The organism is Micromonospora sp. Mcm103 (assembly GCF_024519755.1).
GTDB classification, from domain to species: Bacteria; Actinomycetota; Actinomycetes; order Mycobacteriales; family Micromonosporaceae; genus Micromonospora; species Micromonospora aurantiaca.
In genome coordinates this window covers 1-209,891 of sequence record NZ_JALJRJ010000011.1, presented here as the reverse complement: position 1 = coordinate 209,891, position 209,891 = coordinate 1, and the positions used below count along the sequence as shown (strand labels likewise).

197 protein-coding genes, 1 tRNA gene and 2 pseudogenes are annotated in these 209,891 nt (G+C 72.5%); 90 read left to right on the top strand and 110 right to left on the bottom strand.

Annotation, left to right across the window (positions count from 1 at the left end; translation table 11 throughout):
* Positions 1-165: 165 nt before the first annotated feature.
* The gene (locus tag OC439_RS16380; protein ID WP_262014146.1) at positions 166-567 is read left to right on the top strand and encodes a hypothetical protein; all 402 of its coding nucleotides are present in this window, start codon (positions 166-168) and stop codon (positions 565-567) included.
* Positions 568-583: 16 nt separating this feature from the next.
* Here the strand turns inward: OC439_RS16380 and OC439_RS16375 are convergent, their stop codons facing one another.
* The 4 genes from OC439_RS16375 to OC439_RS16360 all read right to left on the bottom strand — a co-directional run bounded on the left by OC439_RS16375 (position 584) and on the right by OC439_RS16360 (position 3,553).
* Positions 584-1,054, bottom strand: a complete 471-nt coding sequence (locus OC439_RS16375; protein ID WP_262014145.1) for a ribose-5-phosphate isomerase — start codon at positions 1,052-1,054, stop codon at positions 584-586.
* 71 nt (positions 1,055-1,125) lie between these two features.
* Positions 1,126-2,325, bottom strand: a complete 1,200-nt coding sequence (locus OC439_RS16370; RefSeq protein ID WP_262014144.1) for a DUF1015 family protein — start codon at positions 2,323-2,325, stop codon at positions 1,126-1,128.
* 78 nt (positions 2,326-2,403) lie between these two features.
* On the bottom strand, positions 2,404-2,748 hold the full coding sequence (locus tag OC439_RS16365) for a hypothetical protein (protein WP_194803407.1): 345 nt from the start codon (positions 2,746-2,748) through the stop codon (positions 2,404-2,406).
* 181 nt (positions 2,749-2,929) lie between these two features.
* Entirely contained in the window at positions 2,930-3,553 is a 624-nt protein-coding gene (locus OC439_RS16360) for a disulfide bond formation protein DsbA (RefSeq protein ID WP_135241648.1), read from the bottom strand.
* A 227-nt stretch (positions 3,554-3,780) separates the two neighbouring features.
* Between OC439_RS16360 and pepN the strand changes: the two genes are divergently transcribed.
* Positions 3,781-6,327 carry an aminopeptidase N gene (pepN, locus tag OC439_RS16355; RefSeq protein ID WP_262014143.1) on the top strand — a complete coding sequence of 849 codons (2,547 nt, stop codon included), beginning with the start codon at positions 3,781-3,783 and terminating at the stop codon, positions 6,325-6,327.
* Positions 6,328-6,466: 139 nt separating this feature from the next.
* Here pepN and OC439_RS16350 read toward each other — a convergent pair whose 3' ends face one another.
* The 14 genes from OC439_RS16350 to OC439_RS16285 form a co-directional block, all read right to left on the bottom strand.
* The gene (locus OC439_RS16350; RefSeq protein ID WP_262014142.1) at positions 6,467-6,880 is read right to left on the bottom strand and encodes a DUF5130 domain-containing protein; all 414 of its coding nucleotides are present in this window, start codon (positions 6,878-6,880) and stop codon (positions 6,467-6,469) included.
* Positions 6,867-7,151 (bottom strand): hypothetical protein, encoded by a 285-nt coding sequence (locus tag OC439_RS16345; RefSeq protein WP_026268244.1) that lies wholly within the window; start codon positions 7,149-7,151, stop codon positions 6,867-6,869. Before OC439_RS16345 ends, OC439_RS16350 begins: the two co-directional genes overlap by 14 nt.
* A 70-nt stretch (positions 7,152-7,221) precedes the next feature.
* The gene (locus tag OC439_RS16340; RefSeq protein ID WP_262014141.1) at positions 7,222-8,694 is read right to left on the bottom strand and encodes an amidase; all 1,473 of its coding nucleotides are present in this window, start codon (positions 8,692-8,694) and stop codon (positions 7,222-7,224) included.
* Positions 8,695-8,811: 117 nt separating this feature from the next.
* Positions 8,812-9,810, bottom strand: a complete 999-nt coding sequence (locus OC439_RS16335) for an amidohydrolase family protein (RefSeq protein WP_262014140.1) — start codon at positions 9,808-9,810, stop codon at positions 8,812-8,814.
* Between the two features lie 3 nt (positions 9,811-9,813).
* Positions 9,814-10,338 (bottom strand): 3-hydroxyanthranilate 3,4-dioxygenase, encoded by a 525-nt coding sequence (locus OC439_RS16330; protein WP_194803403.1) that lies wholly within the window; start codon positions 10,336-10,338, stop codon positions 9,814-9,816.
* A complete protein-coding gene (locus OC439_RS16325) occupies positions 10,331-10,756 on the bottom strand; it encodes a RidA family protein (protein ID WP_262014139.1) in 426 nt (141 codons plus the stop codon). Before OC439_RS16325 ends, OC439_RS16330 begins: the two co-directional genes overlap by 8 nt.
* The gene (locus tag OC439_RS16320; protein ID WP_091423125.1) at positions 10,753-11,526 is read right to left on the bottom strand and encodes a 2-keto-4-pentenoate hydratase; all 774 of its coding nucleotides are present in this window, start codon (positions 11,524-11,526) and stop codon (positions 10,753-10,755) included. The genes OC439_RS16325 and OC439_RS16320 overlap by 4 nt, the downstream gene beginning before the upstream one ends.
* Positions 11,523-12,581: a 4-hydroxy-2-oxovalerate aldolase gene (gene dmpG, locus OC439_RS16315; RefSeq protein ID WP_262014138.1), complete on the bottom strand. Its 1,059-nt coding sequence runs from the start codon at positions 12,579-12,581 to the stop codon at positions 11,523-11,525. Before dmpG ends, OC439_RS16320 begins: the two co-directional genes overlap by 4 nt.
* The gene (locus OC439_RS16310) at positions 12,578-13,513 is read right to left on the bottom strand and encodes an acetaldehyde dehydrogenase (acetylating) (protein ID WP_262014137.1); all 936 of its coding nucleotides are present in this window, start codon (positions 13,511-13,513) and stop codon (positions 12,578-12,580) included. The genes dmpG and OC439_RS16310 overlap by 4 nt, the downstream gene beginning before the upstream one ends.
* The gene (locus OC439_RS16305) at positions 13,510-14,307 is read right to left on the bottom strand and encodes a 2-keto-4-pentenoate hydratase (protein ID WP_262014136.1); all 798 of its coding nucleotides are present in this window, start codon (positions 14,305-14,307) and stop codon (positions 13,510-13,512) included. Before OC439_RS16305 ends, OC439_RS16310 begins: the two co-directional genes overlap by 4 nt.
* 53 nt (positions 14,308-14,360) lie before the next feature.
* Positions 14,361-15,842 carry a 2-hydroxymuconic semialdehyde dehydrogenase gene (locus tag OC439_RS16300; RefSeq protein ID WP_262014158.1) on the bottom strand — a complete coding sequence of 494 codons (1,482 nt, stop codon included), beginning with the start codon at positions 15,840-15,842 and terminating at the stop codon, positions 14,361-14,363.
* Between the two features lie 20 nt (positions 15,843-15,862).
* A complete protein-coding gene (locus OC439_RS16295) occupies positions 15,863-17,194 on the bottom strand; it encodes an FAD-dependent oxidoreductase (RefSeq protein WP_262014157.1) in 1,332 nt (443 codons plus the stop codon).
* Between the two features lie 2 nt (positions 17,195-17,196).
* Complete coding sequence (gene kynU / locus OC439_RS16290) at positions 17,197-18,477, bottom strand: kynureninase (RefSeq protein WP_262014135.1); 1,281 nt, start codon at positions 18,475-18,477, stop codon at positions 17,197-17,199.
* Between the two features lie 14 nt (positions 18,478-18,491).
* Positions 18,492-19,376, bottom strand: a complete 885-nt coding sequence (locus OC439_RS16285; protein ID WP_013288067.1) for a tryptophan 2,3-dioxygenase — start codon at positions 19,374-19,376, stop codon at positions 18,492-18,494.
* A 142-nt stretch (positions 19,377-19,518) separates the two neighbouring features.
* Here OC439_RS16285 and OC439_RS16280 point away from each other — a divergent pair, with 142 nt between their 5' ends.
* The 3 genes from OC439_RS16280 (at position 19,519) to OC439_RS16270 (ending at position 21,431) form a co-directional block, all read left to right on the top strand.
* Positions 19,519-19,959 (top strand): Lrp/AsnC family transcriptional regulator, encoded by a 441-nt coding sequence (locus tag OC439_RS16280; protein ID WP_091423095.1) that lies wholly within the window; start codon positions 19,519-19,521, stop codon positions 19,957-19,959.
* Between the two features lie 78 nt (positions 19,960-20,037).
* Positions 20,038-20,547: a hypothetical protein gene (locus OC439_RS16275; protein ID WP_135241659.1), complete on the top strand. Its 510-nt coding sequence runs from the start codon at positions 20,038-20,040 to the stop codon at positions 20,545-20,547.
* A gap of 14 nt (positions 20,548-20,561) precedes the next feature.
* Entirely contained in the window at positions 20,562-21,431 is an 870-nt protein-coding gene (locus OC439_RS16270) for a class F sortase (protein WP_262014134.1), read from the top strand.
* Positions 21,432-21,440: 9 nt separating this feature from the next.
* Here OC439_RS16270 and OC439_RS16265 read toward each other — a convergent pair whose 3' ends face one another.
* Positions 21,441-21,980 carry an HNH endonuclease gene (locus OC439_RS16265; RefSeq protein ID WP_013288071.1) on the bottom strand — a complete coding sequence of 180 codons (540 nt, stop codon included), beginning with the start codon at positions 21,978-21,980 and terminating at the stop codon, positions 21,441-21,443.
* A gap of 255 nt (positions 21,981-22,235) precedes the next feature.
* Between OC439_RS16265 and OC439_RS16260 the strand changes: the two genes are divergently transcribed.
* The 3 genes from OC439_RS16260 to OC439_RS16250 all read left to right on the top strand — a co-directional run bounded on the left by OC439_RS16260 (position 22,236) and on the right by OC439_RS16250 (position 25,336).
* Positions 22,236-23,264: a mechanosensitive ion channel family protein gene (locus OC439_RS16260; RefSeq protein ID WP_402807933.1), complete on the top strand. Its 1,029-nt coding sequence runs from the start codon at positions 22,236-22,238 to the stop codon at positions 23,262-23,264.
* Positions 23,265-23,497: 233 nt separating this feature from the next.
* Positions 23,498-24,871, top strand: a complete 1,374-nt coding sequence (locus OC439_RS16255) for an MFS transporter (protein WP_262014132.1) — start codon at positions 23,498-23,500, stop codon at positions 24,869-24,871.
* Between the two features lie 78 nt (positions 24,872-24,949).
* On the top strand, positions 24,950-25,336 hold the full coding sequence (locus OC439_RS16250) for a globin (RefSeq protein WP_262014156.1): 387 nt from the start codon (positions 24,950-24,952) through the stop codon (positions 25,334-25,336).
* A gap of 12 nt (positions 25,337-25,348) precedes the next feature.
* On the opposite strand, the gene OC439_RS16245 is transcribed toward OC439_RS16250, so the two are convergent.
* The 4 genes from OC439_RS16245 to ettA all read right to left on the bottom strand — a co-directional run bounded on the left by OC439_RS16245 (position 25,349) and on the right by ettA (position 28,836).
* Complete coding sequence (locus tag OC439_RS16245) at positions 25,349-25,933, bottom strand: YbjN domain-containing protein (protein ID WP_120573571.1); 585 nt, start codon at positions 25,931-25,933, stop codon at positions 25,349-25,351.
* 131 nt (positions 25,934-26,064) lie between these two features.
* Positions 26,065-26,727: a hypothetical protein gene (locus tag OC439_RS16240; protein WP_262014131.1), complete on the bottom strand. Its 663-nt coding sequence runs from the start codon at positions 26,725-26,727 to the stop codon at positions 26,065-26,067.
* Positions 26,724-27,167 (bottom strand): acyl-CoA thioesterase, encoded by a 444-nt coding sequence (locus OC439_RS16235; RefSeq protein ID WP_135241665.1) that lies wholly within the window; start codon positions 27,165-27,167, stop codon positions 26,724-26,726. Before OC439_RS16235 ends, OC439_RS16240 begins: the two co-directional genes overlap by 4 nt.
* Positions 27,160-28,836, bottom strand: coding sequence for an energy-dependent translational throttle protein EttA (gene ettA, locus OC439_RS16230; protein WP_262014130.1), 1,677 nt, complete (start codon positions 28,834-28,836; stop codon positions 27,160-27,162). The genes OC439_RS16235 and ettA overlap by 8 nt, the downstream gene beginning before the upstream one ends.
* A gap of 214 nt (positions 28,837-29,050) precedes the next feature.
* Between ettA and OC439_RS16225 the strand changes: the two genes are divergently transcribed.
* The 4 genes from OC439_RS16225 to otsB all read left to right on the top strand — a co-directional run bounded on the left by OC439_RS16225 (position 29,051) and on the right by otsB (position 33,863).
* Complete coding sequence (locus tag OC439_RS16225; protein ID WP_262014129.1) at positions 29,051-29,335, top strand: hypothetical protein; 285 nt, start codon at positions 29,051-29,053, stop codon at positions 29,333-29,335.
* Positions 29,332-29,724: a hypothetical protein gene (locus OC439_RS16220; protein WP_262014128.1), complete on the top strand. Its 393-nt coding sequence runs from the start codon at positions 29,332-29,334 to the stop codon at positions 29,722-29,724. The genes OC439_RS16225 and OC439_RS16220 overlap by 4 nt, the downstream gene beginning before the upstream one ends.
* A 141-nt stretch (positions 29,725-29,865) precedes the next feature.
* The gene (locus tag OC439_RS16215; RefSeq protein WP_013288079.1) at positions 29,866-31,266 is read left to right on the top strand and encodes a trehalose-6-phosphate synthase; all 1,401 of its coding nucleotides are present in this window, start codon (positions 29,866-29,868) and stop codon (positions 31,264-31,266) included.
* A complete protein-coding gene (gene otsB, locus OC439_RS16210; protein WP_262014127.1) occupies positions 31,263-33,863 on the top strand; it encodes a trehalose-phosphatase in 2,601 nt (866 codons plus the stop codon). Before OC439_RS16215 ends, otsB begins: the two co-directional genes overlap by 4 nt.
* A gap of 154 nt (positions 33,864-34,017) precedes the next feature.
* On the opposite strand, the gene cobA is transcribed toward otsB, so the two are convergent.
* From cobA to cobC, 3 genes are read right to left on the bottom strand one after another with little or no spacing between them, the layout of a single operon-like run.
* Positions 34,018-35,292: a uroporphyrinogen-III C-methyltransferase gene (gene cobA / locus OC439_RS16205; protein WP_262014126.1), complete on the bottom strand. Its 1,275-nt coding sequence runs from the start codon at positions 35,290-35,292 to the stop codon at positions 34,018-34,020.
* Entirely contained in the window at positions 35,289-36,359 is a 1,071-nt protein-coding gene (cobT, locus tag OC439_RS16200; protein WP_262014155.1) for a nicotinate-nucleotide--dimethylbenzimidazole phosphoribosyltransferase, read from the bottom strand. The genes cobA and cobT overlap by 4 nt, the downstream gene beginning before the upstream one ends.
* Positions 36,359-37,441, bottom strand: a complete 1,083-nt coding sequence (gene cobC, locus OC439_RS16195) for an Rv2231c family pyridoxal phosphate-dependent protein CobC (protein ID WP_135241671.1) — start codon at positions 37,439-37,441, stop codon at positions 36,359-36,361. Before cobC ends, cobT begins: the two co-directional genes overlap by 1 nt.
* A 121-nt stretch (positions 37,442-37,562) precedes the next feature.
* Between cobC and OC439_RS16190 the strand changes: the two genes are divergently transcribed.
* The gene (locus OC439_RS16190) at positions 37,563-39,695 is read left to right on the top strand and encodes a transglycosylase domain-containing protein (protein ID WP_262014125.1); all 2,133 of its coding nucleotides are present in this window, start codon (positions 37,563-37,565) and stop codon (positions 39,693-39,695) included.
* A 125-nt stretch (positions 39,696-39,820) separates the two neighbouring features.
* Here OC439_RS16190 and OC439_RS16185 read toward each other — a convergent pair whose 3' ends face one another.
* Both OC439_RS16185 and OC439_RS16180 read right to left on the bottom strand, forming a co-directional pair.
* The gene (locus OC439_RS16185; protein WP_135241673.1) at positions 39,821-40,390 is read right to left on the bottom strand and encodes a GNAT family N-acetyltransferase; all 570 of its coding nucleotides are present in this window, start codon (positions 40,388-40,390) and stop codon (positions 39,821-39,823) included.
* Positions 40,387-41,757, bottom strand: coding sequence for a cobyrinate a,c-diamide synthase (locus tag OC439_RS16180; RefSeq protein WP_262014124.1), 1,371 nt, complete (start codon positions 41,755-41,757; stop codon positions 40,387-40,389). Before OC439_RS16180 ends, OC439_RS16185 begins: the two co-directional genes overlap by 4 nt.
* Positions 41,758-41,891: 134 nt before the next feature.
* On the opposite strand from OC439_RS16180, the gene OC439_RS16175 reads away from it, so the two are divergent.
* Positions 41,892-42,710 carry an SURF1 family protein gene (locus OC439_RS16175; RefSeq protein ID WP_262014123.1) on the top strand — a complete coding sequence of 273 codons (819 nt, stop codon included), beginning with the start codon at positions 41,892-41,894 and terminating at the stop codon, positions 42,708-42,710.
* Positions 42,711-42,954: 244 nt separating this feature from the next.
* Entirely contained in the window at positions 42,955-43,689 is a 735-nt protein-coding gene (locus tag OC439_RS16170) for a hypothetical protein (protein WP_262014122.1), read from the top strand.
* Between the two features lie 4 nt (positions 43,690-43,693).
* Here the strand turns inward: OC439_RS16170 and OC439_RS16165 are convergent, their stop codons facing one another.
* The 4 genes from OC439_RS16165 to OC439_RS16150 all read right to left on the bottom strand — a co-directional run bounded on the left by OC439_RS16165 (position 43,694) and on the right by OC439_RS16150 (position 47,691).
* Positions 43,694-45,277: an ATP-dependent DNA ligase gene (locus OC439_RS16165; RefSeq protein ID WP_262014121.1), complete on the bottom strand. Its 1,584-nt coding sequence runs from the start codon at positions 45,275-45,277 to the stop codon at positions 43,694-43,696.
* 89 nt (positions 45,278-45,366) lie between these two features.
* Positions 45,367-45,573 (bottom strand): hypothetical protein, encoded by a 207-nt coding sequence (locus tag OC439_RS16160; RefSeq protein ID WP_030273275.1) that lies wholly within the window; start codon positions 45,571-45,573, stop codon positions 45,367-45,369.
* Between the two features lie 78 nt (positions 45,574-45,651).
* Positions 45,652-47,016, bottom strand: a complete 1,365-nt coding sequence (locus tag OC439_RS16155; RefSeq protein WP_262014120.1) for a dipeptidase — start codon at positions 47,014-47,016, stop codon at positions 45,652-45,654.
* 21 nt (positions 47,017-47,037) lie between these two features.
* A complete protein-coding gene (locus tag OC439_RS16150) occupies positions 47,038-47,691 on the bottom strand; it encodes a hypothetical protein (RefSeq protein WP_262014119.1) in 654 nt (217 codons plus the stop codon).
* 111 nt (positions 47,692-47,802) lie between these two features.
* Between OC439_RS16150 and OC439_RS16145 the strand changes: the two genes are divergently transcribed.
* Positions 47,803-48,204, top strand: a complete 402-nt coding sequence (locus tag OC439_RS16145; protein WP_194800739.1) for a rhodanese-like domain-containing protein — start codon at positions 47,803-47,805, stop codon at positions 48,202-48,204.
* Here the strand turns inward: OC439_RS16145 and OC439_RS16140 are convergent.
* From OC439_RS16140 to ssb, 3 genes are all read right to left on the bottom strand, one after another.
* Positions 48,198-49,742: a cobyric acid synthase gene (locus tag OC439_RS16140; protein ID WP_262014118.1), complete on the bottom strand. Its 1,545-nt coding sequence runs from the start codon at positions 49,740-49,742 to the stop codon at positions 48,198-48,200. The genes OC439_RS16145 and OC439_RS16140 overlap by 7 nt on opposite strands.
* A complete protein-coding gene (locus tag OC439_RS16135) occupies positions 49,739-50,755 on the bottom strand; it encodes a cobalamin biosynthesis protein (protein ID WP_410054931.1) in 1,017 nt (338 codons plus the stop codon). Before OC439_RS16135 ends, OC439_RS16140 begins: the two co-directional genes overlap by 4 nt.
* An 87-nt stretch (positions 50,756-50,842) precedes the next feature.
* Entirely contained in the window at positions 50,843-51,664 is an 822-nt protein-coding gene (gene ssb, locus OC439_RS16130) for a single-stranded DNA-binding protein (RefSeq protein WP_262014117.1), read from the bottom strand.
* Positions 51,665-51,950: 286 nt separating this feature from the next.
* Here ssb and OC439_RS16125 point away from each other — a divergent pair, with 286 nt between their 5' ends.
* Together OC439_RS16125 and OC439_RS16120 are read left to right on the top strand one after the other, a co-directional pair.
* Positions 51,951-52,361, top strand: a complete 411-nt coding sequence (locus OC439_RS16125; protein ID WP_262014116.1) for an HPF/RaiA family ribosome-associated protein — start codon at positions 51,951-51,953, stop codon at positions 52,359-52,361.
* A 77-nt stretch (positions 52,362-52,438) separates the two neighbouring features.
* The gene (locus OC439_RS16120; protein ID WP_262014115.1) at positions 52,439-53,455 is read left to right on the top strand and encodes an alpha/beta hydrolase; all 1,017 of its coding nucleotides are present in this window, start codon (positions 52,439-52,441) and stop codon (positions 53,453-53,455) included.
* Between the two features lie 32 nt (positions 53,456-53,487).
* Here the strand turns inward: OC439_RS16120 and OC439_RS16115 are convergent, their stop codons facing one another.
* Positions 53,488-54,222, bottom strand: coding sequence for a hypothetical protein (locus tag OC439_RS16115; RefSeq protein WP_262014114.1), 735 nt, complete (start codon positions 54,220-54,222; stop codon positions 53,488-53,490).
* Positions 54,223-54,392: 170 nt separating this feature from the next.
* Between OC439_RS16115 and OC439_RS16110 the strand changes: the two genes are divergently transcribed.
* The 6 genes and pseudogenes from OC439_RS16110 (at position 54,393) to OC439_RS16085 (ending at position 61,043) form a co-directional block, all read left to right on the top strand.
* Positions 54,393-54,465, top strand: a tRNA-Arg gene (locus tag OC439_RS16110).
* A 68-nt stretch (positions 54,466-54,533) separates the two neighbouring features.
* Complete coding sequence (locus OC439_RS16105) at positions 54,534-56,048, top strand: tyrosine-type recombinase/integrase (protein ID WP_262014113.1); 1,515 nt, start codon at positions 54,534-54,536, stop codon at positions 56,046-56,048.
* Between the two features lie 99 nt (positions 56,049-56,147).
* Complete coding sequence (locus OC439_RS16100; protein ID WP_262014112.1) at positions 56,148-57,890, top strand: ATP-dependent nuclease; 1,743 nt, start codon at positions 56,148-56,150, stop codon at positions 57,888-57,890.
* Between the two features lie 179 nt (positions 57,891-58,069).
* Positions 58,070-58,986 (top strand): annotated as a pseudogene (locus OC439_RS16095) (DUF3987 domain-containing protein); the annotation flags it as partial.
* A 384-nt stretch (positions 58,987-59,370) separates the two neighbouring features.
* Entirely contained in the window at positions 59,371-59,874 is a 504-nt protein-coding gene (locus tag OC439_RS16090; protein WP_262014111.1) for a DUF4365 domain-containing protein, read from the top strand.
* 53 nt (positions 59,875-59,927) lie between these two features.
* On the top strand, positions 59,928-61,043 hold the full coding sequence (locus tag OC439_RS16085; protein ID WP_262014110.1) for a hypothetical protein: 1,116 nt from the start codon (positions 59,928-59,930) through the stop codon (positions 61,041-61,043).
* Between the two features lie 104 nt (positions 61,044-61,147).
* On the opposite strand, the gene OC439_RS16080 is transcribed toward OC439_RS16085, so the two are convergent.
* Both OC439_RS16080 and OC439_RS16075 read right to left on the bottom strand, forming a co-directional pair.
* Entirely contained in the window at positions 61,148-62,668 is a 1,521-nt protein-coding gene (locus OC439_RS16080) for a hypothetical protein (protein WP_262014109.1), read from the bottom strand.
* A 321-nt stretch (positions 62,669-62,989) separates the two neighbouring features.
* On the bottom strand, positions 62,990-63,325 hold the full coding sequence (locus OC439_RS16075) for a hypothetical protein (protein WP_262014108.1): 336 nt from the start codon (positions 63,323-63,325) through the stop codon (positions 62,990-62,992).
* A gap of 193 nt (positions 63,326-63,518) precedes the next feature.
* Between OC439_RS16075 and OC439_RS16070 the strand changes: the two genes are divergently transcribed.
* Both OC439_RS16070 and OC439_RS16065 read left to right on the top strand, forming a co-directional pair.
* A complete protein-coding gene (locus tag OC439_RS16070; protein ID WP_262014107.1) occupies positions 63,519-64,970 on the top strand; it encodes a class I SAM-dependent methyltransferase in 1,452 nt (483 codons plus the stop codon).
* Positions 64,971-65,306: 336 nt separating this feature from the next.
* Positions 65,307-65,930 (top strand): hypothetical protein, encoded by a 624-nt coding sequence (locus OC439_RS16065; protein ID WP_262014106.1) that lies wholly within the window; start codon positions 65,307-65,309, stop codon positions 65,928-65,930.
* A 166-nt stretch (positions 65,931-66,096) separates the two neighbouring features.
* Here OC439_RS16065 and OC439_RS16060 read toward each other — a convergent pair whose 3' ends face one another.
* A complete protein-coding gene (locus tag OC439_RS16060) occupies positions 66,097-66,738 on the bottom strand; it encodes a hypothetical protein (RefSeq protein WP_262014105.1) in 642 nt (213 codons plus the stop codon).
* A gap of 87 nt (positions 66,739-66,825) precedes the next feature.
* Between OC439_RS16060 and OC439_RS16055 the strand changes: the two genes are divergently transcribed.
* On the top strand, positions 66,826-67,293 hold the full coding sequence (locus OC439_RS16055) for an NUDIX domain-containing protein (RefSeq protein WP_262014104.1): 468 nt from the start codon (positions 66,826-66,828) through the stop codon (positions 67,291-67,293).
* Between the two features lie 131 nt (positions 67,294-67,424).
* On the opposite strand, the gene OC439_RS16050 is transcribed toward OC439_RS16055, so the two are convergent.
* On the bottom strand, positions 67,425-68,153 hold the full coding sequence (locus tag OC439_RS16050; RefSeq protein WP_262014103.1) for an SDR family oxidoreductase: 729 nt from the start codon (positions 68,151-68,153) through the stop codon (positions 67,425-67,427).
* Positions 68,154-68,228: 75 nt separating this feature from the next.
* Between OC439_RS16050 and OC439_RS16045 the strand changes: the two genes are divergently transcribed.
* Entirely contained in the window at positions 68,229-68,588 is a 360-nt protein-coding gene (locus OC439_RS16045; RefSeq protein ID WP_128138284.1) for a MerR family transcriptional regulator, read from the top strand.
* A gap of 27 nt (positions 68,589-68,615) precedes the next feature.
* Here OC439_RS16045 and OC439_RS16040 read toward each other — a convergent pair whose 3' ends face one another.
* Complete coding sequence (locus tag OC439_RS16040; RefSeq protein WP_262014102.1) at positions 68,616-69,467, bottom strand: aminopeptidase; 852 nt, start codon at positions 69,465-69,467, stop codon at positions 68,616-68,618.
* 53 nt (positions 69,468-69,520) lie between these two features.
* On the opposite strand from OC439_RS16040, the gene OC439_RS16035 reads away from it, so the two are divergent.
* The gene (locus OC439_RS16035; RefSeq protein WP_262014101.1) at positions 69,521-69,829 is read left to right on the top strand and encodes a hypothetical protein; all 309 of its coding nucleotides are present in this window, start codon (positions 69,521-69,523) and stop codon (positions 69,827-69,829) included.
* On the opposite strand, the gene OC439_RS16030 is transcribed toward OC439_RS16035, so the two are convergent.
* Complete coding sequence (locus tag OC439_RS16030) at positions 69,826-70,236, bottom strand: TIGR03618 family F420-dependent PPOX class oxidoreductase (RefSeq protein WP_262014100.1); 411 nt, start codon at positions 70,234-70,236, stop codon at positions 69,826-69,828. The two genes, OC439_RS16035 and OC439_RS16030, sit on opposite strands and share 4 nt — an antisense overlap.
* A gap of 41 nt (positions 70,237-70,277) precedes the next feature.
* Complete coding sequence (locus OC439_RS16025; protein WP_194800693.1) at positions 70,278-70,718, bottom strand: hypothetical protein; 441 nt, start codon at positions 70,716-70,718, stop codon at positions 70,278-70,280.
* 73 nt (positions 70,719-70,791) lie between these two features.
* On the opposite strand from OC439_RS16025, the gene OC439_RS16020 reads away from it, so the two are divergent.
* From OC439_RS16020 to OC439_RS16000, 5 genes are all read left to right on the top strand, one after another.
* Complete coding sequence (locus tag OC439_RS16020; RefSeq protein ID WP_262014099.1) at positions 70,792-71,592, top strand: class I SAM-dependent methyltransferase; 801 nt, start codon at positions 70,792-70,794, stop codon at positions 71,590-71,592.
* Positions 71,593-71,740: 148 nt separating this feature from the next.
* Positions 71,741-72,916 (top strand): ATP-binding protein, encoded by a 1,176-nt coding sequence (locus tag OC439_RS16015; RefSeq protein ID WP_262014098.1) that lies wholly within the window; start codon positions 71,741-71,743, stop codon positions 72,914-72,916.
* The gene (locus OC439_RS16010) at positions 72,906-74,102 is read left to right on the top strand and encodes a hypothetical protein (protein WP_262014097.1); all 1,197 of its coding nucleotides are present in this window, start codon (positions 72,906-72,908) and stop codon (positions 74,100-74,102) included. Before OC439_RS16015 ends, OC439_RS16010 begins: the two co-directional genes overlap by 11 nt.
* The gene (locus OC439_RS16005) at positions 74,072-74,788 is read left to right on the top strand and encodes a response regulator transcription factor (protein ID WP_013288128.1); all 717 of its coding nucleotides are present in this window, start codon (positions 74,072-74,074) and stop codon (positions 74,786-74,788) included. The genes OC439_RS16010 and OC439_RS16005 overlap by 31 nt, the downstream gene beginning before the upstream one ends.
* Before the next feature lie 74 nt (positions 74,789-74,862).
* Positions 74,863-75,606, top strand: a complete 744-nt coding sequence (locus OC439_RS16000) for a hypothetical protein (RefSeq protein WP_262014096.1) — start codon at positions 74,863-74,865, stop codon at positions 75,604-75,606.
* A gap of 97 nt (positions 75,607-75,703) precedes the next feature.
* On the opposite strand, the gene OC439_RS15995 is transcribed toward OC439_RS16000, so the two are convergent.
* On the bottom strand, positions 75,704-76,456 hold the full coding sequence (locus tag OC439_RS15995; protein ID WP_262014095.1) for a lysophospholipid acyltransferase family protein: 753 nt from the start codon (positions 76,454-76,456) through the stop codon (positions 75,704-75,706).
* A 99-nt stretch (positions 76,457-76,555) separates the two neighbouring features.
* On the opposite strand from OC439_RS15995, the gene OC439_RS15990 reads away from it, so the two are divergent.
* Both OC439_RS15990 and OC439_RS15985 read left to right on the top strand, forming a co-directional pair.
* A complete protein-coding gene (locus tag OC439_RS15990; RefSeq protein ID WP_262014094.1) occupies positions 76,556-77,215 on the top strand; it encodes an alpha/beta hydrolase in 660 nt (219 codons plus the stop codon).
* Between the two features lie 9 nt (positions 77,216-77,224).
* On the top strand, positions 77,225-77,614 hold the full coding sequence (locus OC439_RS15985; RefSeq protein ID WP_194800686.1) for a VOC family protein: 390 nt from the start codon (positions 77,225-77,227) through the stop codon (positions 77,612-77,614).
* 6 nt (positions 77,615-77,620) lie between these two features.
* Here the strand turns inward: OC439_RS15985 and OC439_RS15980 are convergent, their stop codons facing one another.
* From OC439_RS15980 to OC439_RS15950, 7 genes are all read right to left on the bottom strand, one after another.
* Entirely contained in the window at positions 77,621-79,684 is a 2,064-nt protein-coding gene (locus OC439_RS15980) for a glycogen debranching N-terminal domain-containing protein (RefSeq protein WP_262014093.1), read from the bottom strand.
* Positions 79,684-80,055 carry an SCP2 sterol-binding domain-containing protein gene (locus OC439_RS15975; protein ID WP_194800684.1) on the bottom strand — a complete coding sequence of 124 codons (372 nt, stop codon included), beginning with the start codon at positions 80,053-80,055 and terminating at the stop codon, positions 79,684-79,686. Before OC439_RS15975 ends, OC439_RS15980 begins: the two co-directional genes overlap by 1 nt.
* Positions 80,056-80,214: 159 nt before the next feature.
* Positions 80,215-80,631, bottom strand: a complete 417-nt coding sequence (locus tag OC439_RS15970; protein ID WP_262014092.1) for a CBS domain-containing protein — start codon at positions 80,629-80,631, stop codon at positions 80,215-80,217.
* Between the two features lie 65 nt (positions 80,632-80,696).
* A complete protein-coding gene (locus OC439_RS15965; protein WP_262014091.1) occupies positions 80,697-81,365 on the bottom strand; it encodes a TMEM175 family protein in 669 nt (222 codons plus the stop codon).
* 99 nt (positions 81,366-81,464) lie between these two features.
* On the bottom strand, positions 81,465-82,487 hold the full coding sequence (locus tag OC439_RS15960; RefSeq protein WP_262014090.1) for an aspartate-semialdehyde dehydrogenase: 1,023 nt from the start codon (positions 82,485-82,487) through the stop codon (positions 81,465-81,467).
* 97 nt (positions 82,488-82,584) lie between these two features.
* The gene (locus OC439_RS15955) at positions 82,585-83,928 is read right to left on the bottom strand and encodes a M16 family metallopeptidase (RefSeq protein WP_262014089.1); all 1,344 of its coding nucleotides are present in this window, start codon (positions 83,926-83,928) and stop codon (positions 82,585-82,587) included.
* Positions 83,928-85,217 (bottom strand): M16 family metallopeptidase, encoded by a 1,290-nt coding sequence (locus tag OC439_RS15950; RefSeq protein WP_262014088.1) that lies wholly within the window; start codon positions 85,215-85,217, stop codon positions 83,928-83,930. Before OC439_RS15950 ends, OC439_RS15955 begins: the two co-directional genes overlap by 1 nt.
* Positions 85,218-85,302: 85 nt before the next feature.
* On the opposite strand from OC439_RS15950, the gene OC439_RS15945 reads away from it, so the two are divergent.
* Positions 85,303-86,016 (top strand): phosphodiesterase, encoded by a 714-nt coding sequence (locus OC439_RS15945; protein WP_262014087.1) that lies wholly within the window; start codon positions 85,303-85,305, stop codon positions 86,014-86,016.
* On the opposite strand, the gene OC439_RS15940 is transcribed toward OC439_RS15945, so the two are convergent.
* Complete coding sequence (locus OC439_RS15940; protein WP_013288141.1) at positions 85,991-86,212, bottom strand: hypothetical protein; 222 nt, start codon at positions 86,210-86,212, stop codon at positions 85,991-85,993. The two genes, OC439_RS15945 and OC439_RS15940, sit on opposite strands and share 26 nt — an antisense overlap.
* 254 nt (positions 86,213-86,466) lie before the next feature.
* Between OC439_RS15940 and OC439_RS15935 the strand changes: the two genes are divergently transcribed.
* Genes OC439_RS15935 through OC439_RS15925 form a run of 3 tightly spaced genes read left to right on the top strand, consistent with a single transcriptional unit; the run spans position 86,467 to position 88,072 of the window.
* Complete coding sequence (locus OC439_RS15935) at positions 86,467-87,564, top strand: 3-deoxy-7-phosphoheptulonate synthase (protein ID WP_262014153.1); 1,098 nt, start codon at positions 86,467-86,469, stop codon at positions 87,562-87,564.
* Positions 87,565-87,604: 40 nt separating this feature from the next.
* Positions 87,605-87,838, top strand: a complete 234-nt coding sequence (locus OC439_RS15930; RefSeq protein WP_018786980.1) for a hypothetical protein — start codon at positions 87,605-87,607, stop codon at positions 87,836-87,838.
* A gap of 24 nt (positions 87,839-87,862) precedes the next feature.
* Positions 87,863-88,072, top strand: coding sequence for a hypothetical protein (locus OC439_RS15925; RefSeq protein WP_030502248.1), 210 nt, complete (start codon positions 87,863-87,865; stop codon positions 88,070-88,072).
* Between the two features lie 57 nt (positions 88,073-88,129).
* Here the strand turns inward: OC439_RS15925 and OC439_RS15920 are convergent, their stop codons facing one another.
* Genes OC439_RS15920 through OC439_RS15910 form a run of 3 tightly spaced genes read right to left on the bottom strand, consistent with a single transcriptional unit; the run spans position 88,130 to position 89,314 of the window.
* Complete coding sequence (locus OC439_RS15920) at positions 88,130-88,669, bottom strand: DUF1360 domain-containing protein (protein WP_013288145.1); 540 nt, start codon at positions 88,667-88,669, stop codon at positions 88,130-88,132.
* Positions 88,670-88,703: 34 nt separating this feature from the next.
* Entirely contained in the window at positions 88,704-89,021 is a 318-nt protein-coding gene (locus tag OC439_RS15915) for a hypothetical protein (RefSeq protein WP_135241714.1), read from the bottom strand.
* Entirely contained in the window at positions 89,021-89,314 is a 294-nt protein-coding gene (locus OC439_RS15910) for a DUF6158 family protein (RefSeq protein WP_030502251.1), read from the bottom strand. Before OC439_RS15910 ends, OC439_RS15915 begins: the two co-directional genes overlap by 1 nt.
* A gap of 124 nt (positions 89,315-89,438) precedes the next feature.
* Here OC439_RS15910 and OC439_RS15905 point away from each other — a divergent pair, with 124 nt between their 5' ends.
* Positions 89,439-89,870, top strand: a complete 432-nt coding sequence (locus tag OC439_RS15905; RefSeq protein WP_262014086.1) for a hypothetical protein — start codon at positions 89,439-89,441, stop codon at positions 89,868-89,870.
* Between the two features lie 25 nt (positions 89,871-89,895).
* Positions 89,896-90,225, top strand: coding sequence for a DUF3817 domain-containing protein (locus OC439_RS15900; protein ID WP_262014085.1), 330 nt, complete (start codon positions 89,896-89,898; stop codon positions 90,223-90,225).
* 7 nt (positions 90,226-90,232) lie between these two features.
* On the opposite strand, the gene OC439_RS15895 is transcribed toward OC439_RS15900, so the two are convergent.
* Positions 90,233-90,751: a DUF6232 family protein gene (locus OC439_RS15895; protein WP_194800675.1), complete on the bottom strand. Its 519-nt coding sequence runs from the start codon at positions 90,749-90,751 to the stop codon at positions 90,233-90,235.
* Positions 90,752-91,165: 414 nt separating this feature from the next.
* Between OC439_RS15895 and OC439_RS15890 the strand changes: the two genes are divergently transcribed.
* Positions 91,166-92,131 carry a C40 family peptidase gene (locus OC439_RS15890; RefSeq protein ID WP_262014084.1) on the top strand — a complete coding sequence of 322 codons (966 nt, stop codon included), beginning with the start codon at positions 91,166-91,168 and terminating at the stop codon, positions 92,129-92,131.
* Positions 92,132-92,203: 72 nt separating this feature from the next.
* Here OC439_RS15890 and OC439_RS15885 read toward each other — a convergent pair whose 3' ends face one another.
* The 3 genes from OC439_RS15885 to OC439_RS15875 all read right to left on the bottom strand — a co-directional run bounded on the left by OC439_RS15885 (position 92,204) and on the right by OC439_RS15875 (position 95,570).
* Positions 92,204-93,193: an RNA polymerase sigma factor RpoD/SigA gene (locus OC439_RS15885; RefSeq protein ID WP_262014152.1), complete on the bottom strand. Its 990-nt coding sequence runs from the start codon at positions 93,191-93,193 to the stop codon at positions 92,204-92,206.
* A 518-nt stretch (positions 93,194-93,711) separates the two neighbouring features.
* Positions 93,712-94,659 (bottom strand): N-acetylmuramic acid 6-phosphate etherase, encoded by a 948-nt coding sequence (murQ, locus tag OC439_RS15880; RefSeq protein WP_135241720.1) that lies wholly within the window; start codon positions 94,657-94,659, stop codon positions 93,712-93,714.
* Positions 94,656-95,570, bottom strand: a complete 915-nt coding sequence (locus OC439_RS15875; RefSeq protein ID WP_262014083.1) for a MurR/RpiR family transcriptional regulator — start codon at positions 95,568-95,570, stop codon at positions 94,656-94,658. Before OC439_RS15875 ends, murQ begins: the two co-directional genes overlap by 4 nt.
* Before the next feature lie 268 nt (positions 95,571-95,838).
* On the opposite strand from OC439_RS15875, the gene OC439_RS15870 reads away from it, so the two are divergent.
* Positions 95,839-96,516, top strand: coding sequence for an SDR family NAD(P)-dependent oxidoreductase (locus OC439_RS15870; RefSeq protein ID WP_262014082.1), 678 nt, complete (start codon positions 95,839-95,841; stop codon positions 96,514-96,516).
* Here OC439_RS15870 and OC439_RS15865 read toward each other — a convergent pair.
* Positions 96,501-97,232: a dTMP kinase gene (locus OC439_RS15865; RefSeq protein ID WP_262014081.1), complete on the bottom strand. Its 732-nt coding sequence runs from the start codon at positions 97,230-97,232 to the stop codon at positions 96,501-96,503. The genes OC439_RS15870 and OC439_RS15865 overlap by 16 nt on opposite strands.
* A gap of 149 nt (positions 97,233-97,381) precedes the next feature.
* On the opposite strand from OC439_RS15865, the gene OC439_RS15860 reads away from it, so the two are divergent.
* From OC439_RS15860 to OC439_RS15840, 5 genes and pseudogenes are all read left to right on the top strand, one after another.
* Positions 97,382-97,963, top strand: coding sequence for a nucleotidyltransferase (locus tag OC439_RS15860; protein ID WP_043328811.1), 582 nt, complete (start codon positions 97,382-97,384; stop codon positions 97,961-97,963).
* A gap of 56 nt (positions 97,964-98,019) precedes the next feature.
* Positions 98,020-98,229 (top strand): hypothetical protein, encoded by a 210-nt coding sequence (locus OC439_RS15855; RefSeq protein WP_225319459.1) that lies wholly within the window; start codon positions 98,020-98,022, stop codon positions 98,227-98,229.
* A gap of 10 nt (positions 98,230-98,239) precedes the next feature.
* Positions 98,240-99,020: pseudogene (locus OC439_RS15850) on the top strand (metallophosphoesterase).
* Positions 99,011-99,157 carry a GPGG-motif small membrane protein gene (locus tag OC439_RS15845; RefSeq protein ID WP_262014080.1) on the top strand — a complete coding sequence of 49 codons (147 nt, stop codon included), beginning with the start codon at positions 99,011-99,013 and terminating at the stop codon, positions 99,155-99,157. Before OC439_RS15850 ends, OC439_RS15845 begins: the two are co-directional and overlap by 10 nt.
* A 145-nt stretch (positions 99,158-99,302) precedes the next feature.
* On the top strand, positions 99,303-99,800 hold the full coding sequence (locus OC439_RS15840; RefSeq protein ID WP_262014079.1) for a TspO/MBR family protein: 498 nt from the start codon (positions 99,303-99,305) through the stop codon (positions 99,798-99,800).
* A gap of 43 nt (positions 99,801-99,843) precedes the next feature.
* Here the strand turns inward: OC439_RS15840 and OC439_RS15835 are convergent, their stop codons facing one another.
* On the bottom strand, positions 99,844-100,620 hold the full coding sequence (locus tag OC439_RS15835) for a peptidoglycan DD-metalloendopeptidase family protein (protein ID WP_262014078.1): 777 nt from the start codon (positions 100,618-100,620) through the stop codon (positions 99,844-99,846).
* Between the two features lie 237 nt (positions 100,621-100,857).
* On the opposite strand from OC439_RS15835, the gene OC439_RS15830 reads away from it, so the two are divergent.
* The 5 genes from OC439_RS15830 to OC439_RS15810 all read left to right on the top strand — a co-directional run bounded on the left by OC439_RS15830 (position 100,858) and on the right by OC439_RS15810 (position 107,095).
* Positions 100,858-102,198, top strand: coding sequence for an ABC transporter substrate-binding protein (locus OC439_RS15830; RefSeq protein ID WP_262014077.1), 1,341 nt, complete (start codon positions 100,858-100,860; stop codon positions 102,196-102,198).
* A 72-nt stretch (positions 102,199-102,270) separates the two neighbouring features.
* Positions 102,271-103,317: a carbohydrate ABC transporter permease gene (locus OC439_RS15825; RefSeq protein WP_194800664.1), complete on the top strand. Its 1,047-nt coding sequence runs from the start codon at positions 102,271-102,273 to the stop codon at positions 103,315-103,317.
* Position 103,318: 1 nt separating this feature from the next.
* Positions 103,319-104,278 (top strand): carbohydrate ABC transporter permease, encoded by a 960-nt coding sequence (locus OC439_RS15820; protein ID WP_262014076.1) that lies wholly within the window; start codon positions 103,319-103,321, stop codon positions 104,276-104,278.
* A gap of 61 nt (positions 104,279-104,339) precedes the next feature.
* Positions 104,340-105,410, top strand: a complete 1,071-nt coding sequence (locus OC439_RS15815; RefSeq protein ID WP_262014075.1) for a LacI family DNA-binding transcriptional regulator — start codon at positions 104,340-104,342, stop codon at positions 105,408-105,410.
* Between the two features lie 41 nt (positions 105,411-105,451).
* A complete protein-coding gene (locus tag OC439_RS15810) occupies positions 105,452-107,095 on the top strand; it encodes a glycoside hydrolase family 13 protein (RefSeq protein ID WP_262014151.1) in 1,644 nt (547 codons plus the stop codon).
* 58 nt (positions 107,096-107,153) lie between these two features.
* On the opposite strand, the gene OC439_RS15805 is transcribed toward OC439_RS15810, so the two are convergent.
* Genes OC439_RS15805 through xylA form a run of 3 tightly spaced genes read right to left on the bottom strand, consistent with a single transcriptional unit; the run spans position 107,154 to position 111,261 of the window.
* Positions 107,154-108,587, bottom strand: a complete 1,434-nt coding sequence (locus OC439_RS15805; protein ID WP_262014074.1) for an MFS transporter — start codon at positions 108,585-108,587, stop codon at positions 107,154-107,156.
* A 56-nt stretch (positions 108,588-108,643) separates the two neighbouring features.
* Positions 108,644-110,062 (bottom strand): xylulokinase, encoded by a 1,419-nt coding sequence (xylB, locus tag OC439_RS15800; protein WP_262014073.1) that lies wholly within the window; start codon positions 110,060-110,062, stop codon positions 108,644-108,646.
* An 11-nt stretch (positions 110,063-110,073) separates the two neighbouring features.
* Complete coding sequence (gene xylA / locus OC439_RS15795) at positions 110,074-111,261, bottom strand: xylose isomerase (protein WP_194800659.1); 1,188 nt, start codon at positions 111,259-111,261, stop codon at positions 110,074-110,076.
* A gap of 53 nt (positions 111,262-111,314) precedes the next feature.
* On the opposite strand from xylA, the gene OC439_RS15790 reads away from it, so the two are divergent.
* The 3 genes from OC439_RS15790 to OC439_RS15780 all read left to right on the top strand — a co-directional run bounded on the left by OC439_RS15790 (position 111,315) and on the right by OC439_RS15780 (position 115,408).
* On the top strand, positions 111,315-112,574 hold the full coding sequence (locus OC439_RS15790; RefSeq protein WP_262014072.1) for an ROK family protein: 1,260 nt from the start codon (positions 111,315-111,317) through the stop codon (positions 112,572-112,574).
* Positions 112,575-112,856: 282 nt separating this feature from the next.
* Entirely contained in the window at positions 112,857-114,374 is a 1,518-nt protein-coding gene (locus OC439_RS15785; RefSeq protein ID WP_262014071.1) for a PP2C family protein-serine/threonine phosphatase, read from the top strand.
* The gene (locus tag OC439_RS15780) at positions 114,371-115,408 is read left to right on the top strand and encodes a B12-binding domain-containing protein (RefSeq protein ID WP_262014070.1); all 1,038 of its coding nucleotides are present in this window, start codon (positions 114,371-114,373) and stop codon (positions 115,406-115,408) included. Before OC439_RS15785 ends, OC439_RS15780 begins: the two co-directional genes overlap by 4 nt.
* 1 nt (position 115,409) lies before the next feature.
* Here OC439_RS15780 and OC439_RS15775 read toward each other — a convergent pair whose 3' ends face one another.
* Positions 115,410-115,925 carry a MarR family winged helix-turn-helix transcriptional regulator gene (locus OC439_RS15775; RefSeq protein ID WP_262014069.1) on the bottom strand — a complete coding sequence of 172 codons (516 nt, stop codon included), beginning with the start codon at positions 115,923-115,925 and terminating at the stop codon, positions 115,410-115,412.
* 95 nt (positions 115,926-116,020) lie between these two features.
* Between OC439_RS15775 and OC439_RS15770 the strand changes: the two genes are divergently transcribed.
* Positions 116,021-117,151 carry a PP2C family protein-serine/threonine phosphatase gene (locus OC439_RS15770; RefSeq protein ID WP_262014068.1) on the top strand — a complete coding sequence of 377 codons (1,131 nt, stop codon included), beginning with the start codon at positions 116,021-116,023 and terminating at the stop codon, positions 117,149-117,151.
* A gap of 9 nt (positions 117,152-117,160) precedes the next feature.
* On the opposite strand, the gene OC439_RS15765 is transcribed toward OC439_RS15770, so the two are convergent.
* The 7 genes from OC439_RS15765 to OC439_RS15735 form a co-directional block, all read right to left on the bottom strand.
* Positions 117,161-118,642, bottom strand: a complete 1,482-nt coding sequence (locus tag OC439_RS15765) for a sugar transferase (protein WP_262014067.1) — start codon at positions 118,640-118,642, stop codon at positions 117,161-117,163.
* A gap of 212 nt (positions 118,643-118,854) precedes the next feature.
* Entirely contained in the window at positions 118,855-120,609 is a 1,755-nt protein-coding gene (locus tag OC439_RS15760) for a VWA domain-containing protein (protein WP_262014066.1), read from the bottom strand.
* Positions 120,610-120,786: 177 nt separating this feature from the next.
* Positions 120,787-121,821: a lactonase family protein gene (locus tag OC439_RS15755; protein ID WP_262014065.1), complete on the bottom strand. Its 1,035-nt coding sequence runs from the start codon at positions 121,819-121,821 to the stop codon at positions 120,787-120,789.
* Positions 121,822-121,922: 101 nt separating this feature from the next.
* Positions 121,923-122,525, bottom strand: coding sequence for a GTP-binding protein (locus OC439_RS15750; protein WP_262014064.1), 603 nt, complete (start codon positions 122,523-122,525; stop codon positions 121,923-121,925).
* Complete coding sequence (locus OC439_RS15745; protein WP_091422853.1) at positions 122,506-122,895, bottom strand: DUF742 domain-containing protein; 390 nt, start codon at positions 122,893-122,895, stop codon at positions 122,506-122,508. Before OC439_RS15745 ends, OC439_RS15750 begins: the two co-directional genes overlap by 20 nt.
* Positions 122,885-123,307, bottom strand: a complete 423-nt coding sequence (locus OC439_RS15740; RefSeq protein WP_013288181.1) for a roadblock/LC7 domain-containing protein — start codon at positions 123,305-123,307, stop codon at positions 122,885-122,887. The genes OC439_RS15745 and OC439_RS15740 overlap by 11 nt, the downstream gene beginning before the upstream one ends.
* On the bottom strand, positions 123,307-125,655 hold the full coding sequence (locus tag OC439_RS15735; RefSeq protein ID WP_262014063.1) for a nitrate- and nitrite sensing domain-containing protein: 2,349 nt from the start codon (positions 125,653-125,655) through the stop codon (positions 123,307-123,309). Before OC439_RS15735 ends, OC439_RS15740 begins: the two co-directional genes overlap by 1 nt.
* A 305-nt stretch (positions 125,656-125,960) precedes the next feature.
* Between OC439_RS15735 and OC439_RS15730 the strand changes: the two genes are divergently transcribed.
* The 5 genes from OC439_RS15730 to OC439_RS15710 all read left to right on the top strand — a co-directional run bounded on the left by OC439_RS15730 (position 125,961) and on the right by OC439_RS15710 (position 130,260).
* Entirely contained in the window at positions 125,961-126,566 is a 606-nt protein-coding gene (locus OC439_RS15730; protein WP_013475405.1) for a hypothetical protein, read from the top strand.
* Between the two features lie 13 nt (positions 126,567-126,579).
* Positions 126,580-127,674, top strand: a complete 1,095-nt coding sequence (locus tag OC439_RS15725; protein WP_262014062.1) for a hypothetical protein — start codon at positions 126,580-126,582, stop codon at positions 127,672-127,674.
* A gap of 126 nt (positions 127,675-127,800) precedes the next feature.
* Positions 127,801-129,459 (top strand): sodium:solute symporter family protein, encoded by a 1,659-nt coding sequence (locus OC439_RS15720; RefSeq protein WP_262014061.1) that lies wholly within the window; start codon positions 127,801-127,803, stop codon positions 129,457-129,459.
* Positions 129,460-129,476: 17 nt separating this feature from the next.
* A complete protein-coding gene (locus tag OC439_RS15715; RefSeq protein ID WP_262014060.1) occupies positions 129,477-129,800 on the top strand; it encodes a hypothetical protein in 324 nt (107 codons plus the stop codon).
* 76 nt (positions 129,801-129,876) lie between these two features.
* Positions 129,877-130,260, top strand: a complete 384-nt coding sequence (locus tag OC439_RS15710) for a hypothetical protein (RefSeq protein ID WP_262014059.1) — start codon at positions 129,877-129,879, stop codon at positions 130,258-130,260.
* Positions 130,261-130,368: 108 nt separating this feature from the next.
* Here OC439_RS15710 and OC439_RS15705 read toward each other — a convergent pair whose 3' ends face one another.
* On the bottom strand, positions 130,369-132,177 hold the full coding sequence (locus tag OC439_RS15705; RefSeq protein WP_262014058.1) for a glycoside hydrolase family 6 protein: 1,809 nt from the start codon (positions 132,175-132,177) through the stop codon (positions 130,369-130,371).
* Positions 132,178-132,753: 576 nt separating this feature from the next.
* Here OC439_RS15705 and OC439_RS15700 point away from each other — a divergent pair.
* Both OC439_RS15700 and OC439_RS15695 read left to right on the top strand, forming a co-directional pair.
* Positions 132,754-134,046 (top strand): hypothetical protein, encoded by a 1,293-nt coding sequence (locus OC439_RS15700; protein WP_262014057.1) that lies wholly within the window; start codon positions 132,754-132,756, stop codon positions 134,044-134,046.
* A 79-nt stretch (positions 134,047-134,125) separates the two neighbouring features.
* Complete coding sequence (locus OC439_RS15695; RefSeq protein ID WP_262014150.1) at positions 134,126-134,920, top strand: class F sortase; 795 nt, start codon at positions 134,126-134,128, stop codon at positions 134,918-134,920.
* A gap of 63 nt (positions 134,921-134,983) precedes the next feature.
* On the opposite strand, the gene OC439_RS15690 is transcribed toward OC439_RS15695, so the two are convergent.
* On the bottom strand, positions 134,984-140,047 hold the full coding sequence (locus OC439_RS15690; RefSeq protein ID WP_262014056.1) for an NAD-glutamate dehydrogenase: 5,064 nt from the start codon (positions 140,045-140,047) through the stop codon (positions 134,984-134,986).
* A 288-nt stretch (positions 140,048-140,335) separates the two neighbouring features.
* Between OC439_RS15690 and OC439_RS15685 the strand changes: the two genes are divergently transcribed.
* Positions 140,336-142,303: a penicillin-binding transpeptidase domain-containing protein gene (locus OC439_RS15685; RefSeq protein WP_262014055.1), complete on the top strand. Its 1,968-nt coding sequence runs from the start codon at positions 140,336-140,338 to the stop codon at positions 142,301-142,303.
* Positions 142,304-142,313: 10 nt separating this feature from the next.
* On the opposite strand, the gene OC439_RS15680 is transcribed toward OC439_RS15685, so the two are convergent.
* The 3 genes from OC439_RS15680 to OC439_RS15670 all read right to left on the bottom strand — a co-directional run bounded on the left by OC439_RS15680 (position 142,314) and on the right by OC439_RS15670 (position 146,351).
* A complete protein-coding gene (locus OC439_RS15680; protein ID WP_262014054.1) occupies positions 142,314-143,480 on the bottom strand; it encodes an arginase family protein in 1,167 nt (388 codons plus the stop codon).
* A 58-nt stretch (positions 143,481-143,538) separates the two neighbouring features.
* Positions 143,539-144,456 carry a tetratricopeptide repeat protein gene (locus OC439_RS15675; RefSeq protein ID WP_047890550.1) on the bottom strand — a complete coding sequence of 306 codons (918 nt, stop codon included), beginning with the start codon at positions 144,454-144,456 and terminating at the stop codon, positions 143,539-143,541.
* Between the two features lie 206 nt (positions 144,457-144,662).
* Positions 144,663-146,351 (bottom strand): methylmalonyl-CoA mutase, encoded by a 1,689-nt coding sequence (locus tag OC439_RS15670; protein WP_262014053.1) that lies wholly within the window; start codon positions 146,349-146,351, stop codon positions 144,663-144,665.
* Positions 146,352-146,670: 319 nt separating this feature from the next.
* Here OC439_RS15670 and OC439_RS15665 point away from each other — a divergent pair, with 319 nt between their 5' ends.
* Entirely contained in the window at positions 146,671-147,051 is a 381-nt protein-coding gene (locus tag OC439_RS15665; protein ID WP_262014052.1) for a hypothetical protein, read from the top strand.
* 3 nt (positions 147,052-147,054) lie between these two features.
* On the opposite strand, the gene OC439_RS15660 is transcribed toward OC439_RS15665, so the two are convergent.
* Positions 147,055-148,698, bottom strand: a complete 1,644-nt coding sequence (locus tag OC439_RS15660) for a PucR family transcriptional regulator (RefSeq protein ID WP_262014051.1) — start codon at positions 148,696-148,698, stop codon at positions 147,055-147,057.
* 106 nt (positions 148,699-148,804) lie between these two features.
* Here OC439_RS15660 and OC439_RS15655 point away from each other — a divergent pair, with 106 nt between their 5' ends.
* The 5 genes from OC439_RS15655 (at position 148,805) to OC439_RS15635 (ending at position 155,234) form a co-directional block, all read left to right on the top strand.
* On the top strand, positions 148,805-150,337 hold the full coding sequence (locus OC439_RS15655; RefSeq protein ID WP_410054930.1) for a CoA-acylating methylmalonate-semialdehyde dehydrogenase: 1,533 nt from the start codon (positions 148,805-148,807) through the stop codon (positions 150,335-150,337).
* A gap of 20 nt (positions 150,338-150,357) precedes the next feature.
* A complete protein-coding gene (locus OC439_RS15650) occupies positions 150,358-151,689 on the top strand; it encodes an aspartate aminotransferase family protein (RefSeq protein ID WP_262014050.1) in 1,332 nt (443 codons plus the stop codon).
* A 116-nt stretch (positions 151,690-151,805) separates the two neighbouring features.
* The gene (locus OC439_RS15645) at positions 151,806-152,936 is read left to right on the top strand and encodes a thiamine pyrophosphate-dependent dehydrogenase E1 component subunit alpha (protein WP_262014049.1); all 1,131 of its coding nucleotides are present in this window, start codon (positions 151,806-151,808) and stop codon (positions 152,934-152,936) included.
* A 28-nt stretch (positions 152,937-152,964) separates the two neighbouring features.
* Complete coding sequence (locus tag OC439_RS15640; RefSeq protein ID WP_262014048.1) at positions 152,965-153,933, top strand: alpha-ketoacid dehydrogenase subunit beta; 969 nt, start codon at positions 152,965-152,967, stop codon at positions 153,931-153,933.
* A gap of 14 nt (positions 153,934-153,947) precedes the next feature.
* Positions 153,948-155,234, top strand: coding sequence for a dihydrolipoamide acetyltransferase family protein (locus OC439_RS15635; RefSeq protein ID WP_262014047.1), 1,287 nt, complete (start codon positions 153,948-153,950; stop codon positions 155,232-155,234).
* A gap of 76 nt (positions 155,235-155,310) precedes the next feature.
* Here OC439_RS15635 and OC439_RS15630 read toward each other — a convergent pair whose 3' ends face one another.
* The 10 genes from OC439_RS15630 to OC439_RS15585 are packed head-to-tail and all read right to left on the bottom strand — an operon-like array spanning position 155,311 to position 166,253.
* Positions 155,311-155,892, bottom strand: coding sequence for a hypothetical protein (locus OC439_RS15630; RefSeq protein WP_262014046.1), 582 nt, complete (start codon positions 155,890-155,892; stop codon positions 155,311-155,313).
* Positions 155,817-157,610 carry an arylsulfatase gene (locus tag OC439_RS15625; protein ID WP_262014045.1) on the bottom strand — a complete coding sequence of 598 codons (1,794 nt, stop codon included), beginning with the start codon at positions 157,608-157,610 and terminating at the stop codon, positions 155,817-155,819. Before OC439_RS15625 ends, OC439_RS15630 begins: the two co-directional genes overlap by 76 nt.
* Positions 157,611-157,618: 8 nt before the next feature.
* The gene (locus tag OC439_RS15620) at positions 157,619-158,374 is read right to left on the bottom strand and encodes an SDR family NAD(P)-dependent oxidoreductase (protein ID WP_262014044.1); all 756 of its coding nucleotides are present in this window, start codon (positions 158,372-158,374) and stop codon (positions 157,619-157,621) included.
* Positions 158,371-159,195: an ATP-binding cassette domain-containing protein gene (locus tag OC439_RS15615; RefSeq protein ID WP_262014043.1), complete on the bottom strand. Its 825-nt coding sequence runs from the start codon at positions 159,193-159,195 to the stop codon at positions 158,371-158,373. The genes OC439_RS15620 and OC439_RS15615 overlap by 4 nt, the downstream gene beginning before the upstream one ends.
* Positions 159,192-160,178 carry an ABC transporter ATP-binding protein gene (locus OC439_RS15610; protein ID WP_262014042.1) on the bottom strand — a complete coding sequence of 329 codons (987 nt, stop codon included), beginning with the start codon at positions 160,176-160,178 and terminating at the stop codon, positions 159,192-159,194. The genes OC439_RS15615 and OC439_RS15610 overlap by 4 nt, the downstream gene beginning before the upstream one ends.
* 5 nt (positions 160,179-160,183) lie before the next feature.
* A complete protein-coding gene (locus tag OC439_RS15605) occupies positions 160,184-161,068 on the bottom strand; it encodes an ABC transporter permease (RefSeq protein ID WP_013288207.1) in 885 nt (294 codons plus the stop codon).
* Positions 161,065-162,009: an ABC transporter permease gene (locus tag OC439_RS15600; protein WP_194800627.1), complete on the bottom strand. Its 945-nt coding sequence runs from the start codon at positions 162,007-162,009 to the stop codon at positions 161,065-161,067. Before OC439_RS15600 ends, OC439_RS15605 begins: the two co-directional genes overlap by 4 nt.
* A 22-nt stretch (positions 162,010-162,031) precedes the next feature.
* Positions 162,032-163,474 (bottom strand): aldehyde dehydrogenase family protein, encoded by a 1,443-nt coding sequence (locus OC439_RS15595; RefSeq protein WP_262014041.1) that lies wholly within the window; start codon positions 163,472-163,474, stop codon positions 162,032-162,034.
* Complete coding sequence (locus OC439_RS15590) at positions 163,471-164,715, bottom strand: M20 family metallopeptidase (protein WP_262014040.1); 1,245 nt, start codon at positions 164,713-164,715, stop codon at positions 163,471-163,473. The genes OC439_RS15595 and OC439_RS15590 overlap by 4 nt, the downstream gene beginning before the upstream one ends.
* Before the next feature lie 11 nt (positions 164,716-164,726).
* Complete coding sequence (locus OC439_RS15585; RefSeq protein ID WP_262014039.1) at positions 164,727-166,253, bottom strand: PLP-dependent aminotransferase family protein; 1,527 nt, start codon at positions 166,251-166,253, stop codon at positions 164,727-164,729.
* 185 nt (positions 166,254-166,438) lie between these two features.
* Between OC439_RS15585 and OC439_RS15580 the strand changes: the two genes are divergently transcribed.
* The 3 genes from OC439_RS15580 to OC439_RS15570 all read left to right on the top strand — a co-directional run bounded on the left by OC439_RS15580 (position 166,439) and on the right by OC439_RS15570 (position 170,133).
* Positions 166,439-167,527, top strand: a complete 1,089-nt coding sequence (locus tag OC439_RS15580; protein ID WP_262014038.1) for a 3-isopropylmalate dehydrogenase — start codon at positions 166,439-166,441, stop codon at positions 167,525-167,527.
* A gap of 7 nt (positions 167,528-167,534) precedes the next feature.
* Entirely contained in the window at positions 167,535-168,491 is a 957-nt protein-coding gene (locus OC439_RS15575; RefSeq protein WP_262014037.1) for a formylglycine-generating enzyme family protein, read from the top strand.
* A gap of 124 nt (positions 168,492-168,615) precedes the next feature.
* Positions 168,616-170,133 carry an ABC transporter substrate-binding protein gene (locus OC439_RS15570; protein ID WP_262014036.1) on the top strand — a complete coding sequence of 506 codons (1,518 nt, stop codon included), beginning with the start codon at positions 168,616-168,618 and terminating at the stop codon, positions 170,131-170,133.
* Between the two features lie 676 nt (positions 170,134-170,809).
* On the opposite strand, the gene OC439_RS15565 is transcribed toward OC439_RS15570, so the two are convergent.
* The 4 genes from OC439_RS15565 to OC439_RS15550 all read right to left on the bottom strand — a co-directional run bounded on the left by OC439_RS15565 (position 170,810) and on the right by OC439_RS15550 (position 173,923).
* Positions 170,810-172,282, bottom strand: coding sequence for a P1 family peptidase (locus OC439_RS15565; protein ID WP_262014035.1), 1,473 nt, complete (start codon positions 172,280-172,282; stop codon positions 170,810-170,812).
* Positions 172,283-172,473: 191 nt separating this feature from the next.
* Complete coding sequence (locus tag OC439_RS15560; protein WP_262014034.1) at positions 172,474-173,190, bottom strand: FadR/GntR family transcriptional regulator; 717 nt, start codon at positions 173,188-173,190, stop codon at positions 172,474-172,476.
* A 152-nt stretch (positions 173,191-173,342) separates the two neighbouring features.
* Complete coding sequence (locus OC439_RS15555; RefSeq protein WP_030503872.1) at positions 173,343-173,600, bottom strand: hypothetical protein; 258 nt, start codon at positions 173,598-173,600, stop codon at positions 173,343-173,345.
* Positions 173,597-173,923, bottom strand: a complete 327-nt coding sequence (locus OC439_RS15550; RefSeq protein ID WP_262014033.1) for a DivIVA domain-containing protein — start codon at positions 173,921-173,923, stop codon at positions 173,597-173,599. Before OC439_RS15550 ends, OC439_RS15555 begins: the two co-directional genes overlap by 4 nt.
* A 244-nt stretch (positions 173,924-174,167) precedes the next feature.
* On the opposite strand from OC439_RS15550, the gene OC439_RS15545 reads away from it, so the two are divergent.
* A complete protein-coding gene (locus tag OC439_RS15545; RefSeq protein WP_262014032.1) occupies positions 174,168-174,584 on the top strand; it encodes a winged helix-turn-helix domain-containing protein in 417 nt (138 codons plus the stop codon).
* Between the two features lie 15 nt (positions 174,585-174,599).
* Here the strand turns inward: OC439_RS15545 and OC439_RS15540 are convergent, their stop codons facing one another.
* Together OC439_RS15540 and OC439_RS15535 are read right to left on the bottom strand one after the other, a co-directional pair.
* Positions 174,600-175,004 carry an Asp23/Gls24 family envelope stress response protein gene (locus OC439_RS15540; protein ID WP_262014031.1) on the bottom strand — a complete coding sequence of 135 codons (405 nt, stop codon included), beginning with the start codon at positions 175,002-175,004 and terminating at the stop codon, positions 174,600-174,602.
* Between the two features lie 92 nt (positions 175,005-175,096).
* Positions 175,097-177,235 (bottom strand): ABC transporter permease, encoded by a 2,139-nt coding sequence (locus tag OC439_RS15535; RefSeq protein WP_262014030.1) that lies wholly within the window; start codon positions 177,233-177,235, stop codon positions 175,097-175,099.
* A gap of 143 nt (positions 177,236-177,378) precedes the next feature.
* Here OC439_RS15535 and OC439_RS15530 point away from each other — a divergent pair, with 143 nt between their 5' ends.
* Complete coding sequence (locus OC439_RS15530; protein WP_262014029.1) at positions 177,379-178,023, top strand: TetR/AcrR family transcriptional regulator; 645 nt, start codon at positions 177,379-177,381, stop codon at positions 178,021-178,023.
* A 38-nt stretch (positions 178,024-178,061) separates the two neighbouring features.
* Here OC439_RS15530 and meaB read toward each other — a convergent pair whose 3' ends face one another.
* Together meaB and OC439_RS15520 are read right to left on the bottom strand one after the other, a co-directional pair.
* Complete coding sequence (meaB, locus tag OC439_RS15525) at positions 178,062-179,063, bottom strand: methylmalonyl Co-A mutase-associated GTPase MeaB (protein WP_387188182.1); 1,002 nt, start codon at positions 179,061-179,063, stop codon at positions 178,062-178,064.
* Positions 179,064-179,075: 12 nt separating this feature from the next.
* Positions 179,076-180,269, bottom strand: a complete 1,194-nt coding sequence (locus OC439_RS15520; RefSeq protein WP_120573447.1) for an acetyl-CoA C-acetyltransferase — start codon at positions 180,267-180,269, stop codon at positions 179,076-179,078.
* A gap of 62 nt (positions 180,270-180,331) precedes the next feature.
* On the opposite strand from OC439_RS15520, the gene mce reads away from it, so the two are divergent.
* From mce to OC439_RS15495, 5 genes are all read left to right on the top strand, one after another.
* Positions 180,332-180,796, top strand: coding sequence for a methylmalonyl-CoA epimerase (gene mce, locus OC439_RS15515; RefSeq protein ID WP_262014028.1), 465 nt, complete (start codon positions 180,332-180,334; stop codon positions 180,794-180,796).
* Between the two features lie 332 nt (positions 180,797-181,128).
* Complete coding sequence (gene ccrA, locus OC439_RS15510; RefSeq protein ID WP_262014027.1) at positions 181,129-182,484, top strand: crotonyl-CoA carboxylase/reductase; 1,356 nt, start codon at positions 181,129-181,131, stop codon at positions 182,482-182,484.
* Between the two features lie 263 nt (positions 182,485-182,747).
* Complete coding sequence (locus OC439_RS15505; protein ID WP_194800613.1) at positions 182,748-183,998, top strand: DivIVA domain-containing protein; 1,251 nt, start codon at positions 182,748-182,750, stop codon at positions 183,996-183,998.
* A gap of 172 nt (positions 183,999-184,170) precedes the next feature.
* The gene (locus OC439_RS15500; RefSeq protein ID WP_262014026.1) at positions 184,171-186,270 is read left to right on the top strand and encodes a hypothetical protein; all 2,100 of its coding nucleotides are present in this window, start codon (positions 184,171-184,173) and stop codon (positions 186,268-186,270) included.
* 432 nt (positions 186,271-186,702) lie between these two features.
* Positions 186,703-187,800: an AI-2E family transporter gene (locus OC439_RS15495; RefSeq protein ID WP_262014147.1), complete on the top strand. Its 1,098-nt coding sequence runs from the start codon at positions 186,703-186,705 to the stop codon at positions 187,798-187,800.
* A gap of 4 nt (positions 187,801-187,804) precedes the next feature.
* Here the strand turns inward: OC439_RS15495 and OC439_RS15490 are convergent, their stop codons facing one another.
* From OC439_RS15490 to OC439_RS15460, 7 genes are all read right to left on the bottom strand, one after another.
* A complete protein-coding gene (locus tag OC439_RS15490) occupies positions 187,805-188,614 on the bottom strand; it encodes an alpha/beta hydrolase (RefSeq protein ID WP_262014025.1) in 810 nt (269 codons plus the stop codon).
* Between the two features lie 67 nt (positions 188,615-188,681).
* Complete coding sequence (locus OC439_RS15485) at positions 188,682-189,008, bottom strand: hypothetical protein (protein WP_262014024.1); 327 nt, start codon at positions 189,006-189,008, stop codon at positions 188,682-188,684.
* A gap of 110 nt (positions 189,009-189,118) precedes the next feature.
* Positions 189,119-190,198, bottom strand: coding sequence for a hypothetical protein (locus OC439_RS15480; protein ID WP_262014023.1), 1,080 nt, complete (start codon positions 190,196-190,198; stop codon positions 189,119-189,121).
* Complete coding sequence (locus tag OC439_RS15475; protein ID WP_262014022.1) at positions 190,195-190,689, bottom strand: SigE family RNA polymerase sigma factor; 495 nt, start codon at positions 190,687-190,689, stop codon at positions 190,195-190,197. The genes OC439_RS15480 and OC439_RS15475 overlap by 4 nt, the downstream gene beginning before the upstream one ends.
* Before the next feature lie 41 nt (positions 190,690-190,730).
* A complete protein-coding gene (locus tag OC439_RS15470; RefSeq protein WP_262014021.1) occupies positions 190,731-192,521 on the bottom strand; it encodes a 3-hydroxyacyl-CoA dehydrogenase family protein in 1,791 nt (596 codons plus the stop codon).
* 123 nt (positions 192,522-192,644) lie between these two features.
* Positions 192,645-193,709, bottom strand: coding sequence for an alpha/beta hydrolase (locus OC439_RS15465; RefSeq protein WP_262014020.1), 1,065 nt, complete (start codon positions 193,707-193,709; stop codon positions 192,645-192,647).
* Between the two features lie 605 nt (positions 193,710-194,314).
* Positions 194,315-194,761 (bottom strand): FHA domain-containing protein, encoded by a 447-nt coding sequence (locus OC439_RS15460; protein ID WP_262014019.1) that lies wholly within the window; start codon positions 194,759-194,761, stop codon positions 194,315-194,317.
* Between the two features lie 218 nt (positions 194,762-194,979).
* Between OC439_RS15460 and OC439_RS15455 the strand changes: the two genes are divergently transcribed.
* Entirely contained in the window at positions 194,980-196,482 is a 1,503-nt protein-coding gene (locus tag OC439_RS15455; RefSeq protein WP_262014018.1) for an aldehyde dehydrogenase family protein, read from the top strand.
* Between the two features lie 9 nt (positions 196,483-196,491).
* Here the strand turns inward: OC439_RS15455 and nucS are convergent, their stop codons facing one another.
* The gene (gene nucS / locus OC439_RS15450) at positions 196,492-197,151 is read right to left on the bottom strand and encodes an endonuclease NucS (RefSeq protein WP_030503891.1); all 660 of its coding nucleotides are present in this window, start codon (positions 197,149-197,151) and stop codon (positions 196,492-196,494) included.
* Between the two features lie 71 nt (positions 197,152-197,222).
* On the opposite strand from nucS, the gene OC439_RS15445 reads away from it, so the two are divergent.
* Complete coding sequence (locus tag OC439_RS15445; protein WP_262014017.1) at positions 197,223-197,840, top strand: DUF4126 domain-containing protein; 618 nt, start codon at positions 197,223-197,225, stop codon at positions 197,838-197,840.
* Positions 197,841-197,899: 59 nt separating this feature from the next.
* Positions 197,900-198,196, top strand: coding sequence for a DUF1540 domain-containing protein (locus OC439_RS15440; RefSeq protein ID WP_043328704.1), 297 nt, complete (start codon positions 197,900-197,902; stop codon positions 198,194-198,196).
* A 17-nt stretch (positions 198,197-198,213) separates the two neighbouring features.
* On the opposite strand, the gene OC439_RS15435 is transcribed toward OC439_RS15440, so the two are convergent.
* The 4 genes from OC439_RS15435 to OC439_RS15420 all read right to left on the bottom strand — a co-directional run bounded on the left by OC439_RS15435 (position 198,214) and on the right by OC439_RS15420 (position 203,670).
* Entirely contained in the window at positions 198,214-200,217 is a 2,004-nt protein-coding gene (locus OC439_RS15435; RefSeq protein ID WP_262014016.1) for a protein meaA, read from the bottom strand.
* A 101-nt stretch (positions 200,218-200,318) separates the two neighbouring features.
* Positions 200,319-202,472, bottom strand: a complete 2,154-nt coding sequence (locus tag OC439_RS15430; protein WP_262014015.1) for an FtsX-like permease family protein — start codon at positions 202,470-202,472, stop codon at positions 200,319-200,321.
* Complete coding sequence (locus tag OC439_RS15425) at positions 202,469-203,149, bottom strand: ABC transporter ATP-binding protein (RefSeq protein ID WP_262014014.1); 681 nt, start codon at positions 203,147-203,149, stop codon at positions 202,469-202,471. The genes OC439_RS15430 and OC439_RS15425 overlap by 4 nt, the downstream gene beginning before the upstream one ends.
* Positions 203,146-203,670, bottom strand: coding sequence for a PadR family transcriptional regulator (locus OC439_RS15420; RefSeq protein WP_091422661.1), 525 nt, complete (start codon positions 203,668-203,670; stop codon positions 203,146-203,148). The genes OC439_RS15425 and OC439_RS15420 overlap by 4 nt, the downstream gene beginning before the upstream one ends.
* Before the next feature lie 86 nt (positions 203,671-203,756).
* Here OC439_RS15420 and OC439_RS15415 point away from each other — a divergent pair, with 86 nt between their 5' ends.
* From OC439_RS15415 to OC439_RS15405, 3 genes are all read left to right on the top strand, one after another.
* A complete protein-coding gene (locus tag OC439_RS15415; RefSeq protein ID WP_262014013.1) occupies positions 203,757-204,605 on the top strand; it encodes an ABC transporter ATP-binding protein in 849 nt (282 codons plus the stop codon).
* A complete protein-coding gene (locus OC439_RS15410) occupies positions 204,602-205,447 on the top strand; it encodes an ABC transporter permease (protein ID WP_210893836.1) in 846 nt (281 codons plus the stop codon). Before OC439_RS15415 ends, OC439_RS15410 begins: the two co-directional genes overlap by 4 nt.
* A gap of 86 nt (positions 205,448-205,533) precedes the next feature.
* The gene (locus OC439_RS15405) at positions 205,534-206,343 is read left to right on the top strand and encodes an alpha/beta hydrolase (protein WP_262014012.1); all 810 of its coding nucleotides are present in this window, start codon (positions 205,534-205,536) and stop codon (positions 206,341-206,343) included.
* A 57-nt stretch (positions 206,344-206,400) separates the two neighbouring features.
* Here OC439_RS15405 and OC439_RS15400 read toward each other — a convergent pair whose 3' ends face one another.
* Positions 206,401-207,249 (bottom strand): 3-hydroxyacyl-CoA dehydrogenase family protein, encoded by an 849-nt coding sequence (locus OC439_RS15400; RefSeq protein ID WP_262014011.1) that lies wholly within the window; start codon positions 207,247-207,249, stop codon positions 206,401-206,403.
* Positions 207,250-207,318: 69 nt separating this feature from the next.
* Entirely contained in the window at positions 207,319-208,740 is a 1,422-nt protein-coding gene (gene murA / locus OC439_RS15395) for a UDP-N-acetylglucosamine 1-carboxyvinyltransferase (protein WP_262014010.1), read from the bottom strand.
* On the opposite strand from murA, the gene OC439_RS15390 reads away from it, so the two are divergent.
* Positions 208,739-209,311 carry a cob(I)yrinic acid a,c-diamide adenosyltransferase gene (locus OC439_RS15390; protein ID WP_013475364.1) on the top strand — a complete coding sequence of 191 codons (573 nt, stop codon included), beginning with the start codon at positions 208,739-208,741 and terminating at the stop codon, positions 209,309-209,311. The genes murA and OC439_RS15390 overlap by 2 nt on opposite strands.
* Positions 209,287-209,703, top strand: a complete 417-nt coding sequence (locus tag OC439_RS15385) for a VOC family protein (protein ID WP_262014009.1) — start codon at positions 209,287-209,289, stop codon at positions 209,701-209,703. The genes OC439_RS15390 and OC439_RS15385 overlap by 25 nt, the downstream gene beginning before the upstream one ends.
* The last annotated feature ends 188 nt before the right edge of the window (positions 209,704-209,891 follow it).

Genomic DNA, 209,891 nt, shown 5'->3' with positions numbered 1-209,891 from the left:
ACCTCACATACCTCGCTGACCGGGCACTCCGGGCGCCACAACTCCAAGATCGACGGAGGCCGGCGGGATCGGGTGTGCCGGGAGCGGGTATGGGACGGCTGGGTCGGCGGGCCGCGCGGGGTGCTAGCGGCGCGCGGGTGGGCTCGGGGACGGTACGGTCGGGGGATGGGTGAGGCGGAGCGACGGCGACGACGGCTGCGGCATCACGGCGAGGCCGCCCCGCCGACGGAGACCGCCGGAACCGGTGCCGACGGCACGGGCACCGGCGGCACCACCGCCAGCACCGCCCCCGTACACGACGACGTGGTGCCCCGGTCCCCGCGCGGCGGCCGGCCGGGCGAGCCGGAGACCCGCGGACGCCGCGCCGCCCCGCCCGCCGAGGAGGGCGAGCGCGGGCTACGCGGGCTGGTCGGCTCCGGCTCGTCGCAGGTGAGCGTGACGGCCGCACTGCGGGCACGCGACGCCGCCCGCCCCACCGCGGACGACCTCGCCGAGGCCGAACAGCGGGTGGTGCTCATCCGCCGCAACTGGGTGCCGCGCGAGGACCTGCCCCGCAACGGGCGGTGAGCCCGGAGGTGTCCGCTCAGGCGGGCAGCTCGGGCAGCTGGCGGCTCTGCTCGTAGGCGGCCACCTGCTCGATGCGCCGGCTGTGCCGGGGGTTGCCGGAGAACGGCGTGGTCAGGAACGCCTCGACGAGCGCTGTCGCCTCGTCCAGCGTGTGCTGCCGGGCGCCGATCGCGACGACGTTCGCGTCGTTGTGCTCACGGGCCAGCTGGGCGGTGTCCACGTTCCAGGCGAGCGCCGCCCGGACGCCCGCGACCTTGTTCGAGGCGATCTGCTCGCCGTTGCCGGAACCGCCGATCACCACGCCGAGGCTGCCCGGGTCACCGACCACCCGGTCACCGGTGTGCAGGCAGAACGCCGGGTAGTCGTCGTCCGGGTCGAAGACGTGCGGTCCCACGTCCACCACCTCGTAGCCCTGCTTGGCCAGGTGGTTGGCGAGGTGCACCTTCAACTCGAAACCGGCGTGGTCGGATCCCAGGTAGACGCGCATACCGCGCAGTCTGACAGGCCCGCCCCCGGGCAGGCGAACCGGCGGCGCCCCGGAGGCGGTACGTCACACGGTCAGTGCGGCAGCTCGGCCACGACCAGGCCGGCCCGCGCCTTCGGGGTGAACCAGGTGCTCTTGCGCGGCATCTTCTCCCGGGCAAGGTTCACCGCGACGAAGTCGTCGACGGTCACCGGCGCGACGAGCACCGCCAGCTCGGCCCGGCCGGCGTCGACCTCGCCGACGAGCCAGCTCGCCGGGTAGTCGCCGCCCACGTACGTGATCCGCTTGTCGCCCGGGTCGAGGCCCAGCGCGTCGCGCAGCAGCAGGCGCTCGACGAGCGCGTGGTCGAGGTTCTCCAGCCGGCCGGCGCCGACGTGCGGCAGCGTCACCGCGTACCCCCGGCCGCCGAGATGGAGATGCACGACGCCGCCGGTGGCCGGCACGCCGACCGGCCCGTCCACCGGGGTGATCTCCGCGCCCGCCGCGCGCAGCCGGTCGAGCAGCTCGTCCGGCGTGGTGGTCAGCTCGCTGACCAGCCGGTTGTAGGGCTGGATGGCGACCGACGCGGGCGTGGTGACCACCGCGAGGAAACGCGGGAAACCGCCGGTCTGCGCGGCCAGGCTGCGGTGGTTGCCGTCCGCGACCACCAGATCCCCGCCGCCGGCGAGGGCGGTCAGCTCGTCCTGCGCCGGGCCCGGGCCGAGCAGCCAGATCGCGTGCGTCCGGCCGGACTGGTCGACGTCCGTCGCGGCGGGCGCGCCGGCCGCGTCGGTCGCCGCCGCGAGCGCGGCGTGCAGCTCGTCGCCCCTACCGGTCTGGAGCAGGAGTACGGGCGAGAGCAGGTGACCGAGCGCCTCGGCCAGGGCGACGCGCTCGCGCACCTTGGCGATGAACACGTCCTCGTTGCGGATCACCAGGCCCGGCTCGTCGGCGCGGGTGGAGATCTGGTCGGTGTCGACCATGGCCCACAGCCCGTACGCGCTCTCCTCGCCCGGCGCGCTGATCCGGTAGAGCACCACCACCTGCTCGGCCGGCGTGTAGCTGCCGTCCGCCTTCGCCTCGGCCAGGCGCGCCACCGCGTCCGGCAGCGCGTCGAGGAAGGACTTCCCGAGGCTGCCGGGCGCCCGGTGGGGCATCTCGATGCCCAGGGCGCTGTGCGGATTCGCCTCGACGATGGAGGTGATCTCCGCGTCGTCGGCGAACTCGTCGTAGTTCTGCGCGCCGGTGCCGCCAGTGGTGATCCAGGCCCGGGCGATCGGATGCACGACCGTCATGTCCGCTGACGCTACCCGGGCCCCGATCGCCCCCGCCGCCGGACTCACCCGCTTACCACCAGGTGAAAGGAAGGCGGCTCAGGCGGTGGGGTTGCGGTGCCGGCCCGGGGCGGGGCGGCGCACCGGCGGGGCCGGGCGGGAGCCGGCGTTGAGGCGTACCGTCGTCGCACCCGCGGCGGCCGGGTGGGCGGCGGGGCCGGACCGCGACGGCGCGCGGGCGGGCCGGACGGTCTCGGCCGGCGGTGTCATCCGCGAGGTGGCCACCACCCGGGCCACGCCGACCACGATCGGCGGGGCCAGCAGGTCGGCCACCTCGGCCGGGCCGGCCGGCCAGTCGCTCTCGGTCACCGACCAGTACGTCGCACCGGAGTCCTCGGTCGCCTGCTGCGGCGCGTCGTCGGACATGTGGCGGTGCTTGGCCATGGGAACGCCTCCAGGAGCTGCCGTGTTGCGGCCCCGCGGGCCGTCGGCTGGGACACCCGGTGAAACGAGCCCCGCACCGGCCCGGTGACGGGCGGTGCGGGGCTCGGGGTGCGTTGGGCGCGGTGTTAAGAAGGGCCCCCTCCTCTACCGGAGGCGTTAAGAAGGGGCCCTTCCTTTCACCTCAGTCGAAGATCGGGCCCTGTTCGCGGGTGCGCTTCAGCTCGTAGAACCCGGGGGTGGCGGAGACCAGCAGTACGCCGTCCCAGAGCCGGCCGGCCGCCTCGCCCTTCGGTGCCGGCGTGATCACCGGGCCGAAGAAGGCGACCTGCTTGCCGTCCGGGCCGGGCGCGTGGATCACCGGGGTGCCCACGTCGGTACCGACCGGCCGCATGCCCGCCTCGTGGCTGGCCCGCAGCGCCTCGTCGTACTGGGTGGATTCGGCCGCGTCGGCGAGCGCCGGGTCCAGCCCGACGTCGGTGAGCGCGCCCGCGAGCATGTCGCGGCCCAGTTCCTCCTTCTTGAGGTGGATCCGGTTGCCCATCGCGGTGTAGAGCTTCGCCAGCGCCTCGGCGCCGTGCGCCTGCTCGACGGCGATGCACACCCGCACCGGGCCCCAGCCCTTGACCATCAGGTCCTGGTACTCCGCCGGCAGTTCCCGGCCCTCGTTGAGTACGGACAGGCTCATCACGTGGAACCGGATGTCCACGTCCCGGACCTGCTCGACCTCCAGCAGCCAACGGGAGGTGATCCACGCCCACGGGCACAGCGGGTCGAACCACATGTCCGCGGTGACACGTTCGGTCACGGTGTCTTCCCTTCACGACATCGTCGCGCCGGGGCTCCGGCGCGGTCACCTCCGATCCTCACCCCGTACCGCATCGACAGGTACCGGAATGAGAGCGTGACCTCGACCACCGAGAGCGGTCCGTGCATGGAAGACTCGGTTCTCGACGGGCCGTCACGAGCGGCCGGGCAGTACCGGCGCCGCGGGGCGCGGCGAGACGAGTGGGATGGAGACGAACAGTGCCGGGAGTGCGCAACCTGACCCAGGTCGAGGCTACCGAGCGGGCCCGCCTGCTCGAGGTGACCGGGTACGACATCAGCCTTGACCTGTCGACCGCGGTGCAGCCCACCGGTCGCACGTTCCGCTCGGTGACCGAGGTCCGGTTCCGCTGCGCCGAACCGGGGGCGACGACGTTCATCGAGACAGCCGCGGAATCGGTGCGGTCGGCCACGCTCAACGGCGAGCCGGTGGACCTGTCCGGCTGGTCCGCCGAGAAGGGACTCACGCTCAGCGGCCTGGCCGCCGAGAACGTGCTGGTGGTCGACGCCGACTTCGGCTACTCCAACAGCGGGCAGGGCCTGCACCGCACGGTCGACCCGGTGGACGGCGAGACCTACCTCTACAGCCAGTTCGAGACCGCCGACGCGCAGAAGGTCTACGCCTGCTTCGACCAGCCCGACCTGAAGAGCGTCTACACCTGGCACGCCACCGTCCCGGACCACTGGCGGGTCGTGTCGAACATGCCGGTGGCCCGCGAGGAGGCGGCCGGTGAGGGCCTGAAGACGGTGCACTTCACCGTCTCGGAGCGGATGAGCACCTACATCACCGCGCTGTGCGCGGGGCCGTACCACGAGGTGCGCCGCAGCCACGACGGCATCGACATGGGCTACTTCTGCCGGGCCAGCATGGCACCGCACATGGACGCCGACGACCTGCACCTGATCACCACGCAGGGCTTCGACTTCTTCCAGGAGAAGTTCGGCGTCCGCTACCCGCTGCCCAAGTACGACCAGCTCTGGGTGCCGGACTTCAACGCCGGCGCGATGGAGAACTTCGGCTGCGTCACGCACGCCGAGTCGCACTACATCTTCCGGTCGCAGGTCACCGACTTCGAGTACGAGCAGCGCGCCAACACGATCCTGCACGAGCTGGCGCACATGTGGTTCGGTGACCTGGTCACCATGCGCTGGTGGAACGACCTGTGGCTGAACGAGTCGTTCGCCGAGTGGGCCAGCCACTGGTGCAACACGCACGCCACCCGCTTCACCGACGCGTGGACCACGTTCCTGTCGATCCGCAAGAACTGGGGTTACCGGCAGGACCAGCTCTCCTCCACCCACCCGGTCTACTGCGAGATGCCGGACCTGGAGGCCGTCGAGGTCAACTTCGACGGCATCACGTACGCCAAGGGCGCGAGCGTGCTCAAGCAGCTCGTCGCGTACGTGGGTGAGGAGCCGTTCCTGGCCGGTCTGCGCGCCTACTTCGGCAAGTACGCCTGGGGCAACGCCACGTTCGACGACCTGCTGTCCGAGCTGGAGGCGGCCTCCGGCCGGGAGCTGCGCAAGTTCGCCGCCCAGTGGCTGGAGACCGCGCAGGTCAACACGTTGCGCCCGGAGGTGACCATCGGCGCCGACGGCACGTACGAGCGGGTGGTGGTCCGTCAGGAGGCGCCGTCGGGCTACCCGACGCTGCGTACCCACCGAATCGGCGTGGGCCTGTACGACCTGACCGACGGCCGGCTGGTGCGCCGGGAGCTGATCGAGACGGACGTGACCGGCGAGCTGACCGAGCTGTCCGAGCTGCACGGCAAGCGGGCCGCCGACGTGCTGCTGCTCAACGACGAGGACCTGACGTACGCCAAGCTGCGGCTGGATGAGCGGTCGATGGCCACTGTGGTGCAGCACATCGCCGGCTTCGACTCGTCGCTGGCGCGGGCGCTGTGCTGGACCGCCGCGTGGGACATGACCCGGGACGCCGAGCTGTCGGCCCGCGACTACGTGGCGCTGGTGCTGGCCGGGCTGACCGCCGAGACCGACATCAACCTGGTGACTGCGACGCTGCGGCAGGCGACCACGGCGCTCACCTTCTACGCCGACCCGGCGTGGGCGCCGACCGGCTGGGCCGACCTGTCCCGTACCGCACGGACCGCGCTCGCGGCGGCCGAGCCGGGCAGCGGCTTCCAGCTCGCCTGGGCCCGGGCGTACGCCTCGTCGGCCCGCTCCGGCGAGGACCTGGCGACGCTGCGCGGCTGGCTGGACGGCAACGGGGTGCCGGAGGGCCTGACCGTGGACACCGAGCTGCGCTGGACGGTGCTCCAGTCGCTCGTCGCCAACGGTGCGGCGGGTGCGGCCGACGTGGACGCGGAGCTGGCCACCGACCGTACCGCCAGCGGCGAGCGGGAGGCCGCGTACGCGCACGCGCTGGTGCCGACCGCCGAGAACAAGGCGGCGGTGTGGGCGCTGCTCACCGGCCCGGACGCACTGCCGAACTGGCGTAACCGGGCGCTGCTGCAGGGCCTCACCCACCCGGCGCAGGTCGAGCTGACCGCGCCCTACCGGGAGCGGTACTTCGCCACCGTGGACCAGGTGTGGGCGCAGCGTGACAGCGAGCCGGCGCAGGAGTTCGTGCAGCTCGCGTACCCGTCGTACCTGGTCGAGGAGGACACCGTCGCGGCCACCGACGCGTGGCTGGCCCAGGACGGGCGGCCGGCGTCGCTGCGGCGGCTGGTGGCGGAGGGCCGCGACGGCGTGGTCCGCGCGCTGAAGGCCCGAGAGCGGGACGCGCGCAGCGCCTGAGTGAGGCATGCCGGCCGGGGCCGGCGCGGGTGGCAGCCCGCGCCGGCCCCGGCCGCTGTCGTGGGGCCCGCCCCGCTGACACGAGAAAGCCCGGCCCCGCGTACGCGGGGCCGGGCTTCGTCGTGTGTGCGGGCGGGGATCAGCCCTTGCCGGCGTGGCTGGCGAGCTGGTCGAGGCCCTGGATGATGCCGCCGGCCAGGTCGCCGCCGCCGAAGGAGGCCACCATGGAGAGCGCGGCCAGCTTGGCGTACGTGTCCGGGATGCGCTTGCGCGCGTACTTGCCGGTGACGATCTCCAGCTGCCGCTGGTTGGGCGACACCGCGATCAGCACCGAGCGGTCCGGTTCGGCGAGCTGGCGGTGCAGCCGCTCGGCGTGCTCCCGGATCGGCTCGTCGAGGCCGCCGACGTAGACCGAGAAGACCAGGCCGGTGCCCTGGTCGGCGAGGCGCAGCGCCTCGTCGATGCGGAGCAGCTGACGGGTCGAGAACGGTCCGTCCAGCACGTCGGGCGGGGTGCCCGTCCCCGTCGTGGGCCGCGCTTCACCAACGGTCACTTGCGCCTCCGGTTCCACCGGCCGGCGCCTCCCGGCCGGCCTGCTCCTGCTTGCGGCTGGTCAACGCCGGCGCCTGCGCCCCGGCGGCCAGCGCCGTGCCGGCCGAGTCGGCCAGCTGCTCCGGACGGCCCAGGAACCAGACCGGAGTGAAGTCGAAGGGCCGGCCCGGCCGGTAGCGCTTGGCGCCGCCACCGTTGCCGCGGCTGCCGACGGCCGCCAGGGCGGCGATCAGCAGCACCGCGGCGGCCGGGATGCCGACGAAGACCACCAACGTCTCGGTAACAGACAATCCCAACGCCCCCAGGCGGAAAGAGAGACCAGGAATGGTGCGGGTCGGCCGGTCAGGACCGGTCGCGCCCCACGTCACTTGTGATGTTCACGTTAGCGGAGTCGGCGGCCCGCCAGATTGCGGGGTGCTGATCCCATCCGTCACTCCGGTGCTCCAGTTGCGCGGCAGTGGCGAGCAGTGTCGCGTCGTCGCCGTACCGGCCGGTGAGGAGCACCCCGACCGGAAGCCCGTCGGCGGTCTGTCCGAGAGGTAACGAAACGGACGGATCGCCCGTGACGTTGAAGACCGCGCAGTACGGCGAGAAGCGCCGCTGCCGGTCGAAGTCCGCTGCCGGTTCGAGGGCGGCGAACGCGCCCACCGGCGCCTGCGGGGCCGCGAGCGTCGGGCAGAGCAGCAGGTCACACCCGGCGGTACGGCGTACGCCACGGCGTACCTGCGCCTGGAGTTCGCCGAGCGCGGCCATCAGCCGGGCCGCGCCGAGCGCCTCGCCGCGCTCGCGCAGGTACCGGGTCAGCGGCAGCAGGTCGCCCTCCCGCCCGGCCGGGACGGGGGTGACCGCCAGCGCGTACCAGACGGTCTCGAACAGCGGCCACGCCTCGGGGCCGAGCGGCGCGGGGACGTCGACCACCTCGTGGCCGGCGTCGGTGAGCAGCGCGGCGGCCCGGTCGACGGCGGCCACGCAGTCCGGGTGGACCGGTTCGTCGGCGAGCATCGGCGTGGTGAAGCGGCCGACGCGCAGCCGGCCGGGGCCGGCGACGCGGGCGGCGCGGGTGACGCCGAGGTAGCCGCCGGCGGGCGCGGCCGGCGGCAGGTACGGCTCGCCGGGTACCGGGCGGGCGAGCACGTCGAGCAGCGCGGCCACGTCGGCGACGGTGCGGCCGATCGGCCCGTTCACCGGCAGGCCGAAGCCGCCGAAGCCGAGCGGCCCGCCGGAGACCACGCCCCGGCTGGGCTTGTAGCCGACCAGCCCGCAGAGCGCGGCCGGGATGCGCAGCGAGCCGCCACCGTCGGAGCCCTGCGCCACCGGCACCAGCCCGGCGGCGACCGCGGCGGCCGCGCCGCCGCTGGACCCGCCCGCGGTGTACGCGAGGTCCCACGGGTTGCGGGCCGGCGGCGCCACCAGTCCCTCCGAGTAGAGCGAGCAGCCCAGTTCGGAGGTGGTGGTCTTGCCGAGGCTGACCAGGCCGGCGTCGGCCAGGAGGCGGACCACGTCGGCGTCGACCGGCGGGACGAAGTCGGCGAAGGCGGCGGAGCCGAAGGTGGTGCGGACCCCGGCGGTGAGCGTGAGGTCCTTGATCGCGGTCGGCACGCCGTGCAGCGGGCAGCGTTCCTCGGCCGCGACCGCGTCGGCGGCGCGGGCGGCGGCCCGGGCCTGTTCGGCGGTGACGGTGACGAACGCGCCGACGGTGTCGCCGAGTGCCTCGACCCGGCGCAGGTGGTGCTCGACCAGTTCCAGGCTGGACAGCTCGCCCCGGCGGATCGCGGCGGCCTGTTCCAGCGCGGTCAGGTCGTGCGGCTCGGCCATGCCGTCCATCCTGCCGGTCCGGCGGCCGGGAGGCCCGGCGACACGTCCGGCCGGTCCTGAGCAGCGCCGGGTGCGTCCGTCGACTCTAGGGCGACGACGGACGCACCCGCGCCGGCTTCAGCGGCGGCCGAGGAACCGCAGCGCGTTGCCGCCGAGCAGCGCGTCCCGCTGCGCGTCGGTGAGGAAGTCCGCCCGGTGCACCACGTCGCCGACCGGCCGCTCCCCCAGCGGGTACGGGTAGTCGCTGCCGAGCAGCACCCGCTCGGCGCCCATGGTGTCCACGAGCAGCCGCAGCGCCGCCGGTTCGAAGACCACCGAGTCGACGTGGAACCTGTCGACGTACGAGCTGGGCGGTGCGCTCGACGCGCCGCGTACCAGGTCGCCCCGGCGGTGCCAGGCGTTGTCGGCGCGGCCCAGCCAGAACGGGAAGCTGCCGCCGCCGTGCGCGAAGCAGATCCGCAGCGTGTCCGGCACCCGGTCGAACACGCCGCCGAGGATCAACGCGAGCACCGACAGGTGCGTCTCGGCCGGCATTCCGGTCAGCCAGCGGGCCATCCACCGGTCCAGCCGGGGGCCGCCGGGCATGTCCCACGGGTGCACGAACACCGGCGCACCGACCTCGGCGCAGTGGGTCAGGAACTGCACGATGCCCTCGTCGTCCAGGTCCCGGTCACCGACGTGGTTGCCGATCTCCACCCCGGCGTGCCCGGCCGACAGGCAGCGGTCCAGCTCGGCGCAGGCCGCGTCCGGGTCCTGCAAGGGCACCTGGCAGAACGGCACCAGCCGGCCGCCACCGCCGGCGGTGACCTCCAGCGTGAGGTCGTTGAAGATCCGGGCCACCTTGACCGCCTGGTCGGCCGGGCGGTCGTAGCTGAAGAACACCGGGGTCGGCGAGACGACCTGCACGTCCACGCCGTCGGCGTCCATGTCGGCCAGCCGGGCCGGCGCGTCCCAGCACTGCGCGCCGACCGGGCGGAACTCCGTCTCCCCCACCATGATCATGGCGGCGCGCTCGGAGTCCACCCGCAGCCAGGGCCAGCCGGACCCGCCGCACGCCGCGGCGAGGTCCGGCCACCCCTTCGGTACGACGTGCGTGTGCACGTCCACGACCGGCACGCGTCAGCCCTTGCCCGGGTGCAGCGCGCCGCAGTTGTCGCAGGTGCGGGCCTTCTCGTCGGCGTAGAACGCGGCGAAGACCGGGGGCAGGTCGGCGGCGATGTCGCGAACCTGCAACTCGACCTCGTGCACCTTGTGGTCGCACTCGCCGCAGTACCACTGGAACTTCTCCAGCGTGCCCTCCTCGCGGACCCGCTCGATCACCATGCCGATCGAGCCGGCCTCCGGGCGCTGCGGCGAGTGCGGGGTGTTGCGCGGCAGCATCCACATCTGCCCCTCGCGCACGTGCACCGTACGCGGGCCCTCGGGCAGCATCAGGTTGATGTGCATGTTGCCCTTGACCTGGTAGAAGAACTCCTCGTACGGGTCGACGTGGAAGTCCGTGCGCTGGTTCGGGCCGCCCACCACCATGACGATGAAGTCGTCGCTGCCGGGCAGCATCTCCTTGTTGCCCACCGGGGGCTTGAGCAGGTGCTGGTTCTCGCCGATCCAGCCGGAGAAGCTGAACGGCTCGGCGATCTCACTCATGGGAACCTCCCGACGGAAGTACGGCGACGGCCTGCATCTCGATCAGCAGATGCGGGTGCGGAAGCTGGTGCACGGCGACTGTGGTCCGGGTCGGCCCGGTGGCGTCGAAGAACTCCGCCCAAACCTCGTTGTAGCCGCCGAAGTCGTTCATGTTGACCAGGTAGCTGGTGACCTGCACCAGATCGCTCAGGTCGGCGCCGACCGAGCGGAGCAGGTCGCGGATGTTCTCGATCACGGCCCGGGTCTGCTCGCGGATGTCCAGGTCGGTGGTGCCGAACTCGTCCACCGACACCCCGGCGAACGTGTTGTCCGGCCGGCGCGACGACGTACCGGAGACGTAGACGAACCCGCCGGCCACCTTGACGTGCGGGAACGCACCCCGCGGCACGGCCTTGCCGGCCACCACGCGGGCCGTCATGGGAGGGCCTTCAGGGAGGCGGAACCCAGCTTCTCCACTGTGGCGCGGACGTGCGCCCCGGGGCGCAGCGGCACCGCGGCGGTGGCCGCGCCGGCCAGGAACACCCAGCCCTTGCGCAGCCGTACGCCGTGCCGGCCGGCCAGCCGCAGGCCCTCGTCCAGCGCGCGGCGCGGGTCGCCGAGGATGGCGGCGGTCGAGCCGACCTGCGCCACCCGCCCGTCGATCTCCAGCAGCACGCCGAGGTTGTCCAGCCCGTCCGGCACCGGCGACCACGGCCCGACCACGAACGCGGCGGCCGAGGTGTTGTCGGCGATCACGTCCGGCAGCGAGAAGGTGAAGTTCGCGTACCGGGAGTCGATCAGCTCGATCGCCGGGGCGACCGCGCGTACCGCACGGGTGAACGAGCCGACCGGTTCGCCCGGGTCGGGCAGCCGGTCCAGCAGGAACGCCACCTCCGGCTCGACCCGGGGGTGGATGAAGTCGCCCACGTCGACGCCGCCGCCGTCCGGTACCCGCATCACGTCGGTCAGCCGGCCCCAGATCACCTCGTCCACGCCGACCTGCGCCATCTTGGCCTTGCTGGTGAGCCCCATCTTGAGGCCGACCAGCCGCTCACCCCGGTCGAGGCGGCGCTGCACCAGCGCGGTCTGCACCGCGTACGCGGCGTCGACGTCGAGGCCGGTCTCGGCGGCCAGCTGCGGGATCGCGGTGGCGTCGTCGGCCGCCGCGCCCAGCTTCTCCGCGATGCCGGCGATGTCCGGCCCGATCATGAGTTGCTCTCCTTGCTCGCCAGGTCCAGTGCCACGTCCACGATCATGTCCTCCTGGCCGCCGACCATCCGGCGACGGCCCAGCTCGACCAGGATCGAGCGGACGTCCACGCCGTACTTGGCCGAGGCCCGCTCGGCGTGCCGCAGGAAGCTGGAGTAGACGCCCGCGTACCCGAGGGAGAGCGTCTCCCGGTCCACCTGGACCGGCCGGTCCTGCAACGGGCGGACCAGGTCGTCGGCGGCGTCCATCAGCGCGAACACGTCGCAGCCGTGCTTCCAGCCGTGCAGCTCGGCGACCGCGACGAAGACCTCCAGCGGCGCGTTGCCCGCGCCGGCGCCCATGCCGGCGAGCGACGCGTCCACCCGGACGGTCCGCCCGGACGGCGAGCCGAGCGGGCCGTCGCCGAGGATCCGGCCGTGCTCGACCGCGAGCACGCTGTTCGCCACACCCAGCGACAGGTTGTGGTGCGCGTGGATGCCGATCTGCGTCTCCGGTTCCAGCACCTGCCGGTACGCGTCGACGCGCTGCGCCACGTCCGACATCAGCAGCCGCCCGCCGGAGTCGGTGACGTAGACGCAGTGCGCGCCGTACGACTCCATCAGCTTGGCCTGCGCGGCCAGCCCGGCCGGGTCGTTGAGGTGCGACATCATCAGGAACCCGGAGACGTCCATGTCGTTCTCCCGGGCCCACGCGATGTGCTGGGCGGAGATGTCCGCCTCGGTGCAGTGCGTGGCGATCCGGACGCTTGTCACGCCGAGCGCCTTCGCCGCCTTCAGGTCGGCGATGGTGCCGATGCCCGGCAGCAGCAGCGTGGTGAGCCGCGCGGTGGTCAGCACCTCGGCGGCGGCGGCGATCCAGTCCGCGTCGGCGGCGGCGCCGTGCCCGTAGTTGACGCTGGAACCGGCCAGGCCGTCGCCGTGCGCCACCTCGACCGCCGCCACACCTGCGGCGTCGAGCGCGGCGGCGATGGTACGCACCTGGTCGACCGTGTAGCGGTGGGCGATGGCGTGCATGCCGTCGCGCAGCGTCACGTCCTGGATGTAGAGGTCGGTCATCGGGGTGCCCCCTCCGGGGAACGCAGCGCCACCAGCCGCTCCGCGGTACGCAGCGCGGCCGACGTCATGATGTCCAGGTTCCCGGCGTACGCGGGCAGGTAGTGCCCGGCGCCGGAGACCTCCAGGAACACCGACACCTGGAGGCCGGTGAAGTGCCGGCCGAGCACCGGCGCGTACGTGTCCACGGCGTCGAACTGCACGTCCTGCTTGAGCCGGTAGCCGGGCACGTACTCCTGCACGGTCTTCACCATGTCGGCCACCGAGGCGGCGATCTTCACCCGGTCGGCGTCGGCGTCCGGGCACAGGCAGTAGACCGTGTCGCGCATGAGCAGCGGCGGGTCGGCCGGGTTCAGCACGATGATGGCCTTGCCGCGCTCGGCGCCGCCGACCACCTCGATGGCGCGGGCGGTGGTCTCGGTGAACTCGTCGATGTTGGCCCGGGTGCCGGGCCCGGCCGACTTCGAGGCGATCGAGGCGACGATCTCGCCGTACGCGACGGGGGTGACCCGGCCGACCGCGTGCACGATCGGCACCGTGGCCTGCCCGCCGCAGGTCACCATGTTGACGTTCGGCTCGCCCAGGTGCTCGTCGAGGTTCACCGGCGGCACCACGTACGGGCCGATCGCCGCGGGCGTCAGGTCGACGACGGTGCGGCCGTGTGCCCGCAGCACCTCGTCGTGACGCTTGTGCGCGCCGGCCGAGGTGGCGTCGAAGACGAGCTGGACGTCCGCGAACTCGGGCAGCGCCACGAGGCCGTCGACGCCCTCGGCGGTGGGGGTCACGCCGAGCCGGCGGGCCCGGGCCAGACCGTCCGAGGCCGGGTCGATGCCGGCCATCGCCACCATGCGCAGGCTCTCACTCAGCCGCAGCACCTTGATCATCAGGTCGGTGCCGATGTTGCCCGACCCGAGCACCGCCACTCCGACAGTCATGACGTTCCCTCCCGCGAGAAACAGGTACGCACCGAGCCGAGCCCGGAGATGCGCGCCTCGTACGCGGCGCCGGGCGTGACCGGCACCATCGGCCCGAGCGCGCCGGAGAGCACCACGTCACCGGCCTTGAGCGGGTCGCCCGCCCGGGCCATGGTCGCGGCCAGCCACTGCAACGCGTGCAGCGGATTGCCGAGGCAGGCCGCGCCCGCGCCGACCGAGACCGGCTCACCGGCGTGCTCCAGCACCATGCCGCACAGCCGCAGGTCGACGTCCGCGAGCCGCCGGGGCGCGGTGCCGAGCACGAACAGCCCGCTGGAGGCGTTGTCCGCCACCGTGTCCACGATGGAGATGTCCCAGTCCGCGATCCGCGAGTCGACGATCTCGATGGCCGGCAGCACGTGGTCCACCGCCCGGATCAGGTCGACTGTGGTGACCCGCTCGTCCGGCAGGTCCGCGCCGAGCACGAAGGCGATCTCCGCCTCCACCCGCGGCTGGAGCAGCCGGTCGATCGGCACCTCGACGCCGTCACCGACGGCCATGTCGTCGAAGAGCACCCCGAAGTCGGGCTGGAAGACGCCGAAGCTCTCCTGCACGGTCCGCGACGTCAGGCCGATCTTCGCGCCGACGCGGCGGTGTCCCTTGCCCAGCCGTTGCCGGGTGTAGACCTGCTGCACCTGGTACGCGGCCTCGATGTCGCCCTCGGGCAGCAACCGGCCGCGCAGCGGCGGGCAGGGCTTCCCGTCCTGCCGGGCCACGGCGAGTTCCCGGTTGGCGGCCTCGATGTCCACGGTCATGGCGGCTCCTCGCTTACGTCGCTGGGGATTCCGGCCATTCTGCCCACGCGCGCTCATGTGAGGTCCACGCAGACGTTTGTCAGTTCCGAATAGAAGTCGAGCGAGTGCACGCCGCCCTCGCGGCCCACGCCGGACGCCTTCACTCCGCCGAACGGGGTGCGCAGGTCGCGCAGGAACCAGGTGTTGACCCAGACGATGCCCGCGTCGAGCCGGGCGCCGGCCCGGTGCGCCCGGCCCACGTCCCGCGTCCACACCGTCGCCGCGAGGCCGTAGGCGGTGCCGTTCGCGAGCGCGAACGCCTCGTCCTCGTCGTCGAACGGCGCGACGTGCACCACCGGGCCGAAGATCTCCTCCTGGTTGGTGCGGGCGTCCGCGCCCAGGCCGGTGAGCACCGTCGGCTGCACGTACGCCCCGCCGTCGCGGGCGTCGCCGAAGCGCGGCGTGCCGCCACCGGCACGCACCTCGGCGCCCTCGGTACGGGCCAGCGCGTAGTGGCCGAGCACCTTGTCCCGGTGGCCGTGCGAGATGAGCGGCATGTTCGCCGTCGCCTCGTCGTCCGGCCAGCCGTACGCCAGCTCGTCGGCGCGCTTGGCCAGCCGCGCGGTGAACTCCTCGAACACCGGCCGCTGCACGTAGATGCGCTCGGTGCACAGGCACACCTGGCCGCCGTTGGTGAAGCTGGACCGCACCGAACCGGCGACCGCCGCGTCCAGGTCGGCGTCGGCGAACACCAGGCCGGCGTTCTTGCCGCCCAGTTCGAAGCTGACCGCCTTCACCCCGTCGGCGGCGGCGCGCATGATCGCGCTACCGGTCGCCGACTCGCCGGTGAACGTGATCGCGTCCACGCCCGGGTGCCGGGTCAGGTGCTCGCCGGCCGAGCCGGGGCCGAAGCCGTGCACCAGGTTGAACACGCCGTCGGGCACGCCCGCCGCGGCCATCACCTCGGCCAGCAGCGTGGCCGACGCGGGGGTCTCCTCGCTGGGCTTGACCACCACGGCGTTGCCGCAGGCCAGGGCCGGGGCGACCTTCCAGGTGAGCAGCAGCAGCGGCAGGTTCCACGGCACGATCACCGCGACCACGCCGACCGGCTTGCGGACCGCGTAGTTCAGCGCCCGGCCCCCGGCCGGGGTGACTGTGGTGAACGACTCGGTGGGCGCGGTCGCCACGATCTCGGCGAACGCCCGGAAGTTCGCCGCGCCGCGCGGGATGTCGAGCGTCCGGGCCTGCGAGATGGCCTTGCCGGTGTCCGCGACCTCGGCGGCGACCAGGTCGTCGAAGCGCCGCTCCAGCTCGTCGGCGACCCGGCGCAGCACCTCGGCGCGTTCCCGCTCCCCCATCCGGCCCCACGGGCCGCGCAGCGCCGCCCGGGCCGCCGCTACCGCGTCGTCCACAGTCGACTGCGACGCCTCGACCACCTCGAACACCGGCTCGCCGGTGACCGGGCTGCGCTTGGTGAACCGGGAACCGGCATCGACGAACTCGCCGCCGACGAAGTTGCGCAGCAGGCCGGGGCCGTCCGGCGCGTGCCCGGCCATCAGCCGGGGGTCCCAGAGCGTCATCGGCGTCGCTCCACGGCCGCGCCGACGGCGGTGGCCAGCAACGCCAGCACCCCGGAGGCGACCGCGCCGACGACGGCGTACTGCCGCCGCACCCGGCGGCGCACCTGGGCGTACGGGGTGGTGGAGAAGGAGACCAGCTCGTACTGGGAGACGTAGCGGCCGGGCAGCGCGCGTTCCAGCGCGTGCTCGACCTGCTTGCGGGTACGGAACACCGGCGAGGCGACCTTGTCCCGCATCTCCACGAAGTTCGCCAGCGCCATCCGGGCGATCGCCTCGGCGTTGTCCTGGCGGCGGTGCTGGAACAGCGGCAGCGCGGCGGCCCACTCGTCGTCGCACTCGTCGAGGCAGCGGTCCAGCTCGACCACGTCCTCGAACGCGCAGTTCGCGCCCTGGCCGTAGAACGGCACGATGGCGTGCGCGGCGTCGCCGATCAGGCCGACCTTGCCGGCTACCTGCCACGGCGTGCAGCGCACAGTGCCGAGCACACCCACCGGGTTGTGCTGGTAGTCGTCGACCAGGTTCGGCGCGAGCGGGACCAGGTCCGGGTAGTGGGTGGCGAAGAACCGCTCGATCGCCGCCGGGCTGCTGAGCGACGCGAAGCTGCGGGTGCCGTGGGTGGGCCAGAACAGCGTGCAGGTGAAGGAGCGGTCCGGGTTCGGCAGCGCGATCATCATCGAGGTGCCGCGCGGCCAGATGTGCAGCGCGCCCGGGTCGAGCGCGAACTCCCCGCCCAGCGGCGGGATGGTCAGCTCCTTGTAGCCGTAGTCGAGGAAGTCCAGGCTCTCGGTCAGGCCGCCGTACGCGAGCAGTTGCCCGCGCACCGCGGAGCCGGCGCCGTCGGCGCCGAGGATGACCGAGGCGGTGGCGGTGACCTTGCCCTGCGGCGTCTCGAACGTCATCTCGCCGCCGAGCGGGTCGAGCCCGACCAGCCGGTGGTCGAACGCGACGCGCACGTTCGGCAGCGCGGCGGCGGCGTCGAGCAGCGCGTTGTTCAGCGCGCCCCGGCTGATCGAGTTGATCGCCCGGTCCCCGGAGCCGCTGTAGGACTGGAACTCCGGCTCGCCCTCGACCGGGTGGATCATGCGGCCGCGCATCGGCAGCGCGTCCGCCATCACCTCGTCCTCCAGGCCGATGCGGCGCAGCGCGTCCAGGCCGCGCTCGGACAGCGCCAGGTTGATCGACCGGCCCCGCTCGACGGTGCCGGTACGCGGGTCGGGCCGCCGCTCGTAGAGGGCCACCGGGTAGCCGCGCCGGGCCAGGTAGCAGGCCAGCAGACAGCCGGCCAGCCCGGCGCCGACCACCGCGATCTCGTCGCGCTCACTCGTCACGCTCACGAGCCCTCCTTCTCAACAGTTGCCGCCAGCGCCTCGGCGACCCGCCAGCAGTCGTGGTACGAGGAGTAGAGCGGTACCGGCGCGAACCGGACGATGTCCGGCTCCCGGGCGTCGGCGACCACGCCGTGCTCGTGCCGCAGCCGCTTGGTCAGCTCGTTGGCGCTACCGACCCCGATCCGCACCGAGAGCTGGCAGCCGCGGCGGGCGGGGTCGCGCGGAGTGACCACGGTGAGCGGACGGCCGGGCGTCACCTCGTCGAGCAGTTGCTCCAGCCAGGCGGTGAGCCGCAGGCTGCGCTCGCGCAGCGCCGGCATGCCGACGGAGTCGAACAGCTCCAGCGAGGTACGCACCGGGCCCATCGCGAAGATCGGCGGGTTGGAGATCTGCCACGCCTCCACGGTGGCCGGCGGCCGGGACACCGGGGTCATCTCGAACCGGGTGGCCGCCTCGGTGCTCCACCAGCCCTCGAACCGCGGGATCGACGGGTCGCCGAGGTGCCGCTCGTGGACGAAGACACCGCCCAGCGCGCCGGGGCCGGAGTTGAGGTACTTGTACGAACACCAGGCGGCGAAGTCCACGTCCCAGTCGTGCAGCGCGAGCGGCACGTTGCCGGCGGCGTGCGCCAGGTCCCAGCCGACGACGGCGCCCGCGGCGCGGCCGGCGGCGGTGATGGCCGGGATGTCCATCAGCTCGCCGGTCAGGTAGTTCACGCCGCCGAGCATCAGCAGCGCCACCGTGTGGCCCTCGCGGGCCAGGAAGTCCAGCACGTCCTCGGTGCCGAGCGTGTCCGAGCCGGGACGCGGCTTGAGGCGTACCACAGTGGTGTCCGGGTCCAGGCCGTGGAAGCGGGCCTGGCTGCGCACGGCGTAGCTGTCCGAGGGGAACGCGCTGTCCTCGATGACGATGCGGGTGCGCTCGCCGGCCGGCCGGTAGAAGCTGACCATCAGCAGGTGCAGGTTCACCGTGAGGGAGTTCATCACCACGGTCTCCGCGGGCAGCGCGCCGACCAGGCGGGCGGCCGGCGCGGTCAGCAGCTCGTGGTACGGCAGCCAGGGCCGCTCCGACTCCAGGTGCCCCTCGACGCCCAGGCGCTGCCAGGCGTCCAGGTCGGCGAGGAGTTCGTCCCGGGTGGCCCGCGGCTGGAGGCCGAGCGAGTTGCCCGCCAGGTACGCCGTGTCGGGGTAGCGCCCGCCGTCGGCGGGTGGGATGTGGAACAGGTGCCGGTGGCCGGGGTCTGCGGCGTCGCGGCGGAGGGCTTCGTTCTCGGGGGTGTGCATGCTGTTCTCTCTCGTCACATCGCGGTGCGGGCCGACCACAGCTCCGGGAAGACCACCCGGGCCATGCTGCGCTGCAACCATGCCAGGCCGGCGGAACCGCCGCTGCCGACCTTGGCGCCCATCGTGCGCTGGACGGCCTTGACGTGGTTCCAGCGCCAGTCGCCGAACTCCTCGGCGATCTCGGTCAGCGCGTCGCCGAGCAGGCGGAGGTGGTTGTCCGGCCCGTTGTCGCCGTAGATCCGGACCCAGGCCGCCTCGATCGCCGGGTGTCCCTCGTGCTCGGCGTTCACGTCCCGCGACAGCAGCTCGGCCGGCACGTCGAAGCCCTTGCGGGCGAGCAGCGCCACCACCTCGTCCCAGAGGCTCGGCGTGGCCAGCGCGGCGGTCAGCTCGTCGTACACCTCGGTCTGCCGGCGGAACGGACGGATCAGCGCCCGGTCGCGCAGGCCGAGCAGGAACTCCAGCTGCCGGTACATGGCGGACTGGAAGCCGGAGCCCTCGCCGAGCCGGTCGCGGAAGCGGTTGAAGTCGGCCGGGCTCATCCAGCGCAGGCCGTGCCACGCGGCGTTGAGGCCCTCCAGGTGCAGGGCGGCGCGGCGCAGCGGGGGCAGGGCCTCCCAGATCCGGTCCTCGCGCAGCTCGCGCTTGGCGTGCCGCAGCTCGTGGCAGGTCAGACCGAAGTACAGCTCCATGATCTGGCTGACCATCAGGAAGGACATCTCGCCCGGGTCGTCGCTGAGCGGCTCCTGGAGCCGGTGCAGCGTGCTGGCCCGCACGTACGCGTCGTACGGCACGCGGTCGGCGAACTCCAGCGTCGGCTCGCCGCCGTTGCGCGCCGCCCGAGCCGCCCGTTCCTGGGGGGTTACCGGGCGCACCGCCGTCGTCTGTTCCACAGTCATTCTCCGTCCGTGCGCGGGGTAGACGTCATGATCCCGCTGGTGGGCGGCCGAATGGAATGCCTGTTCAACGGCGGTATGGTGGTCTCACTTCGCGAACCGAAACCATCTCGCGTCGCTGTCTTTACGGAAGGAAGGTCCGCGCGTGGACGACATGGACTGGGCGCTGCTGCGCGAGCTCCAGGCCGACGCCCGGCTGTCGTACAGCGAGTTGTCCCGCCGGGTCCACCTGTCGCCGCCCGCTGTGGCCGAGCGGGTCCGGCGGCTGGAGGAATCCGGTGTGATCACCGGCTACCACGCCCACGTCGACCTCACCCGGGCCGGGCGGACGGTGCTCGCCCTGATCCGGATGTCCTGCTACGGCGCGCGCTGCATCCTCAACGACCCCGACGTCGCGGGCTGGCCGGAGATCATGGAGATCCACCGGATCACCGGTGACGCGTGCAGCATGCTCAAGGTCGCCGCCACCAACATGGGTGAGTTCGAGGAGGTCATCGACCGCCTCGCGCCGTACGGGCAGCCGTCCAGCACGATGGTGCTCTCCACCCCGCTGGCCTGGCACCCCGTGGTCAAGGCGCCCCGTTAGCTTCCCCCGCCCTCCGGGAAAGCAGGCGCCGCTGCCCGTCAGTGGTCCGGCGCACCGTCGCGCCGGGAGGGGGGAACCATGCGAGGGCTCCTGTCACATCGTGCGTTGTCGTCCCTGCTGGGCCTGTTCGGCCTGGTGGCGGCGTTCGTCCTGACCACCGCGCCGCCGGCCCGGGCCGGGGAGAGCGTGTTCATCGAGGTGACGCCGAACAGCGTCCAGGCCGGTTCCCGGGTCAACCTGCGGGCCGGCTGCGACAACAGCAACAACCGTCAGGCGCAGGTCACCTCGGACGCCTTCGGGCGGGTGACGCTGCGGCCGGACAACGGCTTCCTCACCGGCTCGGTCACCGTGCCCGGCAACAAGGCGCCCGGCGACTACCCGGTGAACCTGGACTGCTCCAACGGCAACACCGCCTCGACCATGCTCACCGTGCTCAACATGGCGCAGCCGAGCAAGGGACCGGCGACCGGCGGCGGTGGCACCGCGGGTAGCCGGGGCACCGGTTCGCTGCTGCTCGTCGGCGGTCTGGTCGCGGTGGCAGTGGTGGCCGGTGTGAGTGCCCGCCGTAAGACCGGCGGCCGTGCCTGACGAGAGGTGCCGCAATGGCCCGCTCATCGCGCCGCCGGGACCGTACCGGCCCGGCGGCGGACCGCAGACGCCGCGACGCCGCCCGTCCCGGCCGCCGGTCGCGACAGCGCGCCGGCCGGCTCCGGGCCGCGCTGCGGCTGACGTCCCGCGCCGCGCGCCGGTTCGCCCACGTCGCCGGGCACGCGTTCTCGGCCAGCGTCGCCACCGCCGACCCGCAGTCCCGGCCGGTCCCGGCCCGCGCCGCCGGGACCACCACCCGCCGGTACGCCCCGAGCCGCAGCCCCGGGATCCCGGTGCTCGTGGTGGCGAGCGTGATGGCCCTGATCGTCGCCATGCTCGGCGTGGAACGGGTGACCGGCGTCAGCGTGCTGCCGGACCGGATCGTGGCCGGCCTGCGCCCGCCACCGAAGAAGTTCCCGGTCCTGCCGGCCAGCCCGCCGACGGACCTGAGCATCGGCAAGCTGAACCTGCGCGCGCCGGTGCACCGGGTCGGCATCGCGCCCGACGGCAGCATCGCGGTGCCGGACGTGGAGCGCGCAGGCGAGGTCGGCTGGTACGACAAGGGCCCCACGCCCGGCCAGTACGGCCCGGCGGTGCTCGTCGGGCACGTCGACACCACCACCGGTCCGGCCGTCTTCCACGGGCTGAAGGACCTCGACGACGGCGACCGGATCGAGGTGACCCGCGAGGACCGCTCGGTGGCGGTGTTCGAGGTGACGTCGATCGAGCGGTACGGCAAGGAGAAGCTGCCGGTGGAGGACGTCTACGGCGACTTCAGCCGGCCCAACCTGCGGCTGATCACCTGCGGCGGGCGCTGGGTGGGCGGCGAGACCGGGTACGCGGACAACCTGGTCGTCTACGCCGCGCTGGTCAAGGCGCGTTGAGCGGGCGGGTCAGGCCGCCTCGGGCTCGGGCTCGCGCAGGTCGAGCCAGTCCGCCCAGCGCGGGTCGGGGGCGCGGTGCCCGAGCACCCGCCAGGCGGCTCCTTTGGGCGCGGCCGGCAGGTGGTGCAGCCGCCAGCCCAGCTCGGCGGGCGTCTTGTCGCCTTTGGTGTGGTTGCACCGCGCGCACGCGGCGACCACGTTCTCCCAGGCGTGCCGGCCGCCCCGGCTGCGCGGGAAGACGTGGTCGATGGTCTCGGCCGGCCCTCGGCAGTACGCGCACCGCCACCCGTCGCGGGCGAACACCGCCCGCCGGGACAACCCGACGTGGGTGCGGTACGGCACCCGGACGTAGCGGGTCAGGCGCACCACAGAGGGCACCGGTAACGCGTTGCGCGCGCTGTGCAGGATGCCCTCGCCGTCGGCGACGCAAACCGCCTTGGCGCTGAGGACGAGGATCGCGGCACGACGCACCGACACGACGCACAGGGGCTCGTAGGTGGCGTTGAGAACGAGTGCACCGGAGCCCGCCGTGGGTCGTATGTCAGGCATCGCGCTCACCCTCCCGGTCCAGTCGTTCCCGCCTCGTCTGCGCCGGAACCGCCCCGCGGACAGCGCGGAACGGCTCCGACGCCGGCCGGATCACCGACGTCCGTTGCGCCAATAGTCCCTGATCGCGCCCCGGATTGCACGTACTAATCCGGGCTACCCCCTCCGGTAGCGACACTTCGCCGAGGTGGCGGTGTCCGCCGCCCGTCACCGGTGCGGTACGAAAGCAGGGTGAACGTCTCCGACCTGATCTCCGCCCTGCTGTCGGCCTTCTCCGACCGGAAGCCGGACTGCCAGGGCAGCAGTTCCTGCGAGTTCCTGTACCGGCTCACCGGCTCCGCCTGGTTCGCCGAGAGCAGCTACTGGGTCCTGCTGAAGCCGCTACGGGTCGCGTTGATCCTGTTGATCGCGGTGGCCGCCCGGTGGGCGCTGCACCGGACCATCAACCGGCTGGTGCGGACCACCACCCAGGGCGCGGTGCCGACCATGCTCCGCCCGCTGCGGGAACGCATCCCCAGCGCCACGCTCGACCCGGACCAGTTCGTGCCGGAGCGGCGGCGGCAGCGGGCCGAGGCGATCGGGTCGGTGCTGCGCAGCATGGTCACCGCGTTCGTCTTCGGCATCGCGCTGCTGATGGTGCTCAAGGAGTTCAGCTTCGACCTGGCCCCGCTGCTGGCCAGCGCGGGCATCGCCGGCGTGGCGCTCGGCTTCGGCGCGCAGAGCCTGGTCAAGGACCTGATCGCCGGCCTGTTCATGCTGATCGAGGACCAGTACGGCGTCGGCGACACGGTCGACCTGGGCGAGGCCACAGGCGTGGTCGAGGCGGTCGGGCTGCGGGTCACCACGGTCCGGGACGGCCGGGGCGTGCTCTGGTACATCCGCAACGGCGAGATCGTCCGCGTCGGGAACAAGAGCCAGGGCTGGGCGCTCGTCGTGGTCGACCTGCCGATCGGGTTCGCCGGCACCGAGGAGGCCACCGCCGTGCTGCGTACCGCGGCGGCCTCGGTGGCGCTGGACCCGGAGCTGGCGCCGAGCATCGTGGAGCAGCCGGAGGTCCTGGGCGTCGAGCAGATGACTGTCGACGGCGCGGTGATCCGTACCGTCGTCAAGACCACCGCTGACGGGCAGTTCGCGGTCGGGCGTGAGCTGCGCCGCCGCCTCGCGGAGGCGTTGGAGAACTCGGGGATCGTCGCGCAGATCGCGGCTGCCCGGCTGTTCCCCGGCCTCCCGGTCCAGCCGCCGGCGCCGCCCGCCGCCGAGGGTACTGGTACCGGCGGACCCACCTGAGCCGCCGGACGAGCCGGACGATTTCCGGGGTTCCGCACCGCGCGGCCCCTCGGGTATCGTCCGTTCGTTCAGTCGGAGATGCGACGATCAATCCGTTCGCCCTAGCCAGTTGTCAGACGATCGGGCAGAATCCGGTGCACACGCTCCACCGGGGGGCGTGCTCGTGTCCTCGCTGATCGATCGATCTGACGACGGTTCCCGGTCGGGCCATCACAAGTGGTCGACCAGGAACGATGGAGGCGACGGTGTCCGACGCGCGACCCGCCCGGGAGGCCCCGGCCACATTCCGGGACGTCTTCGGTCAGTCGGAGTTCCGCGCCATCTTCGCCGCCAACACCCTCTCCTGGGTGGGTGACTATCTGGCCCGCGCCGCGGTCACCGTGCTCGTGCTGCGCGAGACCGATTCGGTCGCGCTCTCCGCCGCCGCGTTCGCCGCCAGCTATCTTCCCTGGCTGGTCGGCGGCCCGCTGCTCTCCGCGCTCGCCGAGCGGCACCACTACCGCCGGGTCATGGTCGTCTGCGACCTGCTGCGGATGGCGCTGATGGCGCTGGTCGCGATGCCCTGGATGCCGACCTGGTCGATCTTCGCGCTGATCTTCCTGGCCACGCTCGCGAACCCGCCGAGCCAGGCGGCGCGGTCCGCGTTGATGCCGCACATCCTGACCGGGGACCGGCTGGTCGTGGGCCTGGCCGCGTTCACCAGCGCCGGCCAGGCCGCCCAGGTCGTCGGCTACCTGATCGGCGCCACGGTGGCGGCGCTCAACCCGAACACCGCGCTGCTCGTCAACGCCGTGACCTTCGCCGTGTCGGCCGCGATCGTCCGCTTCGGCGTACGCGAGCGGCCACCGGCGATGACCGAGGTGCACCGCAGCCACCTGCTGCGGGAGACCGTCCAGGGCTTCCGGATCGTCTTCGAGCGGCCGGTGCTGCGCGCCATCGCGGTGCTGGTGTTCAGCGCGATGCTCTTCTCGATCGTCCCCGAAGGGCTGGCCGCGGGCTGGGCCGCCGACCGGACCGACGGCCGGATGGACGCCGGCACCGCCCAAGGTCTGATCATGGCCGCCGTCCCGGTCGGATACATCCTCGGCGGGCTGACCATCAGCCGGCTCGTCGGCCCGGACCGGCGGCTGACGCTGATGCGACCGTTGATGATCATCGCGCCGGCGACGCTCGTACCCGCGCTGTTCAACCCGCCGCCGGCGGTGGTGGCGCTGCTGGCCGCCGGCTGCGGCTTCGCCGTCGCCGGGCTCGTCCCGGTCGCCAACGGCCTGTTCGTGCAAGCGCTCCCGGAGGGCTTCCGGGCCCGGGCGTTCGGCGTCATGGCCAGCGGCACACAGATCATCCAGGGCGCCGCGGTGCTGGCCACGGGCGCGCTCGCCGAGCGCTTCTCGGTCCCGTCGGTGGTCGGCGTGTGGAGCGCCGCGGGGGTGCTGATCATGTCGGTGGCGGCGCTCGCCTGGCCCCGGCCGCAGGTGATCCACGAGGCCGTCGCGGCGGCCCGCGCGGAGTCGGCGGCCGGTGGCGGACCGGCGCACTCCCACGCGCCCGGCCCCGCGTCCGGTGACCGGAACCGGGAGCACGGCCGACGCCGGCACGCGGTGACGTGATCCGCGCCGCCCCACGGGCGGGCGCAGGCGCCGGGCCGCACCTGGCAGGATGGAAGCGTGACTTCCCCAGGCGAGTCGATGACCCTCTTCGAGGCGATCGGCGGTGAACCGGCCTTCCGCAAGCTGGTGGACGAGTTCTACGCCGGTGTCGCCGACGACCCGCTGCTGCGGCCGATGTACCCGGAGAAGGACCTGGGCCCGGCGGCGGACCGGCTGACCCTGTTCCTCGTCCAGTACTGGGGTGGCCCGCACACCTACTCGGAGCAGCGGGGCCACCCGCGGCTGCGGATGCGGCACGCCCCGTACCGGATCGGCGCGGCCGAGCGGGACGCCTGGCTGTTGCACATGCGCCGGGCGGTGGACACGCTCGACCTGCCGCCGCAGCTCGCCGCCGCCCTCTGGGACTACCTGGAGCGGGCCGCCTACTTCATGGTGAACGTGATGGAGGATCCGGCCGCCGGCTGAGCCCGGCCCGGCTCAGAGCAGGGCGCCCTCGTCGTGCAGCCAGTCGACGAACGTGACGGCGACCGCGGCGCCGCAGTCGAGCATCTCGACGAGCAGCGCGTCGTGGGCGCCGGCGCCGAGCGGGACCTGCAACTCGGCGTAGATCGGGAGCTGACCGCGCTCGGTCGGGTCACCGATGTACGCCTTGCAGAAGCGCCGGGTGTGGTTCCACTCGTTCACCACGCGGTAGGCCCGGTCGGCCCAGTCCGGCGGGACCGTCGCGTGCGGGCGGGCCCGCATCACCAGGATCTCGTCCTCCGGACCCTCCAGCGCGACCAGCACGGCGTGCCGCTCCCACATGGCCAGCAGGTTGCCGTCGCCGTCGGCCAGATAGCGGACGTCGAGCAGGTCGAGCGCGTCGCAGACCCGGCTCAGCGTGACCGGCGCGACGGTGGCCGGCATGTCCGCGAGGACCGGCCGCTCGGGTGGCGCCACGTCGTCCCCCGGCTGGCGAGGGGTCGGTGGGCCGACCCGGATGGTGTCATCCACTGTGGTCCCGCTTCGAGTCTCCGGCTCCCCGCCAGCGGCGGGACCAGGGCGCCATGACCACCACGGCATCGCTCGCGCACCTCACTCCCCAGCGGATCCGGACGCCTACGGTGCGTTGGATCCGAGGATGGACGGTACCCGGACAGGCGGCCTGAGGCATCCCCCCAACGACCGCCCCAAACCGGAAGGACGACACGGGGTCATCCGTTCGGATGACCTGGCGTCGGCCTGAGTGCAAGATCGGCGACGGTCCGCGACCAGGCTGCCCCGAACGGTCCGACGAGTCCGACCCATCGACCAGCCGTCCGCACCTGAACGTCGTCCGCGCCGGTGCCGAGGAAACCCATCCGGACCAGCGCCTGCACCAGTCGCTGCGACACCTCCACCGGCGTCCGCGGCGCCTCGTCCGGGGTCACCACCACGGCGACGTGGTCCAGCAGCGCGTCCCGCAGCACCCGCTGCCCGACCGCGCGGCCCGCCACGCCGTGCGTGGCCGCCTCGCGCAGCGTCCCGGCCGCCGCCTCCGCGATCCGGCGCAGCTCGGCGCCGGGCAGCGCCTCCACCGCCCGGCTCGCCGCCGGCGGGAGCTGCCACCGCCAGCCGTCGTCCCGGCGTACCGGAAGCGCCTCGCCCCCGGCGGAGAGTTCGGCCAGCAGCTCCCCCGCGGCGACCGTGACGTCACCGGGGGCGGTGCCGGGCACGGTACGGACCACGAGCACGCCCCACGGCAGCCGCGCCCAGAGGGCGGTACGGCCCGCGCCCGGTACCGGCCGCAGCCGGACCACAGTGGCCGGGTCGAACCGGACCAGCCGGGCCAGGAAGGCCCCGGCGTCGGCCGTCCCGGTCAACCCGTGCCCGGTCATCCGCTCAGCCCCGGCGCGTAGCGGAGCAGAAACGCCCGCTCCTCCGGCGAGATCCGGCGCGGGCGCTGCGCCGTCAGGTCGAACGGCACCAGCAGCGACCGGGCGGTGCCGGCCAGCGTGTCGCCGTCGTACAGCTCGTACGCGACCGAGAAGGAGGCGGCCCTGATCTGGTCCACCCACAGCTCGATCCGTACCGTCGGGGCGGCCTCCGCGCTGGCCCGGCCGAGCGCGTAGTCGACCGGGCGCAGGTAGTCGACCTCGTGCCGGCGGATGACCACCCCGTCGGCGAACGAGCCCACTCCCCACGCCCGGCCGCCGGCGAACATCATCGCCACCCGGGCCTCCTCGTAGAGCGTGAGGAAGCGGGCGTTGTTGACGTGGCCGTACGCGTCCAGGTCGGACCAGCGCAGCGCGCAGTGGTAGACGAAGCGGTCAGTCACGGGTGAGCTTGCGGTAGGTCACCCGGTGCGGACGGGCCGCCTCGGCGCCGAGCCGGTCGACCTTGTTCTTCTCGTACGCCTCGAAGTTGCCCTCGAACCAGAACCACTTGGCCGGGTTCTGGTCGTCGCCCTCCCAGGCCAGGATGTGCGTGGCGACCCGGTCCAGGAACATCCGGTCGTGGGAGATGACCACGGCGCAGCCGGGGAACTCCAGCAGCGCGTTCTCCAGGCTGGACAGCGTCTCCACGTCCAGGTCGTTCGTCGGCTCGTCGAGCAGGATCACGTTGCCGCCGATCTTCAGCGTCAGCGCCAGGTTGAGCCGGTTGCGCTCGCCGCCGGAGAGCACCTTCGTCGGCTTCTGCTGGTCCGGCCCCTTGAAGCCGAACGCGGCGATGTACGCCCGGGACGGCATCTCGACCTTGCCGACCATGAGGTGGTCCAGCCCGTCGGAGACGACCTCCCAGACGGTCTTGTCACCGTCCAGGCCCTGCCTGTTCTGGTCGACGTACGACAGCGAGACGGTCTCGCCGACCCGGACCGAGCCGCTGGTCGGCTGCTCCAGACCGACGATGGTCTTGAACAGCGTGGTCTTGCCGACGCCGTTCGGGCCGATGATGCCGACGATGCCGTTGCGGGGCAGCGAGAACGACAGGTCGTCGATCAGCACCCGGTCACCGAACGCCTTGGTCAGGTTCTGCGCCTCGATGACCGTGTTGCCCAGGCGCGGGCCCGGCGGGATCTGGATCTCCTCGAAGTCCAGCTTCCGGGTCTTCTCCGCCTCGGCGGCCATCTCGTCGTAGCGGTCCAGGCGGGCCTTGGACTTGGTCTGCCGCGCCTTGGCGTTCGAGCGGACCCACTCCAGCTCCTCGGAGAGGCGCTTCTTCATCTTGGCGTCGCGGCGTCCCTCGACGGACAGCCGGGCGGCCTTCTTCTCCAGGTAGGTGGAGTAGTTGCCCTCGTACGGGTAGGCCCGGCCGCGGTCCAGCTCCAGGATCCAGTTGGCCACGTTGTCCAGGAAGTACCGGTCGTGGGTGATCGCCAGGACGGTGCCGGCGTACTTGGCCAGGTGCTGCTCCAGCCACTGCACGCTCTCCGCGTCCAGGTGGTTGGTGGGCTCGTCGAGCAGCAGCAGGTCCGGCGCCTCCAGCAGCAGCTTGCACAGCGCCACCCGGCGGCGCTCACCACCGGAGAGCTTGGTGACGTCGGCGTCCGGCGGCGGGCAGCGCAGCGCGTCCATCGCGAGTTCGAGCTTGGAGTCGATGTCCCACGCGTCGGAGGCGTCCAGCTCCTCCTGGAGCTTGCCCATCTCCTCCATCAGCTCGTCGGAGTAGTCCGTGGCCATCTGCTCGGCGATCTTGTTGAACCGCTCCAGCTTGGCCTTGGTCTCGGCGACCGCCTCCTCGACGTTGCCGAGGACCGTCTTGGCGTCGTTGAGCGGCGGCTCCTGCGCGAGCATGCCGACGGAGTAGCCGGGCATGAGCCGGGCCTCGCCGTTGCTCGGCCGGTCCAGCCCTGCCATGATCTTGAGGAGGCTGGACTTACCGGCGCCGTTCGGACCGACCACCCCGATCTTGACACCCGGCAGGAAGTTCAGCGTCACGTTGTCGAGCACGACCTTGTCGCCGTGCGCCTTGCGCGCCTTGTCCAGGACGTAGATGAACTGGGCCACGGTGCGGGCTACCTCCGTCGGGTTGCGATCGCGGGCTTGTCGGGTGCGGGGCGCGGGCGTCGATCTCCGCCTGCCGCCGCCGGCCGGGAGCCGGCCGCACGCACGCCGCCGTCAATCCTGACAGGTACGGACCGCCACGCCCACATCACCCCACCCCAGGGGTACGGCGGGGTGCCGCGTTGCCAGCGCAGGTATGACTGAATAGCCTTGACGTATGACCAAGAAGATCGCCGTGAGCCTTCCGGACGATGTCGCGGAGCGGCTGGCCAAGGAGCCGAATGTGTCCGCCTTCGTGGCACGTGCCGTGCGCCGTCAGATGGCCGGCGAACAGACGCGGGTGGTGCTCGCTCGCGCCGGTGTCACGATCGCCGAGGAGGACGTGGACCGGGCCCACGCGGAGATGCAGCAACTCGCCGCGAGCATCACGCCCGAGCTGCGCGAGCAGGCCACCAAGCTCCAGTCGGAGGTCCTTGCGGCCAGGGCGAAGGCACGCCGGTGACGCAGTTCGGCCTGGCGCTCGACACGGCCGCACTGCTGGCCTACGCCTCGGGCGCCAAGGACGTCGGCGCGAGGATCGCCGAGGCTGCCGACTACGCGCGTGACGTGCTGGTGCCCGCCCTCTGCCTGGCGCACGCGCATCAGCAGGCCACGGCCGCGCAGTGGGAGCTTCTCGAATTGCTGGCCGCGCTGCCGCAAGTACAGATCACCCCGGTGGAACCGGACATGTGTGCGTATCTCGGCGGCTGGTCGCGCCGGATGACCGGCCGGATGGACCTCGCGCAGCTGGCCATGGAGGCAGCCGCCAACCCGCTCGTGCCGATCGTGACGGACCGGCGGGAACTGCTCGGTGAGGTGCTCCCCAAGGAGTGGCCGATCATCGACCTCTGAGCCGCCGGTGTCGACAAGATCACGCGGTGGGTTCGGCGGTTCTGGGACGGGTAGGTAACTCCGGCACGGGGGATCAGACGCCGCAGCTACGCTCAGTACGCTCATCGCGGTGGACCCGTCAGTACCCGGAGGTGGCCGATCGTGACCGTCCGTAGCTCCTTTGTCGTAGTGGCCAATCGTCTGCCGGTCGACGAGGTGAGCACACCCGAGGGACGGCAGTGGCGGCGCAGCCCCGGCGGGCTGGTGACCGCGCTGCACCCGGTGCTCGCCGAGCACCAGGGCACCTGGGTGGGGTGGGCCGGCGGCACCGGCGCCGCGCCCGAGCCGTTCGACCTGGAGGGCATCCGGCTGCACCCGGTGCCGCTGAGCGCCGAGGAACTGGAGCGCTACTACGAGGGCCAGTCGAACGCGACGATCTGGCCGCTCTACCACGACGCGGTGGAGACGCCCGCCTACAAGCGGCGCTGGCGCGAGGCGTACCGATTGGTGAACGCCCGGTTCGCGGAGGCCGCGGCGGACGTGGCGGCCGAGGGCGCGACGGTCTGGGTCCAGGACTACCAGCTCCAGCTCGTGCCGGCGATGCTCCGCGAGTTGCGGCCGGACCTGCGGATCGGCTTCTTCCTGCACATCCCGTTCCCGCCGATCGAGCTGTTCATGCAGATGCCGTTCCGCACCGAGATCCTGCGTGGACTGCTCGGCGCGGACCTGGTCGGCTTCCAGCAGCGGCTGGCGGCGCAGAACTTCGTCCGCCTGGCCCGGCACCTGCTCGGCCTGCGCTACGAGGGCCAGATGATCCAGGTCGACGGCCGGCAGGTGAAGGCGGGCGCGTTCCCCATCTCGATCGACACCAAGGAGATGGAGCGGCTGGCCGAGGACCCGGCGATCCAGGCCCGGGCCAAGCAGATCCGCGAGGAGCTGGGCAACCCGAAGACGATCATCCTGGGCGTCGACCGGCTCGACTACACCAAGGGCATCGAACTCCGGCTGAAGGCCTTCCGCGAACTCCTCGCTGACGGAAAGTTGACAGTTCCGGACGCGGTTATGGTGCAGGTCGCCACGCCCAGCCGTGAGCGTGTGGAGCACTACCAGGCACTTCGGGTGAAGGTGGAACGCGAGGTTGGCCGGATCAATGGTGAATTCGGCCGGGTCGGCGTGCCTGCAGTGCATTATCTGCATCAGTCGTACAGTCGCTCCGAACTGGCCGCGATGTACGTCGCGGCCGACGTGATGATGGTGACCCCGCTGCGAGACGGAATGAATCTGGTGGCCAAGGAGTACGTCGCATCGCGCGCCGACCAGGGCGGCGCGCTCGTGCTCAGTGAGTTCGCCGGCGCCGCGACAGAGCTGCGCCAGGCGTTCCTGTGTAATCCGCACGACCCGGACGCGGTGAAGGACGCGTTGCTGCGGGCCGTGCATGTCGAAAAGCCCGAAGCCCGCCGCCGGATGCGCGTCATGCAGCGCCATCTGCGCAGCCACGACGTGGGCCACTGGGCCAAGTCGTTCCTCAGCGAGCTCGGCGTCCCCGATACGGAGGCTGCGTGACCTCGCCCGCCCCCGCCGCCGCCCACGGCGGCGTGCTGGATCCCGAACTGCGTGCCGCCATCGGCCGTATCGCCCGGGTTCCGCAACTCCTGGTCGCCTGCGACTACGACGGCACACTGGCGCCGATCGTCGAGGACCCCAGCAAGGCGGTGCCGCTGCCCGAGTCGGTGGCGGCCGTACGCGCGCTCGCCGCTCTGCCGCAGACGAGCGTCGCCGTCGTCTCCGGCCGGGCGCTGCGCGACCTGGCCACACTCTCCCGGCTGCCGAGCGAGGTGCACCTGGTCGGCAGCCACGGCTCGGAGTTCGACATCGGCTTCGTCGAGCGGCTCACCCCCGAGCTGATCGCGGTCCGGCACCGGCTCCGCGAGGCGCTGCGCGAGATCGCCGCCGAGCACCCCGGCATCCGCCTGGAACGCAAGCCGGCCAGCGTGGCCGTGCACACCCGCGGCGTCGACCCGCACGTCGCCGCCCGGGCCGTCGAGGCGGTCCGCAACGGCCCCGCGACCTGGGAGGGCGTGACAGTCACCCAGGGCAAGGAGGTCATCGAGCTGTCGGTGGTCGTGACCAACAAGGGCACCGCCGTCGACCAGCTCCGTACCCAGCTCGCCGCGAGCGCGGTGCTGTTCATCGGCGACGACGTCACCGACGAGAACGCCTTCGGCAACCTGACCGGGCCGGACGTCGGCATCAAGATCGGTCCCGGGGAGACGCGGGCCGACTACCGGGTGGCCGAGCCGATCGAGGCGGCCCGCGCGCTGGGTCTGCTGCTGGAGACGCGGCGGCACTGGCTGTTCGGCGAGCGGGCGGTGCCGATCGAGCGGCACTCGATGCTCGCGAACGGCCGTACCGTCGCGCTCGTCACGCCGGAAGCCAAGATCACCTGGCTGTGTCACCCGAAGCCGGACTCGGCGGCGATCTTCGCCGACCTGGTCGGCGGCAGCCCGGCCGGGCACTTCACGGTCGGCCCGGAGCGGGGCGGCATCCCGCTGGGCCAGCGCTACCGCAGCAACACGATGACCGTCGAGACCCGCTGGTCCGGCCTGACCGTGACCGACTGGCTCGACCTGCCGGTACGCGAGACCACGCCGGACGACCCGGCAGTGGTCAGCGGCGACTCGACACTGGTCCGGGTGCTCAGCGGCACCGGGCGGGCCCGCGTCGAGTTCGCGCCGCGCCCCGAGTTCGGCCAGGTGGCGGTGCAGCTCCAGCCGCTCGACGACGGGCTGCTGGTACTCGGCTCCAACGAGCCGGTCGCGCTGCACTCCCCCGGCGTCGAGTGGGAGGTCACGAACGACGCCGGGTACGAGACCGCGAAGGCGGTGGTCGACCTGTCGGCGGCCGGCGGCCAGGTGGTGCTGGAGCTGCGCTTCGGCACGCAGAGCCTGGAGCCGCACCGGCTGCCGCTGCACGAGCGGCAGACCGCCGCCGAGCAGCCCTGGAAGGACTGGGTGGCCTCACTGCGGCTGCCCGCCACCGCCCGGGACCTGGTCGCCCGCAGCGCGCTGACCCTGCGCGGCCTCTGCCACGAACCGACCGGCTCGATCCTCGCCGCGGCCACCACGTCGCTGCCCGAGGAGCTGGGCGGTGTCCGCAACTGGGACTACCGCTACTGCTGGCTGCGGGACGCGGCGATGACCGCCCGCGCGCTTGTCGACCTCGGCTCGACCGAGGAGGCCGAAGGGCTGCTGCGCTGGATCGACGGCGTGGTCGAGCGCACCGGCGGGCACCCGGAGCGGCTGCATCCGCTCTACACGGTGGACGGCTTCGAGCTGGGCGCCGAGGCGGTCATCGACACGCTGCCCGGCTACGCCGGCTCCCGGCCGGTACGCGTCGGCAACCTCGCCAACCACCAGCTTCAGCTCGACGTCTTCGGCCCGGTCGCGGACCTGATCGCGGCCGTGGCCGACGCCCGGGGCTCGATCCGCGACGACGAGTGGCGGGGGCTGGAGAACATGGTCGAGGCGGTACGCCGACGCTGGCACGAGCCCGACCACGGCATCTGGGAGGCCCGCCTCCCCCCGCGGCACCACGTCTTCTCCAAGGTCATGCTCTGGATGACGGTGGACCGCGCGCTGCACGTCGTCCGCCGCCACGGCGGCGAGGACCGGCCCGAGTGGGTCGAGCTGCGCGACCGGATCGCCTCGAACGTGCTGGAGCACGGCTGGCACCCGGAGGCCGAGGCCTACAGCGTCGCCTACGGGTACGAGGAGATGGACGCCTCGTCGCTGTGGATCGGCATCTCCGGGCTGCTCGCCGGCGACGACCCGCGCTTCCTCTCCACCGTGCTCAAGATCGAGGCGGAGCTGCGCAGCGGTCCGGTCGTCTACCGGTACCACTGGGACGACGGCCTGCCCGGCCGGGAGGGCGGCTTCCACATCTGCACGTCGTGGCTGATCGAGGCGTACCTGCGCACCGGTCGCCGCAGCGACGCCGAGGAGCTGTTCACCCAGATGGTCGACACGGCCGGTCCGACCGGGCTGCTGCCGGAGCAGTACGACCCGCTGGCCGAGCGCGGGCTGGGCAACCACCCGCAGGCGTACAGCCACCTCGGCCTGATCCGCTGCGCCCTGCTGCTCGACAACATGCTCAAGCAGTGACCCGACCGGGGCGGGGGACTGACGTCCCCCGCCCCGTCCCCGCCCCGGCCCGGCCCGGCCCGGCCCGGCGATCTTGCACTTACCGCCCCGACATAAGGGCCATAACGGGCACCTGGTGGGCACCAAGTGCAAGATCGACGAGGTCAGGCCGAGGTCAGGCCGAGGTCAGGCGCGTCGGGGCGTCGGGGGTCAGGGCGTGGACCACGTCGCCGAGCACCACGATCGCGGGTGGGCGCAGGGCGGCGGTCTCGACGTCCTGCGCGACCGCGCCCAGTGTGGAGCGCAGCATCCGCTGAGCCGCTGTGGTGCCCTCCTGGATCACCGCGGCGGGAGTCTCCGCCGGCTTGCCGTGCGCGATCAGCGTGGCGCTGATCGCGGCGAGGTTCTTCAGGCCCATCAGGACAACGAGCGTGCCGCGCAGCCCGGCGAGGGCGTCCCAGCGCACCAGCGACGCGGGCGCGTCGGGCGCGAGGTGCCCGGACACCACAGTGAACTCGTGCGCCACGCCCCGGTGCGTCACCGGCACGCCGGCCACCTCGGGCACCGCGATCGCGCTCGTCACGCCGGGCACCACAGTCACCGGCACGCCCGCCTCGGCGCAGGCCAGCAGTTCCTCGCCGCCACGGCCGAAGACGTACGGGTCGCCGCCCTTGAGCCGTACCACCACCTTGCCGGCCCGCGCCCGGTCCACCAGGATCCGGTTGATCTCCTCCTGGGCACGCGACGGCCCGTACGGGATCTTGGAGGCGTCGACCAGCTCGACGTCCGGCCGCAGTTCGTCCAGGAGCAGGCCGGGCACGAGCCGGTCGGCGACGACCACCTCGGCCTCGGTGAGCAGCCGCCACCCCTTCACGGTGATCAGCTCCGGGTCGCCCGGCCCGGATCCGACGAGTGCGACGCGCCCGCCGGTGTTAACAGGGGGCCCCTCCTCTACCGCAGGGGTTAAAAGGGGGCCCCTCCTTCCGAGCAGGGCGCGGATGGCGTCGCGGACGCCCATCGCTCGGCGGGGGTCGCCACCGCCGAGTACCGCCACGGTGACCGGGCCGTGCCGGGTCACCGCCGGGGTCCACGCGCTCGCCGCCGTCCGGTCGTCGGCGCGTACGCAGAAGATCCGCCGCTCGGCCGCTGCCGCGCTGACCGCGGCGGCGGCGGCCCGGTCGTCGACAGCCACCTGGACCAGCCACGCGCCGTCCAGGTCGTCGGGGGCGAACCGGCGCGGCTCCCAGTGCAGCCGCCCGGCGTCGACGTGCGCGCGCAGCGCCGGGGTCAGCTCGGGCGACACCAGCAGCACGTCCGCGCCGGCGTCGAGCAGCGCGGGGACCCGCCGGGTGGCGACCGCTCCCCCGCCCACGACCACCACGCGCCGCCCGCCCAGCCGCAACCCCAGCGGGTACGGGCTGGGCGGCGTCGGCCCGGCCGGCTCGGTCACTTCTCCGCCACCCCGGCGGAGTCGAACGTGGCGACCTCGTGCAGTACCCGGACCGCGCCGGTGACCACCGGCAGGGCGAGCAGCGCCCCGGTGCCCTCGCCGAGCCGCAGTCCCAGGTCGATCAGCGGTTCCAGGCCGAGGTGCCGCAGTGCCGCCGTGGCGCCCGGCTCGGCGCTGCGGTGCCCGGCGACCATGGCGCCCACCGCGTCCGGCGCGAACGCGGCGGCGGCGACCGCGGCGCTGACGGCGATCACGCCGTCGAGCAGCACCGGCACGCGGCGCGCGGCGGCGCCGAGGATCAGGCCGGTCAGCGCGGCGTGCTCCAGCCCGCCGACGGTCGCCAGCACGCCCAGCGGGTCGGCCGGGTCGGGCTCGTGCCGGGCCAGCGCGGCCCGCACCACAGCCACCTTGCGGGCGTACGTCTCGTCGTCGACCCCGGTGCCCCGCCCGGTGGCCGCCTCGGCGTCCACGCCGGAGAACGCGGCGATGAGCGTGGCGGACGGGGTGGTGTTGCCGATGCCCATGTCGCCGGTGAGCAGGATGCCCGCCCCGGCGTCGATCAGCTCGCCGGCGACCCGGATGCCGGTCTCGACGGCGGTACGGGCCTCGTCCCGGGTGAGCGCCGCGGTGACAGTCATGTCGCGGGTGCCGGGGCGGACGTTCGCGGACACCAGGCGCGGGCCGGCCGGATCGGCGGATTCGGCGCCGGGGATCGGGGTGGCCACGCCGACGTCCACCACCGTGACCGAGGCGCCGGCCTGGCGGGCGAACGCGTTCACGACCGCGCCGCCGGCCAGGAAGTTGGCGATCATCTGGGCGGTGACCTCCTGCGGCCACGGGGTCACGCCCTGGGCGTGCACGCCGTGGTCACCGGCGAAGATCGCCACCGCGGCCGGCTCGGGCAGCGGCGGCGGGCAGGCGCCGGCCAGCCCGGCGAGGCGTACCGAGAGCGGCTCCAGGGCGCCGAGCGAGCCGGCGGGCTTGGTCAGCCGCCCCTGCAACTCGCGGGCCGCCGCCATGGCGTCCTCGTCCAGCGGCCGGATCGCCGCGACTGTGGACTCCAGCATCATGCCTCCAGGATCCGTGCCAGCGTCTCGATGAACGCGTCGGTGGTGCCCCGGTCGCGTACGGCGATCCGGAGCCAGTCCGGGCCGAGCCCGGGGAACGTGTCGCCCCGGCGTACCGCCCAGCCGTGCGCGCGCAGCCGCTCGCGTACGTCGGCGGCGCCGGCCACGTGGATCAGGACGAAGGCGGCGGCGGGGCGGCCCGCCACGCGTACCCCCGGCAGGCCGGACAGGCGGGCCACCAGGTGGTCGCGGTCGGCGGCGAGTTCGGCGGCGATGGCGCGTTCGGCGGCGACGGCGGCCGGCGCGGCGCAGGCGGTGGCGGCGGCGAGCGCCGGGGTGGAGACCGCCCAGAGCGGCTGCGCGGCGGCGAACCGGGCCAGCAGCGCGGCGTCGCCGAGCAGGTAGCCGATCCGCAGCCCGGCCAGGCCCCAGGTCTTGGTGAGGCTGCGCACCACCACGAGGCCGGGGAGGTCGCGGCGAGCGGCGAGCGACTCGGGCTCGCCGTCGACGCCGGGTGCGGCGGTGGTGTCGGCGAACGCCTCGTCGACCACGAGTACCCGGCCGGGGCGGGCCAGCGCGGCGATGGTGTCGGCCGGGTGCAGCACCGAGGTCGGGTTCGTGGGGTTGCCGATCATGACGAGGTCGGCGTCGCCGGGGACGCGGGCCGGGTCCAGGCGGAAGCCGTCGGCCGGGTCGAGCAGCACCCGGTCCACCCGGTGCCCGGCGGCCCGCAGCGCGGCCTCCGGCTCGGTGAACTGCGGGTGCACCACCACGGGGTGGCGGACGCCGGACAGCGCGCGGGCGATCAGGACGAATCCCTCGGCGGCGCCGGCGGTGAGGAGTACCTCTTCCGGGGGTCGCCCGTGCCGGTGAGCGACGGCGGCGCGGGCCGGCGCCGGGTCCGGGTACGCGGCCAGGTCGCCCAGCGCGGCGGTGATCGGGTCGGCCAGCCAGTCCGGCATCGGGGCGCGGCGCACGTTCACGGCCAGGTCCACCAGGCCGGGCGTGGCCTCGGCGTCCCCGTGGTGGCCCAGGTCGGGCTCGTCGAGCGCGGCGGCGCTCCCGGTCGGTGCTGCGGGCATGTCCGCGATCCTGCCGGGTAGCCGCCGCCCGGGACAGCGCATCCCGGCGTGGGTCGCGTCACGGTCCGCCGGTTTATGAGTTCTTCTCATTTCCGAATCGGAAATGTCATAGCTTGACCCCGTGAGCAGTCGTCCCCTTGCTTCCGCTGGCCGTCTCGTTCCCCTTCTCCGCGCCGGGCTGATCGCCGGCATCGTGGTCGCCGCCGCCCTGTACCCGCTGGTCGCCGTCACCGGCATCGGGGCCAAGGCCACCGCGCACGCGATCGAACAGAAGACGAACATCCTCAAGACCGCGTTGCCGGCCGAGACCTCGTACGTCTACGCGCCCGACGGCAAGACGGTGCTGACGATGTTCTACGAGGAGTACCGGCAGTACACCAAGATCGAGAACATGTCGCCGAACATCCAGCAGGCGATCGTCGCCGCCGAGGACAACCGCTTCTACCAGCACCACGGCGTCGACCCGAAGGGCGTGGCGCGCGCTTTCGTCTCCAACGCCCGATCCGGCGGCGTATCCCAGGGCGCCTCGACGATCACCATGCAGTACGTGCGGATGGCGCTGCGGGACAGCGCGACCACGCCCAAGGAGGTCCAGGAGGCGACCCAGCAGACCAGCCTGCGCAAGGTCAAGGAGATGCGCATGGCGCTGGACATCGAGAAGCACCTGAGCAAAGAGCAGATCCTGGAGCGCTACCTCAACTCGGCCTACTTCGGTCACCGGGCGTACGGGATCTACGCCGCCTCGCAGATCTTCTTCTCCAAGACGCCGGCCACGCTCACCCCGGTCGAGGCGGCCACGCTGGCCGGGCTGGTGAAGTCGCCGTCGGAGTACGACCCGATCACCTCCGACCAGAAGGAGGCCACCGGCCGGCGCAACTACGTGCTGGACAACATGTCCCGCCTCGGCTACCTGTCGCCCGACGCCGCCGCCGCGGCGAAGGGCCAGCCGATCAAGCTGAAGCTGACCGACCCGCCCAACGACTGCGCCGCGATCGACGGCGGGCACCGCGCCTGGGGCTTCTACTGCGACTACCTGAAGAACTGGTGGAGTTCCCAGCCCGCGTTCGGCGAGAACCGGCTGGAACGGATGGACAAGCTGCGCCGTGGCGGCTACCGGATCGTGCTCGCGCTCGACCCGAAGACCCAGGCGGCGGCGGAGAAGAACGTGGGTGCCAAGGACAACACCGGCAGCCCGTTCGCCAACGGCATCGTGGTCGCCGAGCCCGGCACCGGGCGGATCAAGGCGATGGCGGTGAACCGGAACTACTCGCTCGACCTGGCCGAGAACCCGAACAGCTCGAACCCGGAGGCCGGGCCGAAGGTCAAGGCGAACTACCCGAACACGGTGGCGCCGCTGCTCGGCGGCGGGACGCTACCGGGCTACCAGGCCGGTTCGACGTTCAAGATGTTCCCGATGCTCGCCGCGCTCAACGCCGGGATGCCGTTGTCCACCGCGTACGACTCGCCGTACACGTACAAGTCGGCCGTCTACGACGGGTGGGCGCCGTCGAACGCCAGCGGCGCGATGACCGGCCGGCAGACCATGTGGTCCGGGTTCGGCAAGTCGGTGAACACCTACTTCGTCCAACTGGAGGAGAAGATCGGCGCGGACGCCGGGGTGCGCCTGGCCGAGCAACTGGGGCTGCGCTGGCGCACCGACGTGGACAAGGAACAGGCGTCGCCGGGCAAGGCGAAGAAGTGGGGCGCGTTCACGCTCGGCGTCTCCGACGCCACCCCGCTGGAGATGGCGAACGCGTACGCCGCCATCGCCGCCGACGGGCGCTACTGCGAGGCCATCCCGGTCAACGCGATCATGAACCGGGACGGCACGCCGGCCACGTACACCACGCCGGGCGGGGTGCAGCGGGAGGTGGCCAAGCCGCGGTGCCGGCAGGTGGTGAACGCCGACGCGGCCCGCGCCGCCACCGACGCGGCGCGCTGCCCCACCGGCGACACCCCGGCCAAGGGAAGCTGCGGCGGCTGGTCGACAGCCGACAGCGTCCGGGGTACGGTCGGCCGCCCGGTCGCCGGCAAGACGGGTACGACGGACAGCACGCGGTCGGCGTGGTTCGTCGGCTACACGCCGGAGCTGGCGGCGGCGAGCTTCATCGCCGACCCGGACAATCCGTTCAACGCGGTGGGCGACGGGCAGTCGCAGATCCCGGTGAACGCGGTGGCGCAGACCCTGCGGGACTCCCTGAAGGGCCAGCCCACCCGCCAGTTCACCCCACCCTCGGACCGGATAGTCGGCTGACCCGCCCTGATCCGCCCGGGGGTGCGCCCGGGTAGTTGATCAAGGAGTTTGCGTCACGGATCGCCCGATCCGCAGACGCGAACTCCTTGATCGACGTCGAAGGGCGGGTGGGGCGCAGGGGGCGGTCAGCGGAGGTCGGCGGCTACGAAGGACCACAGCTCCAGGTCGACCCGGGCGCCCCTGACGAAACCGGCGTTGCGCAGCAGGCCCTCGTAACTGAAGCCGGCCTTCTCGGCGACCCGCCGGGACGCCACGTTGCCGGCCGCCACCCGCAGCTCCACCCGCTGGAACCCGTGCTCGAGGATCAGTGCGATGGCCACCGCGTCCACCGCCTCGACCGCCAGGCCGTAGCCCCGGGCGTGCGGCGCGATCGCGTACGACAACTCGGTGAGCCGGGCGCCCCAGTCGGTACGGCGGGCCCAGAGCGAGCCGACCACCCGCTGGTCCTCCCGGCGGACCACCGCCCAGTGGTCGCCGTCGCCGCTGTCCCGCCGCTGCCGGGCCAGCTCGGTGCACCACGCCCGCCCGTCGATCTGCCCGGACGCATCGGCCAGCGGCAGCCAGCGCTGCGTCTGCCGGTCGGCGAACACCTCGTCCATCGCCTCCGCGTCGGCGGCGACGAGGTGCCGCACCTCGATGCGCGGGGTGGAGACGGTCAGTGCCGGGAAGCGGCGTACCGCCACCTGCCCGATCACGCCGACGCCCCCACCGGTGCCAGCGCGGCGGCCACCAGCCGGGCCGCGATGTCCGGATGCGCGGCCCAGTGCGGCACGAGCTGCGAGGCGTGCACCGCCTGCCGGACGAAGCCCTCCGGATTGCCACCCTCCCAGCGCCAGGCCGGCCGGTCACCGGCGCGCGGCGTGAGCACTGCGGCGTGCTGCTTGTGCCCGGTCACCGTGGCACCGGCCGCCGCCACCACGCTGTCGGTGACGGCGGTGGCCGTGCGGTAGCCGACCACCAGGCCGTCCCGGACCGTGCCGACCGCGTCGAGCACCCCGCACATGGGCAGGCCGTCCAGCTCGCGGGCCAGCCACAGCAGGCCCGCGCCCTCGGCGATCACCGGGCGGCCCGAACGGGCCAGCTCGGCCACCGCGATGCAGAGGCGGCGGTTGGCGGAGAGCTGCTCCGCGTACGTCTCGGGCAGCCCGCCGCCGACGACGAGCGCGCGGGCCCCGGCGGGCAGCGCCTCGTCGCGCAGCGGGTCGAGCGTGACCACGTCGGCCCCGGCGGCGCGCAGCAGCTCGGCGGTCTCCGGGTGGCTGTAGGCGCCGGCCGGACCGCCGGCCAGCGCGACCACCGGGCGCTCCCCCGACGGCTGCGGGGCGTCGGCCGGCTCCGGCGACCACGGCTCGACGGTGAGCGCGGGGGCGGAGCGGGCCAGCGCCAGCAGCCGGTCGAGGTCGACGGTGGCGGCCACCGCCTCACCGAGCCGGCGTACGCCCCGTTCGGCGTCCGCGTCGGCGCGCACCACGGGCCCGGTGCCGTACCGGCGGGCGGGCAGCACCGGAGGCAGCTCGTGCCGGCGCAGCGCCCCGTAGACCGGCACGCCCACGTCGTCGAGCGCCTCACGCAGCAGCGCCTCGTGCCGGGGCGAGGCCACCCGGTTGAGGATCACGCCGCCCAGCCACAGCTCGTCGTCGTACGCCCGGAAACCGTGCACCAGCGCGGCCACCGACTGGCCCATCGCTGCCACGTCCACCACGAGCACCACCGGGCTGCGCAGCGCGGTGGCGACTGCCGCCGTGGACTCGCTCTCGGGTCGTCCGGCGACCGAGTCGTAGAGGCCCATCGTGCCCTGCACCAGCGCGAACCCGGCGCCATCAGCGCCGTACGCGAAGAGGGGGGCGATCCGCTCCGGGCCGACCAGTCTCGGATCAAGCGTGCGCCCGGCGCGCCCGGCGGCGAGCCCCAGATACGCCGCGTCCACCTGGTCCGGCCCGACCTTGAACCCGGCCACCGGGATCCCCCGGTCGGTGAGCGCCGCGAGCAGGCCGAGGGAGACGGCGCCGGTGCCGTGCCCCGAGGAGGGCGCACTCAGCACGACGCGCGGCACGTCGGTCATCATCGACTCCTGATGTGGGTGGTTTCCGCCCGCGTGACCATACCCGTCCGGCCCGGCGCGCGAGAGCCGCGCACACCGCCGTTTCTGCCTGGCAGCGGCGAGTGGCATCGCTCATACGGGTAGCCTTGGCCAACGTGTACCGGTTCCTGCTGACCCCGCGCTGGCTCGGCTACCTCGCGCTCACGCTCGTCGCCGCCACGGTGATGGTGTTCCTGGGCAACTGGCAGCTGGACCGCTACCGGGGGCGCACGGCCGTCAACGAGCGCATCGACGCCGGGGCCACCATGACACCCGCGCCGTTGCGCGACGCGCTCCCCGCGCCCAGCGGCGGCGACGTCGGTCCCGCACCGTCCGAGGAGCTCACCTGGAGCCGGGTCACCGCCACCGGCCGGTACGACAGCGCGAACACCGTCCTGATCCGGGGCCGGACCCTCGACCGGACGGTCGGCTTCGAGGTGCTCACCCCGCTGGTGCTGGCCGACGGCACCGCGGTGCTCGTCGACCGGGGCTGGATCCCGCCCGTGCCGGGCGCCGGCGCGACAGTCCAGCCGGAGGTGCCGGCGGCGCCGACCGGCGAGGTGACAGTGACCGGCCGGGTCGTCGGCAGCGAGAGCGGCGGCGGCGCGGTCAGCCGGCGCGACGGCAAGCTGGAGGCCCGGCGCATCGACATCCCCCGCCTGGCCGATCAGCTCCCCTACCCGGTGACCGGCGGCTACGTGCTGCTCGACGGGCAGACGCCGGCGGCCGACCCGGCCTTCCAGGCGGTCCAGATCGGGCACACGAACAACTGGCAGAACTTCGGCTACGTGTGGCAGTGGTGGATCTTCGCGGTGATGAGCCTGTTCGGCTACGGCTGGGTGGCGCGCCGGGAGGCCCGCCGCCGGGCCGGGCTGGACACCCCGGGTGAGCCGGTGGACCGCGCCGCCGAGCCGGCCACTCCCACCTCCGCCTGAACAGGCCTCACCGGGCACGGCCCGCCTCGTCGATCCTCTGCACAGGCGCCCGTTACTCGCCGTAGCCGCCATCGACGAAGGACTCCTCACGACGGATATGCCTGAGAGGCATGTTTATGCCTCTCAGGCATATCCGTTCCGAGCGATGAGGCTTCCGCGCAGGGCGGGCCGTGGATCCGGCGGCACACCGGGCGGCGGGGACGTTGGTAGGGTCCGCGGATGATCGTCAATCGTGGGGGTCGCGGTGACCTCTGACGCCACGACGCCCCCGGCCGCCGAGCCACCCGCGTACGACCCGTGGTCGGCCATGCCGCCGGCCGTCGCGCCCCCCACCGAGCAGTTCCCGGTGATCGCCGCGCCGGACGCACCGGTCACCCCCGCACCGTTCTCCGCGCCGCCGCCCACCGCGCAGTTCCCGGCCGCGCCGCAGTTCTCCGCACCGCCCGCGCAATACTCCGCACCGCCCGCGCAATACTCCGCACCGCCCGCCCCATACTCGGCGCCGCCTGCCCAGTTCTCCGCGCCGCCGGTGCCGGCGGCCGGGGTGGTCGCGCCGTACTACGGGCCCGCACCCGGGGCGTACCCGCCGCCCGGGCCGGTGCCGCCCGGGCCGGTGCCGCCCACGCAGTCGGCGGTGGCCGTGCAGATCGCCGAGATCGTGGTGACGCCGCCGGTGATCCGTACCCCGGCCGGTGTCCTGCCACTCGCCGGCGCCTCCTGGTACGTGACCGACTACTGGCAGAAGGAGGAGAAGATCGCGCCCTGGGCCGTCGTCGCCGCGATCCTCGGCTTCTTCTGCCTGACCGTGTTCAGCCTCCTGTTCCTGCTGATCAAGGAGACGCGGCACTACGGCACCGTGCAGGTGACGGTGAGCAGCGGCGGGCACCAGTACGTCGCGCGGATCCCGGTCACCGACCAGTTCCAGGTGCAGCAGCTCAACAACCAGGTCAACTACGCCCGGTCGCTGTCGGCGGGCTGAGCCGTCAGCCGGTGACCCGGCCGGCGTGGATGGCGCGGACCGCGTCGATGGTGTCCGCCTCGGCGGCGGTCTTGTCGTCGCGGTAGCGCAGCACGCGGGCGAAGCGCAACGCCATGCCGCCCGGGTACCGGCTGCTCGTCTGCACCCCGTCGAACGCGATCTCGACCACCTGTTCCGGCCGGACCCGCACCACCCAGTCGCCCTTCTCCACGGCGAGCGACAGGAACCGTTCGGTCTGCCAGCGCAGCAGCTCGTCGGTGAGCCCCTTGAACGTCTTGCCCAGCATGACGAACTCGCCGGTGCGCGGATCGCGGGCGCCGAGGTGCAGGTTGGACAGCCAGCCCTCCCGCCGGCCGCTGCCCCACTCGACCGCGAGGACCACCAGGTCGAGCGTGTGCCGCGGCTTGACCTTGACCCAGGCCGAGCCGCGCCGACCGGCGTCGTAGGGCGCGGCCGGGTCCTTCACGACCACGCCCTCCTGACCGGCGTCGACAGCCGCGGCGAACGCCGTGGCCGCCTGCTCCGCGTCGTCCACCTCGACCCGGTCGACGAGCAGCGAACCGTCGACAGCGCGGGCCAGGGCCGCCCACCGCTCCCGGCCGGGTGCGTCGATCAGGTCGGCGCCGTCGAGGTGCAGCAGGTCGAAGAAGTACGGCGTGAGCACCGGTTCGCCGGTGCGCTCGGCGGCGGCCAGCACGGCGGGCGCGACCTGCGTCGGCCCGGTGGTGCTGGGCGTGGTGCGACGGGCCGCCCGGCTGGACGTCTCCTGGAACGGCAGCGGCCGGCCGGCGGCGTCCAGCCCGATCGCCTCGCCGTCGAGCACCAGCTCGCGTGCGGGCAGCGCGCGGACGGCTGCGACCACCTGGGGCAGCCGGCCGGTGATCTCGTCCAGGCTGCGGGTGAAGACCGCGATGTCCGCCCCGGAGCGGTGCACCTGGATGCGGATGCCGTCGAGCTTGACGTCGACCACGGCCGGCACGCCGGTGGCGGTGAGCGCCTCGTCGACCGAGGGCGCGCTCTGCGCCAGCATCGGCGCGAGCGGCCGGCCCACCTGGAGCCCGAAACCGGCCAGCGCGGCGGCGCCGCCGGTGAGCGCCGCGACCGCCACCGCCCGCAGGTCACCGGCGAGCAGCAGGGCCCGGCGCACGGCGGTCACCGGCACGTCGGCGGCGCGCGCGATCGCGTCGGTCAGCAGCCCGGCCTGCGCGCCCTGACGCAGTTCGCCCCGGAACAGGCCGGTCAGCAGGCGCTGCTCGTCGGCGGTGGCGGCGGCGAAGAGACGGCCGACCAGGTCCCGCCTGCGGGCTTGCGAACCGGACCCGGCGACGCGGGAGATCTCCTCGATCGCCGCGTCCACGGCGGCGACGGTGAGCGTCGGCTCGGCGGCCGGCGGGGGCAGGTCACGCAGGCCCGCCCAGCCGACACCGGTCTGACGCTGGCGCAGCTCACCGGCGAGGTAGCCGGCACCGGCCGGTATCTCGCCCGGCTCCAGCCCGCGCAGCGCGGCGGCCAGCAGCTCCACCTTGGCCCGACGGCCGCTGGTGGCGCCGACCGCGGCCGAGGTGGCCGCCAGCTCCGCGAAACGCACGTCCACATCCTGCCAGCCGCCTGTGACATCGGGGCGGATCCGGCGACCCGGCACACCGCAAGGGTGCGCCGGGGCCGCCGGGCCGACGGTCAGGCCGAGACCGGTTCCTCGATGCGCAGGCCGCGCCCGCGCACGCCCTCGGCGACCCGGGTGAGCAGCGCGTCGAGCGTGACCAGGGCGGCGGAGAGCTCGCCGATCTGTTCGTTGAGCGTGTCCTCGGACCACGCGGAGACGTCGACGTCCCCCAGAGCACGGACGGCGGCCTGAAGCCGCTCCATCTCGTCGTTCGTACGCATGTTCGAAAGGCTATAACACCCCGCCCGCCGACACACCACAAACTCCGACATCGGCCCCGAAGTTACGGTTTCGACACCTCAGGAGCGGTTTCCGGCCTCCGCCACCCGGGCCAGCAGCAGCGCCTCGGCCAGGCACACCCGGGCGAACTCGCCCAGGTGCAGGCTCTCGTTCGGGCCGTGCGCCCGCGCGTGCGGGTCCTCCACACCGGTCACCAGGATCGCGGCCCGCGGGAACATCTCCTGGAACGTGGCGATGAACGGGATCGATCCGCCCACCCCGATGTCGACCGGGTCGGTGCCGTCCCAGGCCGTCCGGAACGCCGACCGGGCCGCGTCGAACATCGGCCCGGAGGCGTCGATGACACAGGGCGCGCCGTCGTGCTCGAACGTCACCGACACCTGCGCGCCCCACGGCGCGTGCCGCTCCAGGTGCGCGGTCAGCGCCGCGTACGCCTTCTTCGGGTCGTCGCCCGGCGCCAGCCGTACGCTCAGCTTCGCCTTCGCGGACGGCACCAGCGCGTTCGGGGCCTCGCCGGTCGACGGCGCGTCCACGCCCAGGATCGCCAGCGCCGGCTTGGTCCAGAGCCGGTCGGTGATCCGGCCGGTGCCGAACAGCGTCGCGCCGTCGACCAGGCCGGCCTCGGCCCGGAACCGGTCCTCCGGGTAGTCGACGCTGGCGCCCTCGCGGCCGACCAGCCCGTCCACCGCGACGTCGCCGGCCTCGTCGTGCAGCGTGCCGAGCAGCTTCACCAGGGCGGTGAGCGCGTCCGGCACGGCGCCGCCGAACATGCCGCTGTGCACGGCGTGGTCGAGCGTGCGCACCTCCACGAAGCAGTTGACGATGCCGCGCAGCGAGGTGGTCAGCGCCGGCACGCCGACGTCCCAGTTGGTGGAGTCGGCGATCACGATGACGTCCGAAGCCAGGTCGTCGCGGTGCTCGGCGAGCAGCCGCTCCAGCGAGTCCGAGCCGTACTCCTCCTCGCCCTCGATGAACAGCACCACGCCGACCGGGAGCCGGTCGCCGAACGCGCGCAGCGCGGCGACGTGCGCCATGATGCCGGCCTTGTCGTCGGCGGCACCCCGGCCGTAGAGGCGGCCGTCGCGCTCCACCGGCTCGAACGGGTCCGACTCCCACAGCGACAGGTCGCCGACCGGCTGCACGTCGTGGTGCGCGTACATGAGCACGGTGGGGGCGCCGGGCGGGGCCGCCTTCGTACCGATCACCGCGGGCTGGCCGCCGGACCGGACGATCCGCGTGTCGAGGCCGCAGCCGCGCAGCAGCTCCGCCACCGCCTCGGCGGAACGCTCCACGTGCGAGTGGTCGAAGCCCTCGAAGGCGATGCCCGGGATGCGGACGAGTCGCTCGAGGTCGGCACGGACGCCGGGCAGTTCCCGCTCGACGGCGGCCCGCACCTCGGACTCGGAGAGGATCGGAGTGGTCATGACCGGAATCGTATGCTGGCCTTACCCCACCACGTCGCCCGAGCCCGATCGCCGCCCCGCACGCACGTAGTACCGGCCCGCGTCGTGCGGCAGGTCCGGGGCGCCGTCGACGACCAGGTCCACCGCCGCCGCCGTGCCGTCGGCGGTGAAGTGCGCCCGCTCCCCCGCGTGCCAGCGGCGCAGCTCCGGCAGGACCTGCTCCCCGTCGCGGGCCAGCGCCCGCCGCAACCGCAGCTCGGCCGGCGCGGTGACCAGCACCGACAGCGTCAGCTCGGGGCGCACCGCGGCGCGGGCGGCGCTCACCCCCTCGACGATCAGCACCGGACCGGCCGGCACCGGCACCACCCGGTCCAGGAAGCGCCGGCGCACCCAGCTGTAGCGCCGGTACCCGCCCGCCCGGCCGGCCCGCAGCGGGCCGAGCACCTGCTCCTCCAGCCGGGTCCAGAACGTGAGCTGGTCGTCCCAGCCGTCGAGCAGGTCGTCGGTGTGCACGAGCGGCGGGCGCACGCCGCCCGCCCGCTCCGCGAGGGCGTCCGCGAGGCGCGTCGCGAACCGGCTCTTGCCCGCGCCGCTGGGCCCGTCGACGGCGACCAGCCGGGTACGCCCCAACCGCGCCGGACCGGCCAGCACCCGACCGGCCAGCCCGGCGTACGCCTCGATCACCGCCACGTTCACCCGACCGACGCTAACGTTCCCCCGTCCGCTGGAAACTGCGACCCGGGCGGACCGTTTCGCCGAGCGGCGGCGCTGCGCGCTGGGCATCATCGGGGGGTGCTCCATGACGTGATGTGTCCGGGCGTCGACGCCCTCCTGGAACAGGCCCGCGCCGGTCTCCGCCGGCTGACCCCGCACGAGACCGTCGAGGCGGTCCGTGGCGGCGCGCTGCTTATCGACACGCGTACCGAGGCGCAGCGCCGCGAGGAGGGTGAGCTGCCCGGCGCGATCGTCATCGACCGCACCGTGCTGGAGTGGCGGCTCGACCCGGCCAGCGCGTGGCGCATCCCGGAGGCCACCGGGTACGACCGCGAGGTCGTCGTGGTGTGCCGGGAGGGGTACAGCTCCAGCCTGGCCGCCGCCAGCCTCCAGACGCTGGGGCTGCGGCAGGCCACCGACATGATCGGCGGGGTGCAGGGCTGGCGGGAGGCCGGGCTGCCGATGTCCGACCGCCCGGCCGACGTGCGCTACTGAGCCGGTGGCGCGCCGGGTGGCACGAACGGCAGCCCCGGCGGTGGGCCGGACTCGATGAGCCGCCACAGCGCGTCCGTGTCGAGGTGTTCCTCCACCAGGTCGCCGAGCAGGTCCAGCGTCCGTTCCCGGGCCGCCGCGAAGGACGTGTCCGGCGCGACCTTGAACCCGGTACGCCCGGCCGCCTCCGCCACCTCGGTCAGGAACCGGCGGCGGAACGCGTCGGAGGAGAAGGCGCCGTGCCAGTGCGTGCCGGACACGGTGCCGAGGCGTGCGCCCTCGCCGGTGCCGTCGGCGTAACGCAGCAGCGGCGCGAGTCCCGGGTCGGCGGCCGTGACCCGGCCGTGGTGGATCTCGTAGCCGTGCACCGGCACGTCGCCGGCGGCGGTGCCCTCGGCCCGGCGGACCGTCTTGCGCGGCTCGAAGGTGATCTCGACGGGCAGCAGCCCGAGGCCGGGTACGGTGCCCCGGCGGCTCTCCACCGCGTCGTGGATCGCCCGGCCCAGCATCTGGAAGCCGCCGCAGATGCCGAGCAGCGGCCGTCCGGCGGCGGCGTGCGCCCGCACCGCGTCGGCCAGTCCGGTCTCCCGCAGCCACGCCAGGTCGGCGACTGTCGACTTGGTGCCGGGGAGCACCACCAGGTCGGCGGCGGCCAGTTCGGCCGGCTCGACGGTGAGGCGGACCCGCACACCCGGCTCGGTCGCGAGGGCCTCCACGTCGGTGGCGTTGCTGATCCGCGGTAGCCGCACCACGGCGACGTCGAGCCAGTCGGTGCCCCGGGGCGCCGCCGGGCGGCCGAGAACCCGCCCGTACGCGAGCGAGTCCTCCGCGTCCAGCCACAGGTCCAGTGCCCAGGGCACCACCCCGTACGTCGGGCGGCCGGTGACCCGGCGCAGCATGTCCAGCCCCGGCTGGAGCAGGCCGCGGTCACCCCGGAACTTGTTCACCACGAACCCGGCCAGCAGCGCCTGGTCGGCCGCGTCGAGCAGCGCGACGGTGCCGAACATCGAGGCGAACACGCCACCCCTGTCGATGTCGCCGACCACGATCGTTGGCAGCCCCGCCTGCCGCGCCAGCCCCATGTTGACGTAGTCGCCGTCGCGCAGGTTGATCTCGGCGGGACTGCCCGCACCTTCGCAGATCACCACGTCGTACTCGGCCCGCAACTCGGCCAGCGCCGCGTACGCCGTGGTGGCGAGCCGGGACCGTACCTCGTGGTAGTTGCCGGCGGTGACCGTGTCGACCGCCTCGCCGAGCAGCACCACCTGGCTGGCGTGGTCGCTACCCGGCTTGAGCAGCACCGGGTTGAAGCGCAGGTCGGCGTCGAGCCCGCAGGCGGCGGCCTGCATCGCCTGGGCGCGGCCCAGCTCGCCGCCGCGACCGTCCGGGCCGACCACCACGGCGGAGTTGTTCGACATGTTCTGCGCCTTGAACGGGGCGACCCGGACGCCCCGGCGGCGCAGCCACCGGCAGATGCCGGCGGTGAGCACGCTCTTGCCGGCGTCGGAGGTGGTGCCGGCGACGAGCAGCCCGCCGCTCACCGCCCGCTCCCCCGGCGGGCCGCACGCATGAGGACGCCAAGCGCGGCCCGTCCGGCCGCCCCGGCCGCACGCCCGACCGTCACCGGGTAGAGCGCGGCCAGGCCGAGCGCTGCCACACCGACCGCACCGGAGATCCGGGCGGCCCGCTTCAGGTGCCGCGCCTCGGGGCGGGGTCCGTCACCGAGGAACGGCCGGGTCTCGGCGCGGCCGAAGTAGACGTTACGGCCGCCGAGCCGGACGCCGAGCGCGCCCGCCATGGCCGCCTCGCACTGACCGGCGTTCGGGCTCGGGTGGTCGGCCCGGTCCCGCCGCCACACGTGCCACGCGGCGGCCCGGTTCCCGTGCGCCACCGGCGCGACGGCCACCGTGAGCAGCCCGGTGAGCCGGGACGGCAGCAGGTTCAGCGCGTCGTCCAGCCGGGCCGCGGGGGTGCCGAAGCGGGCGTACCGGGGCGAGCGGTGGCCGACCATCGCGTCGAGCGTGTTCGCCGCCCGGTAGCCGAGCAGGCCGGGCAGGCCCGCGACGGCGCCCCAGACCAGCGGGGCGACCACGGCGTCCGAGGTGTTCTCGGCGACCGATTCGACAGTGGCGCGGGCGAGTTCGGGCTCGTCGAGGGCGGACGGGTCGCGCCCGCAGAGGTTGCCCAGGCGGGCCCGGGCGGCGGGCAGGTCGGCCCGGCCGAGTGCCCGCGCCATCACCCGGGACTCGTGCCGCAGCGTGCGCCCACCCAGCACCGTCCAGGTGCCGGCGGCCACCAGCGCGGCCCGCGCGATCGGATGGTGCCGGGTCGCCAGCGCGGCGGCGGCACCGAGCAGGACCGGCGCGCCGACGGCGAGCGCCGTGAACGCGGTGCCGGCCGCCCGGTCGGGGCGGTAGACCCGCCGTTCCAGCGCACCGGCCGCCGTGCCGAAGCCGGCCACCGGATGCCACCGGCGGGGGTCGCCGAGCAGCGCGTCGAGCGCGTAGCCCGCCACCAACCCGGTCGCGTTCGCCATGGCGGTCGCCTGCCGCACCCGTCACCACCTCCGGCCGGCCAGCCTAGTCGTACCGCGGGGTGGTGACGCCGACGTCACCACCCCGCGCCCCCGTCGGACGAAGAGTCAGGCGGGCACCGGGGTACGCCGCCGTCCGCGACGCCCCGACGCGGTCCCGCCCGCACCGCCCGGGCTCGCGCCGCCCGGCTCGCCCTCACCCGGTCCGGCACCACCCGGCCCGTCGGCCTCCGGCGGCGTGACCTCGCCCAGTTCGTCGTCCTCGGCCGTCACCGGGCCGTCGTCCTCCGCGTCGCCCAGCTCCTCCTCCGGGCCGCCCGACCCGGGGTCGAAGCCGGCGGCCTGCCGCACACCGGGCCGGCCGTCGAACGGGTCGGGCTCGCCCACCCGCTCGACGGTGCCGGCCAGTCCGACCCGGCCCCCGTACTCCGGCGGCGGGAAGTCGTCGTCGAAGGGCCGGTCGTCGAACGTCGCCGGGGCCTGGGCATCCGGCACCGGCTCGGTCGCCTCGCCGTGCACCCGCTGCTCGGCCTCCGCGTCCTCGACCGTGCTGGTGGCCGCGCGGGGCTGGTTGCGCAGGAAGCGTGCGCGGCCCCGGGACAGGTCGTGCCCGACGGCCACCGCCTCCAGCTCGTAGAGCGTGCGGTGGGTGCCGGACTCGTCGGTCCAGTCCCGGGTGTAGAGGCGCCCGGCCACGATGACCGGGTCACCGACCGCCACCGAGGCGGCCACCCCCTCGGCGAGGCGGCGCCAGCAGTTGACGCGTACCCGAAGGCTGTTGCCGTCCACCCAGCGGCCGCTGTCGCGGTCGAGGCGGCGCGCGGTCGAGGCGACCTTGAAGTTGGCCACCAGCGTCCCGCTCTGCGTGGTCCGGCGCCACTCCGGCGCGGTCAGCACGTTGCCGACGATCGTCACGTACGTATCGAACATCGCCCCTCCCAGGGATCGACTTGTCCCGGTGAGCGTCGGCCGGATGCCCGGCCCGGGCCACCCCGCCGGCCCGGCCCTGTGGATGACGATCCGCCCTGTGGACAACCACCTGATCAAGGTCCCGATCTGCTAGGCCGACCGGCCCTACGTGCCTGAGCTGCAAAGACGCATGATCGAGTGGAGCCGGCAAGCAGGCGTTCCGGAATCACGCCGGTTGGGTAAGTACTTGATCAACCGAGAGAAAGGGAGCTCCCATGCTTCTCCGAGACGTCCGCGAGGCAGCGCGATGAGCGCCGTGGCGAACCCCGCGACCGTGGCCGAGTGCCTGCGGGTCGGCGCCGGGTTCTCCCAGGGCGACCGCAACTGGATCGCCGAGCAGTTCGGGACCCTGGACGCCCGGCTCGCCGGCTTCCACGCCGACGCCACCGAGCTGGAGGTGTCCGTCAAGGATCGCGAGGCCCGGGGCCAGAAGGTGACCCTGGAGTGCTGGATCGCCGGGCGGCAGAAGATCGTCACCACCTCGACCGAGGAGGATCTGCACGCCGCGCTCAACGACGTCCGGGACGACCTGCGCCGCAAGCTCAACGACGCGAAGACCAGGCAGGAGCCGCGCCACAACAAGCACCTGCGCGCCGTCGACCAGCCCGAGGGCGCCCCGTTGCAGGACGCCGAGCGCGAGGACGCCGAGACCGTCTGAGGCCGTATGCCCCCGTCCGTCCGGTGCGGGCGGACGGGGGCTACCGCCGGGTAGCGAGGCGGCGTACCGTCGCGGTCGTGGAACCGGACGTGCTGGGCGCCCCCTACGAGCGGCGGACGATCGAGCTGGGCACCGACGACGAGGGGCCGGTGGTCGCGACCCTCGTGCGGCGGCGCGCCGACCGCCCGACCGGCCGCGCCGTGCTCTACGTGCACGGCTTCGTCGACTACTTCTTCCAGACCCACGTGGCCGATTTCTTCGCCGAGCGCGGCTGGGACTTCTACGCGCTCGACCTGCGCAAGTACGGCCGCAGTCTGCTCCCGCACCAGACCCCGAACTTCTGCCGCGACCTGAGCGACTACTTCCCCGAGCTGGACGCCGCCGCGGAGATCATCCGCGCCGAGGAGGGACACGACACCCTGCTCGCGATGGGCCACTCGACCGGCGGCCTGATCATCTCGCTGTGGGCGCACGACCGCCGCGACGCCGGCCTGGTCGACGGCATCGTGCTCAACAGCCCCTTCTTCGACATCAACGCGCCCTGGATGGTCCGCCGGCCCCTCGCGGCCGCCGTCTCCCGCCTGGGCCGCAGGGCGCCGCAGCGTGTCCTGCCGTTCGGCCTGGGCACGGTGTACGGCGAGAGCCTGCACGCCGACCACCGGGGCGAATGGCGGTACGACCTGGCTTGGAAGCCGCTCGCCGGGTTCCCGGTCCGGGCCGGCTGGCTCAACGCGATCCGTACCGGCCAACGTCGCCTGCGGGCCGGGCTGGACATCCCGGTGCCGGTGCTGCTCGCCTGCTCCACGCGTAGTTTCCGGGGCACCAAGTGGCACGACAGCGCCACCGGCGCCGACGCGGTGCTCGACGTCGAGCACATGGTGCGCTGGGCGCCCCGCCTCGGTCGGCACGTCACGCTGGCCCGCTTCGACGGCGGGCTGCACGACCTCACGCTGTCCAGTCCCGGCGTACGCGAGAAGGTCTTCGCGGAGGTCGGACGGTGGGCGGAGGGATTCCTCCGCGCCGGGCCGACCGAGCCGGAGCCCACGACGCCTCCGGCCCCTCGGCGGCCGGCCGACGCGAACGCCGAGGGCTGAGGCCGGTCCGTCCCGCCGCCGGGACGCCCGGCTCAGTCGGCGACGACCGCCGTGAGCGCGGCGCGGATCCGGTCGAAGGTGGCGATCGGATGGCCACCAGCCTGCGGCGGCAGCACCACGCCCAGGCAACGCAGCGCGGGCCCGCCGTCCGGCCCGGCCTCGACCGCGAACACGGGCGCGCCCACGTAGCCGGCGGGCAGTTCCGTCGTGACCCGCACCTCGCCGCCGTCCCGGGCGACCCGCTCGACCACCGCCTCCAACGGCCGCGACCCGCCGTCGCCGACCCCTAGGGCCAGCACGAACGCCGACGCGGGCGCCGCGCCGATCCGCGCGACCGCGTCGGCCGGCGCGGCCACCGCCTCGGTGACATGCTGGGTACGCCAGCGCCAGCCCCGATCGTCGGCCCAGCCGTGCAGACCGCCGGTCGGCATCGCGGCGAGCCCCAGTTCCGGCAGGTGCAGCCAGTGGTCGGCGAAACCGGGCAGGTCGATCGGCTCGTCCGCACCCTCGGCCGGGTCGGTGACGCTGGGCCGCAAGCCGATCTCGCCGTACGCCCGGTCGGTGAGCGCGTCGGCGGTGAGCAGCCACTCGTGCGCGATCTCGCCGTCGTCCGTAGCGCCGACCAGCTCGCTGTAGAAGAAGGCCGTGCCGAGGACGCCGGGCGGTGTGCCCGGGCCGTCCGAGCCGGTGAGGGGCAGGATCGCCCGCCCGAGGAGCTGACACAGCTCGAAGACGATCTCGTTCTCGGTTTCCTGGTCGAGCAGCATCCGACGAGGGTACGGATCGCGTCCCGCCCGGCCCGCGCCGGACCCGCCGGAACTGTGGTGCCGGTCCGGGCCCCGGCGTGGGACGCTGAGGGGCGGAACGGACGCGCCGACCCGTACCACCGGGCACGCGGGGAGCGGCGGTACCCTCTTGGCGCAACGACCGTCGGCACGCGCCCGTAGCTCAGCGGATAGAGCAGGGGACTTCTAATCCCAAGGCCGCAGGTTCGAATCCTGCCGGGCGCACAGGCACTTCCTCCGTTCGACCGGCTTGCGTGGGGCTATTCGTGGTGCGAGCGCGCTACGGTGGCCGCGTGGCAGCCTCGAACGGACGCACCAAGCGCCAGCGCGGCGAGATCGAAACCCTCCCCAGCGGATCGCTGCGGGTGAAGGTCTATGCCGGTGTCGACCCGATCAGCGGCAAGCGGCACTACCTCACCGAGACGATCCCCGCCGGCCGGACCGCAGCCAAGGAAGCCGAAAAGGCGCGTACCCGGTTGCTGGCCCAGGTGGACGAACGGCGCAACCCGCGCACCCGCGCCACACTCGACCAACTCCTCGACCGGTGGCTTGAGGTGGCCGACATCGAGGCCACGACGCGCATGGGCTATGTCAATAAGCTCAACAAGCACGTGCGGCCGGTGCTCGGCAAGCTGCCGGTCGGCCGACTCGACGCCGAGACGTTGGAGTCGTTCTACGCGAGCTTGCGCCGCTGCCGCGACTGGTGCGGCGGTAAGGCGTTCGTGAAGCACCGCGTGGAAGGCGAGCACGCCTGCACTGCGAAGTGCAGGCCGCATGTCTGCAAGCCGCTCAGCGCCTCGTCGGTACGGCAGATCCACTGGATCCTCAGTGGTGCCCTCAGCCGCGCTGTCCGGTGGCGTTGGATCGCCGTCAACCCCGCCGGGCAGGCCGAACCACCCGCGCCACCGCACCCCGATCCGCAGCCTCCGAACCCTACCGATGCCGCCCGCATCATCAACGAGGCGTGGCGCGACCCGGACTGGGGCGCGCTGGTCTGGCTCGCCATGACAACGGGCGCCCGACGCGGTGAGCTGTGCGCCCTGCGCTGGCACCATCTCGACCTTGCCGCCGGCGTGCTGACGCTGCGCTGCAGTGCCTACCTGGACGAGCATGGCCAGCTGAGAGAGAAGGACACCAAGACGCACCAGCAACGGCGGGTGGCGCTCGACCCGGAGACAATTGAAGTGCTGCGCGAGCTGCACGGCCGGTACCTCGACCGCCTGGCGCAGCTCGACGCGGACGCCGACCCTGCCGACTACGTCTTCTCTCCTGAGCCGGACAACAGCCGCGGCTACCGGCCCGACACCGTTACCCAGCGGTACGGCCGGCTCGCCACCCGGCTCGGCATTGACAGCCACATCCACGCGCTGCGCCACTACTCAGCTACTGAGCTGATCAACGCGGGTGTCGACGTGCGGACGGTCGCCGGACGGCTCGGCCACGGAGGCGGTGGGACAACGACGCTTAGGGTCTATGCCGCCTGGCTGTCGGAATCGGACCAACGGGCTGCCGGGACACTGGCCGCTCGGATGCCGCCGCGTCCGGTCGCGACAACGCAGAGCACCGTGGCGAGCAGCCCGTACCGGACGATTGCCGGTGAGCTACGCGAGCAGATCGCGGCAGGCCGGCTGCAACCAGGTGACCAGCTCCCTACCGTTGCCGAACTGGCGACGGCACATGGCGTTTCGATCGGCACCGCCCACCGCGCTGTCGCGCTACTGACCGATGAGGGCTTGGTGAGGGTTACCCGCGGTCGCCGGGCAATGGTTGCCCCTTATCGAACAGCGGCAGAGGGCCACGCTCATTGATGGATGTAGACACTCGGGCGGCTAGCCAGGCAGCATCGATGAGAGTAGCGTTCGAGGCTCCCCAATAGACCTGCCAGACGAAAGCCGGACCCAGGCGCCATGATCGCGGAACTTCAGCTGAGCAACTTCAGGGCATTTACTGCATACAGAGTCCAATTCCGCAAAGAGAATGTCCTCGTAGGACCGAACAGCGCCGGCAAGAGTACGCTCCTGATGGCGTTGCGTTTCGCGAGAACATGCGTTCGGCAGGCCTACAGAGTTAAGCCGGTCGGGGCAAGACAGCATCAAGGGAGTTGGATCCAGTCCTACCCCGCCCCTCTTCGGAACTTCGAGGTGTTGAGCGAAAGCGTCCGCCATGAGTTCCGAGATTCGGAGGAGGCAAATCTCACGCTTCGGTGGAAAAATGGGGCGAGCATAACAGCAGTTTGGCCTGCAACATCCGAGGAAGATGAGAGCCCCTACTTCTATCTACGAAACACCATTGGCAACAACCCGCGAAACATCGCCCAGGTGCGTGCCGAATTCCACGACATAGCCAGCATTCCAGCTCTGTCAACCCTTGAACACGAAGAGGACGTACTGGATAGCGAATACGTCAGACAGCACTTGGACTCGCATAGAGCAAGCCGACACTTCCGCAATCAACTCCTACAGCTAGCGAATAATGGACTGTGGGACGACTTCTGTGAGTTTTCCGTACCCTGGATGGGCGGATTTGAATTGTCGGAGCCCACCGTGGCCTACGCCATCGGGGGCGAACCGGGAATCGATCTCTTTTACCGCGAGCCGGGAAGCTCCAAGGAAAAAGAGGTTGTATGGGCGGGAGATGGCTTTCAAATCTGGCTACAACTGTTGCTGCACCTCTATCGGAACCGAAACGAGGAAACGGTATTGCTTGATGAGCCAGAGGTGTTTCTTCACCCAGACCTCCAGCGCCGACTGATGCGTGCGCTGACGTCGCTCGACAAGCAGTTCATTTTCGCTACCCATTCGGCAGAGGTGCTAGCTGAGGTCGACCGGCGCGCAATTTTGTGGATCGACAAAACCAGGAAGCGGGCTATCAGGAACCCGCAGAGCGAGTCGCTAGAAGCGATGAGTAGCCATCTCGGGTCATCTTTTAACCTGGCATTGGCGAAAGCGCTCCGAGCCCGGGGGGTCCTCTTCGTAGAAGGAGAAGACGTCCGCCTGCTTCGTTCACTATCCACCACAGCAGGCCTGCCCAGCATTACGGCAGAAACCCGGCTGGCAGTTGTCCCAATCCAAGGATTTTCCAATTGGCAACGCGCGGAAAATTTCGGCTGGATCGCTCAGGAGTTTCTCAATAACGCCGTCTCTGGCCTGCTGATCGTAGACCGCGACTATCGCACGGAATCGCAAGTTCAGGAGATAGAGGACCGCGTCCGGCAAACAGGGATCGCAGTGCATACTTGGAGCCGGAAAGAGGTAGAAAGCTACCTTCTCGACGCTGATGTCATTTCCAGGCTCAGCAAGTGTCCGGTTGATGAAGTCAAGTTCCTACTTGAGCAGGCAACGGCAGCCGAAGAGCAGCAATGCTTTACGCAGCTAACAGCCCACATACTGCAATCCGAGAGCAAGAGCAAGAAGAGTGCGGCAACCATCATGAAGGAGTCGCAAGACAAGTTCAACAAAAACTGGCCCGACCCTCAATACCGACTCAGGATCGCACCCCCGAAGAACGTGCTAGCTACTGTCAATCAAGGGCTGCAGGCACGCGGGCACAAAGCTGTCTCCTTCACGGCGATCGCAAAGTACATGCGGCTTTCGGAGATTGACCGCGAGATGCTTTATGTACTGGAGCGCATCGAGGATTTGGCGAAATGAGCCAGCCCTGTCGGGCAATTGCGTCGCAATCCTGGTAGGCCGATTCCAATCCGCGCACTGCCATTAGGGCCCCGCCCTCGCGACTGCCGTCCTCTGCTCGACATGATGGAGTCATGCGCTTGCTGGTACTTGGGGGAACTTGGTTCGTGGGCCGTGCGATCGTCACGGCCTCGATCGACGCCGGCCGGTACTCCGGTGCCCGAACCTTGATCCCTACCTCAAAGGGCACGCGGGGCAGCCGATGAGCAAGGAACGGCAGACCCGCGAGGGTGCCTCGGTCGACAAACCCGCGCTGACCGTGTGCGTGATGGCTCAACCGGCCCTGCTGCGCAAGTTCGGCGGCAACGCCGACCTCGCCGGACGTGGCCTGCCGGCCCGGTTCCTGTTCGCCCTCCCGCGCTCGCTGGCTGGCTATCGGGCGGTGGACACCGCGCCGGTACCCGAGCAGGTGACCGCTGGCTACCAGCACCGCGTTCACGACCTAGCCGCCACCCTCGCCCAATGGACCGAACCGGCCGTGGTCACCCTCAGCGAGGACGCCGGCCGCGTGCGGCGGGCCGCCGCCGAGCAGGTAGAGGCCGAGCTACGGCCCGGCGGCAGCCTCTACGACATGCGCGAATGGGGCAACAAGCTGTCCGGAGCGACGCTGCGCTTGGCCGGGCTACTGCACGTCGCGCACCACCCTGCCGACGCATGGCGACGGCCGATCAACGTCGATCGGATGGCAGACGCCGCGAGGCTGGCGGAGTTCTTCGCCGCGCACTACCGGGCGGCGCTCACCACCATCGGCACGGACACGGCGATGGAGAACGCCCGATACGTGCTCGGCGTACTCACCACTAAGGGCATGACCACCTTCACCCGCCGGGAACTGCACCGCCGCGTCTCCCGGCGGCTGCCCAAGTCCGGTCAGGTGTCGACGGTGCTCGCCGAGTTGGCCGCCCTGGGGTGGGTGAGGCAGGCACCCGACGGCCGGTACGAACTGCACCCCCGCGCCGCCGATGAGCTTGGAAGCGTTGACACGCTGACACCCAGCCCGGGCGGCGATGTTTCTCCAGCCCACGACACCCGCAAGGGTGTCAACGCGCCGCGATGACACCCGTTGACAGGCGTCGACACCCGGACACCGGACCACCCATTGTCAACAAGTGTCAACGGGTGTCGGCGCCGGGCGTTGACACCCTGGCACCCCACCTCACCTGGAGAAACGCTCGCGGGCCTGCGGATTGTCAACGTGTCAACGCCTCGCGGCCCTCTCTGGTCCACCGGCCCACCCGCCGACCGCCGCCGCCACCCCTGAAACGGCCGCTGAGAGCCTGGGACGAAACCACCCCGCTCTTACACCGCAGCCGACACGCCCGTAGCACCAGCCCGCCCACTGGGCAACCTTCTGTCATGAAACAGTCACAACAAGCAATCAGCTCGCTCTTCAGTGTGAATCTTGTCCAAATAGCGAAGAGCTGCCACTGAAGGAGCGCGCGTGGAGGCAGAGACTTGGCAGAAGGAGCAGATCAGCCGAGCCTATCTTCACGCGGTGGCACTGCGCGAAGGTTGCACGTTTGGCGAGTGGATCGTAGATAAAGATGGCGTCGATACGACGCTGAGGCGGAAGCGGCACATGTTCGACGTGCAATTGAAGTGCACCCAGAGCTTACGCAAATTGAGCGACCGATTTGCTTTTGACCTAGATGTCAAGACCTACGAGAAGTTGCGGGATCCCGACCGCTCAGTTCCCGGCTACCTCTTCGTCATGGTGGTGCCCAAAGACATCGAAGATTGGATTCATTTACATCCAGAGGACTATCTGCTACTGAGGTGCGTTTCTTACTACGCCTGCATCCAGGACAGTCCGCCAGCGAAGTCGGGTACTACCACCGTGGTCCACTTGCCCTTCAAGAACCGCCTGACTAGTGCAGCCCTAGATGAAATGTTCGAGCACTCACGCCGTCATGCGATGGGCATCCGAGGGGGCTTGGCCGCATGAATGCTCCCTTGAACGAGCCACCGGCCCTAAGTCTCCAGATCGGGACGCTTGAGATGGAGAGCTACCTCGCCCGCGCTGGCTGGTCCAAGACGATGTCTAGCCGCGTAGCTCAACTGTGGGTCAGCGACCATCCACAGAGCAGCAACAGAATTGGCGATGTTGAGGTGCTCGTACCGAATATCCCGGCTGCGCCAGACTTTCAGACCCGACTGAAGATACTCCTCAGCGACCTTGAGGCGATAGAACAGCGGCCAATTGATCAGATTCGCGATGAAATGACCAGACAATTCATCGATGTCACCGACATCAAGGCAGAACATGACTTGGACAGCTCTGTATTTCCGCTGGACGCGAGCCAGAAACTCTTTTCATCAGCCAAGAAGATGATCATCGCTGCTGCCGCCGCCAGCCTCAAGCGCCGCGGCTACTTCGGTCACTCGGTTCCTAAGAGAGCGCGGGATCAGGCCAGGGGCGTGCTCGTAGGTCACACTCGCCCCGGCTCGTATGTCGTGCCAATCATCAGCCGCGCCCGCCTCCCAAACGCAGAATGGCAGGGCGACCGACCGTATCTAGTGGAGGAGGTTGAAGAGGCCTCTTTCGACAGGAGGATGGTCGTCACCCTCTCCAAGGCGCTTGACGTCCTTCACGACCTGGCGGTCGAGAGCGAACATGAGCCCAGTAACCGCGATGTCAACGAAAGCGTTAGTGAAGGGCTCTCGTATGAGCTATGCGATGGGGTCATACGAACGCTACGAGACTCGGCAGTGCAGGACTTCACGGTTGGCTTCAATTGGGCGCCCGCCGTACCTCAACCCAGCTCCACCTCGAAAACAATCACTTTTCCATCCGAATGCCTCCCCAGGCTCCGGCAAGTAGCGCGTGGGCTGCGTAAAGACGTAGAAGACAAGCAGCAAGTCGTATATGGATGGGTAGAGGTGCTAGCCAGCCGCGCACAAGACGTGGGAGGCTGGGTGCGCGTACATGCCATGGTGAATGGTCGTCAGCGAATCATTCGGATGAATCTTGATGAAGAAGACTATCAAAAGGCTGTCGACAGCCATAAAAAGTACCCTGTGATGGTACGGGGCGACCTGCACCTAGAGGAGGGCAAGCAGGCGACGATGGACGTCCACTCCTTTGAGTTTGAGCGTCCATTGCCCGGGGTGTAACTGGCGCTGGTTGCCCCCCAGGCGCGACGGCAGCAGCGAGCCGGCGCGCGGCAGCCCTTGGGCATCGACCCGCACCAACAGCGTCCAGAAGAGCTACAAGAACACTAGTTGCTCTTGTAAAAGAACCGGCGGTAGTCGTCTGGGCGGGTGATCCAATCCAACAAGTACAGATAGCCTAGAAGGGGAAGATCGTGGGGGATGTCGCCGTCGTGATGCGCCAAGAGCGCGTGGGTCTGGTCTACCAGGTGGGCGCTCTTCGCACCGTGCCCGTGGGTAGCGTTGCGGAGAACCTTCACGTACCGAGCGGCCGCAACATCCTTCGATAGTCCCGCAACCTGCGCGTCGGCCGGTAGTCTCTGCATGAAGAAACCATCTTGAAGCTCCTTCAGAGCAGCAACCGCACGACGTGCGAGTGGCAACAGGATGAGGCTCGCCGCAGGCGGAACATTCGACTCCAACTCCGCCAGCTTCTTCTTCGCGAACGGCAAGTAGCAAAGCCTATCGATATCGCGGCCCGTCAGCCTCTCGACAGTGTCGAGCACAGTAAACAAGAGCACCCTCTGAGCATGGGCGTCTCGGGGCGACGTGAGGATCGAACCTACTCGGCGGAATAGCTGCTCAACCGTCAACAGTGCCTGCAAATGCTTACGAGGGCTGTAGGCGCCCTCGGCGTCGGCGAACAACGCTAGGTCGCTTACAGTGCCGAACAACGCATCGAGCCGCGCCACCCACCATGCCACGGCCTCGGAACAAGCCAGAGGGGCCAGGTCAGTGATCGACCACGTCCTTCTAATCGCCCCCTGGCTCGGCAGCAGGTGGAGGAACTCACCGGGTCCGGACCGCGTGCCGTTGATCGTGTGCCCGAGAGTAAAGATGACCGGACCCGAAGCGCGATGTGCCGAGAAGGCCCAGAAGGTCGGCGTCAACGCGCCGAGGAGCGGGCCCAGGTAGGCGTCAAGCAGCATGAAACCCTGGAGAAGATGCTGGCTGCTTGAAAAGACTCTTCCCCCTGCCGCACTTACTTCTTTGAGGTATTGGACGTCGCCCTCAGCCAGGGTTTCGTCATACGCCACCCGCAGTAGCACTCCAACCAGTTTGGTTCGGTGTAGAAGCACGTCTGACCGGCGAACGAGATGTACGGCTGCATTCCGAAACAGCTTTAGGTCTGGATCACGCTCGGCGGGCGTTTCGACAAGTTGAGCGTGTATCGCCGCAACAAGCGCAGCGAGTTCGTCCGGCTCGGCGACAGCAACCATGAGCTGCCAGTAATAGAAAAGATCAGCAAGTGAGCCGGAACCTTCCGCCCGTTCACGCACTTTCGCTAGTTGCTCCTGGCACTCCCTACCCTTCAGGTTCACGTTTACCGTCGCGTCACGAGCGACGCGGGTCAAGGTTTCATACCGCGCCCGCTTCTGCGCTGGTCCGGCAATATGCTCCGCGACCACTAGCCCAGGGCGCACTCGGTTGTAACTTTCCTCAGTTTGTATTAGCCACAGCGACGAGCCCGGCGCACTCCGTCGAACCCGAAGATTGGCTCTTGTGAAGAATTCACCGGGCACACCGCCCCACAACCAAGGCGGCACTTCAAGGGCGACCGAGGCTGGAATCTCGGTTGGCGAGGGCATAGGTACAGGTTATGCACAAGGTCAAACCGGTTCCTCCGCATGCTCCACTTGCGCCACAAGAAGGAGGGACCGCTGGAGCGTGTGGGGCCATCCGTGGTGCGAGCATAGGGGTCATCACGGAAAGTTTTGGAGGCTAGGGACGGCATAACAGCAGCTCGGGAAGCCAGGGAGGGGAGGGCGCAAGACGTGATTGCCACTTCTAATCCCAAGGCCGCAGGTTCGAATCCTGCCGGGCGCACCATCCCGACCGCAGGTCAGCGGCTTTCCGCTCCCGGTCGAATCGATCACCACGGCTCACGTACAGCCATTCGTACAGCCTACTCAGCCGAAGAGGTGCTTCGCGGCCTCGTCCACGGCGGCCCGCTCGATCTCCGGCAGGACGTGGGCGTCAAGGCCGGCAGCCGCCCGAATCTTGTGCCATGTCCGGTCGATGTGGTCCGGGTCCATCGGCGTACCGACCTTGGACGGGAAGACCAGACCGTCATCCTTCCACCGCTCCCCCGCCATCAACCGATCCGCGGCCTGCTGCCGACGATGAGCGCGGAACAGGGCGAGGGTCTGCGCCGGGACCGGAACCGTCCGCCGGGACCGGGGCGCGGCGGCGAGGTTCTGCCCCTGCTCCTGGCGGCGGCGAAGGTCGACCAGCTTGCCGAGCACTTCCCGCTCTGTCTTGCCGTAGACCCACTTCCGCGACCGCTTGCTTTTCCGAACCACTAAGATCATCGATTGACGGGACCCGGGATGACGGAGAGTTATTGCTCGCGGTTCGGGTTCTAGGCTTTGTCAGTGCTGATGTTCCGCTCGCCGGGGAAGTGCCTGGGGACCAGACGCCTGACGCTAGAGTCTCGCCGTGGTGAACCAGTCGGTCCGTGAGGCCTACTCATACATGTCTGAGCAATACATCGCCTTGTTCAAGGGTGACTCGCAGGCTGACGTGGACGACGCGGCCCTCGTCCGGGACCACCTGGTCGGCTTGGACGGTAGGGTGCTCGATCTCGGGTGCGGCCCCGGGCACTGGAGCGCCTACCTGCATTCGTTCGGCGCCGACGTGACCGGTGTGGACCTGGTCCCTGAGTTCATCGACCATGCGCAGACGAACTTTCCGGGGCCGGAGTTCAGACTCGGATCGATGACCGACCTGAACCTTCCCGACCACTCGGTGGCGGGCATCCTCTCCTGGTATTCGACCATCCACCTGCCGCCGCCAGAGCTGGACGGTGTACTTTCCGAGTTCCGCCGGATGTTAGCTCCCTCCGGGAAGCTGGTGATCGGCTTCTTCGACAGTGCATGTGTGCGGCCATCGCAGCGACAGCCGCTGCGTCATAGTGATCATCTCACCGCTGGACCAGCCCTTCCGGGCAACTTGATGGCCTCGATGTCCCGTTCCGGGCGTTCCGGTGGATCCACGCGGGTTGCCTCCCCAGGCCAAAGATGGGTATCTCTGGGTAAGCAACTTCGGGATCATGTCAATGGATACGCTGCGTATACCGAAAGAGTGGGGCAGAACTACAGCAGGGTAGTCCGGTCAACACATCCCTCGCCCCAGCCCACATCAAGGCGGCCCGCAAGCGGGCCGCGCCGGCCCGGCCCCGGCCTGCTGGCGACCTCCGGCCGGCATCGGCCGGGCCGGCCGGCCACGCTGACGGACGACAAGAGCATGAAGACCTCGGGTGCTCTGCCCCGAACCCCGGCCCTCAGAGATGCCGCCGCGGCTCCCCTCGCCGGGCACCACAAGGGCTACCAGCCTCCCCGGACGGCCGGGTTATATGTTCTCTCGATCGCCCTAGGAGTGGGCGGCATGGCAACCGACCGGGAGGCTCCTGTGGGGGTTCTTTACGACTACTTCCGCGCTTCGGACGACGAGGCTGTCGCAAAGCTGATGGCCGATACCGATGGCGGCCCGGTGGTGCGAGAGGGAGATTCTGCCGTCGTGGATGCCGTAGACGGCAAGGGGATCGACCCGCCCGTCGTCCTCGGCAAGGTCGTCTCGTTCGCCCTTGACGCGCCGTGGGAGGCCGACCTAATCGGGGAACGACTTATCTGGCCGGACGGCGCCGGTCAGGACCCTGAGTACGAAGGACCCTGGGTCGTCGTACTCAGCGAACGCGCCCGGGACGCGCTTGCCGAAATCCCGGACGACAGCATGCCGGGCCTGGCCGATCGGTGGTCACACATCGAGGAGCTGTCCCACTACAGCGACACGCAGCCGGAGATCATGCTGTCGCGCCTGCGGGAGTTCGTTGGGCTGGCCCGCAGAGCACGCACGAGCGGGGAAAGCATCTACTGCTGGATCTGCCTCTAGCAGCGGTCGACAGCAACGGTTGCAGATCATGAGGGGCGGCCTTGGCTGTACAGACATTCGTACAGCCAAGGCCGCCCACCGAGGCCGACGTCGCCCGACAACCACGGACGGGGCGGACCAAGGGCACAGCCGCCCGACCAGCCATCCACGAACTTCTTCTAGCCCCAATGCCGCAGGTTCGAATCCTGCCGGGCGCACCCTCACCACCGCAGGTGGGCGGCTTTTAGCTCTCGGTCAAAACGATCACCGCAGCCCTCGTGCAGCCAAGTCAGCCGAACACGAGACGTCGTGTCATGCCGATAGCCGCGCGTACCTTGCCTGGATAGCGTGGGTGGCGTGACGGAGCCTGACTACAGCCTCGCGAAGATCAGGGTCATGGAGTTCGACGATTCCGTACGCGAGCGGCCCGGCATGTATTTCGGGGTAGGCAGGGACGATCCGCGTCTGGCGACTCGGGTGCTGTGCGCGGTCGTGGGGCACGCGTTTCATCCGGCAGCCACTGTCGCCGCAAGCCACACGCCCGATGTCGTAGCGGAGATCACCGCTGATCTCGTCTTCTCGGTGACCGACGATCAGGCTGACGTCCTGACCGGCCGGGGCATGCCGAGGCTCGGCTACTACGACTCTCTGCTCACCAGCGAGCGCTGGTCGAGCGCCGCCGCGGCGGCAGTGAGTTCGCAGACCACTGTCGAAGTCTGGCGAGACGGCCACGGCTTTCGGCAGCGCCTCGTCGGCTTGCGGCCGGTCGAGCCACCTGCGGAGTTCTCCGCTCCCGTCGGAGCCGGTACCCGTGTGGCCTTCGTTCTCGATCCCGCCTACTTCGGCTCGGCCGCGATCACAGCCGATATCGCCACCCTCGACGTGCACGGCCCGGACTGCGCCAACACCGGCGGGTCCGGCAAGGTCGTCATTCGGGACCGCAGAGAGCGGAGTCGCCCGAGCGAATACCGGTGTGCCTGACTCGGGCATCCGGATCTGACGCCGACCGCGCGTTGCCGAGATCAAGCGCCCGAAGGTCGAGCACCCCCTCTGCGCAGCCGACGAGATCCACAGCCTGGACTCTAAACGCTCCGCGATCTCCCTCCGTCCCGAGGCCGCAGGTTCGACACGCCCCCGGGCCATCGGCCTAGCCTTGGAGCCGCTGCGCCCAGTACACCTGCCCGTCCGAACCCATGTAGACGAGGGCCAGCAGCAGGTCGGACATCTGGACCGGAGCGGTCGCCGTCGACATCTCCGGCTCAGGCTTCTCGGCGTACGGGAAGAGCGCGACGAAGGTGACCGGGGATGCCTTCTCGTCTGCCACATGCAGCCTGCTGCCGTTGCTCCGCCACTCGTCGTCCCCGAACGTGGCGTCACCAGCGCCACGGAGCCAGGAGTAGCGCTCGGCGATCCGGTGCTCGATGCCCGCGCTGCCGATGCCGACGGCCGCCTGTGGAGCGGCCACGCCGAAGACCGCTGGCTTGGAGTCGGTGCGCTTGTCGATGAGGAAGACCGCGAAGTAGCCGCCGTCGAGTGGCCGGGGCGGGGTCTGCCAGAAGAGCCGGCCGAGCACCAACTGGTCACGTCCGGAGGCGAACGGAGCGGATCCGTTCTCACCGAGTGCGGCCTGGGCCTCCTCGTTCGTCACGAAGCTGAGCGAGGACCGGAGAGCCAGCGCCTCGGGGCCGTACGGCGGCTGGTTCTGCCACCGCTGCCAGGCGATGACCGAGACCATCGCCACGATGGCCGCCAGGGCAGTCGCGACACTCCGGCCCGTCCGCCACCTCATGCTCGACAGTGAAGCACGCGAGCACCGAATCTCAGGGTCGCCGAATTGACAGCTGCAGCCGGCCCCGACGGACCGTACCGTGCCCTGATGGTCATCTCCCCGCACCTGGCCCGGCTCCGGACGATGATCGGCCACGAGTTGATCCAGATGCCGTCGGTCTCGGTCGTCGTCGTCGACGATCGCGCACGGATCCTGCTCGTACGTCATGCCGAGGACGGGAACGGGTGGGCGGTACCCGGCGGCGCTGTCGACATCGGAGAGTCCCCGGCCCAGGCGGCTGTGCGTGAGATCCGAGAGGAGGTCGGCGTGCGGATCAGCCGGCCGCGGCTGCTGGATGTGCTCGGCGGCCCCGATTACGAGGTGACCTACCCCAACGGCGACCGGGTCGCCTACGTCACCGCGGTCTACCAGGCGACGATCGCCGACGGAGAGCCGATCCCCGACCACGAGGAGATCAGCGAGCTGGACTGGTTCACCCGGCCGCAACTATCCGACGCCGATCTCAACCGCTTCTCCCGGGCGTTGCTGCGAGCCACCGGCCACCTGGCCGGTTGACGGCGACCGCTTCGCGCAGCGACTCCGGCCGACGACGGCCGGCAGCTCCGCGTCGAACGCGGCCACGGCGGGACAGTACAGCCGGCCCCGTCCGCGAGTACGACCCGACGGACGGGCTTGGCTGAGACACCTCAGGCCGCCGTCAGCGCCGCCAGGGCGCGGTCCATCGCGGCGTTGAACTCCTCCGGCGTCAGCGTCAGCCGGGACTTGACGTCGCGGCTCCACTGGTCGGCGAGGACTTCGGCGGCACCGGCCTCGACGCCGTCGAGCGCCGCGTCGGCCAGATCGGACGGCGCGATCTTGTCGACGGGCCAGCCGGCGGACATGTCGGTGTCGGCCAGCCCGAGGTGTACCGCCGTCACGAGCGTGCCCTGGTCGGCGAGCTCCAGGCGTACGCCGTTCGTCATCGCCCACGCGGCGGCCTTGGTCAGGTGGTACGCGCCTGCGCCCCTGGTCCCGAACCACGACATGGCGGAGAGCACGTTCACGATCGCGCCTCCGCCGTTGCGGGCGAGTGCCGGCGCGAAGGCCCGGATCATCTCCAGGTGGCCGAGCACGTTGGTGTCCACCTCGTGCCGCACCGCGTCCAGCGAACCGGTCACCAGGTCGGTTCCGGTCTGGATCCCGGCGTTGTTGACGAGCAGCGTGACGTCCGGGGCGGCAGCGGCGACGGCCCGTACGGATGGGGGACTGGTGATGTCCAGCGGCAGCACCTCGACGCCGGGCAGGTCCACGGTCTCGGGCCGGCGTGCGGTCGCATAGACCTTGCGGGCGCCGCGTTCGCGCAGGCGCTGGGCGAAGGCGCGGCCCAGGCCGCGGTTGGCTCCGGTGACGAGGGCGATCGAGTCGTTGATGTCCATGCCCGGTACGCTAAAACCTGACGTTGACGTCAGAGGCAAGTGTTGATCGCCGAGACCGGGGTGAGAGGGGTCACCGTGACCGAGCCGCTGATCCGCATCGGTGAGGTGGCGCGCGACGCCGGCGTCTCGGTGCGCGCCGTGCGCTACTACGAGGAGCAGGGCCTTCTCTTCCCCCGGCGCAGCGCGTCCGGCCAGCGCCTCTACCGGCCGGACACGGTCACGCTGGTGCGCTTCATCCAGCAGATGTACGCCGCTGGCCTGACCAGCAGCCGGATCGCGGAACTCCTGCCGTGCTGGGACTCCGGGCACACCGACCCCGCACAGCGGGCCATGCTGCGCGCCGAGCGCGAGCGCATCCAGGCCAAGGTCGACGACCTGCGGGCCGCGCTGGACCGCCTCGACGAGGTCATCGCGATCACCGATTCGCACCCGTAGGCGCGACCACCCGCGCAAGGGGGGAGACTACGGACGGGCGTTCTCGCGGGAGGCACGCAGCACGCCGACTACCGCCAGTCCCGCGCCGCCGAGAGCGACAGCCGTCTCCACTGCCGAGGACACCTCAAGGGCACCTCCCGCCGAGCCACCCACGCTCACCATGAATCCCGGTTGCAGGAAGGCGTCTCTGGCGGGCTCGACAAACGCCCACCAACTCGCCCACGTGGAGGCGAGATCCGCGCAGGCCCGCACGGCGACCACCGCCAGCAGGACCATCCCCGCCGTGAGGAGCCCGCGCCGGTCACCCCGCCATCCGGACGACGCCAGCACCCCGGCGGTCACGAGCGCGGCGAGCAACGCCGGCTGCAGCGCCAGGAGCAGCTCGGGCAGCGGCGGGTCGCCGGGCGTCGCCGCCACGCTCAGCCCGCACCAGACGAGCACGGCCACCGCCAGGACCGTCGTCACCACACCCCGCCGTCCGCCGCGTGCCGGCGACGCCGGCACGGCAACGGAAAGCAGGAGTACGCCGAGAGCCAAGCCCCACGCGGTCAGGCGTTGCTGGTCCAGGCCCTCCCGCAGGCTCTCCACAAGGTACGTCCGCGTCGCCGCCTGGCTCCCCCGCGGCTCGCCCGCGTCCGCCACCCGTTCCCGGTGCCAGAGCAGGTTCGCGGCTGCCACCAGGGCGAACAGCCCGGCGCCGGCGGCGACGCTCCACCGCACCCGGGGCGTACCGGAGGCGGCGAGCGCGTGGCCGGCCAGCGCCGCCAGCGTGACCACCGCCCAGAGAAGCGACGCCTCCGGCATGGCGAGCAGTGCCGCTCCGACCGACAGCAGGCCGGCCACGACCGCGGCGACTCCCAGGCCCGACGACAGACGCATGGCGGAGAGGGTGGCACAGGAATCCTGGGCGCGTTGACCCGCCGGTTTCGTCGGTGGCCTCCGGCATGATCGCGTGCGCCGCCGGACGTGGCGGCGACGAGCGTGTACAGGAGTCCGGCACCCACTCCATCCTGGACATGACGTGGGTGCTGGACGACGGCGAGGAGCCCGACTTCGGGACGCTCCAGCGGGTGACCGAGGCCGAGGCGCTCGCCCGCGTGGGCGTCGCGAGGCCGACCCGCGCTCACGTCGAGGCGCTCGAGCCGCTGGCCGAGCAGCGCTGGTTCGGCCGGTACGCCGTACTGCACGACGAGGCGGGTGCCCCGAACGAGCTCTACTTCTGGGGGTTCTCCGGGGACTAGCGTGCCCGGCCGGCGAGCAGCCACCGCCGGACGGGGACCTCCAGCAGCACCCGCTCCCCGTCCGGCGTGACCGGCTGCCGGATGTCCCAGCCGCCGTACTTCTCGGCGAACGCCGCCACGATCGCGGGCGGGAAGTCGGCACGGTGCAGTCGGGCGACACCCTCCGCGACGACCGGGTGGACGCCGTCCTCCAGGGCGAGCGAGACGCGGGGGTCGGCCGCCACGTTGCGGGCCTTGACGCTGCGTGCCTCGCAGCCGATCCACCAGACGCCGTCGGCGTAGACGAACCACACCGGCGTCATGTGCGGTGAGCCGTCCCGGCGCAGCGTGCAGAGCCAGACGTTGCGGTCACGGGCGAGCCGGTCCGCGACGGCCGGCGGGAGCGGTGCGGTGGAAGGTGAGGCCATGCGACAAGTGGATCAGGTACGCGCGGAGGCCCGCTACCGGCTCACTCGCAGATCCGCCACTCCCCGTCCTCCTTGACCATCGGGAACGACTGCGTCACGTTGGTGCCGACCGCCGGGGTGAAGCGGATGGTCGTCGCCCCGCTCACCCGGCCGTTGTTGTTGGACACGTTGAGCCCGGTGATCTCGTAGCCGGTGAACTCCGGCTGGGAGGACTGCTGCCGGGTGAAGTCCGCCTCGCTGACCCGGTCGCGTACGCGGGTGCAGAGCTGCCGGTACGCGGCCGGATAGTCGCGGTCGACGATCGCCTCGGCGAACGTCTCCGCTGTGGACCGCGCCGGGCCGGTGGCTTCCTGCACGGCCCGGAAGAGGAAGAAGCCGCTGAGCACACCGCCGCAGCAGCAGATCGCCAGCACCACGCCGAGCACGATGAAGAGGGTTCGCTTGGACTTCTTCGGCGGCACCATGGCCGGCTGGTATGCCATACCCCGCAGGGTAGGGAACGCGGGCAACCGTAATCCGGATGCCCTGGTTCCGCTTCTCGACGACCATCGGTTGATGCCCGCACACCGTCCACCCGAGCCGGACGTCAGTCGCTACTACACCGAGGTCTACGTCGAGGCCGACCGGCTGGAAGGGTCGCCGCAGGGCCGGCTGGAGGCACGACGTACCCGGGATCTGCTCGCCCGCCTGCTGCCCGCCGCACCGGCCGACGTGCTGGACGTCGGCGGTGGTCCCGGGGCGTACGCGGGTCCGCTCGCCGCGGCCGGTTACCGGGTGCACCTGGTCGACCTGGTGCCCGCGCACGTGGCGGCGGCGCGGTCGGCGTACCCCCTTGTCGCCGCGTCGGTGGGTGACGCCCGCGCGTTGCCCGCGCCCGACGCGGCGGCGGACGCGACGCTGCTGCTCGGACCGCTCTACCACCTGCCGCGGCAGGCCGACCGGGTGGCCGCGCTGCGCGAGGCGGCGCGGGTGACCCGGCCGGGCGGAACGATCGTGGCGGCGGCGATCAGCCGTCACGCCGCGCTGATCGACCTGACCGCGCAGGGCCGCCTGGACGACGACAACCGGCAGTTGCTGCGCGCCGAGTACGAGACCGGGGTGAACGATCCACGCACCGGCTTCACCACCGCGTTCTTCCACCGCCCGGAGGAGTTGGCGGCCGAGTTCGTCGCGGCGGGCCTGCCCAACCCGCAGGTGTACGGGGTGGAGGGTCCGCTGTGGCCGGTGCTGAACGCGCTCGGCACCGGGCCGGACGAGCGGCTGTTCGCCGACGCGGTGGCCTGCGCCGAGACGTTCGAGCGGGACGCCGCGATCCTCGGCGCCAGCGCTCACCTGCTCGCCGTAGCGCGCCGCTGACCGCCGGGCCGGACGGCCGGCTGCTTTACGCCGGAGCGAAACTCGTCAAGCACCAAGGGTGACCAGTTGCGACAAACCATGTTATTCTCCAGCGTCAATCTATGCCGCGCGGACCCGGCCGGGTCGCAACCGGAAGGACATCTCCCCGATGCCGGTCGCTGCCGCCATGCCCCTGCCCCGGCCCCCGCTGGCCCGCCCGGCGGGTGACGCGTTCAGCCTGATCTTCACGACCCTGCCCGCGCTGCTGCGGCTCACCTGCGGTCTGGTCGGCGCGGTCGTCGCGCTGTCGGTGCGTACGCCGCCGGTGCGGGTGGCGCTGCTGATCCCCGCCGTCGCCGTGCTCACCGCCTGGTCGGTCTGGTACGCGTTCCGCGCGCTCCGGCACGGCATCGGCGGCGCGCTGGTCGCCGGTGACGTGGCGCTGACCACCGCCGCCGCACTCGCCGTACCGTGGCTCGTCGCGCCGGAGGTGCTGCCGGGTGAGGCGAGCTGGATCGCGGTGCTGGCCAGCTCGACAGTCATCAACACGCAGGCCACCGCCCCGGCCCGCTGGTCCGTGCCGGCCGGCCTGCTGGTCACCGCCGCGTACGTCACCGGCACCGTGCTGGCCGGCAACCCGGCCGAGGCTCGGGCGCACGCCGGCACACTGCTGGTGCAGACCGGCAGCGCGGCGGTGATGACGGCGGTGATGCGCCGCCGGATCGCCCGCGCCGACGCCGCGTTCGCCGACTACCAGCGGCTGTCCCACGAGGCGGTGGTGGCGCGCGCCGCCCGCGAGGACGAACGGCGGCAGAACCGCGACCTGCACGACACCGTCCTGGGCACGCTCACCATGGTCGGCCTCGGTGCCGTACCCGACTCGGCGACGTTGCGCGAGCGGTGCGCGGACGATCTGCGTACCCTCACCGCCCTTGCGGGTGCGCGGACCGCGACCGCGGCCGGTGAGGCCGACCTGGACGAACGGCTGCGTGAGGTGCTCGCCGCGACGCCCGGGCCGGCGGTGACCGCGACGCTCGCGCCGTGCCGGCTGCCGGCGGAGGTCGCCACGGCGCTCGCCGACAGCGCCGCCGCCGCGCTGGCGAACGTGGCGCGGCACGCGCCGGGCGCGGCCGCGTCGCTGCACCTGGCCCGCGAGGGCGGCACCGTCGTGGTCGAGGTGGTCGACGACGGTCCCGGTTTCGACCCGTCCACGGTCCCGGCGCACCGGTACGGGCTGCGCGAGTCGATCCACGGCCGGATGAGCACTGTGGGCGGTCGGGCGGTGGTGACCTCCGCCCCTGGCGCCGGCACCCGGATTCGGCTGGAGTGGTCCGATGGCGAGTGAGTCGGGTACGGCGGTGACGGCCGGCCACGCGCTGCGCCCGCTGCCCCGGCCGCGGGTGGCGACGCGCTCCGGAACGGCCACCGCCCCGCCGGAGGCGCACGCGGTGGCCGACGCGTCCGACGGTGGCGCGCGGATCGCCGCGATCGTCATCGCGGCGACCTGGCACCTGGCGGTCGCGCTGCCCGCCGTGTTGCGGGCCGGACCGGGAATGGCCTTCCCGGCCGTGGTGGCCGCGGGCTGGCTGGTGACCGCGCTGGTCGGGGTCGGGGCCGGGGTACGGCTGCTGCGCGGCGGGCTGCCGCCGGCCGGGCCGCTGGCCGGGGTGCTGCTGGGGGTGGACGCGGCGGTGGTCGCGGGGGCCGGCGACCGGTTCCTGTTCAGCACCGCCAACTGGGTGTGGGGCGGCCTGGCCTGGTTCTTCCTGCTGGTGCTCTGGCGGCGGCCGGTGCGCTGGCTGCTGCTCATGCTCGCCGCGCACGGCACGATCGCGCTGGCGGCGGTGGTGCTGTACGGCGCGACCGCACCGGCCGACCTGAGCCGCGCCGCGATGTACGTCTACGGCACCTCCACCCTGCCGGTGGCGGTCTTCGTCGGCGCGGCGGCGCTCACCGCGCAGGCCCGGGACCGGGCGGCCACCGCGGCGGCGACGCTCGCCGTGGCCGCTGAGCAGGAGGCGGCCGAGCGGGCCCGCACCGAGCGACAGGCGCGCCTGGCGCTTGTCAGCGGCACCGCCGAGGAGGTGCTGGCCGGGCTGGCGGCGGGTGACGCCGACCCGGCCGACCCGGCGGTACGGCGGCGCGCGGTGCTGGCCGCGGCCCGGCTGCGCCGACTGATCGCCGAGTCGGACGACGTGCCGGACGCGCTGCTGCACGAACTGCGCGCGGCGGCCGACCTGGCCGAACGCAACGGACTGCCGATCGACCTGGTGTCGGTCGGCACGCCACCGGAGCTGCCGGTGGAGATCCGGCGCGGGCTGGCCGACCCGCTCACCGCGGCGCTCGCCGCCGCCGAGGGCTGGGCCCGGCTCACCGTGGTGGCAGGCCAGGACGAGGTGGTGGTCAGCCTGGTGACACCGGATCACGACGGCCCGGACGAGCCGGCGACCGGCGGGGACGGGCCGGTGGAACACCTGCACGAGCGGGACGGGGAGATCAGATGGACGCAGACCCGCTGGCGGCGGACGTGAACGCCGGAACCCCGATCGGGGTGGCGATAGTGGACGACCATCCGGTGGTGATCGACGGGGTGCGCGCCTGGCTGGCCGGCGAACCGCGGTTGCGGGTGCTGGCCACCGGCGACGACCCGGACGAGGTGCTGCGGGCCGCGCCGGACGCCGAGGTGGTGCTGCTCGACCTGCGCCTGCACGGCCGGATGGTGCTGGACAAGCTGGCCGAGCTGAGCGCAGCCGGGCGCCGGGTGGTGGTCTACTCCGAGCACAGCGACCCGCAGACCATGCTCGCCGCACTGGACGCCGGGGCGGTCGCGTTCCTGGCCAAGCACGAGGGACGCGAGCACTGCGTGGCGACGGTGCTGGCGGCGGCGAGCGACCGGCCGTACGTGCCGCCGGCGCTGGCCGGAGCGATGGTCGGGGACGCCCGCCCGGATCGCCCGTCCCTGTCGGACAAGGAGCGCGAGGCGCTGCTGCTGTGGTTCCAGTCGATGTCGAAGGCGTCGGTGGCGCGCCGGATGCAGATCAGTGAGCACACGGTGAAGCAGTACGTCGACCGTGCGCGGATCAAGTACACCCGAGCGGGCCGTCCGGCCGCCACGAAGGCGGCGCTGCTCGCCCGGGCGATCGAGGACGGACTCGTCCGACCGGAAGATATCGGCATCTACCGGTCGCAGGCGTCGGCCGACCGGCCGACCCCCTAACAGGTGTCATGACAGTCACCCCAGGAACCGGGCACGCTCACCGGTACCGCCAACCGTCACCGGGAGGTCGTACCGTGCCGGAGGACGCCACACCTTTCTTCGTCGGGCCGCATCGGTTCGACGCCGACGGCGACCCCACCCGTCCCGTGCTCGACCGGCGCTACGAGCTGGTGCCCGAGCCGGGCGAACGCCTGCTCGGCCAGCACTGCCTGCGCGTCGCCGGTCACCTGCTCGGCCCGACCGAGGACGTCCGCTGCTGGTCGCTGCCGGCACCGGCGACGATCACCGTGACCGAGCGCCGGCTGGCGTACGTCTGCACCGGCTCGGACCTGTCGGTGGTCTCCGGGCGGGACGGCCGGGCGGCCCCCCGGCACCGGCGTCCGGTCCGGTTGTCCCGCCTGGTCAGCGGGCAGATCCGCTGGCAGTGGCCGTCCCGGCTGGAACTGGCCGAGGTGGGCGACGGCACCGCCGAGCTGCGCATCGTCTGCGACGCGCTGCGCACCATCCGGCAGCCGGCGCTGGCGCTGACCGGCCCGGTCGGTCAGGTGGCCGCGCTGGCCCGGCAGGTACGCCGCGCGGTGGCCGGTTTCCGGCTGGCGAACGCCGAACTGGTGGACCTGTCCCCGCCGGAGCGGGACGTGCTCGCCGTCCGGGTGGCCGCCTCCCCCGGCCCGACGCTGGGCACTGTGACGCTGCCGGGCTCGCTGCCGGTGGAGTTCCTGTCCCGCGACGACTACTACCGTCCGGCGGAGGCCGAGGCGTCGCCCTGGTCGTGGTCCGGCTTCCCCGCCCACGACCAGCCCGGCTCCGCCTGCTGACGCCCACGTCGGGAACCGGCGTAGATCTTGGTAGGAAACGGCCCCTATGCGGGCCCTTTCGTACCAAGATCTCCCGCGCAGTAGGGCGCGGGCGCGGTCAGGACGCGCTGCGGGTGCGGCGCTCGGACCGGTCCAGCTCGACCGCCTCCTCCGGGGTCGGCGCGCTGCCGCCCAGGTGAGCCGGCTGCCACCAGCTGTCGTCCGGGCCGGACGGCTTGTCCGGGTACTCCCGCTGGGCCCGGTCGACCAGCGCCGACAGGCGGGTCCGCAGGTCGGCGGTCATGACCGTGGCGTCCGGGTAGGCGGCCGGGTCCATCGGCTCGCCGACGATGATGGTGATCGGCGTGTGCCGGCGGGTCAGCGTGCGCGGGCGGCCCTTGGTCCACAGCCGCTGGGTGCCCCAGAGCGCGACCGGCAGCAGCGGCACGCCCGCCTCCTGCGACATCCGGGCCGCGCCGTTCTTCAGGTCCTTCACCACGAAGGAACGACTGATCGTCGCCTCCGGGAAGACGCCGACCACCTCGCCCCGGCGCAGCGCACTCACCGCTGCGGCGTACGAGCCGGCGCCGGCGGCCCGGTTCACCGGGATGTGCTTCATGCCGCGCATCAGCGGACCGGAGACGCGGTGCCGGAAGACGCTGTCCTTCGCCATGAACCGGACCAGCCGCTTCGCCGGGTGCGCGCCGTAGCCGCAGAAGATGAAGTCCAGGTAGCTCACGTGGTTGGACGCGAGCACCGCGCCGCCGCTGTGCGGCACGTGCTCGCTGCCGGAAACATCCAGGCGCAGGTCGAGCAGCCGGAACATCGTCTTCGCGGCGGTGATCACAGGTGGGTACACGAGTTCCGACATGGCAGAACTTTACCCCGAGTAGGTTACGCGACCGTAGGGCCGATCTGCCCTCGGCAGACCCGGGTCGCGCACCGCCCCGGGTGCGGCGACGATGGCGTCATGACCGAACGCGCGGTGCTGCTCTGGATCCACGGCGGAGGCTGGCGGGCCCGCGCCGAGGAGGACGGGGCGGCCCTCGCGTCGCTCGGGCTGCGCGTGGTCGAGGCCACGTACCGGTTCTCCCACCAGGCGCGCTGGCCCGCCCAGCTCGACGACGTCCGCGACGCGGCCCGGGCCGCCCGGGCCGCGGCGGGCGGCCTGCCGCTGCTGGTGGCCGGTGACTCGGCCGGCGGGATGCTGGCCCTTCAGCTCGGCCTGCGCGGGGTGGACCGGCCCGGCGACGTGGCGGGCGTGCTCGCGTACTGGGCCCCCGTGGACCCGCTCGACCCGGAGCAGCGGCGCCGGCGCGCCCCCGGCGACGACCCGTGGACCGACCTGCTGGGCCACCCGCCGGCCGCCGGCGACCCGGCCACCGTCGGCGCGACAGTCGCCACCCACATCGGCTCCGGCGTGCCGGTGCTGCTGGTGCAGGGCCGCGACGACGTGGCGGTGCCGGCCGCCCAGCCGGTGGAGCTGACCGGCCGGCTGCTCGCCGCCGGTCACCCGGTGCATCTGTGGCTCACACACGGCGGTCACGCGCTCGACCTGGCCCGTCCCGACCTGCTCGCGGCCGCCGCCGCGTTCCTGGACAGCGTCCTGCCCGCAGGCGCGGGCGACTAGGTTCGAGGCATGCCCGACCTCGCCGCGATCGTCATCCACTGCCGCGACCCCTACCTGCTCGCCCCCTTCTGGAGTGCGGTCACCGGGCTGCCGGTGGTCGAGGCCGACCGGGTGAAGCTCGCCGAGGGTACGCTCGCGCCGACGGAGGCGGTGCTGCTGCGCGACCCGCACGGGCGGCGCCCGGACCTGTGGATCAGCCCGGCCGAGACGCTGCCGGAGCCCGGCCGGATCCACCTGGACCTGGTCGGCGACGCCGAGGAGCGGGCCGCGGTGCTGGAGGCGGGCGCGACGGTCGTGCGTGAGCTGCCGCGCTGGACCGTGCTGGCCGACCCGGAAGGTAACGAGTTCTGCCTGCTCCCGCCGAACGAGGCGCACGACGCGTCGCCGCCCGGGCACTGACCGGGCTCAGTCGGCCAGTTCCTCGAGGTCGAGCCGGCCCCTGGCGAACGCGTCCACCCGGCCCCACCGGCCCGGGATGTCAAGCACCTCGATCCGTCCCATGCCCACCGGCAGCCGCGGGTCGACAGCCAGGTGCTGCTCGTGCGGCTCCAGCCCGAGCATGGTGCGCAACAGCAGCAGCGGCGCACCGGTGGACCATGCCTGCGGGCTGCACGCGGTCGGGTACTCCACCGGGAACTTGGTCAGCTCGCGCTGGTAGCCGCCGAACGCCTCCGGCAGCCGGCCGTCGAAGTAGGTGGCCGCGTCGAGGATGCCGTTGGCGACCGTGGCGGCCTCCTCGGCGAAGCCGTACCGGCGCAGACCCCAGGCGACGAACGAGTTGTCGAACGGCCAGATCGTGCCGTTGTGGTAGCCGATCGGGTTGTAGCGGACCTCGCCCTCGGCCAGCGTCCGCACCCCCCAGCCGGACCAGAGCCGGGGACCGACCAGATGCTCGGCGACCTTCGGCGCCCGCTCGTCGTCCACGATCCCGCTCCACAGCAGGTGACCCATGTTGGAGCTGAGCACGTCGCACTGACGCCCGTCGGGGTCCAGCGCGAGCGCGTAGAAGCCGCGGTCGGCGACCCACCAGTCGTTGTTGAAGCGCCGCTTCAGCTCCGCCGCCTCGCGTTCCAGCTGATCGGCGTACGCGGGGTCGCCCCAGAACAGCCGGGCCATCCGTGCGGCCCGTGTCTTCGCGTCGTACGCGTACCCCTGCACCTCACAGGTGGCACGGGGGAACGGCGGCAGCGTGCCGTCGGCGTACGAGATGGAGTCCCACGAGTCCTTCCAGCACTGGTTCTCCAGGCCGGTGTCGGTGTTGCGCCGCTCGTACCAGATGTAGCCGTTGCCGAGCAGGTCGGCGTAGTCGTCGATCCACTTCAGCGCGGACCGGCACTCCTGTTCCAGCTCCTTCACAAGCGCGCCGTCGCCGCTCCACCGCTCGTACTCGTCGAGCAGCACCACGAACAGCGGCGTCGCGTCCACCGAGCCGTAGTACGGCGAGTGCGGCTGCTCCTCGAACGCCGCGGTCTCGCCGTACCGCATCTCGTGCAGGATCCGGCCCGGGTCCTCGTCCCGGAAGTCGTCGAACCGGGTGCCCTGCAGCGCGCCGAGGATCCGCAGCGTGGTCTTCGACATCTCCGGCGCGAACGGCAGCACCTGCAGGCAGGTGAGGATGCTGTCCCGGCCGAACATGGTCATGAACCAGGGCAGGCCGGCCGCCGGCAGCGTCTGCCCGCCCAGCGACAGCGGCGAGAAGCGCAGCGCCGCGAGGTCGACGAGGCTCCGCCGGTACGTCGCGGCGAGTTCCTCGTGCTCGCTGTTCAGCTTCGGGGCCCGGCTGATCCACTCCTCCAGGTCGTGCTGGAGCGCGAGCCGCTCGGTGCCGTGCGCGCGCAGCCCCATCCGCAGGTCCCGGCCGCCCGGGCCGATCGCGAACGTCTGCACGTCGATGACGGCGTCCCACTGCTCGTTGGGTTCCAGCCGGATGCTCCAGGCGAAGCCACGCTGGTCGTAGCGGGCCGGCTGGTTGGCGGAGACGAGCGTCTCGCGCCGGAAGTTGCCGCGCCGGTAGCCCAGGCGCAGCCGGTCCGACTCGGCCTCGGCGTAATGCTCGCCCTTCTTGTTCAGGATCTCGTCCTTGACCTGGAACAGGTCGGCGAAGTCGGACCCGGCGTCCATCCGGATCTCCAGGTCGACCGGCTTCTCGTCGTGGTTGAGGATGGTCAGCGTCTCGCGGAAGCTGCCGCCGACCGCCCGTTCCCGGATGACCGACAGCTTCGCGTCGACGTAGTGCGTGGCCATGCCGGGCACCAGGAAGAACCGGGCCTCGTAGTACTGGAGGTCGTCGTAGGACAGCGCGTTGAGGCGCTCGCCGTTGACGGTGAGCACCCACTTCGACAGGTAGCGCGTGTCGAGCGAGAACAGGCCGGTCGGCTCGCTCGGGGTGGCCTCGATGTCGCCGGTGTCCTCGCTGACCACGAACGTGTTGCCGTCCAGGATCCGGACGGTGTTGCCGCTGCCGGGCATCAGGCACCCCTCCCGCCGAACGTGTGGTGCGGTCCCCGGGAGTCCGGCGGGCCGGGGAAGACCCGCTCGACCTGAAGCACGAGCCGCAGGTCGCCGACGACAGTCATGTCGCCGCGCAGCAGCGCCGCGATGGCGTTCTCCTCACCACCGACCAGCTCGGCGAACAGGCGCGGCTCGGTGCCCACCACCGTGTCCGCCTCGCCGTCCTCCTGCCGGACCCGCAGCTTGCCGTGATCGATCTCCAGCAGCCAGTGCGTGGTGTGCGGACCCTCGTGCAGGTCGAAGCGGAGCGTTCCGGATGTCTTGACCAGCAGGGGCTCGAACCCCCGCCGATCCAGGTCCTCGAAGAATCTCGTGGTCATGTCCACCATCCGGGCGACTCCTCCCGCGTCCGCGGTCTCCCTGTCCGTGGGCCGTGTCCCCACCCGATCCGGCGCCAACCTCGCCCGAAGCGGGTGAACGCGGCGCCACCGCGCGCACGCGCGACGCCGGCCCCCGAACCGGGAGCCGGCGTCATCGCGGCGGACAGGTCAGTTGTTGGGGTCGTCGGCGCTGATGTCCGCGAGCACCGACTGGGGTTCCCGCTCCACCGCCAGGTCACCCATCGAGATCAGGCCGATCAGGCGGCCGTCGTCGACCACCGGGAGGCGGCGGACCGCGTACGTGCGCATCAGGTCGGCGGCGGCCACCGCGTCGTCGTACTGGCTCACCGTCACCACGTCCTTGCTGGTGATCTGGTTGAGCCGGGTGGCGGTGGGGTCCATGTTCTCGGCCACGCCCCGTACCGTGATGTCCCGGTCCGTCACGATGCCGACCACGTCGTCGCCGTCGGTCACCACCACGTCGCCGATGGCGCTGTCGCGCATCTCCTGCGCCGCGGCGATGAGCGTGTCGTTGCCGTCCATCGTCACCAACCGGGTCGTCATGAACTCTCCGACCGTTGTCATGGTGCTTCCCCTCTCGGTGTCGGCACGGCCGTCTACCCGCCGCCGCAGGCGGGGTAACGCCGGCGTCACCGCCGGTGGCGCAGGCGCCGGCGCAGGTCGTAGAAGCCGTTGCTGGACAGCCCGTAGAAGATCGGCAGCAGCAGGAGCACCACCAGCGCCGCCGGCACGCTCAGCAGCACGCCCACCAGACCGGCGATCGCGTACGCGAGCACGCCGAGCAGCGCCCGGACGCGTTCGGCCTCGAAGAACCGGGCGGGGACGTGCGCCTCCAGCAGTTCCCGGTGCCGGCTCAGGTAGTGGTAGAGCCACAGCCAGGTCACCGACAGGATCACGCCGACCAGCGCGTACGCGGACACGGCGACCCGCTCGTCGAAGACGTCGCCCTCCTCTACGGCGCGGGAGACGAGCGCGGTGACGAACGGCAGCAGTGCCACGCTGAACAGCACGCCGAGGTTCGCCCAGTGCAGTCCCCGGTCGGCGCAGCGGACCCGGTGGAACGTCCCCTTGTGGTTCAGCCAGTTGACCGCCACGTACAGGTAGGACGTGACGTAGGCGAGGTAGACCGGCCACTGGTCGAGCAGCGCGCGCAGCATCCCGCCCGGCGCCGTCTCGGGCACCCGCAGGTCGAGCACCAGCAGCGTGATGACGATGGCGAAGACCGCGTCGCTGAACCCGATCGCCCGGCCCGTGTCCGAACGCATCCCGGCGGCCTCGGTGTCCCCTTCGGCCGTCATCCGCACCTCCGCCTGCCGGCGCGGGCGGCCGGCGACCCGGCGGGCATACCCGCTGAGCGGGTGTCCGTGCCAGGTGGCCCGGCACGGACGCCCGCGGGGTCAGCGCTCGGCAGCGACCAGCTCGGCGAGCTGCACGGCGTTCAGCGCCGCGCCCTTGCGCAGGTTGTCGTTGGCGCAGAACAACGCGAGCCCGTGCTCGACGGTCTCGTCGGCCCGGATCCGGCCGACGTACGTCGGGTCCTGCCCGGCCGCCTCCAGCGGCGTCGGCACGTCGCGCAGCGCCACGCCGGGCGCGCCGTCGAGCAGCTCGCGGGCCCGGGCCGGGTCGATCGGCCGGGCGAACCGGGCGTTGATCTGCAGCGAGTGGCCGGTGAAGACCGGGACGCGCACGCACGTGCCGGAGACCTTGAGGCCGGGGATCTCCAGGATCTTGCGGCTCTCGTTGCGCAGCTTCTGCTCCTCGTCGGTCTCGAACGAGCCGTCGTCGACGATCGAGCCGGCGAGCGGGAGCACGTTGAACGCGATCGGGCGGGCGAACGAGCGCGGCGCCGGGAACTGGACCGCCGACCCGTCGAAGGCGAGCCCGGCGGCGTCCTCGGCCACCTTGCGTACCTGCTCGTCCAGTTCCGCCACGCCGGCCAGGCCGGCGCCGGAGACCGCCTGGTAGGTGGCGACGACGAGGCTGACCAGCCCGGCCTCGTCGTGCAGCGGGCGCAGCACCGGCATGGCGGCCATCGTGGTGCAGTTCGGGTTGGCCACGATGCCCTTCGGGCGGTCCGCGATCGCGTGCGGGTTGACCTCGGCCACCACCAGCGGCACCTGCGGGTCCATCCGGAACGCCGAGGAGTTGTCGATCACCACGGCGCCGGCCTCGGCGACCCGGGGAGCCAACTCCTTCGCGGTGGCCTTGCCCGCCGAGAAGAGCACGATGTCCAGGCCGCGGTAGTCCGCGGTGGCCGCGTCCTCCACGGTGACCTCGCCGTCGCGCCAGGGCAGCGTGCGCCCGGCCGACCGGGCCGAGGCGAACAGGCGCACCTGCTCCGCCGGGAACTCGCGCTCCGCCAGCACCTGCCGCATGACGCCACCGACCTGGCCGGTGGCTCCCACAATGCCGATCCTCATGCCCGCGAGGCTACCCAGCCGGGCGGTGCGGGTGGGAAACGTTTCCCACCGCGCGGATGCGGGGCGACGGGAATCACAGGCCCGCCGCCCCGTCCGGTCACGCGTGGTCGACCACCTCGCCGAGACCGCTGGCAACCAGCTCGTCCCGGATGACCGCCGCGTCCCCCTCGATCACCATGGTCAGCGACTCGGGGTGCAGGTAGGTCGCCGCGGCGGCGGAGACGTCCTCGACGGTCGCCGCGAGCAGCTGCTCCCGCAGCCGCGCGTGGTAGTCGTCCGGCAGGTCGTGCACGACCAGCGTGGTCAGGGCCGCGGCGATCGCCCGCGGGCTCTGCAGTTCGACCGAGAGCTGCCCGGCCCGCCAGGAGCGCGCCACCTCCAGCTCGTCCTCGGTGACGCCGGTGAGCCGGGTACGCGAGATCTCGCCCACCGACTCGACGAGCGCCGGGGCGGTCACCGCGGTCTGCACGCCGGAGCTGACCGCGAACCGCCCGAACCGCCGGGACGAGGCGAAGTCGCCCCGGATCCCGTACGTGTAGCCGCGTACTTCGCGGATCAGGTGGTTGAGCCGGGACGTGAACGCGCCGCCGAGCACGGTGCCGGCGAGCGTCATCGGCACGTGGTCCGGGTGGGCGCGGTGCGGAGAAGGGTGGCCGAGCCGCAGCGTGGACTGCACCGAGCCGGGCCGGTCGACCAGGATGATCCGGCGCTGCCCGGCCAGCGGTACGTCGATCGGGCCGCCGCGTTCCACCGGGCCGCCGCCGGCCCCGGCGAACGCCGTCGCGGCGAGCGCGTCCAGGTCGATCCGCTCCAGGTCACCGGCGACGACGAGCGTGCCGGGGCGGATGAACCACTCCGAGTGGAAGACGGTGACGTCGTCGACCTCGAGCGCGGCCACGCTGTCCGGGTCGCCGTAGAGCGGGCGGCCCCACCGGTGCTCCGCGCCGAACAGCTCGGCCCGCAGCACCGCGTCGGCGCGCGGGCCGGGGTTGGCCCAGTCCATCCGCAGCGCTGTCGCCTCGTCGTCGCGTACGCGCCGCACGTCGGCCGGGTCGAGCCGGGGCGTACGGACCGCCTCGGCCAGCAGCTCCACGGCGGCGGTCAGCCGGTCCACCGGCACCTGCACGCTCACCTGGAACGAGTCCCAGTCCAGCCCGGTCGACAGCTCGGTGCCGAGCGCCTCGATGGCCAGCGCGTACGCGGTGGCGTCCCGCTGCGCGGTGCCCTCCTCCAGCGCCTTGGCCAGCACCGCGCCGAGGCCCTCCTTGCCGACCGGCTCCCGGCCCGCGCCGCCGTCGAGCAGCAGCAGCGCGACGGCGAGGTTCTGCCCGGGCAGGTGCGCGGCGACCACCTGACCGCCGGCCACCGTCCGCCGGACCACCTGCGGGAACCGGTAGGCGCGGGCGGCGCCGGGGCCGGGACGGGTGGCGATCAGCGACATCACTTCTCCTCGGGCAGGTAGGACAGGATCACCCGGTCGGCGGCGCCGAGCAGCTCGGCGGCCTGCTCGGCGATCTGCTCCGCGGTCACCGCGAGCCAGGCCGGCAGCCGGTCGGCCGCGCGCGCCGGGTCGCCGAACTGGGTGGCGTACCGGCCGAGCGTGTCCGCCCGCCCGTCCACGGTGGACATCTGCCGCCACCACATGGTGCTCAGCAGTGCCTTGGCGCGGTCCAGCTCGGCGGCGGTCACCGGCACCGTGGCCAGCTCGTCGACCACCTCGGCGAGCCCGTCGCGCAGCCGCTCGGCGCTCACCCCGGGCCGGGCCGTGGCGGTGGCGATCAGCGGGGCGGGCGCGTGCGCCAGGTCCACCCCGTACGCGCCGACCAGGTCCGGCTGGGCGATCCGCTCACCGTCGGCGAGCCGCTGGTAGAGCCGGCTGCCCCGGCCGCTGCCGAGCACCGTGGCCAGCACCGTCGTCACGTCGTACCCCTGGGTGCCGAACGGGTGGGTGCGGTGCGCGACGTAGACGCGGGGGGCGGGCACGTCGGCGGTGACCGTCTCCACCGCCGGAGCGCCGGTGGCGGGCACCGTGCGGCCGTCCGGCGCGGCCGGGATGTCGGCCCGCGCGGCCAGGCCGCCGAAGTACTTGTCGGCGAGCCCGAACACCTCCGCCGCTTCGGTGTCGCCCACCACGGTGAGGACCGCGTTGTTCGGCGCGTAGTAGGTGCTGTGGAACTCCTGGAAGGTGGCCAGGTCGGCGGCGTTCAGGTCGGCCATCGACCCGATCGTCGCGTGGTGGTACGGGTGGCCCGGCGGGTAGAGCAGCGGCAGCAGGCGCAGCCACGCGTCGCCGTACGGCACGTTCTCGTAGCGCTGGCGGCGCTCGTTCTTCACCACGTCGCGCTGGTTGTCCAGCGTCTCCTGGGTCAGCGCCGGCACCAGCCCGCCCATCCGGTCGGCCTCCAGCCAGAGCGCCAGTTCCAGGTGCTCGGCCGGGACCGTCTCGAAGTAGTTGGTCCGGTCCGGGTTGGTGGTCGCGTTGAGCGAGCCGCCCGCGCCCTGGATCAGCTTCATGTGCTCGGTCTTCGCCACGTTCACCGAGCCCTCGAACATGAGGTGCTCGAAGAGGTGCGCGAAGCCGGTCTGTCCCGCCGGCTCGTGGCGTGAGCCCACGTCGTACCAGAGGTTGACCGCCACGGCCGGGGCGGTGCGGTCCTCGCTCACCACCACGCGCAGGCCGTTGTCCAGTCGGGTCGTCTCGATCGGCCAGGGGAAACCGCTGTCGGGCATGAGACGACGCTATCCGATCCCGGCGGCGGAAAGGTGACACGCGCGCCGGAGCATCGTCGGTGCGCGCCGGGGTACCCGTGCGGGCATGGCCGCCACCGCACCCTCCGCCGTCGAGCGCGCCGCCGCCGCGCTGGCCCGGCTCCGGCACGCCCGGCTGCTGCACCCGGCCAGGCGCACGTTCGCCGGCGAGACCCGGATCTGGGGTACGCCGGGACCGCCGACCGGGGTGCCGCTGCTCGACCTGCCGGGCCGCTGGCCGGCCACGATCCGCCTGTCCAAGGGCGTGCCGACGCCGGGTGCCTGGCCGGACGTGCTGGGCGTGGCGTTACGGCTGCACCGCGACCCGGAGCCGCCGGTGGACCTGCTGTGGAGTTCCAGCGGCGCCGCGCCGGTGCTGCGGAACCTGCCGCTGCCCCGGCGGCGCTTCGCCGGGACGTACACGTCGATCATGCCTTTCCGGGCCGGCGGGCGGCGGCTGTTCCTGGCCGTGCTGGCCGACCCGGAGTCACCCGACCTGGGTCGCGGCCTGGCCGAGGCGGGCGCGGCGGTCGCCGCAGACGAGCCCCGCCTGGTGCTGGCGGTGGCCTCGGCGGTCGGCCGGTGGCGGCCGTTCGGCGAGGTACGCCTCGACGACGAGCGCGGCGCCGCCGAGGACGCCGCGCTCGCGTTCGACCCGATCGGCAACGTGCCGCCGGGGTTGCGTCTGGCCGGCCCGCTGGCCCGGCTGCGGAACGACAGTTACCGGGGTTCCCGCCGGGCCCGGGGCGCCGGGCTCAGTCGGGCGGCTCGACGGGGGTGACGGTCTGCTCGGAGGTGCGGTGCTCCAGCACCGTGTCGGGGGCGGCGTTCTGGTCCGCCTCGCGGATGTCGGACTCGGTGAGGATCGCGTCGGCCTGCGCCTCGGCGTCGTCGCTGCCCGCCGCCGCCTCCTCCGGCAGCAGATGCGCTCGGGACTCGATCCGTTCCTGGTCACTCGGGTCGTGGCTCGTGGTCATGCCGATCACATACCCCGCGTTCCGCACTTCGGAACGACAGCGGGCTTTCCGCCGCGCGTCGGGTACGCTGGCCGACGTGACGCGGTCGTATCGATGGTTTAGGCAGCCGGCTGGAGGAGCCGGTGACTCGACCATGAGCTGACGTCACCACCTCTTCGAGCCGGCCGGGCAGGGACTCTTTTCCCTGCCCTTTCGTATGCGAGCAGCCGGCTCGATCCCCCGGACCCGGCACGGGGGCACGGTCGGCGGAAGGAATCCCCACCGTGACCACGTCCCAGGACGCCCATCGGGTCATCGACCAGCGCATCGACCGTGTGGTGCCGCTGACCACCCCGGCCCTGCTGCACCACCACCTGCCGCTCGAGACCCCGCTGGCCGAGGCCGTCGTGGCGGGCCGCCGTGCCGTCGGCCGGGTGCTGGACCGCGCCGACGACCGGCTGCTCGTCGTCGTCGGCCCCTGCTCCGTGCACGACCCGGCCGCCGCCCTGGAGTACGCGGGCCGGCTGCGCGAGGCCGCCGCCCGGGTCGCCGACGACCTGCTCGTGGTGATGCGTGTCTACTTCGAGAAGCCGCGTTCGACTGTGGGCTGGAAGGGCCTGATCAACGATCCGGCGCTGGACGGCTCCGGCGACGTGAACACCGGTCTGCGTACCGCGCGGGCGCTCCTGCTCGACGTGCTGCGGCTGGGCCTGCCGGTGGGCTGCGAGTTCCTCGACCCGATCACCCCGCAGTACATCGCGGACACGGTGGCCTGGGGCGCGATCGGCGCGCGGACGGTGGAGAGCCAGGTGCACCGGCAGCTCGCCTCCGGGCTGTCCATGCCGATCGGCATGAAGAACCGCCCGGACGGCAGCATCGCCACCGCCGTGGACGCGATCCGGGCAGCAGGGGTGCCGCACGTGTTCCCCGGCATCGACGTCTCCGGCACCCCGGCGATCATGCACACCCGGGGCAACGCGGACGGGCACCTGGTGCTGCGCGGCGGGGGCGGCCGGCCGAACTACGACGCGGAGTCGGTGGCCGGGGCGCTGGAGCTGCTGCAGGCCGCGGGCCTGCCGGAGCGGGTGGTGGTCGACGCCAGCCACGCCAACAGCGGCAAGGACCACCGCAACCAGCCGCTGGTCGCCGCCGACGTGGCCGCGCAGCTCGCCGCCGGCCAGCGCGGGATCGCCGGCATCATGCTGGAGAGCTTCCTGGTGCCCGGCCGGCAGGATCTGGACCCGACCCGGGAGCTGGCGTACGGCCAGTCGGTCACCGACGCCTGCATCGGCTGGGACACCACGGCCGAGGTCCTGGAGCACCTGGCCCAGGCCGTCCGGGCCCGCCGGGCCACGCTCCCGGCCCGGGCCTGAGCGGGGTTGGGGCGGGTTTGACCGGTTCGGTGCCGGGTAGGTGGTCGGCGTGACCGATGACGCGCCCGTGACCGAGCAGCCCGACACGCGGCCGCTCGACGACCTGCTCGACGACATCTACCACGGCCAGGAGCGGATCACCCAGGCGGACATCTACCGCCGGGCGGTGGCCGCCGAACTCCCCGCGGAGCTGCTCACCCGGATCGCCGCGCTCCCCCAGGGCGAGTACGCGGCGGACGAGGCGGCCGATCTGCTGGGCGGCACGGTCGCCTGAGCCCCGCCGACGAGAGGACGCGAGATGACCGACCGCAACCCCGACCACGAGCACCTGGCGGCGCTCGGCCAGCCCCCGGAGGGCGTCGACACGCTGCCGGAGCCGGACTTCGCCAACGAGCACGACCGCACCGCCGTGGACCGGGACGTCGTCACCGGCGAGGACGAGGACGAGCGGGAGCCGGAGGCGTCGCGCGGCTGGGCCGGCGAGGACCACGGCACCACCCCCACCTGACGGTGGGAGACACGGAAAGGGGGCCGGCGCGTGCCGGCCCCCTTTCGTGTCCACGTCTCACGCCTCGTGGCGACCGCCCTCGGCCGCCTGCTGGGCGACCGCGTACCCCATCTGGAGGAAGTCGGAGGCGGCCACCGCGGTCAGCGCGGTGGCGACCAGCCGGGTCAGCCGGGGCGCCAGCACCAGGCCGCCGGTGAGCCCGGTGGCCACCCAGACCGCCAGACAGAACGGGCAACTGACCAGCTCGCCGAGCGCGTGCCGGGTCGGGCTGCCCTCGTCGCGGACCTGCTCCATCACCTCGCCGCTGCCGATCGGGTGGTCGTAGCGGGTGAACGGCGCCCGCAGCGGACTGGTGATCGCGTCCTTGGACAGCAGCCGGCTGAGCTTGTGCGTGGCGATCGAGAGCAGCACCACGTCCGCCGGCGTGGGCCGCTCGGGCACCGGCCGGCCGGTCGCCCGGACCAGGCCGACGAGCGCGGCGGTCACACCCGCGTACGTGCCCATCGCCTTCAGGTAGCCCTCCAGCGGCCGATGCTCGTGCGGCGCGTACGCCTGGCGCAGGCGCGCCACCTTCTGCTTCAGGCCACTCCCGGTCAACCCGGCCTCCTCGTGCTCGTCGTGCGGGCCGGGCTCAGCCGGCGGTCAGGTTGTCGGCCACCTCGCGGTCGAGGTTGGCCAGGATCTCGTCGGCCAGGTCGTGGTCCGGCCCGGCCAGGTCCAGCCGTACCCGGGCGCCGCCCGCGCCGGCCGGCTCCACGTCGATCTCGGCGGACCAGTCCGCGGCGCTCCACCGGGCCCGCATGTCGTCGGCGTCGACGACCTCCACCCGGCAGGTGCCGGAGGTGCGCAGCCGCTCGGGCAGCCAGGCCGAGGAGCGGTCCGGATCAGTGGCGGTGTTGAACACCACCTCCGGCGGCGCGGACATGCCGCGCTCGGCGTGGCTGGCCATCAGGCGTCCCGCAGCCGGCTCGGGTCGACCTCCCGGCCGGGGTGCCGGGCCAGGTATTCCGTCTCCAGCTCGGCGGTGCGCCGCAGGTGGTTGGCGAGCGCCGAGTCGGTGGCGTGGCGCAGCGTGTCCAGCCGGGTGCGGTGCAGGCTCTGCATCTCCCGGACCAGGTCCTCGTCGCCCAGCTCCACCGGGTCCACCCCGAGCTGCTCGCCGTCGACGGTGCGGGCGTGATCGCCGTCCCACTCCGCGACCCGCTGTTCCGGGCTCGCGTCCCGGCGTACCGATTCGGTCATCGTCGCCCCCTCGTCTCGTTCGGGTTGGCACCTGTTCGGATGCCCAGCGGGCGTGCCACCAAACCACCGCCCGGACTACGACGCCGTGTCGGAGAAGCCCGGCGGTCCCGGTACTCTCGTGGGCATGAATCGGCTCTGGACACCGGCGTGGATCGTCCGCCACGTGGCCATGGTCGTGCTGGTGGCGGGTTGCCTCGGGATGGGCTGGTGGCAGGTCACCCGCGCCGCCGGGGGGAACGCGATCAGCTTCGGTTACGCGATCGAGTGGCCGGTGTTCGCCGGTTTCGTGGTCTTCGTCTGGTGGCGTGAGGTCCGCCAGACGCTGCGCGCGACGCCGCCGGGCGACGCGCAGCCGGCGGCCGATCCGGCGCCGTCGGCGGCTGCCGGCACCGCGCCGGTCGCCACCACCCCTGCGGTACGCCGGCCGGTGCGCGTCGTGCGGACGCCGGCCGCCCCGGCCGACGGGGCGGACGACGCCGAGCTGGCCGCGTACAACAGCTACCTATCCTGGTTGAACGCCAATCCGGGCGCCCGGCCCGGCGACTATCCCGGCTGAGGCCGGTGCGGAAGGACGGACGACGGTGGGCGGAGCCCTTACCCGGTACCGCGTGATCGCCTGGATCGTGGGCGTGGCGCTCGTGGTGCTGGTCCTGATCGGCATGCCGCTGAAGTACGGCTTCGACAACCCGAGCGTTGTCGCAGTGGTCGGCGTGGCGCACGGCTGGCTGTACATGCTCTATCTGGCGCTCACGTTCGACCTGTCGCGCCGGGCGAACTGGCCGCTGAAGCGGATGCTGCTGGTGATGCTCGCCGGCACCGTGCCGTTCGTCTCGTTCTACGCCGAGCGGCGGGTGAGCCACTGGGTGGCCGCCGAGGCCCGGCCGCGTACGCCGGAGCCGGTCGCGGGCTGACCGCCGGTCACCGGGCCGGCCGCCACGGCTCGGCCGCCGGCGGGTCGGCCCAGCCGCCCAGCCGCGCCGCCTCCCGGGCCCGCCCCAGCGCGCGGGCGACCTGGCCGAACTGCCGCTCGTCGTCGCTGCTGAACAGCAGCACCTCGGTGCCCCGGACCCGGCCCCACAGCTCGTGCGCCGGGGGCCGTACGCGGTCGCCGATCAGCACCAGCAGCATCGGCACCAGCCCGACGGCGCCGAGCAGGAGGTACGCCCCGGCGGTGAGCCGGTGCAGGCCGCCGGTGAAGCCGAGCAGCAGGCCGACCGCGGCGATCATCGCGGCGGACACGGCGACGGCCCGGATCGCGAGCCGGTCGTGCGGCCCGCGGTCGATCCGGAGCTGGGTGATCTCGGCCACCGGCCAGGTGTTGCGGCCGACGGTGAAGCGCTCGGCGGTGACGACGATGCCGGGCCGGGCGTAGAGCAGCCTGGGTCCGGCCGGTCGCGGCGAGCGGGGCGGCTGGGTGGCGGAGCGGTCGGTCTGCACGGCGGCCTCCCGGGAGCAGGGATCCCGTGGTGGGATTTCCCGTCCGGGCTTCATTGTGTTTGCCTCGCGCCACCTGACCTCGGGGTTTCGGCTGTCGCGGGGTCACCGGCCCGCCCGCGCCCGCCGGAAACAGAGAAAGATTTCCGTCTTTGTCATGACTTCGCCTGGCGTGGCCTGGCGACATCCGCCCAGAACGACGAATCGGGCGAGTCGCCTCATCCACCCACCGGCTCCCCCTCATCACTTTCCGCCACTTTGCCAACTTTCGCCCCTGCTTGAACTCCCGGCTACTGCGATCACGGGTTAGGTTGTCCAGGTCGGCCCGGTCGACAGCCGTCCACCCGGACGGCCCCGGGCCGGTGTCGCCGGGTCGCGAACGCGCCCGGCGACCGGTGGGAGAGGAGCTTTCCGCTCTTGTCGTCCTTACGGATGCTGCTCCGCTCGCTGGCGGTGGCCGGCCTCTCGGCCGCGTTGCTCGCCCCGGCGCAGGTGGCCCGGGCCGAGCCGACCCCCGCCGAGCTGACGAAGCAGATCGAGAAGTCCTCGACTGAGCTGGAGCGAATCGTCGAGTCCTACAACAAGCTCAACGAGGACATCAAGGCCAACAAGGCCACCGCGGCCAAGTTGGAGGCCCGCATCGGGCCGCTGCAGGAACAGGCCGAACGCAGCCGCGCCGATGTGGGCGTCCTGGCCGCGACGGCGTACAAGACCGGTGGCATGCGCACCGCGGCGGCCCTGCTGGACCCGGGCGGCCAGGCCACCCTGCCGGAGCGGCTGGGCACGCTCGACCAGCTCACCCGCCAGCGGCAGCGCACCATCAACAGCTTCACCGCCGACCAGAAGCGGCTGATCGACCAGAAGACCGCGCTGGACGTCACGCTCGCCCGGGAGGCGGCGCAGGCCAAGCAGCTCAAGTCCGCGAAGACGCGGATCGAGGCGGACCTGTCCGACCTCTACGAGATGCGGCGCAAGGCGTACGGGCGGGCCACGGAGGCACCTGGCAACCCCAGCTCGGCGGGCAAGCCGCCGGCCGTCTCCGGCGACGCCGGCACGGCGGTGCGATACGCCTACGGCGCGGTCGGCAAGCCCTACGGCTACGGCCAGGACGGCCCCGGCAGCTACGACTGCTCCGGACTGACGCTCGCCGCCTGGCGGGCGGCCGGGAAGTCGTTGCCGCACAGCGCGGCGCAGCAGTGGGGGGCCACCACGCGGATCAGCCGCAGCCAGCTGCAACCGGGTGACCTGGTGTTCTACTCCGGGCTAGGGCACGTGGCGCTCTACGTCGGCAACGGCCAGATCATCGACGCGCCCAGCGCCGGACGCAACGTCAGCAAGCGCGGCATGAACATCATGACGATCGCCGGCTACGGCCGGGTCTGAGCACCGCGAAGACGGCGAACGGCCGGCGTCCCCCTGTCGGACGCCGGCCGTTCGCCGTTCATTGTTACCAGGTCAGGCCGCCTGGAGCCCCTCCGCGCGAGCCAGCTCACGCAGCCGGCCGAGAGCCTGGATCTCCAGCTGGCGGATGCGCTCCCGGGAGAGCGAGAACCGCGACGCGACCTCGGTCAGCGAGTGCTCGCGCCCGTCCTCCAGGCCGTACCGGGCCCGCATGATGCCGGCGGAACGGTCGTCGAGGTGGTTGAGCAGACCCTCGATCCGCTGCCGCTCCAGGCCGGTGAGCACGATCTCCTCCGGCGACGGCGCGTCGCTGTCGGCGACCAGGTCACCGAGGTTGGTGTCGCCGTCGTCACCCACCGGGGTGTCCAGCGAGACGGTGTCCTGCGACCAGCGGACCAGCTCGTTCACCCGCTCGACGGTGACGCCGAGCGCGGTCGCGATCTGCTCCGGCTCCGGGTCGCTGCCCAGCTCACGGGTGAGCTGCCGGGCCACGTTGCGCATCCGGTTGACGTCCTCGACCAGGTGCACGGGCAGCCGTACGGTCCGCTCCTGCTGGGCGATCGCCCGGCTGATGGCCTGGCGGATCCACCAGGTCGCGTAGGTGGAGAACTTGAATCCGCGCTCGTAGTCGAACTTCTCGACCGCCCGGACCAGGCCGGTGTTGCCCTCCTGGATCAGGTCCAGCATGGGCATCCCGGAGCGCACGTAGCGCCGGGCGATCGACACGACCAGTCGCAGGTTCGCGCGGATGAACAGATCCTTCGCGCGCTCACCCTCGGCGACCAGCCGCTCCAGGTCCTCCCGGTCGGCGCCCTCGGGGATCCGGTCCTCTTCGAGCAGGTGCTCGGCGTAGAGGCCGGCCTCGATCGCCTTGGAGAGGTCGACCTCCCGGGCGGCGTCGAGCAGCGGCGTCCGGGAGATCTCGTGCAGGTAGACGCCGACCAGGTCCCGCTCCTCGGCGACCTCGTCGGTACGCATGCCGATGTTCTTGTCCACGATTGCCACGGTCCCCTCGCTCGCGCCGGTTGCCCGGTTCCTTGCCATCCCCACGTTCATCAGCCCTCCCCGTAACCTCCGCTGTGCCCGTAGGTGCTGACACCTACACAACAGATGTGACGCGTCGGGGATTCCATGTCGTGAGTCGAAACTGTCACGAATGCCTGAGTAGTAGCTGAGAGCCCGGTCCATGTTTCCTGTTACCGGCCCGGTTCGGGCGGCTCGCGGGCGCCGTTTTCGGCGCACACCGGAGCTGCGAAATCGCCGTTCGCCCATGGAATGGCACCATTGCCTGTTCCATGAACACAGCGAGCCGCGTCACCGAGTCGTTGCGATCCTGGTCACTGCGAGATACGCGCCTGGGGACCGGTCGGTTCAGCCATGCTCAAGGATTACCCTCCGCCTCGTTGAACAATCCGTGCGGGAGGAGTCGTCCCCCTCCCGCACGTGATACGCGTCGCACCCGCCGGGCGGATGCGCCGGGCGGATGCGCCGGGCGGGTGGATCGGGCGGACGGGGCGGGACGGACCGGGACGGGCCGGGCTCGCGGCCGGGGCCGGAGACGGTCAGGAGGCGAGCAGGGCGAGCGCGCCGCGTACCTGGTGGGCGGAGCGGGCCAGCGCGGCCCGGGCGGCGGGCACCTCCGCACCGGACACCAGCGCCACGAGCGCGGTCTTGAGGTCGCCGTCGGCCTCCCGCAGGGCGACCCGGCACACCTCCTCGGCGCAGCCGGTGGCCTCCACGAGAATCGAGATCATGCGGCCACGCAGTTTGGCGTTCGTCGCCACCATGTCGATCATGAGGTTCGAGTAGACCCGGCCCAGACGCACCATCACGGCCGTGGAGAACGTGTTGAGCACCAGCTTCTGCGCCGTGCCGGCCTTCATCCGGGTCGACCCGGTGACCACCTCCGGTCCGGTGTCCACACCGATGAAGACGTCCACCGACGCGGCGGCCTCGGCCTCCGGATTCGCGCAGAGCAGCACCGTACCGGCCCCCTGCGCCCGGGACGCGGCGAGCGCCCCGAGGACGTACGGGGTGCGCCCGCTGGCCGCGAGGCCCACCACGAGGTCGCCGGGGCGTACGCACTCGGCGGCGTCGGCGGCGCCACCGCGCTCGTCGTCCTCGGCGTCCTCGACGGCGCGCCACATCGCCTCCGGGCCGCCCGCGAGGTGCGAGCAGAACCAGTGCCGCGGCGAGTTGAACGTGGGCGCCAGCTCGGCGGCGTCGAGCACGCCGAGGCGCCCGGAGGTGCCGGCGCCGAAGTAGTGCACGCGGTGCCCGTCGCGCAGCGCGGCCACGGCCAGGTCGACGGTCTCGGCGATCTCGTCCAGCACCGCGGCGACGGCGGCCGGTACGCGCCGGTCCGCCTCGTTGATGACCGTGAGCACGTCCCGGGTGGACATCAGGTCGAGGTCTACGCTGTGCGGGTTGCGCCGCTCGGTCGGCGCGCCGACGCGCACCACCGGCCGTACCGCCGCCACGCCGTCCCGCTCCACCCGACCCGCCGTCATCCCCGCCTCCGCCCGGGACCGACCCGGTGCGACTGGACCGCCTCGGCGGTGGCCTCCAGGGCCTTCTTGGTCCGGGCCCGGCTGCGGGCGGCCACCCCGACGAAGAGGCAGTCGACCACTGTGAGCTGGGCCAGCCGGCTCGCTGTCGCGCCGGAGCGGTAGGTCGTCTCCCGGGCGGCGGTGGTGAGCACGTGGTCCGCGACCTCGGTGATCGGCGAGCGCGGGAAGTTCGTCAGCGCCACGGTGGTGGCACCGCGCGCCCGCGCCTGCTCCAGCACCTCGATCACGTCGGAGGTGGTGCCGGTGTGCGAGATGCCGACCGCGACGTCGCCGCGACCCAGCAGGGCGGCGGAGGTGAGCGCGGTGTGCACGTCCGGGAAGTAGAACGCGATGCGGCCGATGCGGTGCAGCTTCTGCTGGAAGTCGGAGGCGACGAAGCCGCTGGCGCCCGCACCGTAGACGTCGATCCGGCCGGCCGCGGTGATCGCCTCGACCACCTGCTCGCAGACCGCCGGGTCGAGCTGCTCGGCGGTCTCCTCGACGGCCCGGGCGTCGTTGAACGCGATCGTGGCGATGATCTGGGCGAGGTCCGCGCCCGGCGGGATGTCGCCGCCGACCACTCGGGCGTCCGGCGGCTCGACCCGGCGGGCGGCCTCGGCGGCGAGCCGGATCCGCAGCTGCGGGTAGCCGTCCATGCCGACCGAGCGGCAGAAGCGGATCACCGTCGCCTCGGACGTCTCGGCGGCGGTGGCGAGGTCGGTGATCGTGCGCCGGGCCGCATCCGCCGGATCGGCGACGACCAGCCGGGCCACCCGCTGTTCGGCCGGGGACAGCGAGGGCAGCAGGCCGCTGATGTGGACGATCAGTCCACCGGTCTCGTGACTCGCAGAAATCTTCGGACTCTTCGCCACGGATGAAACTTACTTTCACGAGGCGTGAGCGTCAACCATGACACCGCGTATCGGGAAATTTACTGTCTTCCGTACCCGCCCCCGGGCCAAGGATCCCATTGTCGCAGCCCCACTGCCTCATCCGGTCCGGTCGAGTCACTCCTGCCGCCCGACGTGCCGGTCCGCCGTCGCGCGGCACGGCCTGCCTGGTCGGCCTCGGCCGGGCGGCACGGACGGCGCGTACGGGTCACCGGTCGGTCGGCGCAGCCGTTGGCTAGCGTGTGTGTCCATGACGGAACGCACGGTGCTGGTGACCGGAGGCACGGGTGGGCTCGGCGGCGCGGTCACCGCCGCCTTCCTCGACGCCGGCTGGCGGGTGGTCGTACCCCAGCGGGAGCCCGGGGCGGACGACGGCCCGGTCCGGGTCGTGGCCGACCTGCTGACGCCCGAGGGGGCCGCGCGGGCGGTCGAGGCGGCGACCGCCGAGCCGGCCGAGCCGCTGCGCGCGGTGGTCAACCTCGTCGGCGGGTACGCCGCCGGCGGCCTGGTGCACGAGACCCCGGTCGAGGACTTCGAACGGATGCTGCGGCTCAACCTGCGCCCCACGTACCTGGTCACCCGGGCCGCGCTGCCGCACCTCGTGGCGTCCGGCGACGGCGCGGTGGTCTGCGTCTCGGCCCGGGCGGCGCTCTCGCCGTTCCCCGGCGCCTCCGGCTACGCCACCGCCAAGGCGGCGGTACGGGCGTTCGCCGAGACGGTGGCGGTCGAGTACCGGCAGCGCGGCGTGCGGTGCAACACGGTACTGCCGAGCGTCATCGACACCCCGGCCAACCGCGCCGCCCAGCCCGACGCCGACCATGCACGCTGGGTGCCGCCGGCCGAGATCGCCGCGGTGATCCGCTTCCTGGCCTCCCCTGAGTCCGCGCCCACCAGCGGCGCGAGCATCCCGGTCTACGGGCGGGCCTGAACCGGCACCGGCCCGTCCCGCCCGGCGCCACCGGCCGGGCGTCGCGGGCCGGCCGGAGCCGGACCGGGACCGGCGGACGGGTCGTCGGGCAGCCACTCGCTCAGGTGTGCCCGGATCCGGCGGGCCACCTCCTCCGGCGGGCCGTTGCCGTCCACCACCACGAAGCCGCCGTACTCCGGCAGCTCCCGGTAGGCGGCGTCCGCGGCGGTCAGCCACGCCATCGTCTCGTGGTCGGTGCCGCGCCGCTCGATCCGCCGGTACGCCTCGGCGGGGTCGACGGTGAGCAGGAACGTCACCCGGGGCGCCGGGAAGATCCGGTACCCGGCCCGGGCCAGCCGCTCCCACCGCTGCCCGCCGTGCGCCCGGATGCTGGCGTACTGGCAGGCCGACCACCTGTCCATCACCGCGGTCCGGCCGGTCACCAGGCAGCTGAGCAGCGCGAGCGCGATGGCCAGCCAGCGCAGCACCGACTCGACCACGAGCAGGCCGTCGCGCCCGACGAGCCGCTGCGCGTCCGGACGGCCGACCCGCTGCGCGATGCGGCCGAGCCAGCGCCGGCCACCGGCGTTGCGGTGGTACGTGGCGGGAAGGCCGGCGGCGGTGAGCGCCTGGGCGAGCCGATGGGCCTGAGTGGTCTTACCTGAGCCGTCGATGCCGATCAGGGCGACGGCACGCAGTCGGGCCCTGCCCCGGCGCGTCCGCAGTGAGCTGGCCACCCTCCCGAGGTTATCCGACCGATGCTCACACCGGCCCGTATGTCGCTTTCCTGCCCTGACGGGTCGATCGCGCCGCAACAGGTGTGACCGGAGCGTCCGCCGGGTACGCATCGTGGTCCCACCGCCCAATGACGACGAGGGAGCCGCAGATGGCCGAGCGCGGGGACGAGACCCTGGTGCACACGCTGAAGAAGGTCGCCGCCGTGCTCAAACAGTCCGAGATCCCGTTCGCACTCGGTGGCAGCTTCGCGGTGTACGCGCACGGCGGCCACTCCAGCGACCACGACGTGGACTTCCTGCTCCGCGAGGCGGACGTGGACCGGGCGCTGGAGGCGCTGGTCGAGGCCGGCTTCACCGCCGAGCGTCCGCCGGAGGACTGGCTGGTCAAGGTCTACGACGAGGACCGGATGGTGGACCTGATCCACCGGCCGGTGGAGACGCCGGTCACCGAGGAGACGTTCGCCGACACGATCGTGCGCCCGGTGGACGCGATCCACATGCCGGTGCTGTCGGCCAGCCAGCTCATGGTGCACAAGCTGCTCAGCTTCTCCCAGCACTACTGCGACTTCGCCCGCGCCCTGCCGCTGGCCCGCTCGCTGCGGGAACAGATCGACTGGGAACGGGTACGGAAGGAGACGCAGCACTCGCCGTACGCCGAGGCGTTCCTGGTGCTGCTCGACCGGCTGGACGTGCTGCCCGGCGGCGCGCCCGGCGGAAGGGAGACCCTGTGACCGGACTGTCCGGCGACGTTCCCCCCGACGAGTACGTCGAGGCGGAGATCCAGAGCATGCTGGCCGAGGACCCGACGGTGGCCGAGCAGGGCATCACCGTGGTGCGGCGGGAGAACGGGCTGGTGCTCTACGGCGAGGTGGAGAGCCCGCACCGGCGGGAGGAGATCCTGCGCCGGGTGGCCGAGCGCTTCCCGGACACCCACGTGACCAGCGACATCGGGGTGATCCGCACGCAGGCGCCCACCCAGGTCGAGGAGTTGCCGTGAGGGAGGTTCGATGGTGATCCGGATCGCCGCCGTGGGCGACGTGCATCTGGACCAGGACGTGGTGGGCCGGTTCCGCCCGGCGCTGGAGGAGCTGCCCGGCTGCGCCGACGTGCTGCTGCTCGCCGGTGACCTGACCCGGCACGGCACCGAGGCCGAGGCGAGGTGCGTGGCCCAGGAGTTCGGCGACCTCGGCGTACCGGTGATCACCGTGCTCGGCAACCACGACCACCAGTGCGACGAGGTGCCGCAGGTGGTGAAGGTGCTGGAGGACGCCGGAATCACGGTGCTGGAGGGCACCGGCACGGTGGTGGAGACCCCCGGCGGGCGGCTCGGAGTGGCAGGCGTGAAGGGGTTCGGCGGCGGGTTCGCCGGGCGGTGCGCCAGCGACTTCGGCGAGCCGGAGATGAAGGCGTTCGTGCGGACCACCCGGGAGAGCGCCGACGCGCTCACCGACGCGCTGCTCTCACTGGAGTGCGACGCGCTCGTCGCGCTCACCCACTACTCCCCCGTACCGGACACGCTCGCCGGCGAGCCGCTGGAGATCTACCCGTTCCTCGGCTGCTACCAGCTCGGCCAGGCGATCGACTCCGCACCCACCGCGCTGGCGCTGCACGGGCACGCCCATCACGGCACCGAGCGCGGCACCACACCGGGCGGGGTACGGGTCCGCAACGTGGCCCACCCGGTGATCAAACAGGCGTACAGCGTCTTCCACCTGGGCGGTGATCAGCTCGACTGACCGGGAGGTTTCCGGTATCGGGCGCACGGGTATTCAGCCGACATGGAGCTGATTCTCTGGATTCTCGCAGTCGTACTGGTGGTCGCCGGAATTCTCGCCCTGTTCCGCCGGCAGATCCTCTGGGGCATCGTCCTCATCGTCGTCGGCCTGCTGGTCGGCCCGGGTGGCGTCAGCATCTTCAGCACGTAACAGCGGTTCCCGTACCCGCCGGGGTCGCCGGGCCCGGGTGTTCCGTCCTGCCGGACCGGAACGCCCGGGCCGGGTGACCCCGGCTTTTCCGCGTCCGGCGGCGCCCGGGCGTTTGCCGGGCCGGTCGAGCGGAAACATCTCGACCATGGAGATGTCGCAGAGTGCCGCCCGGCGTACCACCGGCGCCCGCACGTGGTGGGCGCTGCTCGGCTTCGGCGCCGCCACCTTCGCCGCCGCCGCGATCGGCGGGCTGGGTGTCCAGGGCACCTCCGCCGAGTACCAGAGCCTGGAGCAGCCCGCCTGGGCGCCGCCGTCGTGGCTGTTCGGCCCGGTCTGGACCGTGCTCTACGTGCTCATCGCGATCGCCGGCTGGCTGGTCTGGCGCCGGGCCGGGTTCGGCCCCGCGGTCTGGGCCTGGGTGGTGCAGCTCGTGCTGAACGCGATCTGGACGCCGCTGTTCTTCGGCGCCGGGGCGTACGGGCTGGCGTTCGCCGAGATCGTGCTGATGTGGCTGGCGATCGGGGTGACTGTGGCCCTGTTCCGGCGCGTCTCCCGGCCGGCCACGCTGCTGATGCTGCCGTACTGGGCCTGGGTGACGTTCGCGTCCGCGCTGAACTTCGCGGTGTGGCGCCTGAACTCCTGACCGGTACGGGCGCGGGGGCCGCCGGCTCCCGCGCCCGCCGGGTTCAGCAGCGGGGTACGCCCGGGATGTAGCCGTCGTAGCCGGTGTAGACGTAGGCGTCGGAGATGAACCGGCCGGAGCCGATCCGGTCCCAGATCGAGCTGGTGCCGTACGTGCCGCTGACGCTGGTGCCGCTGGTCTGGCACTGGATGGTCACCTTCGCCCCGTCGGCCACGGTGCCGACCGAGCTGTAGCCGGTGCCGGGACCGGAGCGGACCGTCAGCGGGGAGCCGGCCGTGTTCACGGTGCCCTCGCCGGTGTTCGTCCCGCCGCAGCCGTTGTCGCTGGTGTAGGTCTTGGTGCCCCAGTAGAGCGCCTGGACGCCGTTGAACTTGATCTTCACGGCGCTGCCGTCGATGCGCTGCTCGTAGTGCAGGTGCGGGCCGGTGGAGCCGCCGGTCGTGCCGACGTAGCCGATCACCCGGCCGTAGCCGACCGTCTGCCCGACGGAGACGTTGAAGGCGTTCAGGTGGGCGTAGTAGGTGGTGTGGCCGCCGCCGTGGTTGATCCGGACGTACTTGCCGTAGCTGGTGTCGCCGAGGTTGGTCACCACGTCGACGGTGCCGGGCGCGCTCGCGACCACCGGGTCACCGAGGTCGTCGGTGCGGTTGAAGTCGATGGCGTTGGCCGGGCTGTGGTTGGTCCGGGTCTGACCGGACCAGGACTGGTTGCACGGGAACGGGACCTTGAACGTCGGGGCGGCCATCGCCGGCGCGGCCGGCACGAGGGTCGCCGCCAGGACCGCGGCGCTCGCCCCGAGGGCGAGCCATCGCTTACGCATCCACTGCCTCCAATGTTGAAAGTCTTCAATATGATGCGGACATCCTGACAGAAAGTTCCGTTCCCGGGAAGTTTCGTGGGAGCGCACCCACCCCCGGTGGCCAGGGTTTCGGGATTGTTACCGGGCCGTGTCCGGCCAGGGGTGGACCCGACACGATGCAAGCGCTTACATGTGAGGACGACCATCGGACCGGCGCGGGTTCGATCCCCCCACGCGCCGGCAAGGAAGGAGATCGGCATGGCGTTTGCCAGATCGCGCCAGGCGCTCGCGGTCGCCGGCGTCCTGGGGCTGACGCTCGGCGTCGCCGCCTGCGGCACCGGCAACGACAAGAAGAGCAGCAACGCGGGCTCGGCCGAGTGCGGCGCATACGAGAAGTACGAGGGCCACGACGGCAAGAAGGTCACGATCTACTCCTCGATCCGTGACATCGAGGACGAGCGCCTCCAGCAGTCCTGGAAGCAGTTCGAGGACTGCACCGGCATCGAGATCGACCACGAGGGCTCCGGCGAGTTCGAGGCCCAGCTGCCCGTGCGGGTGGACGGCGGCAACGCGCCCGACCTCGCGTTCATCCCGCAGCCGGGTCTGCTGAAGCGGTTCGTCGACTCGGGCAAGCTCAAGCCGGTCGGCGCCGACACCAAGGCGATGGCCGAGCAGAACTACTCCGCCGACTGGCTGAAGTACAGCACCGTCAACGGCCAGCTCTACGGCGCTCCGCTCGGCTCGAACGTGAAGTCCTTCGTGTGGTACTCGCCGAAGACCTTCAAGGAGAAGGGCTGGACCGTCCCCACCACGTGGGACGACATGATCAAGCTCTCCGACCAGATCGCTGCCAGCGGCACCAAGCCGTGGTGCGCCGGCATCGAGTCCGGTGACGCCACCGGCTGGCCGGCCACCGACTGGATCGAGGACGTGCTGCTGCGCACCGGCGGCCCGGACGTCTACGACAAGTGGACCACCCACGAGATCCCGTTCAACGACCCGCAGGTGGCTGACGCCCTCAACCGGGCCGGCACCATCCTGAAGAACGAGAAGTACGTCAACGGCGGCTTCGGCGGCGTGAAGAGCATCGCCACCACCTCCTTCCAGGAGGGCGGCACGCCGATCACCGCCGGCAAGTGCGCGCTGCACCGCCAGGCGTCCTTCTACGCCAACCAGTGGCCCGAGGGCACCAAGGTGGCCGAGGACGGCGACGTCTTCGCGTTCTACTTCCCGGCCATCGACCCGTCGAAGGGCAAGCCGGTCCTGGGTGGCGGCGAGTTCGTCGCGGCCTTCGCCGACCGTCCCGAGGTCCAGGCGGTGCAGACCTACCTGGCCTCCGGCGAGTACGCCAACAGCCGCGCCAAGATCGGCGACTGGGTGTCGGCCAACAAGAAGCTGGACATCAACAACGTCCCGAACCCGGTGGACAAGCTCTCCGTGGGCATCCTCCAGGACGAGAAGACGGTCTTCCGTTTCGACGGCTCGGACCTGATGCCGGCCGCGGTCGGCGCCGGCACCTTCTGGAAGGGCATGGTGGCCTGGATCAACGGCAAGGACACCACCGCCGTCCTGAACGACATCGAGGGCAGCTGGAAGTGATCTAGCAGGTGGCCCGGTCCGGTTCCTCCGGACCGGGCCACCTCTGCTAGCCGAACCCTTGAAGGAGGGTCGATGGAGTTCGACTTCGCGGCGGAGCAGCCGAAGTTCCTCATGCTGATGTACGGGCTGATCGCCTTCGTCGCGGTGGTGGGCGGGCTGCTCCTGCTCCTCGACGTGGTGCCGTCGTACTTCGCCCGGCGCCGGGAGGCGCAGCTCGTCGCGGCCTCGGCCAGCGGCGCGCCGCTGGCCCGGCCGCGCAAGCGGGGCGAGGGCGCGTTCGCGTTCTTCTTCCTGTTGCCGACGCTGCTGCTGCTCGCCGTCGGGCTGGTGGTCCCCGCCGTCCGCACCACGCTGCTCTCCTTCATGGACTCCGGCAGCAACAACTGGGTGGGCCTGGACAACTACCGCTGGATGTTCGCCGAGGACTCGATCGTCCGGGTCCTGATCAACACGCTGATCTGGGTGCTGCTGGTGCCGCTGGTGGCCACCGCGTTCGGCCTGATCTACGCGGTCCTGGTGGACAAGGCCCGGTTCGAGGCGGTCGCCAAGTCCCTGATCTTCCTGCCGATGGCGATCTCGTTCGTCGGCGCCTCCATCATCTGGAAGTTCGTCTACGCCTACCGGGGCGAGGGCGACCAGATCGGCCTGCTCAACCAGATCGTGGTGAGCCTCGGCGGCGAGCCGAAGCAGTGGCTGCTGGACTCGCCGCTGAACACGTTCCTGCTCATCGCGATCATGGTGTGGATCCAGGCCGGTTTCGCGATGGTGGTGCTCTCCGCGGCGATCAAGGCCATCCCGGCCGACATCGTCGAGGCGGCCCGGCTCGACGGCACCACCCCGTGGCAGATGTTCTGGCGGATCACCATTCCGAGCATCCGGCCGGCCCTGATCGTCGTGGTGGTGACGATCTCCATCGCCACGCTCAAGGTCTTCGACATCGTCCGGACCGCCACCAACGGCAACTACGACACGAACGTGATCGCGACCGAGATGTACAACCAGGCGTTCCGCTACCAGGAGAACGGTCAGGGCTCGGCGCTGGCGGTGTTCCTGTTCGTCCTGGTGATCCCGATCGTGATCTACCAGATCCGCAACCTGCGCAAGCAGCGGGAGGGCTGAGATGACCACCGCCACGCCCACCGTCGGAGTCGGCGCCCAGGCCACCGAACCGACCACCCGGGGCGCCCGGGTGCGCAAGCGCCTGAACAGCCGTACCGCCACGATCGTGTCGATCGTCATCGCGATGCTCTGGACGATCCCGACCTTCGGCCTGTTCATCTCCTCGATCCGGCCGGAGAACGAGATCAAGACCACCGGGTGGTGGACGTTCTTCACCAACCCGCAGATCACGCTGGAGAACTACCAGGAGGTGCTGTTCAGCCGCGGCTCGTCCGGGCAGCTGGCCAGCTACTTCATCAACTCGCTGGCGATCACCATCCCCTCGGTGCTCTTCCCCCTGGCCTTCGCGTCGCTCGCCGCGTACGCGCTGGCGTGGATGAACTTCAAGGGGCGGGACTGGGTCTACATCGGCATCTTCGCGCTCCAGATCGTGCCGCTGCAGATGGCCCTGGTGCCGCTGCTGCGGTTCTTCTCCACCGGCGTCACCGTCGCCGGCGTGCAGATCATGCCCGCGTGGGACCTGGTCGACGAGCAGAAGTTCGCCCAGGTGTGGTTCGCGCACACCTGCTTCGCGCTTCCGTTCGCCGTGTTCCTGCTGCACAACTTCATCTCGCAGCTCCCCGGCGACCTGATGGAGGCGGCCCGGGTCGACGGCGCCACCCACCCGAAGATCTTCCGCACCATCGTGCTGCCGCTGATCATGCCCGCGCTGGCGGCGTTCGGCATCTTCCAGTTCCTCTGGGTCTGGAACGACCTGCTGGTCGCGCTGATCTTCGCCGGTGGCGGCGACGAGACCGCCCCGATGACCGTCCGGCTCGCGGAACTGGCCGGTACCCGGGGCAACGAGTGGCAGCGGCTGACGGCCGGCGCGTTCGTGTCGATCGTCGTACCGCTGATCGTGTTCCTGTCCCTTCAGCGCTTCTTCGTGCGAGGTCTGCTCGCCGGCAGCGTCAAGGGTTGATCCGGTGCCCCGCCGCCGGCACGGCCGGCGGCGGGGCCCGGGTCACAGCGGGGAGCTCACGATGACCAAGATTGACGACGTCGCCCGCCTGGCCGGGGTCTCCACGGCCACCGTCTCGCGGGCGCTGCGAGGCCTGCCGACGGTCTCGGCCGCGACCCGCCGCCGGGTGCTCGCCGCCGCCGAACAGCTCCAGTACGCGGTGTCGCCCAGCGCGAGCCGGCTGGCCGGCGGCCGGACCGGCACCGTGGCCGTGGTGGTACCCCGGATCACCAGGTGGTTCTTCGGCACGGTGGTCGAGGCGGTCGAGGAGTTCCTCCAGGACAGCGGCTACGACCTGCTGCTCTACAACCTCGGCGGCCGGGAGCGCACCCGGCAGCGGGTGCTGCGCACGGCGAGCCTGCACAAGCGGGTGGACGCGATCATCCTGGTCGCGACCCCGCTGCGCGCGGCCGACGTGCACGCGCTGACGAAGCTGGACCTGCCGGGCGTGACGATCAGCTCCGGCAGCGAGGTGCCCGGGTGGCCCTGCGTCCGGATCGACGACGTGGCCGCCGCCCGGACCGCCACCCGCCACCTGCTCGACCTCGGCCACACCCGGATCGCGCACATCTCCGGCGACCCGGACGACGAACTGGCCTTCACCACCCACCTGGACCGGCGGCGCGGCTACCAGGAGGCATTGCGGGCCGCCGGGCTGCGGCCCGACCCGAGCCTCGACGTCGAGTCGCGGTTCACCATCGACGGAGGCACCCGGGCCACCGCGGAACTGCTGGCCCGGGGCGAGCCGCCGACCGCCATCTTCGCCGCCTGCGACGAGATGGCGATGGGCGCGATCACCGCGCTGCGCGACGCCGGGCTGCGGGTGCCGCAGGACGTGAGCGTGATGGGCATCGACGACCACGACCTGGCCGGCGTGCTCGGGCTCTCCACGATCGCCCAGCCGGCCGCCGACCAGGGCCTGCTCGCCGCCCGCATCCTGCTCGACCCGCTCGGCGTACGGGCCTCCGCGCCGTACCCCGGCCTGGTGCCCGCCCCGCGCGGCCCCGACACCGACGGCGGGACGCCGCCCCCGGTGATCCTGCCCACTCGCCTGGTGGTGCGCGAATCGACCGCGCCGCCCCGGGCACACTGAAGAACTCGCTGGTCCCGCACCACCCAGACAGGAGTAAGGCGCTGAACACCGACGCGACGCAGCAGACCCCCGGCACCGGCTGGTGGACCGAGGCGGTGATCTACCAGGTCTACCCGCGCTCGTTCGCCGACTCCGACGGCGACGGCATCGGTGACCTGCCGGGCATCACGTCCCGGCTCGACCACCTCGCCGAGCTGGGAGTCGACGCGCTCTGGCTGTCCCCGTTCTACCCGTCCCCGCAGGCCGACGCCGGGTACGACGTGTCCGACTACCGCGACGTCGACCCGCTGTTCGGCACGCTCGCCGACGCCGACAAGCTGATCGCCGAGGCGAAGGCGCGCGGGCTGCGGGTGATCGTCGACCTGGTGCCCAACCACACCTCCTCCGCACACCGCTGGTTCACCGCGGCCGTCGCTGCCGCTCCGGGCAGCCCGGAGCGGCAGCGCTACGTCATCCGCGACGGCAAGGGCCCGGACGGCGCCGAGCCGCCGAACGACTGGGTGAGCGTGTTCGGCGGCCCCGCCTGGACCCGGCTGCCGGACGGGCAGTGGTACCTGCACCTGTTCGACTCCGGCCAGCCCGACCTCAACTGGGACAACCCGGAGGTGCGCGAGGAGTTCCTCGACGTGCTGCGCTTCTGGCTGGACCGGGGCGTGGACGGCTTCCGGGTGGACGTGGCGCACGGCCTGATCAAGCAGGCCGACCTGGCCGACTGGCAGGAGCCGCAGGAGATCCTCTCCGGCAGCGAGGTGGACAAGCCGCGCCCGCCCATGTGGGACCAGGACGGCGTGCACGAGATCTACCGGGAGTGGCGGCGGGTGCTCGACTCGTACCCCGGTGAGCGGATCCTCGTCGCCGAGGCGTGGGTGGAGCCGGCCGAGCGGCTGGCCCGGTACGTGCGCCCGGACGAGATGCACCAGGCGTTCAACTTCGAGTACCTGCTGGCCGCCTGGACCGCGCCGGCCCAGTACGCCGTGATCACCCGCTCGCTGGAGGCCACCGACTCCGTCGGCGCGCCCACCACCTGGGTGCTGTCCAACCACGACGTGGTCCGGCACGCCTCCCGGCTCGGGCTCGGCACCGGCGGCGGCCGGGCCAACGGCGTCGGCGTGGACGACCCGCAGCCGGACGCCGCGCTGGGCCTGCGCCGGGCCCGGACGGCCAGCCTGCTGATGCTCGCGCTGCCCGGCTCCGCCTACCTCTACCAGGGTGAGGAACTGGGGCTGCCGGAGCACACCACGCTGCCCGACGAGGCCCGGCAGGACCCGACCTGGAAGCGCAGCGGGCACACCGAGCGCGGCCGGGACGGCTGCCGGGTGCCGATCCCGTGGGAGGCCGACGCCCCGTCGTACGGCTTCGGGCCGACCGACGCGAGCTGGCTGCCCCAGCCGCCGGTGTGGGCCGAGTACGCGCTGGACCGGCAGCGCGGCGTGCCCGGGTCGACGTACGAGCTGTACCGGACCGCGCTGCGGCTGCGCCGCGAGCACGAGCTGGCCCGGGGGCCGCTGCGGTTCCTGTCCTCCGGCGACGAGGTGCTCACGTTCACCAACGGCGACCTCACCGTGCTGACCAACTTCGGCGCCGACCCGGCGCCGCTGCCGGCCGGCGCCGAGGTGCTGGTGTCGAGCGCGCCGCTCGACGCTGACGCGGTCCCCACGGACGTCACCGTCTGGTTCCGGGTGTAAGCAAGGGCCCCTTATTAACGCCTCCGGTAGAGGAAGGGCCCCTTCTTGACACTCACCGTTAAGAAGGGGCCCTTCCTTCCTCCAGGCGGTCGGCGCGGGCGTGCAGCAGGTCGTGCACCTGCGCGATGTCCCGCGGCGACGTACGTGCGGCCAGCCAGTACATGATCCCGGTCGGGATGAAGAAGAGCTGGAACGCGGCCAGCCCGACCGCGTAGTTCAGCGGCGGCGGGAAGGCCGCCCGCAACCCGGCGAACGCCACCCCCACCAGCCCGTTGCCCGCAGCCCGGCCGACGCCGTTCACCAGGTTGCCCAGGCTGTAGACGGTGCCCCGGTGCTCGGGCGGGTTGACGTCGGCGATCAGCGCGAACCAGTTCGGCGAGTTCGCCGACGTCAGCGCCAGCGCCACCACGGCGGTGAGCAGGCTCAGCCCCACCGACGGCTCGGTCAGCACGCTGGACAGCACGGCAGTCACCACCGCGCCGGAGCCGGCGCCGTCGGGCACGTCGATGCGGATCGGCACGAAGAACAGGACCAGATAGAACGGCAGCGCCGCGAGAATGCCGACAGCAGCGACCATGGCCCGGCCACTCGGCGTACGCCGTTGCAGCGCGTCGCCCACCAGCCCGCCCACGATGGACAGCACGCCGCCGAGCTGGAACAGGGTGGCGAAGACGCTGCCCACCACCACGGCCGTGGCCGGTGAGTAGCCCTGCGCCTCGGCCCGCTGGCTGAACAGCACCGGCAGCCAGACCAGCGAGCCGAACGCGGCCTGAGCGGTCAGCCCCTGCAGGATCAGCCAGCGGTTGGTCCGGCGGGCCAGGATCCGGGGCAGGTCGGCGCGGCTGATCCGGTAGTCGTACTCGTTCCCGGCGTCGATCGCCCCGGCCAGCTCCGGCTCGCTCTGCCCGCGCCGGATGTCGTAGGTGAACAGGTACGCCACGGTGGCGGCCAGGCCCACACCGGTCAGCATCAGGAACGGCCGCCGCCAGTCGGTCGCGCCGAGGACGCCGCCGAGCAGCGTCCCCGCCAGAGTGCCGACGCCCTGCGACAGCCCCCAGAAGCTCATCACCAGGCCGCGGCGGCGCGGTGAGATCAGGTCGGTGACCACGGAGAAACCGACCGAGCCCACCGCGCCGAGCCCGACCGCGCCGACGAACTGCGCGATCAGGAACGTCGCGTACCCCCCGGCGAGCGCGCTGCCGGCGGTGCCGGCGGCCCAGAGCAGCGTGCCGACCATGAGCAGCGGCTTGCGGTTGGTGCGGTCCCCCACGTACGCCCAGGCCACCGCCGCCACGGCGCTGACCAGGAAGCTGACGGCGGTGACCAGGCCGAGCATCCGCTGGGGTACGTCGAGGGCGGTGGAGATCGGTCCGTACAGCGGGGGCACCAGGCCGATCGCCACGTTGTCCAGCGAGGCGAGCACCACGAAGACCACGACGCTGTAGAACCGGTGTGCCGCGTTCCCGCGCCGGGAGATCCTGGTGCCCGTCATGCCGGGCAGCAAATCAGGTACGTGTCACCTGCGCAGCACGACCCCCCGTGCCGGCGTCACCCCCGCGCCTCGGCGTAGCGCTCGCGGATGGCGGGGACCGCCTCGCCCGTGTACTCCTCGGTGTCGCCGATGGACCAGGCGGGCGGGGTGTCGCCACCGAGCGTCACCCAGGCGGCCTGCCGGGCCGCGCCGTCCGCCACGTACTCGCCGGGCGGCGGCACCACCACCGGGCGGCCGAAGACCTGCGGCGCGATCCGGCGTACCGCAGCGGACCGGGCGCCGCCGCCGACCAGGATGATCCGGTCGGCGCGGGCGCCCTGCGCGATCAGCGCGTCCAGGCCGTCGGCCAGCCCGCAGAGCATGCCCTCCACCGCGGCCCGGGCCAGGTGCGCCGGGGTCGAGGTGCCGAGCGTGAGGCCGTGCAGGGTGCCGGTGGCGTGCGGCCGGTCCGGCGTCCGCTCCCCTTCCAGGTACGGCACGAGCACCAGCCCGTCCGCGCCGGGCGGGGCGGACAGGGCCAGTTCGCCGAACGTGTCGAGGTCGACGCCGAGCAGCGTCGCGGCGGCGTCGAGCACCCGGGCCGCGTTGAGCGTGCACACGAGCGGCAGGAACCGGCCGGTGGCGTCGGCGAATCCGGCCACCGCGCCGCTCGCATCGGCGGCAGGCGTGTCCGCCACCGCGAACACGGTGCCGGAGGTGCCGATCGAGACGATCACGTCGCCCGGGCCGGCTCCGGCGCCGAGTGCCGCGGCGGCGTTGTCCCCGGTGCCCGGCCCGAGCAGGACCGGGCCCGCCGCGCCGCCGCCGAACACGGCCGGGTCGAGGTGCCCGGCCGCCTCGGCCGGGCCGAGCACGACCGGCACCGTCACGCGCCGGCCGAAGGCCCGTTCCAGCAGGTCCAGCCGGTACTCGCCGGTGCGCGGCGACCAGTAGCCGGTGCCGCTGGCGTCGCCCCGGTCGGTGCGCAGCGCGTCCAGGCCGGGGGCGCCGGCGAGCCGCCAGGTGAGCCAGTCGTGCGGCAGGCAGACGGCGGCGACCCGGTCGGCGTTGTCCGGCTCGTGCCGGGCCAGCCACCGCAGCTTCGTCGCGGTGAAGCTGGCCACCGGCACCGCGCCGGTCGCCTCGGCCCAGAACCGGCGGCCGGTCTCCCCGCCGCCGGCCTCCTCGACCAGGTCCCGGGCCGCGTCGGCGGACCGGGTGTCGTTCCACAGCAGCGCCGGCCGAACCACCTCACCGGAGGCGTCCAGGCAGACCATGCCGTGCTGCTGGCCGCCGACCGAGACGGCGGCCACGTCGGCCAGGCCGCCGGCCTCGGCCACCGCCGCTCGCAGGGCCTCCCACCAGGCGTACGGGTCGACCTCGGTGCCGGGCGGGTGCGGCGCGCGGCCCTGCCGGACCAGTTCGCCGGTCTCCGCGTCCCGGACGACCACCTTGCAGGACTGGGTCGACGAGTCGACCCCCGCGACGAGCGGCATGGCGGCCCGCCTCAGCGCGCGCCGAGCACGTGCTCGACGGCGAGTTGGTTGAGCCGGACGAAGCCGAAGCCCTTCGCCCCGGCGGCCTCCGGATCGAACTCCTCGAACGCGGTCCGGTCGGCCAGCAGCTCGCGGTAGCCCTCACCGGGGTTGAGCGTCGGGGTGGCCAGCTCGGCCACCCGGGCGGCGGCGAGCGCCTCGATCACCTCCGGGTCGGCGCGGAACGCCGCGGCCCGCTCCTTGAGCAGCAGGTACGTGCGCATGTTCGCCTCGGCGGAGGCCCACACGCCGGTCATGTCCTCGGTGCGGGACGGCTTGTAGTCGAAGTGGCGCGGGCCGTCGTAGGCCGGGCCGCCGTTCGGGCCGCCGTGCTCCAGCAGGTCGACCAGGGCGAACGCGTTGAGCAGGTCGCCGTGGCCGAAGACCAGGTCCTGGTCGTACTTGATGCCGCGCTGGCCGTTGAGGTCGATGTGGAACAGCTTGCCCTGCCAGAGCGCCTGGGCGATGCCGTGGGCGAAGTTCAGCCCGGCCATCTGCTCGTGCCCGACCTCCGGGTTGAGCCCGACCATCTCCGGGCGGGCCAGCGTGGAGATGAAGCCGAGCGCGTGGCCGACGGTGGGGAGCAGGATGTCGCCCCGGGGCTCGTTCGGCTTGGGCTCCAGGGCGAAGCGCAGGTCGTAGCCGTTGTCGACGACGTACTCGCAGAGCAGGTCGACGGCTTCGCGGTAGCGGTCCAGCGCGGCCTGGACGTCCTTGGCGACGTCGTACTCGGCGCCCTCCCGGCCGCCCCACATGACGAACGTCTTCGCGCCCATCTCGGCGGCCAGGTCGATGTTGCGCAGCACCTTGCGCAGCGCGTACCGGCGTACGTCGCGGTCGTTGCTGGTGAAGCCGCCGTCCTTGAACACGGGGTGGTTGAACAGGTTGGTGGTGACCATCGGCACGACCAGGCCGGTCTCGTCGAGCGCCTTGCGGAAGCGGCTCAGCCGGGCGTCGCGGGTGGCGGCGTCCGCGCCGAACGGGACCAGGTCGTCGTCGTGGAAGGTGATGCCGTACGCGCCCAGCTCGGCGAGCCGGTGCACCGCCTCGACGGCGTCCAGCTCGGGGCGGGTGGCGTCGCCGAACGGGTCACGGGCCGGCCAGCCCACCGTCCAGAGACCGAAGGAGAACTTGTCCGCGGGGGTGGGGCGGGGTGCCATGGCAGACCTCCAGGTGGTGGTGTCGTCCGCGATTTGTTCAGCGGTTGAATTAAATGGCGGCGATGTGGCAGTGTCAAGAGGTGACAAGCACCAGCACCGCCGGGGCGGTCCGGCAGGGCAGCCTGCGCGAGTTGAACCTCGCGGTGGTGCTGCGGCGGATCGCCGCCGCCGACCGGCCGCCCTCGCGCGCCGGGATCGCCGCCGACACCGGCCTGACCCGGGCCACCGTCTCCGCCGTGGTGGACGACCTGATCGCCGGCCGGCTGGTCGCCGAGGCGGAGCCGGAGCCGCGCACCGGGGCGGGCCGCCCGGCCCGCGGACTGGTGCTCGCCTCCGACGGCCCGGCCGGGCTCGGCCTGGAGGTGAACGTCGACTACCTGGCGGCCTGCGTCGTCGACCTGACCGGCACGGTCCGGCACCACCTGGTCCGCCGCGCCGACCTGCGCCCGGTCTCCCCCGCCGACGCGCTCGCCCGGCTCGCCGCGCTGGCCGCCGAGGCGCGCGCCGCCGCCGTACGCGACGGGCTGACCCTGGCCGGCGCGGCGCTCGCCGTGCCCGGCCTGGTGGGCGACGGCGGCCTGGTCCGGCTCGCGCCGAACCTCGGCTGGCGGGACGTGGACGTGCCGGCGCTGCTGGCCGGGCACCCGCTGGCCGAGCCGGTCGACGGGGTGCCGCCGCTGGTGGTCGACAACGAGGCCAACCTGGCCGCCCTCGGCGAGTTGTACGCGGGCCCGGCCGGCCCGCGCAGCTTCCTGCACGTCACCGGCGAGATCGGCATCGGCGCCGGGATCGTGCTCGACGGCGCGCTCTACCGGGGCGCGCGCGGCTGGAGCGGAGAGATCGGTCACTTCCCGGTGCAGCCGCAGGGGCGGCCGTGCCGCTGCGGCGGCCAGGGCTGCCTGGAGCGGTACGCGGGCCAGGAGGCGATCCTCGCCGCCGCCGGGCTGCCCGGCGCGGAACTGCCGGCTGACACCGCCGCCGCCCGGCTCGCCGACCTGGCCGAGGCCGGCGACCCGGCCACGCTGACCGCCCTGACCGACGCCGCCACCGCCCTCGGGGTCGCCGTGGCGGGCGTGGTGAACCTGCTGGATCTGGACACCGTGGTGCTCGGGGGCGGATACGCCCGGCTCGCGCCCTGGCTGCGGCCGACGGTGGAGGCGGAGGTCTCCCGGCGGGTGCTCACCGCCGCCTGGGCACCGGTGACGGTACGCCCGGCAGTGCTCGGGGCGCAGTCCGCCGCGGTCGGCGGAGCCGGCTCGGTGGTCCGCCGGATCGTCGACCGGCCGGTGGGGTGGCTGGCCCGGGCCGGCTGACCCGGATGATCCTCGACGGGCATTCCGTGCCTGCGCTCGGTACGCTTGCCGCCAGGCAACCTGTCCGCCGAGTGAGGGGTGCACCGACAGCATGCGCACGGGTCGACCGACCGAAGCGCCCGGCCACCGGAGGTGACCGCCGCGCGCCGGGGCGGTGTCGCGGGGCCGGTCAGCGGCGGTGGACACGCTTCGCGGAAACGGCCCCGGCGGGTTGCCGGGGTCGCACTGCCGGCTGACGACCACCTGGCCCGGGAACTGCTGGACGGGCTCGCCGAGGCCGTCGTGACAGTCGACCACGCGGGCGTGGTGACGCTCGTCAACGCCATGGCCGCCGATCTGCTCCCCGAGGTGGCGCCCGGCGTCGACCTGGCCGCGTGCCGGGTGCCGGCGCTGGCCGACGCGGCCACCGCCGGATCGGACGCGTTCGAGACCGACCACCACGGCCGGCGGCTGCGCGGCGTGCGGCGCCCCCTGGCCGACGACCGCAGCGCCTGGTACGTCCGCGACGTCACCGAGGAACACGCGCGTACCGACGCGCTGCTGGCCGAACGGTCACGCACCGCGTTCCTCGCCGAGGCGGGCAGCCGGCTCGGGCTGTCCCTGCACCGCGAGCAGACGCTGCGCACCGCGGTGACGCTGCCGGTGCCCTACCTGGCCGACGTCGCGGTGGTGGTGCACCGCCCGCCGCCGCCCGCCGAGGACCAGCCGCACTGGATCCGGTACGCCACAGGCGATCCCGGCCCGGTCACCGGCCTGGCCGGCTGGCCGACAGTGGAGTCCGTACCCGGCCTGGTCGAGGCGCTCGACGGCGACCTCACCGAACCGAGTCCCTGGCTGGACGCCGAGCTGGCCGATCTGGCCGAGATGCTGCCCGCCGGGTTCGGCCGTCCGGGCACCGTGTTGATCAGCCCGATGCCGAGCGCCGGTGGTCCGGCCGGCGCGCTGGTGCTGGCCCGGCGCCCGGAGCGGCCCGGCTTCGACAGGCGGGAGATCGGCCTGGCCCGGGAGTTCGCCGGGCGGGCCGGCGCGGCGCTGGCCGCCGCCGAGCTGTACGGCGAGCAGGCCCACCTGGCCCGGGTGCTGCAGAACAGCCTGCTCCCGCCGGAGCTGCCGCGCCTGCGCGGGATGACGCTGGCCGGCGGTTATCGCGCCGCCGGGGACAGCCTGCGCATCGGCGGCGACTTCTACGACCTGTTCCCCACCGGCGACGGCGGCCTGTTCGCGCTCGGTGACGTCTGCGGCAAGGGTGTCGGCGCAGCAGTGCTGACCGGCCGGGTCCGCCAGTCGCTGCAGACCCTGCGCCTGGTCGAGCAGCGCCCCCGGCAGCTGCTGGAGCTGCTCAACCGGGCGCTGCTGGACGCCCCCGACGCGGCCCGCCGGGCCCAGTTCACCACGCTCCTGCTGGGCGCGCTGCGCCGCGAGCCGGACGGCGGGCTGCTGGTGCGGCTCGCCGGTGGCGGGCACCCGTCCCCGCTCGTCGTCCGCGCCGGCGGCGGGGTGGAGACGGTCCGGGTGGGCGGCATGCCGGTGGGCGCGCTCACCGACGCCCGGTTCACCGGCACCGAGGTACGGCTGGCGCCGGGTGACCTGCTGCTGGCGTACACCGACGGGGTGACCGAGGCCCGCGGCGGCCCCACCGAGCCGGCCATGTTCGGCGACGCCCGGCTGCGTCAGGCGCTCGTCACCGGCACCGGGCTTCCGCCCGCCGCGCTCGTCGAGCGGGTGCTCCAGCTCGTCGACGAGTGGCTGGACGGGCAGCCCCACGACGACATCGCCATGCTCGCCGTGGCGGCCGGGTGACACCGCCGCCGCCGGACCGCCCCACCCCCGCGGCCGAGCGCCGGATCGGGCCGGACACGCTCGTCGCGTACCTCGATCACCTGGACGCCGCCGACCGGGCCGGCGCGGTCACGCTGGCGCGCGGCCTGCTCGCGGACGGGTTCTCGGTCGCGGACGTCCTGGTCGACCTGGTCGCGGTGGCGCAGCGGGAGGTCGGCCGGCGCTGGCTCACCGGCTCGTGGAGCATCGCCCAGGAGCACGCCGCCACCCACGTCAGCGAGCAGGTGGTGGACGCGCTGGGCGCGACGGTCGGCCCACCGCGACGCGGGCACGTGGTGATGGCGTGCGTGGAGGGCGAGTGGCACGCGCTTGCCGCCCGCATCGTCACCGAGGTGGTCCGGGCGGCCGGCTGGCGGGTGACGTTCCTCGGCGCCAGCGTGCCGGCCCGGCACCTGGTCTCCTACCTGCACCAGACCGGTCCGGACGCGGTGCTGCTGAGCTGCGTGCAGCCGAACCGGCTGGTCCGGGCGGCGCGGATGGTGGAGGCCAGCCGGGCGGCCGGGGTGCCGGTGCTCGCCGGTGGTCCCGGCTTCGGCCCGGACGGCCGGTGGGCCACCGCGATCGGCGCGGCGGGCTGGGGCGCCAGCGCCCGGGACGCGGTGGAGCTGCTGGAGCGGCCGCTGTCTGCCGCGCACACCGGCGCGCCGCCGCCCCCGCCCGACGACGCGTACGTGGCGGTGCTGCACCGGCGGCGTGAGCTGGTGCGGCTCGCGCTCGCCACGGTGGACCCGCCGCCGGAGAACGCCGAGGACGTCGCCGCCGGCATCGCGCACCTGGTGGACGCGCTGATCGCGGCCGTACGCGTGGACGACGACCGGCTGCTGCGCGACTTCGTCGGGTGGCAGGAGGAGGCGCTGACCTCCCGCGGCGGCCGGGCCCTGCTGGACCGGGTGCTCGACACGCTGGAACGGGCGCTGACCGAGCATCCCCGGGTGGTGGCCCGGCTGCGCGCCGCCCGCGAAGCGGCGCCGGACGATCCCGGCCCCGCCGGCTGAGTCAGGCGGAACGCGGCACCGGAGGTCCGCCGGACGGCCGGGCCGGGTCGCCGATCCGTTCCCCGGAGGGTTGCAGCATCGGCCAGCCCTCCGCCACGGTGGCCTCCCCGCGCCGGCCCACCTCGTCGAACTCGCGCATGCCGCGTACCAGCGCGGCCCGGCCCTCCGGGCTCATCCCGGCCAGGATCCGCTCCAGCCGGTGCCGCCGGTCGGCACGCAGCTCGGCGAGAAGCCGGAGGGCGGCGGGCGTGAGGTGCAGCGAGATCTCCCGCCGGTCGTAGCGGCCCGGCTCGCGCTCCAGCATTCCGGCCGCGACCAGCCGGTCGCACAGCCGGCTGGCGGAGGAGAGCAACATGTCGGTGAGCGTGGCGAGACGGCGGAGGTTGATGCCGTCATACTGCTCGACGACCATGATCGCGCGTAGCTGGGCACTCGACAGCCGGCTGGTGGTGCGCTCCCGGGCCGCCTCCCAGACGGCGAGCAAGGTGCCTGCCGCCTCGTCCAGGGCGGCGGACATACTCGTATCAGGTTCCCGGGGACTGCGCTCTTCGGTCATGGTGGGGCCGAGACTACCCCCCGGATCTGCCCGGCGACCTGTGCAAAGGAGCAAAGATGAGCGGAGCGGAGGGCCACGCGCGCCGGGTCCTGACCGAGGCGCCGACGGACCTCATCGTGGACCGGCTCGCCGCCGAGCTCGCGCGCACGTACGGCGTCACCCACACCGAGCTCTACCAGGTCGACTACCGGCTCGCCGAGCTGCTGCCGCTGGACGACGGGCCGTCGGTCACCGGGCCCGGCCACCCGGCCTGGCGCGCCTTCGACCACCAGGAGCCGGTGATCGCCGACGGCGTCGGCTGGTTCCCGGTGGGCATGCGCGGCGAACGCCGGGGCGTGCTGAAGGTCTCGCCGGTGCCCGCCGACCCGGACGCCCGCCGGGAGCTGGACACCATCGCCACGGTGCTCGGGCACGAGCTGAGCGCGGTCATGGCGACCACCGACATCTACCGGACCGCCCGGCGCAGCCGGCGGCTCACGCTGGCCGCCGAGATGCAGTGGGAGCTGCTGCCCGGGCGCAGCCGGATCCGGCCGTCGTTCAGCCTGGCCGGGCAGCTGGAGCCGGCGTACGCGGTGCGCGGGGACAGCTTCGACTGGTCCGACGACGGGCACCGGCTCTGGCTGGCGGTACTGAACGGCTACGGCGAAGGGGTGGCGGCGGCGCTGCTCGCCTCGCTGGCCACGTACGCGCTGCGCAACGCGCGCCGGGCCGGGCTCGACCTGGCCGACCAGGCCGCGCTGGCCGACCAGGCCATCTACGCCCAGCACCGGGGCGAACAGCACGTCTCGGTGCTCCTGATCGAGCTGGACCTGGCCTCCGGCGAGATGACAGTGGTGGACGCCGGTTCGCCGCGGCTGCTGCGGCTGCGGAACGGCGCGGTGACCGAGCAGGAGCTGGACAAGCAGTTCCCGCTCGGCATGTTCGAGGGCACCGACTACCGCCCGCAGCGGTTCCGGCTGGAGCGCGAGGACCGGCTCTTCGTGGTCAGCGACGGCGTGATCGACGCCGCCACCGAGCAGGTGCGCTACGGCGAGGTGGCGCTGGACCGGTTCCTGCGCCGGACCGGCCCGATGGAGCCGCTGGACGCGGTCCGGTCGCTGATCGGCGACCTGCGGGCGTTCGTCGCCGGTGACCTGGTCGACGACGCCGTGGTGGTCTGCCTGGACTGGCTGGGGCCGCAGCCCTGACCCGCCCGCTCAGTACGCGCCGCGGCTGTTGACCACCGCGCCGAACGTCTTCCACAGGATGGTCAGGTCGGCGGCCAGGGACCAGTTCTCCACGTAGTACAGGTCGAGCCGGATGCCGTCCTCCCAGCTCAGATCCGACCGGCCGCTGACCTGCCAGAGGCCGGTCATGCCGGGCTTGACCAGCAGCCGGCGTGCCACGTCGCCGTCGTAGCGGGCCACCTCGGACGGCAGCGGCGGGCGCGGGCCGACCAGGCTCATCTGGCCGAGCAGCACGTTGGCGAGCTGGGGCAGCTCGTCCAGCGACCACTTGCGCAGCAACCGGCCGACCCGGGTCACGCGCGGGTCGTCGCGCATCTTGAACATCAGGCCGTCGGTCTCGTTGCGCGCGGCCAGCTCGGCGAGCAGGGCGTCGGCGTTTACGACCATGGTGCGGAACTTGAAGACGCCGAACTCCTCGCCGCCCTGGCCGACGCGGGTCTGCCGGAACAGCACCGGACCCCGGCTGTCGATCTTGATGGCGAGCGCGATCACGATCAGCAGCGGCGCCAGCACGAGCAGCGCGATCAGCGAGATCGACCTGTCGACGAAGCCCTTGACCAGCTTGCGGGCACCGCGGAACTCGGGCGCCTCGACGTGGATCAGCGGCAGGCCGGCGACCGGACGGGTGTGGATGCGGGGGCCGGCCACGTCGGTGAGCGCCGGCGCCACCACCAGGTCGACGCCGGTGCCCTCCAGCTGCCAGCCCAGGCGGCGCAGCCGGGTCGCGGTCAGCTCGCCGGAGGCGGTGACCGCCACCGTGTCGGCGCCGATCGCGGTGGCCGCCTCCGGGATGCCCCGGAAGCTGCCGACCACGGGCACGTCGCCCAGGCGTTGCGGCACCGGGGCGAGCAGCGCGTCCGGGATGCACGCGCCGACCACCTGGTAGCCGGCGTACGGTTCCCGGCGCAGCGTGTGCACCAACTCCAGCACGTGCGCGGTGTCGCCCACCACGAGCACCTTGCGGGACCAGCCGGCGCCCCGGTCGCGGGCCCGGTGCAGCCGCTTGCGGGCCGCGAACCGCGCCACCTCCAGGCCGATCGTGCCGACCGCGAAGGAGATCGCCAGGAAACCTCGGGAGACGCCGACGTCGGCGATGTACCCGGCGATGGCGATGCCGCCGGCGAGTCGCATGCTGGCCGCGCTGACCCGCCGGTACTCGTCGGCGCCGTAGCCGAGCACCTGGTCGTCGTAGCACCGCATCGCCTTGAGCGAGACGAGCCAGACCAGCAGGAGCACCGGGGCGACCACCACGTACGGGATCTCGGAGCCGGTCGGTTCCTCGTCGCCGAACCGGGCCAGGTAGCCGACCAGGATGGCCACGGCGAGCACGGCGGTGTCCAGCACCACCAGGACCCGGATGTAGGCCCGCTCCGCTGCTCGCGTCGTCTTGCCCGGGCGTTCACCACCGGGTCGCGACGACGTGGCAGGGGTCAACAGCGTCGCCGAGGTCACCGGCCCTCCCCACTTCGCTCAGGACCGCCCCGTCCCCGCCCGGCTCCGGTGTGGAGCCCGCGGTCGAGGCACCCGGTCATCATGCCTGGACAATTATGGTTACCGATTGATTCGGACGCATTACCGTCAGTTCTCATCCCGTGTCTTGACCCGGGAAGCCTTCCGCCGTACCGGATTTCCGGTACGGCGGAAGACTAGCGCTGAGCTTCAGGTCAGCGGGGGGCGGGCGGCCGCAGCGCGATCGCCCGGAGGAAGATCTCGCCGATCTTGCTGGGGTCGGTGGTGACGAACGCGCCGCCGCCGGTGACCTTGGTGATCGACTCCAGCTCGGCCCGGTTCACCTCGGTGCCGATGCCGATGATGACGACCTGGACCGGCTGCTCGTCGTCCTTCAGCTTCTTCAGCTGGTCCAGCAGTTCCTTCTGCGAGATGCCGTTGTCGTCCTCGTTCTTGCCGTCGGTGAACAGCACGATCGAGTTGACCTTGCCCGGCTCCCAGTCCTGCTGCACCTTCTTGTACGCCGCGAGCATCGTGTCGTACAGGCCGGTGTTGCCGCTGGAGGGCTTGATCGAGGCCAGGCCGCGCTGCAGCGCGCCCCGGTTGCTGGACAGAGGCTTTATTCCGACCAGCTCGCTCCAGTCCTGCGAGCCCTGCAGGTTGGTGGAGAACGTCCAGAGGCCGATCGACCAGGAGTCGTCGAACAGCCCGAGGCCCTGGCTCGCGGCGGCCACCGTGACCTGCTCCCGGCTGGCGCCGTTGGCGGTCGCGACCGGCTTCTTCATCGAGCCGGAGACGTCGATGACGCAGAGCATCCGGCCGGACTGGGTGGCCACCGACCAGGTGGTGGTGGCGGTCGAGATGGCACCGGGGTCGAGGTCGGCCGCGCCGCCCTGGCCCGACGGCGGCACCTGACGCTCGCCGCCGTTGGCCGGGCTCGGCGCGCCGGTCGGCGCCTGGAAACCCCGGCCCCAGTTGCCGTCCGGCGCGCGCAGCGCCTGCGCGGCGAGCCGGTCCTTGAAGCCCGGCGTACGCAGCACCTCGAAGAGCACCTTGGCGGCGGACGCCTTGGCCGGCTCGATGCCGGGCAGCACCGCGAACGGGTAGTCCAGCGAGATCGGCGGCGGCTGCAGGTACAGCGCGGCGAGCCGGATCGGCGGCTTGGTGCTGTTGTAGGCGATCACGTCCTCCTCGGACAGCGCCGCCGCCCCCAGCCCGTTGGCGATCGCCGTCGGGTCGGACGAGCGCGGGAACCGCGCGAGGAGGTCCTGCCGCAGCGAGGACCGGTTGGTGGCGAGGGCCCGCAGCGCGCCGACCATCGCCTCCTGCGCCTTCGGCGAGCCGGACTCACCGGCGGAACTGGCCGCGGCGGTCAGCGACAGCAGGCCGGACAGGCCGGCCGCGTCCTGGGTCGGCTCGACGATCCCGGCCCGCAGCGGCTTGCTGGCGGTGACCTGGGTGAGCAGGTCGGACCAGCGGAGTTCCTTGTCCGGCCACCCTATGCGGGAGGCCACCGGCTCGGGCAGCGCCACCACGACCGGGCTGCGTGCGATGGACGCGCCGTTGGTCGGCGCGAACGCGCTGGCCCCGCCGCTCTTGAGCCGGACCAGCCAGGTCGAGGAGTCCGGCACCCAGACGTCGGGGGTGACGGCGGTGCCGCTGGCCTGCCCGACGCCGGCGAGCGTGGCACCGTGCTTGCTCGCCACCGCGGCGGCCACCTCGACCGGCTCGGCCGAGGAGACGTTGACCGCGATGCAGGTTCCGCCCACCGCGGCGCCGTCGGAGACCCACTGGTCGGCGGCGGCGCGCACCGCGGGGGCGATCTCCGGGGCGGTCGCCACCGACAGCTCGACGCGGCCCGAACAGTTCGGGCCGGCCAGCTGCTGGTAACCGAACCAGGAGCCGGCTACGACGGCGACCAGGGCGGCCGCCACGGCGGCGGCACCTGCTCCGCGGAGGTGAGAACGCATGCGATGGCGGCCAGACACGGTGACCATCTTGCGTACCTCGTGGGGTTACCACCACAACCGTTCGGACGAAAGTTACGCAGCAGAAACAGTTGATCAGCTAACCCATACGCTAAGTTACTGGTCAGTCATTTATGGTGAGGTCGATCCACTTCGGACTGTCACTTGGTGACCGTCCGGTCACGGTCGGACGCACGTCGGGCTCGCCATCGGCACCGGCTCCCCCACCGGCTCCGGCACCCCGCCGTCCGGATCGACCCGGAAGATCCTGATCATGTCGGCCCGCTCGTCGGCCACGTACAGGTGCTCCCCGGCGAACGCGAAGTGCCGCGGCCACTCGCCGCCGGTGTCGACCTCGGCCACCAGCTCCGGCGCCGGGCCGTCGAGCGCGAAGACGGAGATCGTGCCCACGCCGCGGTTGCCCACGTAGAGGAAACGCCCGCCCGGCCCGACAGTCACCTCGGAGGGCTGGACGTGCCCGGTCCGGCCGCTGGCGTCGACACGCGTCCGCTGCCGCGGCCCGTCCGGCGTCAGCTCGTACGCGGTGACCGTGGCGTCCAGCTCGCCGACGAGCCAGAGGCGCCGCCCGTCCGGGTGCCGGGCCAGGTGCCGGGGCCCGGTCCCGGGCGCCGTCCGCAGCCGGGGCTCCCGCTCGGTCAACCGGCCGGTGCCGGCGTCGACCGCGTACCGGTAGACGGAGTCGGTGCCCAGGTCGACAGCGAGCAGCCCACCGCCGGCCGGGTCGGGCGAGACCATGTGGCAGTGCGCGTGCTCCTGCCGCTGCGGGTCGGCGCCGTGGCCGGAGTGCCGCACCAGGTCGGTGCGCTCCCCCGGCACGCCGTCGGCGTCCAGGCCGAACACCGCCACGCTGCCGCCGCCGTAGTTCGCCACGAACAGGTGCCGCCCGTCCGGTGCGACCGCCAGGTGGCACGGCTCCGCGCCGCCGGTCTCGCGGACACCGAGCGGCGTGAGGTCGCCGTCCGCCGCCACCCGGAACGCGCTCACCTGCCCGTCGGGCAGCTCGTTGCACGCGTACAGCACCGGCAGCGCCGGATGCCGCACCAGGAACGACGGCGACGGGGTGACCGCCACGACGCCCAGCGGGGTCAGTTCTCCGGTCGCCCGGTCCCGCCGGGCCGCCACGACGCCCTCGGCCCGCCCGCCCGTCTCCGCCGTGTAGCCGCCGATGTGGACGATCTCGTCCTGCCCGGTCACCGCACCCACCTCTCGTCGGTCCTGCCTGCGATCCAACCAGAGGCTTCCCGGTGGCGCGCCCGGTCGGTCCCACCAGGCCCGACGGATCGGGGCCGGCGTGCTCAGCCCACCGGCACCGGCTCGCCGCGCTGCCGCGCCACGTGCTCGACGAGCGAGATCAGCACCAGCTTGCCGGACTGCCGGTCCCGGGCGTCGCAGAGCACCAGCGGGACGTCCGGGTCCAGGTCCAGCGCGTCGCGGACCGCCTCCAGGCCGAACCGGCGGGAACCCTCGAAGCAGTTGACGCCCACCACGAACGGGATGCCCCGCTGCTCGAAGTAGTCGATCGAGGGGAAGCAGTCGGCCAGCCGCCGGGTGTCGGCGAGCACCACCGCACCGAGCGCGCCGAAGGCCAGCTCGTCCCAGAGGAACCAGAACCGGTCCTGGCCCGGGGTGCCGAACAGATAGACCTGGAGGTCGTCGTTGATGGTGATCCGCCCGAAGTCCATCGCCACCGTCGTGGTCGACTTCTGCTCGACCCCGGAGACGTCGTCGGTGCCGAGCCCGGCACCGGTCAGGACCTCCTCGGTCTGCAACGGCCGGACCTCACTCAACGCGCTGACCAGCGTCGTCTTTCCGGCGCCGAAGCCGCCGGCGATGAGGATCTTCAAAGCCAGCGGCACTCGTGGCGCCTCCGGCTCCCGGTCATAGCGCACGGAGTCCACTGACCACCGCCTTGAGGATGTTGTCGTCGGGCAGGTACGCGGTGGCCGGTGGCCGGTGTACCGCGACGAGCCCATGGGCGAGGAGGTCGCCGAGCAGCACCCGGACCACGCCCACGGCGAGGTCCAGGTCGGCGGCGAGGTCGGCCACGGCCTTCGGCCGCCGGGCCAGCTCGATCAGGCGGCGGTGCTCCGGCTGGAGACCGGGCGTGCCGGCCGGGTCGGCACCGGGGGCGGCGAGCACGAACGCCAGCAGGTCGAAGCCGTCGACGGGCGGGCGCACCCGGCCGCCGGTGAGCGTGTACGGGCGCACCACCGGGCCGGCGTCGGCGTCCAGCCACTCGTGCTGCGGCCCCGGCGACTCAGCGCGCATCGGTCCGCTCCCCCGCCACCCGGCTCGGCGCGGCCAGGTTCTCCCCGACCCGGATGACGAGCATCGCCATCTCGTACGCCACCAGGCCGATGTCGGCGTCGGCGTCGCTCGCCACTGCGAGGCAGGCGCCCTGCCCGGCGGCGGTCACGAACAGGTAGGCCGACTCCATCTCCACCACGGTCTGGCGGACCGCGCCGCCGCCCAGGTGCCGGGTGGCGCCCTTGGCCAGCCCGGAGAAGCCGGACGCCAGCGCGCACAGGTGTTCCGCGTCGGTGCGGTCCTGGTCGGTGGAGGCGCCGAGCAGGAGCCCGTCCGCCGAGAGCACCACCGCCTGGCGGGCGGCGGGAACGCGCTCCACCAGGTCGTCGAGCAGCCAGTCGAGATCGGCGTTCTGCCGCGTCGTGTGCACCACTAGGCGTCCCTCTCAGTCGCGGTTCGTTGGTCCGGCGCCGGCGGGGCGGGCTGAACGGCCGGCCCCGCGGTGGTGGACGGCGTACCGGTGTCGCGCGTTTCGGTGGCGGGGGTGGCCGGATCGGTTCCGGCGGCGCGGGAGCCGTCCCGGCGTCCGCGGGCAGTGCCGGCCTGCAACGCCGACATGGCCCGGCGGGCCTCCTCGGGGGTGCGGTGGGCCGGGGTGTCGGCGACGGCGGCGCGGGGACGGGCGGTCGCGCCGCGACGCCGGATCCGGCGGGGCAGCCCGTCGTCGTCGGCGGGCGGCTCCACCGTCGAGGCCCGCGCCGACTGCAGCGGGACGACTGTGCTCTCCGACCGGTCCCGGCCCGGCCGGACCGGGCGGACCGGCCGGGGCACGGTGGTCAGCCGGGTCACCTTGGCCAGGCGCCGCCGTTCCGGCCCGGCGGAGGCGTCCGCGCCCACCGGCGGCTCGTCGGTGATCAGTTCCGCCGGTACGAACACCGCTGCCACGATCCCGGCCGGGCGGGACGGCCGCAGCTCCACCCGGACGCCGTGCCGGGCGGCCAGTCGCGCCACCACGAACAGCCCCAGCCGTGCGCTGCCGGCTGGGTCGAACTCCGGTGGCTCGGCCAGCTTGCGGTTGGCCTCGGCCAGGGCCGGCGCGGACATGCCCAGCCCCCGGTCGAGGATCTCGATGGTGTAGCCGCCCGGGACGCTGCGGCCGGTGACGTCCACCCGGGTGCCGGGCGGGGAGAACGTGGTCGCGTTCTCGATCAGCTCGGCGAGCAGGTGGATCACGTCGCCGACGGCGCGGCCGAGCACCCCGGCCGGCGCCACCTCGCCCACGTCGACCCGGTCGTACGCCTCGACCTCGGAGATCGCGCCGCGCATCACGTCGACAGCGGCGACCGGGCGGCGCCAGCCCCGTCCGGGCGCGGCCCCGGCGAGGATGACCAGGTCCTCGGCGTGCCGCCGCAGCCGCGTCGCCAGGTGGTCGACCTGGAACAGCCCGGCCAGCTCGTCCGGGTCCTCGGTACGCCGTTCCAGCCGGTCCAGCAGCGCCAGCTGCCGGTGCACCAGCCCCTGGCTGCGGCGGGCCAGGTTGAGGATCACCTCGTTGAAGCCCCGGCGCAGCGTCACCTCGTCGACGGCGGCCCGGACCGCGGTCCGGCGCACCTCGTTGAAGGCGCGCGCCACCTGGCCGATCTCGTCGCCGCCGTGGTCCAGCTCGGGCGCCTCCCGGGCCACGTCGACCTCCTCGCCCCGGCGCAGCCGCGCGACCACGTCGGGCAGCCGGCGTTCCGCCACCTCGGTCGCGGCGGCGCGTACGCCGGTCAGCCGCTGCGCCAGCGACCGGCCGACCCGCAGCGCCACCAGTACGCACACCACGATCGCGATCAGGCCCAGCACACCGGCGGCGGCGAGCTGGACGAGGATCCGGGTGGCCATCGGCACGGACCGCTCGGCGAGGGCGTCCGCGCCGCGCAGCTCGAAGTCGCGCAGGCTCTGCCACACCTCGGCGTGGCCGGTCTCCCACGCCCGCATGTCGAACCGGGCGGGCAGCCCGGGCGAGCGGATCAGGCTGTCCTGGAGCGCGCGCAGCCGGAGGAACCCGGCGCCCTCGGTCATCCGCTGGTAGGCGGTCCGCTCCCCGGCCGGCAGGTCGGCGACCGCCGTCTCGGCCAGGAAACGCTGGTTCTCCACTGTGCGTACCAGTTGCTCGTGCTCGCCGTCGGCGTACCGCCCGGCTGTGACGGCGCCGGCCAGCAGCGCGTCGGCCTGCCCGAGCAACTCCCGGGAGCGGCCCAGCGCGGTCAGCGCGGTGGCCTCCCGGTTGAGCTGCGCGTCGGGCAGCGCGGCCATCGCGCCGAACGCCTGGAACGCCGAGCCGATCATCCCGCTGTAGAGGCCGACGGCGCCGGCCCGGTCCACCTTGCGGTCGTCGATGAACGTGCGCCCGGCGGGCAGCGCGTCGAGCGCCGAGACGAGTTGGTCGAGCCGGTTGTCGAGCTGGGCGTCGGCGACGTCGCGCAGGTCACCGCCGTCGACCTTGCGGCGCAGCTCGACGATCGCGTCGTCGGTGCGTACCCGCTGCTCGGTCAGCTCGGGGAGGGCGCGGTCGCCGGCGAGCTGGACCACCGACAGCCGCCGCTCGCGTTGCAGCTCGGCCACCACCGCCTCGCCGGGACGGCCCAGGTCGTAGAGGAGGGTACGCGCGGAGAGCAGGTCAAGTGCGGGCCCGAAGGTGAGCGTGGTGGCGAAGATCCACAACGCCAGCAGCCCGGTCACCGGGCCGATGACCAGCGCGGTCAGCTTGGCGCGAATCGGCCAGTCACGGGTGTTCAATCAGACCTCGCCCGGGAAGGTGTCGCTCGGTGGCGCCGGCAGCGGCCGTCACGTTCGCCGGCCACGACGCCGGGCCCCGGCCCGGACGCCTTGGGCAGGATACGTAATCCGGGGCGGATGCACTACCGGCCGTCTCGGCTCTCACTACGGTCCGAGACGGGCACCGCGGGCGCAGTCGGACACCGGTCCGGCACCGGACGGCGGTCGCGACACCGCGCCTTTTTTCCGGAGCGGGGCGGAAAGTGCCGCACAACGGGATTGGCGATCACCCGCACGAGGGAATACCACCGTGCGAAGGAGGAGCCATGTCGTCCACCCAGGTAGTCGTCATAGTCATCGTCGTCGCCGTCATCGCCGCGCTCGTCGCGGTCGCCGTGGTCGCCAGCCGCCGCCGGGCGCTGCGCGAGCGCTTCGGCCCCGAGTACGACCGGGTCGTCGCCGAGCAGGACAGCCGCAGCGCCGCCGAGCGCGAGCTGCGGGAACGCGAACGCCGGCACGCCGAGCTGGAGCTGACCCCGCTGAGCCCGGAGTCCCGGGCCCGCTACGCCGCCGCCTGGGAGGAACTCCAGGTGCGCTTCGTCGACTCCCCCGCGGAGACCGTCGGCGAGGCCGACGAGCTGGTCAGCCGTCTCATCGCCGAGCGCGGATACCCCACCGGGGACTTCTCGGACCAGATCGCCCACCTCTCCGTCGAGCACGCCCGCACCCTCACCCACTACCGCGACGCCCACGAGATCCGGCAGCGCAACGAGCGCGGTGAGGCCGGCACCGAGGACCTCCGGCAGGCGCTCGTGCACTACCGGGCCCTCTTCGCCGACCTGCTCGGCGAGGAGCCGGTGCCCACGTCCACGCAGCAGCCGGAGCAGCGCCACCCCGACCACGACCACGACCACGACGTCCCGAGCCGCTGAGGAGGCCGCCGCCATGCGCCAGGATGAACAGCAGGTCACGCAGGACCACCCCGAGGCCGTCCGGTCCGCACCGGTGCCGGTGCCGCAGCCGGGCGAGCACGCCGACACCGACCGCCGCGACGCCGACCGGGCCGACGTGCCCGAGGACGCGCTTGACGACCGCGGCACCTTCGACGACCCGGCGGTCACCGACGAGCGGCGCGACGCCGAGGTGGACGAGACCCGCGCCTACGACGCCGGGGAGCTGCGCGACGCGGACGACCGGACCGACGACGACGGGCGTGCCCCGTACGCCGAGCCGGCGCCGCTGCCGACGGCGTTCGGCGCGGCCACGGTGGGCGACGCGGTGGCCGCCTCGGCCCTGGCCGGCGGCCGTCCGCAGGACGAGCGCGACGCGCGCGGCGAGGACACGGCGGCGCCGGGCGACGGCGCGCCGGGACGCACCGACCCGCTGGACGACGAGCGGGCCGACCCGACCGCCGGGGACCGCCTGCACGACCGGGACCGCTGGGACGCCGAGCACCCCGGCGCCGGCGACCGTGACGTGGACGGCGACGGCCGGGACGACCGCATGGTGGACACCGACGGCCGGGACGACCGCATCGACGGCGTCGTCAGGGACGACGCGGTCGCCGACGGCGCGGTCGGGTACGGCAGCGCCGAGCCCGGCCTGGTCGACCCGGACGCCGAGCCGGTACCCGCCACCGACGACGCCGACCGGCGGCACGACCGGGTGGACACCGACACCGCCACCGCGGCGGCGGGCGCGGCAGCCGCCGGCACGGCTGGCGCGAGCCTGGCCGGCGTGGACCGGCCCACGCCCGGCGCGGTACCCGCCGACGCGGCGACACTGCTCGCGCCGGAGGCCGCTCAGGGCTTCCGGGACCGCTGGCGCGACGTGCAGCTGCGCTTCGTGGACGACCCGCGCGCCGCGGTCGGCGAGGCGGAGTCGCTGGTCGAGGAGGCGATCGAGGCGCTCTCCACCGCCCTGCGCGAGCAGCGCACCCGGCTCGGTGCCTGGCAGGAGTCCGGCTCCACCGACACCGAGCAGCTCCGGGTCGCCGTGCGCGGCTACCGCGACTTCCTGGACCGCGTGCTGGGCCGCTGAGAAACCGCCACGAAGCCCCGGCCGGTGACCCGGCCGGGGCTTCCGCACGTCCGGACCGAACAGCAGGTATGAAACTTCGCAATCGGGGTACGTGCGGACGGCGGTGCACACGAGGGGAGCACGGTCATGGGCGGTGGCGGCCTGCGATTGAACATGAACGCCCTGGACTATCTGATCCTGGCGCTCTACTTCGTCACGGTGCTCGGCGTCGGTTTCGCCGCCCGGCGCGCGATCCGCACCAGCGTGGACTTCTTCCTCTCCGGCCGCTCGCTGCCCGCCTGGGTCACCGGCCTGGCGTTCGTCTCGGCGAACCTGGGCGCGCTGGAGATCATCGGCATGGCCGCCAACGGCGCCCAGTACGGCATCATGACCGTGCACTACTACTGGATCGGCGCCGTGCCGGCGATGGTCTTCCTCGGCATCGTGATGATGCCGTTCTACTACGGCTCCAAGGTCCGCAGCGTCCCCGAGTACCTGCGGCTGCGCTTCAACCGCCCCACCCACCTGCTCAACGCGATCAGCTTCGCGGTCGCGCAGGTGCTCATCGCGGGCGTGAACCTCTACGCGCTGGCCCTGATCATGCAGGCGCTGCTCGGCTGGCCGCTCTGGTTCGCGATCATCGTCGGCGCGGTGATCGTGCTGGCGTACATCACCGTCGGCGGGCTCTCCGGCGCCATCTACAACGAGGTGCTCCAGTTCTTCGTGATCATCGCCGGTCTGGTGCCGATCACGGTGATCGGGCTGGTCAAGGTCGGCGGCGTGAGCGGCCTGATGGACGCGGTCCGCGACTCCAAGCTCGGCGAGGCCGGGCTGCACGCCTGGGAGGGCACCGGCAGCACCGGCAACCCGCTCGGCGCGCACTGGCTGGGCATCGTGTTCGGCCTCGGCTTCGTGCTCTCCTTCGGCTACTGGACCACGAACTTCGCCGAGGTGCAGCGCGCCCTGTCCGCGCGGAACATGAGCGCCGCCCGGCGTACGCCGATCATCGCCGCGTACCCGAAGCTGCTCATCCCGGCGGTCACCGTGATCCCCGGCCTGATCGCCCTAGTCACCGTGAAGGGGCTGGGCGCCGACGAGGGCGACCTGGTCTACAACAACGCGATCCCGCTGCTCATGCGCGACCTGCTGCCCAACGGCGTGCTCGGTATCGCGGTCACCGGCCTGGTGGCCTCGTTCATGGCCGGCATGGCGGCGAACGTCAGCGGCTTCAACACCGTGTTCACGTACGACATCTGGCAGGCGTACTTCCGGCGCGACATGCCGGACGAGCACTACGTGGAGGTGGGCCGGCTCGCCACCGTCGGCGCCGTGGTGGTCGGCATCGGCACCGCGTTCATCGCCGCCGGGTTCAGCAACATCATGAACTACATCCAGGCGCTGTTCTCGGTGTTCAACGCGCCGCTGTTCGGCACGTTCATCATCGGCATGTTCTGGCGGCGGATGACGCCGCTGGCCGGGTTCTGGTCGCTGCTGTCCGGCACCGTCGTCGCCACCGCCACGTACCTGCTCTACAAGGGCGGCGTGATCAGCTTCAACTCGGACCTGGAGGAGAGCTTCTGGGGCGCGGGCCTGGCCTTCGCCACCGTCGCGGTGGTGGCCGCGATCGTCACGCCGCTGACCAGGCCGAAGACCGACCGGGAGCTGACCGGGCTGGTGTACGGCCTCAGCGACACCACGCTCGCCGACGACTCACTGGCCGGCGACGCCGCCTGGTACCGCTCCCCGGTGCTGCTCGGCGTCGTCGCGGTGGTCCTCGCCGCCCTGTTCTACATCCCGGTCTTCTGAAGGAGGGGACGCACGCCATGGCAGACGACGCGGGCCGCCACTACCAGGGCGGCGAGGCGCACGACCCGCTGGTCGACGAGACCGAGGACGCCCGGGAGGAACGCTCCGCCGCGGCCCGGCTCTTCGACATCCGCCGGGTCATCGGTGGCCTGTTCGTGGTGTACGGGCTGATCGTCGGGCTGATGGGGCTGTTCGACACGTCCGCCGAGATCGACAAGGCGCAGGGCGTCCGGATCAACCTGTGGGCGGGCGCGGCGATGCTGGTGTTCGGCCTGCTGATGCTGCTGTGGCTGCGGCTGCGCCCGACCGAGACGCCGGAGCAACACCGCGACGAGTCCTGATCCCCGCCGACCGCATGGCGCGGCCCGCACCGGGTACGCCTCGGGGATCAGGCGGAAGGGACAGGAGGGCAGCAGCATGACCGATCGTGACCGCGGTGGCGAGCGGCCGCTGGAGGAGACCCCCGAGGTGGCCGCGGCGGTGGACGACGACAGCACGGTGCCCCAGTTGCGCAGCGGCGGCACCGACCCGGACAACCCCGTCTTCACCGAGCCCGACGGGGCGGTGCCCGACACCGGGTCGCCGAACCTCATCGGTGACCCGTACGCGGCCGGTACCGGTGCGACAGGCACCGGGACGGGTGCCGCACCGGACGACATCCGCACCGGCGCCGAGCAGCCCTGGGATCCGGAGGACCTGGTGCAGGCCCGCGGTCAGGACATGACCCCGGAGAACCTGGAGCGGGCCCGCCGCGACCTGGCCGAGCTGGGCCGGGCGGCGATCGAGCGCACCGTGCCCTGACACCGGCACGGCCGAGGGCCCCTGGCCGACGTGGGCGTCGACCAGGGGCCCGGGGAACCCGCGCGGCGGTGCCTCACTCCCGCCGCCGCGGGTGGCCCGTACCGCGGCTCAGGAGAGCGGCGGGTACGCGTTCTGCATGAGCTGCTGGAACTGGGCGGCGAACCAGGCGCCGGAGATCGGCGCGTCCGGCAGGGCACCGGACATGCTGTTGCCGTTGCGGGCGTTACCGGTGTAGGTCGGGTCGCACATCCGGTCGAAGCCCTTGCCCTCGTTGTTCGGGATCTCCTTGCTGGAGCCGTCCGACTCACCCGGGGGCTTCACCCAGACGTAGGCGTCGATCCCGGACTCCGGGTTGGCCCGCGGCCGCTCGCCGAGGCCCGCGCCGGCCTGGTTGCACCAGTTGCCGGTGTGGAAGCGGCGGTCGACCCGGCCGCCGTCGACGTACGCGTCCACGCTGGTCGACGGGCCGGGGCCGGTCGGCCGGGCGGTGCCGCCCCAACCGTTGCGGGAGGTGTCGATCAGCATGCCGATGTTGCTGTCGAAGCCGATCGAGACCAGCTTCTGCCGGAACGCCTGGGCGAACGACAGCTCGTCGAGGTACTGGTTCCAGTCGGCCCACTTGGACTGCCGCACGGTCTGGCCGTTCACCGTGTCGGTGATCTTGACGTACGGCTCCTTCAGCGCGGAGTAGTTCGCCGTGTTGACGATGAAGCCCTGCACGTTGGCGACGGTGCTGCCGGACGCCACGGCGGCGGCCTTGAGCTGGTCGGCGACCGGGCCGAAGTTGCTGTCCCAGCCGATCCAGCCGTGGTGGGCGGCGTCGATGTAGTTGTAGACGTTGCCGATCGCACCCAGCTTCGCCAGGGCGTAGCCGACACCGTTCACGTACGCGCCGTTGGCCTTCACCGTGTCACACATGACCGTGCCGCCCGCGTTGCCCGAGGTGTTGGTCACCAGGTTGGGCAGCGAGTCGATCTCGATGATGTTGACGATGCGCAGGTTCCGGTACTTCGCGTCGCCCTGGATCGCGGCGATCGGGTCGATGTACTCGGCCTTGTAGCGGGGCAGCTCGTCCGGGCCCAGCTCACCGTTCGAGGCGAGCGCGGAGCAGTCCCGGCCGGGCAGGTTGTAGATGACGAACTGGATGTAGCCGGCGCCCTGGGCGAGCGCGGCGTCCAGGTGGTCACGGACGCCCATCGCTCCGTTGGAGCTGCTGTCCGGCGTGCCGTTGATGGCGGCGATCCGGTCGATCCAGACGGCGGTCGGGTTGTTCGACACCCGGTTGCCGCCGGACACCGACTCGGCCTTGGCCTTCCACTCGGGGTTCACGTACCCCTTCACGCCGGCGTACGGGTTGTCGACCCGCTGCCCGGGCGGCGGGGTCGTCGTCGGCGGCGTCGAGGTCGGCGGGGTCGACGTCGGCGGGGTGCTCGTGGGGGGCGTGCTGGTCGGCGGCGTGCTCGTCGGCGGGGTGCTGGTGGTCGGCGTGCCGCCGTTGCACACAGTGCCGTTGAGCGTGAACTGGGTCGGCTTGGGGTTGCTGCCGCTCCAGGAGCCGTTGAAGCCGATGGTGGTGCTGGCGCCGCTGGCGAGCGACCCGTTGTACGACTCGTTCTGCGCGGTGACGTTCTGGCCGCTCTGGGACCACCGCGCGGACCAGCCGTTCACCACCCGCTGCGAGCTGTTCGGGAAGGTGAAGCCGAGGTTCCACGAGCTGAGCGCGTCACCGATGTTCTTGATGGTCACGGTGCCGGTGAATCCACCGGGCCAGTCGCTGGTCGTGTAGGTCACGCTGCACTGCGTGGCGGCCTGCGCCGCGGTGACCGGGAGGGTCACCAGTCCACCGGCTACCAGGACGCCGGCGCCGGTGAGCGCAAGCGTCCGGTTCCGGCCGGACAGCCTTCTCCACAGATTCATGCCACTGATCTCCTTGGGCGAGACCGGATCCGCGTACGGCCCGGCGCAATGGCGGCTGCGGTCGTCCTGCGGGAACGACCGTGCGCGCCACGGGTTACTTCGGGGGACGCCCGACCCGGACGGGCGTTGTGGGGGTGGTGGTGCCGACCGGTCCGCAGGACCGGCCGATGGAGCCGGACGTCGGCCGATGGTGCCGGCTGCCCTCGACGTCTGAGCTCGCGGTGTGGCTCCCCGAACCGCGTGCAGCGATTCTTGCATGGGAGCGCTTCCATGGCAATGCCTCGATGCGCCTCGCCCCACCGTACCGCCGCCCCCACTCCCGCCGCCCCACCGGCGCCCTCAGCTCGGGTGGAACGTCATGGGTGCCGAAACGGCCCGGAGACACCCATGACGTTCCACTCGGCGCGCGGACCGCGGCCGCGGCGAAGGGCACCCGATCCGCGCGCGGCGTCGGACAAGGCACGCATCCGCCCCAACATCAGCAAATCCCTAAAAGCGAATCTTTCCCCGAATAAGTCGCGAAAAGGTCTAACGTCGGCCTTAGCTCGACTGACGTCGGGCTCAGGACGAACAGGGATGGAGACGCTGGTCATGGCTAAGAAGATGCTCGGAAAGGTGGTCGCGGGCGCCGCCCTCGGCGGAGCCGGCCTTCTCGCGTTCACCCCGGGAATGGCCTACGCGGGCGGGCACGACGAGGGCAAGGTCATCGCCAAGCCCCACGTGGTGAAGGCGGGGGACACCGTCGAGCTGCTCGCGATCTGCTCCGAGCCGCAGAAGCACGCCACCGTCTGGTCGAAGGTCACCGGCAAGGTCGACCTGCACCCGGCCCGCGACGGCGAGCACGGCGACTGGGCCGACCGCGGCGGAGACTGGGGCGGCGACCAGGACTGGGGCTGGGACGACAAGGGGCCCGACGGCAAGGACGACCACGGCAAGGGCCCGGACGGCAAGGACGACCACGGCAAGGGCCCGGACGGCAAGGACGACCACGGCAAGGGCCCGGACGGCCGCGGCGAGCCGGGCGGGGAGGGGCACGGTCCGGACGGCAACGGCCCCGGCGGCAACGGTCCGGACGGCAACGGGCCCGGCGGGAACGGCCCGGGTGGCGACGGCATGCCGCAGCCTCCGGCGAACCAGCCCCAGCCGCCGGCCGGCCAGCCGGAAGGGCAGCCGCAGCCGGGTGGCGCGGGCGCCGGCGCGGCCGTCGACCCCGGCGACTGGCAGGGGCACGACGAGTACGGCCAGGACGCCGAGCCGGGCTGGGAGAAGGAGAAGCCGGGCGGGCCGGACTGGACCAAGGACGAGCACGGCCCCGACGGCAAGGACCGGCACGGCAAGGACGCCAAGGACGAGCACGGCAAGGACGACCGTGGCGGCCGGCCGGACGACAAGGGCAAGGACGGCAAGGACGAGCACGGCTCCTGGCAGGACGGCAAGGACGACTGGCAGGGCGGCAAGGACGCCAAGGACGAGCACGGCTCCTGGCAGGACGGCAAGGACGACTGGCAGGGCGGCAAGGACGACTGGCAGGCGAGCGGAGGCGCCTGGCAGGAGGACAAGGGCGACTACGGCAAGGACGCCGAGCGCGACTACGGCAAGGACGAGTGGGAGCACGGGAAGGACTTCGTCTACTACGGCGAGGCCACCGTGTCGCACGACGCCCGGCCGGGCCGGTACGAGCTGCGGGGCACCTGCGGTGAGGGCGAGCTGGTGGTCCTGCCGCGCGGTGGGGTCGACGGCGGCGACGGTGGCATGGCGACCACCGGCGTGGACCGTACCCTCGCCACCGGCGGCGCGGGCATGATCGGCGCCGCGGCGCTGGGCGGCCTGGTGCTGCTGCGCCGGCGGCGGGCCGGTGGCCTGGTCTGACCGGACGACGACCCGGGCCGGCGGCCGCCACGGAAGTCCGTGGCGTGCCGCCGGCACGGCCGTCGTCGTCCTGCTCGCCATGGCCGGGGCCGGTCTGATCGGCGCGTCCGTGCGGACCGTCCCGCCACCGTCACCGCCGCAGCCGCTCGGTCAGGCGGCTCCGGCCACCACCGGCCCGCAGAGCGATCCGGGTGGCGCCGACGCCGACCCGGACGCCGAGGGCCGACCCGCACCGGGCACCGATGGCCAATCGGCACCGGGCACCACCGGCGAGTCCACACCGGGCGGCACCGGCCGGCCGGCAGCGGACCCCGCCGGGGGCGGCCCGGCGACGCCGGGCCCACCGACCGGCGCAGCCGGCGCCACCCCGGGCGCGGCAGCCGTCCCGGACGCGACGGGCGCCGCCCCGGCCCCGCTGCCCCGATCGGCGCCGGTCACCATCTCGATCCCCCGCGTCGGGGTGCAGGCGCCGATCATGTCGCTCGGCACGAACCCGGACGGCACGGTCCAGGTGCCCCCGCTGGACCAGGCCATGAACGCCGGCTGGTACTCCCCCGGCGCCAGCCCGGGCGAGGCCGGCAACGCCGTCATAGTGGGTCACGTCGACTCCGCCCAGCTCGGCCCGGCGGTGTTCTTCAACCTCGGCGCGCTGGTGGCGGGCGACACCATCGTGGTGGCCCGGCAGGACGGCTCGGCCGCCACGTTCACGGTGCGGGAGGTCGCGTCGTACCCGAAGACCGCCTTTCCCGCCGCGCAGGTCTACGGTCCGTCGGACGTCCCCGCCCTGCGCGTGGTGACCTGCGGCGGGGTGTTCGACAAGACGGCCGGGAGCTACCTGAACAACATCGTCGTCTACGCGGCGATGACGAGCTGAGGGCCGGAACGGCAGTGGCCCGGCGGTCGGGGAACCGACCACCGGGCCACTCGTGCGTCAGCGTCAGGCCGCCGCCGAGGTCCGGACCAGGGTACGGATCTGGCGCAGCAGCACCGACAGCGCGGACAGGTCGGCGCGGGACTCGTCGAACTCCCCCATCGCCCGGTGCGCCCGGTGGATCGAGGTGGCGTTCGCCTGCTCCCACTCCTGCACCCGCTCCACCGGCGGCACGTCCTCCGGCGTGGACCCGAGCACCTCCGCGGTGAGCGCGGCCAGCGCGGCGTACAGGTCGTAGCGCAGCGCCATCCGGGCCAGCGTCTGCCACCGGTCCTCGCGGGGCAGCAGGGAGATCTTCGACAGCAGCGCGTCGACCCGGAACCGGTCGGAGAGCACGAAGTAGACCGAGGCCACCTCGCTCACGTCCCGCCCGGTGCCCTGCGCCGTCTCGACGATGTCCAGCAGGCCGAAGCTGTACATCAGGCGGGTCGCCTGCTCGGCCAGGTCACGCGGCAGCCCGCGCTCGACCAGCGACTCGATGTGCGCCGCGATGGCCTCCCGCTCGGTGCCCCAGAACCGGTTCTCCAGGTCCGGCAGGAGCCGGGCCACACCGTCGCGCAGCCGGGCGATCTCCGCCGGCACGTCGATCGGCGAGCGCCGGTTGGTGACCAGCCAGCGCACCGCGCGGTCGAGCAACCGCCGGGTGTCCAGGTAGACGGCGGTCTGCAACTCGGGCGAGACCTTGTTGTCGAGCGCCTCGACCGCGTCCCACAGGTCACGCAGGCCGAACACCTCGCGGACCACCACGTACGCCCGGAGCACGTCGGCAGCGGACGCGGCCGTCTCCTCGACCACCCGGAAGACGAACGAGATGCCGCCCCGGTTGATCGCCTCGTTGACCAGGACCGTGGTGACGATGTCGCGGCGCAGGCGGTGCCGGCCCATCCGCTCGGCGAAGCGCTGCCGCAGCGGCGTCGGGAAGTAGTTGACCAGGACGTCGGTCGTCCACTCCTCGTCCGCCAGGCCCTCGCCGACGATCTCGCGCTCCAGCACGATCTTGACGTACGCGAGCAGCACCGCGAACTCCGGCGCGGTCAGGCCGCTCTCGGTGCGGACCGCCAGTTCCTCGTCCGAGGGAAGCGCCTCCAGTGCCCGGTTCAGCGCGCCGGACCGCTCCAGCTCGTTGATCATGCGCCGGTGCACCGGGAGCAGCGAGGCGGCCTGGGCCTGGGCGTTGTTGAGCGCCCGGGCCTGGTCGTAGTTGTCCCGCAGCACCAGCTCGGCGACCTCGTCGGTCATCTGGGCCAGCAGCTCGTCGCGCTCCGGCCGGTCCAGCTCGCCGTCGGCCACCGCCGTGTTGAGCAGGATCTTGATGTTGACCTCGTGGTCGGAGCAGTCCACACCGGCCGCGTTGTCGATGAAGTCGGTGTAGATGCGGCCGCCGGTCGAGGCGTACTCGATCCGGCCCTGCTGGGTGAAGCCCAGGTTGCCGCCCTCGCCGACCACCCGGCAGCGCAGGCCCTTGCCGTCCACCCGGATGGCGTCGTTGGACTTGTCCCCCACCTCGGCGTTGGTCTGGCTGGACGCCTTCACGTAGGTGCCGATGCCGCCGTTCCAGAACAGGTCGACCGGCGCGGTGAGGATCGCCTTCATCAGCTCCTGCGGGCTGAGCTGCGTGACGTCCTCGTCGAGGCCGAGCACCGCGCGGACCTGCGGCGAGATCGGCACCGACTTCGCCGTACGCGAGTGGACGCCGCCGCCTTCGGAGATCAGCTCGCGGTCGTAGTCCTCCCACGACGAGCGCGGCATGTCGAACAGCCGCTTGCGTTCCTCCCAGGACCGGGCCGAGTCCGGATCCGGGTCCAGGAAGATGTGCCTGTGGTCGAACGCGGCCACCAGCCGGATGTGCTTCGACAGCAGCATCCCGTTGCCGAACACGTCGCCGGACATGTCGCCGACGCCGACCACAGTGAAGTCCTGCGTCTGGGTGTCGTGGCCCAGCTCCCGGAAGTGCCGCTTGACCGACTCCCAGGCGCCCCGGGCGGTGATGCCCATCTTCTTGTGGTCGTAGCCGGCCGAGCCACCGGAGGCGAACGCGTCGCCCAGCCAGAAGCTGTGCGCCTCGGAGATCTCGTTGGCGATGTCGGAGAACGTCGCCGTGCCCTTGTCGGCGGCCACGACCATGTACGGGTCGTCGCCGTCGTGCCGGACCACGTCGTCGGGCGGCACGATCTCGCCGCTGACGATGTTGTCGGTGACGTCGAGCAGCGCGGAGATGAACTCCTTGTAGCAGATCACCGCCTCGTCCCGGTCGCCCGGCTTCTGCTTCAGCACGAAGCCGCCCTTGGCGCCGACCGGCACGATCACCGCGTTCTTCACCATCTGCGCCTTGACCAGGCCGAGCACCTCGGTCCGGAAGTCCTCGCGCCGGTCGGACCAGCGCAGGCCGCCGCGGGCCACCGGCCCGTAGCGCAGGTGCACGCCCTCGAACCGGGGCGAGTAGACGAAGATCTCGAACTTGGGCCGCGGCGCGGGCAGGTCCGGGATGGCCTGCGGGTCCAGCTTGAACGCCACGTACGCCTTGGGCCGCCCGCCCACCGGCTTCTGGTAGAAGCTGGTGCGCAGCGTGGCCTGGATCAACGTCAGGTAGGCCCGCAGGATGCGGTCCTGGTCGAGGCTGGCCACCTCGTCCAGCGCCTCGCCGATCGCGTCGACCAGCTCGCCGCTGCGCTGCCGCCGCTCGTCGAGCGTGGTGGCGCCCGGGGCGAACCGGGTCTCGAACAGCTTCACCAGCAGTTCGGCGATCTGCGGGTACGCGATGAACGTCTGCTCCATGTACTCCTGGGAGAACACGGTCCCGGCCTGGCGCAGGTACTTCGCGTACGCGCGCAGCACGACGACCTGCCGCCAGGTGAGCCCGGCCCGGAGCACCAGCTCGTTGAAGCCGTCCACCTCGGCCTCGCCCCGCCAGGCGGCGGCGAAGGCGTTCTCCACGTGCGGACGCACCTCGGCCAGGTCCTGGTGCCGTTCGGGCAGCTCCAGGCCGAAGTCGTAGAGCCAGATCCGGCCGTCGACGCGCTCCACCTCGTACGGGTGCTCGTCGACCACCTTCACGCCGAGCGAGTGCAGCACCGGCAGCACGGCGGAGAGCATCATCGGCTCGCCGTACCGGTAGACCTTGAACCGCACGTCCATCGCCTCGTCGGCGTCGGCGGCGCGGGCGGCGTACGGACGCGGCGGCGCCTGCTTGCGGAACAGGTGCATCTCCAGCTGGCCGGGCTCCTCCAGCAGCTCCAGCTTCGCCAGGTCCTTCATCGCCTCGTACGGCGTGTGCCCGTCCTTGTAGCCCTCCGGGAACGCGTCGGCGTACCTGGCGAAGAGGTGCTTGGCCTGCTCGTCGCCGAGCTTGCGTTCCAGCACCAGCCGGTAGTCGTCGTCCCAGAGCCGGGTCGCGTCGGCCAGTTCCTCGGCGAGCAGGTCGGCGTCGATGTCACCGGGCGGGTTGTTCGGGTCGGTACGCACGATGAAGTGCACCCGGGCCAGCATCGACTCGGTCACCCGGGTGGTGTAGTCGACGCCGACGCCGTTCAGCTCGCGCAGCAGGATGTCCTGCATGCGCAGCCGGTTCTGGGTGGTGAAGCGGTCCCGCGGCAGGTAGATCAGGCAGGAGATGAACCGCCCGTACGCGTCGCGGCGCAGGAACACCCGAAGCTGCCGGCGACCCGCCATCCGCAGTACGCCGATCACCGCGTGGTAGAGGTCGTCGGTCTTGATCTGGAACAGCTCGTCGCGCGGGTAGGTCTCCAGGATCTGCAGCAGGTCCTTGCCGGAGTGGCTGCGCAGGCTCAGGCCCGAGCGGTCGAGCACCTCGGCGACCTTGCGCCGGACCACGGGCAGCTCCTGCACGCTGGTCCGGTACGCGGCGGTGGAGAACAGACCCAGGAAGCGCCGCTCCCCGACCACCTCGCCGGCCTCGTTGAAGATCTTGAAGCCGATGTAGTCGAGGTACGCCGAGCGGTGCACGGTGGCACGCGAGTTGGCCTTGGTGATGATGAGCAGGCGCTTCTCCAGCACCTTCTCGTGCGCCTCGGGCGTCATCGAGTTCAGCGACCGGGCCTCCGGCGAGTCGGAGCGCAGGATGCCCAGCCCGGTGCCGAGCACCGCCTCCAGGGCCTGCCCGCCGCGCGCGCCGTCGGTGTTGACCAGGCGGTACTCCCGGTAGCCGAGGAACGTGAAGTGGTCGTGCGCCAGCCAGCGCAGCAGCTCCACCGAGTCGGTGATGTCCTTCTCCGGCACCGGCGGGCGGTTGTCCGACGTCCGGGCGGCGGCCAGCTCGTCGGCGAGCGCGAGGGCCCGCTGCCGCATCTTCGGCCAGTCCTCGACCGCCTCGCGCACGTCGGTGAGCACCCGCTGCAACTCGCGCCGCAGCGTCTCCCGCTCGGCCGGGTCGCGGACCGGGTCGATCTCGATCCGCATCCAGCTCTCGACCAGGTCACCGGCGATGGCGTCGTCCGGTTCCACGTCCGCCGACACCTCGGTGAGCCGGCCCAGCGGCTCGCGGCGCACCACGACCAGCGGGTGCACCAGCAGGTGCACGTCCAGGTGGCGGGAGTTCAGCAGGGCGGTCACCGAGTCGACGAGGAACGGCATGTCGTCGGTGACGATCTCCACGACCGTGTGGTGCTGCTCGGCGTCCGGCTCGTGGATGCGGAGCTTCAGCTCGCCCGGCACCCGCTGCTGGGCCAGGTCCCGGTGGGCCCGGGCCGCCTCCAGCATCTCCTCGGCGGTGAAGCCGATCAGCTCCTCGTCCGGCGCGAACCGCCAGAAGCGGTCCACCAGTGTGGCCGCGTCGTGGTCGTCGCCGGCCAGCGCGACCGCCTGGGCGACCAGCCGCTCCGCGTTGGGAACGGGCTCGTCCAGCTCGGCGTCCTCCGACTCGTCGGCCAGTGCCTGCGCGGGCAGGCCCAGGTCGTAGAGGGTGTCGATGCTGGAACCGGTCATCCCGGTCACTCCTGTGTCGAGACGGCTGAAACCGTCCCCGTCGGTCGCCGAATCGAAGCTGTCGTCGTCCCGGCCGGTGTCAGCCTGCCGGAGGTCGGGTCCCGGTTTGATCGCCGGACGCCGGTCCATCGGTGCCACTCCCCTCGACCCACCGCGTTGTGGGTCACTCTGCCGCCCAGCCTAGGCCCTACCGCGTGGTACCTCCCGCGGCGGATCACTGGCCGGACGTCCGGATCGGGACTCTGTCCTTTCACCCGTTGCGGGTCCGAGGTCGGCCGCTCGCGGAGTACCCCGACTGGCGATGTTCATCACACTGCCACACGCTGCTTATCGCGCTGCCGGAGGCCGTGGCGGGGCGGTGGGGAGCGCCGGGTCGTACTAGCGTGCAGGGCAGTTGAGCACCGGAGGGACCGCTTCATGCCTGTGTCGTACCCCGTCCGCCCCCGCCGCCACACCCGTCACCGCGCCCTCGCGGCACTGGCCGCAGTCCTGGTCACGGCCGGTGCGCTGACCGGATGCTCCGGGGACGACGGCCCGGAGGCGGCCGTCGAGGCGTTCCTCGGCGGCTGGCGCTCCGGCGACCTGCAGGCGGTCGGCTTCGTCCAGCCGGCCGGCGGGCGCGTGCCCGCCGGCGACGTGACCAAGCAGATCCAGACGCTCGCCGGCGCGCTCGCGGCGAACCCGCCGGAGCTGGCGCGCACCGGCGAGATCACCACCAAGGGCGACGTCGCCACCGCCCGGGTCAAGGTGAGCTGGGCGCTGCCCGGCGGCGGCACCTGGGCCTACGAGAATCCGGTACGCCTCAAGCGCGGCGGCGACGACCAGTGGCAGGTGATCTGGGAGCCGTCGGTGGTGCACGAGAAGCTGGAGAGCGGCGACAGGATCGCGCTGCGGCGGGAGCCGGCGCAGCGCGCCGGTGTGCTCGACGCGGCCGGTCAGCCGATCGTCGCACCGCGCCCGGTGGTCCGGGTGCAGCTCGTCCCCGGCGAGGTCACCGACGTGCCCGGCATGGTCAAGAAGCTGGACGCCGCGTTCAAGGCGATCCGGCCCGCGCTCACCCCGCCGGTCGACCTGGGCGACCTGCCCAAGCGGCTCAAGGATGCCAAGCCGGACGGCCTGGTCGAGGTGGTGACGTTGCGCGACGAGGCGTACCGGCAGATCAAGCCGCGCATCTACGACCTGCCCGGCACCCGGTTCGCCTCCGAGCAGCTCATGCTGGCGCCGACCCGCGAGTTCGCCCGGGCGCTGCTCGGCTCGGTCGACCAGGCCACCGCCGACGACCTCCAGGCCCACCCCGAGCGGTACGCGCGCGGCGACCTGGTCGGCCACGGCGGCCTCCAGGGCCGGTACGACGAGCGGCTGCGCGGCGTCCCCGGCGTCACCGTGATCACCGAGCGGACCACCCCGGACGGCAAGGTCGAGCCGACCGGCACGGAGCTGTACCGCGCCGACCCGAAGCCCGGTCAGCCGGTGAAGACCACCATCGACGCGGCCACCCAGAACGCCGCCGACGCCGCGTTGCGCGGGCAGACCCGCCGCTCCGCCCTGGTCGCCGTACGGATCAGCGACGGCGCGGTGCTGGCCGCCGCGAACGGCCCGGGCGCGGCGGGCGACAACCTCGCCTTCACCGCCCAGGTGCCGCCCGGCTCGACGTTCAAGATGGTCAGCGCGCTCGGCCTGCTCGACCGGGGCGCGGTGACGCCGCAGACGACGGTGGCTTGCCCGAAGACGGCGACGGTCGAGGGCCGGATCTTCAAGAACTCGGACGACTTCGAGCTGGGCGCGGTGCCGTTCGCCACCGACTTCGCCAAGTCGTGCAACACCGCGTTCACCGCGCTGGCGCCGAAGCTCGGCCCGGACGGGCTGGCCCAGGCCGGCCGTACGCTCGGCCTGGAGGCCGCGTGGGATCTCGGCACCGACGCGTTCACCGGCAAGATCTCCGCAAACGGCTCGGCCACCGAGCAGGCCGCCGCCGCGATCGGTCAGGGCACCACGCTGGTGAGCCCGCTGGCCATGGCCAGCGCCACCGCAGCAGTGGCCCGGGGCAAGTTCGAGCAGCCCAAGCTGCTGCTCGACCCGGCGCCGGCCAAGCCCGCACCGGCCGGCGAGGCGCTCAAGCCGGAGTCGGTGGCGGCGCTGAAGTCGATGATGCGCGGGGTGGTCACCGCGGGCAGCGGCAGCGCGCTCGCGGACGTGCCGGGCGAGCCGGTGCACGGCAAGACCGGCACCGCGGAGTACGACAACAACCCGGCGCACACGCACGCCTGGTTCGTCGGCTGGCAGGGTGACGTGGCCTTCGCCGTCTTCGTCGAGCAGGGCGGGGCGGGCTCGAAGGTGGCGGCGCCGATCGCCGAGAAGTTCCTGCGCGGCCTCGCCGCGAGCTGAGGCGTACCGGTCAGGCGATGTCGATGCCGGAGCGGGCCGGGTCCGGCTCGTCTCCGGCGGAGGCGCGGCGCAGCAGGCCGGGCCCGAGCGGGTCGTCACCGAGGTCGTCGTCGGTCAGGTCGGGCCCGATCGGCTCCACCGCGACCGCCGGCGCCGGTACGGCCGCCGGGGCGGGCAGCGGCTCGGGCTCCGGCCGGCTGTCGGCGGCGCGGGGCGCCGGGGCGACAGGTCCGGCCGGCAGCAGCCGGGGCGGCACGGCACCCGGCGCGACGACAGGGGCGAGGCCGGCCACCACCGTGTTCACGATCTCGGCCGCGTACGCCCCGTCCGGGTCGTAGTCGGGGTCGAAGACGGTCAGCTCGACGCCGAGGCAGTGCGGGGTGTCGACCAGCCCGGCGAGCAGGATCTCCAGCTCGGCGAAGGCGATGCCGCCCGGGTCGGGCGCGTCCACGGCGGGCATCACCGCCGGGTCCAGCACGTCCACGTCGATGTGCACCCAGTAGCCGGCGCAGTCGACGAGCTGTTCGTGCGCCCACTGGGCGGTACGGGCGGCACCCTCGGCGCGCAGTGCCGGCACCGGCCGGGTGGTGATGCCGGCGGCCTGGAGGTCGAGCCGGTACTCGTCCTGCGCGCGGATGCCGAGCACCACCACGTCGATGTCCCGGAAGTACGGCCGGCGGCCCTCGATCGCGGCCAGGTCGGGCTGCCCCCGGCCGGTCACCAGGGCGAGATCCTCCCCGGCCGCCGCGCCGACGTAGGAGGCGTTGCCGGGGTGCCGGAAGTCGGAGTGGCCGTCGACGAAGACCAGCCCGATCCGCCCGCCGACCGCCTCGCCGAGGCGGTGCATGGCCAGCGCCGAGCCGAGCAGCACCGAGCAGTCGCCGCCGAGCACCAGCGGGAACTCACCCCGGTCGATGATCGCGCCGATCCGGTCGGCGAGCGCCACCGAGTACGCGGAGATCTCCGGCGCGTGGCAGACGCCGTCGCCTGGCCGCCAGTCCCCCGGGTCGTACCGCGGCGGGGTGAGGCAGCCGGCGTCGCGGGCCCGCAGCCGCGCGAGCAGGCCGTGGTCGCGCAGCGCACCAGGCGCCTTGCCGCACCCGGGGACGGAGCTCGCGGTGGGCGGGCGCAGTCCGAGGTTCGTCGGCGCGTCGAGGACGGCGATCCGGCGCATCATGGGCTCCCGTCCTCGGCGGTCGGGCGGGCCGGCGGTGCGCCGGCCCGCGCGGGTTGACTCAGAACAGCGCGCTGGCCAGGGCGCGTCGGGCGGAGGCCACGGCGGGGTCGTCCGGGCCGGCGATGGTGAACAGGCCGAGCAGGTGCTGGCGTACCCGGTCCCGGTCGTCCCCGGCGGTGCGCCGGACCAGGCCGACCAGCCGCTTGTACGCCTCGTCGGCGAGGCCGCTGAGCACCTCGATGTCGGCGGCGAGCAGCTGGGCGTCCACGTCGTCGGGGGCGGCCGCAGCGGCGTCGAGCGCGCCCTGCGGGTCCGCGCCGGCCACCCGGCGGGCCAGCCCGACCTGCGCCAGGCCCGCCTCCGCCGCCGCGTCCGCGGGCGACTCCGCCAGGATCTTCCGGTACGCCGCCTCGGCCGCGTCGAGGTCACCGCTCATCAGCGCGTCGTCGGCGGCGTCGAGGCGCGGGTCCTCCGGTTCGGCGACGGTGACGCCACCGGCCTTGAGGACCGCCTGGAGCCACTGTCGCAACTGCGACTCGGGGACCGGGCCGGGGAAGGCGTCGATCGGGCGCCCACCGACGATGGCGTACGTGGTGGGCAGCGTCTGGAGCTGGAACATCTGCGCGAGCCGCGGCTGCTGCTGCACGTCGACCCGGGCCAGCAGCCACGCTCCGCCGCCCTCGGCGGCCAGCCGCTCCAGCACCGGGGCGAACTGGTCGCTCTCCGGGTAGCCGGCGGCACCGAAGAAGACCACTACCGGTGTGGTGAGCGAGCGTTCGAGCACCTCGGACTGGATGTTCGCCTCGGTCACGTCGATCACGGCGGCGGAGCCGGCGGGGCTGCCCGGCAGCCCGGTCGGCCCAGCGCCCTGGGACGGTGTGGCGGATGAGGTGTCGGCCGGTGCGGGGGTGCGCAGCGCGCTGAGGTCGACCGCGCCGCGGGTGAAGATCGACGAGGTGATCCGTGGGTCGCTCATGGTTGTCTAGTCTCGCACGTACCCCGGGGATCTCCGACCACCCGCAACGCCCACGTCGCCACTCTCACCCCTGCTCAACCCCCGCGCCGCACCCCCACCCCCACCTCCCCGCGATCTTGCACTTTCCGCCCCGGCAAATGCGACGAATGCCGCGCGCGGAGGGCTCGAACTGCAAGATCGCGGGGGTGGGAGGGGGACGGGCGGGGTCAGAAACGCGCGGGCTCTCGGTAGACGCCCCACTCGGCGCGGAGGGCGTCGCAGATCTCGCCGAGGGTGGCCTCGGCGCGGACCGCGTCGAGCATGGCGGGGATCATGTTCTCGCCGGTCCGCGCCACCTCGACCATCCGCGCCACGGCGGCGGTGACTGCGGCGTCGTCGCGGGCCGACTTGCGCTCGGTCAGCACCCGGCGCTGCTCCAGCTCCACCTCGTGCGAGATGCGCAGGATCTCCAGGTCCTTGGCGACGGTGCCGGTGTGGCAGTTGACGCCGACGATCCGCTTGTCGCCCTTCTCCAGCGCCTGCTGGTAGACGAACGCCGACTCGGCGATGTGCCCGGTGAACCAGCCGTCCTCGATGCCGCGCAGGATGCCGGAGGTCATCGGGCCGATGGTGTGCGGGCCCTCGCCGCCGAGCTGCTTGATCCGGGCGAAGATCTCCTCCGCCTCGGCCTCGATCCGGTCGGTGAGCGCCTCGACGTACCAGGAGCCGCCGAGCGGGTCGGCCACGTTCGTCACGCCGGTCTCCTCCATCAGCACCTGCTGGGTCCGCAGGGCGATCTCGGCCGACTCGTCGGTGGGCAGGGCGAGCGTCTCGTCGAGCGCGTTGGTGTGCAGCGAGTTGGTGCCGCCGAGCACCGCGGCCAGGGCCTCCACGGCGGTGCGGACCACGTTGTTCACCGGCTGCTGCGCGGTCAGCGACACCCCGGCGGTCTGCGTGTGGAACCGCAGCCACTGCGCCTTCTCGCTGGTGGCGCCGTACACGTCGCGCAGCCAGCGGGCCCAGATCCGGCGGGCGGCGCGGAACTTGGCGATCTCCTCGAAGAAGTCCACATGCGAGTCGAAGAAGAAGCTCAGGCCGGGGGCGAACGTGTTCACGTCCAGCCCGCGCGACAGGCCCAGCTCGACGTACCCGAAGCCGTCGGCCAGCGTGTACGCCAGCTCCTGCGCGGCGGTCGAGCCGGCCTCGCGGATGTGGTAGCCGGAGACGGACAGCGGCTTGTACCGGGGGATCTCCCGCGCGCAGTACTCCATCAGGTCGCCGATGAGGCGCAGGTGCGGCTCGGGGTCGAACAGCCACTCCTTCTGCGCGATGTACTCCTTGAAGATGTCCGTCTGGAGCGTTCCGTCCAGCGTGGACAGGTCGGCGCCCTGCCGTTCGGCGGCGACCAGGTACATGCAGAAGACCGGCACGGCCGGGCCGGAGATGGTCATCGAGGTGGTCACGCCGGCCAGGTCGATGCCGTCGAACAGCACCTCCATGTCGGACGCCGAGTCGATCGCGACGCCACAGTGGCCGACCTCGCCGAGGGACTGCGGGTCGTCCGAGTCGCGGCCCATCAGCGTCGGCATGTCGAAGGCCACGGAGAGACCGCCGCCGCCGGCACCGAGGATCATCTTGTAGCGCTCGTTCGTCTGCCGCGCGTTGCCGAAGCCGGCGAACTGCCTGATGGTCCAGGTCCGCCCGCGGTAGCCGGTCGGATACAGACCCCTGGTGTACGGGAACTCGCCCGGCCAGCCGATCCGCTCGAACCCGGGGTACGGGGTGTCCTCCGGCGGGCCGTACACCGGCTCGACCGGCATTCCGGACAGCGTGGTGAAGTCCGCGTCGCGCTTGCGGGCGGCGTCGTAGCGGGCCTGCCAGCGGGCCCGACCGGCGGCGATCTCGTCAGCGTCCATGCGCGGAGCTCCTTCTCAAGTCGTCGTCCCGGTTCCGAGTGTAGAGCGAGATCCTGAACGATCCTTAAGGGCTCGCGTACCGGCCGGTAACCCTGCCACGGGCCCTGCCGGGACGCCCCATCACCGTCGATCCGCAGGTCAGGGCGCTGTCTCACGTGGCGGACGACTGCCCGGCGCAGCCTCCCGGCAGCCGGGTTCCCGTGCCACACTCCCGCCGTGGGCAATCGAATCGCGACCCGGCTGATTACCTAGGCGGCGTACGCCTCCGCGTGCGTCGCCGACCAAAGCGATCCTGTCGGCTCGTCCTAGTGAGGCCCCCGTGAGCGTGTCCGCATCCACCCCCGCAACCGTCGACCTTCCCCGGCCCGCCCCCGGCCGCCCGTACGACGAGCCCGCCGCCGAGCACGGCACGCCGTGCACGATGGTGGTCCACCTCGGCGTGGGTCACTCCACGACCGGCCTGCTCAAGGTGCTGTCCGTGCTGCACTCCCGCCGGGTCGCCGTGTCACACGTCCAGTACGTGCAGTGCCCCGATCGGTCCGCGGTGATGATCGTGGAGTGCTCCCCCGCCACGGCGCCGATGGAGACGGTCCGCAAGAGCGTCGCGAACGCCGTACCTGTGGTCAGCGTCAGCGTGCACAGCGCGCCGGCCCGCGACGGCGTCCGGCGCCTGCGGTCGGGCCGCGGCACCCACAGGTGACCGTCAGCCGGTGGGCTCCGGGCCACCGGCGCGCATGACGTCCCGGGCGGTGAGCGCCACGTGCAGCGACAGGCGCCGTTCGCTCGAGTCCAGGTCGACGCCGAGCACCCGCTCGATCAGCTCCAGCCGCTGGTAGAGCGCCGACCGCGACAGCGACATCGCGTCCGCCGCGCGCCGCTTGTTGCGCCCCTCCACCAGATACGTCTCCAGCAGCGCGACGTGGTTCGTGCCGTGGCGCTGGTCGTACGAGAGCAGCGGGCCCAGCTCGCGCTCGACGAACGTCTGCAGGCGCACGTCGTCGCGCAGCAGGTACAGCAGGCCCCGGAGGCGGACGTCGTGCAGCCGGTAGAACGGGCGCGGCTCGGCGGTGTGCACAGTCGCGTCGGCCACCTGCGCCGCCTCGGCGAGTGAGCGCCGGGCCAGGTCGAGCGTCCGGACCACCGACCCGGCGGCGACCACCACGTCCGCACCGGCCCGGTGGCCCGCCCGGGTGAGCGCGGCGGACAGGCTCCCCAGCGCCGCCTCGTCGGAGCCGGTCTCGTCGAGCGCGACGAGGAGGGTGACGCCGGTGCCGCCGGCCGCCTCGTCCACGTCGCCGACGAGCGCGGCGAGCCCGCACTCGCGTACCGCCGTCTCCACCGCGTCGAGCAGTTCCCGCCGGTTCGCGGTCCCGTCGGCGCCGGCGCCCGGAGCCGGCCGGCGCCGCCGGACCACGACGCCGAGCAGCCGGCGCTGCTCCAGGACGACGCCGAGCCCGCGCGCCCGCAGCGCCACGTCCCGGGTGGGCGCCGAGTGGGTGACGATGCTCAGCAGCAGGCTGCTGCGCGCCTGCCGCTCGACCGACGACGAGTCCCGGGCGACGAGCTGGTTCAGCGCGATGGTGGACGCGGCGCGTTCCAGCAGCACCCGGGTTCGGGCCGGCGGCTCCTGGTCGCACAGCAGCACGAGCCGCCCCCACCGGTTGCCGCGCGCCTCGACGCTCGTCACCAGCCAGCCCGAGCGCGGCTCGTAGCCGGTGCCGGACGGCACCTCGACCGCGCGCGAGCGGGTCTCCCAGCGGTCGAGCAGCTCCTCGGCGGTCAGCGGACCGGTCTCGTACGCCAGCACCTGGTGGGCGAGGTTCTCCAGCACCGCGGGCCGCCGGGACAGGCGGGTGATCTCGCGGAGCACCTGGCGGGGCTCGGCGCCCTCCACCGACAACTCGGTGAAGATGCGGTGGATCTCGTCCTTCGCGAGCAGGTCCGCCGTCTGCTCCTCGACGATCACCGAGTGGACGACCTCGGTCACGGCCACGAACCGCATCTCGCGCCGCAGGGCGATCAGGGGCAGGTTCCGGCTGCGGGCGTGCTCGACCAGCCCGGCCGGCAGCGTGCCGCCGAACCGGCGGCCCAGCTCGACCACCACGCCCGCCACGCCCACGGCCGCCAGGCCGTCGATCCACCGGCGCAGCCCGTCGTCGTCGGGGGGCAGGCCGATGCCCGTGGTCAGGACCAGCTCGCCACCGCGGAGCAGGTCGGCGATCTCGGGGATCTCGGCGACGTGCACCCAGCGCACCGGCGCGTCCAGCCGGTCCCGGCCCGCCAGGACGCGCGGCCCGGCCTGCTGCAGAGCCGGCAGTTCCAGCACGTCACGGACGGTCATCGGCATCGGAGCGCCTCCCCTTCCCTCCGGCGCACAGTATGTGCGCTTCCCGCGGACGGGAACGACACAGTGCCCATTGCCCGGACCTGGGGAAGCGCAGATGATCCCGGGCATGACCCAGACAGCACCCGGCACCGCGCCCGCTCCCGTCCCGCTGGAGCGGGTGACCCACTGGATCGACGGCAAGCCGTTCGCCGGAGTCACCGAGCGTACGGCCCCAGTCTACGATCCGGCGCTGGGCGCGGTCCGGACGGAGGTGCCGCTGGCCTCGGTCGACGAGGTGGACCAGGCCGTCGCGTCCGCCGCCGCCGCATTCGCCTCCTGGCGGACCTCGTCGCTGACCAAGCGCACCCAGGTGCTGTTCGCGTTCCGGGAGCTGGTCAACCAGCACAAGCAGGAGCTGGCCGAGCTGATCACGGCCGAGCACGGCAAGGTCGTCTCGGACGCCCTCGGCGAGGTCACCCGCGGCCTGGAGGTCGTCGAGTTCGCCTGCGGCATCCCGCACCTGCTCAAGGGCGGCTACTCGGAGGGCGTCTCCACGAACGTGGACGTCTACTCGATCCGGCAGCCGGTCGGCGTCTGCGCCGTCATCTCGCCGTTCAACTTCCCGGTGATGGTCCCGATGTGGTTCGTGCCCATCGCCATCGCGGCGGGCAACACCGTCGTGCTCAAGCCCAGCGAGAAGGACCCGTCCGCGTCGCTGCTCGTGGCCCGGCTCTGGGAGCAGGCCGGCCTGCCCGCCGGCGTGTTCAACGTGGTGCACGGCGACAAGGTCGCGGTGGACCGGCTGCTGGAGCACCCCGAGGTCAAGGCGGTGTCGTTCGTCGGCTCCACGCCGATCGCCCGGTACGTGTACGAGACCGGCACCCGCAACGGCAAGCGCGTCCAGGCCCTCGGCGGCGCCAAGAACCACATGGTGGTGCTGCCGGACGCCGACCTCGACCTGGCCGCCGACGCGGCGGTCAACGCCGGCTTCGGTTCGGCCGGCGAGCGGTGCATGGCGATCTCCGCCCTGGTGGTCGTCGAGCCCGTCGCCGACGACCTGGTGGCCCGGATCCGGGAGCGCATCGCCACGCTGAAGGTCGGTGACGGCCGGCGCTCCTGCGACATGGGTCCGCTGGTCACCAAGGAGCACCGCGACCGCGTCGCGTCGTACCTCGACGCCGGTGTCGAGGCCGGTGCCGAGCTGGTGGTGGACGGCCGCGAGGTGCGTGTCGACGGCGACGAGTCCGGGTTCTGGCTCGGGCCGAGCCTGCTGGACCGGGTGTCGCCGGAGATGAGCGTCTACACCGACGAGATCTTCGGGCCGGTGCTGTCGGTGGTGCGCGTCGGCAGCTACGACGAGGCGCTCGCGCTGGTGAACGCCAACCGGTACGGCAACGGCACGGCGATCTTCACGAACGACGGCGGCGCGGCCCGCCGCTTCCAGAACGAGGTCGAGGTCGGCATGGTCGGCGTCAACGTGCCGATCCCGGTGCCGATGGCCTACTACTCCTTCGGCGGCTGGAAGGACAGCCTCTTCGGCGACTCGCACGCCCACGGCGCCGAGGGCGTGCACTTCTTCACCCGCGGCAAGGTCGTCACCTCCCGGTGGCTCGACCCCAGCCACGGCGGCATCAACCTCGGCTTCCCCGAGAACGTCTGAGCAGCGGAGAGCGAACGCCGATGAGCAGCAGCGCACGACGCACCTACGAACTCGACCGCGCGCACGTCTTCCACTCCTGGTCCGCCCAGTCGCTGCTCGACCCGATGGTGGTCGAGCGCGCCGAGGGCTCGTACTTCTGGGACGGCGACGGGAACCGCTACCTGGACTTCTCGTCGCAGCTCGTCAACACCAACATCGGCCACCAGCACCCGGTGGTGGTCGCGGCGATCCAGGAGCAGGCGGCCCGTCTGTGCACGATCGCGCCGTCGTACGCCAACGACGTCCGCGGCGAGGCGGCCCGGCTGATCACCGAGCTGACCCCGGCGGGCCTTTCCAAGGTGTTCTTCACGAACGGCGGCGCGGACGCGATCGAGCACGCCGTCCGGATGGCCCGGCTGCACACCGGCCGGCCGAAGGTGCTGTCGCAGTACCGCAGCTACCACGGCGGCACCCAGACGGCGGTGAACCTCACCGGCGACCCGCGCCGCTGGCCCAGCGACAACGGCACCGCCGGGGTGGTGCACTTCTTCGGCCCGTTCCTGTACCGGTCGGAGTTCGGCGCCACGACCGAGGAGGAGGAGTGCGCGCTCGCGCTGCGCCACCTCGAACGCGTCGTGGAGATGGAGGGCCCGTCCACCATCGCCGCGATCGTGCTGGAGACGGTGCCGGGCACCGCCGGCATCATGCCGCCGCCGCCGGGCTTCCTCGCGGGCGTACGGGAGCTGTGCGACAGGCACGGCATCCTCTACATCGCCGACGAGGTGATGGCGGGCTTCGGGCGTACCGGCGCCTGGTTCGCGCTGGACCACTACGGCGTGACGCCCGACCTGATCACCTTCGCCAAGGGCGTGAACTCCGGTTACGTCCCGCTCGGCGGCGTGGTGATCGCCGACCACGTCGCCGACACGTTCGCCACCCGCGCCTACCCCGGCGGCCTGACCTACTCCGGTCACCCGCTGGCCACCGCCGCCGCCGTCGCGACCATCAACGTGATGCGCGACGAGCGGATCGTCGAGAACGCCGCCACGATCGGCGCCGACGTGCTGGGCCCGGGACTGCGTGAGCTGGCCGACCGGCACCCGAGCGTCGGTGACGTACGCGGGCTCGGCGTGTTCTGGGCGCTGGAACTGGTACGCGACCGCGAGACGAAGGAGCCGCTGGCGCCGTACGGGTCGTCGTCGCCGGAGATGAACGAGGTGCTGGCCGCGTGCAAGCGCGGCGGGCTCGTCGCGTTCGCGAACTTCAACCGGATCCACGTGGTGCCACCGTGCACCGTGTCGGAGACGGAGGCCAAGACGGGCCTGGCGATCCTCGACGAGGCGCTGACACTCGCCGACCGCCACACGGTCTGAGGCAATGCCCACCACCGCCCGCCGGGTCCACCCCGGCGGGCGGTCCCGTATCCGAGATCCGCGATACGGCCGGCGACCCCGGTGACGCGGAGACCGACGCACCCAGAAGGTGACGAATGACTACCGTAGATCTCGCCGACCCACCGGTCACCAACCCCTTCGCCGGCACCACCGGCCTTCCGCGTACGTCCGAGGGCTGGACCCAGCTCGTCACCCCGGACGGGCGCCTGCACCCGGACGTCGACGCCGACCGTGACGCCCTCGGCCGACTCACCCGCGACCTGTACCGGGGGATGCGGCTCGCGCGCCGCCTCGACGACGAGGCGTTCGCGTTGCAGCGACAGGGCGAGCTGGGCCTGTGGCTGCAGTGCCGCGGCCAGGAGGCGGCCCAGGTCGGCTCGGTCGCGGCGGTACGCGCCGACGACTACGTCTTCCCGAGCTACCGGGAGCACGCCGCAGCCCTGTGGCGCGGCATCGGCCCGGCCGACCTGCTCCGCCAGTGGCGCGGCGTCGCGCACAGCGGCTGGGACCCGGAGCCGTACTCGTTCCACATCTACACGCTGGTCCTGGCCGCCCAGCTGCTGCACGCCACCGGGTACGCCCTCGGGGTGCAGCGCGACGGCAGCGACACGGTGGTCGTGACGTACTTCGGTGACGGCGCCGCCAGCGAGGGCGACGCGAGCGAGGCGATGAACATCGCCGCCGTCAACGCCGCCCCGATGGTGTTCTTCTGCCAGAACAACCAGTGGGCCATCTCCACGCCGACCGCGTCGCAGACGCGTACCCCGATCCACCGGCGCGGCGCCGGGTTCGGCCTGCGCAGCGAGTGGGTCGACGGCAACGACGTGCTGGCGGTGTACGCGGTGACGTCAGCGGTGACCGAGCACGCCCGGTCCGGTGCCGGCCCCGCGATCGTCGAGGCCACCACGTACCGGATGGGCGGGCACAGCACGTCGGACGACCCGACCCGGTACCGCACCGACGGCGAGCTGGAGGCGTGGCGGGCGCGGGACCCGCTGGCCCGGGTCGAGGCGCTCATGCGCGCCGAGGGCTGGAGCGACGAGGTGTTCCTCGGCGAGATCCAGGCCGAGGCGGACGAACTCGCCGACCGGACCCGCCGGGAGTGCCTGGCCCTGACGGCGCCGGACCTCGCGGACGCCTTCGCCACCGTGCTGGCCGACGTGCCCCCGCTTCTGCGGGAGGAGCGCGACGCGTTCGTCGCCTACCGCGCCTCCTTCCTCGACTGACGCCCGCCCGCGATCGGAGAACTCGTTCATGCTCACCCTCTGTCAGGCACTGAACAGCGGCCTGCGCCGCGCCATGGAGGACGACGACAAGGTCCTCCTGATGGGCGAGGACGTCGGCCGGCTCGGCGGCGTCTTCCGGGTCACCGACGGTCTCCAGAAGGACTTCGGCGAGGCCCGGGTGGTGGACACCACCCTCGCCGAGTCCGGGATCGTCGGCACCGCCATCGGGCTGGCGCTGCGCGGGTACCGCCCGGTCTGCGAGATCCAGTTCGACGGCTTCGTCTACCCCGCGTTCAACCAGATCGTCTCCCAGCTCGCGAAGATGCGGGCCCGCACCGGCGGCCGTACCGCCCTGCCGGTGGTGGTGCGCATCCCGGTGGGTGGCGGCATCGGCGCGGTGGAGCACCACAGCGAGTCGAACGAGGCGTACTTCGCGCACACCGCCGGGCTGCGGGTCGTCTACTGCGCCAGCCCGGACGACGCGCACTGGATGATCCGCCAGGCCGTCGCCGGTGACGACCCGGTCATCTTCTACGAGCCGAAGCGCCGCTACTGGGTCAAGGGCGAGGTGACCCCCGCCGGGCCGCCACTGCCGCTGGACCGCGCCCGGACCGTGCGGCCGGGCAGCGACGTGACGCTGCTGACGTACGGCGGCACCGTCGCCACCTGCGTCGCCGCCGCCGAGGCCGCGGCACCGGAGGGGCGCGACATCGAGGTGATCGACCTGCGGTCCATCTCCCCGCTGGACGTGGCGACCATCGAGGAGTCGGTCCGCCGTACCGGCCGGGCGGTGGTGGTCCACGAGGCCCCCACGTTCGCCGGGTTCGGTGCCGAGGTCGTCGCGCAGGTGACGACCCGGTGCTTCTACTCGCTGGAGGCGCCGGTCGAGCGGGTCGGTGGCTTCAACCTGCCGTACCCGCCGGCCAAGGTCGAGGAGGAGTACCTGCCCGACCTGGACCGGATCCTCGACGCCGTCGACCGCGTCCTGGCCGCGTGAAGGGAGAGGTACCCGTGAACGTTCAGCAGTTCCGCCTGCCCGACGTCGGCGAGGGCCTCACCGAGGCCGAGATCGTCACCTGGCGGGTCGCCCCCGGCGATCCGGTCGGCCTCAACGACGTCATCGTGGACATCGAGACCGCCAAGGCCGTGGTCGAGCTGCCCAGCCCGTACGCCGGTGTGGTGGACCGCCTGCTGGCCGAGGAGGGGCAGACAGTCGAGGTCGGCTCGCCGATCATCGCGATCCGGGTGCCGGGTGACGGCCCGGCGGCGCCGTCCGCCGACGAACCGCCGACCGGCGACGAACCGGCCGCCGAGGAACCGGCGGCGGAGCGTACCGCGGTGCTCGTGGGCTACGGGGTGTCCGCGCAGGCGCGGACCCGCCGGCCGCGTCGCGCGACGCCGTCCGTCCGCCCGGCCGAGCCGGTCCGCGGGCCGCACACGTCCCGGCCGCCGGTGCTCACCAAGCCGCCGCTGCGCAAGCTCGCGAAGGACCTCGGCGTGGAGCTGGCCGACATCCGCGGCAGCGGCCCCGGCGGCCGGATCACCCGCCAGGACCTGCTCGACCACACCACCGTCCCGGCGCCGGTGGCCGACCAGCGGCGGGACGAGCGCCTGCCCGTGCGCGGGGTCCGCAAGGCGACCGCCGCCGCGATGGTCGCCAGCGCGTTCACCGCGCCGCACGTCACCGAGTTCCTCACCGTCGACATGACCGGCACCGTCGAGTTCGTGGACCGGCTGAAGCAGGATCCGGCGTTCCAGGGGGTGAAGGTCAGCCCGCTGCTCGTGGCGTCGCTCGCGGTGCTGGACGCGGTCCGCCGGTACCCGGACGTCAACGCCCGGTGGGACGAGGAGAACCAGGAGATCGTCCGGTTCGCCGACGTCAACCTGGGCATCGCCGCCGCGACGCCGCGCGGTCTGCTGGTGCCGAACGTCAAGGCCGCGCAGAACCTTCCGGTACGGGACCTCGCGGTCGCGCTGAACGAGCTGGCGAGCACCGCGCGGGAGGGCCGTACCCGTCCCGCCGACCTGTCCGGCGGAACGATCACCATCACCAACATCGGCGTGTTCGGGGTGGACGCCGGCACCCCGATCCTCAACCCCGGTGAGGCGGCGATCCTCTGCCTCGGCGCACTGCGCCGGATGCCGTGGGTGGTCGACGAGCAGGTCGTTCCCCGGTGGACGGTGCAGTTGTCGCTGTCGTTCGACCACCGGCTGGTGGACGGGGAACTGGGCAGCCGGGTACTCGCCCACGTCGGGCGGTTCCTGGAGGACCCGCTGTGGGGTCTGGCCCTGCGCTGAGGCCCCGGCAGACGGACGGCGCGTGGACGGACAAGGAGGTCCGTCCACGCGCCGTCGCCGTACGCGCGGGCGCGCGTCAGTCCACGACCTCGAACCCGACGCCGGCCGACGGACGCGGCGCGACGTCGCCCGCCGGTGCGATGGGCTCACCGACCTCCTCGGACGCGGCGAGGCGGAACCGCACGTACTCCAGCTCGCCGGAGAACTCGTGCCGGGCCGGGTAGCTCGACGACACCGGCGAGTGGATGCTGCGCCCGACGTCCATGCCCGCGAACCCGTGGAAGAACGGCAGCAGTCGCGGGAACAGCGCCTCGCCCGCCGCCTCGCCGTCCACGTAGAGGCGGCCGGTGCCCTGGCAGTCGGCCGTCTTCGTCAGCTCGAAGGTCAGCTCCACCGGGCCCAGCGGCAACTCGCCCTCGGACCGCAGCACGTAGTGGGTGCCGAGGTGGTTGTACTCGTACACCAGGTGGTTGTCCTTGATGTGCAGCACGTAGCCGCCGCTGACGTTGCCGAGCACCACGATCACGCCGCCCTGCGCGGCGTCGGTGCGGTGCACCCGCGCGGTGATGGCGTGCGAGCGGTTCATCGTCGGCGGCACCGCCGCGCCGGAGATCGTCGGCACACCGGCCAGGTAGGTGAAGTCCAGCCGGTCCCGCACCGATCCGGGTCGCGGCACCCGGGCCCGGATGGCGAATCCCCTGTCGTCAAGCGGCAGCACGTCGTAGCGGGCCGCCTCGATCCAGAACTCCTCGATGAGGCGCCGCAGCACCTCCGGGTGCTCGGCGGCCAGGTCGCGGCTCTCGGTCGGGTCCTCGTCGATCCGGTACAGCTCCCAGCGGTCCTCGTCCCAGGAGGTGCCCCGCTCGTGGAACGCGACAGCCTTCCAGCCCTGGTGGTAGATGCCGCGGTGGCCGAACATCTCGAAGTACTGGCGGTCCCGCGACGGCGGCGCCGCCGGGTCGCGCAGCCCGTCGCGGAAGCTGCGGCCGTGCAGCGGCATCTGCGGTACGCCCCGCGCACCGCGGGCGGCCGCACCCCGACGAGGTCCAGCACCGTCGCGGTGACGTCGATGCTGTGCTGGAACTGCGTCCGCAGCTCGCCGCCGGGTACGTCACCGGCCGGCCAGCTCAGCACGAACGGCACCCGCACCCCGCCCTCGTGGGTGTGCTGCTTGTAGCGGCGGAACGGGGTGTTGCTGACCTGCGCCCAGCCCAGCGGATAGTTGCTCTGCGCGCGCGGGCCACCGATCTCGTCGATCCGGGCCAGGCTGTCCTGGAGGTTCTCCGGCACCCGGTTCTGGAACGCGGTGGGGTTGAGCGTGCCGAGGGGCGTGCCCTCGGGGCTCGCGCCGTTGTCCGACATGACGACGAACACGGTGTTGTCGAGCCGGCCGATCCGCTCCAGGAAGTCGACCAGGCGCCCGAGCTGGGCGTCGGTGTGGTCGACCATCGCCGCGTACGCCTCCTGCATGCGGGCGAACAGGCGCCGCTGCTCCGGCGGCACGTCGTCCCACGGCACGACGCCGGGGTTGTGCGGTGGCAGCGGCGCTTCCGGCGGGATGATGCCGAGCCCGATCTGCCGCCGGTGCCGGTCCGCGCGGACGACGTCCCAGCCGGCGTCGTAGCGGCCCCGGTACTTCGCCAGGTAGTCCGGCGGGGCCTGGTGCGGGGCGTGCGCCGCGGCGTACGCCAGGTAGAGGAAGAACGGCTTCTCCGGGGTGAACGAGGTCTGGTCCCGGACGAACCCGATGGCCCGGTCGGTCAGGTCCTCGGTGAGGTGGTAGCCCTCCTCCGGGGTGGCCGGCGGGTCCACCTGGTGGTTGTCGTACACCAGCTCCGGATAGAAGTTGTCGGTCTCGGCCTCCAGGAAGCCGTAGTACCGCTCGAAGCCGCGGCCCAGCGGCCACTGGTCGTACGGGCCGGACGGCGTGGTGTGCTCCAGCGGCGCGACGTGCCACTTGCCGACCGCCATCGTGTTGAACCCGGCGTCGGCGAGCATCTCCGCGACTGTGGCCGCGGCGTGGGTGATCCGCCCCCGCCCGCTCGGGAAGCCGCTGTCGAAGTTGGACAGCATGCGCATGCCGACGCTGTGGTGGTTGCGGCCGGTGAGCACGCTGGCCCGGGTCGGCGAGCACAGCGGCGAGGTGTGGAAGTTGGTGTACCGCAGCCCGGAGGCGGCCAGGCGGTCGATCGTCGGGGTGTCGATCTCGGCGCCGAAGCAGCCGAAGTCGGCGAACCCGACGTCGTCCAGCAGCACGTACACCACGTTCGGCGTACCCGCGGCGGCCGACGGCGGCGCGCTCCAGTGCTCCGTCGACTCGCCGTAGGTGCGTCCGATGGTCCCCTCGTACGGAGGGTCCGCCAGAGGTCCGGTCACGGTACGCCTCAGCCGGCCGTCGTGCCGCCGTCGAGGACGAGCGTGTGGCCCGTGATCATGCGCGCCTCGTCGCTGGCGAGGAACACCACCGCGTCGGCGGAGTCGCGCGGCGTCGCCATGCGGCCCAGCGGGATCGACGCCCGGAAGTTCTCCCGCGCGCTGTCCGGCACGTCGCCCATCCCGCCCAGGAACGCCGAGAGCATCGGCGTCTCGGTCGCCGCCGGGGCGATCGCGTTGACCCGGACGCCGTGCGGCGCGAGCTCCAGCGCCAGCGCCTTCATCAGGCCGATGACGCCGTGCTTGGCGGCGGTGTACGGCGCGTACCGGGGACGGGCGATGACGGCCTGCAGCGACGCGGTGAACACGATCGCGCCGCCACCGGCCTCGATCAGCGCGGGCGCGGCGGCCTGCGCGGTCCAGAACGCACCCTTGAGGTTCACGTCGACCACGCGGTCCAGCGTCGCCTCGTCCACCTCGTCGAGCGGGCCGGTGAACGGCGTACCGGCGTTCGCGTGCATGAGGTCGAGCCGGCCGAACCGCTCGACGGCGGTCTCGACGGCGGCGCGGCAGTCGGCGGCCCGGGTGACGTCGCAGGCCACGCCGACCACGGCGGACCCGAAGCCGGCGGCGGCCCCGGCGGCGCGGTCGCCGTCGAGGTCGGCGATGACGACGCGCGCGCCCTCCTCGACGAGCCGGCCGACGGTGGCCAGTCCGATGCCGCTGGCGCCTCCGGTGACGACGGCGACGCGGTCAACCAACCTCATGTGCTGCTCCTGTTGAATCGGTCCAGGAGGTCGCCGCTCAGGGTGGGCACCGCGGACAGCAGCCTCTGGGTGTAGGGGTGCCGGGGGTCGGAGTAGATCGATTCGGTGTCACCCGTCTCGACGATCCGGCCCTGGTTCATCACCGCGATCCGGTCGCAGAGGTACCGGACGACGGACAGGTCGTGGGAGACCAGGATCAGGGTCAGCTTGAACTGCTCGGCCAGGTCGGTGAGCAGGTTGAGGATCTGCGCGCGGACCGAGACGTCGAGCGCGCTGACCGGCTCGTCGCCGACGATGACCTTCGGCCCGGCCGCGAGGGCGCGGGCGATGGCGATGCGCTGCCGCTGGCCGCCGGAGAACTGGTGCGGGTAGCGGGTCACCGCCTCCTCGGGCAGACCCACCGAGTGCATCAGCTCGGCGACGCGGGCCCGGTGGTCGCCGGGCAGGCGCAGCGCGCGCATCGGCTCCGCGATGATGTCCGCGACGCGCATGCGCGGGTTCAGCGACGACATCGGGTCCTGGAGCACCATCTGCACGTCGCGGCGCAGGAACCCGAGCCGCCGCTCCGGTACGCCGCTGATCCGCTGCCCGTTGTAGTACGCGGTGCCGGACGTCGGCTGGTCGAGGGCCATGAGGATGCGCGACAGCGTGGACTTGCCGGAGCCGCTCTCCCCCACGATGCCGAACGCCTCGCCCTCGTGGACCTGCACGCTCACGCCGTCGAGCGCGCGGATCGGCTGGCCCGGCGTACGCAGCGACCGCCGCGGGGCGCGGTACTCGCGCACCACGTCGACGGCTTCCAGCAACGGGGTGGTGGTCATGCGCTGGCCTTCCCGCTTCCTAGGGGCTGGTCGCTCTCGATCGGGTGGTGGCAGGCGGCCCGCTGGGTGCTGCCGGGCGGCGCCGTCAGCAGCGGCACCGTGCCGCAGACGTCGTCGGCGCGCGGGCATCGGTTGCGGTAGACGCAGCCGGTGGGGAACGAACCGAGCGACGGGACGCGGCCCGGGATCGTCGACAGCCGGCCGCTTCCGTCGGTGCTCTCCAGCACCGTGGACGCCCGCAGGCCCGCCGTGTACGGGTGCCGGGGCGAGTCGAACACCGTCGCCACGTCGCCGTGCTCGACGATCGAGCCGCCGTACATGACGAGCAGTTCCTCGCAGATGCTGGCGACGACGGGCAGGTCGTGCGTGATGAGCAGCAGCGACGCGCCCTCCTCGCGCACCAGCGTGTCCATCAGCCGCAGCATCTCCGCCTGCACCGTGACGTCCAGCGCGGTGGTGGGCTCGTCCGCGACCAGCACGGCCGGGTCGCACGCGAGCGCGATGGCGAGCACGACGCGCTGCCGCTGACCGCCGGAGAGCTGGTGCGGGTACTTGCGCGCGGTCCGGTCGGGCTCGGGCAGCTGGACCCGTTCGAGCAGTTCGACGGCCCGGGCCGAGGCCGCCGCGCGGTTCATGCCCTTGTGCAGCCGCAGCGACTCGGCGACCTGGTTGCCGACCCGCATCAGCGGGTTGAGCGCCGTCATCGGCTCCTGGAACACCATGGCGATGTCGTTGCCGCGGACCGCGCACATCTCCCTGTCGGACAGGTCGAGCAGGTTGCGGCCGTTCAGCAGCACCCGCCCGGACGCGGTCACGCCGTGGGGCAGCAGGCCCATCAGCGCGAGCGCGGTCAGGGACTTGCCGCAGCCGGACTCGCCGATCAGCCCCATCCGCCGGCCCCGCCCGATCTCGAACGAGACGCCCTTGACGGCCTGGATGTCGTGGACCTTGACGACGAGGTCCTCCACCACGAGCCCGCTCACGCCGCTCACCGTCCTCTCAGCCGCGGGTCGAGGGCGTCGCGCAGCCCGTCGCCCATGAGGTTGAAGCCGAGCACCGACAGGGCGATGGCCAGACCGGGCCAGACGGCGAGCATCGGCTGCACGACGAAGTAGTTCTGGGCCTCCTGGAGCATCCGGCCCCAGGTGGGGGTCGGTGGCGGGGTGCCGTACCCGAGGTAGGACAGCGCCGCCTCGGCGAGCACCGCGTGCGCGAACGACACCGACGCCTGCACGATGAGCAGGGCCGCGATGTTCGGCAGCACGTACCGGACCATGAGCACCACACCCCGGCGGCCGTAGCTGCGCGCGGCGAGCACGAAGTCGCTCTGCAGCACCTGCATCGCGCCGGCCCGGGTGAGGCGGCCGAACACCGGCACGTTGGCGACGCCGATCGCGATCATGCCGGTGAGCGTAGAGGCGCCGAAGCCGGCGGCCAGGATGATGGCCAGCAGGATGGCCGGGAACGCGAACACGATGTCCAGCGCCCGCATCACCGGCTCGCTGAGCCAGCGGTGCCCGGTGGCGGCGAGCAGACCCAGGGGTACGCCGACAGCGGCGGCGATCGCGACGGCGACCACACCGACGAACAGTGTGGTCCGCGCGCCGACGAGGAGCTGGCTGACGATGTCCCGGCCGAAGTGGTCGGTGCCGAGCCAGTGGTCCCCACCCGGGGACAGCAGCGTCTGCGACGGGTCGACCCGGGTGGGGTCGTACGGCGTCCAGAGGAACGACACGAGCGCGGTGAGGACGACCAGGCCCACCAGGCCGGCGCCGATCACCAGCGTGAGGTTCCAGCGGCGGCGCGGCTTGACGGGGCCGGCCGCGACGACGTCGGCGGTGGCGTCCGGTGGGGCGTCGGCGACTGATGTCATGCCTTGCTCCTCAGCCTGGGGTCGACCGCGTGGTACACCACGTCGACGACGAAGTTGATCAGAAGCACCGCGGCGGTCAGCACCATCACGGTGCCCTGCACCTTCAGCAGGTCGCGGTTGCCGACGTCCTGCAGCAGCATCCGGCCGAGGCCGGGCAGGCCGAAGACGTTCTCGATCACGACGGTGCCGATGAGCAGCGTCGCGAGTTGCAGACCGAGGACGGTGATGACCGGGATGGCCGCGTTGCGCAGCGCGTGCCGGGTCAGCGCCTGCGAGCGGCTGAGCCCCTTGGCCCGCGCGGTCTGGATGAAGTCCTCCTGCATGACCTCGACCACCGCGGACCGGACGTAGCGCATCAGGATCGCGCCCTGGGCCACGCCGAGGACCAGCGCCGGCATCAGCAGGGCCTGCACGGCGCCGCCGACGTCGTCCCAGCCGGTGAACCCGCCGGCGGGCAGCCACTGCAACTTCACCGCGAACACGGTGATGAGCAGGATGCCCAGCCAGAACGACGGCACGGCGATGCCGACCTGGCTCAGCGCGGACAGCGCCGTCCCGATCGCGGTCCGGCTCTTCACGGCGGCGAGGATGCCCAGCGGTACGGCGATGAGCAGCGCCAGCGTCATCCCGGCCAGGATCAGTGGCACCGTCACGCCGAGCTTGTCGGCGATCTCCGAGCCGACCGACACCCCGCTGAGCGGCGAGATGCCGAAGTCACCGCGGATCAGGCCGCCGGCCCAGTCGAGGTACCGCTCGGTGAACGGGCGGTTCGTCCCGAACTGTTCCCGCAGCGCCTCCAGCGCCTCCGGGGTGGCGTTCACACCCAGCATCGCCTGCGCCTGGTCGCCCGGCAGCAGCGAGAGCATCGTGAAGACGAGGATCGACGCGGCGAACAGGGATACCGCGAGGATGGCCAGCCGCCGGACGAAGTAGATCACCATGCGTGTGTGCTCCCACTCCGAGTCATGGCCTGATCATCACCATCTTGGTCACGGTCAGCTCCTCCATGGCGAAGCGCGGTCCCTCCCGGCCGATGCCGGAGTCCTTGACGCCGCCGTACGGCATGTTGTCGGCGCGGAAGCCGGGCACCTCGTTGACGAGCACCCCGCCGACGTCGAGGCGGCGCACGACGTCGAGGGCCACCGCCAGGTCACGGGTGAAGACGGCGGCCTGGAGCCCGTAGCGCGACCTGTTGACCAGCTCGACCGCCGCGTCCATGTCCGGCACCGACCGGACGCAGACCACCGGCCCGAAGATCTCCTCCGCCCAGCACTCGGCGTCCTCGGGGACGTCGACGAGCACAGTCGGTTGCAGCACCCGGCCCTGCGCCGTACCGCCGGCCAGGCAGCGCGCCCCGGCGGCGACCGCGCGGTCCACCCACGAGTGGACCCGCTCGGTGGACGCCTCGTCCACCAGCGCGGACACACGGGTGTCGGCGGACCGGGGGTCACCGGTGGTGACCGTCGCCAGCAGCGGCTGGAGGCGGTCCAGCAGCGCCTCGCGGACCGGCTCCTCGACGATCACCCGCTGCACGCTGATGCACGCCTGACCGGAGGCGTAGAACCCGCCGCGTACCACCGCTTCGGCCGCCCGGTCGAGGTCGGCGTCGCGGCCGACGACGAGCGCCGCGTTGGACCCGAGTTCGAGCAGCACCTTGCGCGGCGCCGCGGCGCGGGCGATCTGGTGACCGACGTGCGCCGACCCGGTGAACGACACGGCCGCGACGCCGGGGTGCGTGGTCAGGAGCTTGCCGACCTCGACGCCGCCGGTGACGAGCTGGACGCCCGCCGCCGGGCAGCCCGCCCGCCGGAACAGGTCGACGAGCACCAGCGTGGCCAGCGGCGTGTTCGGCGCCGGCTTGACGATCACCGGGCAGCCCGCCGCGACCGACGGCGCGACCTTGTGGGCGGCCAGGAGCAGCGGGTAGTTGAACCCGGTGATGCCGACGACGACGCCGACCGGGCGGCGTACCCAGAAACCGAGCATGCCCTCGCCGGCCGGCTGCATGTCCAGCGCCACCGTCTCGCCGGTCAGGTGCCCGACCTCCTCGGCGGCCGTCTCCAGCGTGACAAGCGTGCGGGCGACCTCGACCCGGCAGTCGACGAGCGGCTTGCCGGTCTCCAGGACCAGCAGCTCGGCCAGCGAATCGGCGCGGGCGCGCACCTCGGCGGCGACTGCCGTCAGGATCGCGCGCCGCCGGTGGCCGGGCAGCCCGGCCATCTCCCCGGCGATTCCCTGCGCGGCCTCGACAGCCGCCTCCGCGTCGGCGGTGTCGCCCCACGGCGCCTGGGTGACTGTGCTGCCGTCGTACGGGAAGCGCACCGGCGCGGTCTGCGCGGTGCTGGTCCAGCCCGCGCCGATCGGCAGTCCGGCGGGCAGCGCGGTCAGCAGCTCCTGCGCGGTCACGACGCCGCACCCGTCCGGGCGCCGGTGGCACCGGTGAGGAAGGCCAGCGCCGCCTCGGCGTACACCTTCGTCTTGCGGACGATGTCGTCGACCTCGACGTACTCGTCGGGCTGGTGGGCGATCCACTTCGGGCCGGGGCCGTACACCACGTTCGGGATGCCGCTGTCGCGCCACAGGATGGTGCCGTCGGTCGCGCCGGGCACACCGCCGAAGACGGGCTCGGCACCGGTGACGGCGCGGTGTGCCCCGGCCACGGCGAGCGAGATCGGGTGGTCCTCCGGTGTCACCGCGCACGGCCGGTCGTCGACGACCTCGACGGCGAAGGTGACGCCGTGCCGGGCGCCGATGGCGTCGGCGTCGGAGCGGACCCGCGCGGCGAGGGCGGCGTGGTCGACACCGGGTACGGTCCGGCAGTCCACGCCGAGGACGGCGCGACCGGGGATGACGTTGAGCTGGTCGGCGGAGCCGGCGTCCAGGACCGTGGGGGTCAGGTACGTCGGGCCGAGGTGCACGTGCTCACCCGGGTCGGCCTGCAGTTCCTTCTGGTACCGGCCGAGCGCGGCGACCAGCTCGGCCACCGCGGGGACCGGGTTGCGGCCGTGCTGCGGCATCGCGCCGTGCGCCATCTTGCCGGTGCAGGTGACAAGCAGCCGGACGGCGCCCTTGGCGACCGCGCAGATCTCCTCCGCCTCCGGCTCACAGATGATCGCGGCGTCCACCTCGCGGGCCAGCGCCGTGGTGGTGAAGTGCTTCGCCCCGAGCATCTGGCCCTCCTCGTCCACCAGGGCCGCCACCACGATCCGGCCCGGGAACGGCCCGGCCAGCTCGACGGCCCGGGCCGCGTGGATCATCGCGGCGACGCCGGCCTTCATGTCGGCGGAGCCGCGACCGTACAGCCGCCCGTCGACGATGTCGCCGCCGAACGGGTCGACGGTCCACTCCTCGGGAGCGCCCTCGGTGACGACGTCGGTGTGCCCCTCGAACATCAGCGTCGGGCCGGGCAGGCCGCCGTCCACCACGGCGACGACGTTGGGGCGCCCGGGGACGACCTCGGTGACCTCCGGCCGCCAGCCGAACCCCCGCATGACCTGCGCGACGAGTTCCGCCGCGGGCTGCTCGCTTCGCCCGCGCCCCGCGTCCCAGGTCGAAGGGATGCGGACCAGGTCCTGGGTGAGCGACACGACGGCTTGCTCGTCCACGAGATGGCCGGCGCGGAGGGAGGCGTGGGTGTCCGACGTCATGGCGTCGGAGGTTACGAACTCCGCCCCCGGAGGGGAACGTCCAGTTTCCGGGTCGGCGGGGGTACCAGTCGCGGCCGGACCTGGTCTTCTACCGCCTCGACGACCCGCCGCACCCCCTCGTCGATCCGGTCCAGCGGCATCACCTGGTACCCCAGGCGCAGGTGGTGACGCGGGGCCGGCCGGGCGGCCCAGTACGGCGCGCCCGGGTCCAGCAGCACGCCCTGCCGGCGCAGCTCGCGGGCCAGTTCACCGGCGTCCAGCCCCGGCGGGCCGGTGATCCACCGGGCCAGCCCGCCGCGCGGCACCGGCTGCGGTCCCCAGCGCACGTGCCGCTCGACCGCCCGCACCATCTCCTCGTACAGCCCCAGGTAGTGGGCGCGGACGCGGCGCACGTGACGGGCCAGGTCGCGGCTGGCGATCATCTGCGCGAGGGCGCGTTGCATCGGGCCGGGCGGGTGACGCAGCACGTAGCGGGAGCGGGCCCGCATGGCGTCCACGAGCGCCGGGGACGCCACCACGTACCCGAGCCGCAGGCCGGGCGCCAGCAGTTTGCTGAAGCTGCCGAGGTAGACCACGCGGTCCTCGTCGTCGAGCGCCCGCACCGCCACCGCGGGCATCCCCCGGAACGTCATCTCCGGGTCGTAGTCGTCCTCGATCACCACCGCGTCCGCCGCGCCCGCCCGGCGCAGCAGTTCCTCACGGCGGGACGCCGACATGGTCGCGCCGGTCGGGTACTGGTGGCTCGGCGTGACGTAGACGAGCTGGGCGCCGTGCAGGTCGGCCGGCAGGTCCTCGACGACCAGGCCGTCCTCGTCGACCGCGCCGGGCACCACGTCGGCGCCGGCCATCTGCATGATCGTCCGCGCGTCGGGGTAGCCGGGGTCCTCGACGAGCACCACGCTGCCCGGCCGGACGAGGACGCTCGCCAGCAGGTGCAGCGCGTGCGTCGAACCCAGCGTGATCATCACCTGGTCCGGGTGGGCGGAGATGCCGCGCGCGGGCAGCACGTGCTCGCAGAGCTGACGCACCAGCTCCGGGTCGTCGGCCTGGCCGGCGTCCCCGATGACCCGGGACAGCCCGTCCTGCCGCAGCGCCTCCCGCTGCGCCCGCTCCCACGCACCGATCGGGAACATGGACGGGTCGGGCTGGCCGACCACGAACGGGAACGGCGCCCGTGACCAGGCCGGATCCCGGTGCACCGGCGTGGGCGGCGGTTCCGGCAGCCGCGCCTCCCAGTCGATCGGCTGCATCGGCGAGCGGGCGGTCCGCCGCGCGGCCCGCATCCGCACCACCGCGTCGGAGGAGACGTAGAGACCGCGCCGCGGAACGGTCACGATCAGACCCTGCTCCATGAGCCGGTCGTACGCGGTCAGCACCGTGTTCCGGGAGACGCCGAGCGCCTCGGCCAGGCGGCGGGTGCTCGGCAGCGGGCCGTCGTCGTACTGCCCGGCGAGGATGGCGTCCTCGAGCCCGGTGATGATCTGTTCGTAGAGCGGAACCGTGCTCTGCGGGTTGACCGGCAGCAGGAAATCCGCCACCTCGACCTCCCACTCCCGCGGGGGTCTCGCCTCGTCCCGTCGTCGTACGCCCTGCACACGCCCCATGCGTCCCGCTGGTACTAGCCTAGCCGGAGACCTGGACCTGTTGCGGAGGGCCCGTTCCCGCCACGCTTGGCCGGGCGATGGCAGGTGACGGTCTCCTGCACGCGGACAGGGGTGGACTCATGAGCGCCCAGCGAATCGCGCTGGTGCCCGGCGACGGCATCGGACCGGAGGTCACCGCGCAGGCGGTCAAGGCGTGCGACGCCGCCGCCCGACGGTTCGGGATCGACCTGGTCTGGGAGGACTACGAACTCGGCGCGGACTACTGGCGGATAACAGGCCAGGTCGTGCCGCCGGACGTGGAACAGGAACTGGCAAAGGCGGACGCCATCCTCTTCGGCGCCGTCGGTGACCCGTCGGTGCCGCCCGGCGTGCTCGAACGCGGCCTGGTCATCCACCTGCGGACCGCGTTCGACCAGTACGTGAACCTGCGGCCGGTCAAGCTGCTACCGGGTGTGCCCACGCCCATCGGCGGCCTGCGCCCCGAGCAGTGCGACCTGGTGATCCTGCGGGAGAACACCGAGGGCGCGTACGTCGGCGCGGGCGGCTTCATCCACCGCGGCGGGCCGGACGAGATCGCCACCCAGGAGTCGGTGAACACCCGCAAGGGCGTCGAGCGCCTCATCCGGCACGGTTTCCGGCTGGCCCTGGGCCGCCGCAAGCACGTGACGCTGGTGCACAAGGCGAACATCCTCACCTACGCCGGCGACCTGTGGCAGCGGACCTTCGAGGAGGTCTCGGCGGAGTACCCGGACATCGCTGTGGACTACGTGCACGTCGACGCGATGTGCCTCTACCTGGTGACGCAGCCGGAGCGGTTCGACGTCGTGGTCACCGACAACCTGTTCGGCGACATCATCACCGACCTGGGCGCCGCGGTGCAGGGCGGTCTCGGCCTGGCCGCGAGCGGCAACCTCAACCCGACCGGGTCGGCGCCGAGCATGTTCGAGCCGGTGCACGGCTCCGCGCCGGACATCGCCGGCCGCGGCTGGGCCAACCCCGCCGGGTCGATCCTCAGCGCCGCGCTGATGCTGGAGCACCTGGGTCACCCGGAGGCGGCCCGCAGCCTGGAGGACGGCGTGAAGGCGGTGCTGCCGCGCCTGGGCGCCATGCGCGGGCCGGAGATGGGCATGTCGACCGAGGACTTCGGCGACGCGGTCGCCGCCGTCATCGGCGAGGGCGCGCACCAGGCGGACGCCCTGCCGGCGTGACACGGATGTGAGCACCGAACCGGATCCGGACGGCGGCGGGGGCGCTCCCCCGCCGCCGCCGTGTTGCGCGCCGAGACGCCCGCCCGCCGCCGGCACCGGCGCCGCGGCGGGCGCGAGTGCCGTCCGCTCACCACACGGGGGTACGGACGACCTGATCGCACTGCCCGGCGGCACCTTCCTCATGGGCACCGACGACCCGGAGGGCTTCCCGGAGGACCTGGAGGGACCGGTCCGGCCGGTGACCGTGGGCCCGTTCGCGATCGGCGCGACACCGGTGACGAACCGGCAGTTCGCCCGCTTCGCCGACGCCACCGGCTACCGCACTGATGCGGAGCGGTACGGCTGGTCGTTCGTCTTCCACCTGCTGCTGGCGCCGTCCGCGCGCCCGTACGTGCTGGACGCGTCCGTGCCGCAGGCGCCGTGGTGGCTGGCCGTCGAGGGGGCGTACTGGGCCGCCCCGGACGGGCCCGGGTCGGACGTACGGGGACGCGAGCGGCACCCGGTCGTCCACGTCTCGCACCGGGACGCCGAGGCGTACTGCCTGTGGTCCGGCACCCGGCTGGCGACCGAGGCGGAGTGGGAGTACGCGGCGCGCGGCGGCCTGTCGCAGGCCCGCTACGCCTGGGGCGACGAGCTGACCCCGGACGGGCGGCACATGTGCAACATCTGGCAGGGCGTCTTCCCGACTGTCAACACCGCGGAAGACGGGTTCGCGGGCACCTCTCCGGTGACCGCGTTTCCGCCGAACGGCTACGGCCTGTACGACGTCGCGGGCAACGTTTGGGAACTCACGGCCGAACCCTGGCGCGACCACCGCGGCCGCATCTCACCAGGTGAGAGCGTCATCAGGGGTGGTTCGTACCTGTGCCACGACTCCTACTGCAACCGATACCGCGTGGCAGCACGGAGTCGGACCACCGTCGACTCGTCGACCGGCAACACCGGGTTCCGGGTGGCCCGGTAGCCGGACGCTGATTGGTACCTGCCGACCCCGCTGAACTGGCCCTTTTGCATCGGGTACCACGCTCATAGTGTCCCGCCTCACAGGCTACGAGCGCCCTTGGCGTTCTTCGCGATGGGACACACGAATGAATCGGCTGAAGATAACGCTGCCCGCCGTGCTGCTCGCCACGGCGCTGGCTCTGACCGCGTGCAGTAGCGACGGCGACTCCGAGACCACCACCGGCGGTGGTTCCGGCAACGGTACGGTCACCCTCGGCGCCTACCTCGAGCCGGTGAGCCTCGACCTGACCGCCGAGGCCGGCGCCGCGATCCCGCAGGTCCTGCTCTACAACGTGTACGAGGGCCTGGTGCGCCAGAACGCCGGTACCGGCGAGGTGGAGCCGCTGCTGGCCAGCGAGTGGAAGGTGTCCGACGACGGCACCAAGTACTCGTTCAAGCTGCGCGACGGCGTGACCTTCCACGACGGCCAGAAGCTCACCGCGCAGGACGTGGTGTGGAGCTTCAAGCGGGTCACCGCCGAGGGCTCGACGAACCCGTTCAAGTCGCAGATGACAGTCGTGAAGACCGTCGAGGCGCCCGATGCCTCCACCGTGGATGTGACGCTGTCCCGGCCCAGCCAGAGCTGGCTGTTCGACGTCGCCGGCCGGGTCGGTGTGGTGCTCAAGGAGAACGCCACCGACCTGGGCACGAAGCCGAACGGCACCGGCCCGTTCAAGTTCGACAAGTGGAACCGCGGCGACAGCATCACGCTGGTGCGCAACGACGGCTACTGGGGTGAGAAGGCCAAGGTCGGCACCGCCGTCTTCCGGTACATCACCGACGCCAACGCGCTGAACAACGCGATGCTCTCCGGCCAGCTCGACATCGTGGCGAACATCCAGGCGCCGCAGCTGCTCGAGGTGTTCAAGGGCAACAAGCAGTTCGAGGTGGTCGAGGGCAAGACGACCGGTGAGGTCGTCCTGGCGATGAACAACGCCAAGGGCCCGCTGGCCGACGCCCGGGTGCGCCAGGCCATCCGCCACGCGATCGACCACGACGCGCTCATCAAGACCGTCTGGTCCGGGTACGGCACGAAGATCGGCAGCATGGTGCCGCCGAGCGACCCGTGGTACGAGGACCGCACCGGCGACTTCCCGCACGACCCCGCCAAGGCCAAGCAGCTGCTCGCCGAGGCCGGACACGCAGGCGGGCTCACCCTGACCATGGACGTCCCGCCGCCCGGCTACGCCCGCGCCTCCGCGCAGTTCGTCGCCTCGCAGCTCGCCGAGGTCGGCATCAAGGTGACCCAGAACAACGTCGAGATGCCGCAGTGGCTCGACAAGGTGCTCGGCAAGGCCAACTACGACCTGTCGATCATCGCCCACGTCGAGCCGCGTGACCTGGTCCGCTACGGCCAGCCGGAGTACTACTACCGCTACAAGAACCCGGCCGTCACGCAGCTCATGAACGAGGCCGACACGGCTCTGGACGCGGCGACCCGGGACAAGAAGTTCGCCGAGGCCGCGAAGGTCATCTCGCAGGAGGCCGCCAGCGACTGGCTGTTCCTGCTGCCGAACCTCGCGGTGATCCGCGACGGCGTCGAGGGCTACCCGAAGGACGCGGTGACCCAGTCCTTCGACGTCACCAAGGTCTCCAAGAAGTAACCGCACCACGCACACAGAAGGACCTGGTGGGCTCCCGCCCACCAGGTCCTTCTGTCATCCCCCGCTCCCCGCTCCCCGCTCCCCCCTCCCCGCGATCTTGCACTTGCGGCCCCTGGTGCGGGGGATTTGACCCCGTTCGCCGGGGCACCAAGTGCAAGATCGACGGGCTAGGAGGGCCGGGGACGCCCGAGGAGCCGTGATCGGTGCGCAGTGGACTGACGCAGTCGAGGTGCTGCCCGCGTGTAGCCGTGCGCGTCCGGGACCGCGGGGCGTCGACACAACGCACTGCCGAGCGAGGGCTAAGCCGCGGTGGACGTGTTCCGCCCGGGCCGACGACCACGTCCAGCCCTACGGTGCGGCCTCTACGTTGGGCGCCAGCGCGATGCACCGGGCTGCCGAGGGACGGCGCGATCCCGCTCGCGCTCCACACGCCAGGAGCTGACGTGCTGCGAAGTGGGTCGGTGTAGAACGCCCCGCTCCGCCGATCTTGGAGTTGTGGCGCCTGGGATGCCCCGTATGCGAGCTGTGCGAGGTGCCACAACTCCAAGATCGACGGTCACATCAGCGCGGACCGGCGGGCTGGGAACGACGTGAGGCGGGTCCCGTCCGGGGGGACGGAACCCGCCTCGATCGTCACGCGCCTACGGTGCCGGCGCGAGGTGAGACAGCGTGTGTGTCAGCTGAGCGGGGCGGAGGGCGTCCGGCGGCGTCCCCGCAGGTGCATCCCCAGCAGGCCGACGCCGAGGATGGCGGCGGCCAGCAGGCCCGTGGTCACGCCCGTCGAGAGCGTGGGACCACCGGTGTTACCGGAGGCGAGAACCATGCCGTTCTGCGACTCCTGACCGGCGTCGTTCGTGGTGTTGCCCGCCGGAGCGGCCTTGGGCTTGGGCTTTTCCTTGCCCTTGCCGTTGTCGGCACCGGCCGGCGCGGGGACCGGGGTCTGCGCCAGCGCCTGCGTCGCCGCGGCGAAGGTCTCCGGCGTCACGTCCGGGGCGTTGCCCTGGGTACGCCACTGCTTGAGCTGCTTCATGCCCTTGCAGGCCGAGGGGTAGCGGTCGCAGTAGCTGGTGGTGTTGCCGATGCTCTCGGACGAGAGGACCGCCTTGGCGATGGCACGGGCGAGCGTGCTGGCACCGGCGTTGAAGATGGCGTTGAGCTGGCGGCTGTCGGCCGGGTCGTTGATCTGGAGCGCCTCGCCCTTGCCGGTGGACACCGCGAACACGGTGTCGCCGTCGCCGAGCGTGTGGATCGGGCTGATCGCGCGGGCCATGCCGTCGTGCGCGTTGCCGGACATGCGCTGCGCGGCGGCCTTCTCCAGCGGGGCGTTGGTGGCGACCACGGCGATCGTGGTGTTTGCCGGCTGCTCGGCGGCGGCGGCCGGCGGGGTCGGCGGGTTGCACTCCTTCTTCTTGGGAGCCTTGTACCCGGCGAACTCGTCGCCGATGCCGTACTTGACGCCGTACAGGGTGCAGTCGGCCGGGTCGACCGGGGAGCCGGCCGGGTTGACGATCACCATCGCGCCGACGTAGATGCCGTCGCCGAGGTGGACGCTCGCGGTGCCGACGCCGCCGCGCATGCCGCCGCCACGGGCACCGGTGCCACCGCCGACGCCGCCCTGGCGAACGGGACCGTCCGAGGTGGCCTGTGCCGCGAGGTAGCCCCACTCGGCGGAGGTGCGGGCCTTCGGGTCGCCGCCGCGGCCGAGGTCGAAGATGTCAGCGGCCGGCACGATCGGGGCCACACCGCCGGCGCCGACGCGTACGCCCTCGCCGCGGTCCTCCAGCCAGCGGATGATGCCGTTGGTGGCCGACAGGCCGTACATGCTGCTGCCGCCGAGCTGGATCGCGTTGACGCCCGGGTTGGAGTTGAGCGGGCTGAGCAGGTCGGTCTCCTTGGTGGCGGGGGCGCCACCACGCTGGTCCACACTCGCCACGGACATCTGCGGCATGTAGACGACCGAGGTGCCGGTCAGGTACGGAGCGGTGTCGGACTGGACCTGGCCGACCTGGATGCCGGGGACGTCGGTGATGGCGTTGTGGGCGCCCGGGGCACCGGCGGCGGGGTTGGCCGACGCGGGCGACCCGACGAGCACGAGTCCCGGACAGACCAGGGCTGCCGCGGCGAACGCGGCGAATCTGGACGACTTCATGCAGCTTCTCCCATGTGAAGCGGTGCGACCTCCGCCCCGATCCGGGGCGGTCGATGCATTGGGCAACTGGTGGTCCCCCGTGGTACACGACGAGATGTGACGGAGGCTACTGGTCAGACCAGTTGAAGGGAAGAGCCTGCTCAGCTGATGGCCGACTCGGATAATCCGAGGTCAGGCCACATCAGGCGGATTCAGAGCAATACGTCCACCATCGAGCGCCGCGCCTCCGGCACGTACTCGGCGTAGTAGTGGTGCAACTCCTGGCGGGTCAGCCGGGCCACCTCGTCGGCTTCGCCCGCGCGCATCGCGTCGAGAACCCGGCGGTGGTGGGCCAGCGTGCGCTCCATCAGCGCTTCCCGATCCGGGGCCTGCGCGAGCTTGGTGGAGATCAGGTCCAGGACCATGCTCCGTACCGCGTCGAGGCAGAGCACGAGCAACTCGTTGCCCGACAACCGGGCGACGTGCTCGTGGAAGCGGACGTCCGCCGCGCTGAACGCCTCGTAGCCGTCGGCCACCGCGTCCCGCATGCCCGTCAGCGCCTGCTCCAGCTCGTCCAACTCGGACGGTGACGCCAGCCGGGCGGCGACCGATCCGGCCGCCGATTCGATGATCATCCGGAACTGGAGCAGCTCCGCCACGCCGAGCCGCCGGCTGTCCACGACCCGGGCGAACAGCTTGCGCATCGCCGAGGCGGTCGAGGCGATCACCTGCGGCCCGAGCGGGTCACCGGGGCGGGAACGGATCAGGCCGCTGCTCTCCAGCACGCGCAGCGCCTCGCGCACAGTGGACCTGCTGACGTCGAACTGCGTGGTCAGCTCGCGCTCGCTCGGCAGCCGGTCCCCCGGCCGCAGATCCCCGGCGGCGATCCGCTCCTCGACCTGCCGGACGATCCCCTCGTACGCCCTCACGGTTCGCACTGGAGCGAACGAGACACCCTTCGGCATGGCGAACCTCCCGACGCACGGCGGCCTCGCGCCGCTGCGGACAACGGTACGGTGCATCGACCCGTCCGGTGGTCAGCCCCCGCCCGCCACGACGAGTGCGCAGGCCGGGCGGCGGGTCACCGGAGGAGGCGGCGGGCGCACGGGCCGTCGTGGTCGGCCCGCAGCAGGCAGCGCCGGCCGTCGCCCATCCGCAGATCGCAGAAGACCCGATGGCGTACGCCCTGCTCGTCCTCGGCCGAGACGGTGGTCTCGCCCGGGTCGGCCTGGGCGAGCACGCCCGACCAGCGGGCGACGACCCGGGCCAGGCGTACGGCGCCGGCCAGGTCACCGGCGACGACCGGCAGGTGGATGACGAACCGCTCGCGGGGACTCATCGACGGTACGCTCCCGCGTTCATCCGCTTCTGCGCCTGCTCGGACTGCCAGCGCCGCAGCGCGTCCCGGACCCGCGCGGTCTCCTCCCGGCTGACGCCGAGCGCCCGGTAGACGTCGGCCAGGTCGAGCGCCACCCGGTCGAGGAACTCGTGCACCTCGGCCGGGTCGAGCCCGTGCCGGCCCAGCCGGGTCGTCCGGAACCGCCGTTCCCGCACCTGCCAGGGGCGCAACGGCGTGTAGTTGGCCGCCCGGTAGCAGCCCGGCTGGGTGGTGCCGCGACCGGCTCGCGCGCGCCGACCGGGCCACCGGATGTTCCACCGCACGAACGCCTGCCTCTCGTGGTCGAAGGGACTGGAAGGGCGGGACCACCCGCCCGCCGCGCGCGGGCGGACCCGCCCACCCCGCCACCGCAGCGTCACTTCGCGGTACGGCACCGGGGCAGACCGATCGGTCCGTCTCCCGCATACGCGACACGGACCGTGAGAAGGAAACTACATTGAATGACATGTGGCCACAAGGCCCTACGGCCAGAAGTTCAGATACCCACGAGGGCACAAGGCTGAAGACATGGCCATCGATCCGCGCTCGCACACGCCGGTCTATGTGCAGCTTGCCGACCTGCTGCGCGAACGGATCGAGTCAGGAGAGATGCCGGCCGGATCGACCCTCGCCAGCGAGGCACGCCTCTCGCAGGAATACGGCATCGGCCGCGACGCCGTTCGCATGGCGATCTCGCTGCTGCGATCGGAGGGCCTGGTCAGCACGAGGCGCGGCCACGGCACCGTCGTCCGTGAGACGCCGCAACGCAGGCAGGTCGAACTCGCACCCGGCGGATCGGTCGTCGCGCGGATGCCTACCGGCGCCGAGCGCCGGAACATGCTGCTGGACGAGGGCGTGCCGGTGCTCGAGATCCACGGCCCGGAGGGCGACGTGGAGTTACTGCCGGGCGACGAGGTGGAGCTGACCCGCCCGGCACACGACTGAGCCGGGCGGCGCGCGTCAGGCGGTGGGCGTACCCATCGCCACGTCGTCGACCTTGATGTTGATCTCGTCGACCCGCAGGCCGTACGCCTCGACGGCGGACGCGACAGCGATCCGCACCTCGTCGGTCACCTGCGGAACCGGGTGGCCCGCCTCGATCACGAGGACCAGGTTGATCACGGCCGCGCCGTCGGTGACGTGGGCAGTGCAGCCCCGCCGGGCGTCGCCGACCTGGTCGAGCCCGACCCGGTCGAGCACCGCGTTGAAGAACCGGGCCACGTCACCGCCCAGCTCGGCCACGCCGGGCACCCCCCGGGCGGCAGCCACCGCGATCTTCTCCACCACCTCGTCGGAGACGTGCGTGGTGCCGGCCGCCACCGCGTCCGGCGTCACCTGAAGTTCCTGGGTCGCCTCGTCAGCCATGCTCTCCCACCCGTCGCACCGCCCCGCGCCGACGGCGTGGGGCGGTGCGAGCGTACTAGGCGGAGGCGGTCCGCAGTGGACGGCCGCCCGGTTCAGCGTGCCCCGGCCGGCGCCGGCTCGCCGATCCCGTCCAGCCCGCCGGAGGTGCCCGGCACCGGGTGCGGCCCGGCGCCGCCCGCTGCCTGCTCGCGACGCCGGAGCCAGCGGTCGACACCGAGGTTGAGCAGCAGGCCGACCGCCGCCCAGACCGCCACGACGGCCAGGTTCCGTCCGACGCCGACCCCGCCGAAGTAGACGAGTGACCGGGCCGTGTCCACCGCTGCGGGCAGCGGCAGGACGCCCTGGAGCGTCCGGAAGAACTCCGGCACCATGTAGACCGACAGGCCGCCGCCGGACGCGGGCACGCCGGCCATCATCAGGACCACCATCATCGGGATGATCGCGGCGAGGCCGAAGGTACGGGTGAACACGGCGGTCACCAGTGACACGGCGAAGATGGTGACCGCGCCGAAGCCGATCATCTCCAGGGCGTGCCCGTTGACCGCGCCGATGATCACGTCGAACAGCAGCCACAGCCAGGCGGACATGCCGATCGCCCAGCCACCGAGGATCGGCAGGAACTGCCGCAGCCGCCGGATGTGCGGCGCCCCGCCCCGGAGCACCGCGAGCATCAGGAAGCCGGACATGATCCAGGACATGCCGACGTACAGGCTGTTGCTGCCCATCGTGTCGGTCTCGCTCAGCGGCGACACGTCGGTGACCGCCAGCGGCATCTGCTGCCCGGCCGCGACCTGCTGGAACATGGTCTGGACCATGGTGTGCTGGCTGGACCCGGCGGCCGAGGACGAGTACAGCGTGGCCTCGCCACCGGGCGTGGACGGCAGCACGTACGCGGCGACCAGGTCACGCGCGAGGATGCGCTCGCGGGCCTCGTCCACCGACGCGGCCACGGAGATGTCGACGACGCCGTTCAGGCCCGCCCGCAGCCCGGCGGCGGCCCGCTCGGCCTGCTCCGGGACGGCGGCGACCACCGCGACCGGGATGTCGTGGGGCTCCGGCTTGTGCATGGAGAAGCTCATCAGGCCCACCACGACGACAAGGATGCTCAGCGGGAACGCCGCGACCGTCGCGTACCGGAATCGCTTGGACCGCGGCGGCCCGCCGGCCAGCGCGGGCAGCGGCGTGTCCGGGCCGTCGACCTGCGGCGCCTGCGGGATGGGTGCCCCACCGCGCTCCTTGAGCAGGCAGAGCGCCACGGCGGCGACGATCCACGCGGCGAGCGTCAGCAGGTGGACGCCGATGCCCCGGCCGCCGAAGTAGAGCGCCGACCGCAGCGCCTCGCCGGCCGCCGGCAGGGGCAGTACGCCGTGCAGGAACTGGAAGAACCCGGGCATCGTGTGGACCGGCAGCGCCAGGTTCGACGCGGGCATGCCGAACACGACGAAGAGCAGCATCCCGAGCAGGACCGCCAGCGGCCCCATCAGCTTGGTGAACAGAAGCTGGGCGAGACCGACGGCGGCGGTGGCGAGCATGCCGACGCCGAGGAACGTGAGGTAGTGGCCGTCCACCGCGCCGACGACCGGGCCGAGGATCAGCCAGACGATCGTGCTGGTCAGCGCGGACCAGCCGGCGACCAGCGGGACGAACCGCCGCAGGCGCAGCAGGTGGGGGGTGGCCATCAGGAGCAGGCTCAGCGGCACGTACCCGGCGAGCATCATGCCCATCGCGGCGAACAGCACGGCGATGCCGGCCCGGTCCTCGTCGGGCAGCGCCGCGACCTCCTCGACCGTTGACGTCCACTGCTGCTGCACCGCGACCGGGGCGAGAAGCTGCTGGGCGGTGGCGGCGCCGGAGGCCCCGGCCGCCGAGGCCGTGAAGATCGTCGCCTGGTCCGACCCGGCGGCCGGGAGTTGCAGCGCGCCGCTGATCTCCCGGTCCCGCAGCAGCTCGACCGCGGCGTCCCGGGACGTCACCAGCCGGGCCTCGACCGGCTCGCCGGGGGCGGCGTTGAGCGCGTCGACGACGCCCTGCGCCTGGGCGCCGCTGCCGACCACCGCCACCGGCATCTGCCGGGGGTGTGGGGAGTGCATCGTCGCCACGTAGGTCGCGAACATCATCGTGACCATGAGGAACGGCATGACGAAGAGGGCGACCGAGCGGATGATCCGTTCCTTGCGGTCGGCGGCGTTCGGCTCGGCGGTCGCCGGGTCGGTGGTGGACGGCACAGGCATGCTCCGGACTGGGTTCGCGGCCGCGTCGGGCCAGAATGTAAGTCAACTGACTTACGTAGTGTAGGTGACGCCGGCGCCGGACCACGAAACGACTAGGTTTGGCCTGCGCCACAGTCGCGCGGTCCACGAGGAGGGGTGCGGTCATGGCACGGTCGGAGGCAGCCCGCGTCGCGCTGCTCGACGCGGCCGAACGCCTGTTCGCCGAGGAGGGGATCGCCCAGGTCTCCGACCGCCGGGTGGCCGAGGTGGCCGGCAACACCAACCACTCGGCGGTGCGCTACTACTTCGGCGGCCGGGAGGGCCTGCTCCGGGCACTGGTCGCCCGGCACATGGACGCCCTCGCCGAACCCCGCCGGGCGATGCCCGAGCAGCCCGACTCGGTCCTCGGCGACGTGCGCAGTCTCGTACAGCCGTCCATGGCGGTGCTCGCGAGCCTGCCCCGGCCGAGCTGGCGGGCCCGCTTCCTCGCCCAGGCCCTGCACGACCCGACGCTGCGGGTGCTGATGCGCGAGGCGTTCGAGTCGGCCTTCGTCGACCTGCCGGCCCGCGCGTCGCTGGCGTCGCGCCTGGCGCACCTCGACCGGGGAGTGGTGGCCGGCCGGTCGGCGCTGATCGCCCGCATCGTCATGACCGCCACCGCCGAGGTCGAGGCCCGGGCCGAGCAGGAGGGGCAGGACCCGCGCTGGCTGGACGTCGGCGACTTCCTCGCCGACGCCATCGCCGGCATGCTGGCGGCTCCGGTCAGCCGGCCCGGAGCCGCCAACCCGCTCACCGACGCGGAACTCTGAGCCCGGAGGCGGGCCGGCCGAACCCGGCGGCCGCGCCTTCAGGAACCGAGCTGGGCCAGCAGCTCGTCGGCCGCCGCGTACGGGTCGATGGCGCCCTCGGCCACCTTGGCCGCGAGCGTCGGCAGCTGCGTACCGTCGCGCAGTGAGCCGATCCGGGCGCGCAGCACGCCCAGCGCGATCGCCTCGATCTCGGCGGCGGCCCGTGCCTCCCGGCGGCGGCGCAGCTCGCCGTGGCGCTCCAGCCAGTCGCGGTGCTTGTCGATCGCGGCGGCGATGTCGTCGATGCCCTCGGCACGGGCGGCGATCGAGCGGACCACCTGCGGTCGCCACTCCCCCGGCCCGCGCTCGCCCAGCGCGATCATGCCCTGGATGTCGCGGACGGTGGCGTCCGCGCCGTCCCGGTCGGCCTTGTTGACCACGAAGACGTCGGCGATCTCCAGGATGCCGGCCTTCACGGCCTGGATCGCGTCGCCCATGCCCGGCGCGAGCAGCACCAGCGTGGTGTCGGCCAGCGAGGCCACCTCCACCTCGGCCTGCCCGACGCCGACGGTCTCGACCAGCACCACGTCGCAGCCCGCGCCCTCCAGCACGCGCACCGCCTGCGGCGTGGCAGCGGAGAGCCCGCCCAGGTGGCCCCGGCTGGACATCGAGCGGATGTAGACGCCCGGGTCGGTCGCGTGGTCCTGCATCCGGACCCGGTCGCCGAGGATCGCGCCGCCGGTGAACGGGCTGGACGGGTCGATCGCCAGCACGCCCACCCGGTGCCCGCGCGCCCGCAGCGCCCGTACCAGCTCGTTCGTGGTGGTCGACTTGCCCACGCCGGGCGAGCCGGTCAGGCCGACCACCTGGGCCTGCCCGGCGTACGGCGCGAGCGCCGCCGCCACCTGCGGCAGCACCTCGTCGCCGGACTCGACCAGGGTGATCAGGCGGGCCACCGCGCGGGGGTCACCCGCGCGGGCCCGTTCCACCAGCATGGGTACGTCCCGGCTGCGGCGCACCGGGCCGGTGGCCGCCGCCGGGGCGTTCTGTGCATCGTTCACAGGTATCAGCAATCAGCTCTCGGCGCCGTTCGGCACGTGGATGATCAGCGCGTCGCCCTGCCCGCCACCGCCGCAGAGCGCCGCCGCGCCGGTGCCGCCGCCGCGCCGCTTCAGCTCCATCGCGAGCGTGAGTACGAGGCGGGCGCCGGACATGCCGATCGGGTGGCCGAGCGCGATCGCGCCGCCGTTGACGTTGACCTTGTCGGGGCTGATGCCGAGGTCACGGGTGGACTGGATGCCCACCGCAGCGAACGCCTCGTTGATCTCGATGAGGTCGAGGTCCTCGATGCTCAGGCCGCCCTTCTTCAGGGCGTGGTTGATCGCGTTGGACGGCTGCGAGTGCAGGGAGTTGTCCGGGCCGGCCACGTTGCCGTGGGCGCCGATCTCGGCCAGCCAGGTCAGGCCCAGCTCCTTGGCCTTGGCCTTGCTCATCACGACCACGGCGGCCGCGCCGTCGGAGATCGGCGAGGAGCTGCCGGCGGTGATGGTGCCGTCCTTGGTGAAGGCGGGACGCAGCTTGCCGAGCGACTCGGCGGTGGTGTCCGGACGGATGCCCTCGTCCTCGCTGATCACCAGCGGGTCGCCCTTGCGCTGCGGGATGACCACCGGGGTGATCTCGTCGCCGAAGTGGCCGTTCTTCTGCGCGGCGGCGGCACGCTGGTGGCTGGCCGCGGAGAACGCGTCCTGCTCCTCGCGGGTGATGCCGTGCTTCGCGCCGTGGCGCTCGGTGGACTCGCCCATCGAGCAGCAGTCCCAGGCGTCGGTGAGGCCGTCGAGGGCCATGTGGTCCTTGACCGTCACGTCGCCGTACTTGTAGCCGGAGCGCTGACCGAGCAGCAGGTGCGGGGCGTTCGTCATCGACTCCATGCCACCGGCCACCACGACGTCGAACTCACCGGCCCGGATGAGCTGGTCGGCGAGCGCGATCGCGTCCAGCCCGGAGAGGCAGACCTTGTTGATGGTCAGCGCCGGGGTGGACATCGGGATGCCGGCCTCGACGGCCGCCTGCCGGGCCGGGATCTGCCCGGCGCCGGCCTGGAGCACCTGGCCCATGATCACGTACTGGACCTGCTCGGGCGCGACGCCGGCGCGCTCCAGGGCCGCCTTGATCGCGATGCCACCGAGCCTGGTCGCGGGGAGGTCCTTGAGGTTGCCCAGCAGGCGCCCCATGGGGGTCCGCGCGCCGCTGACGATCACCGAAGCCATTGCCTGCCTCCGAGGGGGTGCCGACCTGTACGCCTTAACGATTGTTCGGTCAGACTAGCGTCATGGCTGAGAACTCCCCCGTCGAGCCCGCTGCCGAGTTTGTCACAGACATCGGCCTGCGCCGCATCGACCACGTCGGGATCGCCGTGGCCGACCTGGACGCCGCGATCGACTTCTACCAGCGCACGTTCGGGATGCGCTGCGTGCACACCGAGACCAACGACGAGCAGGGCGTACGCGAGGCGATGCTCGCGGTCGGGCCGGACGCCTCCGGCGGCATGGTGCAGCTGCTCGCGCCGCTGTCCCCGGACACCACGATCGGCAAGTTCCTGGACAGGCGCGGTCCCGGCATCCAGCAGGTGGCGTACACGGTGGCGGACATCGACGTGGCCTGCGCGGCGCTGCGTGAGCGCGGCGTCCGGCTGCTCTACGACGCACCCCGGCGCGGCACGTCGGACTCCCGGGTCAACTTCGTGCACCCCAAGGACGCCGGTGGCGTGCTGATCGAGCTGGTCCAGCCGGCCTGACGCGCGCGGAGGGGGCCGGTCGCGGCCCCCTCCCGGCATGCGGGAAGGCGCGCGGCAGGGAGGGGGCCGGTCGCGGCCCCCTCCCGGCATGCGGGAAGGCGCGCGGCAGTGCGCACTTGCACGTTCCCACGGACACCTCCACGCATCGGTGGATGCAGTTTTTCACAGAGGGGTTCCCGCTTTAGCTACCGTTCAGTAACGTCCGCCCGAACAGCAGCGGCGACCGGTTGCCGAATGTGTCGATTGCCGACATGGCGGTCCCGTCGCACCGGCGCCGACGATGGCAGCACCCCTGCCCGCGTCGTGCGGGTGCGGACAAACGGGAGGTCACCGTGCAGGACATCCTCGAAGCGATCATGGCGGCGGAGGGTTCGTCGCAGCCGGAGCGGGAGCTCGCCGGCCTCGCCGGCCTGCCCGTGCCGGAGAGCTACCGGGGCGTGGTGGTGCGTGCCGAGGACACCCGCATGTTCGAGGGCATGGCCACCCGCGACAAGGACCCGCGCAAGGCGCTGCACGTGCAGGAGGTGCCCACCCCCGAACTGGGCCCGGGTGAGGCGCTCGTCGCGGTGATGGCCAGCGCGATCAACTACAACACGGTGTGGACGAGCATCTTCGAGCCGCTGCCCACCTTCAAGTTCCTCCAGCGCTACGGCCGGCTCTCCGAGCTGACCCGCCGCCACGACCTGCCGTACCACGTGGTCGGCTCGGACGCCGCGGGCGTGGTGCTGCGCACCGGGCCGGGCGTGACCAAGTGGAAGGCCGGCGACGAGGTGGTCGCGCACTGCCTCTCGGTCGAGCTGGAGGACTCCGCCGGCCACGACGACACGATGCTCGACCCGCAGCAGCGGATCTGGGGCTTCGAGACCAACTTCGGCGGCCTGGCCGAGATGGCGATCGTCAAGGCCAACCAGCTGATGCCGAAGCCGCGCCACCTGAGCTGGGAGGAGGCGGCCAGCCCGGGGCTGGTCAACTCCACCGCGTACCGGCAGCTCGTCTCGCACCACGGCGCGAACATGAAGCAGGGCGACGTCGTGCTGATCTGGGGCGCCTCCGGCGGCCTCGGCGGCTACGCCACCCAGATGGCGCTCAACGGCGGCGCGATCCCGGTCTGCGTGGTCTCCTCGCCGGAGAAGGCCGAGCTGTGCCGCAAGATGGGCGCCGAGCTGGTCATCGACCGCACCGCCGAGGGGTTCAAGTTCTGGTCCGACGAGCACACCCAGGACCAGGACGAGTGGCGGCGCTTCGGTGAGCGCATCCGCGAGCTGACCGGCGGCGAGGACCCGGACATCGTCTTCGAGCACCCGGGCCGGGAGACGTTCGGCGCCAGCGTCTACGTCGCCAAGAAGGGCGGCACGATCGTCACCTGCGCCTCCACCAGCGGCTTCAACCACCAGTACGACAACCGCTACCTGTGGATGCACCTCAAGCGCATCGTCGGTAGCCACTTCGCCAACTACCACGAGGCGTGGCAGGCCAACCGGCTGGTCGCGCTGGGCAAGGTGCACCCGACCGTGTCGAAGACGTACGCGCTGGAGCAGACCGGCCAGGCCGCGTACGAGGTGCACCGCAACGCGCACCAGGGCAAGGTCGGCGTGCGGTGCCTCGCCCCCGCCGACGGGCTCGGCGTCCGGGACATCGAGATGCGTTCGCGCCACGAAAGCGCCATCAACCGGTTCCGCGGTCACTGACCGTACGGTCGCACCGGATTGCCTTTCCGGCCGAGCCGGGCACCATTCGACCGGCGTACGCACAAAGGGCCGCGGGTACCGACCCGCGGCCCTTTTCGCGCCGCCTTCCCCGCAGAAGCCCGACCCGCCCCACCCGCCCGGGAGCTGCCAAGATCGCCAATTGGTCCGGTCTCACCGGCCGACCGAGTTGACCATGTAAACAGGACGCGAAAGGTGCCCACCGCTCTTGCGAACCACCCTGGGGCGTCTGCCAGTATGTCCCAATGCCCCAGCAGCAGTCCTCCCCTCTTGCGTTCTTCGATAACGCGAACTCACAGCCCGATTTCACCGTTGGCCTGCGTGGTTACAACACCAACCAGGTCGACGACTTCATCGGCCGCCTCAGCGCCGCCCTGAGCCAGTCCGAGCAGGCCCGCGCCGAGGCCGAGCAGCGGATGAACGACGCCCAGCGCCGGCTGCGGCAGGCCGAGCAGCGCCAGAGCGCGCTGGAGCAGAAGCTCACCGAGACCAACAAGCAGCTCGAGGAGAACAGCCGGCCGACGCTCTCCGGCCTGGGCACTCGCGTCGAGCAGATCCTGCGGCTGGCCGAGGAGCAGGCGAACGACCACCGCAACGAGGCCAAGCGCGAGTCGGAGGGCATCCTCTCCGCCGCCCGCCTCGAGGCGCGTGAGATCACCGACAAGGCCCGCGCCGAGGCCGCCGCCATGAAGGCCACCGCCGAGCGCGAGGCCGGCAGCGTCCGTACCGCCGCCGAGCGCGAGGCCGCCGAGGTCCGCGTGCAGGCCCGCCGCGAGGCCGACACGCTGCGCGCCGACGCCGACCGGGAGACCAAGCAGCTGCGTACGGTCACCGCCCACGAGGTGGCCGAGCTGAAGTCCACGGTCGAGCGCGAGGTCGCCACGCTGCGCGCCACCGCCGAGCGGGAGATCACCCAGCAGCGCGCCAAGGCCGCCCGGGAGGCCGAGGAGAAGCGGGCCGAGGCGACCAAGCTGCTCACCGACGCGCGCGACAAGCGCGACAAGGACCTGCAGGCCCTGGAGCTGCAGCTCGCCGAGCGGCGGGAGAAGGCCGAGCGCGAGGAGTCGGAGCGGCACGCCGCCCAGGTCGCGCAGACCCAGAAGCTGGTGAACGAGGCCGAGCAGCGCGCCCGCGCCGCGCAGGAGCGGGCCAAGGAGATCGAGCAGCGGGCCGAGGCCCGGCGGGTCGAGTCCGAGCGCACCGCCAACGAGACCGTCGACAAGGCCAAGGCGCTGGCCGACAAGACGCTCAACGAGGCGCGCGCCGAGGCGCAGCGGGTGCTCAACGAGGCCCGCACCGAGGCCGAGCTGACCACGCAGGCGGCCCGCCGCGAGGTCGAGGACCTGACCCGTCAGAAGGACGCGGTCACCTCGCAGCTCGGGCAGATGCTGTCCGGCCTGGCCGGCATCGTGCCGGGCGTGCCGGCCGGCGGCAAGACCGAGGCGCCGAAGGGCGACGCCGCCGCGCAGAAGGTGACGGCCGAGTCGGCCGGCTGACCGTTACACCCGCTGTCGGGGGCATGAGCCACGGCGCGGGGTGACGCCGGGTGACCGGTGTCGCCCCGCGCCGTCATGCTTGTGCGGCCCGTTTCGCCAGGAGGGTGAAGTAGCTCCCAGAAGGGGCGTCCGTATCGCCCCAGCAGAGCCGGATGCGTGTGAGGATGGGGGCATGTCGCACGGCGAGGAACTGTTCGCGCTCGGCGGGGACGTGACGACGGAGCCCAGCTTCGAGTCCGCCCTGCGGGGATACGAGAAACGGCAGGTCGACCGCTACGTCGCTCGCGCGGAGCACGAGATCGCGGCGTTGACCACCGAGCGGGAACAGGCATACACCCAGATCCACAAGCTGGCCGGTCAGGTCGAGGTGCTCCAGCGCGACCTGGCCCAGGTGCGCAAGCAGGCGGCGGTGGTGGACCGGGCGTCGTTCCGGCACCTGGGTCCGCGCGTCGAGCAGATCCTCACCATGGCCGAAGAGCAGGCCGACGACATCCTGGCCGCCGCCAACGAGGAGATCGAGGCCCGCCGCGCCGCCGCCGAGCACATCGTCGAGGAGGCCCGGGAGCAGGCCAACCAGGCGCTCAAGGACTTCGAGATCGCGCTTGCGGCCCGCCGGACCGAGGAGGAGCGGCACACCGCCGCCCGCAAGGCCGAGGCCGAGGCCACGCTGAAGGCCGCCAAGGACGAGTCGGCGAAGCTGCGCAAGGACGCGCAGGACGAGTCGACGAAGCTGCGGACGGCAGCCCAGGACGAGGCCGAGAAGCTGCGCCGGACCGCCCAGGACGCGCTGGCGAAGGCCCAGCAGGAGGCCACCCAGCTCCGCGACACCGCCAAGGAGATCCACTCCCGGGCGCAGCAGGAGGCCGCGCGGCTGCGGGAGTCGGCCAAGGAGGCGCTGGCCAAGGCCCAGCAGGAGGCGAACCAGCTCCGCGAGGCGGCCAAGGAGGTGCACGCCAAGGGCCAGCAGGAGGCCAAGCGGCTCACCGACGCCGCCGCCGAGGCCGGCCGGGCCACGCACGCCAAGGCGCTGGCCGAGGCCAAGAAGATCGTGGACGACGCGGAGGAGGCCGCCAAGGCCACCCGCGGCCGGGCCCGCACCGAGTCCAACCGGCTCACCACCGAGGCCGCCGAGGCCGCCAAGCGCAACCGCGCCGAGGTCGAGGCGTACGTGCAGCGCATGCGCACCGAGACCGAGGCGTACGTGCAGCAGGCCCGCGCGCAGACCCAGCAGGAGCTGGGCGCGTGGCGGGCCGGGGTGGAGAAGGAGGTCGCGGAGCGGCGGGACGGCGCGGAGAAGGAGCTGGCCCAGCGCCGGGCCGCCGCCGAGCAGGAGTTCGCCAAGCGCCGCGACGAGCTGGACAAGCAGCACGCCAAGCGGCAGGAGGAGCTGGAGCAGGCGTACACGACGCGGCGCGACGAGATCGAGCGCACCGCCGCCGACGTCCGGCAGGCCGCCGAGGCCGACGCGCTGAGCATGCGGCAGCAGGCCGAGTTGGAGGCCGCGGAGCTGCTGCGCCGCGCCGAGGCGGACGCCGGCGCGCAGCGCCGCAAGGCCGACGAGCACGTCGCGGCCTCGCGACGCCAGTTCGAGGAGTACGCGGCCACCACCCAGCAGCACCTCGCCACCACGCAGCAGCACCTGGCCGCCACGCAGCAGGAGGTGGCCGCCGGCCGGCAGCAGCTCGCCGGGGTCATGCTGGAGATCGCCAAGGCCCAGCAGGAGCTGGCCGACCTGCGTACCGAGACCTGGAAGTCGCGGCAGGAGTCCGACGACCTGCAGCGCCGCCTCACCGACCTGCGGCGCGACGCCGACTCGGCCGGGATCGCGGCCACCCCGGTCGACCCGGACGACCTCGCCACCGCCGCCTCCGTCGGCCGGTCCACCGGCGACGGCACGCCGGCGGGAGAGGGCACGCCGGTCACCGGCGGCGCGGAGAGCCCCGGCGACACCCCGGCAGGCGGCGGTGCGCCGGTGGCCGCGAAGGGCACCGCCACCGCGGTCCCCAACGGCGCCGGGCCGGCCAAGGGTGACGGCGAGCCCGCCGACGCGGGCAAGGCGAAGCCGGTCGGCGAACCGGTGACCACGATGGACTCCCCCGCCGGCGCGGGCGTCGACGGGGAGCCCACTGTGGCCGCCGTACCGGGCGAGGGCGGCCGGGGCGCCACCCCGACGAAGATCACCAGCACCGGCGAGAACGGCAAGCGCCCGACCAAGCCGACCACCGACGAGCGCAGCGCCAAGCCCAGCACGGTGACGGTCGACAAGGACTGATCCACCCGCCGCGCCGGATCGGGGAGGTGGTGGCATCCGCCCCACCCGGACCACACCACTTCCCCGAGCTGGCGGGCCCAGCGCCACGTCGGCGAAGGGGCGGCATCCCACCCACCCGGACCACACCACCTCCCCGAACTGGCGGGCGGCCCGCGCCAGGGCGGCCCGGCGAGACGGCCCGGCGGGTGGCGGTGGCGGGATGGTCGGGGCGGACGGCGGCGACTACCCTGCGGGCAGAGGGCCGTGCGTCGGCCGTGGACGTCAGCGGCGAGCGAGCCGGGCAGCGGGGAGGCACGGGTGTCACAGGAGGGTTCCGCGGCCCGGGACGACGAGCCCGCGGACGGGAAGACCTCCGGCGGCGCGAAGCCCACGAGCGACACCACGGGCACCGCGAGTGAGACGACGCGCACGGCGGAGCATGCGCGGACCGGCGTGAGCAGCGAGCGGCCCGTCGACGTCGAGCCGGGTGAGTTCGAGCCGAGCGGGCGCTTCGGCGTACCGGGACGCCCGCTGCAACGCAGCGCCTTCCTGGTCGGGTTCACCGGCGCGCTCGGCGTGCTGCTCGCGTACGCGTTGTTCCTGGGCATCCGCAACGCCGCCGGCATCCTGGTGCTCGTGGTGATCGCGCTGTTCCTCGCGGTCGGCCTGCACCCCGCGGTGGTCCGGCTGCGCAAGTGGGGCGTGCCGCGCGGCCTGGCGGTGGCGGTCGTGACGCTCACCCTGCTGCTGCTGATCGTCGCCGGGCTGCTGGCGCTGGTGCCGCCCGTGGTGACCCAGTCCGGCCAGTTCATCCAGCAGCTACCCGGGTACGTCGAGGAGCTGCGCCGCAACCCCACAGTCAACGACCTGGTGATCCGGTACGACGTGATGGAGCGGGTCCAGGCGGCGGCGAACGCGGACAACGTCGGGCGGGCGCTCGGCGGGGTGCTCGGCGGCGCGCAACTGATCTTCGGGACGGTCTTCCGCCTGCTCACCGTGCTGGTGCTGACGATCTACTTCCTGGCGTACTTCGACAAGCTGCGCGAACTCGGGTACGCGCTGGCGCCGCGCTCACGCCGGGAGCGGGTCCGGCTGATCGGCGACGAGATCCTCACCCGGGTCGGCGCGTACATGGTCGGCGCGCTCGCCATCGCGGTGCTGGCCGGGGTGAGCACGTTCGTGTTCGCGCTGGCGGTCGGTCTGCCGTACCCGTTCGCCCTGGCCGTGGTGGTCGCGGTGACCGACCTGATCCCGCAGATCGGCGCGACGCTGGGCGCGGTGGTGGTGACGCTCGTCGGGCTCGCCACGGACCTGCCGGTGGGCATCGCCTGCCTGGTGTTCTTCGTGATCTACCAGCAGGTGGAGAACTACCTGATCTATCCGAAGATCATGCGCCGGGCGGTGTCGGTCAACGAGGTGGCCGCGTTGCTGGCCGCGCTGCTCGGGGTGGCGCTGCTGGGCGTGGTGGGCGCGCTCATCGCGATCCCCACGGTGGCCGCGTTGCAGCTGATCCTGCGCGAGGTGGTGCTACCCCGCCAGGACGCCCGCTGACCGGTTACTCGGCCCGCCGCTGGGCCGGGCCGGGCACCGGGGTGTCGGCGAACGCGGCGACCGTGCGGTCGGCGTACGCGCTGACGTCGCCGGTCTCCATCGGGCCGTCCCAGGTGGTCGGCAGCGGCAGCGGTACGCCCGGGGCGACCCGCCGGACGATCTCGTCCAGCACCTTCTCCGCGTCGCCGACCCAGAGGTGCTTGGCGCCGTCCACGCCCACCACCTCGGCCTGCGGCACGGCGGCGAACCGCTCCCGGGCCTCCTCCGGGCGCAGGTAGTCGTCGAACTCGGGCACCAGGGCGGTGAGCGGCTTGCCCGTCTCGGCCCAGACCGTCAGGTCCTCCGGCGCGGAGTAGCGCAGCGGCGGGGAGAGCAGGATCGCGCCGGCCACCGCCGGGTCGCAGCCGTACTTCAGCGCCAGGTCGGTGCCGAACGACCACCCGACCAGCCAGATGTTCGGCAGCTCGTGGAACTCGGCGTACTCGATCGCGGCGGCCACGTCGAACCGCTCGCCGACCGCGCCGTCGAACGCCCCCTCGCTGGTGCCGCGGACGCTGCTGGTGCCCCGGGTGTTGAACCGGAGGACGGCGAGGCCGGCCAGCGCGGGCAGCCGCCAGGCCGCCTTGCGGAACACGTGGCTGTCCATCATCCCGCCGTGTGTGGGCAGCGGGTGCAGGCAGACGAGTGTGGCGGCCGGTTCGCGGTCCAGCGGCCGGGCCAGCTCGCCGACGAGCGTCAGCCCGTCGGCGGTGTGCAGCTCGATGTCCTCCCGGCGGCCGGGCAGGATCGACGACGCGCGAATCGGAGTGCTCACGCCTGCCAGTCTCCCGCGTCGGCGGCCCCGCCGCCCAGTGGGACGGGAACCGGGTGATCCAGATCGCTCAGCCGTAGCGCGGGGCGCCCCGGCCGCGCTGGAGGTTCGGCCCGCGCCGGTCCCGGGCCCGCCAGCAGCCGGAGTGCCAGTGCCGGCGGTCGGTCAGGTCACCCCGGTCGTCGGCCGGCCAGGCCACCAGGTGCGCCACGCCGGGGCGGATCTCCTGGTCACAGCCGGGACAGCGGTACGTCTTGACCGATGCCCCGCCGCTGATCGCGCGTATCTGCCAGTCGCCGTCGCGCCACTGCTGCACTGTCGGCACGCCGTGGCGGGCACGCTCGGCGTCCAGGCCGGGGTTCTCCTCCCGGCGGGCCCGATTTCGACGGGGACTCACGATCCCAGCCTACGGCCCCTCCCCACCGTACTGCCGGTGCCCCGAACCGGGGCGATCTTGGTACGGAACGACCCATGGGCGGGCCGTTCCGTACCAGGAATGCCAGCCGGTCAGGGCCAGGTCTGCGGACGGGTGAGGTCCTTCGCCACCTTCGCACCGCCCAGCACGGTCGCCGCGTCGGCCTCGGTGAAGTTCACCTGGCCCGGGGGTCCGTAGCCGGGGAAAGGCCAGGCGAAGTCGACTGTCAACCGCACCTTCGGCAGGCCGAGCAGTTCCAGGCGGTTGCCGTCCGGATACCGGAAGCCCGGACGGCCACCCAGGTCGCGGTTGCTGGCGCGGCCCGTGTCCTCCCCCATCTCCGCCCCGTAGACCAGCTTCATCCACATGTTCGAAGAGGGTGCCCGGAAGACGGTGAGCTGAACCGTGAGGCCCTTCGGGAAGGCGGCCGCGTCCACCGAGCATCCCGTCACCGCCGCGTTCGCCGGCAACGTGGTCGGTCGGACCGGCCCGGTGCATCGCCGGGCTTCGTCCCAGCGCACCAGTCCGGCCACCCGGTCCAAGGCGGCTACGTCACCGCGAAGCGTGGCCGCGCGGGCGTAGAGGCCGGGGAAGGGCTGCCACGACTTGACCAGACCGTCCGTACCGGCGACGCGCAGCACGCCACCGTCGAAGGTCAGCCGGCCGCTGACGGCCTGCACCGGGAAGCCTTCGATCGAGGTGTCGTCGAGGGTCTTCGCCACCGGGCTGACCTCGAGCAGGACCGGGTGTCCGTCACCGACGCTGAACCGGATCGACTCGACCAGGTTGGAGCTGTGGACGGACCAGCCCAGATAGCGGGCCCGGGTGGTGTCGACGCCTAGGTGCAGCACCTGCGGGTCGGTACCCACCAGATCGGGACGCTGAAGCGCCCCGGGCACCCCGTCGGCGAGCGGCGGCACCGGCGGTGGCGCCGCCTCCGGGGTTGCAGCCGTCCAGGGCATCCGCCCGGCCAGCCCGCCCACGTCCGCGCGTATCGCGCCGGTGAAGCCGAGCACGCCGACCAGGGCGAGCGCGGTGCCGGCGGTGAGTCGGCGGCGTACCTGCCGGCGCCGGCCGAGCGCGCGGGAGCGACGCAGCAGGCGTCCGGTGTCTGTCTCGCCCTCGGCGTGCTCCCGCAACACCGAGACGATTCGCTGGTCGAGGTCGGTCACGGCCGGCTCCCCTTGGTCATCGGGACGCCGCAGCGCTCCCGGAGGTGGGCGAGCGCCCGCATCGCGTGGGTGCGGACGGTGACCGGGGAGCAGTCGAGGATCTGGGCGATCGTGGCGTCGTCCAGGTCCTCGTAGTAGCGCAGCACCAGCACGGCGCGCTGGCGGTCCGGGAGGGCGCGGATCAGCCCCCACATCTCGTCCCGGTCAGCCGCCTCGCCGCTCAGGTCTCCGCGTTCGGGCCGGTCGGCGAACGTGTCCACCGCCAGCTCGCGGCTGGACCGCCGCCGCCACCAGGACGTGTTCGCGTTGACGAGCATCCGGCGCACGTACACGTCGGGCCGGTCGACCCGGGCGATCTTCCGCCAGTGCACGTACGCGCGCGCCAGCACGTCCTGGGTCAGGTCCTCGGCGCGGTGCGCGTCGCCGGTCAGCAGCCGGGCCAGACGCAACAGAGCCGGGCCGCGGCTGCCGACGTACTCCTCGAAGGTCACACCCCGAAGACGCCGTCACCGGGCCCGGCTGTTGACAGCGGTCAGCGCCGGGTGTGGTCGCGGAACCCGCGGCCGGACTTGCGTCCCAGATAGCCGGCCGTGACCAGGTGCTCCAGCAGCGGCGCCGGGGCGAAGCCGGGCTCGCGCAGTTCCAGGTACAGCTCCCGCTGGATGGCCAGCGAGACGTCCAGGCCGACCACGTCGAGCAGCTCGAACGGGCCCATCGGGTAGCCGCAGCCGAGCTTCATCGCGTAGTCGATGTCGTCGGCGGTCGAGTAGCTGGCCTCCAGCATCTTCACCGCGTCGTTCAGGTACGGGAACAGCAGCGCGTTGACGATGAAGCCGGACCGGTCGCCGCAGACCACGCCGGTCTTGCCGAGCTTCGCGCAGACCGCGCGGGCGGTGGCCGACGTCTCGGCGGAGGTGCGGATGGTCTGCACGATCTCCACCAGCGGCATGATCGGCGCCGGGTTGAAGAAGTGCAGGCCGACCACGTCGGCGGGGCGCTGGGTCGCCATCGCCACGTCGATCACCGGCAGCGACGAGGTGGTGGTGGCGAGCACGACGCCGGGCTTGCAGATCTCGTCGAGGCTGGCGAACAGCGCCTTCTTGACGCTCAGCTCCTCGATCACGGCCTCGACCACCAGGTCGACGTCGGCCAGGTGCTCCAGCGTCGCGGACCAGGTGATCCGGCCGAGCGCCTCGTCCCGGTCGGTCTCGCTGAGCTTGCCGCGTACCACGCCCTTGTTCAGCGAGGTCTTCACCGCCTCGCAGACCTTCGCGGACTTCTCCGCGCCCCGGGTCACCGAGATGACCTCGTAGCCGGCCTTGGCGAACACCTCGATGATGCCGGTGGCCATGGTGCCGGAGCCGACCACGCCGACCTTCGCGATGGCGCGGGCGCCGTCGGCGAGCGCGGCGTCCGCGGCGAGCGGCGTGTACTCGTCGGGTACGACCTTCGGCGAGCCCGGCCGCTCGTAGGTGTAGAAGCCGCGACCGGACTTCCGGCCGAGCAGCCCGGCGGTGACCATCTGCTTGAGCAGCGGGGCCGGGGCGTGCCGCCGGTCCCGGCCGCCGCGCCGGTACATGGTGTCGAGGATCTCGTACGCGGTGTCCAGGCCGATCAGGTCCATCAGCGCCAGCGGGCCCATCGGCAGGCCGCAGCCGAGCTTCATGGCGGCGTCGATGTCCTCGCGGGTGGCGTACCGGGCCTCGAACATGCCGACCGCGTGGTTCAGGTAGCCGAACAGCAGCGCGTTGGCGATGAACCCGGCCCGGTCGCTGATCGTCACGTCGACCTTGCCGAGCCGCTCGCAGAGCGCCTCCACGTCGGCGACCACGTCGGCGGAGGTGACCACCGTGCGGACCACCTCGACCAGCTTCATCACCGGGGCCGGGTTGAAGAAGTGGATGCCGATGACCTGGTTGGGCCGGGTGGTGGCGACGGAGATCTCGGTGACGCTCAGCGAGGACGTGTTGGTGGCGAGGATCGCCTCGGGCTTGCAGACCCGGTCCAGCTCGGCGAAGATCCGCTGCTTGAGGTCCAGGTGCTCGGGCACCGCCTCGATCACCAGGTCCACGTCGTGCAGCGCGTCCAGGCCGACCCGGAAGTCGACGCGCGCGAGCAGGGCGTCCCGCTCGGCCTCGGCGAGCTTGCCCTTGGCGACGGCCCGGTCGGTGGAGCCGGTCAGCGTGACCCGGCCGCGCTCCAGCGCCGCGTCGGAGATCTCGACGGCTGTGACGTCGACGCCGTTGCGGGCGAACACCTCCACGATGCCGGCACCCATGGTGCCCAGACCCACCACGCCCACCCTGGTGAACTCCCGCGCCACGACCGGCCTCCCCTGGCTCGACTCCGCCGTCCGCGACATGAACGGCCGCTAAGGTTATGCGCCGGAGTCTGCCACGTGACGCTGTGTTGTCGAGACGCCGTGGGATATTTCACGCACCGCGCCTCACCCGGTGGCGTTCTCCCCGGCCAGCGCCAGTAGTTCGGCGACGAACTCCGCCGGTCGCTCCAGGTGCGGGCTGTGCCCGCAGCCGGGCAGCAGCACCTCGCGGTACGTCCCGCCGGCCGCCGCGTACCGGTCCAGCACCGCGCGAGTCTGCCCCACCATCGGCTGCGGCGGGCACTCCCCGTCGCCGGGCCAGCCGGGCACCACACCGAGCCTGCCGAGGTACGCCAGGTCGAACAGCGAGGTGTCCGAGACGATCACGTCGGCGTCGCCGCGTACCCAGGTCACCGGCGGCTTGACCGGCACGGCGACGAGCTCGTCGGCGAGCCGGAAGTGGGCCGGGGCCAGCGCGTTGAGGACGCCGCGCGGCCCGGCGGCGGTCCCCGGCCAGTGCGGCGAGGCGACAGCGGTGCCCGGGTAGTTGTCGTCGCCGGTGGCGGTGGTCAGCATGCTCTCCAGCAGCAGGTCCTCGTCGTCGCCGAGGGAGGCCGGGTCGGCCACGTACGCGGCACGCAGCACCGCCCGCGGGCTGGTCGGGCCGTCGGCGCTCCGGTCACCGGCGGCGAGCCGGGCCACGAAGTCGGGGTTCGCGCCGCCCGCGCCGGTGCCGGCGAAGTCGGACGTGGTGGGGGTGCCGTCGAGGTCCCGGGTGCCGCCGAAGCCGTACGGGGACACCGGCGCCTCCAGCAGCAGCCCCGCCACCCGATCGGGCTGGCCGACGAGCAGCCGCATCGCCACGCCGCCGCCCAGCGAGTGCCCGGCCACCACCGGCCGGGCGCCGGGCGCGAACAGCCCCGGGGCGTCCAGCAGCGCGGCCACGTCGTCGGCGAAGTCGTCCAGACCTCGGCTGGCGTCGACCGGCGCGGTGTCGGTCTCGCCGTAGCCGCGCAGGTCGGGGGCGACCACCCGCAGCGTCTCCGGCAGCCGGGCCAGCAGCGGTTCCCAGAACGCGGAGGAGGAGACGTTGCCGTGCACCAGCAGGACCGGTACGCCGTCCGGTGGACCGGCCACGCGGACCGCCTGGGTGATGCCGTTGGCCTGGACCATGTGCCGTGCGCTGCGCATCCGCGCATGCTGGCACGCGCCCCCACCCCCGGTCCATGTGCCCCACAGACACACCGCCCGACGCGCACGTGGCCCACACCCCCGCCGCCCCGCCCTCCCCCTCCCTTCACCGCGTCGATCATGAAGTTGGCGGCGACAAATCGGACGCAGAACGCCGCCAACTTCATGATCGACGAGACCTGGGAGCGCCAACCCCGCCCAGCCCACCCGTCCGCCGGCCCCGTCGCCGGTCCGTCGGCGACCACACCGGCGGCCCATCGGCAGCGGCGATCAAGGAGTTTGTGTCACCGAAGGAGCCCTTCCCGTACCCAAACTCCTTGATCACCGTGAGTGGGCGGGCCGGGGAGGGGCGCCGGGAAGGCGGGCGGGTGGCGGGGCGCGCGCTCAGGCACCGCCGGGCTGAGCGCGCGGGCTGAGCGCGCGGGCCGGCGCGAGGCCGGGGTCAGCGCGGACGCGAGGGCTCAGCGAGCACCGGGAATCAGCGGCCGTCGAGGGTTCGCATGGCCTCGACGGCCCAACGGGTGCCGGCACTCAGCGGCCGTGGAGGGCCCAACGGGCGGGTGCCGGGAGTCAGCGGCCTCGAGGGCCAGCGACGGCCGGGGCCGCTAGCTGACGTCGGCCGGCTGCGCCACGCACGCCTCGATCGGCTGGCGCGGCCCGGGGACGGGCAGCGGCACTGTGGGGCGCTGGTCGCGGCGCATCGCGCCGAAGCTCATCCCGACCGGGTCGGTGCGAGCCACCCCCGGGTCGTAGAGGCGCAGATCGGTGCGGCCGAGCCGGACCACGTCGCCGTCGGCGATCGCCACGCTGCCGGTTACCCGGGTGTCGTTGAGCCAGGTGCCGTTCGTCGAGCCGAGGTCGGTGAGCAGCACCCCCTCCGGGGTGGCCCGGACGGTGGCGTGCCGCCGGCTCAGATGCGGGTCGGCGAGCACGATGTCGGCGGTCGGCGCCCGGCCGATCACCTGCGCCTCCTGGCCGACCCGGAACGTGAGCCCCCGCATCGCCCCGCCCGACACCGTCAGCAACGGCATCAGCTCAGGATGCTCCTCCATGGACAGTCGACCTCCACCCCACATCGCCCCGCGGCGTCAGCCTGCCACCTCACCGTAGTGGCTTGCACCACCGCGCGGTCACCCCCGCGACCCCGGCCGGTCATCTCCCGTTCGCCGTTTCGGACGGCACCTCCGTCGATGCGACGGCTGATCGTCCGCGCAGCGTACGGCGCGTTCGACACCTACCGGCGAGTAATCCTCGGGTCTAGACTTCGGCCATGACCGCTGTACATGTGCCGGGCGCCCCGCTCATCTCCGAGGGTCAATTGGTGTCGACCAGCCCGGCCACCGGCGCCGAGGCGGGCCGATTTCCGCTGGCCACCGAGGCGGACGTGCGCGCCGCCGTCGACCGCGCCCGGGCGGCCGGTGACTGGTGGGCCGGGCTCGGCTTCGCCGGCCGGCGCGACCGCCTCCAGCGCTGGCGCGGCGTGCTCGCCCGGCGGATCGAGGAACTGGCCGACCTGATGCACACCGAGGGCGGCAAGCCGGTCGGTGACGCGGTGGTGGAGATCCTCACCGCGCTGGAGCACATCGACTGGGCGGCCCGCAACGCGCAGCGGGTGCTCGGGCCGCGCCGGGTCCGCTCCCGCCTGGTCCTCGCCGAGTTCAGCGGTCACCTCGAATACCAGCCGTACGGCGTGATCGGCGTGATCGGCCCGTGGAACTACCCGGTCTTCACCCCGATCGGCTCCGCCGCGTACGCGCTCGCCGCCGGCAACGCGGTGGTGTTCAAGCCCAGCGAGTACACCCCGGCCGTCGGCCAGTGGCTGGTCGACAGGTTCGCCGAGGTGGTGCCGGAGCAGCCGGTGTTCCAGGTGGTGCACGGCTTCGGCGCGGTCGGCGCGGCGCTGTGCCGCTCCGGGGTCGGCAAGGTCGCGTTCACCGGCTCGACCGCCACCGCGAAGCGGGTGATGGCCGCCTGCGCCGAGACGCTCACGCCGGTGCTGCTGGAGGCCGGCGGCAAGGACGCGATGATCGTGGACAGCGACGCCGACCTGGACGCCGCCGCCGACGCGTGCGTGTGGGGCGGGATGACGAACGCCGGCCAGACGTGCATCGGCATCGAGCGGGTCTACGCGGTCGACCAGGTCTTCGACGCCTTCGTGGAGAAGGTGGTGGCGAAGGCCGGGCGGCTCACCGTGGGCGCCGACGGCTCCGACCTCGGCCCGATCACCATGCCGTCGCAGATCGACGTCATCCGCCGGCACATCGACGACGCGATCGACCGGGGCGGCCGGGCGGTGCTGGGCGGCCCGGAGGCGGTCCAGCCGCCGTACGTGCACCCGACGGTGCTGGTCGACGTGCCGGAGGACTCGGCCGCCGTGCGGGAGGAGACGTTCGGCCCGACGCTCGTGGTCAACCGCGTCCGGGACGTGGACGAGGCGGTCGAGCGGACCAACGCGCTGCCGTACGGGCTCGGGGGTTCGGTCTTCGGCCGGGCGCGGGCGGTGGCGGTCGCGCGGCGGCTGCGCTCCGGGATGGCCTCGGTCAACTCGGCGCTGACCTTCGCCGGCATGTCGACGCTGCCGTTCGGCGGCACCGGCGAGTCCGGCTTCGGCCGCATCCACGGCGAGGAGGGGCTGCGCGAGTTCGGCCGGCCCAAGTCGGTCACCCGCCGCCGGGCCCGGTCGCTGCTGCCGGCGATGACGTTCGAGCGCACCCCGGCCGACATCGCCCGGATCATCAAGATCGCCAAGCTGATGTACGGCCGGGGCCGCTGAGGCAACGCCTCAGAACAACGTCAGCTCGTCGCGCTCGATGCCGCGCAGCTTGTCGTAGTCGACCACCACGCACCGGATCCCCCGGTCGGTGGCGAGTACCCGTGCCTGCGGCTTGATCTCCTGCGCGGCGAACACGCCGGCCACCGGCGCGAGCAGCGGATCGCGGTTCATCAGCTCCAGGTAGCGGGTGAGCTGCTCCACGCCGTCGATCTCGCCGCGCCGCTTCACCTCGACCGCCACCGCGCCGCCGACCGCGTCCCGGCAGAGCAGGTCGACCGGCCCGATCGCGGTCATGTACTCGCGCCGGACCAGCGTGAAGCCCTCCCCCAGCGTCTCCGGGTTCGCGGCGAGCAGCTCCTGCAGGTGCGCCTCGACGCCGTCCTTGCGCAGGCCCGGGTCCACGCCCAGCTCGTACGAGGTGTCCTGGAAGATCTCCTCCAGGGTGATGCGCAGTTCCTCGCCGGCCTTGTTCACCACCCGCCAGACGCCCGGCGCCTCCTCCAGCCGGCAGGGCGGGCTCATCCAGTTCAACGGCTTGTAGGCCCGGTCGTCCGCGTGGATCGACACCGACCCGTCCGCCTTCACCATCAGCAACCGGGTCGCCGGGGGTAGGTGGGCCGAGAGCCGTCCGACGTAGTCCACCGAGCACTTCGCAATCACCAACCGCACCCGCCGAGGGTAGCCGAGGCCCCGGCGGACGCCGACGAGCGCCACTGGCGTACCGGTGCCATATTGAGATCGTGCTCGAAGTCCTCACCGGTTCCGGTCTGGCCGCCTCGGCGGGCCTGAACGCCTACATCCCGCTGCTGCTGATGGGGCTGCTGTCCCGCTACACCGATCTGGTCGAGCTGCCGAGCGGCTGGCAGTGGCTCGGCAACGGCTGGGTGGTGCTGATCCTCGCCGTCCTGCTCGCGGTCGAGGTGGTGGCCGACAAGGTGCCGGTGGTCGACCACGTCAACGACGTGGTGCAGACGGTGGTCCGGCCGACCGCGGGCGGGCTCGCGTTCGGCGCGGGCGCCGGCTCGGAGACGGTCACCGTGAGCGACCCGGACACGTTCTTCTCCACCCACCAGTGGGTGCCGGTGGTGGTCGGCGTACTGATCGCGCTCGGCGTACACCTGCTCAAGGCCGTCGCCCGGCCGGTCATCAACGCGACCACCGCCGGGGTGGGCGCGCCGGTGGCCAGCACCGCCGAGGACGCGACGAGCGTGGTCATGTCGGTGGTGGCGCTGCTGCTGCCGGTGCTGGTGCTGGTGTTTCTGGTCGCCCTGGTGTTCTTCGTACCGTGGCTGTTCCGCCGCCGCCGGGAGCGGCGCCGCGAGCGCGCCGCTGCCCGCGCGGCCGGCTTCCGCGTCTGACCCGCGCCGACTCCCGAAACCTCTAAAATCGGGGCAAGACACCCAAGGAGGTACGGGAGATGACCGCGTCGTTGGAGATGCCCCGGGTCCAGGAGTGCGCCGTCCGGTCCTGCGCCTACAACCACACGAACGACTGTCACGCGTTCGCCATCACGATCGGCAGCAGCGACCACGCGCACTGCCACACGTTCGTGGAGATGCCGGTGCGTGGTGGTCTCGACCAGTTGGTGGCCCAGGTCGGCGCGTGCTCGCGCGCCGACTGCCGGCACAACGCCGACCTGGAGTGTCACGCCCCGGCCATCACCGTCGGCCCGGACATGGACATGGCCGACTGCATGACCTACCAGAGCCGCTGACCCACCCGCGAGGGCGTTCAGCTCAGCGCGTTGGCCTCGCGGATCACTGTCACCAGCTCGTCGATGATGCCGGTGAGCGCGAAGTCCTTCGGCGTGAACACCCGGGCCACCCCGGCTGCCCGCAGCGCGTCGGCGTCGGCGGCCGGGATGATCCCGCCCACCACCACCGGCAGGTCGCCCCGCCCGGCCGCGCGCAACCCGTCCAGCACCGCCGGTACGGCGGCCAGGTGCGAGCCGGACAGCACGGAGAGGCCGACCAGGTCGACGTCCTCCTCCACCGCCGCCGCCACGATCTGCCCGGCGGTCAGCCGGATGCCCTGGTAGACCACCTCGAAGCCGGCGTCACGGGCGCGTACCGCGATCTGCTCCGCGCCGTTCGAGTGCCCGTCCAGCCCCGGCTTGCCGACCAGCAGCCGCAGCCGGCCGCTGCCCAGCTCCCGGGCGGTCGCGGCGACCCGCTCCCGGACCCCGGCAAGGGTGGCGTCACCGGCTGTCCCGACCGCACCGGCCAGGCCGGTCGGCGCGCGGTACTCGCCGTACACCTGGCGCAGCGCGCCCGCCCACTCGCCGGTGGTGACACCGGCCCGCACGCAGTCCAGCGTCGCGGGCATCAGGTTCGCCGTGGTGGCGGCGTCGGCACGCAGCCGGTCCAGCGCCGCCTCGACGGCCGCCGCGTCCCGGTCGGCCCGCCACCGGCGTACGCCGTCGGTGGCCGCCTCCTCGACGGCCGGGTCCACCTGCTCGACCGCCTCGGCACCCGCAGCGGTCAGCGGCGACGGCTCGGTCTCGGTGAACCGGTTGACGCCGACCACGACGTCCGAGCCGGACTCCATCCGGCGGCGCCGGTCGGCGAGCGAGGCCACCAGCGCGCTCTTCAGGTAACCGGTCTCGACGGCGGTGACCACGCCGCCCATCTCCAGCACCTTCTCCAGCTCGACGCGGGCACCGGAGACGATCTCGTCGACGAGCGCGGTCATCACGTGCGAGCCGGCGAACAGGTCCGGGTACTCCAGCAGGTCCGACTCGTACGCCAGCACCTGCTGCATGCGCAGCGACCACTGCTGGTCCCACGGGCGGGGCAGGCCGAGCGCCTCGTTCCAGGCGGGCAGCTGCACGGCCCGGGCGCGGGCGTCGCGGGACAGCGTGACGCCGAGCATCTCCAGCACGATGCGCTGGATGTTGTTCTCCGGCTGCGCCTCGGTCAGGCCCAGCGAGTTGACCTGGACGCCGTAGCGGAACCGGCGTTGCTTCGGGTCCGCCACGCCGTAGCGGTCGCGGGTGATCTCGTCCCAGAGCGCGCCGAACGCGCGCATCTTGGCGATCTCCTCGACGAAGCGCACCCCGGCGTTGACGAAGAACGAGATCCGCTGGACCACGTCGCCCATCCGCTCGGGCGGCACCTGGCCGGAGTCACGGACGGTGTCGAGCACGGCGACGGCGGTGGCGAGCGCGAAGCCGACCTCCTGCACCGGCGTGGCCCCGGCCTCCTGGAGGTGGTACGAGCAGATGTTCACCGGGTTCCACCGGGGCATTTCACGCAGCGTGTACGCGATGATGTCGGCGGTCAGCCGCAGCGAGGCCGCCGGCGGGAAGATGTACGTCCCCCGGGACAGGTACTCCTTGATGATGTCGTTCTGCGTGGTGCCGGCGCAGCGGCTCAGCTCGGCGCCCTGCTCGGCGGCGACGGTGCCGTAGAGGCCGAGCAGCCACATCGCCGGAGCGTTGATGGTCATCGAGGTGTTCATCTCGGCGAGCGGGATGCCCTGGAACAGCGCCCGCATGTCGCCCAGGTGCGACACCGGCACGCCGACCCGGCCCACCTCGCCGGAGGCCAGCTCGTGGTCCGGGTCGTACCCGGTCTGGGTGGGCAGGTCGAAGGCGACCGACAGGCCGGTCTGCCCCTTCGCCAGGTTGCGGCGGAAGAGCGCGTTGGTGGCCGCGGCGGAGGAGTGCCCGGCGTACGTGCGCATCACCCACGGGCGGTCCCGCTCGGGCAGCCGTCCCGGCATCGCGTCGTCCATGGCCGGAGTTTAAGTTACCGTTCAGTAAAAGAGAGTGTGGAAAACCACACAACCCGATGCCCGCGTCGGTGGGCCGGCGTGCGGCCGGCCCACCGTACGGGTCATTCGCTGCGGGCGGTCTCCGGGCCGGTGATCCGTTCCAGCAGCGGCAGCGTGGCCGCGATGACCGCGAGACAGCCCAGCACGCCGAGGGCCACCACAGCGGCGAACCCGATCCCCGGTACGCGCAGGTCGTACTGCATCTGCGCGCGCAGGAACAGGTGCGCGGCGGCCAGTCCCATCCCGACCGCGACCACGGCGACGGTCAACAGCGGCACCGTGCTCTCCACTGCTACCACCCGGCGCAGCAGCCGTACCGGAGCGCCACTGAGCCGCAGCAGGCTGAACGGCCGTTTCCGTTCGCTGAGGCCGGCCGCCACGGCCACGGCCAGGCTGCACCCGGCGAGCACGAGACCGGCCACCACGACGAGGTCGGCCAGCCGCTGCCAGCCCCGCATGGTGTCGGCGAAGTCGGCCTCGAAGTCGCCGGGCACGTTCGGCGCCACGTAGAACGTCGGGAACGCGGCTTCGAGGACCGTCCGGGCCCGCTCCACCGCGACCGGATCCTCCGCCTCGACCGCCACCGAACCCGCCGGGAGTCCCGCGAGGGCAGCCGGGTCCACCGGGGACGACGGCCAGATCCGGTCGGCCGAGGCGGACTCCCGCCAGGGGATCAGGTCCGGCGGCACCTCAGCGACGCTCGCCCCGGCGGCGCACCGCCCGTACGCGGGCGGGATGTCCGCACAGGCGATCACCCCGGAGTCGCGGCCGTCACCGCGTACCGGGTTCTCCCGGACGAGCACCGGGTTGCGGACGCCGGGAGTCGCGGCGAGGTCGGCCAGCAGCGTGCCCGGCACGGGCGGGTCGTCGGTGAGGACCATCGACAGCCGGCCGGCCTCCAGCGACCCCCGGGGCGCCGGACCGCGCTCATACGTGATCGTCCCCATCACGCCCACGGCCACCGTCGTGACGAACAGCGCGAGCATCACGCCGCTCACCGCCCGGAACCCGGCGGACGGGTTGTCGGCGAGCCGGCGCGCGGCGATCAACGCGGCCGGCCGGTTGGCCCGGGCGGCCATCGCCCGGGCACCGACCATGGTCAGCCACGGGCCGCCGGTGAGCAGGCCGACCATGACCAGCAGCAGCGCGGGCAGGAACAGCGCGGTCTGCCCGTCCGACGTGGGCGGCCGGTACACCAGGGCGAAGCCCAGCCCGGCCAGGCCGAGCGCGAGCGGAATCAGCCGGTACACCCGGGGCGGCCGGGGTGTGACGCGGCGGCTGACACCGAGTGGGGAGATCCGGACCCGGCGCAGCGCGACCCAGGCCGCGGCCGCCGCGCCCGCCGGCACGCCGAGCGCCACCAGGAGGGCCTCCGGCGCGCCGATGGCCATGTCGCCGGGGAAGAACGGCATGCCGGTGAACGGGATGCCGGCGAGCTGCCCGCGGAACGCGAAGAACACCGCGAAGCCGGCCGCCGCGCCGGCCACCGCCGCGAGCGCGGCCTCGACGGCCGCGACCGCCGAGATCTGCCGGGGCGTGGCCCCGACCAGTCGCATCGCGGCGAACCGCTGCTCCCGGCGGGCAGCGCCGAGCCGGGTCGCCGTGCCGATGAAGACGAGTACGGGAAACAGCAGTCCGCCCGCGGCCACGCCGAGGATGAGGTCGATCGCCGCCCTAGGCAGCGGAGCCCGGTTGTCGTCGAGCCGGGTGACCTTGCGAACCTGGTCCAGCTTCCCGACCTGCTCCGGGGTGCCGCCGACCAGGACGAGCAGGGTGTCCGGCGAGGTGAGCGCCGCCGGCCCGACGACGCCGAGGTCCCGGCCCGGGTAGCGGTCGGCGAGCTGGTCGGCGGGGGTGGTGGCCAGCAGCTTGCGCAGCGCCGGGGAGGCGTAGTACTCGCCGGGTCCCGGCGCGCGGGGGACGCCGATCGGCGTGGGCGCGTCCGGACCGGTGGCGGCGACGTCGATGCGAACGATCTGATCGCCCCGGAAGTAGTCAAACCGGGTCGACCACAGCAGCGGGTCGGCGGACCCGCCCGCCGTCTCCTGCGGGTACATCGACGCGTAGCGGGTGAGCTGGGCGTCGGTGGCGTTCACACCGGCGAGCGTGGTGAGCAGCAGGCCGGTGCCGACCGCGACGGCGGCGGCGATGGCGACCAGCCGGACCAGCGCCTCCCGGCCACCGGCGACGGCGAGCCGGAGCGCGAGCCCGATCACGAGGCGACCCCGGCGGGGGCGTTGACCCGGCCGTCCCGCACCATGACCTCCCGGTCGGCGTACGCCGCGATGCGCGCCTCGTGCGTCACCAGGACGACAGTGGTGCCCTTCTCGCGGGCGGCCTCCACCAGCAGCGTCATCACCTCCTCGCCGGTGAGCGAGTCGAGCGCGCCGGTGGGCTCGTCGGCGAACAGCACCCGGGGCTCGGCGACCAGGCCGCGGGCCAGCGCGACCCGCTGGGCCTGCCCGCCGGACAGTTCGCCCGAGCGGCGGTGCTCCATGCCGGCCAGGCCGAGCCGCTCGAACCAGCCCCGCGCGGTGCGCAGCGCCGGAGTGCGGCGGACACCGCGCAGCAGCAGCGGCAGCGCCACGTTCTCCGCCGCGGTGAGTTCCGGCACGAGCTGGCCGAACTGGAAGACGAAGCCGAAGCTGTCGCGGCGCAGCGCGCTGCGGTCGGCCTCGCCGAGCGTGTCGATCCGGGTGCCGTCGAACCGGACCTCGCCGGAGTCGGGGCGCAGGATGCCGGCCAGGCAGTGCAGCAACGTCGACTTGCCGGAACCGCTCGGTCCCATCACGGCGACGACCTCACCGGCGGCCACGGCGAGGCTCGCGCCGCGCAGGGCGGGTGTCTCGCCGAACGCGTACGTGACGTCGCGTGCCTCGATCATCGGGCTCATGGCCGTACCGCCTTTCGCAGGGCGTCCAGCCGGGCGCCCGTCGTCTCGATCCACCGCAGGTCCGCCTCGAGGTGGTAGAGGCCGTGGTCGGCCAGCATCACGTCGACGAGTTCGCCGCTGCGCTTGATCTCGGTGAGTTCGCGCATCCGGCGCAGGTGCGCGGCGCGCTGGGTGTCCAGGTACTCCTCGGCCGGGCGGTCGAGCATCAGCGCGAGCACGACCTTGGTGAACAACAGGGTCTGCAGGTGTGGTTCCGGTTCGACCGGCTCGGTCAGCCAGTGCTCCACCTCGGTGGCGCCCACGTCGGTGATGACGTAGCGCTTGCGGTCCGGCCCGGCGCCGGGAGCGACGTCGCCGACCACCACCTTGCCGTCGCGGGCCAGCCGGCTCAGCGTCGAGTAGACCTGCCCGTACGGCAGCGGCTTGCCGCGTCCGAAGAAGGTGTCGTAGTCGCGCTTGAGGTCGTAGCCGTGGCTCGGTTCGCGTTCGAGCAGGCCGAGCAGGGTCAGGGGAACCGTCATGACCAGAGACTACACCGAGTGTATACCTCGCGTATATAGCTGACCCGGCAGTGGAACGGGCTACCGCACGACGCACACTTGACGTCATGGAGAACGAGCTCGCGATTTCCGTGCGAGGGCTGCGCAAGGCGTACGGCGACAACGTCGCCGTCGCGTCGGTGGACCTGGACGTCCGCCGGGGCGAGGTGTTCGCCCTACTCGGCCCCAACGGCGCCGGCAAGACCACAACGGTCGAGATCCTGGAGGGCTACCGGCAGCGCGACGCGGGCGAGGTACGCGTCCTCGGCGCGGACCCGGCCCACCCGGACGCCGGCTGGCGCTCCCGGGTCGGCATCGTGCTTCAGGGCACCGGCGAGTTCGACGAGCTCAGCGTCATCGAGGTGGTCCGGCACTTCTCCGGCTTCTACCCGGGCGCCGACGACCCGGACAAGGTGGTCGAGCGGGTCGGGCTGGGCGCCAAGGCCAAGGCCCGTACGCACACGCTCTCCGGCGGGCAGAAGCGCCGCCTGGACGTGGCGCTGGGCATCATCGGCCGCCCCGAGCTGCTCTTCCTCGACGAGCCGACCACCGGCTTCGACCCGGAGGCCCGGCGCGAGTTCTGGGAGCTGATCCGGGACCTGTCCGCCGCCGGCACCACGATCGTGCTCACCACCCACTACCTGGACGAGGCCGAGGCGCTCGCCGACCGGGTCGGCGTGATCGCCGCCGGACGGGTGATCGAGGTCGCGCCGCCCAACCGGCTGGGCAACCGGCAGGAGGCGCTGGCGAGCGTCTCCTGGATCAACCCCGACGGCACGCCGGGATCGAGGGAGACCGCGACCCCGACGGCCCTGGTGCACGACCTGGCCGCGTACTTCGGCGGCGAGGTACCGGGCCTGACCGTGACCCGGCCGACCCTGGAAGACGTCTACCTGCGGATGATCGGACACTCATGACCACCACGACGAACCCCGCGGCTCCGGTCACCGCCGCCGCGGCCCGGCGGCCCGGCGCGGGCGCGCTGGCGCTGCGCCAGGGGCGGCTGGAGATCACCCAGTTCCTGCGCAGCCGGGAGTCCGTCGTGTTCACGATGGGCTTCCCGATCATCATGATCCTGATCTTCGCGGCGATCTTCAGCGACGAGATCGCGCCCGGGGTCAGCTACACGCAGTACTTCATCACCGGCATGATCGCGACCGGCCTGATGACAGTCAGCTTCCAGAACCTCGGCATCTGGATCCCAATCGAGCGGGACCGGGGCGTGCTCAAGCGCTACCGCGGTACGCCGATGCCGAAGTGGGTCTGGTTCGCCGGCAAGGTGATCATGGTGGTGGTCATCGGCATCGCCGAGACCGTGCTGCTGCTCGCCGTCTCGGTGGCGATGTTCGACCTGGACCTGCCGCAGACCACCACCAAGTGGCTGACGTTCGCCTGGGTCTCCGTCCTCGGCGTCACCGCCTGCACGCTCTGCGGCATCGCCATCTCGTCGCTGGCCCGCACCGCGCGCAGCGGCTCGGCGGTGGTCACCCCGGTCGCGCTGGTGCTCCAGTTCATCTCCGGCGTGTTCTTCGTCTTCACCAGCCTGCCCACCTGGATGCAGCAGGTCGCGGCGATCTTCCCGCTCAAGTGGATGTGCCAGGGGCTGCGCTCGGTCTTCCTGCCGGACAGCTTCGGCGCCCGGGAGCCGGGCGGCTCGTTCGAGCTGGGCACCGTCGCGCTGGTGCTGGGCGCCTGGTGCGTCATCGGCCTGGTGCTCTGCCTGACCACGTTCCGCTGGACCACCAAGCGCGACGGCTGAGGTGTAAGGAAGGGCCCCCTCTTAACGCCTGCGGTAGAGGAAGGGCCCCTTCTTAACGCGCGCCTGGCGGTGGCACACTCGCCCGCATGGCATCGACGCTGACCCGGCGTACCCTGCTCGGCGCCGCCGCCGGCGTGGCCGGCGCCGTGATGGTCGGCGGCCTCGCCGCCAGGCAGCTCTCCGGCCCCCGCCCGGGACCGGCGCCGGCCCTGCCGGACGCCCCGCCCGGCGACGAGCGGCTGATCCGCATCGCGTCCGGCGCGCGCGGCCGCGAGGTGGACTTCTGGACGGCGGTCCCCGAGGGGTACGGCGACGGCCGCGGCCTGCCCGTCTGCCTGGTGCTGCACGGCGCGTCGGCCACCCCGCGCGACTACGGCCGGTTCGGGCTGGCCCGCTTCCTCACCGACGCGGTACGCCGGGGCGCCCCGCCGTTCGCGCTCGCGGGCGCCACCGGCGGGCGGCTGTCCTGGCGCGCCGCCGGTGACGACGACCCGCAGCGGATGGTGCGCGAGGAGGTGCCCACCTGGTGCGCCCGGCGCGGGTTCGACAGCAGCCGGCTGGCCGTGTGGGGCTGGTCGATGGGGGGCTTCGGCGCCTTGCTGCTCGCCGAGACGTACCCGAAGTGGCTGCGGATGGCGGCGGCCTTCTCCCCCGCGGTGAGCCCCGGCGACGCGGTCTTCACCGACGTGGAGAAGCTGCGCGGCACCCCGGTCGGGCTCTGGTGCGGGCGGCAGGACAACTTCCTCTCCGACGTCCGTGCGCTGGCCCGGGTGCTGCCCGAGGAGCCGGTACGCGCCGCCTGGGCCGACGGGCGGCACAACTTCGGCTACTGGGGCACCGTGATCCCGGACGCGTTCGCGCTGATCGGCGCCGCGCTCAGCCCACCCCGGACGTGAACCGGCACCGGACGTGAACCGCCCCCGGCCGCGCGGGCCGGGGGCGGGACGGGCCGGTCAGTACGAGTAGAAGCCCTGGCCGGTCTTGCGGCCCAGGTCACCGGCGGTGGCCATGCGCTGGAGCAGCTCCGGCGGGAAGAACTTCTCGTCGGCGGTGTCGGTGTAGATGTTGCGGGTGGCGTTGAGCAGCACGTCCACGCCGGTCAGGTCGACAGTGGCGAGCGGGCCCATGGCGTGGCCGAAGCCCAGCTTGCAGGCGGTGTCCAGGTCCTCGGCGGAGATCACGCCGGACTCGACGAGCTTGACCGCCTCCATCGCCAGCGCGCAGATCAGCCGGGTGGTGACGAAACCGGCGATGTCCCGGTTGACCACCACCACGGTCTTGCCGATCCCCTCGGCGAACGACTTGACCGTGTCCATCGTCGCGTCGCTCGTCTTGTAGCCGCGTACCAGCTCGCAGAGCTTCATCATCGGCACCGGCGAGAAGAAGTGCGTGCCGACTACCGACTCCGGGCGCTCGGTGGCGGTGGCGATCTGGGTCACCGGGATGGCCGACGTGTTGGTGGCGAGCACCGCGTCCGACTTGCAGATCTTGTCGAGCGCGCGGAACACCTCGTGCTTGATCTCGATCTTCTCGAAGACCGCCTCGACCACGATGTCCGCGTCGGCGGCGGCCTCCAGGTCAGTGGTCGGGGTGATCCGGCCCAGCGTCGCCTCGACGTCGGACGCCTCGATCTTGCCCTTCTCGGCGAACTTCGTCAGCGACTTCCGGATGCCGTCCACACCGCGCTTCGTGGCCGCGTCGTCGATGTCGCGCAGCGTCACCTGCCAGCCCGCCTGCGCCGCCACCTGGGCGATGCCCGAGCCCATCAGCCCGGCACCGACGACCGCGAGTCGACCCGCCATCTGCTTCTCCCTCGCCGTGTTCTGCAACGTCTGGGAGAACCCTACTTAACGAGGGATAAGCCCCGGCTGTCAGATGGCCAGGTCCGGCTCCTCCGGCGCGGTGCCGCGCTCCACCTCGACGCCGAGTGCCCGCAGGTCCGCCACGAAGTCCGGGTAGCCCCTGTCGACGTGGTGCACGTGCGAGACCTCGGTCAGGCCGTCGGCACAGAGCCCGGCGATGATCAGGCCGGCGCCGGCCCGGATGTCGGTGGCGCGTACCGGGGCGCCGGACAGCCGCTCCCGGCCGCACACCAGGGCGTGGTGACCGTCGGTACGGATCTCCGCGCCGAGCCGCATCATCTCGTTGGCGAACATGAACCGGCCGTCGAAGATGTTCTCGGTGATCAGCGAGCCGCCCTCGCTGACCGCCGCCAGCCCGATCGCCATCGGCAGCAGGTCGGTGGCGAAGCCCGGATAGGGCAGCGTGACCACGTCGACCGCCCTCGGGCGGTCGTCCATGCGTACCCGGAAGGCGTCGCCCCGGGTCTCCACCAGGCCGCCGGCCGCGACCAGCTTGTCCAGCGCGACCTCCAGGTACGCCGGGTCCAGGCCCGTCACCGTCACGTCCCCACGGGTCATCGCGGCGGCGAACGCCCAGGTGCCGGCCACGATCCGGTCCCCCACCGTGGCGTGCCGGACCGGGCGCAGCTCGGGTACGCCGACGATGTGCAGCGTCGACGTGCCGGCCCCTTCGATCCGGGCGCCCATCCGGTTCAGCATCGTGCAGATGTCGACGATCTCCGGCTCCCGGGCCGCGTTGTCGATAGTCGTGGCGCCCCGGGCCAGCACCGCCGCCATCACCAGGTTCTCGGTCGCGCCCACGCTCGGGAAGTCCAGCACGATGTCGGCGCCGTGCAGGCCGCCCGGCGCCTCGGCGATGACGAAGCCGTGCTCACCGGAGATCTCCGCGCCCATCCGGGCCAGCCCGGCGATGTGCATGTCCAGGCCGCGCGAGCCGATGGCGTCGCCGCCCGGGTGCGCCACCCGGACGTACCCCCGGCGGGCCAGCAGCGGACCCAGCACGCAGATCGACGCGCGCAGCCGCCGGACCAGGTCGTAGTCGGCCTCCGCGCCCGGCTGCTCCGGCACGTCGATGAGCACCGAGCGGGACCGCGCCACACCGCCGTGGGCCACCATCGGGTCGACCGGGTCGTCCGGCCCGAAACGTACGCCGCAGCCGAGCCGCCGCAGCACCTCGCCCATGATCGCGATGTCGGTGATCCGGGGCACGTTGGTGATCATGCTGCGGCCGGGCGCGAGGAGCGCGGCGGCCATCAGTTTCAGCGCGGAGTTCTTCGCACCCACCACGTGCACGGTGCCGGCGAGCCGGGCGTCACCGCGTACCCGGATGACGTCGACGTCGTTGACCGCCGGATCTCCCGCGTCCCCCGGCCCCACCGGGCTCGGCCGGGCCGGGATGGTCAGGTCCGGTATCCGTAGGCTGTGCGTCATGGCCGTCCACCTCACGCGCATCTACACCAAGGCCGGCGACGCCGGCATGACCAGGCTGAGCAACAACGAGCAGGTGCCGAAGACCGATCCGCGTATCGCCGCGTACGCGGACGTGGACGAGTGCAACGCCTCGATCGGCGTCGCGCTCGCCCTGGGGCAGCTCTCGGACGAGCTGCGGGCCGTGCTGGAGTCCGTGCAGAACGACATGTTCGACGTCGGCGCGGACCTGGCGACGCCTGTCGAACCGGATCCGAAGTACCCGCCGCTGCGGGTGACCGAGGAGTACGTCGAGCGCCTCGAGGGCTGGTGCGACGAGTACAACGCGCGCCTGAGCAAGCTCGACTCCTTCATCCTCCCCGGCGGCACCGCTGGTGCGGCACTGCTGCACGTGGCACGGACGACCGCCCGGCGCGCCGAGCGTGCGGCATGGGCGCTGGTCGCACACGACCCCGATCGGACCAGTCCCCTCCCGGCAAAGTATCTCAACCGGCTCTCCGATTTGCTCTTTATCCTGTCAAGAACGGCAAATCCGGACGGCGACGTGCTATGGGTACCGGGCGGGAAGCGCTGACCATCGGCGGCCTCCATCACGTGGAGGTCTGGGTACCCGACCTGGCGGCGGCCAGTCGTTCCTGGGGCTGGCTTCTCGGCGAGCTGGGCTGGACGCTCTACCAGGACTGGCCCGCCGGCCGCTCCTGGCGGCTCGGCGCGACCTACATCGTGCTGGAGGAGTCACCCGCGCTCACCGGCCGCACCCACGACAGGCGCGCGCCCGGCCTGAACCACCTGGCCTTCCACGCCGGCCCGCCGGCCGCCGTCGAGCGGCTGGTCACTGCCGCCGGAGAGTACGGCTGGACGCTGCTGTTCCCGGACCGGCACCCGTACGCCGGCGGCCCCGACAGCTACGCCGCGTACCTCACCGACGGGCAGGGGTACGAGGTCGAGCTGGTCGCGGAGACGTGAAAAGGCCGGCACCCCGTTGGTTCGGGGTGCCGGCCTTCAGCTTGTGTCTGTTACTTGTTCGTCTTAGCTGTTCCAGTGCTGGGCGACGAGGTCGGCGGCCTGCTGTTCCCACTGGGCGTAGTGGTCGGGGTAGGCCGACACCTGGACGGTCTGGGCGGCCTTGGTCAGCGGCATGTCCTGCCAGCCGT

Bases quoted from the DNA above. Each gene is read 5' to 3' on its own strand.
- OC439_RS16325 (WP_262014139.1), bottom strand. From the start codon at position 10,756: ATGACGGCCCGCGTGGTGGCCGGCAAGGCCGTGCCGCGGGGTGCGTTC.
- OC439_RS15990 (WP_262014094.1), top strand. From the start codon at position 76,556: ATGACCGAACGCGCGGTGCTGCTCTGGATCCACGGCGGAGGCTGGCGG.
- OC439_RS15775 (WP_262014069.1), bottom strand. From the start codon at position 115,925: ATGTCCGCCGCCCTGGACGAGGCGGCAGGCACCTTGCTCGCCGTCTGG.
- cobT (WP_262014155.1), bottom strand. From the start codon at position 36,359: ATGCTGGAGTCCACAGTCGCGGCGATCCGGCCGCTGGACGAGGACGCC.
- OC439_RS15565 (WP_262014035.1), bottom strand. From the start codon at position 172,282: ATGAAGTCGTCCAGATTCGCCGCGTTCGCCGCGGCAGCCCTGGTCTGT.
- OC439_RS15975 (WP_194800684.1), bottom strand. From the start codon at position 80,055: ATGGTGGACATGACCACGAGATTCTTCGAGGACCTGGATCGGCGGGGG.
- OC439_RS15600 (WP_194800627.1), bottom strand. From the start codon at position 162,009: ATGGTGATCTACTTCGTCCGGCGGCTGGCCATCCTCGCGGTATCCCTG.
- OC439_RS15410 (WP_210893836.1), top strand. From the start codon at position 204,602: ATGACCACCACGACGAACCCCGCGGCTCCGGTCACCGCCGCCGCGGCC.
- OC439_RS15970 (WP_262014092.1), bottom strand. From the start codon at position 80,631: ATGACAACGGTCGGAGAGTTCATGACGACCCGGTTGGTGACGATGGAC.
- OC439_RS16180 (WP_262014124.1), bottom strand. From the start codon at position 41,757: ATGACCGACGTGCCGCGCGTCGTGCTGAGTGCGCCCTCCTCGGGGCAC.
- OC439_RS16310 (WP_262014137.1), bottom strand. From the start codon at position 13,513: ATGACTGTCGGAGTGGCGGTGCTCGGGTCGGGCAACATCGGCACCGAC.
- OC439_RS16040 (WP_262014102.1), bottom strand. From the start codon at position 69,467: ATGCGTCTGTCGTCGGGCCTGGGAGTCGCCGCGGTCGTGGCCGGCCTG.
- OC439_RS15680 (WP_262014054.1), bottom strand. From the start codon at position 143,480: ATGATGCGCCGGATCGCCGTCCTCGACGCGCCGACGAACCTCGGACTG.
- xylB (WP_262014073.1), bottom strand. From the start codon at position 110,062: ATGCCGCTCGTCGCGGGGGTCGACTCGTCGACCCAGTCCTGCAAGGTG.
- OC439_RS15555 (WP_030503872.1), bottom strand. From the start codon at position 173,600: ATGAGTCCCCGCGAGCGGTTCGTCATCCACCTGCCGGTCGTCGCCGGT.
- OC439_RS15870 (WP_262014082.1), top strand. From the start codon at position 95,839: ATGACGGAACGCACGGTGCTGGTGACCGGAGGCACGGGTGGGCTCGGC.
- OC439_RS16330 (WP_194803403.1), bottom strand. From the start codon at position 10,338: ATGAGTGAGATCGCCGAGCCGTTCAGCTTCTCCGGCTGGATCGGCGAG.
- OC439_RS16050 (WP_262014103.1), bottom strand. From the start codon at position 68,153: ATGGACATCAACGACTCGATCGCCCTCGTCACCGGAGCCAACCGCGGC.
- OC439_RS15465 (WP_262014020.1), bottom strand. From the start codon at position 193,709: ATGCGCAGCGCACGGCACATGGTCCAGGCCAACGGCATCACCCAGGCG.
- OC439_RS16020 (WP_262014099.1), top strand. From the start codon at position 70,792: ATGCCCGCACACCGTCCACCCGAGCCGGACGTCAGTCGCTACTACACC.
- OC439_RS15910 (WP_030502251.1), bottom strand. From the start codon at position 89,314: ATGACCGAATCGGTACGCCGGGACGCGAGCCCGGAACAGCGGGTCGCG.
- OC439_RS16015 (WP_262014098.1), top strand. From the start codon at position 71,741: ATGCCGGTCGCTGCCGCCATGCCCCTGCCCCGGCCCCCGCTGGCCCGC.
- OC439_RS16145 (WP_194800739.1), top strand. From the start codon at position 47,803: ATGTGTCCGGGCGTCGACGCCCTCCTGGAACAGGCCCGCGCCGGTCTC.
- OC439_RS15650 (WP_262014050.1), top strand. From the start codon at position 150,358: ATGAGCAGCAGCGCACGACGCACCTACGAACTCGACCGCGCGCACGTC.
- OC439_RS16055 (WP_262014104.1), top strand. From the start codon at position 66,826: ATGGTCATCTCCCCGCACCTGGCCCGGCTCCGGACGATGATCGGCCAC.
- OC439_RS15645 (WP_262014049.1), top strand. From the start codon at position 151,806: ATGACTACCGTAGATCTCGCCGACCCACCGGTCACCAACCCCTTCGCC.
- OC439_RS15860 (WP_043328811.1), top strand. From the start codon at position 97,382: ATGGCCGAGCGCGGGGACGAGACCCTGGTGCACACGCTGAAGAAGGTC.
- OC439_RS15415 (WP_262014013.1), top strand. From the start codon at position 203,757: ATGGAGAACGAGCTCGCGATTTCCGTGCGAGGGCTGCGCAAGGCGTAC.
- OC439_RS15710 (WP_262014059.1), top strand. From the start codon at position 129,877: ATGACCGATCGTGACCGCGGTGGCGAGCGGCCGCTGGAGGAGACCCCC.
- OC439_RS15760 (WP_262014066.1), bottom strand. From the start codon at position 120,609: ATGCGTTCTCACCTCCGCGGAGCAGGTGCCGCCGCCGTGGCGGCCGCC.
- OC439_RS15505 (WP_194800613.1), top strand. From the start codon at position 182,748: ATGCCCCAGCAGCAGTCCTCCCCTCTTGCGTTCTTCGATAACGCGAAC.
- OC439_RS16370 (WP_262014144.1), bottom strand. From the start codon at position 2,325: ATGACGGTCGTGCATCCGATCGCCCGGGCCTGGATCACCACTGGCGGC.
- OC439_RS15530 (WP_262014029.1), top strand. From the start codon at position 177,379: ATGGCACGGTCGGAGGCAGCCCGCGTCGCGCTGCTCGACGCGGCCGAA.
- OC439_RS15885 (WP_262014152.1), bottom strand. From the start codon at position 93,193: ATGGCAAGGAACCGGGCAACCGGCGCGAGCGAGGGGACCGTGGCAATC.
- murQ (WP_135241720.1), bottom strand. From the start codon at position 94,659: ATGACGGCGGGTCGGGTGGAGCGGGACGGCGTGGCGGCGGTACGGCCG.
- OC439_RS15985 (WP_194800686.1), top strand. From the start codon at position 77,225: ATGCCCGACCTCGCCGCGATCGTCATCCACTGCCGCGACCCCTACCTG.
- OC439_RS16365 (WP_194803407.1), bottom strand. From the start codon at position 2,748: ATGGCCAAGCACCGCCACATGTCCGACGACGCGCCGCAGCAGGCGACC.
- OC439_RS16285 (WP_013288067.1), bottom strand. From the start codon at position 19,376: ATGACTGTGGAACAGACGACGGCGGTGCGCCCGGTAACCCCCCAGGAA.
- OC439_RS16225 (WP_262014129.1), top strand. From the start codon at position 29,051: ATGACCAAGAAGATCGCCGTGAGCCTTCCGGACGATGTCGCGGAGCGG.
- OC439_RS15580 (WP_262014038.1), top strand. From the start codon at position 166,439: ATGAGCGCCCAGCGAATCGCGCTGGTGCCCGGCGACGGCATCGGACCG.
- OC439_RS15540 (WP_262014031.1), bottom strand. From the start codon at position 175,004: ATGGCTGACGAGGCGACCCAGGAACTTCAGGTGACGCCGGACGCGGTG.
- OC439_RS15435 (WP_262014016.1), bottom strand. From the start codon at position 200,217: ATGGACGACGCGATGCCGGGACGGCTGCCCGAGCGGGACCGCCCGTGG.
- OC439_RS15965 (WP_262014091.1), bottom strand. From the start codon at position 81,365: ATGACGGCCGAAGGGGACACCGAGGCCGCCGGGATGCGTTCGGACACG.
- OC439_RS15670 (WP_262014053.1), bottom strand. From the start codon at position 146,351: ATGGACGCTGACGAGATCGCCGCCGGTCGGGCCCGCTGGCAGGCCCGC.
- OC439_RS15995 (WP_262014095.1), bottom strand. From the start codon at position 76,456: ATGTCGGAACTCGTGTACCCACCTGTGATCACCGCCGCGAAGACGATG.
- OC439_RS16100 (WP_262014112.1), top strand. From the start codon at position 56,148: ATGATCGCGGAACTTCAGCTGAGCAACTTCAGGGCATTTACTGCATAC.
- OC439_RS15950 (WP_262014088.1), bottom strand. From the start codon at position 85,217: ATGCCCGACAGCGGTTTCCCCTGGCCGATCGAGACGACCCGACTGGAC.
- OC439_RS15390 (WP_013475364.1), top strand. From the start codon at position 208,739: ATGGCCGTCCACCTCACGCGCATCTACACCAAGGCCGGCGACGCCGGC.
- OC439_RS16060 (WP_262014105.1), bottom strand. From the start codon at position 66,738: ATGAGGTGGCGGACGGGCCGGAGTGTCGCGACTGCCCTGGCGGCCATC.
- OC439_RS15640 (WP_262014048.1), top strand. From the start codon at position 152,965: ATGCTCACCCTCTGTCAGGCACTGAACAGCGGCCTGCGCCGCGCCATG.
- OC439_RS15830 (WP_262014077.1), top strand. From the start codon at position 100,858: ATGGCGTTTGCCAGATCGCGCCAGGCGCTCGCGGTCGCCGGCGTCCTG.
- OC439_RS15700 (WP_262014057.1), top strand. From the start codon at position 132,754: ATGGAGACGCTGGTCATGGCTAAGAAGATGCTCGGAAAGGTGGTCGCG.
- OC439_RS15825 (WP_194800664.1), top strand. From the start codon at position 102,271: ATGGAGTTCGACTTCGCGGCGGAGCAGCCGAAGTTCCTCATGCTGATG.
- OC439_RS15455 (WP_262014018.1), top strand. From the start codon at position 194,980: ATGACCGCTGTACATGTGCCGGGCGCCCCGCTCATCTCCGAGGGTCAA.
- OC439_RS15905 (WP_262014086.1), top strand. From the start codon at position 89,439: ATGAATCGGCTCTGGACACCGGCGTGGATCGTCCGCCACGTGGCCATG.
- OC439_RS15715 (WP_262014060.1), top strand. From the start codon at position 129,477: ATGGCAGACGACGCGGGCCGCCACTACCAGGGCGGCGAGGCGCACGAC.
- OC439_RS16240 (WP_262014131.1), bottom strand. From the start codon at position 26,727: ATGACCGGGCACGGGTTGACCGGGACGGCCGACGCCGGGGCCTTCCTG.
- OC439_RS15835 (WP_262014078.1), bottom strand. From the start codon at position 100,620: ATGCGTAAGCGATGGCTCGCCCTCGGGGCGAGCGCCGCGGTCCTGGCG.
- murA (WP_262014010.1), bottom strand. From the start codon at position 208,740: ATGACGCACAGCCTACGGATACCGGACCTGACCATCCCGGCCCGGCCG.
- OC439_RS16250 (WP_262014156.1), top strand. From the start codon at position 24,950: ATGACCCTCTTCGAGGCGATCGGCGGTGAACCGGCCTTCCGCAAGCTG.
- cobC (WP_135241671.1), bottom strand. From the start codon at position 37,441: ATGCCCGCAGCACCGACCGGGAGCGCCGCCGCGCTCGACGAGCCCGAC.
- OC439_RS16125 (WP_262014116.1), top strand. From the start codon at position 51,951: ATGAGCGCCGTGGCGAACCCCGCGACCGTGGCCGAGTGCCTGCGGGTC.
- OC439_RS16255 (WP_262014132.1), top strand. From the start codon at position 23,498: ATGGAGGCGACGGTGTCCGACGCGCGACCCGCCCGGGAGGCCCCGGCC.
- OC439_RS15385 (WP_262014009.1), top strand. From the start codon at position 209,287: ATGGGTACCGGGCGGGAAGCGCTGACCATCGGCGGCCTCCATCACGTG.
- mce (WP_262014028.1), top strand. From the start codon at position 180,332: ATGGCTGAGAACTCCCCCGTCGAGCCCGCTGCCGAGTTTGTCACAGAC.
- OC439_RS15655 (WP_410054930.1), top strand. From the start codon at position 148,805: ATGACCCAGACAGCACCCGGCACCGCGCCCGCTCCCGTCCCGCTGGAG.
- OC439_RS16275 (WP_135241659.1), top strand. From the start codon at position 20,038: ATGCGAGGGCTCCTGTCACATCGTGCGTTGTCGTCCCTGCTGGGCCTG.
- OC439_RS15805 (WP_262014074.1), bottom strand. From the start codon at position 108,587: ATGACGGGCACCAGGATCTCCCGGCGCGGGAACGCGGCACACCGGTTC.
- OC439_RS16300 (WP_262014158.1), bottom strand. From the start codon at position 15,842: ATGGCCGGGCACGCGCCGGACGGCCCCGGCCTGCTGCGCAACTTCGTC.
- OC439_RS15535 (WP_262014030.1), bottom strand. From the start codon at position 177,235: ATGCCTGTGCCGTCCACCACCGACCCGGCGACCGCCGAGCCGAACGCC.
- OC439_RS15845 (WP_262014080.1), top strand. From the start codon at position 99,011: ATGGAGCTGATTCTCTGGATTCTCGCAGTCGTACTGGTGGTCGCCGGA.
- OC439_RS15945 (WP_262014087.1), top strand. From the start codon at position 85,303: ATGGCCGCCACCGCACCCTCCGCCGTCGAGCGCGCCGCCGCCGCGCTG.
- OC439_RS15615 (WP_262014043.1), bottom strand. From the start codon at position 159,195: ATGACCACCACCCCGTTGCTGGAAGCCGTCGACGTGGTGCGCGAGTAC.
- OC439_RS15940 (WP_013288141.1), bottom strand. From the start codon at position 86,212: ATGACCACGAGCCACGACCCGAGTGACCAGGAACGGATCGAGTCCCGA.
- OC439_RS15725 (WP_262014062.1), top strand. From the start codon at position 126,580: ATGCGCCAGGATGAACAGCAGGTCACGCAGGACCACCCCGAGGCCGTC.
- OC439_RS15685 (WP_262014055.1), top strand. From the start codon at position 140,336: ATGCCTGTGTCGTACCCCGTCCGCCCCCGCCGCCACACCCGTCACCGC.
- OC439_RS16025 (WP_194800693.1), bottom strand. From the start codon at position 70,718: ATGGCATACCAGCCGGCCATGGTGCCGCCGAAGAAGTCCAAGCGAACC.
- ssb (WP_262014117.1), bottom strand. From the start codon at position 51,664: ATGTTCGATACGTACGTGACGATCGTCGGCAACGTGCTGACCGCGCCG.
- OC439_RS15730 (WP_013475405.1), top strand. From the start codon at position 125,961: ATGTCGTCCACCCAGGTAGTCGTCATAGTCATCGTCGTCGCCGTCATC.
- OC439_RS15660 (WP_262014051.1), bottom strand. From the start codon at position 148,698: ATGCCGATGACCGTCCGTGACGTGCTGGAACTGCCGGCTCTGCAGCAG.
- OC439_RS16320 (WP_091423125.1), bottom strand. From the start codon at position 11,526: ATGATCGGGCCGGACATCGCCGGCATCGCGGAGAAGCTGGGCGCGGCG.
- OC439_RS15915 (WP_135241714.1), bottom strand. From the start codon at position 89,021: ATGGCCAGCCACGCCGAGCGCGGCATGTCCGCGCCGCCGGAGGTGGTG.
- OC439_RS16085 (WP_262014110.1), top strand. From the start codon at position 59,928: ATGGAGAGCTACCTCGCCCGCGCTGGCTGGTCCAAGACGATGTCTAGC.
- OC439_RS15690 (WP_262014056.1), bottom strand. From the start codon at position 140,047: ATGGACCGGCGTCCGGCGATCAAACCGGGACCCGACCTCCGGCAGGCT.
- OC439_RS15400 (WP_262014011.1), bottom strand. From the start codon at position 207,249: ATGGCGGGTCGACTCGCGGTCGTCGGTGCCGGGCTGATGGGCTCGGGC.
- OC439_RS15960 (WP_262014090.1), bottom strand. From the start codon at position 82,487: ATGAGGATCGGCATTGTGGGAGCCACCGGCCAGGTCGGTGGCGTCATG.
- OC439_RS15460 (WP_262014019.1), bottom strand. From the start codon at position 194,761: ATGGAGGAGCATCCTGAGCTGATGCCGTTGCTGACGGTGTCGGGCGGG.
- OC439_RS16380 (WP_262014146.1), top strand. From the start codon at position 166: ATGGGTGAGGCGGAGCGACGGCGACGACGGCTGCGGCATCACGGCGAG.
- OC439_RS15605 (WP_013288207.1), bottom strand. From the start codon at position 161,068: ATGACATCAGTCGCCGACGCCCCACCGGACGCCACCGCCGACGTCGTC.
- OC439_RS15925 (WP_030502248.1), top strand. From the start codon at position 87,863: ATGACCGACCGCAACCCCGACCACGAGCACCTGGCGGCGCTCGGCCAG.
- OC439_RS15790 (WP_262014072.1), top strand. From the start codon at position 111,315: ATGGCGGCGATGTGGCAGTGTCAAGAGGTGACAAGCACCAGCACCGCC.
- OC439_RS15500 (WP_262014026.1), top strand. From the start codon at position 184,171: ATGTCGCACGGCGAGGAACTGTTCGCGCTCGGCGGGGACGTGACGACG.
- OC439_RS16155 (WP_262014120.1), bottom strand. From the start codon at position 47,016: ATGACCACTCCGATCCTCTCCGAGTCCGAGGTGCGGGCCGCCGTCGAG.
- OC439_RS16265 (WP_013288071.1), bottom strand. From the start codon at position 21,980: ATGCCTGACATACGACCCACGGCGGGCTCCGGTGCACTCGTTCTCAAC.
- OC439_RS16080 (WP_262014109.1), bottom strand. From the start codon at position 62,668: ATGCCCTCGCCAACCGAGATTCCAGCCTCGGTCGCCCTTGAAGTGCCG.
- xylA (WP_194800659.1), bottom strand. From the start codon at position 111,261: ATGGCACCCCGCCCCACCCCCGCGGACAAGTTCTCCTTCGGTCTCTGG.
- OC439_RS16305 (WP_262014136.1), bottom strand. From the start codon at position 14,307: ATGACCGTGGACATCGAGGCCGCCAACCGGGAACTCGCCGTGGCCCGG.
- OC439_RS15820 (WP_262014076.1), top strand. From the start codon at position 103,319: ATGACCACCGCCACGCCCACCGTCGGAGTCGGCGCCCAGGCCACCGAA.
- OC439_RS15705 (WP_262014058.1), bottom strand. From the start codon at position 132,177: ATGAATCTGTGGAGAAGGCTGTCCGGCCGGAACCGGACGCTTGCGCTC.
- OC439_RS16115 (WP_262014114.1), bottom strand. From the start codon at position 54,222: ATGCTGCTCGACCAGGAAACCGAGAACGAGATCGTCTTCGAGCTGTGT.
- OC439_RS15770 (WP_262014068.1), top strand. From the start codon at position 116,021: ATGAGCGGAGCGGAGGGCCACGCGCGCCGGGTCCTGACCGAGGCGCCG.
- OC439_RS15440 (WP_043328704.1), top strand. From the start codon at position 197,900: ATGACCGCGTCGTTGGAGATGCCCCGGGTCCAGGAGTGCGCCGTCCGG.
- OC439_RS15590 (WP_262014040.1), bottom strand. From the start codon at position 164,715: ATGACGTCGGACACCCACGCCTCCCTCCGCGCCGGCCATCTCGTGGAC.
- OC439_RS16340 (WP_262014141.1), bottom strand. From the start codon at position 8,694: ATGGCCGAGCCGCACGACCTGACCGCGCTGGAACAGGCCGCCGCGATC.
- OC439_RS16375 (WP_262014145.1), bottom strand. From the start codon at position 1,054: ATGCGCGTCTACCTGGGATCCGACCACGCCGGTTTCGAGTTGAAGGTG.
- OC439_RS16245 (WP_120573571.1), bottom strand. From the start codon at position 25,933: ATGCCGTGGTGGTCATGGCGCCCTGGTCCCGCCGCTGGCGGGGAGCCG.
- OC439_RS15955 (WP_262014089.1), bottom strand. From the start codon at position 83,928: ATGTCGCTGATCGCCACCCGTCCCGGCCCCGGCGCCGCCCGCGCCTAC.
- OC439_RS15855 (WP_225319459.1), top strand. From the start codon at position 98,020: ATGCTGGCCGAGGACCCGACGGTGGCCGAGCAGGGCATCACCGTGGTG.
- OC439_RS15520 (WP_120573447.1), bottom strand. From the start codon at position 180,269: ATGGCTTCGGTGATCGTCAGCGGCGCGCGGACCCCCATGGGGCGCCTG.
- OC439_RS15405 (WP_262014012.1), top strand. From the start codon at position 205,534: ATGGCATCGACGCTGACCCGGCGTACCCTGCTCGGCGCCGCCGCCGGC.
- OC439_RS16270 (WP_262014134.1), top strand. From the start codon at position 20,562: ATGGCCCGCTCATCGCGCCGCCGGGACCGTACCGGCCCGGCGGCGGAC.
- OC439_RS15695 (WP_262014150.1), top strand. From the start codon at position 134,126: ATGGCCGGGGCCGGTCTGATCGGCGCGTCCGTGCGGACCGTCCCGCCA.
- OC439_RS15545 (WP_262014032.1), top strand. From the start codon at position 174,168: ATGGCCATCGATCCGCGCTCGCACACGCCGGTCTATGTGCAGCTTGCC.
- OC439_RS16010 (WP_262014097.1), top strand. From the start codon at position 72,906: ATGGCGAGTGAGTCGGGTACGGCGGTGACGGCCGGCCACGCGCTGCGC.
- OC439_RS15720 (WP_262014061.1), top strand. From the start codon at position 127,801: ATGGGCGGTGGCGGCCTGCGATTGAACATGAACGCCCTGGACTATCTG.
- kynU (WP_262014135.1), bottom strand. From the start codon at position 18,477: ATGCACACCCCCGAGAACGAAGCCCTCCGCCGCGACGCCGCAGACCCC.
- OC439_RS16030 (WP_262014100.1), bottom strand. From the start codon at position 70,236: ATGGCCTCACCTTCCACCGCACCGCTCCCGCCGGCCGTCGCGGACCGG.
- OC439_RS16005 (WP_013288128.1), top strand. From the start codon at position 74,072: ATGGACGCAGACCCGCTGGCGGCGGACGTGAACGCCGGAACCCCGATC.
- OC439_RS15840 (WP_262014079.1), top strand. From the start codon at position 99,303: ATGGAGATGTCGCAGAGTGCCGCCCGGCGTACCACCGGCGCCCGCACG.
- OC439_RS16160 (WP_030273275.1), bottom strand. From the start codon at position 45,573: ATGCGTACGAACGACGAGATGGAGCGGCTTCAGGCCGCCGTCCGTGCT.
- OC439_RS15620 (WP_262014044.1), bottom strand. From the start codon at position 158,374: ATGAGGTTGGTTGACCGCGTCGCCGTCGTCACCGGAGGCGCCAGCGGC.
- OC439_RS15425 (WP_262014014.1), bottom strand. From the start codon at position 203,149: ATGAGCCCGATGATCGAGGCACGCGACGTCACGTACGCGTTCGGCGAG.
- OC439_RS15420 (WP_091422661.1), bottom strand. From the start codon at position 203,670: ATGACGGTTCCCCTGACCCTGCTCGGCCTGCTCGAACGCGAACCGAGC.
- OC439_RS15675 (WP_047890550.1), bottom strand. From the start codon at position 144,456: ATGAGCGACCCACGGATCACCTCGTCGATCTTCACCCGCGGCGCGGTC.
- OC439_RS15570 (WP_262014036.1), top strand. From the start codon at position 168,616: ATGAATCGGCTGAAGATAACGCTGCCCGCCGTGCTGCTCGCCACGGCG.
- OC439_RS15745 (WP_091422853.1), bottom strand. From the start codon at position 122,895: ATGCGCGCTGAGTCGCCGGGGCCGCAGCACGAGTGGCTGGACGCCGAC.
- OC439_RS15815 (WP_262014075.1), top strand. From the start codon at position 104,340: ATGACCAAGATTGACGACGTCGCCCGCCTGGCCGGGGTCTCCACGGCC.
- OC439_RS15980 (WP_262014093.1), bottom strand. From the start codon at position 79,684: ATGCCCGGCAGCGGCAACACCGTCCGGATCCTGGACGGCAACACGTTC.
- dmpG (WP_262014138.1), bottom strand. From the start codon at position 12,581: ATGACCGACCTCTACATCCAGGACGTGACGCTGCGCGACGGCATGCAC.